General features: G+C 46.7%; 226 protein-coding genes and 1 riboswitch (2 of these 227 cut by a window edge). Of the genes, 103 read left to right on the forward strand and 123 right to left on the reverse strand.

The features are described 5' to 3' along the window. A protein-coding gene (uvrA, locus tag FG11_RS10430; protein WP_020183018.1) for an excinuclease ABC subunit UvrA crosses the window boundary here: on the forward strand, positions 1 to 1253 show its 3' portion. The gene continues 1564 nt to the left of window position 1, outside the view; only the last 1253 of its 2817 coding nucleotides appear in the window; the start codon falls outside the window, past its left edge; its stop codon occupies positions 1251 to 1253. A gap of 21 nt (positions 1254 to 1274) precedes the next feature. On the opposite strand, the gene FG11_RS10435 is transcribed toward uvrA, so the two are convergent. The 4 genes from FG11_RS10435 to FG11_RS10450 form a co-directional block, all read right to left on the reverse strand. Then, complete coding sequence (locus FG11_RS10435) at positions 1275 to 2105, reverse strand: HDOD domain-containing protein (protein WP_047534900.1); 831 nt, start codon at positions 2103 to 2105, stop codon at positions 1275 to 1277. A gap of 126 nt (positions 2106 to 2231) precedes the next feature. Continuing rightward, positions 2232 to 2966 carry a monofunctional biosynthetic peptidoglycan transglycosylase gene (mtgA, locus tag FG11_RS10440; protein ID WP_047534902.1) on the reverse strand — a complete coding sequence of 245 codons (735 nt, stop codon included), beginning with the start codon at positions 2964 to 2966 and terminating at the stop codon, positions 2232 to 2234. Continuing rightward, positions 2963 to 3781 (reverse strand): shikimate dehydrogenase, encoded by an 819-nt coding sequence (gene aroE, locus FG11_RS10445; protein ID WP_047534905.1) that lies wholly within the window; start codon positions 3779 to 3781, stop codon positions 2963 to 2965. Before aroE ends, mtgA begins: the two co-directional genes overlap by 4 nt. Before the next feature lie 19 nt (positions 3782 to 3800). Continuing rightward, positions 3801 to 4250 (reverse strand): rhodanese-like domain-containing protein, encoded by a 450-nt coding sequence (locus FG11_RS10450; protein ID WP_025225009.1) that lies wholly within the window; start codon positions 4248 to 4250, stop codon positions 3801 to 3803. Between the two features lie 288 nt (positions 4251 to 4538). On the opposite strand from FG11_RS10450, the gene glnA reads away from it, so the two are divergent. The 4 genes from glnA to ntrC all read left to right on the forward strand — a co-directional run bounded on the left by glnA (position 4539) and on the right by ntrC (position 9243). Continuing rightward, the gene (gene glnA, locus FG11_RS10455; protein ID WP_020183023.1) at positions 4539 to 5948 is read left to right on the forward strand and encodes a type I glutamate--ammonia ligase; all 1410 of its coding nucleotides are present in this window, start codon (positions 4539 to 4541) and stop codon (positions 5946 to 5948) included. Positions 5949 to 6094: 146 nt separating this feature from the next. Further along, entirely contained in the window at positions 6095 to 6613 is a 519-nt protein-coding gene (locus FG11_RS10460) for a DUF4124 domain-containing protein (RefSeq protein WP_020183024.1), read from the forward strand. A 96-nt stretch (positions 6614 to 6709) separates the two neighbouring features. Then, positions 6710 to 7804: a nitrogen regulation protein NR(II) gene (glnL, locus tag FG11_RS10465; RefSeq protein WP_020183025.1), complete on the forward strand. Its 1095-nt coding sequence runs from the start codon at positions 6710 to 6712 to the stop codon at positions 7802 to 7804. A gap of 50 nt (positions 7805 to 7854) precedes the next feature. Further along, entirely contained in the window at positions 7855 to 9243 is a 1389-nt protein-coding gene (ntrC, locus tag FG11_RS10470; protein WP_025225011.1) for a nitrogen regulation protein NR(I), read from the forward strand. Positions 9244 to 9266: 23 nt separating this feature from the next. On the opposite strand, the gene FG11_RS10475 is transcribed toward ntrC, so the two are convergent. The 10 genes from FG11_RS10475 to FG11_RS10520 form a co-directional block, all read right to left on the reverse strand. Continuing rightward, a complete protein-coding gene (locus FG11_RS10475) occupies positions 9267 to 9941 on the reverse strand; it encodes a DUF6445 family protein (protein ID WP_047534909.1) in 675 nt (224 codons plus the stop codon). Between the two features lie 130 nt (positions 9942 to 10071). Beyond that, on the reverse strand, positions 10072 to 11334 hold the full coding sequence (locus FG11_RS10480) for a porin (protein ID WP_047534912.1): 1263 nt from the start codon (positions 11332 to 11334) through the stop codon (positions 10072 to 10074). A gap of 255 nt (positions 11335 to 11589) precedes the next feature. Continuing rightward, a complete protein-coding gene (locus FG11_RS10485; protein ID WP_047534914.1) occupies positions 11590 to 12726 on the reverse strand; it encodes a deoxyguanosinetriphosphate triphosphohydrolase in 1137 nt (378 codons plus the stop codon). Next, positions 12726 to 13808, reverse strand: a complete 1083-nt coding sequence (gene aroB / locus FG11_RS10490) for a 3-dehydroquinate synthase (RefSeq protein WP_047534917.1) — start codon at positions 13806 to 13808, stop codon at positions 12726 to 12728. The genes FG11_RS10485 and aroB overlap by 1 nt, the downstream gene beginning before the upstream one ends. Positions 13809 to 13810: 2 nt before the next feature. Further along, the gene (locus FG11_RS10495; RefSeq protein WP_025225017.1) at positions 13811 to 14332 is read right to left on the reverse strand and encodes a shikimate kinase; all 522 of its coding nucleotides are present in this window, start codon (positions 14330 to 14332) and stop codon (positions 13811 to 13813) included. A gap of 85 nt (positions 14333 to 14417) precedes the next feature. Next, positions 14418 to 16607 carry a type IV pilus secretin PilQ gene (pilQ, locus tag FG11_RS10500; protein WP_047534919.1) on the reverse strand — a complete coding sequence of 730 codons (2190 nt, stop codon included), beginning with the start codon at positions 16605 to 16607 and terminating at the stop codon, positions 14418 to 14420. Between the two features lie 10 nt (positions 16608 to 16617). Then, on the reverse strand, positions 16618 to 17127 hold the full coding sequence (locus FG11_RS10505) for a pilus assembly protein PilP (protein ID WP_020183033.1): 510 nt from the start codon (positions 17125 to 17127) through the stop codon (positions 16618 to 16620). Then, a complete protein-coding gene (locus FG11_RS10510) occupies positions 17124 to 17759 on the reverse strand; it encodes a type 4a pilus biogenesis protein PilO (protein ID WP_020183034.1) in 636 nt (211 codons plus the stop codon). The genes FG11_RS10505 and FG11_RS10510 overlap by 4 nt, the downstream gene beginning before the upstream one ends. After that, complete coding sequence (locus FG11_RS10515; RefSeq protein WP_020183035.1) at positions 17756 to 18349, reverse strand: PilN domain-containing protein; 594 nt, start codon at positions 18347 to 18349, stop codon at positions 17756 to 17758. Before FG11_RS10515 ends, FG11_RS10510 begins: the two co-directional genes overlap by 4 nt. After that, a complete protein-coding gene (locus tag FG11_RS10520) occupies positions 18349 to 19419 on the reverse strand; it encodes a pilus assembly protein PilM (RefSeq protein ID WP_047536115.1) in 1071 nt (356 codons plus the stop codon). The genes FG11_RS10515 and FG11_RS10520 overlap by 1 nt, the downstream gene beginning before the upstream one ends. A gap of 216 nt (positions 19420 to 19635) precedes the next feature. On the opposite strand from FG11_RS10520, the gene FG11_RS10525 reads away from it, so the two are divergent. The 3 genes from FG11_RS10525 to ybaL all read left to right on the forward strand — a co-directional run bounded on the left by FG11_RS10525 (position 19636) and on the right by ybaL (position 24639). Next, positions 19636 to 22122, forward strand: a complete 2487-nt coding sequence (locus FG11_RS10525; RefSeq protein WP_047534922.1) for a penicillin-binding protein 1A — start codon at positions 19636 to 19638, stop codon at positions 22120 to 22122. 2 nt (positions 22123 to 22124) lie between these two features. Further along, a complete protein-coding gene (locus tag FG11_RS10530; RefSeq protein WP_020183038.1) occupies positions 22125 to 22757 on the forward strand; it encodes a hypothetical protein in 633 nt (210 codons plus the stop codon). 184 nt (positions 22758 to 22941) lie between these two features. Further along, positions 22942 to 24639 (forward strand): YbaL family putative K(+) efflux transporter, encoded by a 1698-nt coding sequence (gene ybaL, locus FG11_RS10535; RefSeq protein WP_047534925.1) that lies wholly within the window; start codon positions 22942 to 22944, stop codon positions 24637 to 24639. A gap of 4 nt (positions 24640 to 24643) precedes the next feature. Here the strand turns inward: ybaL and FG11_RS10540 are convergent, their stop codons facing one another. After that, complete coding sequence (locus tag FG11_RS10540) at positions 24644 to 25546, reverse strand: LysR family transcriptional regulator (protein WP_020183040.1); 903 nt, start codon at positions 25544 to 25546, stop codon at positions 24644 to 24646. Between the two features lie 158 nt (positions 25547 to 25704). On the opposite strand from FG11_RS10540, the gene FG11_RS10545 reads away from it, so the two are divergent. From FG11_RS10545 to FG11_RS10555, 3 genes are read left to right on the forward strand one after another with little or no spacing between them, the layout of a single operon-like run. Further along, positions 25705 to 26163 (forward strand): (2Fe-2S)-binding protein, encoded by a 459-nt coding sequence (locus FG11_RS10545; RefSeq protein ID WP_047534929.1) that lies wholly within the window; start codon positions 25705 to 25707, stop codon positions 26161 to 26163. A 10-nt stretch (positions 26164 to 26173) separates the two neighbouring features. After that, on the forward strand, positions 26174 to 28351 hold the full coding sequence (locus tag FG11_RS10550) for a xanthine dehydrogenase family protein molybdopterin-binding subunit (protein WP_047534932.1): 2178 nt from the start codon (positions 26174 to 26176) through the stop codon (positions 28349 to 28351). A gap of 4 nt (positions 28352 to 28355) precedes the next feature. Then, entirely contained in the window at positions 28356 to 29339 is a 984-nt protein-coding gene (locus FG11_RS10555) for an XdhC family protein (protein ID WP_047536118.1), read from the forward strand. A gap of 6 nt (positions 29340 to 29345) precedes the next feature. Here the strand turns inward: FG11_RS10555 and FG11_RS10560 are convergent, their stop codons facing one another. Both FG11_RS10560 and FG11_RS10565 read right to left on the reverse strand, forming a co-directional pair. After that, a complete protein-coding gene (locus FG11_RS10560; RefSeq protein WP_025225025.1) occupies positions 29346 to 29927 on the reverse strand; it encodes a nucleotidyltransferase family protein in 582 nt (193 codons plus the stop codon). A gap of 52 nt (positions 29928 to 29979) precedes the next feature. Continuing rightward, positions 29980 to 30480, reverse strand: coding sequence for a hypothetical protein (locus FG11_RS10565; RefSeq protein WP_047534935.1), 501 nt, complete (start codon positions 30478 to 30480; stop codon positions 29980 to 29982). A 154-nt stretch (positions 30481 to 30634) separates the two neighbouring features. Here FG11_RS10565 and FG11_RS10570 point away from each other — a divergent pair, with 154 nt between their 5' ends. Further along, the gene (locus FG11_RS10570) at positions 30635 to 31153 is read left to right on the forward strand and encodes an SRPBCC family protein (protein ID WP_047534938.1); all 519 of its coding nucleotides are present in this window, start codon (positions 30635 to 30637) and stop codon (positions 31151 to 31153) included. Positions 31154 to 31177: 24 nt separating this feature from the next. Here FG11_RS10570 and FG11_RS10575 read toward each other — a convergent pair whose 3' ends face one another. After that, a complete protein-coding gene (locus FG11_RS10575) occupies positions 31178 to 32605 on the reverse strand; it encodes a DHA2 family efflux MFS transporter permease subunit (RefSeq protein ID WP_047534940.1) in 1428 nt (475 codons plus the stop codon). 187 nt (positions 32606 to 32792) lie between these two features. Here FG11_RS10575 and FG11_RS10580 point away from each other — a divergent pair, with 187 nt between their 5' ends. Next, positions 32793 to 33494 carry a class I SAM-dependent methyltransferase gene (locus tag FG11_RS10580; protein ID WP_047534943.1) on the forward strand — a complete coding sequence of 234 codons (702 nt, stop codon included), beginning with the start codon at positions 32793 to 32795 and terminating at the stop codon, positions 33492 to 33494. A gap of 63 nt (positions 33495 to 33557) precedes the next feature. Here the strand turns inward: FG11_RS10580 and FG11_RS10585 are convergent, their stop codons facing one another. The 20 genes from FG11_RS10585 to FG11_RS10680 form a co-directional block, all read right to left on the reverse strand. Then, positions 33558 to 33998, reverse strand: coding sequence for a hypothetical protein (locus FG11_RS10585; RefSeq protein ID WP_020183049.1), 441 nt, complete (start codon positions 33996 to 33998; stop codon positions 33558 to 33560). A gap of 48 nt (positions 33999 to 34046) precedes the next feature. After that, complete coding sequence (locus tag FG11_RS10590) at positions 34047 to 35267, reverse strand: beta-ketoacyl synthase N-terminal-like domain-containing protein (RefSeq protein ID WP_047534946.1); 1221 nt, start codon at positions 35265 to 35267, stop codon at positions 34047 to 34049. Positions 35268 to 35296: 29 nt separating this feature from the next. Then, complete coding sequence (locus FG11_RS10595) at positions 35297 to 35716, reverse strand: hypothetical protein (RefSeq protein ID WP_020183051.1); 420 nt, start codon at positions 35714 to 35716, stop codon at positions 35297 to 35299. Between the two features lie 110 nt (positions 35717 to 35826). Beyond that, positions 35827 to 37053, reverse strand: coding sequence for a beta-ketoacyl-ACP synthase (locus FG11_RS10600; protein ID WP_047534950.1), 1227 nt, complete (start codon positions 37051 to 37053; stop codon positions 35827 to 35829). After that, a complete protein-coding gene (locus FG11_RS10605) occupies positions 37053 to 37781 on the reverse strand; it encodes a 3-ketoacyl-ACP reductase FabG2 (RefSeq protein ID WP_047534952.1) in 729 nt (242 codons plus the stop codon). Before FG11_RS10605 ends, FG11_RS10600 begins: the two co-directional genes overlap by 1 nt. After that, positions 37778 to 38269, reverse strand: coding sequence for an ApeP family dehydratase (locus FG11_RS10610; RefSeq protein ID WP_047534957.1), 492 nt, complete (start codon positions 38267 to 38269; stop codon positions 37778 to 37780). The genes FG11_RS10605 and FG11_RS10610 overlap by 4 nt, the downstream gene beginning before the upstream one ends. Before the next feature lie 20 nt (positions 38270 to 38289). After that, positions 38290 to 39504, reverse strand: a complete 1215-nt coding sequence (locus FG11_RS10615) for a beta-ketoacyl-[acyl-carrier-protein] synthase family protein (protein WP_047534960.1) — start codon at positions 39502 to 39504, stop codon at positions 38290 to 38292. Then, positions 39488 to 40066, reverse strand: a complete 579-nt coding sequence (locus tag FG11_RS10620) for a DUF3261 domain-containing protein (RefSeq protein ID WP_047534962.1) — start codon at positions 40064 to 40066, stop codon at positions 39488 to 39490. Before FG11_RS10620 ends, FG11_RS10615 begins: the two co-directional genes overlap by 17 nt. Before the next feature lie 10 nt (positions 40067 to 40076). Continuing rightward, entirely contained in the window at positions 40077 to 42473 is a 2397-nt protein-coding gene (locus FG11_RS10625) for an MMPL family transporter (protein WP_047534964.1), read from the reverse strand. Between the two features lie 2 nt (positions 42474 to 42475). Further along, complete coding sequence (locus FG11_RS10630; protein ID WP_047534966.1) at positions 42476 to 43129, reverse strand: outer membrane lipoprotein carrier protein LolA; 654 nt, start codon at positions 43127 to 43129, stop codon at positions 42476 to 42478. Next, on the reverse strand, positions 43122 to 43547 hold the full coding sequence (locus tag FG11_RS10635; protein ID WP_020183059.1) for an acyl-CoA thioesterase: 426 nt from the start codon (positions 43545 to 43547) through the stop codon (positions 43122 to 43124). Before FG11_RS10635 ends, FG11_RS10630 begins: the two co-directional genes overlap by 8 nt. After that, positions 43534 to 45096, reverse strand: coding sequence for an HAL/PAL/TAL family ammonia-lyase (locus FG11_RS10640; protein ID WP_047536120.1), 1563 nt, complete (start codon positions 45094 to 45096; stop codon positions 43534 to 43536). The genes FG11_RS10635 and FG11_RS10640 overlap by 14 nt, the downstream gene beginning before the upstream one ends. Before the next feature lie 10 nt (positions 45097 to 45106). After that, positions 45107 to 46768, reverse strand: a complete 1662-nt coding sequence (locus FG11_RS10645; protein WP_047534968.1) for a glycosyltransferase family 2 protein — start codon at positions 46766 to 46768, stop codon at positions 45107 to 45109. Then, a complete protein-coding gene (locus tag FG11_RS10650; protein ID WP_029647724.1) occupies positions 46758 to 47126 on the reverse strand; it encodes an ApeI family dehydratase in 369 nt (122 codons plus the stop codon). Before FG11_RS10650 ends, FG11_RS10645 begins: the two co-directional genes overlap by 11 nt. Beyond that, positions 47113 to 48516, reverse strand: a complete 1404-nt coding sequence (locus FG11_RS10655) for an AMP-binding protein (RefSeq protein WP_052185025.1) — start codon at positions 48514 to 48516, stop codon at positions 47113 to 47115. The genes FG11_RS10650 and FG11_RS10655 overlap by 14 nt, the downstream gene beginning before the upstream one ends. A 2-nt stretch (positions 48517 to 48518) precedes the next feature. Further along, complete coding sequence (locus tag FG11_RS10660; protein ID WP_047534970.1) at positions 48519 to 49073, reverse strand: membrane protein; 555 nt, start codon at positions 49071 to 49073, stop codon at positions 48519 to 48521. 35 nt (positions 49074 to 49108) lie between these two features. Then, positions 49109 to 49354 (reverse strand): acyl carrier protein, encoded by a 246-nt coding sequence (locus tag FG11_RS10665; protein WP_020183065.1) that lies wholly within the window; start codon positions 49352 to 49354, stop codon positions 49109 to 49111. 40 nt (positions 49355 to 49394) lie between these two features. After that, positions 49395 to 49691 carry a phosphopantetheine-binding protein gene (locus FG11_RS10670; protein WP_020183066.1) on the reverse strand — a complete coding sequence of 99 codons (297 nt, stop codon included), beginning with the start codon at positions 49689 to 49691 and terminating at the stop codon, positions 49395 to 49397. Beyond that, positions 49672 to 50457: a lysophospholipid acyltransferase family protein gene (locus tag FG11_RS10675; RefSeq protein ID WP_020183067.1), complete on the reverse strand. Its 786-nt coding sequence runs from the start codon at positions 50455 to 50457 to the stop codon at positions 49672 to 49674. The genes FG11_RS10670 and FG11_RS10675 overlap by 20 nt, the downstream gene beginning before the upstream one ends. Then, entirely contained in the window at positions 50447 to 51172 is a 726-nt protein-coding gene (locus FG11_RS10680; RefSeq protein WP_052185026.1) for a beta-ketoacyl synthase chain length factor, read from the reverse strand. Before FG11_RS10680 ends, FG11_RS10675 begins: the two co-directional genes overlap by 11 nt. 325 nt (positions 51173 to 51497) lie before the next feature. Here FG11_RS10680 and FG11_RS10685 point away from each other — a divergent pair, with 325 nt between their 5' ends. After that, positions 51498 to 52022, forward strand: a complete 525-nt coding sequence (locus FG11_RS10685) for a DUF3617 domain-containing protein (protein WP_047534972.1) — start codon at positions 51498 to 51500, stop codon at positions 52020 to 52022. Between the two features lie 59 nt (positions 52023 to 52081). Here the strand turns inward: FG11_RS10685 and FG11_RS10690 are convergent, their stop codons facing one another. The 3 genes from FG11_RS10690 to FG11_RS10700 all read right to left on the reverse strand — a co-directional run bounded on the left by FG11_RS10690 (position 52082) and on the right by FG11_RS10700 (position 54738). Then, positions 52082 to 53119, reverse strand: coding sequence for a S1 family peptidase (locus FG11_RS10690; protein WP_235276379.1), 1038 nt, complete (start codon positions 53117 to 53119; stop codon positions 52082 to 52084). Between the two features lie 72 nt (positions 53120 to 53191). Next, positions 53192 to 53779 (reverse strand): antibiotic biosynthesis monooxygenase, encoded by a 588-nt coding sequence (locus FG11_RS10695; RefSeq protein ID WP_235276380.1) that lies wholly within the window; start codon positions 53777 to 53779, stop codon positions 53192 to 53194. A 56-nt stretch (positions 53780 to 53835) separates the two neighbouring features. Beyond that, positions 53836 to 54738 carry a LysR family transcriptional regulator gene (locus tag FG11_RS10700; RefSeq protein WP_047534977.1) on the reverse strand — a complete coding sequence of 301 codons (903 nt, stop codon included), beginning with the start codon at positions 54736 to 54738 and terminating at the stop codon, positions 53836 to 53838. 114 nt (positions 54739 to 54852) lie between these two features. Between FG11_RS10700 and FG11_RS10705 the strand changes: the two genes are divergently transcribed. The 3 genes from FG11_RS10705 to FG11_RS10715 all read left to right on the forward strand — a co-directional run bounded on the left by FG11_RS10705 (position 54853) and on the right by FG11_RS10715 (position 56909). Beyond that, positions 54853 to 55716, forward strand: a complete 864-nt coding sequence (locus FG11_RS10705; RefSeq protein WP_047534979.1) for a pirin family protein — start codon at positions 54853 to 54855, stop codon at positions 55714 to 55716. Between the two features lie 40 nt (positions 55717 to 55756). Next, on the forward strand, positions 55757 to 56383 hold the full coding sequence (gene ycaC / locus FG11_RS10710; RefSeq protein WP_020183074.1) for an isochorismate family cysteine hydrolase YcaC: 627 nt from the start codon (positions 55757 to 55759) through the stop codon (positions 56381 to 56383). A 256-nt stretch (positions 56384 to 56639) separates the two neighbouring features. Then, on the forward strand, positions 56640 to 56909 hold the full coding sequence (locus FG11_RS10715) for a hypothetical protein (RefSeq protein WP_020183075.1): 270 nt from the start codon (positions 56640 to 56642) through the stop codon (positions 56907 to 56909). Between the two features lie 57 nt (positions 56910 to 56966). Here FG11_RS10715 and FG11_RS10720 read toward each other — a convergent pair whose 3' ends face one another. Beyond that, complete coding sequence (locus FG11_RS10720; protein ID WP_047534981.1) at positions 56967 to 57884, reverse strand: AEC family transporter; 918 nt, start codon at positions 57882 to 57884, stop codon at positions 56967 to 56969. 194 nt (positions 57885 to 58078) lie between these two features. Here FG11_RS10720 and FG11_RS10725 point away from each other — a divergent pair, with 194 nt between their 5' ends. The 3 genes from FG11_RS10725 to FG11_RS10735 all read left to right on the forward strand — a co-directional run bounded on the left by FG11_RS10725 (position 58079) and on the right by FG11_RS10735 (position 59809). Next, positions 58079 to 59122 carry an NAD(P)-dependent alcohol dehydrogenase gene (locus FG11_RS10725; RefSeq protein WP_047534982.1) on the forward strand — a complete coding sequence of 348 codons (1044 nt, stop codon included), beginning with the start codon at positions 58079 to 58081 and terminating at the stop codon, positions 59120 to 59122. Positions 59123 to 59220: 98 nt separating this feature from the next. Next, positions 59221 to 59400 carry a hypothetical protein gene (locus FG11_RS10730; RefSeq protein ID WP_020183078.1) on the forward strand — a complete coding sequence of 60 codons (180 nt, stop codon included), beginning with the start codon at positions 59221 to 59223 and terminating at the stop codon, positions 59398 to 59400. Between the two features lie 193 nt (positions 59401 to 59593). After that, the gene (locus FG11_RS10735; protein WP_047534984.1) at positions 59594 to 59809 is read left to right on the forward strand and encodes a CsbD family protein; all 216 of its coding nucleotides are present in this window, start codon (positions 59594 to 59596) and stop codon (positions 59807 to 59809) included. A gap of 113 nt (positions 59810 to 59922) precedes the next feature. Here the strand turns inward: FG11_RS10735 and FG11_RS13615 are convergent, their stop codons facing one another. After that, positions 59923 to 60060: a hypothetical protein gene (locus FG11_RS13615; RefSeq protein WP_160277155.1), complete on the reverse strand. Its 138-nt coding sequence runs from the start codon at positions 60058 to 60060 to the stop codon at positions 59923 to 59925. Between the two features lie 43 nt (positions 60061 to 60103). Between FG11_RS13615 and FG11_RS10740 the strand changes: the two genes are divergently transcribed. The 3 genes from FG11_RS10740 (at position 60104) to FG11_RS10750 (ending at position 62266) form a co-directional block, all read left to right on the forward strand. Then, on the forward strand, positions 60104 to 60982 hold the full coding sequence (locus FG11_RS10740) for a PA4780 family RIO1-like protein kinase (protein ID WP_047534986.1): 879 nt from the start codon (positions 60104 to 60106) through the stop codon (positions 60980 to 60982). A 158-nt stretch (positions 60983 to 61140) separates the two neighbouring features. Beyond that, a complete protein-coding gene (locus FG11_RS10745) occupies positions 61141 to 62004 on the forward strand; it encodes a bestrophin family protein (protein WP_081978209.1) in 864 nt (287 codons plus the stop codon). 25 nt (positions 62005 to 62029) lie between these two features. Next, on the forward strand, positions 62030 to 62266 hold the full coding sequence (locus tag FG11_RS10750) for a DUF2789 domain-containing protein (protein WP_047534989.1): 237 nt from the start codon (positions 62030 to 62032) through the stop codon (positions 62264 to 62266). 675 nt (positions 62267 to 62941) lie between these two features. Here the strand turns inward: FG11_RS10750 and FG11_RS10755 are convergent. Further along, positions 62942 to 63634, reverse strand: a complete 693-nt coding sequence (locus FG11_RS10755; RefSeq protein ID WP_020183086.1) for a TSCPD domain-containing protein — start codon at positions 63632 to 63634, stop codon at positions 62942 to 62944. 293 nt (positions 63635 to 63927) lie between these two features. Then, entirely contained in the window at positions 63928 to 66099 is a 2172-nt protein-coding gene (locus FG11_RS10760) for an adenosylcobalamin-dependent ribonucleoside-diphosphate reductase (RefSeq protein WP_020183088.1), read from the reverse strand. Between the two features lie 442 nt (positions 66100 to 66541). On the opposite strand from FG11_RS10760, the gene waaA reads away from it, so the two are divergent. After that, the gene (waaA, locus tag FG11_RS10770) at positions 66542 to 67807 is read left to right on the forward strand and encodes a lipid IV(A) 3-deoxy-D-manno-octulosonic acid transferase (protein WP_047534991.1); all 1266 of its coding nucleotides are present in this window, start codon (positions 66542 to 66544) and stop codon (positions 67805 to 67807) included. A 7-nt stretch (positions 67808 to 67814) separates the two neighbouring features. Here the strand turns inward: waaA and FG11_RS10775 are convergent, their stop codons facing one another. The 12 genes from FG11_RS10775 to FG11_RS10830 all read right to left on the reverse strand — a co-directional run bounded on the left by FG11_RS10775 (position 67815) and on the right by FG11_RS10830 (position 83988). Next, positions 67815 to 69848 (reverse strand): EAL domain-containing protein, encoded by a 2034-nt coding sequence (locus FG11_RS10775; RefSeq protein WP_052185027.1) that lies wholly within the window; start codon positions 69846 to 69848, stop codon positions 67815 to 67817. A gap of 1 nt (position 69849) precedes the next feature. Beyond that, positions 69850 to 70323 (reverse strand): YfiR family protein, encoded by a 474-nt coding sequence (locus tag FG11_RS10780; RefSeq protein WP_160277157.1) that lies wholly within the window; start codon positions 70321 to 70323, stop codon positions 69850 to 69852. 35 nt (positions 70324 to 70358) lie between these two features. After that, positions 70359 to 72281, reverse strand: a complete 1923-nt coding sequence (locus FG11_RS10785; protein ID WP_232418391.1) for a TonB-dependent receptor plug domain-containing protein — start codon at positions 72279 to 72281, stop codon at positions 70359 to 70361. A 253-nt stretch (positions 72282 to 72534) separates the two neighbouring features. Next, on the reverse strand, positions 72535 to 73122 hold the full coding sequence (locus FG11_RS10790; RefSeq protein ID WP_047534994.1) for a hypothetical protein: 588 nt from the start codon (positions 73120 to 73122) through the stop codon (positions 72535 to 72537). A gap of 3 nt (positions 73123 to 73125) precedes the next feature. Further along, positions 73126 to 73677: a hydrolase gene (locus FG11_RS10795; RefSeq protein ID WP_047534997.1), complete on the reverse strand. Its 552-nt coding sequence runs from the start codon at positions 73675 to 73677 to the stop codon at positions 73126 to 73128. Between the two features lie 2 nt (positions 73678 to 73679). Further along, complete coding sequence (locus tag FG11_RS10800) at positions 73680 to 75047, reverse strand: TolC family outer membrane protein (protein WP_088177931.1); 1368 nt, start codon at positions 75045 to 75047, stop codon at positions 73680 to 73682. 8 nt (positions 75048 to 75055) lie between these two features. Next, the gene (locus FG11_RS10805) at positions 75056 to 75730 is read right to left on the reverse strand and encodes a protein-L-isoaspartate O-methyltransferase family protein (RefSeq protein ID WP_020183097.1); all 675 of its coding nucleotides are present in this window, start codon (positions 75728 to 75730) and stop codon (positions 75056 to 75058) included. A 91-nt stretch (positions 75731 to 75821) separates the two neighbouring features. Beyond that, on the reverse strand, positions 75822 to 79010 hold the full coding sequence (locus FG11_RS10810; protein WP_047535000.1) for an efflux RND transporter permease subunit: 3189 nt from the start codon (positions 79008 to 79010) through the stop codon (positions 75822 to 75824). Continuing rightward, positions 79010 to 80110: an efflux RND transporter periplasmic adaptor subunit gene (locus FG11_RS10815; protein ID WP_047535001.1), complete on the reverse strand. Its 1101-nt coding sequence runs from the start codon at positions 80108 to 80110 to the stop codon at positions 79010 to 79012. Before FG11_RS10815 ends, FG11_RS10810 begins: the two co-directional genes overlap by 1 nt. After that, entirely contained in the window at positions 80103 to 80693 is a 591-nt protein-coding gene (locus FG11_RS10820) for a TetR/AcrR family transcriptional regulator (protein WP_232418393.1), read from the reverse strand. The genes FG11_RS10815 and FG11_RS10820 overlap by 8 nt, the downstream gene beginning before the upstream one ends. 172 nt (positions 80694 to 80865) lie before the next feature. Continuing rightward, a complete protein-coding gene (locus tag FG11_RS10825) occupies positions 80866 to 82251 on the reverse strand; it encodes a sigma-54-dependent transcriptional regulator (protein WP_025225066.1) in 1386 nt (461 codons plus the stop codon). Between the two features lie 54 nt (positions 82252 to 82305). Beyond that, positions 82306 to 83988 (reverse strand): sensor histidine kinase, encoded by a 1683-nt coding sequence (locus FG11_RS10830; protein ID WP_029647736.1) that lies wholly within the window; start codon positions 83986 to 83988, stop codon positions 82306 to 82308. 81 nt (positions 83989 to 84069) lie between these two features. Here FG11_RS10830 and FG11_RS10835 point away from each other — a divergent pair, with 81 nt between their 5' ends. Together FG11_RS10835 and FG11_RS10840 are read left to right on the forward strand one after the other, a co-directional pair. Next, complete coding sequence (locus FG11_RS10835; protein ID WP_020183103.1) at positions 84070 to 85062, forward strand: hypothetical protein; 993 nt, start codon at positions 84070 to 84072, stop codon at positions 85060 to 85062. Then, complete coding sequence (locus FG11_RS10840) at positions 85062 to 85565, forward strand: hypothetical protein (RefSeq protein ID WP_020183104.1); 504 nt, start codon at positions 85062 to 85064, stop codon at positions 85563 to 85565. Before FG11_RS10835 ends, FG11_RS10840 begins: the two co-directional genes overlap by 1 nt. A gap of 20 nt (positions 85566 to 85585) precedes the next feature. Here the strand turns inward: FG11_RS10840 and FG11_RS10845 are convergent, their stop codons facing one another. From FG11_RS10845 to cptA, 3 genes are read right to left on the reverse strand one after another with little or no spacing between them, the layout of a single operon-like run. Continuing rightward, entirely contained in the window at positions 85586 to 87229 is a 1644-nt protein-coding gene (locus FG11_RS10845; RefSeq protein ID WP_047535003.1) for a phosphoethanolamine transferase, read from the reverse strand. 6 nt (positions 87230 to 87235) lie between these two features. Beyond that, the gene (locus FG11_RS10850) at positions 87236 to 87991 is read right to left on the reverse strand and encodes a phosphatase PAP2 family protein (protein WP_052185028.1); all 756 of its coding nucleotides are present in this window, start codon (positions 87989 to 87991) and stop codon (positions 87236 to 87238) included. Then, positions 87978 to 89708: a phosphoethanolamine transferase CptA gene (gene cptA / locus FG11_RS10855; protein ID WP_088177906.1), complete on the reverse strand. Its 1731-nt coding sequence runs from the start codon at positions 89706 to 89708 to the stop codon at positions 87978 to 87980. Before cptA ends, FG11_RS10850 begins: the two co-directional genes overlap by 14 nt. A 382-nt stretch (positions 89709 to 90090) precedes the next feature. On the opposite strand from cptA, the gene FG11_RS10860 reads away from it, so the two are divergent. From FG11_RS10860 to FG11_RS10875, 4 genes are read left to right on the forward strand one after another with little or no spacing between them, the layout of a single operon-like run. Next, positions 90091 to 90735, forward strand: coding sequence for a thermostable hemolysin (locus tag FG11_RS10860; protein WP_047535005.1), 645 nt, complete (start codon positions 90091 to 90093; stop codon positions 90733 to 90735). A 9-nt stretch (positions 90736 to 90744) separates the two neighbouring features. Continuing rightward, on the forward strand, positions 90745 to 92271 hold the full coding sequence (locus tag FG11_RS10865; protein WP_047535006.1) for an AMP-binding protein: 1527 nt from the start codon (positions 90745 to 90747) through the stop codon (positions 92269 to 92271). Next, on the forward strand, positions 92268 to 92942 hold the full coding sequence (locus FG11_RS10870) for a TenA family transcriptional regulator (RefSeq protein ID WP_047535008.1): 675 nt from the start codon (positions 92268 to 92270) through the stop codon (positions 92940 to 92942). Before FG11_RS10865 ends, FG11_RS10870 begins: the two co-directional genes overlap by 4 nt. An 18-nt stretch (positions 92943 to 92960) precedes the next feature. Continuing rightward, positions 92961 to 93767 carry an SDR family oxidoreductase gene (locus FG11_RS10875; protein ID WP_047535010.1) on the forward strand — a complete coding sequence of 269 codons (807 nt, stop codon included), beginning with the start codon at positions 92961 to 92963 and terminating at the stop codon, positions 93765 to 93767. A 124-nt stretch (positions 93768 to 93891) separates the two neighbouring features. Here FG11_RS10875 and FG11_RS10880 read toward each other — a convergent pair whose 3' ends face one another. After that, complete coding sequence (locus FG11_RS10880) at positions 93892 to 94119, reverse strand: hypothetical protein (RefSeq protein WP_020183112.1); 228 nt, start codon at positions 94117 to 94119, stop codon at positions 93892 to 93894. A 66-nt stretch (positions 94120 to 94185) separates the two neighbouring features. After that, positions 94186 to 94297, forward strand: a riboswitch (TPP riboswitch). A 26-nt stretch (positions 94298 to 94323) separates the two neighbouring features. Here FG11_RS10880 and thiC point away from each other — a divergent pair. Then, positions 94324 to 96207, forward strand: coding sequence for a phosphomethylpyrimidine synthase ThiC (gene thiC, locus FG11_RS10885; protein ID WP_020183113.1), 1884 nt, complete (start codon positions 94324 to 94326; stop codon positions 96205 to 96207). Between the two features lie 163 nt (positions 96208 to 96370). Here thiC and FG11_RS10890 read toward each other — a convergent pair whose 3' ends face one another. The 4 genes from FG11_RS10890 to FG11_RS10905 all read right to left on the reverse strand — a co-directional run bounded on the left by FG11_RS10890 (position 96371) and on the right by FG11_RS10905 (position 100432). Next, positions 96371 to 96679, reverse strand: a complete 309-nt coding sequence (locus FG11_RS10890; RefSeq protein WP_020183114.1) for a DUF5666 domain-containing protein — start codon at positions 96677 to 96679, stop codon at positions 96371 to 96373. Positions 96680 to 96958: 279 nt separating this feature from the next. Beyond that, a complete protein-coding gene (locus tag FG11_RS10895; protein ID WP_047535011.1) occupies positions 96959 to 97858 on the reverse strand; it encodes a serine protease in 900 nt (299 codons plus the stop codon). Positions 97859 to 97872: 14 nt separating this feature from the next. Continuing rightward, positions 97873 to 98703 (reverse strand): hypothetical protein, encoded by an 831-nt coding sequence (locus FG11_RS10900; RefSeq protein ID WP_047535012.1) that lies wholly within the window; start codon positions 98701 to 98703, stop codon positions 97873 to 97875. Between the two features lie 160 nt (positions 98704 to 98863). After that, positions 98864 to 100432 (reverse strand): FAD-dependent oxidoreductase, encoded by a 1569-nt coding sequence (locus FG11_RS10905; protein WP_047535013.1) that lies wholly within the window; start codon positions 100430 to 100432, stop codon positions 98864 to 98866. Positions 100433 to 100613: 181 nt separating this feature from the next. Between FG11_RS10905 and creB the strand changes: the two genes are divergently transcribed. From creB to FG11_RS10975, 14 genes are all read left to right on the forward strand, one after another. Continuing rightward, complete coding sequence (gene creB, locus FG11_RS10910; protein WP_047535018.1) at positions 100614 to 101324, forward strand: two-component system response regulator CreB; 711 nt, start codon at positions 100614 to 100616, stop codon at positions 101322 to 101324. A 9-nt stretch (positions 101325 to 101333) separates the two neighbouring features. Next, the gene (gene creC / locus FG11_RS10915) at positions 101334 to 102773 is read left to right on the forward strand and encodes a two-component system sensor histidine kinase CreC (RefSeq protein WP_047535019.1); all 1440 of its coding nucleotides are present in this window, start codon (positions 101334 to 101336) and stop codon (positions 102771 to 102773) included. A 132-nt stretch (positions 102774 to 102905) separates the two neighbouring features. Then, on the forward strand, positions 102906 to 104966 hold the full coding sequence (locus tag FG11_RS10920) for a VIT and vWA domain-containing protein (RefSeq protein ID WP_047535021.1): 2061 nt from the start codon (positions 102906 to 102908) through the stop codon (positions 104964 to 104966). Between the two features lie 34 nt (positions 104967 to 105000). Next, positions 105001 to 105798, forward strand: coding sequence for an archaeosortase/exosortase family protein (locus tag FG11_RS10925; protein WP_047535023.1), 798 nt, complete (start codon positions 105001 to 105003; stop codon positions 105796 to 105798). Next, complete coding sequence (locus FG11_RS10930) at positions 105795 to 106334, forward strand: hypothetical protein (protein ID WP_047535025.1); 540 nt, start codon at positions 105795 to 105797, stop codon at positions 106332 to 106334. Before FG11_RS10925 ends, FG11_RS10930 begins: the two co-directional genes overlap by 4 nt. A gap of 19 nt (positions 106335 to 106353) precedes the next feature. Then, positions 106354 to 107628 (forward strand): biosynthetic peptidoglycan transglycosylase, encoded by a 1275-nt coding sequence (locus FG11_RS10935; protein WP_047535027.1) that lies wholly within the window; start codon positions 106354 to 106356, stop codon positions 107626 to 107628. Positions 107629 to 107714: 86 nt separating this feature from the next. After that, positions 107715 to 108149, forward strand: a complete 435-nt coding sequence (locus FG11_RS10940; RefSeq protein ID WP_020183123.1) for a GlcG/HbpS family heme-binding protein — start codon at positions 107715 to 107717, stop codon at positions 108147 to 108149. Between the two features lie 193 nt (positions 108150 to 108342). Then, positions 108343 to 109602, forward strand: a complete 1260-nt coding sequence (locus tag FG11_RS10945; RefSeq protein WP_047535029.1) for a pseudouridine synthase — start codon at positions 108343 to 108345, stop codon at positions 109600 to 109602. A gap of 31 nt (positions 109603 to 109633) precedes the next feature. Further along, a complete protein-coding gene (locus FG11_RS10950; RefSeq protein WP_025225087.1) occupies positions 109634 to 110023 on the forward strand; it encodes a YidB family protein in 390 nt (129 codons plus the stop codon). 74 nt (positions 110024 to 110097) lie between these two features. Then, complete coding sequence (locus tag FG11_RS10955) at positions 110098 to 110925, forward strand: undecaprenyl-diphosphate phosphatase (protein WP_047535031.1); 828 nt, start codon at positions 110098 to 110100, stop codon at positions 110923 to 110925. A gap of 26 nt (positions 110926 to 110951) precedes the next feature. Next, positions 110952 to 113978, forward strand: coding sequence for an AsmA family protein (locus tag FG11_RS10960; protein WP_047535033.1), 3027 nt, complete (start codon positions 110952 to 110954; stop codon positions 113976 to 113978). 12 nt (positions 113979 to 113990) lie between these two features. Continuing rightward, positions 113991 to 114548, forward strand: a complete 558-nt coding sequence (locus tag FG11_RS10965) for a peroxiredoxin (protein ID WP_047535035.1) — start codon at positions 113991 to 113993, stop codon at positions 114546 to 114548. Further along, positions 114541 to 115581 carry an A/G-specific adenine glycosylase gene (mutY, locus tag FG11_RS10970; RefSeq protein ID WP_047535038.1) on the forward strand — a complete coding sequence of 347 codons (1041 nt, stop codon included), beginning with the start codon at positions 114541 to 114543 and terminating at the stop codon, positions 115579 to 115581. Before FG11_RS10965 ends, mutY begins: the two co-directional genes overlap by 8 nt. Before the next feature lie 14 nt (positions 115582 to 115595). After that, entirely contained in the window at positions 115596 to 119273 is a 3678-nt protein-coding gene (locus FG11_RS10975) for a DUF748 domain-containing protein (protein ID WP_047535041.1), read from the forward strand. 54 nt (positions 119274 to 119327) lie between these two features. Here FG11_RS10975 and FG11_RS10980 read toward each other — a convergent pair whose 3' ends face one another. From FG11_RS10980 to FG11_RS10990, 3 genes are all read right to left on the reverse strand, one after another. Continuing rightward, positions 119328 to 119558 (reverse strand): hypothetical protein, encoded by a 231-nt coding sequence (locus FG11_RS10980; RefSeq protein WP_020183131.1) that lies wholly within the window; start codon positions 119556 to 119558, stop codon positions 119328 to 119330. Between the two features lie 76 nt (positions 119559 to 119634). Then, positions 119635 to 120177, reverse strand: coding sequence for a formaldehyde-activating enzyme (gene fae, locus FG11_RS10985; protein WP_020183132.1), 543 nt, complete (start codon positions 120175 to 120177; stop codon positions 119635 to 119637). Between the two features lie 93 nt (positions 120178 to 120270). Beyond that, positions 120271 to 120708 (reverse strand): GNAT family N-acetyltransferase, encoded by a 438-nt coding sequence (locus FG11_RS10990; protein ID WP_047535044.1) that lies wholly within the window; start codon positions 120706 to 120708, stop codon positions 120271 to 120273. Positions 120709 to 120803: 95 nt separating this feature from the next. On the opposite strand from FG11_RS10990, the gene FG11_RS10995 reads away from it, so the two are divergent. Continuing rightward, positions 120804 to 121184, forward strand: coding sequence for a DoxX family protein (locus FG11_RS10995; protein WP_020183134.1), 381 nt, complete (start codon positions 120804 to 120806; stop codon positions 121182 to 121184). A gap of 81 nt (positions 121185 to 121265) precedes the next feature. Here FG11_RS10995 and FG11_RS11000 read toward each other — a convergent pair whose 3' ends face one another. Next, positions 121266 to 122189 carry a quinoprotein relay system zinc metallohydrolase 2 gene (locus FG11_RS11000; RefSeq protein WP_047535046.1) on the reverse strand — a complete coding sequence of 308 codons (924 nt, stop codon included), beginning with the start codon at positions 122187 to 122189 and terminating at the stop codon, positions 121266 to 121268. A gap of 138 nt (positions 122190 to 122327) precedes the next feature. Between FG11_RS11000 and FG11_RS11005 the strand changes: the two genes are divergently transcribed. Next, positions 122328 to 122924, forward strand: coding sequence for a cytochrome b (locus tag FG11_RS11005; protein ID WP_047535051.1), 597 nt, complete (start codon positions 122328 to 122330; stop codon positions 122922 to 122924). A 294-nt stretch (positions 122925 to 123218) separates the two neighbouring features. On the opposite strand, the gene FG11_RS11010 is transcribed toward FG11_RS11005, so the two are convergent. The 9 genes from FG11_RS11010 to rpe all read right to left on the reverse strand — a co-directional run bounded on the left by FG11_RS11010 (position 123219) and on the right by rpe (position 130877). Beyond that, positions 123219 to 123839, reverse strand: a complete 621-nt coding sequence (locus FG11_RS11010; protein WP_047535057.1) for a DUF6988 family protein — start codon at positions 123837 to 123839, stop codon at positions 123219 to 123221. Further along, the gene (gene hemB / locus FG11_RS11015) at positions 123821 to 124819 is read right to left on the reverse strand and encodes a porphobilinogen synthase (protein WP_047535064.1); all 999 of its coding nucleotides are present in this window, start codon (positions 124817 to 124819) and stop codon (positions 123821 to 123823) included. The genes FG11_RS11010 and hemB overlap by 19 nt, the downstream gene beginning before the upstream one ends. Before the next feature lie 9 nt (positions 124820 to 124828). Continuing rightward, complete coding sequence (gene trpC, locus FG11_RS11020; protein ID WP_047535067.1) at positions 124829 to 125617, reverse strand: indole-3-glycerol phosphate synthase TrpC; 789 nt, start codon at positions 125615 to 125617, stop codon at positions 124829 to 124831. Between the two features lie 6 nt (positions 125618 to 125623). Continuing rightward, on the reverse strand, positions 125624 to 126133 hold the full coding sequence (locus FG11_RS11025) for a DUF3465 domain-containing protein (RefSeq protein WP_020183140.1): 510 nt from the start codon (positions 126131 to 126133) through the stop codon (positions 125624 to 125626). Then, on the reverse strand, positions 126130 to 127167 hold the full coding sequence (gene trpD, locus FG11_RS11030; protein ID WP_020183141.1) for an anthranilate phosphoribosyltransferase: 1038 nt from the start codon (positions 127165 to 127167) through the stop codon (positions 126130 to 126132). Before trpD ends, FG11_RS11025 begins: the two co-directional genes overlap by 4 nt. Then, a complete protein-coding gene (locus FG11_RS11035; protein WP_020183142.1) occupies positions 127167 to 127733 on the reverse strand; it encodes an aminodeoxychorismate/anthranilate synthase component II in 567 nt (188 codons plus the stop codon). The genes trpD and FG11_RS11035 overlap by 1 nt, the downstream gene beginning before the upstream one ends. 2 nt (positions 127734 to 127735) lie before the next feature. Then, positions 127736 to 129223, reverse strand: a complete 1488-nt coding sequence (gene trpE / locus FG11_RS11040) for an anthranilate synthase component I (RefSeq protein ID WP_047535071.1) — start codon at positions 129221 to 129223, stop codon at positions 127736 to 127738. Between the two features lie 228 nt (positions 129224 to 129451). Beyond that, entirely contained in the window at positions 129452 to 130120 is a 669-nt protein-coding gene (locus tag FG11_RS11045; protein ID WP_047535074.1) for a phosphoglycolate phosphatase, read from the reverse strand. Between the two features lie 49 nt (positions 130121 to 130169). Continuing rightward, positions 130170 to 130877: a ribulose-phosphate 3-epimerase gene (gene rpe, locus FG11_RS11050; RefSeq protein ID WP_047536130.1), complete on the reverse strand. Its 708-nt coding sequence runs from the start codon at positions 130875 to 130877 to the stop codon at positions 130170 to 130172. Positions 130878 to 131154: 277 nt separating this feature from the next. Between rpe and hemA the strand changes: the two genes are divergently transcribed. From hemA to FG11_RS11075, 5 genes are read left to right on the forward strand one after another with little or no spacing between them, the layout of a single operon-like run. Further along, positions 131155 to 132414 carry a glutamyl-tRNA reductase gene (hemA, locus tag FG11_RS11055; protein WP_020183146.1) on the forward strand — a complete coding sequence of 420 codons (1260 nt, stop codon included), beginning with the start codon at positions 131155 to 131157 and terminating at the stop codon, positions 132412 to 132414. Between the two features lie 10 nt (positions 132415 to 132424). Continuing rightward, positions 132425 to 133507 carry a peptide chain release factor 1 gene (prfA, locus tag FG11_RS11060; protein WP_047535076.1) on the forward strand — a complete coding sequence of 361 codons (1083 nt, stop codon included), beginning with the start codon at positions 132425 to 132427 and terminating at the stop codon, positions 133505 to 133507. Positions 133508 to 133512: 5 nt separating this feature from the next. Then, positions 133513 to 134235 (forward strand): AbiU2 domain-containing protein, encoded by a 723-nt coding sequence (locus tag FG11_RS11065; RefSeq protein WP_047535077.1) that lies wholly within the window; start codon positions 133513 to 133515, stop codon positions 134233 to 134235. Positions 134236 to 134268: 33 nt separating this feature from the next. Continuing rightward, complete coding sequence (prmC, locus tag FG11_RS11070) at positions 134269 to 135114, forward strand: peptide chain release factor N(5)-glutamine methyltransferase (protein WP_081978210.1); 846 nt, start codon at positions 134269 to 134271, stop codon at positions 135112 to 135114. Between the two features lie 41 nt (positions 135115 to 135155). Beyond that, on the forward strand, positions 135156 to 135938 hold the full coding sequence (locus FG11_RS11075) for a TIGR01458 family HAD-type hydrolase (RefSeq protein WP_047535081.1): 783 nt from the start codon (positions 135156 to 135158) through the stop codon (positions 135936 to 135938). Positions 135939 to 135940: 2 nt separating this feature from the next. On the opposite strand, the gene FG11_RS11080 is transcribed toward FG11_RS11075, so the two are convergent. Continuing rightward, positions 135941 to 136483: a gamma carbonic anhydrase family protein gene (locus FG11_RS11080; protein WP_047535084.1), complete on the reverse strand. Its 543-nt coding sequence runs from the start codon at positions 136481 to 136483 to the stop codon at positions 135941 to 135943. A gap of 56 nt (positions 136484 to 136539) precedes the next feature. Here FG11_RS11080 and metX point away from each other — a divergent pair, with 56 nt between their 5' ends. The 4 genes from metX to FG11_RS11100 are packed head-to-tail and all read left to right on the forward strand — an operon-like array spanning position 136540 to position 140387. Next, positions 136540 to 137667, forward strand: coding sequence for a homoserine O-succinyltransferase MetX (metX, locus tag FG11_RS11085; protein ID WP_020183152.1), 1128 nt, complete (start codon positions 136540 to 136542; stop codon positions 137665 to 137667). A 6-nt stretch (positions 137668 to 137673) separates the two neighbouring features. Further along, positions 137674 to 138291, forward strand: coding sequence for a methionine biosynthesis protein MetW (gene metW, locus FG11_RS11090; RefSeq protein ID WP_025225110.1), 618 nt, complete (start codon positions 137674 to 137676; stop codon positions 138289 to 138291). A 21-nt stretch (positions 138292 to 138312) separates the two neighbouring features. Beyond that, positions 138313 to 139566 (forward strand): AmpG family muropeptide MFS transporter, encoded by a 1254-nt coding sequence (locus FG11_RS11095; protein ID WP_047535087.1) that lies wholly within the window; start codon positions 138313 to 138315, stop codon positions 139564 to 139566. Between the two features lie 50 nt (positions 139567 to 139616). After that, on the forward strand, positions 139617 to 140387 hold the full coding sequence (locus FG11_RS11100) for a DUF1223 domain-containing protein (RefSeq protein ID WP_047535089.1): 771 nt from the start codon (positions 139617 to 139619) through the stop codon (positions 140385 to 140387). A gap of 12 nt (positions 140388 to 140399) precedes the next feature. On the opposite strand, the gene FG11_RS11105 is transcribed toward FG11_RS11100, so the two are convergent. The 5 genes from FG11_RS11105 to FG11_RS11125 all read right to left on the reverse strand — a co-directional run bounded on the left by FG11_RS11105 (position 140400) and on the right by FG11_RS11125 (position 144337). Beyond that, the gene (locus FG11_RS11105; protein WP_047535092.1) at positions 140400 to 141185 is read right to left on the reverse strand and encodes an HvfC/BufC N-terminal domain-containing protein; all 786 of its coding nucleotides are present in this window, start codon (positions 141183 to 141185) and stop codon (positions 140400 to 140402) included. A gap of 3 nt (positions 141186 to 141188) precedes the next feature. Further along, positions 141189 to 142040, reverse strand: coding sequence for an MNIO family bufferin maturase (bufB, locus tag FG11_RS11110; protein ID WP_047535095.1), 852 nt, complete (start codon positions 142038 to 142040; stop codon positions 141189 to 141191). A gap of 134 nt (positions 142041 to 142174) precedes the next feature. Next, a complete protein-coding gene (locus FG11_RS11115; RefSeq protein ID WP_020183158.1) occupies positions 142175 to 142519 on the reverse strand; it encodes a hypothetical protein in 345 nt (114 codons plus the stop codon). Positions 142520 to 142648: 129 nt separating this feature from the next. Then, positions 142649 to 143491, reverse strand: a complete 843-nt coding sequence (locus FG11_RS11120) for a M48 family metalloprotease (protein ID WP_020183159.1) — start codon at positions 143489 to 143491, stop codon at positions 142649 to 142651. 42 nt (positions 143492 to 143533) lie between these two features. Next, positions 143534 to 144337, reverse strand: coding sequence for an exodeoxyribonuclease III (locus tag FG11_RS11125; RefSeq protein ID WP_047535098.1), 804 nt, complete (start codon positions 144335 to 144337; stop codon positions 143534 to 143536). Here FG11_RS11125 and pyrE point away from each other — a divergent pair. Then, positions 144330 to 145001, forward strand: a complete 672-nt coding sequence (gene pyrE / locus FG11_RS11130; RefSeq protein ID WP_047535100.1) for an orotate phosphoribosyltransferase — start codon at positions 144330 to 144332, stop codon at positions 144999 to 145001. The two genes, FG11_RS11125 and pyrE, sit on opposite strands and share 8 nt — an antisense overlap. A gap of 14 nt (positions 145002 to 145015) precedes the next feature. Then, positions 145016 to 145636, forward strand: a complete 621-nt coding sequence (locus FG11_RS11135) for a DUF4124 domain-containing protein (protein ID WP_047535102.1) — start codon at positions 145016 to 145018, stop codon at positions 145634 to 145636. Between the two features lie 61 nt (positions 145637 to 145697). Here the strand turns inward: FG11_RS11135 and gatB are convergent, their stop codons facing one another. Genes gatB through gatC form a run of 3 tightly spaced genes read right to left on the reverse strand, consistent with a single transcriptional unit; the run spans position 145698 to position 148934 of the window. After that, complete coding sequence (gatB, locus tag FG11_RS11140) at positions 145698 to 147143, reverse strand: Asp-tRNA(Asn)/Glu-tRNA(Gln) amidotransferase subunit GatB (protein ID WP_047535104.1); 1446 nt, start codon at positions 147141 to 147143, stop codon at positions 145698 to 145700. 1 nt (position 147144) lies between these two features. Next, complete coding sequence (gene gatA / locus FG11_RS11145) at positions 147145 to 148629, reverse strand: Asp-tRNA(Asn)/Glu-tRNA(Gln) amidotransferase subunit GatA (RefSeq protein WP_026361840.1); 1485 nt, start codon at positions 148627 to 148629, stop codon at positions 147145 to 147147. Between the two features lie 17 nt (positions 148630 to 148646). Beyond that, positions 148647 to 148934: an Asp-tRNA(Asn)/Glu-tRNA(Gln) amidotransferase subunit GatC gene (gene gatC, locus FG11_RS11150; RefSeq protein WP_020183165.1), complete on the reverse strand. Its 288-nt coding sequence runs from the start codon at positions 148932 to 148934 to the stop codon at positions 148647 to 148649. 148 nt (positions 148935 to 149082) lie between these two features. On the opposite strand from gatC, the gene FG11_RS11155 reads away from it, so the two are divergent. The 15 genes from FG11_RS11155 (at position 149083) to FG11_RS11225 (ending at position 163099) form a co-directional block, all read left to right on the forward strand. Then, positions 149083 to 150126: a rod shape-determining protein gene (locus FG11_RS11155; protein WP_020183166.1), complete on the forward strand. Its 1044-nt coding sequence runs from the start codon at positions 149083 to 149085 to the stop codon at positions 150124 to 150126. A gap of 44 nt (positions 150127 to 150170) precedes the next feature. Continuing rightward, positions 150171 to 151151, forward strand: a complete 981-nt coding sequence (gene mreC / locus FG11_RS11160) for a rod shape-determining protein MreC (RefSeq protein ID WP_047535106.1) — start codon at positions 150171 to 150173, stop codon at positions 151149 to 151151. Next, on the forward strand, positions 151138 to 151611 hold the full coding sequence (gene mreD / locus FG11_RS11165; RefSeq protein ID WP_020183168.1) for a rod shape-determining protein MreD: 474 nt from the start codon (positions 151138 to 151140) through the stop codon (positions 151609 to 151611). Before mreC ends, mreD begins: the two co-directional genes overlap by 14 nt. A 13-nt stretch (positions 151612 to 151624) precedes the next feature. Further along, entirely contained in the window at positions 151625 to 153583 is a 1959-nt protein-coding gene (gene mrdA / locus FG11_RS11170; RefSeq protein ID WP_025225122.1) for a penicillin-binding protein 2, read from the forward strand. Further along, positions 153576 to 154673, forward strand: a complete 1098-nt coding sequence (gene rodA, locus FG11_RS11175; protein WP_025225123.1) for a rod shape-determining protein RodA — start codon at positions 153576 to 153578, stop codon at positions 154671 to 154673. Before mrdA ends, rodA begins: the two co-directional genes overlap by 8 nt. Positions 154674 to 154743: 70 nt before the next feature. Next, complete coding sequence (locus FG11_RS11180; RefSeq protein WP_047535117.1) at positions 154744 to 155700, forward strand: septal ring lytic transglycosylase RlpA family protein; 957 nt, start codon at positions 154744 to 154746, stop codon at positions 155698 to 155700. A 12-nt stretch (positions 155701 to 155712) separates the two neighbouring features. Continuing rightward, positions 155713 to 156852, forward strand: coding sequence for a D-alanyl-D-alanine carboxypeptidase family protein (locus FG11_RS11185; protein WP_025225125.1), 1140 nt, complete (start codon positions 155713 to 155715; stop codon positions 156850 to 156852). Between the two features lies 1 nt (position 156853). Next, complete coding sequence (locus FG11_RS11190) at positions 156854 to 157135, forward strand: HP0495 family protein (RefSeq protein ID WP_020183173.1); 282 nt, start codon at positions 156854 to 156856, stop codon at positions 157133 to 157135. Between the two features lie 39 nt (positions 157136 to 157174). Continuing rightward, positions 157175 to 157792 carry a lipoyl(octanoyl) transferase LipB gene (gene lipB / locus FG11_RS11195; protein ID WP_047535120.1) on the forward strand — a complete coding sequence of 206 codons (618 nt, stop codon included), beginning with the start codon at positions 157175 to 157177 and terminating at the stop codon, positions 157790 to 157792. Beyond that, complete coding sequence (lipA, locus tag FG11_RS11200) at positions 157777 to 158745, forward strand: lipoyl synthase (RefSeq protein ID WP_047535122.1); 969 nt, start codon at positions 157777 to 157779, stop codon at positions 158743 to 158745. Before lipB ends, lipA begins: the two co-directional genes overlap by 16 nt. 93 nt (positions 158746 to 158838) lie before the next feature. Then, complete coding sequence (gene gshA, locus FG11_RS11205; RefSeq protein WP_047535124.1) at positions 158839 to 160149, forward strand: glutamate--cysteine ligase; 1311 nt, start codon at positions 158839 to 158841, stop codon at positions 160147 to 160149. A 28-nt stretch (positions 160150 to 160177) separates the two neighbouring features. Continuing rightward, on the forward strand, positions 160178 to 161131 hold the full coding sequence (gene gshB, locus FG11_RS11210; RefSeq protein WP_047535127.1) for a glutathione synthase: 954 nt from the start codon (positions 160178 to 160180) through the stop codon (positions 161129 to 161131). Between the two features lie 39 nt (positions 161132 to 161170). After that, on the forward strand, positions 161171 to 162211 hold the full coding sequence (locus FG11_RS11215; RefSeq protein WP_047535130.1) for an FAD:protein FMN transferase: 1041 nt from the start codon (positions 161171 to 161173) through the stop codon (positions 162209 to 162211). Beyond that, positions 162204 to 162587 carry a NusG domain II-containing protein gene (locus FG11_RS11220; RefSeq protein WP_047535133.1) on the forward strand — a complete coding sequence of 128 codons (384 nt, stop codon included), beginning with the start codon at positions 162204 to 162206 and terminating at the stop codon, positions 162585 to 162587. Before FG11_RS11215 ends, FG11_RS11220 begins: the two co-directional genes overlap by 8 nt. After that, positions 162587 to 163099 carry a Gx transporter family protein gene (locus FG11_RS11225; protein WP_047535136.1) on the forward strand — a complete coding sequence of 171 codons (513 nt, stop codon included), beginning with the start codon at positions 162587 to 162589 and terminating at the stop codon, positions 163097 to 163099. The genes FG11_RS11220 and FG11_RS11225 overlap by 1 nt, the downstream gene beginning before the upstream one ends. A gap of 48 nt (positions 163100 to 163147) precedes the next feature. Here FG11_RS11225 and FG11_RS11230 read toward each other — a convergent pair whose 3' ends face one another. The 6 genes from FG11_RS11230 to FG11_RS11255 are packed head-to-tail and all read right to left on the reverse strand — an operon-like array spanning position 163148 to position 170322. Next, positions 163148 to 167188, reverse strand: coding sequence for a pilus assembly protein (locus FG11_RS11230; RefSeq protein WP_052185031.1), 4041 nt, complete (start codon positions 167186 to 167188; stop codon positions 163148 to 163150). A 13-nt stretch (positions 167189 to 167201) separates the two neighbouring features. Beyond that, complete coding sequence (locus tag FG11_RS11235; RefSeq protein ID WP_047535139.1) at positions 167202 to 167819, reverse strand: pilus assembly PilX family protein; 618 nt, start codon at positions 167817 to 167819, stop codon at positions 167202 to 167204. After that, positions 167813 to 168928, reverse strand: a complete 1116-nt coding sequence (locus FG11_RS11240; RefSeq protein WP_047535142.1) for a PilW family protein — start codon at positions 168926 to 168928, stop codon at positions 167813 to 167815. Before FG11_RS11240 ends, FG11_RS11235 begins: the two co-directional genes overlap by 7 nt. A gap of 15 nt (positions 168929 to 168943) precedes the next feature. Next, on the reverse strand, positions 168944 to 169327 hold the full coding sequence (locus FG11_RS11245; RefSeq protein WP_025225135.1) for a type IV pilus modification PilV family protein: 384 nt from the start codon (positions 169325 to 169327) through the stop codon (positions 168944 to 168946). 6 nt (positions 169328 to 169333) lie between these two features. Continuing rightward, positions 169334 to 169888, reverse strand: a complete 555-nt coding sequence (locus FG11_RS11250) for a GspH/FimT family pseudopilin (RefSeq protein WP_025225136.1) — start codon at positions 169886 to 169888, stop codon at positions 169334 to 169336. A 2-nt stretch (positions 169889 to 169890) separates the two neighbouring features. Continuing rightward, positions 169891 to 170322, reverse strand: a complete 432-nt coding sequence (locus FG11_RS11255) for a type IV pilin protein (protein WP_235276382.1) — start codon at positions 170320 to 170322, stop codon at positions 169891 to 169893. Positions 170323 to 170499: 177 nt separating this feature from the next. On the opposite strand from FG11_RS11255, the gene lptM reads away from it, so the two are divergent. The 3 genes from lptM to FG11_RS13650 all read left to right on the forward strand — a co-directional run bounded on the left by lptM (position 170500) and on the right by FG11_RS13650 (position 172194). Next, complete coding sequence (lptM, locus tag FG11_RS13575; RefSeq protein ID WP_020183187.1) at positions 170500 to 170664, forward strand: LPS translocon maturation chaperone LptM; 165 nt, start codon at positions 170500 to 170502, stop codon at positions 170662 to 170664. Positions 170665 to 170688: 24 nt separating this feature from the next. Beyond that, positions 170689 to 171951: a diaminopimelate decarboxylase gene (gene lysA, locus FG11_RS11260; RefSeq protein WP_047535145.1), complete on the forward strand. Its 1263-nt coding sequence runs from the start codon at positions 170689 to 170691 to the stop codon at positions 171949 to 171951. A 102-nt stretch (positions 171952 to 172053) separates the two neighbouring features. Further along, positions 172054 to 172194, forward strand: a complete 141-nt coding sequence (locus tag FG11_RS13650) for a hypothetical protein (protein ID WP_020183189.1) — start codon at positions 172054 to 172056, stop codon at positions 172192 to 172194. 58 nt (positions 172195 to 172252) lie between these two features. On the opposite strand, the gene purU is transcribed toward FG11_RS13650, so the two are convergent. Beyond that, positions 172253 to 173107: a formyltetrahydrofolate deformylase gene (gene purU / locus FG11_RS11265; protein ID WP_047535148.1), complete on the reverse strand. Its 855-nt coding sequence runs from the start codon at positions 173105 to 173107 to the stop codon at positions 172253 to 172255. 81 nt (positions 173108 to 173188) lie between these two features. On the opposite strand from purU, the gene ispH reads away from it, so the two are divergent. The 4 genes from ispH to FG11_RS11285 are packed head-to-tail and all read left to right on the forward strand — an operon-like array spanning position 173189 to position 176204. Further along, positions 173189 to 174193 carry a 4-hydroxy-3-methylbut-2-enyl diphosphate reductase gene (gene ispH, locus FG11_RS11270; RefSeq protein ID WP_047535150.1) on the forward strand — a complete coding sequence of 335 codons (1005 nt, stop codon included), beginning with the start codon at positions 173189 to 173191 and terminating at the stop codon, positions 174191 to 174193. A 5-nt stretch (positions 174194 to 174198) separates the two neighbouring features. Then, positions 174199 to 174645, forward strand: a complete 447-nt coding sequence (nudB, locus tag FG11_RS11275) for a dihydroneopterin triphosphate diphosphatase (protein WP_025225141.1) — start codon at positions 174199 to 174201, stop codon at positions 174643 to 174645. 31 nt (positions 174646 to 174676) lie between these two features. Next, the gene (gene nadA / locus FG11_RS11280; protein ID WP_047535154.1) at positions 174677 to 175774 is read left to right on the forward strand and encodes a quinolinate synthase NadA; all 1098 of its coding nucleotides are present in this window, start codon (positions 174677 to 174679) and stop codon (positions 175772 to 175774) included. Position 175775: 1 nt separating this feature from the next. Beyond that, the gene (locus tag FG11_RS11285) at positions 175776 to 176204 is read left to right on the forward strand and encodes an HIT family protein (protein WP_047535156.1); all 429 of its coding nucleotides are present in this window, start codon (positions 175776 to 175778) and stop codon (positions 176202 to 176204) included. Positions 176205 to 176215: 11 nt separating this feature from the next. Here the strand turns inward: FG11_RS11285 and FG11_RS11290 are convergent, their stop codons facing one another. The 4 genes from FG11_RS11290 to metH all read right to left on the reverse strand — a co-directional run bounded on the left by FG11_RS11290 (position 176216) and on the right by metH (position 182898). Next, on the reverse strand, positions 176216 to 176530 hold the full coding sequence (locus tag FG11_RS11290; RefSeq protein WP_025225143.1) for a (2Fe-2S) ferredoxin domain-containing protein: 315 nt from the start codon (positions 176528 to 176530) through the stop codon (positions 176216 to 176218). Between the two features lie 163 nt (positions 176531 to 176693). Further along, complete coding sequence (locus FG11_RS11295; RefSeq protein ID WP_047535158.1) at positions 176694 to 177677, reverse strand: energy transducer TonB; 984 nt, start codon at positions 177675 to 177677, stop codon at positions 176694 to 176696. A gap of 6 nt (positions 177678 to 177683) precedes the next feature. After that, positions 177684 to 179057, reverse strand: coding sequence for a UDP-N-acetylmuramate:L-alanyl-gamma-D-glutamyl-meso-diaminopimelate ligase (mpl, locus tag FG11_RS11300; RefSeq protein WP_047535160.1), 1374 nt, complete (start codon positions 179055 to 179057; stop codon positions 177684 to 177686). Between the two features lie 52 nt (positions 179058 to 179109). Beyond that, complete coding sequence (metH, locus tag FG11_RS11305) at positions 179110 to 182898, reverse strand: methionine synthase (protein WP_047535162.1); 3789 nt, start codon at positions 182896 to 182898, stop codon at positions 179110 to 179112. Between the two features lie 204 nt (positions 182899 to 183102). On the opposite strand from metH, the gene FG11_RS11310 reads away from it, so the two are divergent. After that, positions 183103 to 183471 carry a CidA/LrgA family protein gene (locus tag FG11_RS11310; RefSeq protein WP_020183199.1) on the forward strand — a complete coding sequence of 123 codons (369 nt, stop codon included), beginning with the start codon at positions 183103 to 183105 and terminating at the stop codon, positions 183469 to 183471. Then, a complete protein-coding gene (locus tag FG11_RS11315; RefSeq protein ID WP_020183200.1) occupies positions 183464 to 184204 on the forward strand; it encodes an LrgB family protein in 741 nt (246 codons plus the stop codon). The genes FG11_RS11310 and FG11_RS11315 overlap by 8 nt, the downstream gene beginning before the upstream one ends. Before the next feature lie 3 nt (positions 184205 to 184207). Here FG11_RS11315 and FG11_RS11320 read toward each other — a convergent pair whose 3' ends face one another. Together FG11_RS11320 and FG11_RS11325 are read right to left on the reverse strand one after the other, a co-directional pair. Next, the gene (locus FG11_RS11320) at positions 184208 to 184561 is read right to left on the reverse strand and encodes a DUF4186 domain-containing protein (RefSeq protein WP_020183201.1); all 354 of its coding nucleotides are present in this window, start codon (positions 184559 to 184561) and stop codon (positions 184208 to 184210) included. 3 nt (positions 184562 to 184564) lie between these two features. After that, positions 184565 to 185800: an MFS transporter gene (locus FG11_RS11325; RefSeq protein WP_020183202.1), complete on the reverse strand. Its 1236-nt coding sequence runs from the start codon at positions 185798 to 185800 to the stop codon at positions 184565 to 184567. Between the two features lie 453 nt (positions 185801 to 186253). On the opposite strand from FG11_RS11325, the gene FG11_RS11330 reads away from it, so the two are divergent. Further along, on the forward strand, positions 186254 to 186751 hold the full coding sequence (locus FG11_RS11330) for a fasciclin domain-containing protein (RefSeq protein ID WP_047535163.1): 498 nt from the start codon (positions 186254 to 186256) through the stop codon (positions 186749 to 186751). A gap of 84 nt (positions 186752 to 186835) precedes the next feature. On the opposite strand, the gene FG11_RS11335 is transcribed toward FG11_RS11330, so the two are convergent. Beyond that, positions 186836 to 187444 carry a DNA-3-methyladenine glycosylase family protein gene (locus tag FG11_RS11335; RefSeq protein ID WP_047535166.1) on the reverse strand — a complete coding sequence of 203 codons (609 nt, stop codon included), beginning with the start codon at positions 187442 to 187444 and terminating at the stop codon, positions 186836 to 186838. A gap of 67 nt (positions 187445 to 187511) precedes the next feature. Here FG11_RS11335 and alkB point away from each other — a divergent pair, with 67 nt between their 5' ends. Beyond that, positions 187512 to 188150 carry a DNA oxidative demethylase AlkB gene (gene alkB / locus FG11_RS11340; protein WP_025225148.1) on the forward strand — a complete coding sequence of 213 codons (639 nt, stop codon included), beginning with the start codon at positions 187512 to 187514 and terminating at the stop codon, positions 188148 to 188150. A gap of 15 nt (positions 188151 to 188165) precedes the next feature. Here alkB and FG11_RS11345 read toward each other — a convergent pair whose 3' ends face one another. After that, positions 188166 to 188492 carry a cupin domain-containing protein gene (locus tag FG11_RS11345; protein ID WP_025225149.1) on the reverse strand — a complete coding sequence of 109 codons (327 nt, stop codon included), beginning with the start codon at positions 188490 to 188492 and terminating at the stop codon, positions 188166 to 188168. A 169-nt stretch (positions 188493 to 188661) separates the two neighbouring features. Between FG11_RS11345 and fae (FG11_RS11350) the strand changes: the two genes are divergently transcribed. The 4 genes from fae (FG11_RS11350) to FG11_RS11365 all read left to right on the forward strand — a co-directional run bounded on the left by fae (FG11_RS11350) (position 188662) and on the right by FG11_RS11365 (position 191046). Beyond that, positions 188662 to 189222: a formaldehyde-activating enzyme gene (gene fae, locus FG11_RS11350; protein WP_047535169.1), complete on the forward strand. Its 561-nt coding sequence runs from the start codon at positions 188662 to 188664 to the stop codon at positions 189220 to 189222. A 77-nt stretch (positions 189223 to 189299) separates the two neighbouring features. Then, on the forward strand, positions 189300 to 190262 hold the full coding sequence (locus FG11_RS11355; RefSeq protein WP_047535171.1) for an L-threonylcarbamoyladenylate synthase: 963 nt from the start codon (positions 189300 to 189302) through the stop codon (positions 190260 to 190262). Positions 190263 to 190354: 92 nt separating this feature from the next. Beyond that, entirely contained in the window at positions 190355 to 190711 is a 357-nt protein-coding gene (locus FG11_RS11360; RefSeq protein WP_020183209.1) for a hypothetical protein, read from the forward strand. A gap of 116 nt (positions 190712 to 190827) precedes the next feature. Then, entirely contained in the window at positions 190828 to 191046 is a 219-nt protein-coding gene (locus FG11_RS11365; protein WP_047535173.1) for a hypothetical protein, read from the forward strand. Here FG11_RS11365 and FG11_RS11370 read toward each other — a convergent pair. Beyond that, positions 191040 to 192047 (reverse strand): S1 family peptidase, encoded by a 1008-nt coding sequence (locus FG11_RS11370; protein ID WP_232418395.1) that lies wholly within the window; start codon positions 192045 to 192047, stop codon positions 191040 to 191042. The two genes, FG11_RS11365 and FG11_RS11370, sit on opposite strands and share 7 nt — an antisense overlap. A gap of 179 nt (positions 192048 to 192226) precedes the next feature. On the opposite strand from FG11_RS11370, the gene FG11_RS11375 reads away from it, so the two are divergent. Both FG11_RS11375 and gndA read left to right on the forward strand, forming a co-directional pair. Beyond that, entirely contained in the window at positions 192227 to 192961 is a 735-nt protein-coding gene (locus FG11_RS11375) for a dienelactone hydrolase family protein (protein ID WP_025225153.1), read from the forward strand. A gap of 124 nt (positions 192962 to 193085) precedes the next feature. Beyond that, complete coding sequence (gene gndA / locus FG11_RS11380) at positions 193086 to 194603, forward strand: NADP-dependent phosphogluconate dehydrogenase (protein ID WP_020183213.1); 1518 nt, start codon at positions 193086 to 193088, stop codon at positions 194601 to 194603. 123 nt (positions 194604 to 194726) lie between these two features. On the opposite strand, the gene FG11_RS13580 is transcribed toward gndA, so the two are convergent. Continuing rightward, positions 194727 to 194906 carry a hypothetical protein gene (locus FG11_RS13580; RefSeq protein ID WP_152604065.1) on the reverse strand — a complete coding sequence of 60 codons (180 nt, stop codon included), beginning with the start codon at positions 194904 to 194906 and terminating at the stop codon, positions 194727 to 194729. Positions 194907 to 195201: 295 nt separating this feature from the next. Here FG11_RS13580 and thiS point away from each other — a divergent pair, with 295 nt between their 5' ends. From thiS to mltA, 4 genes are read left to right on the forward strand one after another with little or no spacing between them, the layout of a single operon-like run. Then, the gene (gene thiS, locus FG11_RS11385) at positions 195202 to 195405 is read left to right on the forward strand and encodes a sulfur carrier protein ThiS (protein ID WP_020183215.1); all 204 of its coding nucleotides are present in this window, start codon (positions 195202 to 195204) and stop codon (positions 195403 to 195405) included. 21 nt (positions 195406 to 195426) lie between these two features. Next, entirely contained in the window at positions 195427 to 196218 is a 792-nt protein-coding gene (locus tag FG11_RS11390) for a thiazole synthase (RefSeq protein WP_047535176.1), read from the forward strand. A gap of 5 nt (positions 196219 to 196223) precedes the next feature. Further along, positions 196224 to 196607 carry a Co2+/Mg2+ efflux protein ApaG gene (gene apaG / locus FG11_RS11395; protein WP_047535177.1) on the forward strand — a complete coding sequence of 128 codons (384 nt, stop codon included), beginning with the start codon at positions 196224 to 196226 and terminating at the stop codon, positions 196605 to 196607. Continuing rightward, the gene (mltA, locus tag FG11_RS11400; RefSeq protein WP_047535180.1) at positions 196607 to 197857 is read left to right on the forward strand and encodes a murein transglycosylase A; all 1251 of its coding nucleotides are present in this window, start codon (positions 196607 to 196609) and stop codon (positions 197855 to 197857) included. Before apaG ends, mltA begins: the two co-directional genes overlap by 1 nt. An 89-nt stretch (positions 197858 to 197946) precedes the next feature. On the opposite strand, the gene pqqA is transcribed toward mltA, so the two are convergent. The 9 genes from pqqA to FG11_RS11440 all read right to left on the reverse strand — a co-directional run bounded on the left by pqqA (position 197947) and on the right by FG11_RS11440 (position 209431). Further along, positions 197947 to 198018, reverse strand: coding sequence for a pyrroloquinoline quinone precursor peptide PqqA (pqqA, locus tag FG11_RS13760; protein ID WP_012777389.1), 72 nt, complete (start codon positions 198016 to 198018; stop codon positions 197947 to 197949). 142 nt (positions 198019 to 198160) lie between these two features. Further along, positions 198161 to 200443: a lipopolysaccharide kinase InaA family protein gene (locus FG11_RS11405; RefSeq protein ID WP_081978211.1), complete on the reverse strand. Its 2283-nt coding sequence runs from the start codon at positions 200441 to 200443 to the stop codon at positions 198161 to 198163. Continuing rightward, a complete protein-coding gene (locus FG11_RS11410) occupies positions 200443 to 202434 on the reverse strand; it encodes an LTA synthase family protein (protein WP_052185032.1) in 1992 nt (663 codons plus the stop codon). Before FG11_RS11410 ends, FG11_RS11405 begins: the two co-directional genes overlap by 1 nt. 92 nt (positions 202435 to 202526) lie before the next feature. After that, positions 202527 to 203849, reverse strand: coding sequence for an MFS transporter (locus FG11_RS11415; protein ID WP_047535183.1), 1323 nt, complete (start codon positions 203847 to 203849; stop codon positions 202527 to 202529). 59 nt (positions 203850 to 203908) lie between these two features. Continuing rightward, the gene (gene aas / locus FG11_RS11420) at positions 203909 to 206041 is read right to left on the reverse strand and encodes a bifunctional acyl-ACP--phospholipid O-acyltransferase/long-chain-fatty-acid--ACP ligase (protein ID WP_047535185.1); all 2133 of its coding nucleotides are present in this window, start codon (positions 206039 to 206041) and stop codon (positions 203909 to 203911) included. A gap of 24 nt (positions 206042 to 206065) precedes the next feature. Beyond that, the gene (locus FG11_RS11425) at positions 206066 to 206371 is read right to left on the reverse strand and encodes an ArsR/SmtB family transcription factor (protein WP_020183225.1); all 306 of its coding nucleotides are present in this window, start codon (positions 206369 to 206371) and stop codon (positions 206066 to 206068) included. Between the two features lie 147 nt (positions 206372 to 206518). Next, positions 206519 to 208033 (reverse strand): ammonium transporter, encoded by a 1515-nt coding sequence (locus FG11_RS11430; RefSeq protein ID WP_047536153.1) that lies wholly within the window; start codon positions 208031 to 208033, stop codon positions 206519 to 206521. A 13-nt stretch (positions 208034 to 208046) separates the two neighbouring features. Then, positions 208047 to 208385, reverse strand: coding sequence for a P-II family nitrogen regulator (gene glnK / locus FG11_RS11435; protein WP_020183227.1), 339 nt, complete (start codon positions 208383 to 208385; stop codon positions 208047 to 208049). Between the two features lie 77 nt (positions 208386 to 208462). Beyond that, positions 208463 to 209431 (reverse strand): TorF family putative porin, encoded by a 969-nt coding sequence (locus tag FG11_RS11440; RefSeq protein WP_020183228.1) that lies wholly within the window; start codon positions 209429 to 209431, stop codon positions 208463 to 208465. A 249-nt stretch (positions 209432 to 209680) separates the two neighbouring features. Here FG11_RS11440 and FG11_RS11445 point away from each other — a divergent pair, with 249 nt between their 5' ends. After that, on the forward strand, positions 209681 to 209929 hold the full coding sequence (locus FG11_RS11445; protein ID WP_047535187.1) for an accessory factor UbiK family protein: 249 nt from the start codon (positions 209681 to 209683) through the stop codon (positions 209927 to 209929). A gap of 6 nt (positions 209930 to 209935) precedes the next feature. After that, a complete protein-coding gene (locus FG11_RS11450; RefSeq protein WP_047535190.1) occupies positions 209936 to 211435 on the forward strand; it encodes a YifB family Mg chelatase-like AAA ATPase in 1500 nt (499 codons plus the stop codon). 8 nt (positions 211436 to 211443) lie between these two features. On the opposite strand, the gene FG11_RS11455 is transcribed toward FG11_RS11450, so the two are convergent. Then, positions 211444 to 212514, reverse strand: a complete 1071-nt coding sequence (locus tag FG11_RS11455; protein WP_200884579.1) for a rhomboid family intramembrane serine protease — start codon at positions 212512 to 212514, stop codon at positions 211444 to 211446. Between the two features lie 176 nt (positions 212515 to 212690). On the opposite strand from FG11_RS11455, the gene FG11_RS11460 reads away from it, so the two are divergent. Both FG11_RS11460 and FG11_RS11465 read left to right on the forward strand, forming a co-directional pair. Continuing rightward, positions 212691 to 213197: a DUF1993 domain-containing protein gene (locus FG11_RS11460; RefSeq protein WP_047535193.1), complete on the forward strand. Its 507-nt coding sequence runs from the start codon at positions 212691 to 212693 to the stop codon at positions 213195 to 213197. A gap of 102 nt (positions 213198 to 213299) precedes the next feature. Next, a complete protein-coding gene (locus FG11_RS11465) occupies positions 213300 to 213917 on the forward strand; it encodes a nucleotide-binding protein (RefSeq protein ID WP_047535195.1) in 618 nt (205 codons plus the stop codon). 1 nt (position 213918) lies between these two features. Here FG11_RS11465 and FG11_RS11470 read toward each other — a convergent pair whose 3' ends face one another. Continuing rightward, complete coding sequence (locus FG11_RS11470) at positions 213919 to 214335, reverse strand: hypothetical protein (protein ID WP_200884580.1); 417 nt, start codon at positions 214333 to 214335, stop codon at positions 213919 to 213921. A gap of 188 nt (positions 214336 to 214523) precedes the next feature. Between FG11_RS11470 and FG11_RS11475 the strand changes: the two genes are divergently transcribed. After that, positions 214524 to 214958, forward strand: a complete 435-nt coding sequence (locus FG11_RS11475) for a hypothetical protein (RefSeq protein ID WP_020183236.1) — start codon at positions 214524 to 214526, stop codon at positions 214956 to 214958. 123 nt (positions 214959 to 215081) lie between these two features. Next, complete coding sequence (locus tag FG11_RS13620; RefSeq protein ID WP_020183237.1) at positions 215082 to 215231, forward strand: hypothetical protein; 150 nt, start codon at positions 215082 to 215084, stop codon at positions 215229 to 215231. A 15-nt stretch (positions 215232 to 215246) separates the two neighbouring features. Here the strand turns inward: FG11_RS13620 and FG11_RS11480 are convergent, their stop codons facing one another. Beyond that, positions 215247 to 216071: a hypothetical protein gene (locus FG11_RS11480; protein ID WP_047535197.1), complete on the reverse strand. Its 825-nt coding sequence runs from the start codon at positions 216069 to 216071 to the stop codon at positions 215247 to 215249. A gap of 229 nt (positions 216072 to 216300) precedes the next feature. Between FG11_RS11480 and FG11_RS11485 the strand changes: the two genes are divergently transcribed. Continuing rightward, a complete protein-coding gene (locus FG11_RS11485) occupies positions 216301 to 216714 on the forward strand; it encodes a hypothetical protein (RefSeq protein WP_152604066.1) in 414 nt (137 codons plus the stop codon). A gap of 45 nt (positions 216715 to 216759) precedes the next feature. Here FG11_RS11485 and FG11_RS11490 read toward each other — a convergent pair whose 3' ends face one another. Beyond that, complete coding sequence (locus FG11_RS11490; protein WP_235276383.1) at positions 216760 to 217794, reverse strand: S1 family peptidase; 1035 nt, start codon at positions 217792 to 217794, stop codon at positions 216760 to 216762. Positions 217795 to 218448: 654 nt separating this feature from the next. Here FG11_RS11490 and FG11_RS11495 point away from each other — a divergent pair. Then, a complete protein-coding gene (locus FG11_RS11495; protein ID WP_152604085.1) occupies positions 218449 to 218619 on the forward strand; it encodes a glycine zipper 2TM domain-containing protein in 171 nt (56 codons plus the stop codon). A gap of 107 nt (positions 218620 to 218726) precedes the next feature. Here the strand turns inward: FG11_RS11495 and FG11_RS11500 are convergent, their stop codons facing one another. The 3 genes from FG11_RS11500 to FG11_RS11510 all read right to left on the reverse strand — a co-directional run bounded on the left by FG11_RS11500 (position 218727) and on the right by FG11_RS11510 (position 222255). Next, positions 218727 to 220853 carry a PhoX family protein gene (locus tag FG11_RS11500; protein ID WP_047535200.1) on the reverse strand — a complete coding sequence of 709 codons (2127 nt, stop codon included), beginning with the start codon at positions 220851 to 220853 and terminating at the stop codon, positions 218727 to 218729. 127 nt (positions 220854 to 220980) lie between these two features. Next, complete coding sequence (locus tag FG11_RS11505; RefSeq protein WP_047535202.1) at positions 220981 to 221913, reverse strand: GGDEF domain-containing protein; 933 nt, start codon at positions 221911 to 221913, stop codon at positions 220981 to 220983. Positions 221914 to 222012: 99 nt separating this feature from the next. Then, entirely contained in the window at positions 222013 to 222255 is a 243-nt protein-coding gene (locus tag FG11_RS11510; protein ID WP_020183244.1) for a DUF3820 family protein, read from the reverse strand. A gap of 117 nt (positions 222256 to 222372) precedes the next feature. Between FG11_RS11510 and FG11_RS11515 the strand changes: the two genes are divergently transcribed. After that, entirely contained in the window at positions 222373 to 224169 is a 1797-nt protein-coding gene (locus tag FG11_RS11515; RefSeq protein ID WP_047535206.1) for an ABC transporter transmembrane domain-containing protein, read from the forward strand. A gap of 55 nt (positions 224170 to 224224) precedes the next feature. Here the strand turns inward: FG11_RS11515 and hemE are convergent, their stop codons facing one another. The 3 genes from hemE to gltB form a co-directional block, all read right to left on the reverse strand. Further along, the gene (hemE, locus tag FG11_RS11520; RefSeq protein ID WP_047535209.1) at positions 224225 to 225286 is read right to left on the reverse strand and encodes a uroporphyrinogen decarboxylase; all 1062 of its coding nucleotides are present in this window, start codon (positions 225284 to 225286) and stop codon (positions 224225 to 224227) included. 91 nt (positions 225287 to 225377) lie between these two features. Then, complete coding sequence (locus tag FG11_RS11525) at positions 225378 to 226805, reverse strand: glutamate synthase subunit beta (RefSeq protein WP_025225175.1); 1428 nt, start codon at positions 226803 to 226805, stop codon at positions 225378 to 225380. 27 nt (positions 226806 to 226832) lie between these two features. Further along, positions 226833 to 230686, reverse strand: partial view of a glutamate synthase large subunit gene (gltB, locus tag FG11_RS11530; RefSeq protein WP_088177932.1) — the 3' portion only. 763 nt of this gene lie beyond the right edge of the window; only the last 3854 of its 4617 coding nucleotides appear in the window; the start codon falls outside the window, past its right edge; its stop codon occupies positions 226833 to 226835.

The following is a 230686-nucleotide window of genomic DNA, read 5'->3' on the forward strand; positions in this document are numbered from 1 at the left end:
ATGACCGTTTATTAGATACGCTCAAGCGCCTGCGTGATATCGGCAATAGTGTCATTGTGGTCGAGCATGACCAAGATGCCATTATGATGGCCGATTATGTCGTCGACATTGGCCCGGGCGCAGGTGAACATGGCGGACAGATTGTGGCAGAGGGTACCCCTGCACAAATTCAAGCCAACCCCAAATCACTCACCGGGCAGTATTTAAGTGGCAAAAAGCAAATTGAATACAAAAAAGCACGCACCAAAGCCGACCCTGCACGCTGGATGAAATTGACGCATGCTACTGGCAATAATCTGCGCGATGTGTCAGTTGAAATCCCTGTGGGATTGCTCACTTGCGTGACTGGGGTCTCCGGCAGCGGCAAATCTACGCTAATTAACGACACGCTGTACCGCGTTGTTGCCCAGCATTTGTACGGCAGCAATACCGAACCAGCAGCGTTTGGCGAAATTGATGGCTTAGCTTTTTTTGATAAAGTAGTGGATGTGGACCAAAGCCCGATTGGCCGCACACCACGCTCTAACCCTGCAACATATACCGGCTTATTCACACCGATTCGTGATTTATTCGCTGCGGTACCGGAAAGCCGTGCGCGTGGCTATGGGCCAGGTCGCTATTCATTTAACGTAAAAGGTGGGCGCTGCGAGGCTTGCCAAGGCGACGGTGTGATTCGTGTGGAAATGCACTTTCTACCAGACGTCTACGTGCCTTGCGATGTCTGCAAAGGCCAGCGCTATAACCGCGAAACATTGGAAATCAACTTCAAAGGTAAAAATATCCGCGAAGTATTAGAGATGACAGTTGAGCAAGCGCACACTTTCTTTAACGCGCAGCCTGTGATTGAACGCAAACTAAAAACATTATTAGATGTTGGTTTGGGCTATATCACATTAGGCCAATCGGCCACTACGTTATCCGGTGGTGAGGCGCAACGTGTGAAGCTAGCGTTGGAGTTGAGCAAGCGCGATACTGGCCGCACGCTCTATATTCTAGATGAGCCGACCACTGGTTTGCATTTTGCCGATATTCAATTACTGCTGGATGTGATTCATCGCTTACGCGATGCGGGCAATACCATCGTCATTATTGAACATAACTTGGATGTGATTAAAACCGCAGACTGGATTATTGATATGGGGCCAGAAGGCGGTGACGGTGGCGGTATGGTGGTGGGCGTAGGCACCCCGGAAGCTGTGGCCGAAATTAAACAAAGCTATACGGGGAAATACCTCAAGCCCATGCTTGGCTAGTGGATGTAGTTACGCGCAGTGTTATAAATAGCTTTGTGCTTCTTGCACAAAAATACGGTAGTGCTCGATGCGCTCAATCAATGCATCTGCATCATTCCAGTTAAGCGCCTGCATCACCTCAGCGTCTAACGAAGCTGCAATTTCCGCTGCCGTTTTTTCACGCTCGAACTCAGATGCAATATAGACAGCCGCATACACCACTGGCGCAAACTCACTCGCACCCGCTTTAAATGGCTCTAGATAATGACGCAACACGCACAAAATCTCTTCCGGAAAGTTCCACATTTTGGCGAGCATCTCTCCAATCTGGCAATGATCAATACCAAGGATCGATTGCTCTGCCGCTTTTCTCTCAAGCACACTGCGACCACGGCACATCTCCGTCACTTGTGCGCCGGCGGCAGGAAACACCAAATGAATAGGCAATTGACCAACGCTGTGCAGCAACCCAGCAATGTAAGCAGTGGCAGCGTCCAAGCCTGAATCACGGCTGATTTGACGGGCAATACTAGCGGTGACCAAACTATGCACCCAGAAATGCTGTAAATTCAGCCCCGGCACATTGGTGAAAGTAGTGGTAACCCCAGAAGCTACTACAAGTGTTGCTACATTTTCTAAGCCTATCAACGCCACTGCATCCTCTACAGTTTTAATACTGCGGCTGCAGCCAAAATAAGCTGAGTTAGACATGCGCAGTACGCGCGCCGCCAACACCTGATCATGATTAATGCTGGCCGCGAGGGCTTTTAAATCCACATCCTCATTGTCGAGCTGTGCGGCCACTTCCTGTACTACTTTTGGTAGCATCGGCATGCGGTTAATCTGATCTAAAAAATTGTCAATTACGTTCATGTTATTGTTGGGTCCATAGACAGTTTGTCCTAAGACTTTAACGCATCTCAATGAATTTAAACCGGATAACAGAGTGGAAAAACCAATTCAGTTTATGACCCAAATCCGTTGTGATGAGATGGGGTATTAAGGCACTTCCGCAAACCGCATACGCGCTTGAATCGTCGCTGTTCTGCGGTTTAAATAACGTGTATTGCGGTGATCATCATAAAAACGCGGGTTGGGCACCATGGCTGCCAGCTTGGCCGCTTGTTGGCGATTCAATCCAGCGGCGCTGGTTTTGAAGTAATGTTTAGCTGCGGCCTCGGCCCCAAACACACCATTACCCCACTCAATCACATTCAAGTAGATTTCCAAAATGCGTCGTTTGCTCAGCATTTTTTCTAACATCAAAGTAATCAGCGCTTCTTCTGCTTTGCGCCAAGGTGTGCGTTTGCTCGATAAAAATAAATTCTTAGCCAGTTGCTGGCTAATCGTGGAGCCGCCAGCCACCAGTTTGCCTTTTTTCAGGTTTTTCTCGTAGGCCTTTTCAATGCCTTCCCAGTCAAAACCTTCGTGGTTAACAAATTTTGCATCTTCGCTGGCAACCAAAGCACGCTTGAGATGGTTGGAAATTTTCGGATAATCTACCCATTTGTATTTTAATTCGGCATCAGGATTTTTCTCCTGAATTACCGCCAAACGGTCCTCCATAAACGCACTTGTGGAGGGGTTGAATTTAATCCACCAGACTATGTGCAAAAAAATCCATAGCTGATAAACAATAATCCAGACCAACATAAATGCCAGTATGCGCTTGAAATAACCACCCACGCCTAAAGCGCGCGCATTCGGTTTGCTATTGAAAAACCAGCGGATCAAGCGCTTCTCAACTGCTGAATCACTGGCTGTGTACGTGGACGCACACCGCGCCAAATATAAAACGCTTCTGCCGCTTGCTCAACTAACATCCCAAGGCCGTCCGCCACTTGCGCACCCGCCTCTCGCGCTTGTTTCATAAAAGGCGTTTCACGCCCATACATCATGTCGTAAGCTATGCAGCCGTTTGCAAATACACTGCTTGGAATAGGCAGGGCCGTATCGGTTAAGCCTGTAGAGGTGGCGTTGATGACAATATCAAATTGCGCATCTGACAAATTACCAAATGCACATGCAGTTAGGGAAAATGCGTTATGGTTTTTGGACAATATTTTTTTTACCATTGTTTGCGCTTTATCCACCGTGCGATTAGTAATCACTAGCGAAGCCGGCAATTCATTAAGTAACGGTTGCAGCACTCCATCTGCTGCACCGCCTGCGCCTAAAAGAAGTACTCGTTTACCTGCTATCGTGATGCCTAAATTTTGCTGAATGTCGCGTACCAGACCCGTACCATCAGTACTATCGCCACGAATCTCACCACCCAGAAATCTGAGTGTGTTAACGGCCACTTCATCTAAAGCACGATTGCTAGGATAAACCAAATTTAAAGCTTCAAACTTAAATGGCACAGTAACATTCGCACCTTTATAACCCTGCGCAATCAATGATTGAATTGTCGCTTCAAATCCATCTAGTGGCGCCAGTATCGCCTCGTAACTAATATCCTCACCGGTCTGCTCCGCAAAGGCTTTGTGAATGATAGGCGATTTGCTGTGCCCGATAGGGTTGCCAATCACTGCATACTTATCTACCATCTGTTTTACCTATTGTCGTTTAGTTTGTCCAAGGCAACCCGGCATGACGCCAACCATTGATCAGCGTGCGCTGTTTCAGGCTATTGGCCTCACCTTCAAAGCCCTCTACCATGTTGTAGGCTTTTTGATAACCGAGTTGTTGCGCCAATACAGCCGCATTATGACTACGGCCACCAGTGCGACACATAAAGATGACCGTGAGTCCTTTATCTATATTCGCCTGTAGTTGCGTTGCAAAATCCGGGTTTGCTACCATTCCAGGATAAAATGCCCATTCAATATGGGTAGATTGCGGTACACGCCCTACCAACTCCAACTCCGCACGTGAACGCACATCCACCAAGATAGCTTCAGGATTATTTTGTAACACTGCAAATGTTTCCTGCGGCGTCAGCAGACCCGCATAAGCAATCTGGTTTTGTTTTGCGCGCTCATGCGCAAGTTCTAAAATTTGAGATGGATTATCCATCAGCACTCTCCCGTTTACATCGCTTAGTTTTATCTGATAGTTTCAAGTATATCGCGAAAATGAAGGCAAAAATTCACCAGGCATGCATTGCACTTTTTTTGTGCGTAAAATATCTTTACGCACCATTTTGGTTCATCACAAAAATCGCTATTTTAGTGCGTTATCGGTTTAATGCGGTGTTTAGCTATTTTTCGCTGGCACAGTTCCTGCTAATATTACAGCTTAGGATTTTTGTTTTATCTCAATAATAATTCCATCATCAATACACACTCACATTAGGAGAAGGTAATGTCTGTTGCAAATGTAATGAAAATGGTAAAAGAAAACGACATTAAATTTGTTGATTTTCGTTTTACCGATACGCGTGGTAAAGAACAGCACGTCACTGTGCCTGTTTCAGCTTTTGACGAATCAAAATTTACTGAAGGTCACGCGTTTGACGGCTCTTCAATCGCCGGTTGGAAAGGTATTCAAGCCTCTGACATGCAATTGATGCCTGATGCATCAACAGCAAACATCGATCCATTCATGGACGAGCCAACATTAATTTTAACCTGTGACGTTGTAGACCCTACCGATGGTAAAGGCTACGACCGTGATCCACGTAGCTTGGCCAAACGTGCTGAAGCTTACTTAAAATCAAGCGGCTTGGGCGACACTGCTTACTTTGGTCCAGAGCCAGAATTCTTCATTTTCGACTCTATCAACTGGTCTGTAGACATGAGCGGTAGTTCAGTCAAAATCAACTCAGAAGAGGCAGCATGGTCATCTTCAGAGAAATTCGAAGGCGGCAACACGGGTCACCGTCCAGCAGTAAAAGGCGGTTACTTCCCAGTGCCTCCAGTCGATTCATTACATGACATCCGTTCTGCGATGGTGATGACTTTAGAGCAAATGGGCGTGCCTGTTGAAGTGCACCACCATGAAGTTGCTACTGCTGGTCAATGTGAAATCGGTACTAAATTCAGCACATTGACACAACGTGCTGACTGGACGCAAATCTTAAAATACGTAGTATTAAATACGGCACACGCCTACGGCAAAACAGCGACTTTTATGCCTAAACCAATGTTTGGCGATAACGGTTCGGGTATGCACGTTCACCAATCCGTATGGAAAGATGGCAAAAATCTGTTTGCTGGTAGCGGCTACGCTGGCTTAAGCGATTTCGCTTTGTACTACATTGGCGGCATCATCAAGCACGCACGTGCATTGAACGCGATTACCAACCCAGGTACTAACTCATACAAACGCTTAGTGCCACATTACGAAGCGCCAGTGAAATTAGCTTACTCGGCTAAAAACCGTTCTGCTTCTATCCGTATTCCATTTGTACATTCAGACAAAGCACGCCGTGTTGAAGCGCGTTTCCCAGATCCAATTGCTAACCCGTACTTGGCATTCTCTGCCTTGTTAATGGCGGGTTTGGATGGCGTACAAAACAAAATTCACCCAGGTGAGCCAGCAACTAAAGACTTGTACCATCTTCCTCCAGAAGAAGATGCAAAAATCCCAACCGTCTGTTCTTCATTGGAACAAGCGTTGGAGTATTTGGACAAAGACCGTGAGTTCTTGACGCGTGGTGGTGTATTTACGGATGACTGGATTGATGCTTACATTGGTCTAAAAATGGAAGAAGTGACCAAACTACGTCAAACTCCACACCCAGTTGAATTTGGCTTGTACTACTCTTGCTAATTTCAACATAGTCTTGCTAATCACCGTTTAGCAACGCACTAAAATAGGGCAGCTTAGGCTGCCCTATTTTTTTATATATACATCCCCGTCAACCAAATCTATAATACCTCGTTGCTAACTATAAGACTCTCATCTAAACTATTGGTATGAATAAACAATTTACATTTGTAAGCATTGTAGTTTCTACCCTCATCTGCGCGGTGGCACATGCAGAAATATACAAGCATGTAGATGCTGATGGGCGAATCACTTATTCAAACGTCAAAATCAAAGGCGCCAAAAAACTAGATTTGGAGCCGGCTGATACCAGTTTTGGCAATACTGCAAAGCCTAACGCCAAGTCTTCCGATGAGTCTAAATCTGGCACACCTAGCAACTTTCCAAAAGTAGATTCCAACACACAAAACCAGCGTGATGCCAAACGTAAAGACATTCTAAAATCTGAATTAGAGTCTGAAAAACAAGCACTTGAGCGCGCTAAGCAAGCCTATGCTGAAGGTCAATCAAACCCAGAGGTCTATCAAGTCAAGAACGCCAATGGCACCACATCTACCTTCCGCAACGTACCGAAGTTTGAAGAGAAAATGAAGGGCCTTCAAGCCGAGGTAGATGCACACCAACGCAATATTGAGCTGCTGACCAAAGAGTTGAACCAAATTAATTAATCGCCGAACCATGCTTTTTCTATAAGATTAAAGCTGGCTTACCTTTTGCTTTATTACAAGCAACAACACTATTGATTGCTATGTTTTATTAAGTTTATGGTTCAGCATACACCCTCAAATTTTTCTGGCTTAGAGCATCTTGCGACTGCAGTGATGCTACTCGACTCATCGCTCAAGGTGCTTTATACCAACCCAAGCGCAGAGATACTATTTGCGTTAAGCGCCAATCAGATTTCCGGCAACCATATTTCCGAGGTCTTTTTAAACTGCGAAATATTGCAACTGGCCGTAGACAATGCGCTCACCACCAACAGCCCTTACCGCGAACACGAATTTGCGCTCACTACAGTACGCCAGCATTCATTTGCTGTGACCTGTACAGTGACGCCAATCATGTTTGAGAATGTCACACTCATTTTAGAGTTTCAACAAATGGATCAGCAATTGCGGATTGCCAGAGAAGAACGCATGCTCATTCAACAACAGGCAAACTCAGAATTATTGAGGAATTTAGCGCATGAAATTCGCAACCCATTAGGCGGGCTGCGCGGGGCAGCGCAATTGCTAGAGCATGAGCTCCCTCAGATTAATTTAAGAGAATATACCCAAGTCATTATCAAAGAAGCTGATAGGTTGCACAGCCTGATGGATCGCCTGTTGGCACCGCACCGTGTACCGAAGTACGAGCCCACCAATATCCATGAAGTACTTGAGCGTGTTAGAAGCCTGCTATTGGCTGAATCGCCTCACAACATTATCGTACAGCGCGACTACGACACCAGCCTACCAGAGTTAATAGGTGATAGAGAGAAGCTTATCCAAGCGGTCTTGAACATTGCGCGTAATGCAGTACAAGCTATGCAATCAAAAGGTACCGACAGTGCAAAAATTATATTAAGAACACGTTCCGAGCGCCAAGTTACTCTAGCTAGAAAACGTTACCGTGTCGCTATCAAGCTACAAATTATTGATAATGGCCCTGGTATTCCTGTCGATATTCGAGAGAAAATATTTTACCCACTGGTTTCTGGCCGAGAGGGTGGCACTGGATTAGGGTTGGCACTTGCGCAAACGTTTATTACGCAACATCATGGCATGATAGATTGTGAGAGCCAGCCAGGGAAAACATGCTTTACTATATTGCTGCCCATTGAAAGCACCTTACTTAAACATGCGGTCATTACACAGTAATTTTACATACATAATATTAAGAATATTTTTGAATTAACATCGAGAGAAGTATGAAACCTATTTGGATATTAGACGACGACAAATCAATCCGCTGGGTGTTTGAAAAAGCATTAGCACGCACGGATTTAGAGTTTAAGACCTTCTCATCCACGGCTGAAGCTCTCAATGCATTGCATCGAGAGCAACCACAAGTAGTAGTCAGCGATATTCGCATGCCCAATGGTTCTGGGCTAGATTTTCTCTCTGAGATTAAACAAAAATTTCCAGACATCCCTGTCATCATCATGACCGCATATTCCGATCTAGAAAGTGCAGTGGCGGCTTTTCAAGGTGGTGCATTTGAGTATTTAGCTAAGCCATTCGATGTAGACCAAGCCATCGACATCATCAAACGTGCAGTAGACGAAAGCATGCGTCAGGCCGTAGACAATGTGGTGATTGAAGAAACCCCGGAAATCATTGGCCAAGCACCCGCCATGCAAGAAGTGTTTCGCGCCATTGGCAGACTCAGTCGCTCACACTCAACAGTATTGATCAATGGTGAATCAGGCAGCGGTAAGGAGCTCGTTGCCAGTGCATTACATAAACACAGCCCACGCGCTGACAAACCATTCATTGCCATCAACACAGCTGCCATTCCAAAAGATTTACTAGAGTCTGAATTATTTGGCCATGAGCGTGGCGCATTTACTGGGGCTGCCGCTGCAAGACGTGGTCGCTTTGAGCAAGCCGATAACGGTACGCTGTTCTTAGATGAGATTGGTGATATGCCAGCAGACTTACAAACGCGCCTGTTGCGCGTGTTAAGTGATGGCCAGTTTTATCGCGTAGGCGGTCACCAACCACTAAAGGTGAATGTCCGTGTCATTGCCGCCACCCACCAAGACTTAGAGGAACGCGTGAAGTTAGGGCTATTCCGTGAAGACTTATTTCATCGTTTAAACGTCATTCGCTTACGCCTGCCTCCGTTAAGAGAGCGCAGAGAAGATATCCCGTTACTCACAAAACATTTTTTAGCGCATAGCGCCAAACAACTAGGTGTTGAACCTAAGCAACTCTCTCAAGCCGCCTTGCGTTACCTCACCTCAGTCAATTGGAGCGGTAACGTTCGACAATTAGAGAACGTGTGTCATTGGCTCACCGTCATGGCACCTGGTCAAAACGTAGATGTAGCTGACTTACCGCCGGAATTGAAAGAAGAGTCGGCCAAGCCATCCAGCTCAGGCTCTTGGCAAGAGTCTTTGGCCAAAGAAGTCATGGATGCGCTGAATCGTGGTGAAACCAATATTTTGGATACCAAAACCAAAGAATTTGAGCGGACCATGATTACCAAGGCCCTACAACACACGGATGGCAGACGTATCGAGGCTGCCAATCAATTAGGTATGGGGCGAAATACACTGACGAGAAAAATTCAGGAATTAGGTATTGATGAGTAAAGCCACGTATAGTGCAGTGGCTGCTATATCTGAATCGCTTGTGCTCTTTTTAATGGAAACGAGCTGTATTTTTGCGCATCTATCTTGCTAACAAAAAACACCTGCGCTAGCCTTGAGTCCTTTAGGGTTTTACCAAAAAACTCGTTAGCCGCGTGATAATGTCTACCCTCATACAATATTAACGTATTGTATACATTATTCACGCGTACAATCTCGTCAAACATACTGTGATAACTTGTATCCATCACTAGCTTACCCTCATCAAAGCGCTTGTCATTTTCCTTCAAGCACCATTGATATTTTTCTTCATCAAAGTTGGCATTAGGTTTAAACAGCGAAGTGCCTGATTGCAATGGTGCATTTGGTGCTAAATAGAGCACCGCTGCAAATACGGTATTGTGATCCGTATGAATTACCCCACGCCCATAATCTTCCGACACACTCTGGAAGCTTGTTGTAATAGACCAACGCATATAATCATGTTCGACATTATGAAACAAGGAAATGATTTTTTTGCTTACACTTTCAAACAATGGTTTGTTAATCAGTGATATGTCTTTGGTTCTACATCCAGGAAATACATAGTTAGCATTCTTAATTTGATGTCTAAACTGATATTTCTGATTCAGTGCAAATGTTCTCACACTATCCGGATTGTTGTAAAAGTTTTCTACTATGGTAACTGGATATAAATTCATACAAATAATGATGTTAATTGATTAGTCTATTAGTTGAGGATTACTATCCACATAATAACAAAAACGGCAACCGAAGTTGCCGTTTTTAGTTTATTGCTTATTAACTCAAGCAGGCTAAGCCTGCATTAAATTAGAAGAATAAGATTGCGCCCAATGAAACAGTTTTTGATTTACCATCAACATCGCTACCAGCTGGAACGCTGCTATTGAAGTTAACTTCATCTTTAGCAGATGAGTACTCAGCAACTAAATTAAGATGCTTTGTAAGTGGGTGATAAACACCAACTGTCCACATACTGTGTTTCCAGTCATCCAAGTAATCAGTAGCTGCGCTGTTACCATCTAATGTAGATTTACCATATGCAACACCTAATTTAGTACCTGCGCCTGGAATTGTGTAAGTACCTTGCACATACCAGTCATCTGAGTCACGTGATTTACCTGAAGCATCGAAACCATCGCGTAATTGAATGATTGTACCTAAGCCATCACCATTACCGTAGTAACCTGTCAAACCAAAGCCAGCAACATTTACTGTTGCGCCAATGTCAAAACCAGTCGCACGGTCATCAGTTAAAGCACCACCATTAACAAAATCTGTTAAATCTTTAACTTTTTGTGTAATACCAGAAACCCATACTTTACCAGCAACATCACCTGTCCACTCGTAGCTAGCTTTAGCTTCGAAAGCTGGAGTAGAACCTGAACGGCTTTGTGAACCTTGAGAGATACCAGCACCAACAGCTGTATCTAATGCTTCTTGAGCATTCCAACCTTGAGTAACGCCAGCTGTGAAGCTGAAACCATTCCAGTTTGGTGATGTGTAAGCAATTTGTGATTTCCAATCAGCATAGATGAAACCTGTACCGATACGACCTAAAGTTGTTGTATTACCAGCTAAACCACCAGCAGCAGAACCAACACCTAATAATGTCATGTCATTCAAGATAGCATCAGAAGCGAAAATGCCTAAATCTTTACCTAGTTTGATAGAACCCCATGAAGCATCACCAAATGTCAAGAATGCTTGACGATTTTCTTGGTTGTTCGGGCTATTTTGAATACCAGATTGAGTTGTAGATGCACCTGGGTTAATGCTGATAGTGAAACCAACATCTAAGTCGTTTTGACGTGTTTTACCAGATACTGATAAGTAGTTAGGTAACAAACCAGTAGTGATGTTTGATTGTGAATCATCACCTGATGCTGTATCAGTTACACCACCGATTACTGAAACGTTATCACCGCTTGTTCTTGTGTGTGTGTAGTAAGCGTTAACTACGCCGCCAATGTCCAATGTCCAATCGCCAGCTGGAATTGTGATACCAGCGTTTGCGCTTGAAGCGGCAGCTAATAAAGCTGAAGCAACTGCTAAACTTAATTTAGTTTTCATTTGAATCTCCAAAATATTGTTACTAAAAGTATTGCTACTAAAATCACCCTCATCTTTATAGCTTTTTTTATCAATCGCTAAAAAACAAGAAAGTTCGCGAACTCACTCCACAAACAAATGTATTTGTTCTTAAGGAAGGTGATGAAAGTATGCCAAAGGCTAGGTTTGCGGGGCAAGCGATTTGTCGCTTTTTGTTACAATTAAAGTACTTTGTTGCAATTGTGCAACACTAATGCTGCAAAAATGTAGCTTAAACTAGAAATATTCTTCCACCGCAAATAAACGGCGATGCTCGCGAATGGCAAAACGATCAGTCATACCGGCAATATAGTCAGCCACTGCTCTTGGCTGATCTGCTTTTGCAGCCGCTTGGTGCTCATCGGGCATCAGTTCTACATTTTGCATAAACGCGTGAAACAACTCTTGAATAATGCGCTCTGCTTTTGCGCTCATGCGGTTAACTTTGTAATGGTGGTATAGATTTTTGCGCAAAAACTGTTTGAGTGCCTGATTTTTTTTAGCGGTTGCCTCACTAAACGCAACCAAGTAGGGCGCATGACGAATATCTTCAATCGTTTGTGGTTTCAGTTGCTGAATATTTTCCAATGTGGTTTCGCACAAATCAATCACGAGCTGATTGATCATCCTGCGGATAGTTTCAGGAATTAAACGTTTCAATTCGATATTCGGATACTGTGATTTCACCACAGCCATGTTTTCTGCAAACAACTCAATTTCTTTTAACTGCTCGATGGTAATGAGCTGTGAGCGCAAGCCGTCATCTACATCATGGTTGTTGTAGGCGATTTCATCGGCAAAATTGGTGACTTGTGCCTCCAGGCTTGGGCTTTGTTTTTTAATAAAGCGTTCACCAACATCGCCAAGTAGGCGTGCATTCTTGATGGAGCAGTGTTTTAAGATACCCTCGCGCAATTCAAACGTTAGATTCAAACCGTCGAACTCTGCGTAGCGATTTTCCAGCATATCCACCACGCGCAAAGACTGCAAATTATGCTCGAAACCACCATGGGAGCGCATACATGCATTCAGAGCATCTTGGCCTGCATGCCCAAATGGTGTGTGACCTAGATCATGCGCTAGTGCGATACCTTCGGTTAAGTCTTCATGTAAATGTAAGGTTCTGGCGATACCGCGCGCCAATTGCGCAACCTCTAAACTATGCGTCAGGCGCGTTCTAAACAAATCGCCCTCATGATTTACGAAAACTTGTGTTTTGTACTCTAAACGCCTAAAGGCTGTTGAATGGATGATGCGATCACGGTCGCGCTGAAATAAATTGCGTATGGGTGCGCCGTTAATCAAAGGCGCCGCTGGCTCGTTAAATTTACGGCCGATCGATTGTTCCGGATGTGCTGCGTAACTGGCTAGCATCACGCAGCAATCGCCTCTAATGTTTGATTTAGTAACGCTTTATCATAATCAGCCGTCATCACTGCTTTGCCTATGCCCTGTTGTAGCACCAATCTAATTTGCCCATCGGCCACTTTTTTATCTAACTGCATCAAGGCCAAATACTTTTCCGGGCTGAGTTTAGGTGGTGTTAACGGCAAATTGGCTGATTGGAATATGGCTGAAATTCTAGCTATCTCTTGTTCACTTAACCAAGCTAATCTTTGTGACAAGTCGGCCGCTAGCATCGTACCCGCAGCCACAGCCTCACCATGTAACCAAACACCGTATCCCATTGCATTTTCAATGGCATGGCCAAAGGTATGGCCTAAATTAAGCAGTGCACGCTCGCCAGACTCATGCTCGTCAATAGCCACCACTTCAGCCTTGTTTTGACAAGAGCGATAAATAGCATAGCTGACTACTTGCTCATCTAGCGCCATCAATTGCGGCATATTGCGCTCCAACCAATCAAAAAAACCTGCGTCTCTAATCAGGCCATATTTAATGACTTCGGCCACCCCTGCTGAATACTCGCGTGGCGGCAATGTCTGCAATGTATTGATATCGGCCAACACAACTTTAGGTTGATAAAATGCCCCTATCATATTTTTGCCAAGTGGATGGTTAATGCCCGTTTTCCCACCTACGCTAGAGTCCACTTGTGATAGCAGTGTGGTGGGTATTTGAATAAACGGCACGCCTCTGAGGTAAGTCGCCGCGGCATACCCAGTCAAATCGCCAATGACGCCACCACCTAGCGCAATCAATGTGGTGCTACGCTCACAACGATGCTTCAATAATGCATCGTAGATTAAATTCAGTGTCTCCGTGTTTTTATATGCTTCGCCGTCCGGCAAAATAATTTGGATAACATTGACTCCAGCAGTTTCTAACGCTTTTACCAACGTTGGCATATAGAGTGGCGCCACGGTGGTGTTACTCACAATCGCAACTTGCTTACGCTTCAGATGTGGCAATACTAAATCCGCTTGCTCTAACAAGCCTTTGCCAATATGGATAGGATAACTTCTATCTCCTAGCTTCACTTCTAATGTCTGCATAGTCATTTCTTTAATGCCAATTCAATTTGATTGAGTATGTTCGCAACCGGTTGATTGCCAGTATCGATAATCAATGAGGCTGTTTCTGTGTACAGCGGATTGCGGGCCTGATAAAGATGCTCTAATCGCTTACGCACATCCACATTTTGCAACAGTGGGCGATGCTTATCATTGCGCATTCTCATCCACAGCTCATGTACGTTTGCACGCAGATAAATCACATAGCCATGTTGTTTTAATAGCGCACGGTTTTCAGCTGCGATTACAGCACCACCACCAGTGGCCATGACAATATTATCAAGTGCGGAAAGCTCCTCGATGGTAGCCGTTTCTCTTTTACGGAAGCCAGCTTCGCCTTCCAGCTCAAAAATGGTGGCTATTTTCACCCCAGTACGCTGCTCAATCACTTGGTCGGTATCGTAAAACGTTTTACCCAAATGCTTGGCGATTAATTTCCCTATCGTAGTTTTACCTGCGCCCATCAAGCCAATAAAGAAAATGTTGTTAGGAATCTCTGCCACAATAAAAAATGCCCATCGTTATCTGATGGGCATTTTAAGCGAAACTGTCATTCCTGTCAGCGCAGAATAGTATTTATCTCAAACCCTATTATCTTAAACCCAGACTTTCATCCATGATTTTAGGTGTGATGAAGATCAGCAATTCTGTTTTGTCTTCTTGTTTTGTTCTACGTTTGAATGCATGACCAACAATAGGAAGGTCACCGAAGAACGGCACCTTATCGACATCATTACGCTCAGTTTGCTCGTAGATACCACCAAGTACAGCTGTTTCACCATTCGCTACCAATACGTTAGTTTTAACGTTTTGCGTATCAATAGACGGCGTACCAAAGAATACTTGGCCTACACGGTCTTTTTTCACCTCGAGCTCCATGATGATCTTCTCATCCGGTGTAATTTGTGGCGTTACATCCAAGCTTAGCGTTGCGTCAATAAATGAAATATTGGTCGCACCACTACTACTTGCTTGCAAGTACGGAATTTTAGTACCTGATGCAATGCTTGCTTTTTGTTGATTCGCAGTCGTTACACGTGGACTGGATACTACTTTACCACGCTTATCAGACTCCAATGCCGACAACTCTAAATTCAACAAAGTGTTGGCTGAGAGCTTGAATAAACTCAAAGCAAAACTGCCGAAGGCATTCGCCACTGGTAGGTTTGACATTAAGTCAGGCAAGCCATCTGAACTGGTTAAAATATTGCCGCCATCGGTTGCCGTTTGAATCGAACCGTTGTGGGTACCTTGTGTAAGTGTCGTTGCACTGGATTGTGTGAATCGATTACCCAAACTACCACTAATAGTTGCAGTCGCAGAACCTGGTGTCCCAGTTTGTGTCACGCCAAAACGCGCCCCTAAACTTTTCGCAAACTTATCATCCGCAATCACCAAGCGTGACTCAATCATCACTTGTTTGACTGGAATATCAATCTTGTTGATAACAGATTGAATCTCTTCTAGCTTTCTTGCTGTATCTTGAATAAATAGTGTATTGGTACGTGGGTCCCAAACTGCGCTACCACGTTTAGACAAGATGCTTTTGTTTTTATCGCCAGAATTACCTCCTGAGTCATCCCCAGATAAGATTTTTTTGAAATTTTCCGCTTTTTGATACTTCAGTGTAAACACCTCTGTACGCAACGGCTCCAAATCTTCAATGGCTTGATTTGCTTCTAGCGCTGCTTTCTCTTTAGCTGCTAGCTCATCCGCCGGAGCAATCGAAATCACATTGCCTGAAACACGCTTATCCAACCCTTTGTTTTTCATGATGATATCCAGTGCCTGATCCCACGGAACATCTTTTAATCGCAAAGTGATGTTGCCAGTTACGCTATCACTTGCGACAATATTTTTACCAGTAAAGTCAGCAATTACCTGCAATACAGAACGCACTTCGATGTTCTGAAAGTTTAACGACAACTTCTCACCGGCGAACCCAACTTTAGAGCCTTGCACTAATTTATTTGGATCTTGAATAATTGGTCTGACATCCACAATAAATTTCTTATCAGCTTGATAAGCAGACTGCTCCCAATCACCTTTAGGCTCAATGATAATTTGACCGTTTTTACCACGCTTAATAGTATCGATATACAGCACAGGCGTATTGAAATTAATCACGTTTAAACGACGCTGAAGCTCTGCAGGTACATCTGTATCTACAAAATCAACAACAATCGTTTTTCCTTTGTTCTTAATGTTGATCCCAGAACTAGCGTCAGACAACTCGACAATGATACGACCCTCGCCATTTTTGCCACGTGCAAAATCCACATTGGCAATCGCATGTCCAGCACTGCTGCTACGTCCTTCAGCAAAACGCGTCTCCGCTACAGTATTGTTCGCGGCAGTCTCGCTACCTTGCAAGCTAATCACAACCTCTTTACCATTAACGCTCGTGTTATACCCAACGCTTTTAGATAAATTCAATACCATACGTGTGCGGTCTTTTGCTTGTGCTAGCGACACACTTTTAAGTGCACCCTGCTCTGCAACAATATTCGACTTATTCAACCCATTCGCCGTTTTTGGAAAGTCCAAGGCGATTCTCGCTGGACTGTTCAGTGAAAAACCAGGAGGTGGAAACTCTAAAGGCGACTTCAATACTACTCGAATATTGACTCTACCACCTGACAAAGAAGTGAAATCCACACTCTCAATTTCATTGGTCAATAACGAGTTACTCTCAGCCGCAAAAGCAACATGGAATAGCGATTGACTTATCAACAAGACGAATGCTAAAAATACTCGATTTAATTTTTCTACGTGTTTCATATTTTCACCCTTATTCCTGCAAACTTAAGCTTGAAATGCGCTCAACCCAATCGCCAGAAAGCTCATCTTGTATAATTTCTTTTAAGGACACTTCCGTATCCGTAATTGAGGTAATGAGTCCAAAATTCGTACCTAGATAATTACCTACTTCAACTTGATGCACCGTATTATCCGGTGTCTTGATTAACGCAAAGCGTGATTTGGTCTTACTAAGCAAACCAACATAATTGAGGTTTTCCAGCGGGTAAGACTCTAGCGGTTGCTTCGGTCGATTTAAATTAGGCTGAAAACTCCCTTTGCTGAGCGCTTTCCTTGGCTTAAACGGATCCGAAATACTCCCGTCCACGTTGAACTGCAGCGGCACATAAGCTTGCACTTGAGGTAGCGGCTCAACTTTGGTGCTCATGGTTTTTGGTGCATCTGCCATAAACTGATCCAAGTCATCGCCCTCACCACCACTGCAAGCAACCAGAAGTAGCGAGATTCCACCTAAGCAAACAGATTTGATGATCGAATTCATTTCACACTAACCTTTTTATCAGCAGATTTTCTTGCACTAATTTCTGATGAATCTAAATATCGATACGTTTTCGCCACCGCTTCTAATACTAGGCGTCCGTCTTTAGTTTCTTTGCTCGCTGGCTGAATAATTAAATTATTCAAAGTAACAATTCTAGGTAACTTCGATACGTCTGTGGCGAATGCACCCAAATCGTGATACCCGCCTAAGACTTTGATTTGAATTGGCATTTCAGCATAGAATTCAGCCACTGTTTCTTGCCCTGGCTTGAATAGCTCAAACTCCAAACCACGCCCCAACCCCGCTTGGTTAACATCAGTCAGCAAACCGTCCATTTCAGATTTGTCTGGCAACTGTTTGAGCAATGCACCAAAGGTTTTTTCAATCTCTACCATTTGCTGTCTATAGGCGTCAATTTTGATCGCTTGACTCTTTTTTGTAAGAAAAACTGTTCTTAGCTCTTTTTCTTTCTCAACCGACTGATCCAACTCATCTAGCGCAGGACTCCACATAAACCAATACCCAAGCCCAACGAGCACCAAACCAAGCACACCTAGCAACACCGCCTTAATTGAAAACGGCAGGCTTCCAACATTTTGCAGGTCTATGTTATTAAAATCTTCTAACTTCATGGGTTAGCCCCCTGTTTTTTTGCTTGCGCATCTTTCTCGGCATCCACTTGTGGTGCCCGCAAATTCACATTCAGCGTAAATTCATTTTGCTTCAAGTTGTTGACTGTAACGGCCTTGATTTCAACAAGACTTGGTGACTCCATCCATGTGGAGGCTGTTAAATTACGCACTAAGGTGGCTACACGTGCATTGGTATCGGCAGACCCTTGAATTTCAATGGCACTGCCTTGCTGCTTAATGCTGCGAATGAATACACCTTCAGGCAACTGCCGCGCGACTTCGTCCAGCACAACAACGGCCTGACTACGGTTAGTCTGTAAGTTTTCTACGATTTGTTTACGCTCTAGTACGGAGTTAATTTGGTCTTTCAGTGCTTTGATGTCTTTAATCTCGCTATCTAGCTTAACAATTGCATCATCCAATCTTCTGTTGCGATCATCTTGGGCATCTTTTCTGGCATTGATAACTGACCAACCCATAAATACCAATGCAGACGCAAGCACCACAGTGCCCAGCGCCATCAGGCCGAATTGTCTTTGTTTCTCAGCACGCTTAACCTGGCGATGTGGTAATAAATTAATACGAACCATTAATCTACCCCTCTCATTGCCAACCCACATGCAATCAACAAGGCAGGGGCATCCACTGCAAGTTGCTGTTGTTTAACACGATTGCCCATGGCCATTTTTTGAAACGGGTTCGCAATCATCACATTGACTTGCGTACGGTCTTGTACTGCCACATCCGCGCCTTTAATAGAGGCACATCCACCCGCCAGTACAATATGGTCTACTTTGTTGTATTGAGTAGAGCTCGTAAAAAATTGCAGCGCACGCGCCACTTCAGTAGAAAGCGATAATACGAATGGATTTAACACTTCCTCTTCGTAGCTCTCTGGCAAGCCACCTTTGCGTTTTGCAATCTCAGACTCTTCTGTCGACAAGCCAAAGCGACGTTGAATTTCTTGTGTGAGTAAACTGCCGCCAAAATTCTGTTCTCGAATATACACAGACTGATTATCGTGCAAGACATTGATGTGCATCATGTTGGCACCGATATCGACAATCATCACTGTTTGATCTTTACCGGCATTTGGCAATTGACTTGCAATGAAGGTGTAAGCGGACTCTGTTGCGTAAGTTTCAACATCCATCACCATGACTTTTAAACCCGCTTCTTCTGCGGCAGCCACGCGATCTTCAATTTTTTCCTTGCGGGAAGCTGCAATGAGCACCTCAACTTCATCCGGGCTATTGATAGCGGGACCGATGACTTGAAAATCAATATTGACTTCATCTAACGAGAATGGGATGTACTGATTGGCTTCCGCTTCCACCTGAGACTCCATCTCATCTTCACGGAGCCCAGATTGCATCAGCACTTTTTTAGTAATCACTGCGGCGGAAGGCAATGCTAAGGCAGCACGCTTTTCTCGGCTGTTCAGCAGTTTCCAAGCAAGTCGAACAGATTCGGACACTTGTTCCAACCCACTGATATTGCCTTCAACAATTGCGTCTTTCGCAATAGAGGCTACAGCATAGCCTTCTAATCGATAAACGCCTTTTGCACTTGAGGACAATTCAACCATCTTGACGGCAGATGAACTGATATCAACGCCAATCAGCGGAGGGGTTTTATCGTTAAAAAAGTCGAATTTCAAATTGAAATTCCCTTTCATTTATCGTTAGTTACGAACAATTGCAATAATTTACATTAAATCCTAACAACAACATTATGCAGTGTAAAGCAATTTATTTCTAAGCAAAGTTTAATTATGGTTTTTTTGTGAAAGTGTTAACAATTTGCTACAGTCTAAAATTGCTAAATTGCATTACAATTACAGAACTAGATACAGTTTCAACTCAAGAAGCAGTTTATGAGCCCAAAAAAGTGGTGGCATTTTTTAATTTTGTTTGTCGTTGTTGGCACCCTAGTGTTAACTGCATTAACAGCTCTTGCTGTTTCTATTATCTATCCGACACTTCCTTCTTTAGAAATCCTAACCAACTATCGCCCCAAGCTATCACTTAAAATTTACTCGGCTGAAGGCGCATTGATTGGTGAGTTTGGCGAAGAGCGTCGCGCATTTGTCAAAATTGAGAATGTACCCGCCTCCATGAAAGATGCGGTACTTGCCATTGAAGATCGCCGCTTTTATCAACATAACGGCATTGATACCAAAGGCATCGTCCGCGCTATCCGCAATAACGTGATGGGGGTGAGCCATGAAGGTGCCAGTACCATTACCATGCAAGTGGCTAAAAACTTCTTTAGCCAACCCGGTGGCAAGCGTGACATGATCACCAAAATCAAAGAGGCCTTGCTGGCCATCAAAATTGAGAAAACTATCAGCAAAGATCAGATTCTTGAGCTATATCTCAATCAGATTTATTTGGGCCAGCGCTCGTATGGCTTTGCTGCTGCTTCTCAGGTGTATTTTGGTAAACAACTAAAAGACCTGAATTTGGCTGAAGCGGCGCTATTGGCGGGCATGCCTAAAGCACCTTCTCGCTACAATCCGTATACGCATGAGAAACGCGCAATGGTACGTCAGAACGAAGTATTGCGAGACATGTTGCGTTATGGCTTTATCCAGAAAAACGAATTTGATAAAGCCATGAATACCAAATTAAAATTCAAACCGGCCAAATCAGTCAAAAATCTAAGTGCGGATTATGTTGCGGAAATTGTACGTATTTCCATGTTCAACCGTTACGGCGAAGACATTTACCAGAGCGGCTATAAGGTCTACACCACCATCAAAAAATCCAATCAAGAAGCAGCTAACGCAGCGGTAGTGCAAGGCATCATTGATTACGAACTCAGACATGGTTACCGCGGACCAGAAAAAACCATTGCAATCAACACCAATGGCGACCTGAAAACGTTTGCAGTGACTGCACTGGATGAGATTGAGGAATACAATCGCTTTGTGCCCGCACTGGTCACACAGGTCAGCAAAAAATCCATTTCTGCCATGACTAAATCCGGTGATAACCTAGAAATCACTGGTGCAGGCTTAAAACTGATTGAGAAACACCTGCTGAGTAAAGTGGAAACCCCACAGGCGGTGAAAGTCGGTGCCATTATTCGCGTAACCAAATTAAATGGTGAGTGGATTGTGGTGCAATTGCCACAAGTGGAAGCTTCGCTGATTGCGCTGAACCCTGAAACCGGTGCGGTCAACGCTTTGATTGGCGGTTTTGATTTTACGCGAAGCAAGTTTAATCACGTCACACAGGCATGGCGTCAGCCGGGCTCAAGCTTTAAACCTTTTGTCTATTCTGCGGCCATCGAAAAAGGATTCACACCCGCCTCTGTTGTGGATGATGCGCCATTCTCACTTTCGGCAGAAGAAGTTGGCAGTCGTGAAAGTTGGGAGCCGCACAACTTCGATGACAAATATTCCGGCCCAATTCGCTTACGTACTGCACTGACAAAATCTAAAAACATGGTCTCTATCCGGGTATTGCAAGCAATTGGTCCGCGTTATGCACAAAGCTACATTACAAAATTCGGATTTAATCCTAAAGATCACCCCGCGTATTTGGCCATGGCACTGGGGGCAGGTTCTACCACCTCATGGCAGTTGGCAGCCGGTTATGCGGTATTTGCCAACAGCGGTTATCAGGTTAAACCGTATTTAATCAGTAAAATTGTGGATAGCGATGGCCGCGTGGTTGAGTCAGTCGACCCAACCAAACATATTTCCGCTTACCGCGTCATAGATCAACGCAATGCCTTCCTCATGACCTCCATGATGCAAGACGTGATTAACCTAGGCACTGCAAGGCAAGCCAACGTTCTGGGTAGAAGCGATATTGCTGGTAAGACTGGCACCACCAACAATCAAATGGATGTTTGGTTTGCAGGGTTTAACCCAAAAGAGGTCGCTGTGGCTTGGATGGGTTACGACAGCCCTAAATCACTGGGTAGAGATGAAACCGGCGGTAAAGCGGCCTTGCCAATTTGGATTAAATACATGGAATCTGCTTTAAAAGGCGTACCTATTTACCAATATAAAATTCCACAGGGCGTCGTCAAGCTCAAAATCAACCCTGACGATGGCACCTTAGCTGGCGACTTTGATGAAGGGGTGGATGAATATTTTTACCATGAAAATCCACCGCCATCGGCAAGCTACGAAATCCCATCTTTAGAAGGCACCACCGAACAGGATTACGCGCGCCCGAATAGCATGGACATGATTACCAACCCGATGCAACCCAATAGCCGTGCTGCGCCAGTTGAAGAACGCAGGCTGGATGGCGCTCAAAAAACAGAAAAACCACGGCGTGAACCAAGTGCCGATAGCGAGACAGAAAGCAATCCCCTCAGCCGTATTTTTAATTCTGGGCGCTAAACATGGCAAGAGAGAATGTCGAACAACTGCGCCAATTGATTGCTCAAGCAGCAGCACGCATGATGGCTGAAGATGGCATTCATGACTTTGCCTATGCTAAAAAAAAAGCTGGGCGTCAGCTTGGTGTGATTGAGAATGGTGCACTGCCCAGCAATGCTGAGATCGAACAAGAAATCCGGCTGTATCATGAAATCTACAATGCAGACGAACAACCGCTAGAGTTAAATAAGCTTAGAAAAGCGGCACTCGCGACCATGCAATTATTCGAGCGATTCAATCCACATCTGACCGGTAGCGTGCTAGATGGTACCGCGGGAAAATACGCACAGACCGATATTTATCTATTTGCAGACAGTGCTAAAGAAGTTGAAATCTTCTTGCTCAACCAGCAAATCCCTTTTGAGAGCAGCGAAAAGGCTTATCGAATTTCTGACAAACCCAGCAAGGATAAAAAAGATAAAGTGCGCAAAACCGTACAAGTCTTTACGCTGGAAACTGAATTCGGGATTCAAAAACTCAGCGTGTTTGAGTATGATGATATGCGCATTGCCACCAAACGCACGAGCGACGGCAGCAACGCTGATAGAGCAGCCATTCCAGAAGTGATGGAACTGCTGAGACAACCTGTGCTCTAATCGCTGATTGCTTTGTCTCAAATGGTGAGCAACATATATCGCCATGATGCGTTTTAGCCAATTATTCGCAATCAACCTTATCCGCTTTAACAACCCATTACACGTTTTAATTTGTGGTGTACCATCTTTATCAGCACTACTCTCAATCTTTACGATGCGTGTGTAACCAAGAAAATAATAAAACATGGAACATAACATTACACTCATTTCTACCATTGCCTCGGGCTTTGGGCTTGCCTTAATTTTTGGCTTCATTGCCGAGCGCCTAAAACTGTCTGCATTGGTAGGCTATTTAGTGGCGGGTATTTTAATTGGGCCCGCCACACCAGGATTTGTTGCCGATGTCCATATTGCCTCACAACTCTCTGAAATTGGCGTGATGCTGCTGATGTTTGGCGTAGGCTTACACTTCTCAATCAATGACCTCATGGCCGTGCGCCGCATTGCTATCCCCGGTGCGATTGTACAAATGACGATGGCCACGTTGCTTGGTATGTACCTTACCCATTTATGGGGATGGACGCTCGGTGAAGGACTCGTATTCGGCCTAGCATTGTCTTGCGCAAGCACGGTTGTGTTGTTACGTGCGCTTGAGTCCAGAAATATGCTGGAGAGCATGAACGGTAAAATCACGGTGGGGTGGCTGGTGGTAGAAGACCTGCTCACCGTATTGGTGTTGGTGTTGCTTCCGCCAATGGCAGGCTTGCTGGGTGGCAGTGTTGCAGAAGCCTCTGACACGCCACTATGGCAAACCATCGGCATTACCCTGTTGCAAGTGGTCGGCTTTATTCTGATGATGTTGGTTGTTGGTAAGCGCGTGCTGCCTTGGCTGCTGTGGCACATAGCCAAAACCGGCTCACGCGAATTATTTACCTTATCGGTTATTTCTACCGCCATTGGCATTGCGTACGGTGCTTCCATGTTATTTAACGTCTCATTTGCACTGGGTGCGTTCTTTGCCGGCATGGTGATGCGAGAATCAGAGTTTAGCCATCGTGCCGCCGAAGAATCGTTACCGTTACGCGATGCGTTTGCCGTGCTATTTTTCGTCTCGGTCGGCATGTTATTTCAGCCATCGATTCTTATTGAGCAACCATTGAATGTATTGGCAACCGTGGGCGTAATCATCATTGGCAAATCACTGGCAGCCATGGCCATCACACTGGCTTTCCGCTATCCGCTGAATAGCGCACTGATTGTTGCCGCCAGCCTGGCACAAATTGGTGAGTTCTCCTTTATTTTGGCAGGACTGGGGCTATCATTAGGCTTGCTTCCGGCAGAAGGCATGAGTTTGATTTTGGCCGCAGCACTGATTTCGATTGCGCTTAACCCATTGCTATTCTCCGCCATCCAACCCTTTAAGAAATGGCTCATCGACATTTCCAAAACCGCCAGTGATTTGGAAAAGCGCACCGACCCATTTGCCGAACTACCGATGAGTACCGAACGCAAGTATTTGGAAGGGCAGATTGTATTGGTTGGCTATGGCAGAGTAGGCAAGCGTATCGCCAACGCACTGCTGTCCAGCAACATTCCGTTTGTGATAGCTGAAGAGAATCGCGAAATCGTCGAAAATTTGCGTAAAGCAGGTATCCCAGCGGTTTCTGGCAATGCGGCTGACCCCAGTGTGCTGATTCAAGCACATATTGCTAACGCTTCTATGCTGGTAGTGGCCACACCCGATACCATTGACGTAAGAAAGATGGTCACCACGGCTAAATTACTGCGGCCAGAAATTCAAATTGTATTGAGAACACATAGTGAAGATGAGTCAGAACGTCTGCGCAAAGAAGATATCGGCCGTGTATTTTATGGCGAGGAAGAGTTGGCCAACGGCATGTGCAAACATATTTTGGCGCAGTACGCACCTAAATCCGCTTGATACATCAAGACAATCTAGCCTCCGCCAGTACGCTCACTAAACGATCAAATACCACTCTGACGCGCTCTGACACTGGGCCACGTTGCGGGCGATAGACATACACACCCCAAGGGCTAGGCGACTGTTCTGGTAGCACAGCCACCAACTTTCCAGCACGTATATGCTCAGCACATGCAAAATCTGGCAACTGAGCAAAGCCGATACCCGCCAGCACTGCTTGTAATTCGGCCTCTGGGTCATCGGTAGAAAACACTGGCGCGGTAGGCACACACTCCGGCTCACTGGCAAAATACCAAGGCCACATTCTGCCAGTGTTCTGATCAATTAACCCGGTATAAGGCATTTGACATAAATCACTGACTTGCTGAGGAGTGCCATAGCGCTCAATGAGTGCAGGTGCGCCTACGATAGAGAACTTTACATCTCTAACCCGCCTAGCCACATGGCGACTATTACCAAACACACCCACACGTACGCCAATATCCATTTGGTCAGCCACCACGTTATCAATCAAATCAGAGAATCTTAAATCCAATTGAATACTGGGATATTCTTGGGATAACGCAATTAAGGCAGGTAACAGAAATTGGCGTCCAAACGCATTGGGCATGGTGATTTTGACCGAGCCCTCGATACTCTGTTTAGCTGAGCCCTTATTCGTCTCGAACAAAGCATCCACTTGATCAATCACGCCGACACATTTTTGTGCCATTTGTCGGCCAAATTCAGTAATAGTGGTATTGCGTGTACTACGGTAGAACAACGGCTCGCCTAATTGCTCTTCAAACTCTTTAATGGCACGCGTGACTGATTGTGGCGACACGCCCAAACGCACAGACGCATCCTTAAAGTTGGCAGACTCTGCGACCACCTTAAAAATTCGCAACATCTCTAACTGGTTTTGCATGGCAATTCATCCGAAATATGGAATTATAAATTCCAAATTATTCCATATTATGAAGGCTTACACTATGCGATTATCTTGTTTACTATGATGCCATGACCAATTTTCCATTTGTCATGCTAGGTAAAGTGTGACAAATCAAAAATAAAGGATAACGCACAATGTTCAAACTGAATATTAACGGTAAAGATGAAAGCCTAGATGCACCGGAAGACATGCCGATTCTGTGGGCATTAAGGGATGTGCTGCACATGACCGGCACCAAATTTGGCTGTGGCATGGCGCAGTGTGGTGCCTGCACCGTACATCTGGATGGCCAACCGATTCGCTCCTGCATTACACCAGTTTCCATGGCAGCGGGTAAGAAAATCACCACAATCGAAGCCATGCAAGAAGATCAAGTAGGACAAGTGGTACAAGCAGCTTGGCGCGAGATTGATGTAGTACAGTGTGGCTACTGTCAGTCTGGTCAAATCATGGCGGCTACTGCCTTGCTCACCACCAATCACAAACCAACAGACGCAGACATAGACGCCGCCATGAGTGGCAACATCTGTCGCTGCGGTACCTATCCGCGTATTCGTGCAGCCATTCATGCCGCTGCTGAAAAATTAGCATAAGGAACCCACCATGAATGCGCCATTGAATATTTCCAGACGTACCTTTATCAAAGCCACCGCATTGGTAGCAGGTGGCCTTGTCATTGCCTTTGCGATTCCACAAGCCAAGCGCTTTTTATTACCGGGTGAAACAAAAGCACCTGCCGATGCCGGTGGTAGTAAGTTACCTGCGCCGAATGCTTTTCTACGCATAGGCACAGATAACACCATTACCGTCCTACTTGCCCACAGTGAGATGGGACAAAGCATCTGGACGACGTTACCGATGCTGATTGCCGAAGAACTGGATGCCGATTGGAGCAAGATACAAGTCGAACATGCAGGCGCTGCGCCGCAGTATGTGCATACTGCTTATGGCATTCAAATCACTGGCGGGTCATCCACCACTTGGTCAGAGTTTGACCGCTACCGCCAAGCTGGCGCTTTGACACGCGCGCTCCTCATCAACGCAGCTGCGCAGGAATTAGGCGTGGCCAAAGAAACATTGCGTACCGAAAATGGCTTTGTAGTGAGCGCGGACAAAAAAATCAGTTATGGTGAGCTAGCAGAAGCCGCGGCCAAACTAGAAACCCCTACCACCGTTGTGTTGAAAGACCCTAAAGACTGGAAGATTATAGGTAAAGCGACGAAGCGATTAGATAGCGCCGCAAAAATCAACGGCACGGCAAAATTTGGTCAAGATGTACAATTCGAAGGCCTCAAAACGGCCATGGTGGCACGCGCTCCCGTGTTTGGCGGCAAAGTAAAATCTTTTGATGCTAGCGCAAGTAAGCAGATCAAAGGCGTACAGAATGTAGTACAAGTGCCGACTGGTGTAGCCGTGATTGCTGACAATTACTGGTCTGCGAAACAAGGCCGCGATGCGTTGAAGATTGATTGGGATTTGGGCCCGAATGCAGGGCTAGACTCCAAAAAAATGGTAGAGGATTACCGCGCACTTGCAGCGACTACGGGTACCGTAGCTGCCAAAGCCGGCGATAGCCAAGCCGCACTCAAACAAGCCAAAACCGTGGTGAAAGCAGAATATGTTGCGCCTTATTTGGCACACTCGCCCATGGAGCCACTGAATTGCACTGTGAAGATAGACAAAGATGCTTGCGAGATTTGGACAGGCACCCAGATGCAAACGACGGACCAAGCCGCTGCCGCTAAAATACTGGGACTGAAGCCAGAGCAAGTGACCATTCACACTTTATTTTTAGGGGGTGGCTTTGGCCGCCGCGCAAACCCGGCTGCCGATTTTGTATCGGAAGCTGTACAAGTAGCCAAAGCTGCAGGTGTGCCAGTCAAAACCGTATGGAGCCGTGAGGATGATGTGAAGGGTGGTTATTACCGCCCTATGTTTTTACACCAAGCCAATATTGCGCTGGATGACAAGGGATTGCCTATCGCCTGGGAACATACGGCCGTAGGACAATCCATCATGCTGGGTACGCCATTTGAAACTGTCATGATCAAAGATGGCGTAGACGCTACTTCGGTCGAAGGCACTGCTGACTCGCCTTATCTCAAAGGCATTGCTAACCATCAGATGCAATTGCATACTGTAAAAGCTGGTATCCCCGTACTTTGGTGGCGCTCTGTTGGTCATAGCCACACAGCTTTTGTGATGGAAAGCCTGATTGACGAACTGGCAAATGCCGCTAAACGTGATCCGCTGGAATACAGACGTGAATTACTGAAAGACCATCCACGTCATTTGGCAGCATTGAACTTGGCAGCCGAAAAAGCCGACTGGGAGAAACCACTCCCTAAAGGCGTGTTCAGAGGCATTGCTGTGCACGAATCTTTTGGTAGCTTTGTGGCACAGGTGGCAGAAGTATCTGTAAACGCCGGCGAAGTGAAGGTACACCGTATGATCTCGGCCATTGATTGTGGTTTAGCAGTGAATCCGGAATCACTCACGGCACAAATGCAATCATCCGTTTCATTTGGCTTGGGCGCTGCCCTGCAAAGTGAAATTACGTTTAAAGACGGGCAAGTCCAGCAATCTAATTTTCACGATTACCAAGTGTTGCGCATGAAAGACATGCCAAAAGTCGAGGTCTACATCGTCCCCAGCACTGAGAAAATGGGTGGCGTGGGTGAACCCGGATTACCTCCGGTCGCACCTGCGGTAACCAATGCCATTTTTGCGGCAACAGGCAAGCGCATCCGCACCCTACCGATTGGCACGCAACTCGCCTAATATGCTGAAATCAGCCGATTGGGAAGTGCTGCACCGTGCGCAGACATGGCTAGCGCAAGGTCACAGCGCGCATTTATTCACCGTGATACAAACCTGGGGCTCGGCACCACGTTTGCCCGGCGCCATTTTGGTGGTGCGCGATGATGGCCATCTGATTGGCTCTGTATCTGGCGGCTGTATTGAAGATGACTTGGCTGACAAAGCCAAGCATGGGCAGCTACCCACCGCACCTGCGGTACTTGAATATGGTGTGAATCAAAATGAAGCACAACGCTTTGGCATTCCCTGCGGTGGTCGCCTCACTGTTTTTGCTGAACCGCTCAGCAGCGCTGAACAACTTACCCCATTACTGCACGGCATTGAGCAACGCACGCTCATTAAGCGTTCTGTTTGTCTGAGTAGCGGTCAGGTAAAAATCACAGCGGTACTGCCAGAGGGGTTACCGCGCATAGAAGGCGATTGGTTTCACAGTTATTTTGGGCCACAGTGGCGCCTATTGATTATTGGCGCCAACCAATTGGGCAGCGTGCTGGCCAGCATGGCGCAAGTATTGGAATTTGACGTGCTGATTTGCGACCCGCGTGAGGACATGCAAAGTGAATGGCATGTAGAAGGCGCCACTTGGGTATATGGCATGCCGGATGATGTAGTGCTGGACATACAACCGGATGCCCGTACCGCGATTGTAGCCGTGACACACGACCCTAAGCTGGACGACATGGCGCTACTAGAGGCATTAAAATCTGATGCGTTTTATGTCGGTGCGCTAGGCGCACACAAAAATCAGGAAAAACGCCGTGACCGTTTGCGCATGTTTGATTTGAGTGAGTACGAAATTGCCAAATTGAACGGCCCGGTCGGCTTGAATATTGGCAGCCGGACGCCTGCGGAGATTGCGGTTGCCATTCTTGCGGAGCTCATTCAGATACGTGCACAGCAACAGAAAAATGGCATTGCCATGCCTGAAGCACTGCGTTGTAGCGCCTGATTTTTTCTAGCGCTCGCTTTCTAAATCGGCTGGCGTATCAATATCTGACAGAACGCCAGCATCGTCACACGCAAGTAGATATACCTCATCTTGATGCTGCTGAATAATGGCACGTGCACCCTGATCACCCTGTAAGTGCGTCAATGCATCCGCAAACTTTGCAGAAAATCCTACCGGGTGCCCACGCTGCCCATGATAAGTTGGTACCACAATAGCCGCGCCCTCTTGCATGGTAGTGATCACTTGCTTAATGGATGTAGCGGCAATATATGGCATATCGGCTAAGGCGATGACAAACCCATCTTGCGCTGCCGTTAACTGGCTGGCATAACGCACGGCAAAAGATAAGCTATCCGCCATGACCTGTGCCTCTTGCGGACAGGCAATCACCACTAAACCAGCGGCTGATAGCAACGCTTTTAACGCATGATTATCCTCACGCACCACCGCCACAGAAACCGGCACCGCACTCACCAAAGATTGCGCCGCCGCCAGTGCGATAGGCCGACCATCAGGCAGGCACTGCAACAGCTTATCTTGTGTGCCAAACCTGCGAGAAAACCCTGCTGCTAATAAAATCCCTACCATCTCGCAAGCTTAGCACAGCGCCGGTGACAAACACTCATCATGCATTTGCAGATTAACGATTGTATTCAATACTGACACCAACCCCAGCCGGGCGATGGCGAACATCGGACCAACGGCCTAGATGTGAGCCTTGATGATTGAATGGTTTTTGGGGGCGGTAGCCATGGCCCCGTACACGCGGCCAATAAACAAAAACAGGGCGACTGTTCTCCAACGTTTGCGCTTCTAATTGGGCCAACCGCTCTCTTTCCACTGCCAATGCTAAATTCTGCCTTTGTTCTTCCAACACCATTTGACGCTCTTGCTCAAACATCTGCATTCTTTGTATATATTGTGCATTGGCAGCCGCAATGCTTTTTTGCACACGTTGCTGGTCTTCTAGCGGTGCCTCCGGTACATGCGCTAACTGACCAATAGTGCGCGTTGTACACGGGCTATCCTGATAGACCTTATTCTGACGCCCATCTGCTTGAGCTGTGCTTTGGCAAATATAAATAGCAGCCTGCGCCTGCATCGTCAGCATGCACCCGACCATCGCTAATGTATATTTCATGATCTGCCCCCCCCTTACCGATATGTTTCATCAACACCAAGTGGCTTGTTACATGTCGTTTTGATCTACATGCTAACTGCATAGTTCATCACCCTTGTGCAAATTGCAGTATTCATTTTATAGTACTCCAAATTGATAGTAAGGAGCATACGTGATGACGAACACTACGACTTATGACCCAGCGCTGGATTTAATGTTCGAGCGTGTGATTGATGTGCCGCACCAGCTAGTTTGGGACGCATGGACCAAGCCGGAGCAGCTGATGCAGTGGTTTTGCCCGCTGCCGTGGAAAACCGTAGACTGCACTATTGATCTGCGGCCAGGTGGTACGTTTTTTACCGTCATGCGTTCGCCGGAAGGGCAGGAATTTCCAAGCACAGGCTGTTATTTGGAAGTCGTACCCAATCAAAAACTGGTCTGGACCAATGCACTAGCTCCAGGTTTTCGTCCTGTTGAACGCCCACAGGCCAATCCCGATCACGAATGTGCAGAACTATTATTTACCGGCATCATTTTGCTGGAGCCGCATGCCAATGGTACACGCTATACCGCCTTTGCCATGCACACAGACGAAGACAGCCGTGCCAGACATGCCCAAATGGGATTTGAAGAAGGCTGGGGAGCAGCACTTGACCAAATGATAGCCATGATTAAAGCCAAACAAAAGGCCTAGTATTTACATGAGCGCATACAATAACTAGTGAACGCTCACATCTGCTAGTGTTTTTGGCGTACGTAAAAACACGGCGCTTAGCAAGGCCGCCAATGCAGCAAACGATGCACCCAGTACAAAAGTCAATTGATAGCCGGCATTGAGTGCAAGTTTGGGGATTTCGCCCGCTTCTAGCAGTTGCCCTGTACGCATGGCGGCTAAGCTAGCCAACACAGCCAGACCCAAGGCGCCACCCATCATGAACGATGTATTGACGATGCCAGATGCCAAACCGGAATCTGCCGGATCCACATCACTCATGGCCACCAGCAACATCGGGTTAAACGCAACACCGGCACCCAAGCCCAGCAACACCATGCCGGGCAACACATCCCACATAAAATCTCCCGCCAAAGGTGCCTGTGCAAATAGCAATAAACCTAATGCAGCCACCAACAGACCCCCTACCAGCGGCGGTTTGATGCCAAAGCGTGTCACCAATTTGGCAGAGATGCCTAGCGAAAAGGCCGCCATGATTAAATTAGACGGCAAAAATGCCAAGCCAACTTGCAAAGCACTATATTCCAACACCAATTGCAGATATAAGGCTGAGATAAAGAACCAGGCAAACATCGCGGCCGCCCAAAGCACTGCGGCAATATTGGCAATCAGCAAGTTACGTAAGCGAAACAGACCTAAAGGCATCAGTGGTAGCGCCACGCGCGTTTCTATGACGATAAATACGGCAAACAGCAACACTGCCAACGCAAGCAAGCTTAGCGTCTGTGTGGATAACCAGCCCGCCGCATTACCATTGATGATGGCATACACCGCCAACATCAGCGACAACGTAATGGTCACGGCACCCGCAATATCCAGACGCTCTCCAGCTGCATGGGTGTGGCTTTCCGGCAATAATTTCAGGCAACACACATACACGGCAATCCCTATGGGTAGGTTCACTAAAAATATCCAATGCCAGCTCAAGGTATCGGTCAGCACACCACCTAATAACACCCCAATACTGCCGCCGCCAGCACAGACAAATCCATAGACACCCATTGCTTTGGCGCGGTCATCCGGCGCGGTAAATAAATTCATAATGAGCGATAACGCCACCGCAGACACCACCGCAGCCGCTAGGCCTTGAATGGCTCTGGCAATAATCAAAATCTCCTGACTGTTGGCCAAGCCGCAGCCCAATGAAGCGACTGTAAACAATGTCACACCCAGCAAGAATAGCTTGCGTGGGCCATAGAGATCACCTAACTTACCACCCAATAGTAAAAAGCCACCAAAGGTGAGCATGTAAGCATTCACTACCCACACCAGCGCGGTTTCTGTAAAGCCTAAATCTGCATGGATAGAGGGCAAAGCAACATTCACGATGGTGGTATCCAGCACAATCATCAACTCGCCAAAGCAAAGCAAGATCAGCGCTAACCAGCGCTTGCTGTGTTCAATATTATGCATAAAGCAAATTCCTCGTCTAAAGTCGATGCAATACTATATTTTCCCACACGATAAATACACGAAAATTTTCATCCGCATGTAAAATAAACATGTTTTAAGAATACTGCGCACATCTTTCCTACCTGAGTTAAACACCGCTTAGGAGAGGAGATGTGCGTGTGTTTAATTATAAAAATCGGATTTAAAAATGCAATTAAACGCACCTTTTGTTAAAGAAACACGATTTGGTGATTGGTTTTTAAAAACCAATATGTGGAAAGTCCGTGTGCTTGATCGCGCACTGAATGACTTGCTCAAGCTTCTAGGCAATCATCAGCGACGCTATGCCAATATATTAGATGTAGGCTGTGGATTTGGATACTCCTTTGAAGCACTCTCCAAACGATTTCACCCTGATTTAATTATCGGTCTGGACGCTGACCCGGCAATTATAGAACGCGCTGGAAAAGCCGCGAAACACTGCAGCAGCAACGTACAATTACACGCAGCCAATGCAGCCAACACGCACTTAGAGAGCGCATCCTTTGACATGGTGTTTTGCCACCAAACGTTTCATCATATTGTGGAACAAGAAGCTGCCATGGCTGAGTTCTTTCGTGTGTTAAAACCCGGTGGCGTGCTTTTATTTGCAGAGTCTACCAAGCGCTATATATATACGCCGCAAATCAGATATTTATTCAGACACCCTATGCATGTGCAAAAAACAGCAGAGGAGTATATCGACATCATTCGTCACGCTGGATTTGATTTACCAGAGTCTAGAATTTCACTGCCGTTTTTATGGTGGAGCAGACCAGACTGCGGTATGTTTGAATTTTTTGGGTTCCCAGTCCCCAAAAAACGCGAAGAAACATTGGTCAATGCAGTTGCTTTCAAACCATTAAATTAACCGAGACTTGGCACGGAATGCGCCCGTACCAAGCCTTGCTAGCCTTATTTCAACTTGACTACTTTATTTCAACTTGACCACTTTGGCTTTAAACGCAACGCCTGACATTAAGGCGCCATTGCCGCACATATATTCGGTTGTGCTACTGTGTTCAACGTCCTTATAGTTGCTGACAATCCCGACTACCGCATCGCCACCTTCTTTAGTCGCGCGTTCTTGTAGCTCTAAAATGGCACTTAAAAATGTCCACTGACAGGCTTCTTTATCAGACTTATTAAAGGCATTCGTCTTTTTATTGGTTTTCCACTCACCTAACTCTTTGGCCACTTTGGGAGATGACTGCGTTGCAAAATATAGCTTGATATTAGGGTTAATCTTTTCTTTTGCGGCGGGTGTATTCAGCGCCTCTTCGATGGAGTATAAGTTGTGATCATCGCGAGCAATGGCTTGATGACTCAACACAGTGAATAATAAAGCAGTGGATGTAAGTATTATTTTTTTCATTTTTATTAACTTCCTTTAGTTAAATAGCAAATAGTGACATAACAAAATTTAAATTGAACAGCGGCTCAATATCAAACTGACATTGGTGCCGCCAAAACCAAAACTATTGGTCATCATGGTATCTACCGACTGATTAAGGGTGTGCGTAAGTATAGGCATGCCTGTAAGTACTGGATCCAACTGGGTAAGGTTGGTGCAACCCGCCAGAAAGCCACCATTCAGCATGAGCATTGAATAAATAGCCTCATGCACGCCGGAGGCTGCGATAGGATGTCCGGTTTGTCCTTTGGTGGACGAGATTGGCGGGATTTGATGGCCAAATACATCTGATATTGCGTTTATTTCACTGACATCGCCTATCGATGTAGAGGTTGCGTGTGCGTTAATGTAACCCACTGGTGTATCACGTAGGGCGCGGTGTTGTGACAATGCCGCTTTCATGGCACGGGCCGCACCCTCTGCAGAGGGCAATACCATATCTGCACCATCGGAACTCACACCAAACCCAGTAATTTCGGCATATATCTTTGCGCCACGTTTTATTGCATGCTCATAGGCCTCTAGCACCAAAATACCAGCGCCTCCGGCAATCACAAAGCCATCCCTTGTCACATCATAAGGCCGTGATGCAGTACCATCAGGGTAACTGGTGGATAACGCGCCCATCGCATCAAACATGGCAGTGGTGGTCCAGCGCACCTCTTCGGCACCTCCCACAAACATCACATCTTGTTTACCAAACTGAATAAGCTCGGCACCATAGCCAATACAATGTGCAGAAGTTGCGCAAGCAGAACTCATAGAACAACTGATGCCATGGATGCCAAAAGCCGTGGATAAACACGCAGAGGTTGTGCTGCCCATGATTCTGGGCACCGCATAGGGAATGACTTTTGACAGACCTTTCTGACGCAACACATCCACAGCTTCCATGTGCTCGTAAGGCGACCCGACGCCAGAACCCACCACCAAGCCTGTACTAGGCGATGATATTGTGTTGGCATCCAGTTGACTATCCATCAACGCATCCTGCATTGCGTGGTAGGCATAAGTTGAGGCATCCGCCATAAAGCGTCTGGTTTTACGATCGATGGCCGGCTTATGACTGATATCTGGAATGCCGGCCACTTGGGAACGCAGACCGAGATCTGCATACTCCTGCACAAACCGAATGCCAGAGCGCCCTTGTCGTAAAGCCTGCGTAACCGTCTCCATATCGTTTCCAATACAAGAAACAATACCCATGCCTGTGACTACTACACGGCGCAATGTCGCGTCCTCTTAAAACAACACGACCATTAAAGTTTAGATAGCTCTAAACGAATGGCATCATTTAACGTTGCTACCCATTTATTATAAAAAGGATGAATGACCTCATCGCCACCACTATTTTTTAAATATTTCATATTCACGCTGTCTTTGTAATGAATCGAATACTTGTCTGCATCGTAAATAATATCAACAATCACGGTGTGTTTTTGTCTGACCAGAATACTGGCGGTAACCACGCCATCGGCAACATTAGACACTGTCCAGCCTTGAGAAATGACTGCGGCTTTAATAGCTTGCAATACTTGTGCTGCACTCAATTTTTTAGCCTCAGCACTGACGACTGGCGTATTGTCGATATTGACAATAGGGACTGTTTGGCGTGCCATCGCTGGTAGCGCAGCAAATGTAAGTAGGCAAAGAACAAAGGCGAGAATTTTATTATGCATGTTGGTATCTTTCTTTTTCTAATTTTAAAGTGAGTGTAAGTTTAAAGTTAAGTGCAAGTTGAATAGTACAAGTGCAACGCATAGACTACTCAAACACTGCGAAGTCTGTTTTAAGTCATTCGTTTGAAAATAAGTGACGTGTTGATTCCTCCAAAAGCAAAGTTATTACTCATCATATATTCTATATCCAGAGCACTTCCAGCCCCTGTAATATAGCCCAACTGCCCACATGCTGCATCGACATTTTCTAAGTTAAGCGTAGGTGCAAACCAGTGACGACGCATCATTTCTATCCCCCACCAAGCCTCAATGGCGCCACAGGCACCCAAGGTGTGTCCTAAATAACTCTTCATTGAACTGATGGGTACCGGGCGATTAAACACCGCTTCGGTCGCCTGCGTTTCAGCGACATCGCCGCGATCCGTTGCTGTGCCGTGCGCGCTGACATAACCTACCGCTTGCGACGGAATATTCGCATCATCCAATGCCATCTGCATTGCAACAGCCATGGTTTCCATCGCCGGTTGCGTCACGTGGCGCCCATCAGAATTACAAGCAAACCCGATGATTTCGGCATATATTTTTGCGCCACGTGCTTTGGCATGCTCATATTCTTCCAGCACCAAGGTTGCGGCACCCTCGCCAACCACCAAGCCATCACGCTTTTGGTCAAATGGACGTGGCGTTAATGCTGGTGTGTCATTCTGGCTACTGGTGGCAAATAAGGTATCAAACACGGCTGAGCTCGGTGCTGACATCTCTTCGGCACCACCGGCGAGCATCATGGTTTGTCGACCAAAACGAATGGCCTCATACGCGTAGCCAATGCCTTGACTGCCTGAAGTACATGCACTGGAAGTGGGGATGATGCGTCCTTTTAAACCAAAAAATAAGGCAATATTGACGGCAGCGGTATGCGGCATCATCTGAATATAACTGGTCGACGTCACATTTTCCATAGACCCCGTTTCTAGCATGTGGGCAAATACACGCACCGGATCAACGCTTCCAGACGAAGACCCGTAAGCCACGCCCATTTGGCCGTTGGTAATCGCTGGGTCGTTCAGTAAATTGGCATCAATAAGCGCAAGCTCACTGGCGCGTACGGATAACATTGCCACGCGCCCAACGCCTCTCACGACTTTGCGTGGGTAATGCTCTGGCGTGACGAAATAATCAACAGGTGCTGCAATCCTTGTATTGAGCGCTTGAATATAGTCCCACTCAGGCATATAGCGTACCCCATTTTTTCTGGCACGCAGGGCCTTTTCTATGGCGTCCCAATCATCACCCAACGCCGTGATGCCAGCCATTCCTGTGACAACAACACGCTTCATCAGATAATCCCGCCATTGACGCCAATGACTTGGCGGGTAATGTAAGAGGCATCGTCCGACATTAAAAACGCAACAGCAGCAGCCACTTCTTCCGGCTGACCCACACGGTTCATCGGCACCATTTTAAGCGCCTCGTTGATTGGCAAGTCATCTGTCATGCTGGTATCGATCAGCCCCGGCGCAACGCAATTGACGGTGACACGCCTGCTTGCTAGCTCCACAGCCAATGCCTTGGTGGCACCAATAAGGCCAGCCTTAGCGGCGCTGTAATTCACCTGTCCACGATTACCCATCACACCGGATACAGACGCTAATGTCACAATGCGCCCGCCCTGTTTTAAGCGTAACATGGGCATGGTTAGTGGATGCACTACGTTAAAAAAACCATTCAAGCTAGTGTCCAACACGCTATCCCAATCGCTTTCAGATAGCGCAGGGAAAGCAGCATCACTGGTAATCCCTGCATTACATACAATGCCATAGTAAGCTCCATGTTGCTCGATATCTGCTTCAAGAATCGTCTTGCACGATGCACGATCGCATACATCGAACTGTAGCACTTGCGCTTGTCCACCTTCACCAATGATTTGGCTAACGACTGCATCTGCTTCTGAGCGACCGCTCCTGCAATGCACAGTAATGGCAAACCCTTCTTTAGCAAGCCTGAGCGCAATGGCTTGGCCTATGCCCCGACTAGATCCGGTAATAAGTACGCGACGAATGGTCATGATGCGTGATCCTGCAAAAATTGTTGAAAATTGTCTGGCTCAAACACTTTTAAGGTTGCTTTAGCCAATAGATTGGGTGCGCTATCATCTGCGAGAGTTTGTTGATAGTAAATACGACAATCATAAGCCCCTAAACCACTGATATCGCGATAGACCAACGTCACATGAATCATGAGCGCTTGATTGACCACAAACACAGGCTTAAACGCTTGATAACTGCGTGTGCCTAACAATGCGCCATGTTTAGGCAACGTTGTACTGCCGTATTTTAGCAAACCAGCATGCGCGGAAATGGCCTGCGCCATGAGCTCTATGCCTATCCATGCCGGCATATTGCCTTCTTGGTCTGCATACCAAGCACCTAAAACCGGCGTGTAAGCGGCAATAGTAAACTCTGCATCGTAGTCAACAATACTATCCAATAAACGCATATTGCCGCTATGCAACAAAACATCTGCAATATCAGGTATGACTTTTAACTGTTTCATCTCACTGTTTCACGCAATATTTAAATGATTGAATTCGCTTGCTCACCAATGATTAAACTCACATTACTACCACCAAACGCAAATGAATTACTCATACAAATACGTGGCTTGCTTGGGCCAAACGTATGGCCTGTGCTGATCAGGTTAATGTGTGGCAACGCCGAATCCGCTTCACCATCCCACACATGCGGCGGCAATTGATTGCGCTGTATCGCCATCCAGCAAAAGGCGAGTTCTGTTGCACCCGCGGCCCCTAATGTATGACCGGTCATCGGTTTGGTGCCACTACAAGGCACGCCATTGATGAATACGCGCGCGACAGCACGACTCTCCATCTCATCATTCTTAAGCGTACCTGTTGCATGTAGGTTAATGTAAGCAATCTCCTCTACCGTTTTCCCTGCATCTTGCAGTGCCGCTCGAATGGCGGCTTCTGCACCCAAGCCTTCTGGTTGAGGTGCTGATATATGATAAGCATCACTGCTTTCACCAACCCCTAACAAGACAATATCGGATGCATCGGCCAAGCGCTCTTTCGTCATTAAAAAGAGCGCTGCGCCCTCGCCAATATTAATGCCTTTGCGATGCTGGCTCATCGGGTTGCTAATCTCTTGTGTCGTCGATTCTAGCGAGGCAAATCCATTAATGGTTGTCTTACACAGTGAGTCCACCCCGCCCACAAGTACTGCATCGCACAAGCCATGTTTGAGTAAATTACGTGCAGATTGAAACGCTTTTGCACTTGAAGTGCATGCCGTAGAAACGGCGTAGGCTGGCCCCTTAAGCGCTAGATATTTGGCAAGAAACTGTGCGGGCATCCCCAACTCTTGTTGCAGATAGTGATAATGTTCAGGCATCACACCAGCCAACTGCTGGGCTTTTACGGCTTGCTCACTTTCGGCAATGCCAGAGGTGCTCGTCCCCAGCACCACACCTATCCGCTGTGCCCCATATTGCGCAATAGCGCTTGCCACCAATGCCTCTATTTGCGCTAAGGCGCCAAGTAGCAACCGATTGTTATGACACGCATATTGGGAGAAAGCATCGGGAATTTCTGGCAAACTAGATTGCACACGGCCCACGCGTGCCTCACCGTCTGCTTGCCATCCATGCTCTAATACCAGCCCGCTTGTATCGCCAGAGAACAGCTTGTGTGATATCTCATCCACACCATTGCCAAGTGCGTTAACGATACCTAACGCGGATAAATAATAGGCATTATTGTGCAATTGCATCTGTGCTATCCACCAAAGTGCTAATGTTTAAACTGAATTGCATACGTGGCATATCAATACTTAATTGTTGATAGGGTACCAATCTATTCGCATATTGCATGTGTAAAATAACCTGATTTCCAGAAAGTACAGCGCGCTCTGTCGCAGCTTCCATGAGCGTTAACGAAGGGCTTAACCCTTGCTTGACAGCATCGCTTGGCCACAACGCCAATTGCAACAATGCGACCAGCATGGCAGGATCTAAGCGGGCGCCAAGCGGGTTTTCCGCAACGATGTTGACGTTATTATCGTTCACTTGCATGAGCTTCTGACCAAAGGGCGTAAAGGCAATCATTTGTAGCCCATGTTGACTGACATCCAAATCTGTAATCATGACTTCATGTACATCACGATAATTTATTTCTACCGTTTGCTGCACCGCAAAAGGCGCAACGACGCTAGATGGCTGTAAACAATATTGCCCTGTATTCGACGGCAGTTGCACGCAGCGAGACGGCGTGTGTGTACAAGCCGTTGTACACAGCACTATCCATAACATCATGTATTGAACGATATTTTTCATTTATAGATACTTAGCGCTCAATACTCAACACCATCAAAGATAATAATGCAGCAAAGCCCACGCCCATTAGCATGGTCAAACCAAAACTAGATAATACGGGCATCTCACTCAATATCAACATGCCATAAGACAACAACATGGTACCCGCCGATAACAACACGCCGGCTAATAGCGCCGCTTGATGTGTTTTCACATCCACCATGATCCCCTCACGCATAAAAATGGAGTAATTGACGCCTATGCCTAATACCAACATAAATCCCATCATATGAAAAAAGCTGAGCGGTATATGGAGATACCCAAACAAGCCTAGTGTAAACATGATACCCAACAATGTAGGCAGCAAAACCACCAGCCCTACGCGCGGACCATAGCGGAAGCTTAGCACGCCATAGATTAAGACAATGGCACATACCAACCACACGGCACTCCAGAGACGATATGTATGAAACAGTGTGGACACACTCTGCGCTTTATCCACATAGGTCACCGCGTTAATGTTTTGGTCGTCAGCCCATTGCGCTAATAGCTGCGGATTGCTGATGCCTTGCAAAAGTACGATGCTGGCGTAATGCCCTTGCTGGGTTTTGCCCAGCCATAAATGGCGGAAAGGCGTAGAAAATGAGGTTTTCAGCCAATCATCCACATTCAAATTTTTGTTGCTGTGCTGAAAGTCATTCTGTAGCGCCCCTGCGATATCATCGCGCAAACCAGCCTCAGCCAATGTCTCTTTCAGCAAGGTCGAGTGCATGAAAACGTTGGCTTGCCATGCCGCTTGATGCTTACGCTGCTGGCTTTCGGAAGGGACAAACGTTGAAATCGCGCTATAGGCAGCAAGCTCCCCGCGCGCGACTAGCTGATCCAGTTGTTGAGTGAGTACCTCTTCATGCATCAATAACTGTTCCGTCGTTTCGCCTTCCACCAAGAAAAATTGATGCTGGTTACTCATTCCGGTAATTTGACGAATGCTAGCCTCTTGCGCAACCAACTCAGGCGGCTGCGTGACTAATAAGCGGATATCATCATTCCCTTTTAATTTAAATAAGCCCGGCACGGAGATGACGAGTACCGCCAGCACAATCATGACGCAGCTACGTTTCGTCATATAACGTTGCCATATATTGAGAAATCTCTGCGGTATGTCTACTGCCGCTTCTGGCGGATGTGAATTTGGCTGCATCAGCGTGGCTGGTAATAATAAATACACCGATAGCCATGCAGCCACCAGCCCAATAATGGCAAAAAAAGCGATTTGCGTCAGCGCCGGAAAAGGCATGAATGCTAATACACAGTAACCAAGTACGCTGGTAGTAAGTGCTAACATCAGTGCTGGACTCACTCGGCGTAGACCACTTACAGGATCCCAATCTTTGCCTGCGCCCAAGTGCGCAGAGAAGTATTGAATCGCATAATCAATCGCCTCACCGATTAAGCTGGCGCCAAACACCAAGGTAATCAAATGAATTTCCCCATAGTAGTAAATGGTGGCTGCAAGTGCTGTACAAATACCAAAGCCCACTGATAAAAAACCTAATACCAATGGACGAATGGACCTGAACATTAAATAAAGCAATACCAACATGCCTGATAACGAAACCAAGCCAATGATATGCATTTCTTTTTCGGCAGATTGGCGCGCTTTGCTTGCATAAAATACTGCACCGGCACGCAGTAATTCGACACCAGGATGCGCCTGTTTTAAGCTTGACTCTGCCGTGGTGATAGCATGCATGACTTGATCTTGGGTAACATCACTATAAGCCGAGCCTTCCGGATCTACCGAAACAAACACCCACGTTTTATCTGCGCTGTGCCCGACTAGCAACCCATTTTCAAATTCCAATTTAAAATTCTTCAATGGCAAATGTGCAAACCAGCGGTCAGCAAAACCAAAGGGGTCTTGCTCTACCGGCAAGGCAAGGCCAAAACGGAATGGCGCATATAGCTTTTGTTGCAGTTGATCGTTTAAATGCAAAGGGCCATCAGACAAACCTTTGTAATCTTCATGCGTCAGCAATCTGTAGCGATAAGGCGCGTAAAAATCAGCGATTTGATTCGTATCTAGTGCGGGGACTTCCAAAAACACCTGTTTAAACATAGCGGGTTGGCCGCTGTTTTTATTCAATGCTCTGAGTTGATTAGCAAAGCTGTGGGCCGCCGTAATCGCTACTTCCTGACTACTTGCACCCACCAAGAACAGCACCCGGTTTCCTGCCGAATTGACCAATTGCGTGACAGCCTCTTCGGCGACTGCATTACGCTCGGTCTTAGGTAGCAACGCAAGTAAATTCGTCTGTAGTGGAGACTGGTTTGAGAATTGTACGATACAACTCACGACACTCATAGCTGCCAATACTAGCCAAATAAAGGCATGCAGCTTCAGTCTTTCAGGGCTTAACAGCTTCATGCCTATTTTCCACGAAACAACGCTAGCTCTGCGTCACGCAATGTCGGCGCTGCCTCGGTATTGCTGAACAAAATGGCCGTGCTGGCGGCGTTGGGCTCATGAATATGAATAGATGTCACAAACTGGTCGCCCGTGACCACGATTTCTTGAATAAAACGTGATGTTTGCGTTTGCTTGGGTGTCAGTTGCAGCTGCCAAGCCGTTTGGTTAGGCTCAGCCTGCACTGTGTTCTCAAACACTTTGCTCTCGAAATAAGCATTCAACGCATTTACATCACCACTTAGCATGGCTTTAAAAATACGGCTGATTTGCGCAAATCCAGGGATATCCTTCACGGAGCGCTCTTTACGATAGCCATCCGCCGATATTTCGATAACCTTATCCTCACTTAAAATATAAGTGATCGGGTAGGGTTTAGTAATCTGCCAAACAACCCCGTGGACTTTGCTGTACAACAATTTGCCAGAAGTGATGAGCGGCCGTTTTAATGCAGCCATTTGTTTGGTTTGCGTAAAATCCGCCCGCAACACTGCGTGTTTTTCTACTCGGCTTCCCAGCTGTTTTAACACGTCTTGTTGTTCAGCATGTGCAGTATTCAAACTGCCCATGGTCATCCATAGCATGACTATCCATCTCAGTGCGTTCCAATTAATCATGCGAAATCAATCCCAAATTAGCCAACACAATGGGCGGCGAGACAAACTGAAGTTCATGCGTCACGGCATCTACTGCTACTTGGGTGGTATGGCCTTTGGTTAACCTTGTTCCGCTCACTGCATCAAATATCTGGTAACCCACTTTGATTCTGTTCTCATACTCTAACAAGGTAGCCTCCACGCGCAACTGCTGCCCATAAGTAGCGGGTTTCACATATTTAAGATGGCATTCCACTACCGGCCATAAATAGCCGGAAGCTTTCATTTGCGGATAATCATAGTCAAAAGTACGCAGTAATGCGCACCGTGCAATTTCAAAATATTTAATGTAATGGCCATGCCAAGCCACATTCATGGCATCCACATCATGAAACGGCACCTCAATATGCACGTTTGCAACCAGCTTAGGTGTTGTCATAAAGCTCCCAAGTGCCAAGCTTAATGAGGTTGGTCAGTGTGGCCAACTCAACGTCCAGCGGCCTGTCTTCATCTAGGAATGCGCTATGCGCGGAGATTTTTTCCATAAAGTCCACAACAACAGGTTTGAGTTGCGTAGGTGTCTCATCAGCAGTCTCCACCCTCAATTTAACGCCTTGTACGGTTGCCATGAGCAGTGCAGCCGCCACTTGTTCCGTCAACTCAAGCACGCGTAAACAGTCACGCGCTGCAATCGTCCCCATGCTGACTTTATCTTGGTTGTGACATTCAGTAGAGCGTGAAAATACGCTGGCCGGCATGGTCAGTTTCAACGCTTCGGCTGTCCAAGCGGAAGTACCGATCTGCACCGCCTTAAATCCGTGATTAATCGCCGCACGTGCATCTGTACTGCCAGATAGGTTTTGTGGCAGCCCGTGGTTATATTTGCTGTCCACCAGCAAAGCCAGTTGCCTATCCATCAAATCGGCAAGGTTCGCTACCGCTGTTTTCAATGCATCCATTGCAAATGCAATATGGCCACCGTAAAAATGGCCGCCGTGTAACAACACTTCAGCATCCACATCAATGAGCGGATTATCATTTGCGCTATTTAGCTCGTTTTCAATGTCTCGACGCATCCACGTCAGCGCATCACGCGCGACACCAATCACATGTGGCGCACAACGTATTGAGTAGCGGTCTTGTAACCGTATGGTTTCTGCAAACTCGTCACTTAAATCACTATATATCCACGCTGCAGATTGGTTTTGCCCGGCATGCGGCTTGGCCGCAAATAGCCTTGCATCAAAGTGACCACGGTTACCACGTAAAGCAATAGAAGCGAGTGCAGTAATACGGCTGCATAATTGTGTTAAATAGTCAGCGCGTTTCCATGCCAAGCAAGCTAAAGCAGTCATCACCGCCGTGCCGTTCATAATGGCCAGACCTTCTTTGGGCGCAAGTGTGAGCGGCGTTAATCCAGCCGTAGCCAATGCCTCCATCGCTGGTTGGGTTTGCCCGCGATAGGTCACATTGCGTTCACCCACCAAAGTAGCCGCCACATAAGAAAGGGGTGTTAAATCGCCACTGGCCCCTACCGACCCTTCTGAAGGAATCATCGGTAAAATGCGATGATTGACCAACGCGGCCAGTTGTTGCAATAGCATGATACGCACGCCAGAATACCCTTGTGCCAATGAGTTAATGCGGCACACCAACACAGCAAGCGTTGCTTGCTCATCTAACATTGCACCCAACCCGCACCCGTGATAACGGGTTAAATGGAGCGGCAACTCTGCAACCAAATGGGGTGGAATACTGACCGTGCAAGAATCGCCATATCCTGTGTTAACCCCGTACACCACGCCACCATCTGCCAATAGACTTTCCAGAAACGCAGCGCCTTTTTGTATCCGCGATTCAAAAGCGTGTTCTGTTGAGATAGCGACTGGAGCATCACAAAGCGCTACGCTTAATACATCTTCAATACTTAAACGGCCATTGCCGATAATGACCGCTTGATGACGATGCATTGATTGTTTGTTATCCATATGTTCAATATCACTTTTGCCAAAAATCATAAAAATTAAACCATTGCAGCGGGGCTTTTACGCAGTACGCTTGTAGCCTGTCTGCATAGTGTTGAATATACAATTGCAAACTAGATTCACGCGTTTTTCTAGGTAACTGAACACGGTCTGCAAAATGCTCGAAGTGGACACGGTAACCGCTGTCTTCACGTAAACAAAACAATAAGTACACCGGGCAAGCAAGCAAACTGGCCAATATCATCGGGCCTTGCGCAAAAGGCGCTGAGCTTCCAAGAAAATCAACGTAGCTAACACGTCCATTTTCTGCTGGTGGTGTACGGTCACCCACAATGACGATGAGCTCACCACGATCAATCTTTTCCTGAAATAAAATCGCAGTAGCTACCCCAAAATTCGACACTTGCACCAAGTTAATATTAAACGCAGCATTCGCTTCTGTAAGCATTTGATTGAAGTGTTGTGCATGATCGGTATATACCACGGCATTGATCACCGTACCAGGACGCTGCACAGCCAGTGCCCTAGACATTTCCAAATTACCCAGATGAGAGCCAATCAGCAATGCCCCTTTGCCCGAAGTAAGCACTTGCTCTAATGCTGCCCGATTGGGAAAATCCACTGTCTCGTTGGCCATATGGCCGACCCATGCGGATAGCTTATCTAAGCCCGATCGTGCAAATGCCAACATATGCAGAAAAGACATAGACCAACCCACATTTGGGATTGCCCCTAGCGTATGCATACGCTTGAGATAGGCCTGTGATGCACGTCTTGCCTTGGTGCCGGTGATGTAAAAATAAGCGACCACGGGATACAACAATACCGTAGCAACACGCTTACCCAGAAAACGATAGCTCATCACCAGCGCGCGTAACCCGAGGCTAGAGCCGCGCTCTTTACGCTTAGACCAATGCTGTTGTGTAGCGGTAGGATACGGAAATATTTTCCGCCATAACAAGCATGGCAACCTTAACAACATGCCACAACATAATCGTGTATGCATTTTTGTAATACGGAGGTTGTCATGCCACATATTAAAGTGCGAGAGCCCGTTAGCCGGATAAATCACGCGTGTGGGAATGTTAATAAATTGCACACCACGCCACGCCAAGCGTACCGCGATGGCTGTATCAAAATCCATACGTTTAGGCAGCTCTACATCGTCAATTAATGCACAACTAGCGGCCAAAGGGTACAAACGAAACCCGCACATTGAATCTTTAATGGCGAAAGATAAGGTTTCTACCCACACCCAAAAATGCGTCACATATCGACCATACAAACGACCTTTAGGCACGGTATCATCGTATATAGGCTGACCACAAATGACACTATCGGGATGCAAAGCTCCCTCTGCCAGAAACCGTGCAGCATCCGGTATATGGTGCTGCCCATCAGCATCAATTTGCAGCGCGTGACTAAAGCCTAACTGATGGGCCTGCAACATGCCATGAATCACCGCCGCGCCTTTTCCACCATTGACGGGCAGGCGCAACAGGTGAATGCTGTTGTAACGCATGGCCAATGCAGCAAGGACTTTTTGTGTCTCGGCATTACTGCCATCATCCACAATAAAAATAGGTAGCTGATACTGCGTGAGCTTTTCCACCGTATCCCCAATGGTGGCATGATGATTAAAGATAGGGATGAGAAAACAAGGATTAAACTGCATGTGTTTCAGTCATCCCTTGGTGAAATACGACTCTGCCTGCAGAGTATTTTTTATGCGCATTACGATAAGTAAAATCCAAACAAGATGTATCTGCATGCCATTGCAGCGTCAATTCGAGCTGCGTTTCTGGCAATATCACGGCATGAAATTTTAGGTTGTCTAGCTGCGAAAATACGCCATCAATAGAAAACTGTTGGTTTGCAAAGTGCATGGCCCAATGCACTTGCACCACGCCAGGCAATACAGGCAAGGTTGGGAAGTGCCCTTTAAAGTACTCCAGTTCTTTGGGGACGTTGAATGAAAACACCCGCACTGTGTCTGTTTCGCTTTGTATTAACGTGACCTCAGGCAGTAGCATGTTTACGCCCCACTTCTGAATCAGCTTCTGATTCTACGGTGGCCTTCGCGGTGACATTGTCAAATAAAGCCATCATCTGCGCATGCGTCACTTTACCTACACTATTCATAGGAAACGCCTCAACAAAGCGCCAATAACGAGGCAGCAATACCGACTCATAATAGGGGGTTAGATATTGTCTGAGCGCTTTAATTAAGGCATTACGCCCATCACGCAATAACATCTCTCGACCAGATGTACTCAGTACCGCAACAACCGCCACATTCTCACGACGGGTTGTCACCACCAGCGCAGCTACATGTGCTATGCAAGCGTGTTTCATTAACACCTGCTCTAGTTCCGTTAAAGAGAGACGCTTTTGCTCCACTTTGACGACTTTGTCTGCCCGGCCACATAGCCTAAAAGTTTGATTGGGCAAGCACTCAATTAAATCGTCCATGAGCACAACTTGCTCATCGAACAAAAATGGTGAATGCAAGATCGGCTGGCTTGGTAGGGCAGATGCTTCTACTTGCAAGTGAATGCCTGGCAGCATTGTCCATGCATCTGTATCGGTTTGGCAACGCCACGCAATTCCGCCCGTTTCAGTACTGCCCAGCACCTCTGTCGGCGCACGACCCAACGCTTGTGAGAGCTGTGTTGCAGCTAAGGCAGACAATGCGCCACCGGAAGAGAACATCATGCGTGGCAATGACTTCAACGTAGTTAAAGTCGCAAGCTCAGGCAAACGCGCTAGTTGTGACGGGCTTGAGATCAACACAGTATGATCAAACATGGCAATGCGTACTGCAATATCGTCCGGATGGCTACAGGTCACGGTATCAAATACTCTGCGCGCCGCAAGTGGCCATAAAATACGAAACAGCAAGCCATAAATATGATGGTGTGGCACGGTGGCAATCACCGTGGACTGCCCGATCGAACTGCCCCACAGCGCTTCTAACACATCCAGTTCAGCCTCAAGCTGCCTGAGCCGTTTAGGCACGGCCTTAGGCATGCCGGTACTGCCGGATGTATACAACACGATACTGATCGCATCGACATCTAATGCTGATAATGCATTGCTGTCATCATCCAAATGCGTGGGCAAACTTTCCGTGACAATTGCATCGTAAACACCCGCTAACTGGCTCAGCGTTCCTGGTAGCCCATTGGCAGGAATAATCACTTGCTTGTTTGCATGTAGCAGCGCAAAGAAAAGCACCGCAAAATCCAATGGATTTTCATTCACCAATAGCCAGCGCTGCTCAGTACGGCTTTTAAGTACCGCTGTTTGTGCACGCACCCGGGCAATCCACACGCGCCAAGTCACAAATGCCTGACCATCATGACAAACATTGAAGTCAGGTTCATTGTGCTGTATCGCAAGTTGATGTAGCGGAATCAGCATGGCTACTCTTTGGTAGTGCTTGCTAGCTGTTTGGGGCGGACAAGCCACTCACCAGCAAACAAAATACCCATCAACACATAAGCAATTAAACCGTTGTATAACGCCCACACATGTTGACTGCAGAAATAAGCGGTATAGAGCGAAATTGCGCCGTTGGCTATAAAAAACAGACACCAGATTTTAGTCACGGTATTTGTGTATTGCACACCTTCCGGCGAGAGGTCTGGAGATTTCAACCGTGCAAAACTTTCAACCATAGAAGGCGGGAATAGAAGGGAAGCACCAAACAAAACCAGCATCCCTAGATTGACCAATGCTGGGTATAGCCGTAGTAAATATTCGCTATTCAGGACAAAAGTCAGCAGGATGACTGTGAGCAACATGAAGAATATCGCTACATTTATTTTGGCCAAACTTTTCAGCCAAACATGCGCATCTCGACGCCACTTTACCAACAGCAATAGCGCCAGCAACAATGCGACATACCTTGGTGTTAAGAATTTTAACCCAAAGAAAATGATGAGTGGATAAGCAATCCAAACACCGAATGCGGCCATGCATCTAGATATTGTAGATAGCTGCACAGCAATATTTAATGCGCTAGTAGTAGATGTACGGCACCCACCACATCTCTTACCGTACGTACATTTTTAAAATCTTCTGGCTTAATGCGTTTACCGGTCATGTTTTGCAATTTGATGGCGAGATCTACGGCATCAATGCTATCCAAGTCCAGCTCTTCAAACAAATGAGAATCCAAGGTGATATTGGATGTGTCCATTTCAAAAGTATCCGCAAAAATTGCTTTTAATTTTATTAAGATTTCCTCATCAGTCATTTTATTATTTCCCCTAATTTTCTAACTGTATGTATTTGATTTATTGATTGTTCAATTGTGTGTCTTTTAATTGCGCAGCTTTTAATTGAGCATCTACCAGCTTTGCTAAATTACTAATTGAATAAAAATGCTCCCGATTATCTGCATTATTGGCTTCTATCGTTAAATGATACTTTTTACGCAATGCCACGCCAATTTCAAGCGCGTCTATGGAGTCCAGCCCTAGCCCAGTTGCGTCAAACAAAGCCATGTCATCTGCAATATCATCTGGCGTGGTATCCTCAAGCGCCAAAGTGTTGATGATCAGATGTTTAATTTCAAGCCGTAATTGTTCCATGCTTATTGATTGCCTCGGTAAAGTGTTGTTCTAATGTGTTTGTCAATTGCCGTGCAGTGACTACTTGCTGGTCATCATGCGCGTTAACAAGATGATGGATGGATTGTGACTCAAAAACCTCGATATACAAGTGTGCTTTTTGTGAGGGAATTGTATACCACTTCTCACCTTTCGTTAACGTTGAGGGTTTACAGCTAATCACAATCGGCATAATGGGGACATTACTATCCAATGCCATATGCGCTGCGCCCCGCTTGAATTTCAAAGGTTTGTTTGGCGTAGTGCGCGTACCTTCTGGAAAAATCACGAGCGGGTTCCCCACTCTCAAATCGGCTGCACAGTCCTGAATCAAGTTATCCGGATCAGAGTTGCTAATGTATTCGGCTGCACGCACAACGCCACCCACAAAAAAATTGCTCCACAACGCGCGCTTGACCACGCAACTCGCATTCGGAATATGCGCAATCAATGCCACCACATCAATTAATGTGGGGTGGTTTGCCAGAATGAGCACATTGCTGCATTGCTTTAGTTTTTCAGCGCCTTTGATCTCAAACTTTAAAACGCCGCTGGCTTGCATCAACCAGAGAAACCCAGCAAACCCTTTGTGAATGACCCATCTTGCATACTTTGCTTTGTTTTTTCTAGCAAGCAGACTCACTACCGGGAAAATAATTACCGCCATGATGAGCGCACCCACTCCAAACACAGCGAAACAAGCACCTGTCGCCAACAAGCGCCAGTAATAATTGATTTTAGCGTTCACTATAAGTCCAATCCCAGCGCATGCCTTCGCCTTCCCAGTGCGCGTTGTGATGGTTTAACAAACCATCCATAAACGAAACAGATTGGGCAGTCGTAGAGTCAGCATCACTCGCACTCGCCGTCATTTGACAGCTCACGTTGACCGTTGCATGGTCTGCAATTAACACACCGATGGCATGCGCACGGGTCAACATACGCGCTGTATCACCATAAATAGAGGGGGGGGTTTCGTCCACATAAACATAAATCACCGGCGTATCCGGATGATTCAGATGGTGGAATGCACCTTCTAACAGGCCATAGCCAAAACTGGATGCGCCAGCGGATATTGCAATGGAAGGGGAGTGATCTCGTTTTGCAATAGAGTACATGCCCGCACACGCATTTAATACAGACATGCTAAACACGGTAGGCGATAACTCTTCTTGCCTTGCCAAATCGAACAGCATCTCTGTTGTACGTACAATATCCCCATGTTGGGAAGCGAACACAAAATGGGCTTGAGGCACATCGTCACTACAGTCGTGTGCAACCTTCAGTGCCATTTTGGCAAATCTGCTTAATTTTCTACGGGAGTTTGCATCAATGAAACTAACATCCGGTGTGGTATGTTGATCCACACCATCCTGCCAGATAGCCCATTTTCGAATCGGAATCGTCCACTTTGCAAGCTCCGTGCTGACTTGCGTGTTTTTTGTTGTTATTTGGTCAGACATATTGAAATTGTAAGTAACATTTATAGAAAGATAATGATGTGCAGCCAACCAAATAGCACATACACAATCTAAATATTGTTACTCCAAAATTAAGACTGCAGCAGCTCTAATTGAACTGGCATTTTATAGTGAATTGCCGTAAATGTCTTAAAAAACAGCATGGTATTCGTGAACGCATGTATAAAAACTGCATCTAAAAGCCACTAAAAATGGCTAGCTACATTGACCATGACAACGCAGATAGTCCATTACAAGCCACATTCAGATGAACTTATATCACAAGCCCGTTCTCTAAAATTGAGTTAAATTACATTGTAGGTACCGCATGCATTCATTACGTTTTGGCTTGTCACTGTCAGCACTACTATTTGTCACCATTGCCCACGCCGCTGATTACAATATGCAACCCGGGCTATGGGAAGTCACTACAAGCTCTGATTTGTTGCGTTTGGTTCCACATATTCCATCTGGTCAAATGCAAGACATTGAAGCGCTCGCCAAAGACTATGGTGTGGATATGCCTCAAATCGCAAATGGCGCAGCCATTTCCAAAGTATGTATCACGCAAGAAATGGCAAATCAGAAAACCCTGCCCAACTTCTACCAGGCGCAGGCGGGTTGCACCACACAAAACGCTAACCGCTCCGGCAATCACTACCAGCTGGCGTTTAGCTGCAATGGTGCAGATTTAAAAGGCAATGGTTCCGCAGAAGGCAATCTCACGAGTGCGCAACACTTTACCGGTCAATCCCGATTTAGTGGCACATTACAAGGTAACCCGGTGAATGAAAAAGCGGACATTCAGGCTAAATGGCTTAACACCAGCTGCGGCGATACGCCGCCAATTTAATCGCTACCTAGTTGGCTATATTTGAATAGGATAATGCAAACGGCTACCGTCTAGCTTTATTAGCTACCTAGTTTTAACTGCTTTATTTTTAAAGCGATATTCTCGCCTTCATCTTGGTTAAGATCTTTCACTGGGGCTTCCAGTGATTCCAATGCCATGACATCTTTTTGTGCGAATGCCACGCGCGACAATGCCAGCATGGCATCTAAATCGCGTCGGTTGAGTTGATAAGCTTTGTTTAAATGTAGCTTGGCCAATTCAAGCTCGCCAGTGCCTTCTTCTGCCACCCCTAAAAAATACCAAGCATCTACTGAGTTAGGCTCTTGCACTATCCACTGATTGGCGATGCCCTTTAAGGTGCCCCATTCTTTGTTTTGAAATGGAATCACCACCCGCATAAAATATGGCCGCTGCTCTAGCGGTAAAGCCCAAAATGGCACCTCTTGCGTTTTAAGGCTAAACGTTTCCGGCGCGTTCATTAATTCTTTAATCCATTCCACGGGCAAACTGTAGTAGAAACCGTCATGGCCTGGGCTCTTAAAAGTAGTAATGCCAATCAAATTGAACTGCGCATCAAACAGCGCACCACCGCTAGAGCCCATGGCAAACGAGGCATCTGAACGCACAATTAAGCTGCCATCGTACATATACTTACCTTTGATATTGCCATACGAAGGTTGCGGCACGTTCGCCCCTGCCGGAAAACCAAGACTGAACACCTCTTCTTCATACTGTAATGTACTGCTATCGCGCATAGGCAGCGGCGTAAAGGGTAAGGGATCAAATTTCAGTAAGCACAAATCGCGGCGCCAGTTGGCTTTAATTGCAATCGGGCGATAGCCGTCTCTAAATTTAGCAATATTGGCACCATTGGTATTGGCAATCACATGGCAATTGGTCGCCACATATTCTTTACTCACCACAACGCCTGACCCACGCCCGTTGTCACCACTTGGTAGCTCGGTGGTCACCATGACAATGGAATGGCCTAAATTTAGCGTATCGGCAAAGTTAGGCCTGGCTTCGACCATCTGGGCACATCCCATCAGTGCGAGAAACAATATTGACCGGTGCACAATCACTCCTCTTATCATCATTAAGTCGTAGCCGTTCTGCATTTTATGGTGCTGCTACTGTGGCTAATAGGACTATAGTCACATAAGGTTTGTTCACTTAAATAACCAGTTGCGCACCAGCTTGGTATAGCGCGGCATTACTATGTACACCATTAGCCACACCACAATTGCCGTGATAATCAGCACATCTACATAATGATTTGTGGGCAAGCCCAATTGTCTGAGCAATGGCACCAGCAATAGCGGCAGGCATGATACCAAGGGATAAATGGCAGACCATGTGATTAAAAACTGCTTCCACCGCACTGGGATTTTGGCTTTGGCACCCTCTGGGGCAAACCAGAAATCTAAGCCACTTCTGATATAAAAATCATCACTTCCAACACGCATGTTTTCTGTTTTAGCAATTAGTTGCTTGCGTGCATCAGACGTCATCCACTGCTTTAGGTGTTGTTCTGTGTCATAGCGGATAATGATGGTGTAAGTATCAGTAATACCGCTGATTGGGCGAACCACGTGCAAATCTAGTAAGCCCTCTGAGGCTTTGCACACTGGGCCAATCTCGTTTAGCCAAGCCTCATACTCTGGCTGTTTGCCTGCCAGTACGCGGTGCGTAATGACGACAGATGCGCCTTGGGCTCCATTTTGGTCTAATAAGCGTTCTGGCATTGATTTAGCCATGCTGACGATTTCCCTTCATGATCAAATATATTCAGTCTTATTGATGTCTTAGTATTTTATGCTATCTGCGCATCTTGAAAGCTGACACTTAATATAGTGTGTGCCAAATCAATAAACGCACGCAGCTTGGGTGGCATATAACGCTGTTGCGGGTATACCAAATGCAACGGATCTTTGCGACCTTGCCATGCAGGCAGCACACGCTGCAAACGCTTATCAGCCACGGCTGTTTTACAAATATACGTGGGTAATAAAGCCACGCCTTGGCTATTACTGGCCATGGCATGTACAACGCCTATGCTATTGACCATGGTTTTGCCAGAAAGCGGAATGGTCATGCTGCCACCCACCTGCTGCAAAGTCCAACTCTCACGGCCCATCGGGCTAAATTGAATACAGCGGTGCTGAATCAGGTCTTGCGGCTCGCGCAATGTTGGCGCTTGCGCCAAATAGTCTGCGCTGGCAAAGGCAGCCCATTGTATATCGCCTAATGATTTAGCAATCAGGCTAGAGTCTTGCAGTTCTCCGGTGCGAATCGCCACATCCACACCTTCGGCGATCAAATCCACATAACGGTCGGTTAATAACAACTCCAACTCCAATGCCGGGTACACCGCCTGTACCTGCTGCACTAGCTCACCCAATAAGTTATCACCTAAATCGGCAGGGGCTGTAATTTTTAACTTACCTTGCGGCAAGGCTTTGGTGGCACTGACTGCCGCCTCGGCTTCGTGCAGGTGGCCTAAGCCCAAAACAGCATGTTCAAAATAGGTTTTACCTGCTTCGGTCAAGTGCAAGCGCCTGGTGGTGCGCTGCAATAAGGTCGTGCCCAAGCGTTGTTCTAGTCTAGCCACGCGCGTACTCACTGTAGAAGTAGGCAATTGTAGCTGCCGTGCTGCCGCACTAAAGCTGCCCACTTGTACCACTTTAACGAACATGGCGGTTTCGTTCAAATCCATCTGCGTTGATCCAATTATTCATTTAAATGAAAAATGTTTTCACATTTAACCATCTATTCAAATAAAAGTCATGCGCCTATAGTCACACCATCAACAGCAAATAAGGAGCGCACCATGAAAAAACTAGCTTTTATCAAACGTAGCAATGGCAACCATTGGGTAGGCGATGGTTTTCCAGTACAGAGCATTTTCTCTTATCGCGATATTTACCAAGAGATGTCACCGTTCTTGCTGATGGACTACGCTGGCCCAGCCAACTTTGAGCCTACCACAGAGCGCAGAGGCGTTGGCCAACACCCGCACCGTGGTTTTGAAACGGTGACCATTGTGTATGAAGGCGAAGTATCACATCACGATTCCACCAATGCGGGCGGTACGATTGGCCAAGGTGAAGTGCAATGGATGACGGCCGGTGCTGGTATTGTGCATGAGGAATATCACGGCGACGACTACGCTAAACGCGGTGGAGCGCTGGAAATGATACAGCTTTGGGTGAACTTACCAGCCAAAGACAAAATGACCAAACCTGGATACCAAGGCATTACTCGCAGCCAAATTCCAGAAGTCGCGCTGGAAAACGGTGCTGGCACTGTGCGTGTGATTGCAGGTGCGCTTGATGGCCATCAAGGCCCAGCCAACACTTTTAGCCCGATGAATGTGTGGGATATGCGTTTGCAGGCAGGTGGTAGCACACGATTCAGTTTTAACGAAGGTGAAACCACTGCGCTGTTTGTACTGAAAGGCGCCATCAAGTTGGGCGATGTACACATCATTCGTCCATCTGAATTGGCCGTGATGCAACGTGAAGGCAGTGAGTTAGTAATTGAGGCACAGCAAGATTCTGTTGTGCTATTACTCAACGGCGCACCGTTGAACGAACCAGTTGTTGGACATGGCCCATTTGTGATGAACACTTGGGAGGAAATTGACCAAGCCGTTAACGATTACAACAGCGGCCGCTTTACATTAACCGCATAAGATTAAATGCAATTAACCAAATCACCACAGGAGAATGAAAATGAGCACACCATATGTACGTTTAGATAGAAATAACGCAGCGGTATTACTGGTAGACCACCAAGCCGGGCTGTTGTCACTGGTACGTGATATCGACCCGGACCGCTTTAAAAACAATGTATTGGCGCTGGCCGATGCGGCTAAGTACTTTAACTTGCCCACCATCTTAACTACAAGCTTTGAGACTGGCCCCAATGGCCCGCTCATGCCAGAACTCAAAGCCATGTTCCCGGATGCGCCTTACATTGCACGCCCCGGCCAAATTAACGCCTGGGATAACGAAGATTTTGTCAAAGCCATTAAAGCCACAGGCAAAAAGCAGCTGATTATTGCTGGCGTGGTGACCGAGGTCTGCGTTGCTTTTCCGGCACTCTCTGCGCTGGAAGAGGGCTTTGAAGTATTTGTCATTAGTGATGCTTCCGGCACCTTTAACGAACTGACACGTGATGCCGCTTGGGATCGCATGTCTGCCGCGGGTGCGCAGTTGATGACGTGGTTTGGTGCGGCTTGTGAACTACACCGCGATTGGCGTAACGATATCGAGGGTTTGGGTACCTTATTCTCTAACCATATTCCGGATTACCGCAACTTGATGACCGCTTTCAACACACTTAACACCCAAAAATAACTGAGCACGTTTAGCTCAGCGCAAAACTTGATTGGCGAGGTGCACTGGCAGATGCCAGTCCCTCGTCATCAAAGCGATGGCGCAATCGTTTTGCCAACACGCCAACAAATGAATAAGCCTTAGCCCACCTTTTATTGCACAACCAAGCCTGAGAAGTTAGTCATAAAAGGTTCATGCAACTTTAGCCCACACTCGCTTATCATACCTATGTGACAAAATGATGAAATAAATTCAAAAAGAACAAAGGAGACAAATCATGAAAAAAATTTTACGTTTTGCACCCCTGTTAATGCTTATTTCTTGCGCCAGCGTACAATCCACCACCATTGATCATAACGGCATACAAACGCATACCTTCAGTTGTAGTGAGTTTAATAACGGTGTAGAGAAATGTAAGGCCAAGGCACAAGAACTTTGCGTCAATGACTACAAGACGGTATCGCAACATAAAGAGGTATACCCCGATGCAGGCGATGGCATTTACATGCCGCCAAGACACCACTTTGTGATTCAATGCAAAACCTAACGCAGCGTTTTATCACACTGGCTTGAATATTATATTAGGCGGATTCACCCGCCTAAACTAACCTGAGAGCACGTGAAACCAAATGGTTAACGTTGCAATGCTCAGTATGCTGGTTAAAAACACCGCGGCCGCATATAGCGCGCCATCTAGCTGGTAACGTTCACAAATCACAATGCCAAAAATCATGGTGGGCATGGCGGCAAGCAGTACCACTGCGGTTAACGTGCTGGATTCCAACCCCAGCGTACTACCAACACCCAACGCCACCAGTGGCGCTATTACCAAAGCAATCACGCATACCGGCAACAGCATGGGGATAAAACGTGTCTGCAAGGTATCCCAACGGATACTCATACCCAAGGCAATCAACATCAATGGCACCACACCGCCGGATAAAGTCTGTAAAGCATGTGCAAGCAATTCTGGCTGGGGCGTATGGGTGACATTCAGCACACTGGCAATCGCCAGCGCCCACAATGGTGGCACGCGCATCAGTTCTTGCAGTGGGTGAATCTTGTCCTGTGTGTTGCCAAAACGATGCGCGATTAATATGCCTGCGGTTAACAGCACGGGCGTGCAGGCAAGCAAATCAAACTTCAACACCACTACTTGCGTCCAATCACCCAGTACTTGCCCGGTGACCGGCAGCCCTAAATAGGTGGCGTTTGGAAAAGTAGCGGCCAACAACAATGCGCCTTGTTGCGGACGCGACACATTCAGGCATTTCAAACACAGCCACATCAACAACATGGATACTGCCAGTGTGGACAATGCAGTCAGTGAGATTTTGAGGCTGCTGGCGTCAAATGGTGCTTGCCAGATCACATGTAACACCAAAGCTGGCAGCAAGATATAAAACACTAAATCGGTAAGCGCACGTCGATGCGCAATGGCTGCAATATGTGCAGGCGCAAACCGTTGCCAAAGTACGCCTACGGCAATCAGCAACGCCATTTGTAGCATGACCATTAACATCAAAAATTCCTAATCACTATCAAACCAGATGTTAGCAACAGCACGCATAAAGCGATAGCTATTGCATGTACAAAATCAATTAATCACAGAATGTGCGATTCTGAATTCCTGCAAATCATCTCATTTAGGCGAACAATACAAAGCAAACTCTGTCATTCTTAGCAGCGTTAGCTTTTTGTTTTTAAGGAGATAGAATGAAATCAGTCGCCTATGGTGTGCAAAATGCCACCTCACCCGTGGCCCCTATGAGTATCGATCGTCGCGAACCCGGCCATCACGATGTGCTCATTGATATTTTGTATTGCGGCATTTGCCATTCCGATATTCATCAAGCCAGAAACGAATGGGGTGGCAGCTCGCTTTACCCCATGGTGCCAGGCCATGAGATTGTGGGCAGGGTTAGCCAAATAGGCAGTCATGCCACTAAATTTAAAGTTGGCCAATTGGTGGGCGTGGGCTGCATGGTGGATTCTTGCCGCCATTGTGAAGCCTGTCATGATGGGGTAGAACAATATTGCGATGACTCCGTGTTTACCTACAACGCCAAAGACCCCAAACATGGCGGATTGACGTTTGGTGGTTATGCCGAGCGCATTACTGTGGATGAAAACTATGTAGTGAATGTGCCGGAAAATCTGGACACCAAAGCGGTTGCGCCTTTACTATGTGCAGGCATTACCTTGTACTCACCCCTCAAACACTGGAACGTACAACCCGGCCAAAAAGTCGGCATTATCGGCTTGGGTGGTTTAGGGCACATGGGGGTAAAACTCGCCGCTGCCATGGGCGCCAAAGTAGTGATGATTACCACTTCTGCCAGCAAAGCCGTGGATGCGGAGCGCTTAGGGGCAAGTGAAGTGCTTATTTCTAAAAATCCGGATGACATGGCCAAACACGCTGCCAGCTTTGACCTGATTATTGATACCGTGCCTGTCGCGCATGATTTAAACCCGTATATTGCTTTGCTTAAACGTGACAAGACCTTGGTATTGGTAGGCCCGCTAGACCCATTAGAAATGCACGGTGCCAACTTGATTACCAAACGCCGCCATGTGGCAGGCTCGATGATTGGTGGCATTGCAGAAACACAAGAAATGCTCGATTTCTGCGGCAAGCACAATATTGTCAGCGATGTGGAGATGATTGATGCCCAGTACATTAACGACGCTTATGAGCGCATGCTAAAAAGTGATGTGAAATATCGTTTTGTAGTGGATATTGCGTCACTAAAGCAGTAGGCTTAGAAGTATCAACAGCGTCAACCAAAACACACTTCAACCTTACGGGCTGGGGTGTGTCTAAGCAAGAGTGCTAGCGCTAATAAGGAGAACACGCCATGGCAAACGACCTAAAAGACACCAAGCTTGAAGCACATTTGGATGCACTTGAAAAACATAAAGCGCTACTGGAGCAACTGCACCTTAACTCCAACGTCCACCTCAACGAAGTCAGTGAATCACTAGAGCAACTCACCCTCACGCTAGAAGAATATCTCAAAATTATTGGCATCCCCTAGTGTTGCGACGTTGGTGAATATTAATTAAGCAGGACAACTGATATTCAACCCGCTTTCTTCAACTACCCTTTTATATGTGTATAGGCGCTTTCTTACACACAATTAAGAATCTGCCTTATGTTTCTAATGGCTCGATGAGCGTTAAATATGGCTTCGATGTACTCATCTTTAATCAATGTTTTAAGGAGCTATGATGAATAGAAATCAAATCGAAGGAAACTGGAAACAACTAAAAGGTAAAGTGAAGCAACAATGGGGTAAGTTAACCGACGACCAACTGGATGTGATTGAAGGCAAACGCGACGAGTTGGCTGGCAAAATCCAAGAAGCGTATGGTTGCAGCCAAGAAGAAGCCGAAAAGCAAATTGCTAATTGGGAGAAAGTGCAAAAAGACTTTAATCGCCATTAATATGGGTTTGATTTAAGTGTGATTGCTCAAAATACAAAAGCCGCAGATAGCGGCTTTTGTCTTGTATGGCATGCGCCATGGATTGCTAGGAGCTATATCACTTACTGACTGCATTACTCAATCATGGCCAAGTCTACACTTTCTATTAGTTTTTTGCCTTCCGCCTCATCCACTTGTTTTAAGCTAACATCTCCTAATGTATATCCAAATTGAATTTTTGGTTGGATAAACAATTTCACGTTATCAATCATTAAAATTTACGGTCACCCCGTTAAACACGTATGATCCACCCCTATGAAAACTCCCAAAAGACTAGAACCTTTGATCGAAGATGGCCTCATTGACGAGGTTAGCCGCCAATTGATGAGCGGTAAAGAGGCAACTGTATATATAGTACGTCGAGGTGAAGAAACACTGTGCGCCAAGGTGTATAAAGAAGCGAATAAACGTAGCTTTCGCCAAAGTGTGGACTACACAGAAAACCGTAAAGTCAAAAGCAGCCGTCAGGCGCGCGCCATGGCAAAAGGCTCAAAATACGGCAAACAAGCGCAAGAAGAAGCCTGGCAAAGTGCAGAGGTGGATGCCTTGTATCGGCTTGCCAATGCTGGCGTGCGTGTACCAACCCCCTACAACTTTTACGAAGGCGTACTGTTGATGGAGCTGGTGACGGATGCAGATGGCAACGCAGCGCCTAGACTCAACGATTTAACCTTTACTGCAGAAGATGCGCGCAAACATCATCACACCCTCATTAGGGAAGTCGTACGCATGTTGTGCGCAGGTATTGTGCATGGTGATTTGTCTGAATTTAACATTTTATTGAGCAACGATGGGCCAGTGATTATCGACCTACCCCAAGCCGTAGATGCCGCAGGCAATAATCACGCAATGAGCATGTTAGCCCGAGATGTTGGCAATTTATCCAGCTTTTTTGGCCAATTTGCGCCCGATCTACTCAACACACAATATGGCAAAGAGATTTGGGCGCTCTATGCGCATGGGGCGCTTAGCCTTGAGGTTGAATTAACAGGGCAATACCAAGAAAGCAACCAACCTGTCGATTTAAAAAGTGTGATCCGCGTGATTGATGCTGTGCGAGACGAAGAAACAGCAAAACAAACGCGCATGGCTGAAATTGCCAGTAAAAATGCACCACCTAAAATCAAACGGTGATTTATACGCAGCTAACTTTTATGCCTAAAATGGAGTCTGACACTAGTGACTGTTATTTCAAAACTAAATCAATCAATTTGTCAGCAGCCAGTTTGGAGTAATCCGTTCAAGCGTACTTGCCATGTTAAACTGGCCTCAACTTCTCAATACACACAAACATGATTCAATACAACCCAAAAGACTGGATTACCTTTATCTTCCGATTTCATGAATCGGACACCTTTCGACAACTCATTCCCATGATGATATTCATAGGCTTGTATGCCGGTGGCATTGCGTACTTGGAGATAGAATTCTGGCAACTTTCCGATAAAAGCCATGTAAAAAATATCCCTTTAATGCACACCACCGTCGGTTTTGTATTGTCATTATTATTGGCTTACAGAACCAACACCGCGTATGAGCGTTGGTGGGAAGGCCGCAAAGCATGGGGCGCACTGGTTAACAATAGCCGTAACCTAGCCCTTAAACTTTCCGCCTATTTATCCATTGAGGCCGACAGAAATTTCTTCAAAAGCGCGATTCCAGCATATGCCTCGGTGCTCTCTAAACACTTATTGAATGAAGATGCCAGCAAAGTGTTGTTTGAAGGTTTAGATTTAGAAATAGACCACCGCAAACACAGCCCAAACCAAGTGGCTAAACACTTGTTTCAAAAAGCCAACGAACTCTATACATCAGGCAAAATCACGGGCGACCAGTTCTATATTATCAACGCAGAGCTGCAATCGTTTACCGATATTTGCGGCGTGTGCGAACGCATTAAAAACACGCCGATTCCCTATTCTTACAGTGCGTTCATTAAAAAATTCATCTTCTTCTACATCATGACATTGCCGTTTGGCTATGTGTTTAGTTTGGGCTACTACGTGATTCCAATCGTGGTGTTTATTTTCTATGTGTTAGCCAGCTTAGAACTGATTGCCGAAGAAATTGAAGACCCGTTTGGCGGTGATGATAACGATTTACCCACTAGAAAAATCGCTGCCAATATTAAAAAGCACGTGGAAGAATTACTTTGAAATTACGACTTTAGGAGTCAGCATCATGGAATCTTCACTACACACACTCAACAATCTATTCGCCCAACTCGGCTTACCTGCTGGTGATGAAGAGATCGAAAACTTCATCAAAACGCATAGCCATTTAGCGGGCTATATTTCATTGGCTGACGCGCCCTACTGGACAACAGCACAAGCCGCATTTTTACGTGAAGAGATTTTGAAAGACGCCGATTGGGCAGAAGTGATAGACCAGCTCAATGCTAGGTTGCATGCGAAATAGATTAGAAGTGGTTAGCGTGTGTTACGTGTCAGGCGTAGCCGCATCTTCGCATAGTTTGCTTTTCAGCCCCTATGCCGAGCCGTAGGCTTGAGCGGCAAATGCTAGGGTGACGAGGACTGTTTGAGCGCTGAAAGCGTGAGTTCCGCAGTCACCACGCAGATGCGGCGCTAAGACCGAAGGAAACAAGCGGCAGTGGGGTGCTCTTTTGTTTGGTTACTTTACTTTTGAGCAAGTAAAAGTAAAGTAACTCGCCTAGAGGCAAAAAGAAAACGGGTGAGCTTACGCTCACCCGCCACTACTAAACCAAAAGTATAACCAGCAATAAGATAAATCTAAATACTGGTCGCAAATCTACTTCTAGCCTTACCGCTTTAGTTGCTAATTTAAACATGATTTACACCTTGTTTATGCTAGCAGGCCTGCCAACTAGTTAAAGTGGGCTATTTATATTGCGCCTTGCCGGGCGCTAGCTTTTAATCTATCTAGAATGATTAAAAGCAACGGCTGATTATGCAGGGGTGTCTGGGCCTTTGGCTTGCAGAGCCTACAAAACTTCACCTATAAGCGCGCTTGACTTGCGCGCAGCCGAGAGTGTCACCTCCCGTAGTTGCATCAACAAATTGTTCGCAACAACTTCCGGTTGTATCGAGTCCTGTTGTGCTCCATTCTGTTGTGTTACCCACACTTACTCTCACCACAATTCAAGCAAGTCAAACACCCATCCATAATAATGCTGGCTTTGGTATTACACTTTTTACATAGGCTTGCCCCTTTAGGGAAACCCTCATCATTCATTTCATCACCGCTTTTGGCGTGCTTTTCTAGGTATTCCGCTTTTTTCTCTTGTACCAATTTTTGTTGATGCTCATCCAAACCTGGTTTTTTAAGCATGCCAATTTCTTGCAAGTGTTGTTCTACCACTTCGCCAATCTCGGCCACCAAGCTAGGTACAAATTTGCCGCCTTTTTTAAAGTAGCCGCCGCTTGGTTCAAACACACTTTTAAGTTCTTCTACCAAGAACGTGACATCGCCACCTTTGCGGAACACCGCTGACATCACGCGCGTGAGGGCAACGATCCACTGAAAGTGATCCATGTTTTTGGAGTTGATAAAAATCTCGAACGGGCGGCGGTGTTCTTGTGGCGTGCCTTCGTTCATCACCACATCGTTAATGGTGATGTAGAGTGCGTGCTCGGTCACTGGCGTTTTGACTTTATAAGTAGAACCCGTGATTTTTTCTGGGCGGTCTAGCGGCTCGCCCAGTTGCACCACTTTGGCATTGGCTTCTTTCAGCTCTGCTGCTTGGGCTTTGTCTTCATCGCTCACCAATTTGTAAGCGGTGATCTTTTTTTCTATTTTAACTGCCATAATATTTCTCCTAAATACTTGAGCTCTTGCAGCGGCGACCACTCAGCCTTAGTGTTTGCAAGCCATGTTTTCATTGTTTGAACGTGTGTTTGTAGTGCATGTGCCATGACAACCCCTCCCACTTTGATTCAATTATTTTTTACTATTTCTTAACCCTTTTTTGCCTGAGTTTTAAGCGTAGCGTGCGCAGTGAAGACAAGGCGCAGTTTAATTTTTTACCGGAATGTACAAGTAGTACATGAGGATTAAAAATTAAACTGCAACGCCGTATTCACAAGCTAAGCAGCTTAAAATTAGAATTTGCCGTAGTAGCCTTCTTTTAGTGCATCATACAGATTAGCCGCGCTGTGAATCTCACCATCGTACTCAATCTCTTCGTTACCCTTCACTTCAATCTCAGTGCCATCTTCTAAGGTAAATTTGTAAGTGGTGTTTTCCAAATCTTTCTCGGTCACCAATACGCCCTGAAACGCTTCAGGATTAAAGCGGAAAGTAGTACAACCTTTCAAGCCTTTGTCGTAGGCGTACAGATAGATGTTTTTGAAATCTTCAAAATCATAATCGGTAGGTACGTTAATGGTTTTAGAGATTGAGCTATCAATCCACTTTTGTGAGGCCGCTTGAATATCCACGTGCGCTTTGGCCATGATGGTGGATGAATCCAAGAAGTAATCTGGCAACTTCTCATCTTCTTTATCGCTAAACGGCATGGCTTTTGGGTTAATCAACTCACGGTACGCCAACAGCTCAAACGAGAATACATCGACTTTCTCTTTGGATTTTTTGCCTTCACGAATCACGTTACGTGCATAGTGGTGGGCAAAGCTTGGCTCAATACCGTTGCTGGCGTTGTTAGCCAAGCTCAATGAAATGGTACCGGTTGGTGCGATAGAGCTGTGGTGCGTAAAGCGCACGCCCTTAGTCGCGATTTGGTTGCGCAAGCCTTCTGGGAACTGTTGCATATAACGGCTGTATTTACCTAACAATACTTTGCCAGCGATTTTCTGACCGACTTTAATACCATCCGCGGCCATTTCCGGGCGTTTGGCTAACATGTCAGCCGTCACTTCAAACTTCTCTTCCATGATCGGTGCGGCGCCTTTTTCATCGGCCAATTGCACACCAATTTCCCAGCCTACTTCGGCCATCACACGGGTCACTTCTTCGGTAAATTTAATGGAGTCTTCTTCACCGTATTTCATTTTCAGCATAGTAAGGCTAGAACCTAAGCCTAAGTAGCCCATGCCATGACGGCGTTTGCGTGCAATTTCGTCACGTTGTTGTTGCAGTGGCAAGCCGTTGATTTCTACCACGTTATCTAACATACGGGTAAAGATAGCGACTACGTTGCGGTACTCATCCCAGTCAAAATAGGCGTCATCGGTAAACGGTTTGCGCACAAATTTAGTGAGATTGACTGAGCCTAACAAGCAAGCACCATAAGGTGGCAATGGTTGCTCACCACACGGGTTGGTTGCGCGGATATTTTCGCAGAACCAGTTGTTATTCATCTCATTCACACGGTCAATCAAGATAAAGCCTGGTTCAGCAAAATCGTAAGTGGAGGACATAATCACATCCCACAGGCGGCGCGCTTTAATGGTTTTGTAAACGCGGCAGGCTACTTTACCAGCATCTTTGCCCTCAGTTTTGGCCAAATACTTGCCTTTCACTGGCCACTCGCGCCATACCACATGCGCTTCATCGTTCACATTCAAGCCATCAATAATGGCTTCTTTTTCGGTGACAGGGAAAGCCAATTTCCACTCTGCATCGGCTTTCACTGCTTCCATAAATTCTTTGGTAATCAGGCAGCTTAAATTGAATTGGCGTAAACGACCGTTCTCACGTTTGGCTTTAATAAAATCTGTGACATCTGGGTGGCTAATATCAAACGTAGCCATTTGCGCACCACGGCGACCACCCGCACTAGATACGGTGAAACACATTTTGTCGTAGATATCCATAAAGCTTAGTGGGCCGCTAGTGTAAGCACCAGCGCCAGCGACGAATGCGCCTTTTGGACGTAGTGTAGAGAACTCGTAACCAATACCGCAACCGGCTTTAAGGGTTAAACCCGCCTCGTGCACTTTACCCAAAATATTGTCCATGCTGTCTTCCACCACACCAGATACGGTGCAATTAATGGTAGAAGTAGCAGGTTTGTGCTCTAACGCGCCTGCGTTAGAGGTGATGCGGCCAGCCGGAATCGCACCGCGGCGCAATGCCCATAAAAATCGCTCATGCCATTCCGCTTTTTTCTCTTCGGTTGTTTCTACATCGGCCAATGCACGCGCCACGCGGCTGTAAGAATCATCTATGTCTTTGTCTACATGGTCACCGTTTTTGGCTTTGAGGCGATATTTTTTATCCCAAATATCTAAGGAGACAGATTGAATTGGAATTTGCGCAGACTCATCTGCTGCTTGATCGGCTTTTTTGGTGGATTCGACTGCTTTTAGCATCACTTGCTCCCGTTACGCTTCATTTTTATTGTTACGTTATTTTTAGTACATGCATGGCCTAAAATGTATATTTAAACCATGCAAACTGATTGAATTTTTCTAACTTACTGATTATTAATACTTCGGTAGTTTTTTAGTGTAAAAACTTACCATAAACACAACATATTGTGCACTGGGTGCAAATTTATGCCTTTATTTAGTGTTCGTCAACAACAATTTTCAGGTTTTTTTGCACCAAATTTGCGCATTTTTTAGTTGCATTTTTCAAGCTGCGATGCCTGCTTGGATTGAGGCGAGGTGAGCGGTTACTTACCCCCAATAAATTCGCAAAAAATATTTTGGTGGAAAATAGTTGACTATTCACAGCACTCAATACGCCTTCGCACCCGCAAATCAACATAAAGCGTACTCAACCCGCTGCTGTTTGTGAGAAAATAACGCCATGCCGCACGCCCTGTATACTTTATTGCTGTATTTAGCCCTGCCGTTCGTCCCACTCAAGTTATTATGGCGCGGCATCAAGCAGCCTGAATATCTGCAACATTGGGCAGAACGCTTTGGCTTTTATAGTACGCAATCGCGCAAACCGATTATTTGGATACATTGTGTCTCCGTGGGCGAGACCCGCGCAGCAGCACCACTAGTCAACATTCTGTTGACACAATATCCGCAGTACCAGCTTTTACTCACGCACACCACCCCCACAGGCAGAGCCACCAGCGAGCAGTTGTTTGGTGACCATATATTGCGCGTGTATTTGCCCTACGATGTGCCGTTTGCAGTGAACCGCTTTGTGAAGCACTTTAAGCCCAAGCTAGGCTTAATTATGGAAACAGAGCTTTGGTTTAATTTGATTGATGCGTGTGACCGTCACCAAGTACCCCAACTATTACTCAATGCGCGTTTGTCAGAAAAATCGGCCAAAGGCTATGTGCAACTAGGCCGATTGGTGCAAAATGGGTTAAGCAAGTTTGCGCTAATTGCAGCACAATCGAACGAGGATGAAGCACGCTTTAAACTGCTGGGTGCACCACACACCATGGTAGCAGGCAATTTAAAATTTGATGTGACCGCACCAGCCGAAAGCGAAGTGCTCGGCCAGCAACTACGTGCCTTATTTGGCAACACACGTACCGTATTTGTGGCGGCCAGTACGCGCGAGGGTGAAGAGCCTTTGATTTTAGATGCCATTGCAAACTTACCGTTGCTGACCGTGATTGTGCCGCGCCACCCACAACGGTTTGATGAAGTTGAACAGCTACTAAAAAGCCGTCACATTCCTTACATCCGCCGCAGTCAACTCACAACCACGCTCACAGAAGACATTCAAGTGGTATTAGGCGACAGCATGGGCGAGCTCTACACGTATTATGCCGCGAGTGATTTTGCCTTTATTGGTGGCAGTCTACTCAAATACGGTGGGCAAAATTTGATTGAAGCGGCCAGCATGGGCAAACCGATTTTGATTGGCAAATACACTTACAACTTTGCAGAGGCCACCAAAGGCGCTGTGCAATCTGGTGCTGCAACGCAAGTGCGCGATGTGGACAATCTGCGGGCAAAAATTCAGTTTTTGATAGACAACCCGAGTAAGCGCGAAAAAATGGGGCTTGCGGCTTTAGACTTTAGCAAAGCATCTACCGGCACCACGGTGCGGATGATGCACCTGATTGGGCAATACCTGCAATCAACCGATACGTCGACTTAGCAGTGGTTTAGTGGTGGGCTAACTTGCTGGATTTTGCTAGATAGCTTTCGATCTTTTCTGCAGAAACTGGCTCACTGAATAAATAGCCCTGCACTTTTGAGCAATGCTTATGTTTTAAGCAGTCCAATTGCTGTACTGTTTCTACCCCTTCTGCCACCACATCCAGCTTCAGGCTTTTTGCCAACGCAAAAATCGCTTCCACAATTGCAGTGTCCACACTATCCACAGGCAAGCCACGTACAAAACTCTTATCAATCTTAATGGTATCTACCGGAAATTGCTTCAAATAACTCATGGAAGAATGCCCTGTACCAAAATCATCAATGGCAATGGCGGTGCCCAACTCTCTTAATTGCGTGAGCATATCTACGGCTTTTTCCACGTCTTCCATCAGCATGGATTCTGTCACTTCAAAATGCACAGTGGCAGGTGCTACTTGTGTCTCTTGCAATGCTTCTCGCACAATATCAATCACGCGCTTATCAAAAAATTGGCGTGCAGAGATATTCACATTCATAAACAAGCTAGGGTGATACGTTGCCTGCCAGCGACTTAACTGTGCAAGTGCCTGTTTGATCACCCAACTACCAATGGTCGTAATCGCGCCAGTATTTTCGGCAATGGGAATAAACACATTGGGGCTAATCATGCCTTCTACCGGGTGGTGCCAACGTAACAATGCCTCAAAGCCTATAATTTTAGAGGTTTGCACGTGAATAATCGGCTGGTAGTACAGCTCAAACTGCTCGTTTTTAAGCGCAGTTTGTAAATCGGTAGTGAGCTTTTGATGATGAAAGTTGGCTCTCTCAATCTCTTCTGAATAGAACTTATAGGTATTTTTGCCGGCCGATTTAGCCCAATACATCGCCACATCTGCATTTTTAATCAGATTAGATTCTGAGCCGCCGCTTGAGGACTGGGCAATGCCAATGCTGGTGCCAATTGCAATCTCTTGCCCATTGATAAGAAATTTTTGCGAGATCGCATGGATAATACGTTGACAGATTTTTTCCACATCGCGAATCGTGGTCACGGCATTGAGTACGATGGCAAACTCATCACCACCGATTCTGAATACCGTATCGTCTTCATCTAAAATCCTGCGCAAACGCTGACCGCACTGCGCCAGTAGTTGATCACCCGCTTCATGTCCGTGCGTATCATTGACGACTTTAAAAAAGTCTAAATCCAGCATCAGCAAATAAAAGTGCGCGCGGTTTTTACCCGTGGCCTGATTAATGTGCTCGGTGAACGCATGACGATTAGGCAATTTAGTCTGGCTATCGTAATACGCCAGTTGATCTAGTTTCCGCTCGACCACGATGCGATGTTTAAGCTCTTCCACCAGCTTATCGTCGCGCATCTTGATATTGTCCAGCATGCTGTTGATACCGATCGACAAGGCGCCAATTTCATCTTCTGATTGAATCGTGGAACGTTGGCTGTAATTATTGAACTTGGTAACATTGGTGACCAACGATTCAAGATAAGTAATCGGTTCGGTCAGGATCTGGTTGATGCGTTTAGACACCACTCTTGCCAATAGCATGGCAAACATCACCGCAAAAAACAGCGCCAAGGCAAACACTTGGATACGCGCATTGACACGATGCACATTGGCATTCAGGTACAACACGCCGACTTGTTGATTATTCACAGTGATGGTTTGTTGCAGATGGATATCGCTATTGCTGGCACTGCTGGTTTGATTACCCACGTTAAGTTTGTCGGCATCATAGCCTGCAAACCTAGTGTGATTGTTGAGCACAATATAGGCTTGATCTACACTGGGGTTGGTACTGAGCGACTGCAGTATCTCACCTGCTGCCAGACTGTCATCAAACGCAATCGCAGACCCCACATTGTTTTCAATCAGAGCCATTTGCGCATGTAAATCTTGCATCAATTCACGCTGATAGCTGATGTATTGATAAGTGACTGTGGCGACAAACACAATCAGCATGCCAATCGCTAGCACCGACAATTGCATGAACAGCAATTTTTCTCGTATCACCAGCTGATTAAAATAGGGTTTAAACATATCAGTACACCCTGGCTGCTAAGCGCAATAATTTAGAACTTAGCATTAAATTCGCTTCTTTCACTGCCTGATGATGAATCACAAAATGGTAGCGTTTATCTACCAGCTCAATCTGTATCATACCCGTCTGCGTGGGATTTTGTGCGGTATCCACCAAAAGTACGGAATATTTTTTCACCAAGTCAAATAGTCGTCTATCGTGGGCTTTGGTCGTATCTTCTACAAATAACACTTGGCAATTTTTCAACTCATCCAGCTGGCGAATATGCGTGACATGCACCGGTTTGCCATTGATGGTTTTACGCTCTAACAATTGCTCGTTCAGATTATCTTGATCGTCCTCAAACGTGCACACATGAAACGCTTTGGCGGTGTCTTCCGGCCAAGTGGTATACACAGAAAAGTTATAGATCAGCGCTGCCTTCATGTCGCGCTCATCCACAGAGCCAGCAGCACCCGGCTGGGTTACTCCCATCAATAGTCCAGCAAAAATGAAATGAGCGCGGCGCATTATTTAAAATCGTAGGTAATCTGTACCCAGATATCGCGTTGATCTTGTTCAAAACTATCCGGGCGATAGAAAGTAGGGGTTGGCACAGCATAATCCCGGTTAAACAAGTTTTTGATGCTAGCTGACACCGTCGTATTTTTAAATAGTGCACTGGTGTGCAGGGTGAAGTTGACAACCGTATATCCACCCAATCGATCTGACAACTCCGTTAAGCGGCTGCCCACATATTGCAATTCCAGCCCAAGATGTAGCTGATCTTGCAGCACACTGTGTGCAACATTCACGTTAGCTAAGTGTTTAGGGGAGTTCACTACCCAGCGCCCTTGACCATCCGTGGCATATTGCCATGCATAATTGGCTCTTAAACGCGTGCTGGGAGACCATTTCTTTTCATACTCAATATCCAAACCTTTGGTCTGACTGCGCGGCCAATTCATTGCCTGAAGAATGCCAGGCATCGTTGCTAAGTCATCCATCGCGATTAAGTCTTTGGTTCTGTAGTAATACATAGAGCCCAGCCATTTACTGGTGGCATCAGGCCGATGTTCTAGCACTAACTCCGTGGCGGCAATACGCTCTTTCTTCACTTCCGGATTGGCGATTTGCGTTGTGCCATCTTCATAGTATTTCTCAAACGCATTGGGGCGTCTAAACGCAGTGGCGTATGACGCTTTGACATCGGTGTGTTCGCTTGGGGAGTAAATAACCGCGACTCTAGGGCTCAGATTTCTAGCTTGATGGCCGCCATCATCTAAACGTGCGCCTGCGTTCACCGCCCAAGTAGGGCTCCAACGAAATTCATCTTGCACATAAGCACTGGCCATATAAATGCTATGTTCTAGGTGCGCATTGGGAAGGTAAAAGTCCTGCTGGTAATCGTTACGGTACTCTGCACCATACACAATTTGGTGCTGATCAAAGCCGGTATAGACAAATTTAGACTCCGTACCCCACCAGCGGCCTAAGTTGTTTTCTTTATACAACGCGCCGTTGTATAGGTTTCTTGCAGCGTAACCATAGTGTCCGTAATACACCTTAGTGATATTGGTTAGCTGTGAACTCAACGCATCTTCATAACTCAAATTAATGTAAGCATTGGTATCGCGCAGGACATTTGGTTTGGCATTAAACTCAGTGTCATAAGCAGCAGCTGGGTCTTCTTTTTTGCGATCCACATACGCTGTTTCGAGTGACCACTGCTGGTAATTGGCTTTGAGAAACAAGCGCTGATTGCGCTCTTGATCCAGATTGTTAGCAATGCCGTTGTTAGTTGCCGGCGAGTCAAACGCACTAAAATAATAATCCTCACCCTGCCTTTTAAAACCAGAGGCCGAAAGCAATATATCCGCGCCATTATCCAACTGGTCGCCGTAGGTCAATCGCCCTTTAAAACCACCCTGGCTGTAGCCATCCACAGCCATTTGCGCACCATCAAATTGCGTGCCTTTTTTAGTGATGACATTGATGATGCCGTAAAACGCGCCATTGCCATATATGACAGAACCCGGTCCGGATACGTACTCCACGCGATCTATCAACTCGGTATCTAACAGGCCATCTTGTCCTAAGTAAGAGGCATTGTATAAATTATCATTGGCTTGGTGGCCGTCTATCAGTAGCATGATGCGGCCAGGATAATCGCCGGGACGACCAAAACCACGACCACTCATATAAGTGTAAACATGGTCGCTTGTGGTGTTAAGCCCGCGCATACTGCTGATAATTTCGGCTAAGGTACGATAGCCATACGATTGAATATCTTTAGCGGTGACGATACTGACGGCGGAAGGTGAATTACTGACTTGTTTGGCTAATTTGGAAGCGGTTCTGACTTCTTTTGTCAGCAAATCTTCCAAATCCATGTCTGTCAGATTCTCATTGTTATCGGCAAATGCGCTGCCTGCACCCAACAACCATAACAAGAAAGTAAAGCTTACACTTAACTTTCTTTTTAAATCAATTAGATAAGCAGATTTTAACTGCTGACATCTAAGACAAATTGGCAACCATTGCTTCATATACAACCAAACACTTTTACTCAATTACTACTCGATAATATGAGTTTAGCAACTAATATGCCAAACCTATTGCAGCATGCTGCCGATGCTTGAGTGTAACGGGAAATAGATGGGATGCCCACAAAAATGCTTTGCAAGCAAGTAAATCAGGCGTGAATTATTCGACTATCAACATTTTTACAAAAACCAGCTCACATGCGCCGGCACCGGTATCATCCCGTGTCAGTGAACTCTTCCAATAAAAACCATCTGGGGCATTGGCTTGTACCAAATAGCCTTGTAATTTGATTTTCTGACCAGTCCGTAACGCCTTTAATTGTGCCTCGATGGAGGGGTTGGCAGGAATCATATGCATATTGGCACTGTGCGTTTCTATGGCCTGACGCGGGATGGGAAAAGCATCCACATGCCAATAATAGAAGCGGTTACCTTGTGATATCTGTATCTGGCTCAACACATGACTATCTGACATCGGCCCCCAACCTAGTGCCAAATCCACCGGTGCCAGATCGGCTCCGCGGTCAAACGTATAGGTTTCTTGTGCCAGCACGCGGGCTTCTAGCTCAAAATTTGCTAGGGGCGTCAGCGTATAGGTTTTAAAAGTAAATGGCGTGGTATCGGCAGATGCTTGCTCTGGCAGTGTTTTGACGAGTGCACCGGCAGGTATTTCAATGGCGCGCTGCGAAAAGTGGTGATATGCGCCATAGGCGATAAGTACAATAAAAACAAACTGCTTCCAGTTCACACACTACCTGACTAGTTTAGCGATATCTTTGAATGCTTCATGCTGCGCGTTGCCTATCCACTCAAACAGCACAGACTCTGTATTGGTGATGATGCAGCCAGCTTCACGCATTCTGGCAATGGCATTGGCATGATTTGTCGGGGCACGTGAAATAATCGCATCCTCCACCACAAACACTTGCTTATGCTGCGCCAGCAAATCGAAAGCTGTTTGCAGTACACAGATATGCGCCTCCATGCCTACCAAAATCACTTGGGATTTGTCACGACTAAGTTTTGCATTAAATTTAGGCGCTGCACAGGCAGAAAACGCGGTTTTCTCAATCACCGGTGCTTGCGGGGCATGCTGTAAGATTTCTGGCAGGGTATGGCCTAAGCCTTGCGGATATTGCTCGGTTAGCAATAACGGTACGGACAAACGTTGTGCCGTTTTTGCCAAGGCTTGCACTTGCTTGGTCACAGCCTGCATCGCTTCTGTCTGCATCGCCAAGCTTAGCTTGGATTGCATATCGACAATCAGCAGCTGGCTCGCGTCTATGCTGACAATACTCGCCATGGCTAAGGATTTACCGCAACCAACTGTTGATTAATATCGACTAAATCACCCTCACTAATCACACCGGATGCAGATTTCAAGCGAATGATATTCACCAAATAATTGTAGCGCGCCTGCAATAAATCACGCTTTGCGCTATAGAGCTGTTGTTGTGCGTTCAGCACATCTACACTGGTGCGCACACCCACTTCATATCCCAACTTAGTGGAGTCCAACTGGCTTTGACTACTCACCAACGCCTGCTCCAGCGCTTTGACCTGCGCAATACTGCTACTCAAATTAAGGAAAGCGCGCTGTGTTTCCAGATCGGTTTGCCGTCTGGCAAGCTCAATATCATCTTGCGCTTTTTGCTTATTGTACGCTGCTTGACGGACGCGAGAGCTCACCGCACCACCTTGATACAACGGAATTTGCAACTCAAACCCTACCGTGGCATTGTCCAAGTCACTCCCAAAGCCATTGGCACTGCCATTGCTATAGGTATTGGTAAAGCTGGCCACAGCATCCAAGGTTGGCATGTGGCCGGCATTGGCACGCTCAATGTCTTGCTCGGCCAGCTTAATGGCATCTTGCTGAATTTGAATATTCAAATTACTTTGCAAGGCTACATCTTGCCAATCTTTCATGCCTTGGCTCAGCTGTACTACTTGAATATCCGATCTCACCGTTGCCAATTTGTCCGGTATTCTCCCGGTAATTGCTTGCAACGCACGCTTAGCGATTTCAAACTCATTCTCTGCGGCGATTTCTTGCGACAAAATTAAATCGTAACGCGCTTGCGCTTCATTCACATCGGTAATGGTGGCAGTGCCTACTTCAAAAGTGGCTTTGGCTTGGTCCAACTGGCTCAAAATAGCGGCTTTTTGTGCCTGAATCAGCGCAATACGGTCCTGCGCAATCAGTTCATCAAAATACGCTTGGGTGGTACGTAGCATGAGATTTTGCTGCGTTAAATGTAGTTGCTTGTCGGCTTGGCTCACCTGCACTTCGCTTTGGTCGATTTGCACCAAGCTATCTTTACGGTAAATAGGCTGGCGCGCCTCAAACTGATAGTTATAGCCTTGGAAATTAGAACGTCCAGCGGAGCGGAACACACTCGCGCCGATAAACTTAATATCGGTGCGTGAGCTAGTCGCGCCAGCACTGAAATTCACATTGGGGCGATAACTCGCTTTCGCCTGCTCAATGACTTCTTGTGCCGCACGGTTTGCACTGGTGGCAGAAGCCAAGGTTGGATCATTGGCCATGGCCTGATGATAGATATCTAACAAATTATTTGCTGGCAAATTGGCAGAGAACTCAGCAGCCGATGCCGCCGTACCAAATAGCAGGCCATGCAACAATAGCGCCAAGAGGGTTGGTTTAATCATAGGCATTCTTAAAATTGAAAAGGTTGTGCCTGCGAGGCATTGGTGAGCGGCGCAATGCAGGTTTCAAATAGGACATCTTCTCTAAATGCATGTTCAGAAATTCTTTGAATCAGTGTGGCTCTCATGACTGGTGCACTACCCAATATGATCAACATACGTCCGCCAATAGTGAGTTGCTGACGCACTTGCGCCGGCTCGACCGGAGAAGAAGCGCCAAACACAATCACATCGTACGGTGCTTGCTTGCTCCAACCTTGGGCAGCATCACCAACTTCCAATATCACGTTTTGGATATGCTGTGCTTTTAAATGCTGCGCGGCGACTGCACTCAATGCAGGTTCGATTTCAACAGAAACCACATCTTTCGCTAGCTTAGCGAGTAAGGCTGCAAAGTAGCCGATGCCTGTGCCAATGTGCAATACATGGTCAGTCGCTTTAAGGCTTAACGCCTGGAGCATACGTCCTTCCAGTTTTGGGCTCAGCATCCACTGGCCATACCCAATCGGAATGTCTAAATCGGCAAACGCCAGCCCTTGATACGCCGCCGGTACAAATTGCTCGCGCGGAATATCGTTGAGCAATTGCAACACGGTAGGGTCTAACACCTCCCATGTGCGGATTTGTTGCTCAATCATATTAAAGCGTGCGGTTTCTTTTTTTGTACTTTCTGTGACAGCGTTCATGCTTTACCTCATTATTTCTACACTTAAAATTATAACTGAATTGCTTTGCCTGACGCATTTGCGTTTCGCTAAGTCAGCCCTATCTTTCACTCTAGTCTTTTACCTGTACACCATACCAAAATGCGTAGAGTGCTGGTAGAAATAAAACGGTCAGGATAGTTGCAGCCGTTAACCCGCCCATAATCGCCACCGCCATCGGCCCAAAGAACACGCTACGGGTAAGTGGAATCATCGCCAAAATAGCGGCGGCGGCGGTGAGTACAATCGGCCGGAAACGACGGATGGTCGATTCTACAACTGCTTCCCAATCTGCCAATCCAGCAGATTTGTCCTGATCAATCTGATCCACTAAAATCACTGAATTGCGCATGATCATGCCTGATAACGCAATGGTGCCTAACATAGCCACAAACCCAAACGGCATATTAAAGATAAGTAGTGCCGCGGTCACACCAATCAACCCCAATGGCGCGGTGAGCATCACCAGCAACACGCGAGAAAAACTTCTTAATTGAATCACCAATAAGGTCATCACCACCGCGATAAACAACGGCACCCCTTTGGCTACCGAGGCGCCACCTTTTGCAGACTCTTCTACCGCACCACCGGTTTCGACTGTAATACCCATGGGCAAGTTTGCACGTATCGATTGGATTTTCTCCTCAATTTGCCCGGAAACGACAGGCGCCTGCATATTGCCTTTGAGGTGTGCACGTACTGTTAGCGAGGGCACGCGATTGCGGCGCCAAATCACGCCTTCTTCAAACGAGGAAGTGATGGTGGCGATTTGAGAAAGCGGTACGCTCTTGCCTGTGTTGGTGTAGACCATTAAATCCGGCAAACGCGATAAATGCGCACGCTCTGCAACCGGACCACGCGCCACGACATCAATGCGCTCGTTACCCTCTCTAAACTCAGTCACATATAACTCGCTCATGGCACCATTGAGCATATTGGCAATATCCACGGAGCTCACACCGAGTAATCTGGCTTTGGATTGATCGATATTCACATGCATGACTTTACTAGGCTCTTCCCACCCCAATTGCACGTTGGTGAGGTTAGGGTGCGCACGCATCACTTCTGCAATTTGATGCGCTATCGCCCTGACTTGCGGAATATCCGCACCATCCACCCTAAACTGCACCGGGAAACCAACCGGCGGACCGTTTTCCAAACGCAATACCGATGCGCGCAAATTAGGAAAGTCTCGCTCAAACAAGTGGAGCATGTCACTGCGCAAACGCTCACGCATGTCTAAATCTTTGGTCAGGATGACAAACTGTGCAAACCCGCGATGCGGCAGCTGCACATCTAACGGCAAGTAGTAACGCGGTGCGCCGGTACCAATGTAGGCCACAAAATTATCAATGGCATGATGTTGCTGATTCCATGTCTGCAGCCAATGCTCCAACCGCTTCACTTCTGCATTGGTAGCGTGGTAAGACGACCCTTCTGCCAAGCGCAAGTCCACCACCAATTCCAGACGTGTAGAATCTGGGAAAAATTGCTGCTGCACTTTGCTAAAACCAAGCAGAGATAACACAAACAACGCCACAGTAATCAGAATCACCGTTTTTTTGTAACGGACACAGGCCGTTACCAAACGCCTAAACGCCTGATAAAAAGCAGTATTGTAAATATCATGATGGTGAACGTCCGTGACGGCTTCACGTAGATTCAACCGCTGTCTTATCCAAACAATCCAAGCGGGTGTCGTCGATTTTTTGCTGTAATCCGGCAATAAGTGATACCCAAGGTAGGGCACAAAAATCACTGCGGCAACCCAAGAGATGGTCAACGCAATGGCCGACACCTGAAAAATAGAACGCGTATATTCACCGGTAGAAGAAACGGCAGTGGCAATAGGCAAAAAGCCAGCGACGGTCACTAAGGTGCCGGTCAACATTGGCATGGCGGTGGAAGTATAGGCAAAAGAGGCGGCTTTGACGCGATCCCACCCTTGTTCCATTTTAGAGGACATCATTTCTACGGCAATAATGGCATCATCCACCAGCAGCCCCAACGCTAATATCAATGCCCCTAGTGAGATCTTATGTAAGCCGATATTAAAGTTATGCATCACTAGAAACGTGGCGGCCATAACAATTGGAATAGCAATCGCCACCACAATGCCAGTCCTCAAGCCTAATGACAGCAGACTCACGCCAAGCACAATCACCAAGGCTTCGAGTAAAGATCTGACAAAATCCTGTACGGAATTGGCCACAATCTTGGGTTGGGAGGTGACCGTACTCAATGTCAATCCGACTGGGAGCCTTGCTTGAATATCGCCAATATGCTGATCTAGATGCTTGCCCAACGCAATCACATCGCCACCATCACGCATGCTGACGCCTAGCAATAAGGTATCGGTGCCGTTATAGCGCACGGTGTCTTGTGGCGGGTCTTCAAAACCACGATACACACGCGCAACATCACCCAATTTATACTCTTGTTTTTGCGCGCGTATACGCAAGTTGCGCAAATCCTCTAACGTCAGCAAGCGGCCGGATACATCAATACGGATACGCTCATTCGGCGATTCAAACGTGCCGCCGCGCACCACTGCATTTTGCGTTTGTAGCATTTGCAGTAACTCTGTAGCACTAATGCCTAATGTGGTCAGCTTGGCATTTGAGATTTCTACAAAAATACGCTGCTCTTGCTCGCCAAAAAAATCTACTTTGGCAACATCTTTAATGCGTAGTAGCTCCGCACGGATACGCTCAGCTTGCTGCTTGAGTGCAAAATTATCAAAGCCGTCGCCGGTCAGCGCGTACATACTGCCGTAAACATCACTGAACTCATCGTTAAAGGTCAGGCTTTCCACATTTTGTGGAAGCGTATGGCGAATATCGCCCACTTTTTTGCGGACTTGATACCAAATATCGGGGATTTCTTTAGAGAAAGTGTCGTCTTTGATGACAACAAAGATAAGCGAAAGACCTGGGCGGGAATAACTGCTTGAGTAACCTAAATGCGGTACTTCCTGAACCTTCTTTTCAATTTTATCGGTAACCTGTTGCTCAACTTCTAGCGCACTGGCACCTGGCCACGTCGTTCGGATCAGCATCACTTTAAATGTAAATGGTGGGTCTTCCGATTGCCCCAGCTGGGTATAGGAAAATATGCCGGCGACCGTCAGCATCAACATTAAATACAGGACGATGACCTGGTTATTAAGTGCCCAAGTCGATAGATTAAATCCGCCGCTAGAAGGCTGACTGGCAGCGTCTTGCACGTTGCCCGTGTCTTGCGAGCTATCCGTCGGCTTCATTAATGCACACCCTCTACCGTTGCCTGCGCCATATTGGGTGAAGTCAATTGTGGTATCACTTTTTGGCCTTTGACCAAGGTGTGCACCCCAGCAACTGCAATCATCTCACCGGCTTGTAGGCCCTGCGTAATCTCTACACCGTGTTCGGTAAACATGCCTGACGTCACTGTCCGGGGTGACGCAACGCCTTGTGCATCAATCACCCATACTTGATGTTGACCATGGTCTTGCGTCAGTGCTGTACTGGGCACAACGATAGCTTGTGTCTCACTACCGCCTAAAGCCACACCAGCGGTCATGCCAATTTTTAATTGTTGATCGGCATCCAGCACTGCAATCCGCACATCAAAAGCACGTGTCGCTGCATTGGCAGCAGGCGCAATCTCACGCACCTTGCCTTGATAGGTTTTTTCAATATTTGCCCAAAGCTTTACCTGCGCAACTTGGCCAACTTGCAACGCTGCCATGCGCGATTCCGGCACAGCGATCAGCACTTCGATATGCTGGTAATCAACAATCTGTGCCACCGTTTGGCCAGCGGCGACCACTTGACCTGGTTCAGCTGTAATTTGCGCAATGATGCCATCGCGGTCGGCGACTAGTTTGGTGTAATTGGATTGATTGCCAGTGACTGCAGATTGCGATTTCACTTGTTTCAGACGCGCGACAGACGTTTTGAATTCGGCCTCACGTAAATCTAACGCAGATTTGGAAATGAATTGTTTATCAAACAATAGACGCTGACGATCAAGCTCTGCTTTAGCCAAGGCATAATTGGCCTCTGCTGCTTGCACATCTGCGTTGGCAGCTTGCGTGCTCAAATTGGCATCATTAGCATCGATGGTGGCCAGCACTTGGCCTTTTTTGACTTGCGCCCCCACATCTACCAATCGTGCCGTAATTTTTCCGGCAATTCTAAACCCCACATTGGATTCGTAGCGTGATTTCACCTCGCCCACCAACACCAAATCGCTCTCGGATTGTGTGTGTGCACCCACTTTCATCACCAGCGCAGGACGGGGCGGGGTGATAGGTTCTTTGGGCTGTTCACAAGCACTCAACAGTAGCGGCAACAGCAATAAAAGGTATTGTTTATTCATATTTTTCTTTCAGTAAACCCGATAGCATGAGTTGTTGCATCACGTTCAGTCTGTCTTCAATAGGTCGCCATTGAATCCAGTCATCCTCCGCCATGATGATTTGTAGCGCACACACTCCGTGCATACCCGCCCATACGGTTTGTGCGATCAACTCAGCATCTTGCAACGCATCTTTAAAGCCACCAGCCAAATATACATCGTTAATCACCATTTTTAGCTGAAAATAGGCATCTTGTTCTGCATTATTTTGTTGGAGTGCGGTTTGCGATGGCGTATAGGGCAAATGCGGTGTCATAAACATCAGCCGATAGTGATTTGGGTAGGTCAATGCAAACCTTGCATAACCTTGACCAAACGCAATCATGCGTTCAATTGGGTCTGCTATGGCCAAGATTTCTTTAAGGGTTGTGGCGAGCCTGAGAAAATCCGTATCGCAGATGGCTCTGAGCAAAGCTTCTTTATCGGCAAAGTGCAAGTAAATGCTGGTAGCAGAATAGCCAATGCGTTTGGCAATCTCGCGCATGGTCACAGCCTCTATGCCTTTACTCACAAATAAATCACGGGCGTGATCAATAATCAGCATTCTAAGCTGCTCGCGCGCTTGTTCTGTTTTAGGCTTGGGGGGCATAATAAATGACGATAGTACCTACTTACTGACCAATCTCTTTTCACATCTATTGCATAGGTCAGAATACGTTATTAACAGCGTTAAGTTAACACCGTTAATTATTTGTGTCAACGCCATGCATATATGATTACTTTAGTTGATATTGTTCTAACTTATACCAGAGTGAGCGCTCGCTGATTTCCAGCAATTTTGCTGCTTTGGCCTTGTTGCCTTTACATGTCTGCAACGCTTCTTCAATAAGATGCCGTTCCAGTTGCTCTGTCGCATGCGGGATTGAATAAGTATGCGCTAAAGACCCCTCACCTTGTGGTGTAACCCCGCCCAACAAGCCTGCATTTAGCACAGCCATGGCGCCGCCACTTTGGCCCACAATATCCGCAGGCAAATGGGCCGGCGTAATAGGGTTACCGCCCGATAGAATGGCAGCACGCTCAAGTACATTTTCCAGCTCACGTACATTGCCAGGCCAGCGATACGCTTGCAAACACGCGAGCGCAGCATGGCTCAAGGTTGCGCCGCGCTTGGCTAAAAAATGGGGTGCAAGCAAGGCAATGTCCTCTTCACGATCCCGCAAGGCGGGCGAAATCAACTGAAACACATTCAGCCGATAATACAAATCTTCGCGCAGCTTACCCTCTTTCACTGCTTGCAATGGATCGCGATTGGTGGCTGCCACCACACGAATATCCAAGCTCAGTTGACGATTTCCGCCCAGTTTTTCGACCACGCCTTCTTGTAGCACACGCAACAATTTTGCTTGTAAATGAATCGGCATTTCGGTGATTTCATCTAAAAACAGTGTACCGCCATCCGCCAATTCAAACTTACCTATCCGTTCTTTAACGGCGCCGGTGAATGCGCCTTTTTCGTGACCAAATAGCTCTGATTCCAAAATATCGGCTGGAATGGCAGCGCAGTTCACAGCCACAAATAACGCGTCTTTTCTGGGGGAGGCTGCATGCAAGGCTTTGGCAATCAATTCTTTGCCGGTGCCTGTTTCACCGGTAATCAATACCGTGGCTTTTTCTGGCGCTACTTGCTGGATGTATTGCTTCAGGGCAAGCATCGGTTTGCTTTGCCCAATCAACCCGCTTTCTGTTGGTTGCTGATCTGCCTTCAAATAGCGGTTTTCTAATGCAATACGGTTATTCGATAGCGCTTTTGCAATCGCGATTTCCAAGGTTTCCAGCTCAAACGGACGCAAAATATAATCGGATGCGCCCAGCTTCATGGCCTCTACCGCTGTTTTAATTTCGCCTTGCGCAGTCACCATAATGACTGGCAACTGTTCAAACTGCTGACGAATCTGCGCAAGCAACTCCAGTCCGTTCATGCCCGGCATATGCAAATCACTGACCACACAATCTACGCTGTGCTCCGCTAGCGTGCTGAGCGCTTGTTTGCCATCCGCAGCTACCAAGGCTTTATAGCCAGCTTGGCGCAGACTAATTTCTAGCAATCTGCGCATATGCGGCTCATCATCTACCGCTAAAATTGTTTTTAATGTTTCCATGTATTTACTTTAACTTGGCTTCACTTTAACTAAGGCTTCACTTTGAATAGCGCTTCACTTTACTTCAGATTCATTTGATGAAGCTGGCTGCACTGTCGGCAATACAATAGTAAATTCCGCACCACCCATTTCACTGTTGCGATAACTGATCTCGCCGCGGTGCGCATGTACAATTTGTCTGACCACGGCCAAACCCAGCCCTACACCACCCGCACGCTGCGTAAAAAATGGCTCAAACACTTGCGCCTGATCTCCCACCTGAATGCCCGGCCCATTATCCGATACCGTGAGTACCATATTGGCATTGAGCCTTTCTAAACGCAACGCAATTTGGCCTTGTGCCGGTAAAATCTGAATCGCATTCATCAATAGATTCATCAGCACTTGCGTCATTTGATCTTGGTCTGCCCACACCTGCATCACTTCGGTTTGTGCAAAACGCATGGTGATTTTTTTTGCAAGCGCCTGACTTTGCAGCAACGCCATTACGCGGTAAATCAATTGCGTTAAATCCAATGGATTAAAGTGTGGAGTGCGTGGCCTAGCAGCGTCAATGAGCGTAGAAACCAACTTATTCAAACGCTCGGTTTCAGAAATAATAAACCCCAGTACCTCATGCCCATCTGCGGACAACTTAGGTTCGCGCAACAACACATCGGCCGATGAACGTAAAATGCCCAATGGTGTACGCACTTCATGGCTCATGGCCGCCGCCATCTCACCTACCACAGCCAGCTTGGCAGCACGTGTGAGGTTGTCTTGTGAGGTTTCCAAATCTTGAATCAGCTTTTCAAATGCCTGTGCCAGTTCTTGTAATTCTGGCGGCCCGGCTTTGGGCGGCAGCGCTTGTGCATGCTGGTGAAAACCACGCACAAAGCGTGTCAGGTTTTCTAATGGCTGAATAATGGCGCGACCAATTGGCCTGACCAACAGCAAAGAAAATAGTAATGTTGCCGCCAGCAGTGCCAAAAAGACATAAGCTAGCCGATGCACAGGTGCCACCGCGACTGAGCGCGCACGTTCAATATGCACATGCCAGCCTGGCAAGCCCACCTTGCCTTGCACTGCGTTGCTCACATGTAAAGAATGTCTTTTCTCACTCCAATGTACAGAAGCCGCCAACACTTGGTTTTGATCATCTAATAATGCAGCAGCCGCTTGCTGATTCACGGCATCATTTAATAGTTTTGTCACGATGCTCCAATTAAACTCTGCCACTAAATAGCCGATGGGTTGCTGCGTGCTGCTGTCTTGAATGGTCTGCGTCATCATCAATATATTTTGCGTAATTTTGGATAATTGCAGCTGGCGACCCCCTACACTGACCGAAAACCAAAACGGCGGGCGTGATAAGGTACGGCCAATTTGCGCGGCGCGGCTGGAAGCGATCGTATGGTACTGTAAGTCCAACACGTGCAAGGCACGGTATTCTTGATGGTAACTTTTTTGAGATTCGCTTAAAAAAACAGATAGCCGCTTGTCCACGTCGCCAATCAGCACCTCTTGCATCAGCGCCAACTGACTCCAAGAATGCACGTTCTGCAAGCGTTCAAACATCACGCGATCCACATCCGTGGCCACCGTGGCGCCAGAGGTTTGTAAGTCGCGCAATATCTCTTTTCTCAGCGCGTTACTGGCTTGGCTAAAACTTAAAAAACTGACCAGCATGGCCGGCAATAATCCAGCCAGCAGAAAGGCCAGCAACAGCAATTGTTTAATGGAAAGTGCTTTTGACATTAGGGCTTAAATGAGACAATCTGCCATCGCCATCTGCGCACAATCGCTGTACTGAGTAGATGCCAAATGCTGAGGTTTTTTATGTTTAAACGATTCATATGTGTGATTGCCAGTGTAACTAGCCTGTTCGGCCTGTGCAAGCCAACATGGGCGGAAGACGATAGCAACTTTACCGATAATTTCCATTTAGGCGGCTACTCCAGTGCAGGCATTGAGATCCCGCGTGATAGCAAAGCGCGCGCATTTGTAAATGAACTGAGCTTAATCCTGACTTGGGAAAATGAAGGCCGCCTAAAATTCTTTGGTGAGTTTGAGTTAGAAGAACCACTATCATGGAATCATACCCAAGGCTTCACTACACGCGATGCCTACCTCGATTTAGAACGCTTTTATTTTGATTACAACCTCTCAGAAAAACTCAATTTACGCGCTGGCCGTTTTTTAACACCCGCAGGCCGCTGGAACCTCATTCACGCTGCCCCTTTAGTTTGGACATCTACACGCCCGGTGGTCACAGAGTTGCTTTTCCCCAGCTCCATCAACGGCCTAATGCTTTATGGCAGTGTGCCCTATCAAGATTATGCGTTTGAATATTCCGTATTCCTAGAGGCCTTAAAAGATCAGGTAAAAGAAGATGACGAAACTATTTACAAACATGTCAACGGTGCTCGCTTTACGCTTAACGCGCCCATCAGCCTTGGCCTGACGATTGCGAGTTTCAAAGAGGATACTGCACTCTCACCACACTACCGCATGGTGGGCCTAGACTTTGTTACCCATTTAGGCGATTGGGAGTTGAGCGGCGAAGGCTTTTACCGCGAAACCAATAAAGGCAAGCAGGCTGGCAGTGGTGCTTATCTACAAAGTGCGTATCACCTAGGCAACGAATGGTATTGGCTGACACGACTGGAAACCTTTGAACACCCCGCTTATGGTAGTGCAGAACGCTGGGTATTGGGCGCAACCAAACGACTCAAACCCAACCAATTACTCAAATTTGAATTTGTAGGGGGCAGCGGCGATATACCAGAAGCACCGCGCGGGTTCATTGGTACATTTGCGGTGCTATTCTAATGCGTCACTTGTCTGCGCCTTTTTCAACCGTATGCGTGCTGCTGGCACTGTTTAGCCTGCCGATTCCGCATGCTTATGCGGAAGACAATACTGTGATTGCCGTGATTGTCTCTAGCAACGCCGAAATAGCGCCTGTTTCCAGTATCGCTATCAGCGAGCTACGCCTGATCTATTGGCGCAAAAAACAATACTGGCAAGGCGGGCTTCCCATGCAACCGGTCAACTTGCACGCAGAGCATCCGCTGCGGCTACTATTTTCTAAAGCTGTACTCAATAACCTGCCTAGAGAGCAATCCGACTACTGGAATGAACAATACTTCCACGGCATCAGACCCCCGCGCAGCGTGCAATCGGAGGAGGCCATGCTACGTTACGTGACCGATACCAAAGGCAGTATCGGCTATGTGGATGCCTGCCATGCCGACCACCGTGTACGCCCAATATTGTGGATAGCCAAAGATCAAATTTCAACAGATGCACCTGAGCGGCTTAACTGCAAATAAGTAAGTACGGTTACTTAAGGTTACTTTAAATGTTTGTTGGCAAACAGCACCTGTTTCTTAGCGTTACAAGTTTCCGAATCCAATTCATACGCAATCAACAAACTGCAAAATACATCATCATGGCTAAACGGGTAATCCTGATAAGGCCTGAGTTGGTCTAAGTTGTAATCAAACCCCTTGCCCATCCACATAATCGCCGGTACATGCGTTTGCTCTTTAGGTGCAATCATATACGGTGCCGCATGCAGGTAAATGCCGTGCTCCCCTAATGATTCGCCATGATCGGCCACATACAACATAGCGGTTTCGTAACGGTCATCATATTTTTTCAAAAACTGAATCACTTCAGACAAAAAGTAATCCGTGTACAAAATCGCATTGTCGTAGGCATTGTCAATTTCCTGCTGCGTACAAGTGCTCAGCTCACCACTCTGGCAAGCGGGTTTAAAGCGCTCAAAGGCTTTGGGATAGCGGCGGTAATATTCCGGGCCGTGATTGCCCATTTGGTGCAGCACGATCAAAATGTCTTTGTCTTTTTTAGATTGGATATACGCATCTAACCCTTTTAGCATACCCACATCCCGGCATTCAGAATCACACACGGTATTAAATGTAGGCGTCTTAAAATCCTCGTAGCGTATGCGCGTGGCCACGTCTTTAGAGTCAGAATTATTATCTCGCCACAACACCTCTATGCCATTGTCCGCCAACACATCCAGTGCATTTTCCATGTGTTTGGCTTTTTCTTTATCAAATTGTTTACGCGTGAGCACCGAGAACATGCAAGGCACGGATATACCAGTGGAGGTGCCGCAGGAAGTCACATTACGCAAACTCACCACATCCTCTTGCTGCAATTTGGGGTTGGTCAGCCGATGATAGCCATTCAACGAAAAACGATCTGCACGTGCGGTTTCCCCCACCACCATAATCATGAGCTCATGCTCACGTTTTACATCCATTTCCACAGCATCTTTTGCCACTTCAGTCAGTGTTTTCACTTCAGAAGACTGAAACGCCAACACGACATATTTGATGGCCGAATACGCAAAAAATGTGGGGTTTGCATACATACGCGTGACCTTATGCTCCCGAATAAACGAAGCGTAGTGCGCCGTGAGTGGTGCCACAACCACCACCAACAATAGCAGCAACATGCCCGATATTTTCAATTTAGCCATGAGTTCTTGACGCAAAGACTGCGGACTAGGCATGGCTTTTAATACAAACCAAGCGGGGATTAGCCCCATCACCACTGTGTACATCAGCAACTTGGCACTCAATAGTCCAGAAGCCTCCTGGGCGCTGGTTTGCAGAATATTGTCGATCATGACGGTGTCCACAATCACCCCAAACTGATCCATGTAATAGGCCGCTTGCGATGCCAATAGCAATAGCAATGCCAGTACCCAGCGCGCAGCACGACCAAACGTAATCCACAACAAAAACAAGGCGGTGAGCACGGTAAAGAAAATCGCAACAGAAACCAAAAATGGCAGATTCGCCGCTGTCAGCGGATAAATCTCTAACACATGGCTAAATAAGGCATGGTTGGCAAACAACATTAAAAATATGGCCACACATAATGTGATGGCATGTGTAGATTGTAAGCGCCAGCCAGCTGGCCAAAAGTGCGATGTGGTCCGTTGTATCAATTGCAGCATAAATGTCTATTTCTTATTGAGTGATGGAGTAAACATGAACTGGCAGAACAGAATGAAACAAGCTATCCAGACCGTCATGAGGGTGTGTGATAAAAAGTGGGCACCACGCATTTGCTGCACCCAACCCAAAGCAATGCCAACGCTCAGCCCGGCTAAACCTACGCGCCACGCAACCTTGGGTTGATGCGGCAACCAGAACACACAGCAAGCAGCCAACCAAAGCCCGGTGGTGGCATGTCCGGCAGGAAAGCAATGCCCTGCAAGGTAGTGCAGGGGTGTGGCATCAAAGAATGAAAGATGCTGGTAAGCACCCCCATAACGATCGATATCCCACGGGCAATGCAATACGGAGGTTTGTTTAAACAAGGTAGTGATGCTGGAAATCAGCACTGCGGATAAAGCAATGAAGCGCAACCTGACACGTAACAATGGCGCATTCAGCCATGGTTTCACACCATCGGACAACACAGCTAAGCACACCAAAGCAGCCGCCACTTGCAATATGGTTTTCACATAGCCATGCATCAAGGTTTTGGCAAACCAAGTGTTTTTCCAAGGGAAAATCTGCTGCTGTGCATCAAAGTAATAATCGGCAAAGGCAATATCAATGGCATCAAAGCGCAGGGTGATGAGCACTAGCACACCCAATAACAGCAAACCCCAAAGTGCTTTGCGCTGCCACGCAGTGAGGGGGCGCATACCGCGTATATCAGTAGCTTGCACTCGCATAGATTTGGACTGTATTTGACTAATCGTAGTCATGGCGCGTTAATGCCTTGGTATCAACCAACTGTTGCAGCGACCGGCCATAAGGGTTGCCTACCAAGATGGGGTCTTCTAAAAAAGCACTATTCACCACACTTTCATGCGGCATAAAGCCGTCATAGCGCAAACCAATCAGGTCAGAAAAAGCGTAAATAAAGTCTGCATTATCAAACTGGCGATGCAGTATTTCAGGAGAGGCTAACAAGGGTGCATTGATCCAATTAGGTGAGTGCCAAACCACAAACGGAATGGCATACATAGCGTAAGTCGGGCTGGCTTCATTGCGGCCTTGAAAATCATGCTGTGCAGAGTCGTAGACATCTTCACCATGGTCAGAAAAGTAAACCAGCAAACTATGCTGTTGCTTATGTTTCAGGCGATCAATCAGGGCATACACAATGCTATCGTTGTAACGCACGGCATTGTCATACGCATTAATGGTCTCCACTTGGTCTGCTGATAAATCTTTGGGCAGGCCTTTGTCATCATGAAAGACGTCATAAGCTTCCGGGTAGCGATACGCATATTTCATATGCGTGCCTAGCAGATGCACGACAATGAGCTTTTTCTCATCCTGCCGATTGAGAATTTCCGTATAAGGCGCCAATACTTTTTCATCAAAGCTATAGGCATTTTGTTGGCGTGAGGTATTTAAAAACACCTGTTGATCCGCCTGCTTGGCAAAGGTGGTGAGCATGGTGTTTCTGGCCGTGAGCGTTTGTTGATTGCTCACCCAGTAAGTGCGATAGCCAGCCTGCTTCATCATGGCCATCAACGATGGTTTGGTTTTGTATACATCCGGGTGATGCTGATTGGCAAAAGTAAGCACTTGCTCCAAACTCTCAATCGTATTGGGGCGAGAGGCAAATACGTTATCAAACACACTGAGCTCATTCTGAATGCTGCTGAGTTTGGGATTGGTATCGCGATAGTAGCCATACAAGCCCATGTGCAAACGATTGGTGGACTCACCTATGACGATGACAACCGTGGTAGGTAAGGGCTTGGCCTGCTCTGTTAAATGCGTCAATGGCGGGATTTTCTTAAAACTCAGCAAATTACGCTCAATCTCGCCCAACTCACGCTCGTAATGCATGTATCCCAACAACAGTTGCCAAGGAGAAGACACGGCGAAATGGCGATCTATCGTGCTATAGGCAACTCCAATATCTCTGGCCTTGATGGCCTTAATCATGGGATATGCAAACACCACCAACAAAATACCTAGCACAGCCGCATAGGCAGTGGTTTTCTTGATGGTGAATGCATCAATTTTGGACCATAGATAGACGGGGATAGCGGTAAATAGAATGAAGCCTAGCCCAATGGTCCAAGAAAAATAATTCTGGAAATACTCTCTGGACTCCGATTGATTCGACTCAAAAATAATAAAGATTAGGCTTTGAGTGATCTCTTGCCGATACACCAAAAAATAACCGAAGCCAGGCAGTGCCAGCAACCAAACCAATACGGCAAAAAGCCCAGTCACTTTTTTTGCATGCTTAGGTAACAGCAATAATGGAATCAACCAAAGCAATGCCGTAATCGTGGCGTCCTTGAAGCCCTCAAACGAAGCGGTACGCGACATGCCTATTAATAGCTGCGTTACTCCAGTGAGATACCAGAACAAAACATAGGTCCACATCATGGACTGTTTGGCCTCACCCGGCTGACTGGGCAAGTTGAATGTTGTTGCAGGGACAGTTGACTGCATAAGCAATGGGGTTCTTCTTTTGTATTTGGAATAAACAAACACGCTGGATGCAGCAATGCTTGTGTGCAGATATTCGCAAGGGATATGCCAACTACTTGAAAAGCAAACAACAACCGTTTAAATATTAAAATTTATCTTTATTAAACAGTGAGTTATAAAAAATAGGCACGCCTTATGCGTACAGGCACTGCAGCATGTTTGTCATGCCTACTGCAAAAACCCTACGTTTTTTGCAGGCAATTAAAATAGCCTACCTGATGAATCGTGCAAAATTTGCATGATATATATGGTGAAAATAGGTTAACCATCTGATTTATATCGATAAAAATAGATGGCACATGGCTTGCATCTATCCATTTAAGTCATTACTAAAAGGGCGCCTATGCTCACCACTGCCACTGCAACATCCACGATGTATACTGCTGATACTGCTTATCAACTGAGGGATTTCGCCCAGTCGAAACGCTATCAAGTGAACGAAATTACTGCACACACTGTTGCTCCTGATGCGCCATGCCGTGCCGAGGTTGAGAGCTTTATTCAAACAGTGTTTAAGCAAGTGTATGGCGCCAATATCACACAATTTATGCCGGATTTAGTCGCCCTGCGCGATACCAATGGCGTGCTGATGGCAGCCTTTGGTTTACATGCTGCAGCGCATGAAAAATTGTTTCTGGAACAATATATCGATGTGCCGATTGAGCAACTGATGTCCGAACGCTTGGGTAGAAGCATTACCCGCCATGAAATCACTTGTATTGGTAATTTGGCTGTTGCCAATCCACGTAATGCAGGCGTGCTCATCGCACACGTGATTCAACACAGTTTGAATATTGGTATTGAGTGGTGCGTGGCTACGGCGCATCACAGCTTACAAAATGGATTAATCAAAGGTGGGCGTGATGTGTATGCGTTAGCACCTGCCAATCCAAACCGACTCACCCCCGAAGCATTAAGCCAATGGGGTACGTATTATCGCCATCTGCCGCAAATCATTGCCATACGTGGAGTAGCTAATTCGCTTTAATCCAGCCTTATGATTCATTCAGCCATTATTCAACATGCAAGGCAAGCGCCTGACCGCGTTGCCTTGCATGGTCTAGAAAGCACGCTCACGTATGGCATGTTGAATGCCTGCATTATTAAAGCCAGCATTCATTTAGCCAAATTTGCAGACCATACACGCATTGCCATTGCGCTCCAGAACCAACCTGCCTGGGTAGTGTTGGATATCGCAGCGTTGCAGCTCAACCTGCCGCAAGTGCCACTGCCCGCTTTCTTTTCAGATGCGCAACTGCAGCATGCCATTCAAGATGCAGGGGTTAACGTACTGATCACCGACCAAGCTGCGCGCTACGATGCTATTTTGGGTGATCGCATCATCCATAAAACCACCACGCAAATTGCAGATGTAGAGCTGACGGAATATCAACTCATGACTGTTGACACACCTATAGCGGCAAATACCGCCAAAATCACCTATACCTCTGGCACTACCGGCGCACCCAAAGGGGTATGTTTAAGCCAGCAAGCCATGCTACAAGTGGCGCAAGCCATTCAGTCTTCGGTCAAACTCACCCCAAATGACCACCACTTATGTGTGTTGCCACTGTCCACCTTGTTAGAAAATGTGGCTGGGGTGTATGCCAGCCTGATTGCGGGTGCGACCGTACATCTCTACCCTGCCGAGCAAGTGGGATTTGCCGGTGTAAATTTTGATGTGAAAAAGCTGTTTTCGGCACTGGCTTTAAGCCAAGCATCTACTGTCATTCTGATTCCAGAACTGCTGAACGCGCTGATTAAATTGTGCGAAACCGAAGCAGCACATGCCTATGCAACAGCGCTCATACATTTACGATTCATTGCCGTAGGCGGCGCGCATGTATCGAGCGCATTGCTACACCGCGCTGGCGCACTCGGCCTGCCGGTGTACGAAGGCTACGGCTTATCAGAAAGTGCTTCTGTCGTGACCCTCAACACACCAGAATCCGTAAGAATCGGCAGCGTAGGTAAACCGCTGCCACATATCAGCATGTGTGTTGCCGATGACAACGAAATCTTAGTCAAAGGCTCAAACTTTCTTGGCTATACCCACGCACCCGCCAGCTTTGAAGGCGACGGCTGGATGCCCACCGGAGACATAGGCTATTGCGATGCAGATGGCTTTTGGTTTCTACAAGGGCGCAAAAAAAACATGTTCATCACCTCGTTTGGCCGCAATGTATCGCCAGAATGGATAGAACTTGAATTGCGCCACTTGCCCGGCGTTCAACAAGCCTGCGTATTCGGCGAAGCCAAACCTTGGAATGTGGCGGTGATTACCCTGAGCCAAGACTTTATCTCTCAGAAATCCACAGACAACACTACATTGGCGGGCAGCATTGCCGCGCTCAACGAACAACTACCGGATTACGCACGGATTGGTCATTGGCTGATTAGCCGCGACCCATTTAGCGTGGATAACGGACAACTGACGCCCAATGGCCGCCTCAAACGTGAGGCTATTTGGCAGTCATACCAACACAATATTGAAGCACTCTATGCAGAAAAGGAATATCTATGACGTTTTATCATCAACTAATTGCCGCTACAGAACAAGAGCGCAATACCCTGATGAGTCTGCCCCTGATCCAACAAGGCGGCGCTGGCAATATCTCGTTACAAACCTACATTGCGTTTCTCACACAAGCGTATCATCATGTCAAACACACCACACCGTTGTTGATGGCATGCGGCGGTCGTTTAAGCGGTCAATACGAATGGCTACGCACCGCCATTGGTGAATATATTGAAGAAGAGATGGGGCATCAAGAATGGGTGCTGAACGACATAGCAACATGCGGTGCCGATAAAGAAGCAGTGCGTAATGCAAGCAATGCCGACTCCAGCCCGAGCCAAGCGACTGAACTGATGGTGGCCTATGCTTACGACATGATTTACCGCGTTAATCCAGTCGGTTTTTTTGGCATGGTATTGGTGCTAGAAGGCACCAGCACAGCGGTGGCTACACAAGCAGGTGAACAGCTAATGTCCAGTTTAAATCTACCTAAAAAGGCGTTTAGCTATTTGCTGTCTCATGGCTCCTTGGATATCAGCCATGTTTCGTTCTACGAGAGTTTGATGAACCAAATCACGGATGAAAAAGACCAAGCTATTGTGATTCACGCCGCAAAAATGTTCTATAAACTGTATGGCGATGTATTTAGAGATGTTGCAGCCCGCACCATGTCATGATTGATGAAGGGAAACATTATGCAATTATCGCAACAACGCATCTTGCTCACGGGTGCAACTGGTGGCTTGGGCCGTGAGGTCGCTTTACTGCTAGCCAAAAAAGGGGCCATTCTCGGTTTAGTGGGGCGTGACTCGCAAAAACTCAACGCACTTAAACAGCAAGTTGAGCAAGCCGGCGGCAGGGCCGAATGCCTTGTGGTCAACCTGAGTGATGAAGGTGCCAGCACCGCACTCATTCAACAGGCCAAGGCTGCGCTGGGTCATATTGATATATTGATCAATAACGCTGGTGTACTGGATTTTATTGAGCTACAAGACCAAAGTGATGCGCGCATCGCAGAGATGGTCAATACCAATGTCACAGCATTGATTCAACTCACACGCGCAATACTGCCTGATTTTCAGTCAGCCAATAAAGGCCACTTTGTCTTTATCGGCTCTATTTTCGGCTCACTGGGCTTTCCGCACTTTGCCACCTACTGCGCCACCAAGTTTGCAGTGCATGGCTTTTCCCAAGCGTTAAGACGTGAATTGGTCAATACCAAGATAGGTGTCACTTACGTTGCCCCCAGAGGGATTGATACGCCTATGAATGCACCGAATGTAGATGCGATGTGGAAAAAATCCGGCAATGCGGTAGATAAGCCGGACAAAGTGGCCAGCTTGATTGTGAAAGCGCTAGAACAAGAGAAACAGGAGCTGTTTATTGGGCAACCGCAAAGCTTTTTTGCTTGGCTCAATGGCGTGTTTCCAAGCGCGGTGAATATAGGGCTTAAACAACAAACGGCATTGGCGGCAGAATTTCTAAAGAAACCACACCCATAAAATAGGCCTCAAAAAAGCAAAAAACTTCGTTAAGAAGTTTTATAAGTGCGATTTGAGATCAGTTTTTTCTGTAAGAAATTACAGACTAAGAAATTACAGACTAAGAAACTATAGGATATATAAGCTATAGATAAAGTACAGCCGGGAAAACAGTTGCAGCAAACACAAATACCAGCCATTCCATTCCCCAGCGCTCTAAGTGGCCGGTGAAATGCAGCGTTAGCACAGCAATAGCTAACAAGTAATAAATGGCGATTAAAATCATAAGTGATAAAAATGAATGTTCTGTTTTTTGTACAAGTGTATTTATATCATTTTTTACTAAAAAAGTATCTACTCTCTCCACATTCATAACGACAACACAATCGTATTCTTTAACGTAAATTCTTGCTTTTCAACGATTTTTCGCGTACATTTCGCCTATTGCTAGGGGTCTGTAAATCCTTATTTTTATATGGTTTTTGCAGTGAGAAACACCCTTCGAACCTGATGCGGGTCATACCGCCGTAGGGAAGCGCCTTTATGCTCCTTACGCTATTAATTTTTGGAGCATGCCTTGAACGCCACCGATAAAAATCTAGTTAAATTTCTTAACGAAACCGCCTCTGTAGATGAAGGCGCGACCAAACCTTTTGCCAAATCACGCAAAATTTATGTAGAAGGTAGCCGCCCAGATATTCGCGTACCGTTTCGTGAAATTTCTTTAAGCGATACGCCGTCTGCATTCGGTGCAGAAAAGAACCCACCTGTTGTGGTTTACGATACATCAGGTCCATATACGGATCCTGATGTCAGCATTGATATCCGTAACGGTTTGCCTGCGCTGCGCGCTGGTTGGATTATGGAACGCGGCGATGTAGAACAACTGGATGGCCCAAGCTCAGAATTTGGTCACCAACGCTTGGTAGACCCAGAACTGTCTGAAATGCGTTTTAACTTGCACCGCAAACCTTTGCGCGCAAAAGCCGGCCAAAACGTCAGCCAAATGCACTACGCACGTAAAGGCATCATCACGCCAGAGATGGAATACATTGCCATCCGTGAAAATCAACGCCGCGAAAACATGAGCGAGTTGCTACAAACGCAACACCCAGGCCAACATTTTGGCGCGAGTATTCCAAAAGTCATCACGCCAGAATTTGTACGTGACGAAGTTGCACGTGGCCGCGCCATTATTCCTTTGAACATCAACCACCCGGAAATCGAGCCGATGATTATCGGCCGTAACTTCTTGGTGAAAATCAATGCCAACATCGGTAACTCAGCATTGGGTTCTTCAATTAGCGAAGAAGTAGAAAAAATGGTGTGGGGTACCCGTTGGGGCGGCGATACCGTGATGGATTTATCCACTGGTAAAAACATCCATGAAACACGCGAGTGGATCATCCGTAACTCACCAGTGCCTATTGGTACCGTACCTATTTACCAAGCCTTAGAAAAAGTAAACGGCAAGGCAGAAGACCTAACTTGGGAAATTTTCCGCGATACGTTAATTGAGCAAGCAGAGCAAGGTGTGGACTACTTCACCATCCATGCAGGTGTACGTTTAGCGTATATCCCTATGACGGCTAAACGCATGACCGGTATCGTGTCACGCGGTGGTTCGATTATGGCGAAATGGTGCTTAGCACACCATAAAGAGTCATTCTTGTATGAGCATTTTGAAGACATCTGCGACATCATGAAAGCCTACGATGTGAGCTTCTCACTCGGTGATGGCTTACGCCCAGGTTCTATTTACGATGCCAACGATGAAGCGCAATTTGCAGAACTCAAAACATTAGGTGAATTGACACAAATCGCTTGGAAGCATGATGTGCAATGTATGATCGAAGGCCCAGGCCATGTGCCTATGCATTTGATTAAAGAGAACATGGACTTACAACTAGAGCATTGCGGTGAAGCTCCGTTCTATACCTTAGGGCCTTTGACAACTGACATCGCTCCGGGTTATGACCACATCACTTCCGGCATCGGTGCCGCCATGATTGGCTGGTACGGCTGTGCCATGCTGTGTTACGTCACGCCAAAAGAGCACTTAGGCTTGCCAGACAAAGAAGACGTACGCGTAGGCATTATTACTTACAAAATTGCAGCGCATGCTGCCGACTTGGCCAAAGGCCACCCAGGTGCGCAAATCCGTGACAATGCATTAAGTAAAGCGCGCTTTGAGTTCCGTTGGGAAGACCAATTTAACCTAGGCCTAGACCCGGAAAAAGCCAAGGAATTCCACGATGAAACCTTGCCGCAAGAAGGCGCGAAACAAGCGCACTTCTGCTCAATGTGCGGCCCGCATTTCTGCTCTATGAAAATTAGCCAAGATGTACGTGATTACGCAGCAGAGCAAGGGGTTTCTGAACAAGAAGCACTACACAAAGGCATGCAAGAAAAAGCCATTGAGTTTGTGAAAAAAGGCAGTGAAGTGTATCAAAAAGTGTAATCGCTTTTAGATAGCTTTGACCAATAAAAAAGCCAGCGCATGCTGGCTTTTTTATTGGGCTTGAGCCCAGTTAGGCTTATCACCCAGACAATAATAACTGCTGTGGGTTATTCATGCTCTAAGGCATACCAAACGATAAGCCTAGGCACTGGCTAACGTGTGATTATTTTTTCCCACATTTGCTTGGCTTGGCAGATTCAATCTCTTTCACCACACCTTTTTTGTGTTCAACCTCAACGCATGAGCCGACCACTAAAGGGCCATGGTCATTATCGATGTCTGTTTTATCAGTAACTTCGACTTGCTGACCACTGATCACCCAAATACCGGGGTTTTCAGCAGGGCGGCTCTCAACCGTGCCGTAAAACTCTTCATCAGCAAACGCTAAGTTGCTAGATGCAAAACAACTGGTTGCAACAATTAATAGGGCAACTCTTAAAGTAACGAATGGTTTTGTTTTTGCGATATTCATAACATACTCCTCATGATTAATTATGTGTATTGGCTAGGATTTAAAATCAAGCCCATAAAAAAATCATAACGAGTAATGTGTGCTTTACACATAGGACAAATGCTTATTGTTGTGTAGGAATTGATGAAGGGATAAACAGCTACTTTAAAGCATGCAGGAAAAACAACACAGATTTTATCATTAAGTTTGAGCCCTGTGCGGCCCACCAATTCAAACAAAAATGAGAACTGGCATTTTATTATTATGATTTAGAAGCTTTTTATTTAATTCTAACGAATATTAATTCGTTGGGTCTGTATAACTTGATGTGATTGTTCCATCAGTTACTAGATTATTGGAGAACTTAACTCTGTCTAACCCTAAAGGTTTTGTATCCGACTGTTGAAAATAATCCCATAAGTAATAATCTACCCCTTTTTCGGGGTTAGCCATCCATTCGGGCGGAATCGGTAAGCTAACTACAGGCCATAAAAGTGCCGCATATGAAACATGCGCTTCCTCTGTCGAGGCGGCAGGTAAACTGCCACTAATAACACCGCAGACTTCACTTTTTTCGTTGACTACATAACCTCCACTCATTCCTCGATTAAATTGTGCGTCAACTTGGAAACAAGGAAATGAATACAGTCCGCGGTCTCTCATGTCAAAGTGAACATCATTAACCACACCTTCTGAAAATAGGCGTTTAACATCTATATCTAAGTGAATACTGTCATCTTCCAGTTGCAATTGATTGATGGTTATTTCATGTATTCCGCTGCCTGCAATTTTGTCGCCAATACGCGGAGGAATGAATGAGAGTGCCAACCCATTCCACTTAGTGTAGTTTTTAGCATCTTCGTGAGCTGCACGTAATGTGATCAAAGCGATATCACAATTATTAATCATTCCTATGGAATGAATATCCCATAAAATCAGTTTCCGATTACCTTTGTATGTTTGGATAATAGAGTATTGAAATCGACCAGGTTTGCCTTGTTCTAACTCCGGATCGTCTTTAAATAACTGAAGGGCAACATGCTTCGCAGTAAAAAGCATTTGTATTCCAACGACAAATACTGTGCCCATCCAAATCTGTTCTGCACTCTTGAATTCACCAGTTCGATCAATGCGGATCAATACAGGCATATATTCTTTTACGAACTCATTTTTTTCACTAACTAAACTGATTTTTGCCATAGACCCACGCTTGATCAGATCATAGCCGGAATGCTAATTAACGCATCACCAACTCTACTTATATCCTCACTAATCTCTCTACCAAGATAACTTATGTAAGCTTCTGGCTCTCCAGGCACTCTGGGTTTGCATAAAGAGTAAGCTTTGTAACCATATGCATTAGCAATACCAAGTTGGATGTCCCCACCTATAGTTGAAAAAGTTTCATCATGTATACATGAATTAATTACATTTCTTGGCGATCTGCTGCTGGCATTATCTGGAGATAGCGCAGCTGAGAGGGCTGTACGTAAACGAGACTTCATCTCCTCGCTTCTATCCCCAAGGTAGATAAAGTCTTTGTCCTTTATGTCTTCATGAGCTGTATAAGAAATGGAAAATATCCCATCCACTTGTACAGGTTTAAAGTGAAAAATACACAATTTATTTGTTGCATGACAAAAACCAAATAACGCTAACTCTGCAAGCATTGGGACAGGAGAAAACTCTTTATAGTCATCAAATGTTCTTAAAAAGTAGGAGTGAATAAATTTAGCGATGGCTGACATTGGAACTACATAACCTGGACTTGAAATTAGATTGCTTAACAATGGCAAAATTGCTAAAAATGTATTTTGTCCAATTAATGTACTTCCAGAAAAACAGTAACCAAATGTATTTTCATAAGAAACCTCACTAAAGAACCCTTGTGCTCCTGGTGATCTGCATATAACTGGAAGTACAAATACTTTAGCTGCATCTTCGATTAGTATTGATGTGCTTGAATGGTTTATGCGGCTATCAGCGGCAATCCAAAGACTTGGACTATTGTTTTCATAATTTCCCCAAATAGCAATTGCTGTCATTAATAGTAGTCCGTTTATAGGTTTATTTTTTCTGCAAAGTGTGAAATTTTGGATGACTTAATTAGATCCCGTTCATGTAACACGGGGGGCTAAAGTTACATTATCTTTGCAGATTAACAGGTATTTCAAATTGTGCAATTTTCGATACATTTAGCTTTTACTACCCAGAATAAAAATTAATTCCAGTATTCGATAGATACGCTTTCAGCATAGAAATAGTTAAGTGATTTCCAACCAGTCCGATATAACCATCCGGGCGCACCAAGTAAAATTCTGCTCCTGAAATTCCCACACGCGCAAGCTCCTCTGTATTGTGCACATCATCTGGAATCACGTGAGTGATTATTAGATCATCAAGCCCCGACATTTTTTCTGGTGCATGTTGACCAATCACAATCAGGTTGTAGCGTGCATCGTCCATTTTCTGAAATATATCTTCGACTGAGCCATCTGCCTGAAACTTGAGCTGGAGCCATGGAAAGCGGTCGCCCGCCTTTGGGGCATTGGGTGGCTGACTGGTAAGCGTTTGTGATAGAGGGCTTTGCCGATAGTGAATGCCGATTTGCGAGATGGTTTGGAAGGCAAGCCGCTTAGTCCACTCAAACGTCATGGCAAACGCGGCGAGGTTGGCTAGGATGCGGGTACGGAATATGCCTGCCAGCCAATGGTCGGAAACCAGCATGGTAAACGCTCGGTCTGTGGTTTTGAGTAAGCGCTGCGCGACTGGCAGGCGCTCGGCCTCGTAACTATCCAGCAGATTTTCACTCGCTTGACCTTTGACCACCAGTGCAAGTTTCCATGCCAGATTATAGGCATCTTGCAGGCCAGTGTTCATGCCTTGCCCACCCATAGGGCTGTGGATATGCGCGGCATCGCCCAGCAAAAAGCAGCGTTTATCGCGAAATTTTTCTGCGGCACGGTGCGCAATGCGATAGGTAGAAAACCAACTACACGCTTTGAAGGTTAGATCAACGCCTGCCTCTTGTTGGATATCGGGGCTAAGTTCGTCAAAGCTGACATCGTCTTTATTTCTCAGCCGTTTGGGCAGAATGCCAATGAGGCGCCAGCGATTGTGACCCGCCATGGGGAAAAACAGATGAAAGCCGTCACGCCATAAATACACGTTGAGTTCATCTGGCACCATATTGCCGGTGGCTTCTGTATCTGCCACAAAAAATACGTGCTCGTACGGCGCGCCGGGAAATTGGATTTCACAGAACTCGCGCACTGCGCTATGTGCACCATCGCAACCCGCAACATAGGCGGCACAGATTTTACGATGGCTGCCATCTGGCAATTTGAGGTTTGCATAGACGCCATCGGCCATTTGTGCGAGCGCAATTAACTCGGTATTCCACTGTATTGAAATATTTTTCTGATTGAGTCGCTCCCCTAGAATGCACTCGTTGTCATCTTGACCGAGCATCAGTACAAAGGGAAATGGGCTGACCGTTTTACCAATATCACCGAGCGGGATGCGTGCCATGCGCTTGCCTGCTGCCCACATATTGGCGCCATTGCCTCTGCGGCCCAGTGCGAGTGCGCGTTCTGCAATACCTAGTTTTGCATAGATTTCCAGCGTGCGAGCATGCACGGCCATGGCGCGCGTTTGCTGTGCGGGGCCAGAATGTCTATCGACAATCATCACGCGGATGCCGCGCCGCCCAAGTTGATTGGCCAGCATTAAGCCAGTGGGGCCAGCGCCTACAATAAGCACATCAATATCCATAGAAATGCTCCTTGCAATTACATAATCGAATAATACTCTTTTGCCACGGCGACCCAACTATGTTCGACAACACAAAAGCATCACCGTTAAGATAATATAGACGACGCTAATGCGTTATAGAATATGCATACTTAGCTAATGAGATTAGCGTCACTTACTTAAACAAGAATAACGGCACACCATGGTACAGCGCATATTAGTGATAGAAGACGAGCCGAGCATTGCGGAAACCACCACCTATGCGCTGAATACCGATGGCTTTGAAACGGTATGGGCAAGCACCGGCCAGCATGCCATTGATATTCTGCAGCAGCAAAGTTTTGATCTGGCGGTATTGGATGTTGGCCTGCCGGACATCAATGGCTTTGAGGTGTTTAGGCAAATTAACCATTTGTTGCCGGTGATTTTTTTAACGGCGCGCTCGGGTGAGATTGACCGTATTGTGGGGCTGGAGTTGGGCGCGGATGACTACATTGCCAAACCGTTTAGCCCACGTGAGTTATGCGCACGCATCCGTACGGTGCTGCGGCGTGTACAAAAGCAACAGACCCAAGCACAAGAGGCAGTGCCTACTAACCACACACGTGCCAATCACGCCAGTAAGCAAAACAACTTTTTTATTGATGAAGAGCGCAAGTGCATTCAATACCTTGGGGTGATGCTGGAGCTTTCGCGCACGGAATACCGCTTACTTAAAGTACTGTGTGAGCGACCCGGGCGTGTGTTCACGCGTGAAGAATTGATGAACCAAGCTTGGGAACACCCGGATGTGAGTTTAGAACGCACAGTGGATGCACATATTAAGCTTATCCGCGCCAAGCTACGCGTGGTGAATGCAGAGACAGACCCCATTTTGACGCACCGCGGCTTGGGTTATTCGCTTAAAGAATAGCCTGCACACATGAGCAAACGTAACCGTATTTTTTTAAGTGTGATATTGCTGTTTACGCTGGGCGTGGCTGCGCTGCTGTATACGGTGAGCTCTGGCTTGGATATTCGCTACCGCGAATCTGCAGAGGAAACCTTAGTAGACACCGCCTATATTATGGCGGCATGGATTGAAGCCGATGCCTCTGAATCGCTGATTGATGCCTCGCGCATGAATCACGTATTCGACAACCTATATAGCCGCCGCTTTACTGCCAAAATTTACGCCATTACCAAGCACAACGTCAATTTACGCGTGTATGTCACCGATAGTAATGGCACCGTGGTGTATGACTCGAAAGGCGAGAAAACAGGGGAGGATTTTCGTGCTTGGCACGATATTCACATGACCTTGTCTGGCCAATATGGCGCACGCACTACACGCACGGACGAGAACGACCCCAAAAGCAGCGTGATGTATGTGGCCGCGCCCATCCACGATAGCAACAATCAAATTATTGGCGCAGTCAGTGTGGGTAAAGCGGTGTCATCGCAACATGAGCTCATTACTTCTGCGCAACAAAAACTGGTGAATGTTGGCCTGATTACGTTGATGGCCTTTTTAATATTGTTGATTGTAGTAACGGTATGGCTGGCCAGCCCCACGCAACTCACACACGATATTGTGCAGGTATTTAAGCAAGAAAAGCTCACTCATCCAGTACGAATCTTACGCAGATTACGCACCATTTTTAAAAGCGCATTTTTAGATATGCGCGATGCAATGGCAGGCCGTAGCTATACCGAGGAATATGTGCAAGCGCTTACACATGAGCTGAAAAGCCCACTGACAACCATCAGAGGCGCTGCCGAATTGTTGCGTGAACCGATGGCCGAAACGCAAAAAATACGCTTTGCCGATAACATTCATCATCAGGCGCTGCGCCTGCAAGAGCTGGCCGATAAGCTACTTGAGTTATCCAGCCTGGAAAAACGCCACACTTTAGAAGAAGCCAATGCTGTGAGCATGCTGCGTTTGACGCAAGAGCTGATGCAAGCGTTAGCACCGATGGCTGAGCGTAAAAAAATCAAACTGGAGTTGATCGCGCAAGAAGATGTCACCGTGATGGGCGATGCTTTTTTACTGCAGCGCGCACTTACCAACTTGCTGGCCAATGCACTTGATTTTTCACCTGCGGACAGCAGCATCACAACCCAGATTGAAACCCAAGGCAAGCAATGCGTCATCAGCATCCGCGACCTTGGGCAGGGTATTCCGGAATATGCGCTAGACCGGATATTTGAGAAATTCTACTCGTTACGTCGCCCGGATTCCGGGCAAAAAAGCACGGGCTTGGGTCTGCCGTTTGTGCGTGAGATTGCACATTTGCATGGCGGCGAAATTGTGCTTGCCAATCATCCGCAAGGGGGCGCAATCGCGCGTTTGACCCTGCCAAAAATCAGCAATACTTAGCATTAAACCTCGTTTTTCAGTCAAATTTCACACAGATTTCACACGCATTTCTCACGGAGTTCCCAGTGAGTTCTCGCTAGCAGCGCATGCTTCACCTTGTGCAAATTGAGCACCAATTAACAGGAGTGAATCATGAATATACTAAAAGGATGCGCATTCATACTGGCATCCACCGCCTCAGCCAGCTTGATGCTGTTATCGAATACAAGCTATGCAGACACCAACCCCAGCACTGATACCGAAAAAACCTTATCTCCTTACTTTTTCGTCAAAAGCAACGACCCCAGCATTGATCAATTGCCGCTGAAATCCACCGACGTTAAAGTCAATATCACAGGCGTAATTGCCGATGTGGTGGTGACTCAGCATTACCGCAATGAGGGCAGCCGCCCGTTAGAAGCCAAATATGTGTTCCCAGCCTCTACCCATGCCGCGGTATATGGCTTGCAAATGCATATTGGTGACCGCGTGGTAGAAGCAAAAATCCGTGAGAAAAAGCAAGCCAAAGCCGAATATGAGCAAGCCAAGTCTGAAGGCAAAAGCGCTTCTTTGTTAGAGCAGGAACGTCCCAATGTTTTCCATATAAACGTGGCCAATATTTTGCCCGGTGACGATATTGCGGTGGTATTACATTACACAGAAACCATTATCCCGACCTCTGGCAAATATGAATTTGTATACCCAGGTGTGGTTGGGCCGAGATATAACGGCGCCACGGAATCAAATAACGGCGAGGCTCCTAGCGGCGTAAAAGAGCCATGGGTGCAAACGCCTTATTTGAAGGCTAATGTGGCTAACAATAATACCTTTGCGATGGATGTGAATATCCATACGCCGATTCCATTGCAAACCATCAGCAGTAGCTCGCACCAAGTCAGCATTGCGCAGCCGGATAAGCAACATGCCAACTTAAAACTAGCCGCTAACACCACCAATGGTAACCGCGATTTTATTTTAAGTTATAGCTTGGCGGGCGACAAAATTCAAACCGGTACCTTACTTTACCAAGGCGCTGACGAAAACTTTTTTATGACGATGATCGAGCCGCCTAAACGCGTGACAAGTACGCAGATTGTGCCACGTGAGTACATTTTTATTGTGGATGTGTCTGGCTCGATGGGTGGCTTCCCTTTAGATACCGCTAAAACTTTACTGCGTAACATGGTCGGCAATTTACGCCCGACCGATACCTTTAACGTGATGTTGTTCTCTGGTGGCAACACTGTCTTGGCACCGCGCTCCCTACCTGCCAATGCCGACAATATCGAGCGCGCGATTGCTGCGATTAATCAACAAAATGCAGGTGGCAGCACCGAATTATTACCTGCGCTAAGAGCAGCCTTGAGCATGGATAAAACAGACACACGCTCCCGCAATTTTGTGGTGATTACCGATGGTTATGTCACCGTAGAAAAAGAAGCGTTTGATTTAATCCGCAACAATTTAAACAAAGCCAATGTGTTCTCGTTTGGGATTGGTTCGGATGTAAACCGCTTTTTGATGGAAGGCATTGCCCATGCTGGTGAGGGCGAAGCATTTATTGTGACCAACGATGCTGAAGCAAAAGTAGCTGCGACAAAATTTAAGCAATACGTAGAAAGCCCAGTGTGGACGCACTTAACGCTCAATATCAAAGGCTTGGACACCTATGACGTACAACCACAAAAATTGCGCGATTTATATGCAGACCGCCCGATTGTGGTGATTGGTAAATGGCGTGGTAAAGCGCAAGGTAGCATCTCTGTATCTGGCTTAACCAGCAGTGGTCAAGCGCACTATAGCTTAGATATTAAGGAAAGCTTAATTTCAAAAGACAACGCAGCGTTACGTTATTTATGGGCACGCGAAAAAATCGCGGAACTGGATGACTACACCAAATTATTTGCTGAGGAAAACGACCAAGAAATTAAACAGATCACAGACTTGGGCTTGCAATACAACTTACTGACGCAATACACCTCGTTTATTGCAGTTGACCACATTGTGCGCACCAAAGACGCGGCTGATACGGTGAACCAACCATTGCCGTTACCGCAAGGTGTGAGTGAGTTGGCAGTTGGTGCCGAAGTGCCAAGCACGCCTGAGCCAGAGTTTTACCTGATGTTTGCCTTAGCCGGTGGTATGGGCGCTTATTTACGCCGCAGAAAACAACAAGTGCGTAAACATAACGACAATCAAACAAGTGCTAAATAAAGCCATGTTGACTCAAACTATGTATCTAAAAAACATGACATCCAAAAGCTGGCTGATTAGCGGGTTACTGGCGGCCACTCTCCTAGCCGCTTGGCCACACTGGTTATGGATGGTGCGCCGCAGCAGCGACGGCTCTGATGACCCTTGGGGTATCGTCGCGCTGCTTACCCTTGTCGCGCTGATCTATATCGACAAAGATAAGCTCCGCGCACCTCAAGCGTCTGCACTCAGCGCAACAGCGCTATGCATGATCACGGCAACCGCAATGTGGGGGTGGTTGCCACCCATCATTGCAACGGCTTTTGCACTAATTGGCATCAGCATGCTCATCGCAAACCTATTGCCCGCCAATCGTAAACTGATGCCTTTACTCACGCTAGCAATACTGTCGCTACCGCTTGTAGCCTCGCTTAACTTTTACTTGGGTTACCCATTGCGTTGGTTTTGCGCACAAAGCACCAGCATGATTCTGTCTTGGTTGGGTACCGACACCACCCCTGCGGGTGCCAGCCTGTGGTGGAACGGCAAAACCATTTTGATTGATGCGCCTTGTGCTGGCATTGCCATGTTGTGGATAGGTTTATATTTTGGCGCGTTATTTTCTTACTTAAACAATGCCCGCACATTGAGAACCCTCATCAACTTGGGGTTGGCAAGCACCTTAGTCATCATCGCCAACGTACTACGCAATACCTTATTGTTTTATAAAGAATCCGGCATGGTGCACTTGCCCCATTGGACGCACGAAGCAATTGGTTTAGTGATTTTTGCGCTGTTTGTGCCGAGTGTTTATTTTGTATGCCACGCCATGCAAACAAAGGAGGCAACATGAAAACGAGTCATGTATGTCAGGCGTTATTTGTAGCCATGATGCTGGCGTGCGCTACCCGCCCATTTTGGCTGCCTGCAAATCACACCACCAACCAAGCAACAGCAAGCCTTGAGCAACACTGGGCATTTGATGCATGGCACACTAGCCAGCAAAAATTGTATAAACTACCACTATCAGAAGTAGAGCAAAGCTTTGCCGCCAATTTTCCAGGCCATATTGCACGCTTTACCGATGGCAATACTGTGTGGGTGATTCGTTACACGGTGAAACCTACGCGCATGCTGCATTCCTCGATCGACTGTTATCGTGGCTTGGGTTATAACATCAGCATGCAACGCGTGGTAGAGAATGCACAACATCAACGTTGGCGTTGCTTTGATGCCACGAAAGGGCAGCGCTTGCAAGTGTGCGAGCGCATTGTGGATAAGCAAGGCAAGCAATGGACGGATGTCTCCGCTTGGTACTGGGAAAACATATTCAAACAAAACGATCACGCATGGTGGGCCATTACCCAAGTCAGCAGTATCGGGAATTAAGAGTTAACTTTAGCCATATATGATCACATTTAGACGCGTGTTTTTTCTAGCATTATTGGGTTTGTTTGGCTGTGTGATTGGCGTCATTGCTTGGTTATGCAACCCATTTGATAAAACCGCCTGGCGCGTACCGCTACACTTGCCCGTTGTTGGCGTGGTGCATTTACGTGCCTGGCCACTCATGCAATTAGGCACCTCAAGTACGGGCCGCAAATTGCTCAACCATACCCAATGGCGTAGTAAACATGGCCTAGTCACAATAGAAAATCAAACTGGGCCGGAGAAAACAGGGCAAGTCCAACTGCGCTGTGAAGCGTGCCAATTTACTATTAAAGAATTGAGCTCAAAAGCCATTGCGTTTGATGCGGTTAACCTCACTATCGATCAGGTGAATGACCACTTTACTGGTACGCTAGAAATGACGAGCGATCAAACCTCCATTCAAGTGTTATATAGCGCACATGCGCAGATGCAAGGCATTGATTTAGAGTGGTCTTTGCCCACCACGGCCATTGCAGATTTGCTCACCCCACTTAAAACACATTCTGTCACCATCCAAACCGCGCGCGTGACTGGTCATTTATCTGCGAATGGCACACTACACTGGCCTAGCAAACGCTGGAGCGCAAAACCGGTGATTCAACACTTTGATGTCACCGGGCTAGGCACAGAAAAAATCCGTACCGCGAATATACAATTTACCTGCCCGCAGCCAAATGAGCGTGCCAGCAACAATGAAGCCCCACCGCATATTTGGCTGGATAAAAAAAGAATGGGGCGCTGGTTGCCAATGGCGGTCATCATTGCGGAAGACGCTCAGTTTATGCATCACCACGGCTATGATTTTGAGACATTGAGTTATCTACTTGCACAGGAAAACCCCAACAAACAACTGGGTGGCAGTACCATTAGCCAACAGCTGGCCAAGTACCTATTTACCGGCGGCGAGCGCCAATGGAAACGCAAAATTGAAGAGCTGCTGTATGCGGTGGAAATGGAAAGTACCTTAGGTAAGCAGCGGATCCTTAACTTATATCTGAATACCGTCGATTGGGGGCCTGGCATTTGTGGCGCAGCCGATGCAGCGCAATATTACTTTGCTTTGCCCCCGCAAAAACTCTCCCGCACACAAGCGGCATGGTTAGCAGGTATTATCAGAAACCCGCACCGCGCTTGGCAGGAACAGTATTTAGCAAACAATCCCGATATGAAAAGAATCGCATCTATCACACGCTTTATGTCGACCAAAAGCAAGCAAGCACCGACCAAACTAGCGTTTACTTACGCGCATTAAAGAACAACCTGAAACTTTAAGTTAATTTGGTCATCAAGTATCATGGGGCTCAACCTCGTTTCAACACAATAATATTGGAGAATTGCATGCACGTATCTTTTGAAGAAGCACAACAAATTGTCGATAGCGCAGTAAAAAAATCCGTCGAGCTTGGCGTAAAAATGTGTATCGCCGTACTAGATTCAGGCGGCAATATCAAAGCGTTTGCACGCATGGATGACGCTTGGGTAGGCAGCAGCGACATTGCCATTAAAAAAGCAAAAACGGCTTGTTACTTTGCCATGCCCTCTGGCGAAATCGGCAAACTCTCTGTGCCTGGTTCACCGCTTTACGGCATTGAGCACTCTAACGATGGCTTAATTACATTCCCCGGTGGCGTGCCTATTGTGGATAAAGAAGGCAACTTGATTGGGGCTGTGGGCGTAAGCGGTGATACGGTAGAAAATGACCATATTGTGGCAGTGGCTGGCGCTACACGCTGTGGTGAATGCGATATGCCTAAACACCCTTGGAGAACCTAATAAAAGTTAAGTTGTTGTAATTAAATAAGCCAGCTGAGCTGGCTTATTTAATTAGACCCGAGCCCTATCTGCTTCACCAAGTTTAGATAATCGAGGTAGACCAATCAGAGGTTTTTGGCTTGAATTATTCAATAGGGTCATATGTAATTGTTTGTTAAAATAAGCACATTACACAAAACGCGTTAGCCTAATTTTGACCACAATTAAACTCAGCAAAACACCCATCAATACGCCATCTACTGGTAAAGCGCCCGTGCGCCGTGCTGATCCGACTAAACGCGATAGAACCAAAGCACCGCCAAAGCCAGTGATTCGGTCAGACAGCGCAGAGGAAATGCCTCGCAGCAATACCGCAAAAGCACCGGGTAATAAGCCAACACGTGACAGCAAGCCAAACAACAGAACCACGCCATACACCAGCAACAAAGCACCTAGTACTGCCAAACCAGACAGCGCACGCCAACGTAATCACAGGCATGACGGTAGCTTGCGTGAGGATAGTCAAGCCCGCCCAGCGCGAAGCCAAGAAAGCACTGAAGCCAGACCAGCAAAATCCCCCAATGTAGACACACGCACCACACCGCGCGCAAGCCGTGAAGAACCGCAATATCGCCAAGCGCCACGCCGTGGCGGCAAGGCGCGCGATGGATATGATGCCAATGCACCTACTTACGGCGCGGCGGCCAAGGCAGCTTATAAACCTGCCGCAAGTACTGTAAGTGACGACTTACCGCGCTTATCTAAGCTCATGGCAGAACGTGGTTTATGTTCCCGTCGTGAAGCCGATGAGTGGATTGTGAACGGCTGGGTGAAAGTCAACGGTGAGATTATTGAAACACTAGGCACCCGTGTGGCGCCAGATGTTGAAATTGTGATCAGCGGCTACGCCAAAGAGCATCAAGCAGAAAACGTCACTATTTTGCTGCATAAGCCAGTGGGCTATGTAAGTGGTCAAGCAGAAGATGACTATGAGCCAGCCATTGTATTGGTACACCCGGAAAATCAATGGGAAGAAGACACTACCCAAAAAACTTTTCAACGTGGTTTTTTAAAAGGCCTTGCACCAGCTGGCCGTTTGGATATTGATTCCACCGGCTTGTTAGTACTTACGCAAGATGGCCGTGTAGCACGTCATTTGATTGGTGAAGACTCCACTGTAGAAAAAGAATATCTGGTACGCGTAGAAGGCGAATTAAGTCACGATGGCTTAACAAAACTTAACTATGGTTTAAGTTTAGACGGCGTTAAACTCAAGCCCGCAAAAGTCTCTTGGCAAAATGAAGATCAATTACGCTTTGTGCTAAGAGAAGGCAAAAAAAGACAGATCAGACGCATGTGCGAAATGGTCGGCCTAAAAGTGGTCGGGCTCAAACGTATTCGCATTGGCAGCGTCACACTTGGCAAGCTGCCCGTGGGTGAGTGGCGATACTTGCGTCCGGATGAACGTTTTTAGCGATTACTACATTTAACCTTGAGGATATAACATGGGATTATTAGATAGCTTAGCAGGCGGCATGCTGGAAAAAATGATGGGCGAAAAAGGCGCTATGGCACAAGTGGCGATGGACATGCTCAACCAGCATGGAGGGTTAAGTGGCGTATTAGACAAATTTAAAGAAAGTGGCTTGGCTGAGCAAGCGGCTTCTTGGGTAGGCAAAGGCGAGAACTTGCCGATTTCTGCTGAGCAAATTGCCAGCGTATTGGGCAATGGTCAACTTGCCGAGATGGCAGCAAAATTTGGCATTGATACCAATACATTAAGCGCACAAATTGCGGAACAATTACCCACGATTGTGGACAAACTCACGCCGGACGGTGAAGTGCCGACAGACTCAGGCAACTTGCTCAAGACAGTATTGGGCATGCTAAAGTAAGCATTGTTAACCATTCGCAAGGGGCTAGCAGCCCCTTTATTCATTTGTTAACCGTTAACATTTTCTAAGGCAACATGGACATACTTTTACTCCTTAAAGCTGCCATCATGGGCATTGTAGAAGGCGCAACTGAATTTTTGCCCATTTCTAGTACCGGCCACCTGATTTTGGCGGGCGATTTACTCAACTTTATGGATCACGACAAACGCAGTGTATTTGAAATTGCGATTCAACTTGGCGCGATTCTAGCGGTGGTATGGGAATATCGTCAGCGTTTTGTCAGCACATTTGCGGGGATCGGTCGTGACCCGATTGCAAACCGGTTAATCATCAATTTAGCCATTGCATTTTTGCCGCTGGCCATATTAGGCTTATCGTTTGGCGATAAGATTAAAGCCGCATTATTTAAACCGGTGCCGGTTGCCATTGCATTTATTGTGGGCGCACTGATTATTTTATGGGCAGAAAAACGTCAGCATACGGTGACCATTGAAACGGTCGACGAGATCAAGCCAATCGACGCATTAAAGCTGGGCTTGGCACAAGCGGTTGCATTAATTCCTGGTATGTCGCGCTCCGGTTCTACCATTATCGGCGGGCTATTTTTTGGGCTATCCCGCAAAGCAGCGGCTGAATTTTCTTTCTTTCTCGCAGTCCCAACCTTAGGTATCGCTTCCATTTACACGATGTACAAAGACCGTGCATTATTAAGCATGGATGATATGGGCGCATGGATAGTGGGGCTTATTTTTGCGTTTATCAGCGCGATGATTGCGGTACGTGCGCTCATACGATATGTGAGCCATCACGACTTTACGATTTTTGCATGGTATCGCATCGCGTTTGGTGTGATTGTGTTGGTGACTGCCTATACAGGATTAGTCGACTGGACAGTACAATAGTGTTTAGCCCATTTTAGGGGGATACAATGAATAAATATTTAAAAATAGGGCTGATAGGGCTAGGCAGCATTGTCGGCCTGATGCTATTGCTTGCGGTGTACTTTGCGCTGACGTTTAACCCCAACGATTACAAACAGCAAATCATTGATTTGGTAAAAGAAAAAAAAGAACGCACCCTGACCATTGAGGGCGATATCAAACTCTCTTTTTGGCCAAAAATTGGTGCAGATTTAGGCAAAATTGCGATTTCTGAACACAAGGGCAGCGCAGAGTTTGCTTCTGTGAACAGCGCAAAAGTAGCGTTGGCCGTACTGCCACTACTTAAAAAGGAGCTGGTGGTCGATACCGTGTATGTGGATGGTGCCAAAGCCAACATTATCAAATATAAAGATGGCACCACCAACTTTGACGATTTGCTGAGCAAAGACGAAGAAGAGTCTACCGAGATTAAATTTGATGTACAGGGCGTCAAGGTCACTAACTCCGCCGTGCAATATAAAGATGAAAGCACAGGCGCAAGCTACGCCATCAATCAATTCAACCTGACCTCTGGTCGCATTGCCTTGGCAGAGCCGATGGATATCGCCACCGACTTTAAAGTGAATGCTAACCAACCTGTGGTGGCCGCAAATGTAAAGGTCAAAGGCGTGTTTTTGGTGGATCCGGAAACCAAACATTTTAAAGTGTCTGGCTTAGATACCTTAATTACCGGTGATATGTTCAATGGCAAAAATGTAGAAGTGAAAGCCAGTGGCGATGTAGATGCCAAGCCGGAGAAGCTTGAATTTTTAGTTGATAGCTTGAAGCTTGCAGCAGCAGGCAATTTTGACGGTGCACAACAAACGGTTGAACTCAACGCGCCTGCGCTCAGCATTTTAAAAGATCAAGTCAGCACCAAAAAAATTACAGTCAATGTCACACAACAAAAAACCGATGCCAATTTAAAACTGAACATGGTGTTGGCAGACATGAAAGGCTCGCCTAAAGCCTTACAAAGCAGCGGCATTAGCGGTGACTTGAATATGACGCAAGGTAAACGTGTGGTCACTGGGCAGTTTTCATCGCCCTTCAATGGCAATATCGATGCTTTGATTTTTGATATCCCCAAACTGGTGGGCAAGCTCAATATTCAAGACCCAAGTTTGCCCAATGGTGAGATCCAAGGTACGTTTAATTTGGGCGCGCATGCGGATATTAAACAAGAAAAAGCAGACAGCACATTTAGCTTAAATGTGGCAGAAACCAAGCTTAACGGCAATGTAGACGTAGCGGGTTTTAAAACGCCAAATATCAAATTCAATGTCAGTGCAGATAAAATCAACCTCAATCAATTACTCGGCAAGGCTTCGGCTGCACCAGCCCCTGCCAGCAAAAAATCCGCCAGCAAGCAGCCAACCGATTTGTCTGCGCTTAAATCCCTACATGTGGATGGCAAGCTCAATATTGGCAGCATTATTTACGACCCATACCGCGTGACTGGGCTAAACGTAGGCATTAAAGCCGATGGACAAAAACTGTCACTCACAGGGCTAGATGTCAAAGTGGATGACAGCCGCATCAAAGGCAATTTTGCCATCAGCCAATTTAATAAGCCGTTGTACACCTTTGATATTGATGTAGACCAAGTGGATTTGGATAGATATGTCGGCGCTTCTACAGGCGATGCTAAACCAGCCAAAACCAGCACTGAGCCAGCCAAACCATTAGATCTATCTGCGCTGAAAGCATTGAACGCAGATGGCAGCATTCGGGTTGGACAATTGAAATATGGCAAAACCAAAGCCAGCAATATCAACATCAAACTCAATGCCAATGGCGAGAAATTAAGTTTAAACCCACTCAGTGCCAAAGTGGATGACAGCCAAATTAACGCCAGCTTGGGTGTGACACAGTTTAGCCAGCCAGCATTTAGTTTTAATGTGAATATCGATAAGTTGGATGCAGACCGCTATATCACCAAAAGCGAACCAAGCGCCGCCCCCAAAACCACGCAGGCCAGCGCAGAGACGCCGATTGATCTGAGTGCTTTAAAAAAGTTTAACGCCTCTGGCGAGGCCAAAATTGGCTGGCTAAAAATCGCCAACGTCAAAACCGAGAACGTGAATATTGGCCTGAATGCACAAAATGGTGTGGTTAACGTATCGCCATTTGCAGCCAATTTATACCAAGGCAGCATGAGTGGTGCGCTGAAAGTGGATGCACGCGCCACGCCTGTGATCACATTCAAGCAGGCCATGAAAAACATTTCCGTAGGGCCGCTACTGGTTGATGCAATCAACAATGACATGCTGGCGGGCAAGGGCTCAGTAGATATAGATGTAACTACACAAGGCAACACAGTGTCTGCACTCAAAAAAGCTTTGGCTGGCAATGCCGCACTTAACCTAGCGGATGGCGCTGTGAAAGGTATTGATATTGCCGGCACATTACGCGACATGAAAAACAAATTGAATGTATTAAAATCCAAAGATGCACTGGCTAGCGATAAAACCAAAAAGACCGACTTTAGCGAGTTGACCGCCACTTTTACCATTAAAAATGGCGTGGCTCACAATGAAGACCTAGAGATGAAGGCGCCAATACTGCGTTTAGCCAAAGGCGACAGCAAAGGCGATATCGACATTGGCAATGAAAAAATCAACTACCTAGCCAAACCCACAGTGGTTAAATCCTTAAAAGGACAGGGCGGCGCAGACCTTGACCAATTGAGCGGTTTATCTATTCCGGTAAAAATTACCGGCACCTTTGCTAGCCCACAATTTGGGATGGATTTTGCCGCGATTGGCGCTGCCATTGCTAAATCCAGCCTGCTAGATAAAGTAGGTGGCGAAAAAGGGGCCGCTGTAAAAGAACTGCTTGGTAACGAGAATAAAGCGGATGCACTGAAAAACATCTTGGGTGGCAGTAAAAAATCTACTGCCCCTGATGCAGACAAAGCGAATGCTGCCCCTAGCACAGAAGGTGCGCCTGCTGACGCTGCACCAGCAGAGAAACCTAAATCACTCAAAGAACAGGCAAAAGAAGAAGCCTTGAAAAAGCTGCTCAAGTTTTAGCATTACCGTTACATGCCACAATTTCAAACGCTTCCTGCCAATCTACCTGCGCCTGTAGACGATGGTGCTTGCCGGCACCTGCTACACGCCACGCTGCCTGATGTGGCACTAGCATCTACACAAGGACCCGCTGTTAACTTATACCAGCTGACAGGCTGGTCTGTGATTTATGTTTATCCGATGACTGGGCAGCCAGATAAAGCGCTACCGGATGGCTGGGATAGTATTCCCGGTGCCCGTGGCTGCACTCCACAATCCTGTGGATTTCGTGATCATTATGCAGAGCTGCAACAACTAGGTGCTCACGTGTTTGGCTTGAGCACACAAACCAACACCTACCAAACTGAAGCCGCTACACGTTTGCACCTGCCTTTTGCATTGCTAAGCGATCACCAGTTTGTCTTTGCCGAGGCGCTCCAACTACCAACGTTTGAAGTCGATCAGATGCGACTAACGAAGCGCGTCACGTTGCTAGTGCTGAACGGCAGGATTGAACATTATATTTACCCGGTCTTTCCACCAGACCAAAATGCAACGCAAGTGATGGATTGGCTCACACGCCATGTCTGATTTCGCACTGCGTATTATTGCTTGGCAAAAGCAGCATGGTCGCCATGACCTGCCTTGGCAGAACACGCATAACCCGTATGCCATTTGGGTGTCGGAAATCATGCTACAACAGACGCAAGTCGCTGCTGTGATTGGCTATTACCAGCGTTTTATGACGCGCTTTCCAACCATTCAAAGTTTAGCCGCCGCTGAACAAGAAGAAGTCATGCAGTACTGGAGCGGCTTGGGTTACTACTCTAGAGCACGCAATTTACATCACGCTGCACAAACCATTGTGGATGAATTTGCCGGCGAGTACCCACAAGATTTTACAGCCATGCAATCACTCTCAGGCATTGGCCGCTCCACTGCAGCTGCTATTGCGGCATTTGCCTTTAACCAAGTACACACCATTTTAGATGGCAACGTAAAACGCGTGTTGGCGCGTCACTTTGCGATTGAAGGCTGGCCTAGCGCCCCTAAAATAGAAAAAGCCATGTGGGTGCTGGCAGAATCTTTGCTACCCAACGCTGGCATGGTGGCGTATACGCAAGGGCTGATGGATTTAGGTGCAACGCTATGTACCCGCAGCAAACCCAAATGCAACGCATGCCCGCTGAATACTAGCTGCTTAGCATATGCGCAACATCGCGTGCATCTACTACCCACGCCTAAACCCAAAAAAATCAGTCCGCAAAAGTACACCACCATGCTTATTTTGCAACATGGCCAAGAGGTTCTGCTCGAAAAGAGACCATCTAAAGGCATTTGGGGAGGCTTATGGAGCTTGCCTGAAATTGATATGCAAACCATTGCCACGGAAGTGGCGCAAGCCAAGTTTGGACTGACAGTTGAGACGCAAGAGCCATTACCATTGCTACAGCACGCCTTTACGCATTTTAAGTTAGAAATTTTGCCCCAACCATTAGAGGTCTTAAGCAAATTACCCAACCCCAATATCCCCAATACCATTTGGCTCCCCATCGAAGATGCTATTGGTGCAGCAATCCCCACACCTGTCAGAAAAATTTTGATAAGCTTGCGTAAAGCTTAACCACACACATCCATATGCTACAAACGCTTAAACAATGGCTATACAAAAAGCCCACAAAAATATTGCTGGGTGTATACATATTCTATGTGCTGTTCAGCTACATCGCCATTAACCCGCTCGCCAAGCGCCTTGTACCTTGGATTGCAGAGAAGCAGCTAGCAAGCCAAGCCAGCGTTGGGCAAGTCCGTTTCAATCCATTTATTCTGATAGCCACCATTGACCAGTTTCGCCTAAAAGACCAACAAGGTGCGCCGTTAGCTGGTTTTGATCAGCTCAAGGTAGATTTGGAGCTCAGCGGTATTTTTAACTTGGCGTGGAAGTTCAAAGAAATCAACCTGCGTGCACCGCAAGGGCTGATTGCAATTGACGCCAATGGCAAACTCAATTGGGATGATTTAATCGCCAAACTCAACGAAGACAAAAGTCCACCTAGCGATACGATGCCACGTGTGGCGATTGCGCATTTGGTGATTCAACAGGGGCAAATACGCTACAAAGACAGCCATCGTGCCAAACCATTTGTGGCAGAACTGACACCGCTTAATTTTGAATTAGATGGCTTTTCTACTTTGCCAAAAGACCGCGGCGATTATTTGATTGCAGCCAAATTTGCAAATAATGGCGGCACGCTCAAATGGAAAGGCAATATGGGCGTCAATCCGGTGGCCTCTAAAGGCGATGTTGCATTAGAAGGTATTGCACTACCCAGTTTATTACAAATTGTCAAAGACTCAGCGCTCCCCTTCAAGGTACAACAAGGGCAACTGCAAGCGCATTTTGGTTATGACTTTACCATGCCAAATGACCAGCCTAGACTTGCCCTTAACGGTATCACCGCTGAGCTGAATGCACTTGCGCTGACTCTCCATGCATCGAATACGCAAGGCACCCAAGGTACGTCTATCGCATTAGCGGAACTCACCGCCAAGCTACCGCAACTCACGTTTGCGCAACAACAGCAAACACAGCTGACATTTGAACAACTGGCTATTGAAGGTCAGCAGTTGCGTATCCAGCATGGTGAACAAACCTTGTTAAATGTACCCAATATTGCCATACAAAACATCGGCTTGGATTTAGCCAAACACCAAGCCACGATTGCACAAATTCAATTAAAGCAGGGTGCCATTTCTGCCAAACGCGCGCGCGATGGCAGCGTAGATTGGCAAACAGCATTTACGACGCCAGAAGAAGCCAAGCCTACAGAAACAACCACGGTTGAAACCAAAGCGGCAGAAAAAACAGCGACTGAAACAACACCCAAAGAAGCCTCACCGTTTGCTGTCAATATTGCTGCTGTGCAGTTGCAAGATTGGTCACTCAATGTGGAAGATCAGACTTACACACACCCACTCAGCCTCAACGTAGAAGATATTGATATCGGTTTTAGTGTCCATCATCCAGAAGGGCAATGGTCGATTCAGCAACTGCAAACGCAATTCAATGCTATTGCGCTGAAATCTACAGTCTTTAAAAAACCGGTGGCTACGCTCAGCCAAATAGCACTCTCGCAAGGTGATATCAGCATCGATAAACAGCAAGTCGCCATAGCGTCTATTGTATTGTCTGGGCTCAAAAGCGAAGTCATTCAGCCCAAACAAGGCCCATTGAATTGGCAAACCCTATTAGAGAACAAAGCTCCTAGCACCAGCGGAGCAAAGCAAGATAAACAACAGACATCATCTAATTGGGCCGTGAGTCTTGGCAAGCTGGCACTCACCAATAGCCAGTTGCATATTGAAGACCAAACACCAAGCAAAGCAGTACAACTGGATCTAGAAAAAATTGGCCTAGAATTACGCAACGTATCACTCAACATGAACAAAGCTGTGCCAGTCAACGCCAGCTTTAGCATCAAGCAAGGCGGCCAGTTTAGCACGCAAGGTACGCTCACGCCGGTGCCATTCAAAAGTACGTTGAATCTCAAATTAAGCAATGCTGCATTTAGCCCTTTTGCCCCGTATATCAACCAATATGCCAAGCTGCAGTTGGCCTCTGGCGCTGCAAGCGTGACCGGTAAAGTGACCATGCAGCAACAAAAAGCCTTTGCGCTCAATTTTGATGGCGGCTTTCAGGTACGCCACTTAGCGCTCAATGAGGAATCCAGCAACGCGCCCTTTTTAGCTTGGGAGCAACTGGCGAGTGAGAATGTTGCATTCTCGCTATCCCCCAACAAGCTGCATTTGGGGGCGCTCAAAGTACAACATCCTGCCGGAAAATTTATTATTCATGAAGATAGAACGACCAATCTCAGCCGCATTTTGCGTAGTGCAGACTCAGCTGCGCCTGCGCCCATCGCAAGCCCAACAGAAAAAGCTGCTGAACCCAAAACAAACGCAGTAGCTGGCAATGCTATGCTGGCACAAGCAGCAACGGCAGTGCCAAAAACGAGTGAGTCAAAAAATAAAACCGTGCCGGTGGTTGCGCCAACTGCAAGCACGAGCAGTGAAGATAGCTTTCCTGTGACAATTGAAACCACACGCATTCAAGATGCTGAACTAGAGTTTGCCGACCTCTCACTCACCCCACAATTTGGCACCAAAATTCACTCACTGAACGGGGTCATCAATAATATTTCTACCAATCCGGAAGCCACAGCGCAGCTAGAGTTGGATGGTAAAGTGGATGAGTATGGTGCAGCGAAAATTCGTGGTGCGCTACAACCCTTTAAGGCCACAGAATATACCGATGTCAAACTGGCATTCACCAACTTGGAAATGAATAGACTCACGCCGTATTCCGGAAAATTTGCAGGCAGGCGCATTGACTCTGGCAAGCTGTCCGTCGATTTGGAATACAAAATCAAACAGCGCCAATTGGCGGGTGAGAACAAATTTGTCATTAACAAACTCATTCTTGGCGAGCGCGTAGACAGTAAAGAGGCAGCAGATTTACCATTAGATTTGGCCATTGCCATTCTGGAAGACAGTGATGGCGTGATAGATCTGGACCTACCGATCTCTGGCAGCTTAGATGACCCGCAGTTTAGCTATGGCAGCATTGTGTGGAAAGCCATTAAAAATGTGCTCACCAAAATCGTAACCTCGCCATTTAGAGCACTAGGGAAACTATTCGGTGGCAGTGCTGACAATCTGGATGCGATTGTGTTTGAGGCAGGAAATGCTGCGCTTGCGCCACCGGAGCAAGAAAAACTCAAGGCAGTTGGCGAAGCACTTGGCAAACGCTTAGGGTTAGCACTGTCTATTACGCCTGGCTACGATATAGCATTAGATACGCGCGCGATTCAAGAACAAACTTTACGGCGAAAAGTGGCTGAGGAAATGGGCGTTGTACTAGAGCCTGGACAAAAAGCTGGCCCCATTGATTTAACTAACCCCAAAGTACAAAAAGCGATTGATGCCCTGCACGACGATTTAACCAAGAAAGGCTTGCTGAAACGACTCGCCTCTAAGTTTGAAAAACCTGAATCCGGGCATTATGAAACAGCACAAGAAAAACTCACCTTGAGTATCGAAGTAAAAGAAAGTGATTTACTTGCATTGGCGCAGGCGCGCGGAGAAGCCATTCAAGCATCTTTAACAAAAGCTGGGGTGGATGCACAACGCGTGCATATTGCAAAAGCAACGGCACAAACCGGCAATGCAAAATCAAACGCAACGCAAACCAAACTGGGCTTGGAAGTCAATAAACAGGCACAAAAAACAGAAACCAACGAGACAAAAACACCATAGCAGTGACAATGATGAGTGCACATAAAAAAGCCGACGTGATGTCGGCTTTTAGATTTAGTGCATTCTCGATTGTAAGATGCGGTCTGCGAGCATTTGAAAACGCGGCGATACAAACTCACGCGTTTGGTTACCGGTATCTGCAATGTTCAGCAACTCTTCAATCGCAGACCGAAAACCCAATTCAAATAACCAGTAATCTTCTTTATTAATTTCTGATTTTTTATCAGAATTCACATCCGCACATAGACGCTCGAACGCTTCCATACATACATTACGATCTGGCATGTTAGCCTCCCCACAACACACAATAATATTCATCATAGCAAATATTTGTGTCAGTGGGGAAATCTAGGCGATAAGACTACTTTTGATCCCAGCTATCTTCCCACATGCAGTGTTTGATTGTGTGACGGTTTGCAATCAACTCATCAATGCTAGGCTCGTCATTCAATGCACGTTTTAATGCTAACTTAATCGCATCGTAGTTGTTTTTGTATAGATCCGCTTTATCCAAATTGGCTTCTTTTGCACAGCCTGGATCAATCCACAACAAAGCAATAATACATAAATCGTTCACTTGGTCTTTAGGGATGATGCCTTCAATCACTGCATCCAAAATACCATCGGCTACACCGGCTTGCACCACACCACCAAACAATTCAATGTTGAGTGAGTCTTTTAATGTCACTTTTGGCACCATCATGCAAGCTGGGCGTACCAATTGGTTAATATCGCGCACAGCAAACATCGCGGTATGGCCTTTGGTTTGCGCCATCATGTTGGCAAATGCTGTACCTACTGGGCCATCCACTGCACCAATCAGGATTTCTGGCATGGCAGCAGTAACGTCTTTGCCTTCGCTAAATACAGTGGCTTCGCCTGCTTTAAAAATGATTTTTGACATGGTTTTTCCTTAATGAAGAATATGAAATGAAACGAGTTTGAGAGACATAAAAGCTAATCCAGCATTATACAATTTTAGACCTGCAACATAAAGTCATGTCCATTTCAGCACCATGTCCTTATGCCAAATGTTGGCATCAATATAGGCATCACTAGTCACCACAAACCCAGCCTTTTCATAAAACTGGATAGCATGCGTTTGCGACGACAATTGCAGCTGCGTTAGGCCCTGCGCTTTACAAATGGCAATCGCTTCCATTAATAGGGCATAGCCCACGCCCTTGCCACGCCATGCTTTCAGTACACCCATGCGGCCGACCCGACCTCTTTCTAATAAAATTCTGGCGCAACCAATCGCCTGTTGTACATCATCAAGGGCTAATAAGTGGATGGCAGATTCGTCATATTCATCCCACTCAATATATTCTGGTACAGATTGCTCAATGATAAACACTTGCTCACGCAAAGCTTTAAGCATGGTCTGTTTCGGGCTCTGCCAATGGAGTTGTTCAATATTAAACTTTGCCGTCATCTCTCTAGTCTCTTAACAGTGCATGTGATTGCAATTCGCAAGCCATACAGGCATTATGCTCACTTACATTTTGTTTACATTTTATAGGGTTTTTTATGCAAAGTTATCAAACCGTCATTGCCAGAGTATTACTGGCTTTAGTGTTTTTAGGCCTCGTGCTATTGCGCTTAAGCAGCATCACGTCGAATCCCGATGGTTACTTACAATACCAAATGACATTAGGGCAATTTGGCTTGCCGGGCATCTTTGCACCGTTGTTGATTTTAGTGCAATTGGTGGGTGGCGTAGCGCTGTTGGTAGGTTTTAAAACAAAAATAGCGGCACGTGTACTGGCCGTATTGGCACTATTCTTAGCCGTAGTGCTTGGCCGTATGATTCCAGAAGTGTTCTTTTTATACTTAGGTATCGCGGGTGGCATGCTATTACTGAGCACTTACCCACAAACTGCATTCAGTGTAGATAACATCAAAAAGTAAGCTTATCCACATTATCAGCAGCCTCAAGCTGTTCATATCAACAGGTGAATTGCATCAGCACTTCACCTGTTTTTGTATCTGCTATTCCCACTCCAGCGCTGTAAAAATCGTATTCACATTCCTGCGGTTGGCAATATCAAACAGCTGCCACTTGTCTCGTTCGCTTGCTGCTGCAGTGCCCATCGTCTTTTCCATGCTATCGCCTTTTTTAATGGCTGCTCGCACATCAGTCAGTACTGCGTTTAAATAACGCTGTTCGTTATCCAAGGCTTGCACCCAATCTTTTGCCACCGGCCCATGCCCGGGTACTACTTGTTTTGCCGGATATGTTTTCAATGTATCAATCGCCGAAATTAAGCCTTTGATATCGCCCTCTACCACTGGTGTGCGCTCAATAAATAATAAATCGCCGGTAAATAATGTGGCGGTTTTGCTATCCAATACCGAGATATCGGTGTTGGTATGGGCGACCGTATACGGCACCACTCGCAAGCTTCTGTCACCTAAATCCAAATCCACACCCTCTTTTACTGCTAATGTGGGTAGCACTTGCACGGTACCTTTGGCATCATTTCCCAAATATTGGGCATTGAGTTTGTCATAGGCCTCTTTGCGTAGCTGCATGGCAGAGGCGAGCTTGGCATGCCCTACAAACTGTGGCTTATCTTCTAAAAAAGCTGCATTTCCATAAATATGGTCAGGATGCACATGGGTATTAATCACATACAGAATAGGCTTATCTGTGATTTGACGAATAGCGGCGCGTAATTCTTGACCCACTTTCAAACTGCCGCCAGTATCAATCACCGCCACGCCTTTGCTGCCCACCACAAAGCTTGTATTGCAGATGTCACCTTGGTAACCAGTATCAATATCTAAGTGCACTCCATGATGCACGTAGATACCATCCCCCACATTTTCTAACGAAAATGCGGGGTGGCTAACCTCTGCCTGCGCACAAGCAGCCAGTAATGATGCCAATAAATACACAAATAGACGTGTCATGCGTTTTCCTTTTTAATGATTTTACACACGGTATATTCCTGAGAATACGCTAATATTATGGGTGTTAGGCAACAAATGTGTGTGACCGCTGTCACACCAAAATAATAAGCCAAGAAAATAATATATTAGGAGTCATGCATGAATGTAAGTAATCGCTATACCAAAACCGCCGTTGTGCTGCATTGGTTAATCGCAATCGCCATTTTCGCCATGTTTGCGCTGGGCTGGTATATGAGCGAGCTACCGAAAGAAGGCCCTAAACAAATGGGGTTCGATTTATTCGACTTAGGCATCTACACGTGGCAACTATCTGAAGAAGTTACCCTACGTACGTTCTACTTTAATTTACATAAATCCGTAGGCGTGACCATATTAGCGCTGGTCATTTTCCGCCTACTCTGGCGCATTACACACAAACCACCAGCACTGCTCAGCTCCTATTCCGCATTTGAGCGCAAACTGGCCACTGGTGCGCACCACCTGTTGTATTTACTGATGGTAGTGCTGCCTGTGAGTGGCCTATTGATGACGCTTTACAGCAAATACGGCCTTAAATGGTTTGGCTTGGAGTTTTTACCCGGCTTAGACAATAAAGGCTTGCGTGATGTGTTTAAAGAATCACACGAAATCATTGGTATCGTAATCTTAGTGGTGATTGCTATCCATATCTTAGGTGCGCTGAAACATAAATTTATAGATAAAGACACTACCTTGCAGCGCATGACACTCAAGTAACTGCCTACAATTAAGCCACTAACATAGCTCATAGCAAAAAAGCTCGCAATTGCGAGCTTTTTTAATGCCCCCCTTTGCAGCACCGAGCATGTGAGGCTATTGAGGAAAAGAGGCGCGCACTGTTCGAGTCCCAGAACAAGCGATTGATATACATCGCTTGTTTGGTCGAGTTGCGCAAGCCTCCCTCAATGGCTGAAACACGCGCAGGAGAAAAGCGGCAGGGGTGCTCTTTTGTTTGGTTACTTTCTTTTGAGCAAGCAAAAGTAAAGTAACTTGCCTAGAGGCGAAAACCTATTACGTAATATCTTGCTTACCTTTTTTAAAAATCTCGTTTGCTAAAGAACTATTTTCAATAACTGATTCAGCAAAACTCACTGCTGCTGCAAATGCGTACCCTCTTGAAAAACGAACAACATCAATAATTTCATCATCTGAATAGTTTGGCTCAATTGCAAATGCTGTATTCCAACGTTGAATTTGAAGTGTTCCTGTATGCGTGTAATCGCAAAGCTGCTTCCAATGAATTGAATATACATTAAATAGATGCTTATCAAATCCAACAGATTCTATAGCTTCAATCATTTTGGGAGTTCTGGGTAATTCGAAATTGTTCGCTGAAAATCTTTCTACCTCGTCATCATTTGCACAGTACGCCAGCCATAAACCACGAACATATGATTCGTAAGTCAATCTCATTAAAGCAAAAGCTGAAGAACAAATTTTAGGATTTCTACCTAGCAAAGCTAGAATTGCATCAAAATGGTCCAAAACTACAGCGAAACATGCTGCAACAACTCGTTTACGACTAGTTGTATTTTCAATAATAGCTTCGTTTAATTTGCCAGATACCCAAGCAGACCAATCACAGGCATCAGAAACACTAACTGAAACCTTATCTAAACCTCTTTCAGCCACCGCGCTATATCCATCGCATAATACGTCAACACCCCATCCGCCCCAGCGCGCTTAAATCCCAACATCGCCTCCAGCACGCAAGCCTTTTCATCCAGCCAACCATTTTGCGCTGCCGCTTTCAGCATCGCATATTCACCACTCACATGATACGCATAGGTCGGTACACCAAACTCTTGTTTGACGCGACGCACAATATCTAAATACGGCATGCCCGGCTTCACCATCACCATGTCCGCGCCTTCTTCAATATCCAGCGCCACTTCTTTAATGGCTTCGTCCGAATTGGCTGGATCCATTTGGTAGTTGTATTTGTTGCCTTTGCCTAGACTGGCAGAAGAGCCTACGGCATCTCTAAATGGGCCATAAAAGGCAGACGCATATTTGGCAGAGTAAGCGAGGATGCGCGTATAAATATAGCCAGCTTCTTCCAGCGCATCACGGATGGCACCAATACGGCCATCCATCATGTCCGAAGGGGCTACGACATCTGCACCGGCTTCTGCGTGACAAAGCGCTTGCTTCACCAGCACTTCTACCGTCTCATCATTGAGTACGTAACCCGTATCATCAATTAAGCCATCTTGGCCATGCGTGGTGTATGGGTCTAAAGCGACATCGGTAATCACGCCCAATTCTGGAAAGGCCTGTTTCAAGGCTTTCACTGTGCGTGGTACCAGCCCGTTAGGGTTATACGCTTCTTTGGCATCTAAACTTTTAAATTCCTGTGGCACCACCGGGAAAATGGCGAGGGCTGGAATACCTAAATTGACACACTCTTGTGCGGTCTTGAGCAATACATCAATACTTTGACGTTGGACACCCGGCATTGAGCTGACTTCTTCGGTACGCTGCTCACCTTCCAGCACAAAGACTGGGTAAATGAGATCATTGGTAGTGAGTACATGCTCTCGCATTAAGCGCCGCGAAAACTCATCTTTACGCATGCGGCGTGGGCGAATAGCTAAGAATTGATTACTCATAGTTACCTCTTAAGCAAACACTTTAGAAAGTTCAGCGCCAGGGTCTTCCTGACGCATAAATGCCTCGCCTACCAAAAACGTATGCACCTGATGTTTGCGCATAAGTGCCACATCATCATGTGTGAAAATACCAGATTCTGTCACCACAATCTTGTCTTGCGAAATACGGTCAAGCAAACCAAGTGTGGTATCCAATGTCACCTCAAAAGTACGTAAGTTACGGTTGTTGATACCGAGTAATGGTGTGGTCAGTTGCAAGGCCAAATCCAACTCTTCGCCATTATGCACTTCTACCAATACAGCCATCCCAAGCGCATGTGCAACGGTTTCTAACTCTTGCATTTTAGGCAGGGTGAGTGCAGCAGCAATCAATAAAATACAATCTGCACCCATCGCGCGCGCTTCGTACACTTGGTAGGCATCTATCATAAAATCTTTGCGCAACACGGGTAACGCACAGGCCGCACGTGCCTGTTTAAGATAGTCTGCCGAGCCTTGAAAGTATTGCTCATCGGTCAGCACAGATAAGCATGCTGCGCCGCCCAATTCATAGCTTTGAGCAATGTCTGCTGGCTTAAAATCCGCACGAATCACCCCTTTAGATGGGCTGGCTTTTTTGATTTCTGCAATCACAGCCGATTGCCCAGCCGCAATTTTTTGACGGATACTGCCCACAAAATCACGCGTTGGCGCTTGTTCAGCTGCCAATTGTTGGATCGCTTCCAAGCTGATTTTGGCTTTAGCGGCTGCCACTTCAATTGCTTTGGTGGCTAAAATTTTATTTAAGATATCGCTCATAATCTCTTACTCAAATGTGTTTCCTTGATGTTTAATCCAACCACCTTGGTGCTGCCCTTTGGGGTCACGATGTGTCCAATGCATCACACCACCCTTAGGATTAAATACATATTCACCTTTAAATTCAATGCTGTCGCCCACTTTTAACGCATCAATCCTCGGTGATAAATCAATATTATGTGCAAACAACAATGTCTGCGTTGCATTGATGCGCACCAAAAACTTTTGATGGCGTGCGCCGCGATTATCGTCCGGCAGTAATTTAGTCACTTCACCAGTGCCTTGCACCCACACATTACTTTGCTTTTGTGCAAAGGCCTGCTTAACAGCCGTATTGTCTTGCAGCGCAAGACCAGCAGATAGCGGTTTTAGGTCTAGCGTTTTAACCTGCGATTTTACTTCGATTGCTGATTGTGACGGATTGTTCTCGGCATCCTGCTGCGGCGTTTGCAGGCACGCTACTAAACTCATGGACAGTAGCAAAATTGATGCTGCAATCAACGGGTGGCGCTTCATGCTGCCTGACTCAATGCCTTTAGCTGTTGCAGTTTGTTCAGGGCAGCGCCAGAGTCTAGAGCATGCGCCGCTTGTGTTATCCCTGTCTGCAAATCACCCGCAAGGCCAGACACATAAATAGCTGCGCCCGCATTCAATAGCACAATGTCACGCGCCGGTCCGGTCTCACCAGATAGCAGCCCGAGAATAATCTCGCTGGAATGCTGCGCACTTTCCACACGGATGCTATTGATATCATGCAACGGCATGCCAAACTGCCTAGGGTTGAGTGTGTATTCATGCACTTCGCCATTTTTAAGTTCGGCAACGTAAGTATCTGCTGAAAAGGAGATTTCATCCATTTCATCGGCGCTGTGTACCACCATCACATGCTCACTGCCCAGTTTCTGCAATGTCTGCGCCAGCAAAGGCACCAAATCACGGTGGAATACCCCCATGACTTGTCGCTTGGCACCAGCAGGATTGGTCATCGGCCCTAATAGATTAAACATGGTACGTACGCCAAGCTCACGCCGCACAGGTGCTGCATACTTCATGGCAGCGTGATGATTGGGGGCAAACATAAAGCCAATACCCGCCTCATTCACACAACGTGCAACCTGTTCTGGCGTTAGGCTAATGTTGACACCCAGTGCCTCAAGCACATCTGCCGACCCACTTTTGGAAGATGCTGCACGCCCGCCATGCTTGGCGATTCTGGCACCTGCGCCAGCCGCCACAAATGCAGAAGCTGTAGACACATTAAACGCTTTGTTGGGTGCGCCACCAGTGCCACAGGTATCAATCAGGTGGCGCGTATCAGTGACCTCAACCTTGCTGGAAAGCTCGCGCATCACTTGCGCAGCCGCAGCAATCTCGGTCACGGTTTCGCCTTTTACGCGCAATGCAGAAAGAAAGCCGGCAATCTGTATCTGGGTAAATTCCCCACCCATGATTTGCTGCATGATTTCCAGCATTTCCTCATGGGTGAAATCGGCATGGTCAATCAGCCGTTGCAATGCCAACTTAGGCGTTATGCTCACTGTCATACTCATTAGTACGCTTTCAGGAAGTTATCCAGCAACGCATGGCCATGCTCAGTCAGGATAGACTCAGGATGAAATTGCACGCCCTCTACCGGCAAGGTTTTATGACGCACGCCCATAATTTCATCATCTTCGGTCCATGCCGTGATTTCTAGGCAATCAGGAATGGTCTCACGCTCAATCACTAATGAATGATAACGTGTGGCCGTGTAAGGGTTAGGTAAGTCGCGGAATACGCCCACATTCTCGTGATGAATCAATGAGGTTTTACCGTGCATTAAGGTTTTTGCTTTGATAATCTTGCCGCCAAACGCTTGCCCAATACTCTGATGACCCAAGCACACGCCCAGTAACGGAATCTTGCCAGCAAACTCATGAATCAGCGGTACCGAAATACCGGCTTCATTGGGCGTGCAAGGGCCTGGAGAAATGACGATATGGCGCGGTTTTAATTTGGCAACGGTGTCTAAATCAATTTCATCATTGCGGTACACCTGCACATCTTGGCCAAGCTCGCCAAAATACTGCACCAAGTTATAAGTAAATGAATCGTAGTTATCTATCATGAGCAACATGATTATGCCCCTTTACTATCTAGACCAGCTTGGACTAATTCAGCAGCACGAATCACTGCTTTCGCTTTGTTTTGTGTCTCTTCCCATTCCGATTGCGGTACAGAATCTGCCACAATACCAGCACCGGCCTGCACATAGAGTATTTGGTCTTTAATCACAGCGGTACGGATCGCGATCGCTACATCCATATCACCATTAAAACCTAAATAGCCTACCGCGCCTGCATAGATGCCGCGCTTGCTTGGCTCCAGTTCATCAATGATTTCCATGGCTCTGACCTTGGGTGCACCTGACACGGTACCGGCCGGGAATGTGGCTTTGAGTACATCAATCGCATCAAAACCAGGTTTGAGCTTGCCTTCTACATTGCTGACGATGTGCATTACATGCGAGTAACGCTCAATCATCATATTGTCTGTCACCTTCACCGTGCCCACTTGCGCCACACGACCGACATCATTGCGCCCTAAATCCATCAGTTGCACATGCTCCGCACGCTCTTTCGGGTCTGCCAATAACTCAGTAGCAAGGGCAATATCCGCTTCTCGGGTTTTACCACGCGGGCGCGTGCCGGCAATCGGGCGTGATGTCACAGTATCATGCTCCAAACGCACCAAAATCTCTGGCGAAGCGCCCACCACATGGTGATCGCCCATATCGTAATAGAACATATAAGGAGACGGGTTTAAGCTGCGCAAAGCACGGTAAAGTGAAAGTGGCGGCGCAGCAAACGATTGCGACATGCGTTGGCTCAACACCACTTGCATGATGTCGCCTTCTAAAATATAGGCTTGCGCTTTTTTCACTGCCGCTTTAAATGCCTCTTCACCAAACTCTGAGGCGGCCTCTGTTTTAGGCATAGGCAGCGATTCTGGAATCGCCACTGTTTTACGTAACATGCCCAGCAATGATTGAATACGTGCACATGCATTGCTGTAGGCATCGGCTTCATCTGGATTAGCATATACAATAAAATAGAGCTTACTGCTTAAATTATCGATGACCGCGATTTCCTCGGACACCATCAACAACACATCTGGCACGCCCACAGCATCTGGCTTATTGGTATTGGCTAAGCGCTTTTCAATATAACGGATGGTTTCATAACCAAAATATCCTGCCAAACCGCCAGTAAACCTTGGCAGGCCTTCGTAAGGTGGCGTTTTAAAACGTGCTTGGTAGGCTTTGACGAAATCTAGCGGATTGACATCGTCATGGGTTTCAATCACTTGTGTATGTTGAATCACTTGCAGTTGCTGCCCATTGGCAACAATTCTGGTTTTGGCAGGCAAGCCGATAATGGAGTAGCGCCCAAAGCGCTCGCCGCCTTGCACGCTCTCTAATAAATAAGAAAAGGGCTGATTGGCTAATTTAAGATACAGGGATAACGGCGTGTCTAAATCGGCAAAGGTTTCAAGCACCAGCGGTATGCGGTTATAGCCTTGTGCCGCTAAGGCATTAAATTCTGACTGGGAAATCGTGGTTAACATGATTCTACACTTTCTACATAATTTTCTATTTTGGTCGCCCATCACAACCCGGTGCGATGGATAAGTCTGATGACTACACAGACATGAACAAGTCGTGTCTTAGCTTCGCCAAGAACTGCGCCAGCTTATTTGAGGCTGGAATGGAAAATTACTTTGTTGAGAACACATATCAATACACTTTAAGTTGGTTGAGTCAAAAGTTGGTTTAGTGAACTAAAAAATTTGCTATTACATCAGTATAGACGGCAATTCAGTTAAATCTCGAATCATCGCGTCCACTTGGCTTTCATCAATGAGTTTTCCTTGATTATACCCATACGGCACCGTCACAATAAAACAGCCGGCGGCTTGTGCTGCTGCAATGTCCGTGGCGGAATCACCCACCAACATCGCTTCCATCTCCATCACATCGAATTCTGCACAAATGTGATGTAATTGTATAGGGTCAGGCTTCTTCTTTGGCAAGGTATCGCCCGACACCACGATTTCAAAAAAATCAGCCAAGCCACTTGCCTCTAACAACGGACGCGTAAACTTTTCGGGTTTATTTGTCACGCAAGCCAGCTTTAAATTGCGCTGTTTTAAGACTTCCAAACCTGTTTGCACGCCATCAAACGGCAAACTGTCTGTCACGTTATTGGCATAATGCGCAAAAAACAAATGCTGTGCTGTCGCCTGTAAAGTTTGGTCTGGTACATCATGCAACGCACCAGCCAAACAGCGCTGTATCAATACTTGCGCACCCTCACCGATATACCCTTTAATTTGCGCATAAGGCAATGGAGGCAATCCTAACTCCGTTAACATTGCATTCGCTGCGTACGCAATTTCCGGTGCAGTATTGAGCAAGGTGCCATCCAAATCAAACATCAATGCGCTTACTTTAAATTGCGACATTGAACGTTACCTTACTCACGCACTGCGAATAAACTACACGGTTGCCAATTTATACCGTGGCTAATGAAGCACGAATTTGACCAACGACCGTATCATAACGGTTAGGGTCAGTGTCTTTTGGTGAACCAAAAATCGCACTACCCGCTACAAACGTATCCGCACCAGCACGTGCAATATCTGCAATGTTTGCTGCGTTCACGCCGCCGTCTACTTCTAACCAGATTTGGCGGCCAGTTTTTTCGTAATAAGCATCAATGCGTGCACGCGCTTGTTTCAGTTTGTTCAATGTTTCTGGAATGAATTTTTGACCACCAAAACCAGGGTTCACAGACATCAATAAAATCATGTCCACTTTGTCCATCACGTAATCCAAGTAATGCAACGGTGTGGCTGGGTTGAATACCAAGCCCGATTTACAGCCTTGGTCACGTACCAACGCCAAGCTACGATCAATATGATCGGATGCTTCTGGGTGGAAAGTGATGATGTTGGCACCGGCTTTTGCAAAGTCAGGAATAATGCGATCCACTGGCTTCACCATTAAATGCACGTCAATCAACGCGCCCACATTTTTAGAGATTTCACGAATCGAATCACACACCAGTGGGCCAATGGTTAAGTTAGGCACGTAATGATTGTCCATCACATCAAAGTGTACGATGTCTGTGCCTGATTTAATCACATCTTCAATTTCTTGGCCTAATTTGGCAAAGTTGGCTGAAAGGATACTCGGTGCAATTCTAAATGTTTTGTCCATGCTCATGATTCCGTCTGCTTAGTAATAGTAAATAGTGTCCATGGGAGTGTGTCATATACCCAATACATCATTAGGCATACCCTAACAACGCACTTCCATTTTGGTTTATAAGGATAATTTACTATTTTAACGCTATTTCTTGCCTAAGATAAGCCAATCCTTCAAAATTACGCATGCTTAATCTCACCAACACGCTTTCATGCATGCATTGCAGGCAAAATTGATCTTTTTTTGATGGTATTTCCTATTTCAATCAATGCCTTGGTAAAATAGCCACATGCAGCTTTATACCATTGGTGTGAATCACACCACCGCCCCTATCGCCATTCGCGAGAATGTTGCCTTCAACGGTGAAACATTACGCCATGCCTTGAGCGACCTCACCGCACGAAATGCAGCGGAAGCAGCCATTTTATCGACCTGCAACCGCACAGAAATTTACGTGCAATCTGAGCGACCTGAACCTGTGATTGACTGGCTAGCCAACTACCACAAACTGGCGCTGGATAAAGTACAGCCTTATACCTATACATTTTCCAACCAAGAAGCCGTCAAACATGCGTTCCGTGTCGCTTCTGGCTTAGATAGCATGGTACTGGGCGAGCCGCAAATCCTGGGGCAATTCAAGCAATCCATCAAAGTTGCGCAAGAGGCCGGCACGCTTGGCACGATGTTGCACAAATTGTTTCAGCGTACGTTTGAAGTCGCCAAAGAAGTGCGCACCAACACCGACATTGGCGGCAGTTCCATTTCCATGGCGGCAGCGGCCATCAAGCTAGCACAGCGTATTTTTGGTGATATTGGCCAACAAAAAGTATTGTTTATTGGCGCGGGCGAGATGATTGAGCTGTGTGCAGACCATTTTGCCGCACAGCGCCCCAAATCTATCACCGTTGCCAACCGTACCATTGAGCGCGGCATGCAACTGGCTGAAAAAATGCAATCGCAAGGCGTTTATGCACACGCCATTCTGCTTAACGATTTACCGGATTGCTTTGCCGAGTTTGATATTGTGATTACCAGCACCGCCAGCCAACTGCCGATTGTCGGACTGGGCATGGTAGAGCGCGCGATTAAAACACGCCGTCATCGCCCTGTGTTCATGGTGGATTTGGCAGTGCCGCGCGATATTGAACCAGAAGTCGCACAATTGGATGACGTGTTTCTGTACACCGTAGACGATTTGGCACAAGTAGTGGCCGATGGCATGGGTAGCCGCCAAGAGGCCGCGGTAAATGCAGAAATGATTGTGGCCGCACGTGTTGAGCACTTCATGCACTGGCTTAAAAAACGTGAATCGGTGCCCACCATCAAAGCCTTGCGTGACCAAGTAGACGCAATGCGCCTAGCCGAATTAGAAAAAGCGCTCAAGCTGATTCAAAAAGGGGAATCACCGGAAAAAGTGCTGGAAACCCTGAGTAACGCGCTCACCAATAAATTTTTGCATGCGCCCAGCCATGCGCTCAACCAATCACACGGTCAAGAACACACCCATTTAGAAGCAGTCTTACGACAGCTTTACAATATTAAATCTTAAAGAAGTCAGCATGAAATCCTCCATATTACAAAAGCTCGCCAGCCTGAGCGAGCGCCTAGATGAAGTCAACCGCCTGATGTCTTCCGAAGACATCACCAGCAACATGGACAACTACCGCAAAATTTCGCGCGAGCACGCGGAAATCACGCCTATCGTTGAGCAATATCATCTTTACGTGCAAACAGAGGCCGACATTAAAGAAGCACACGCCATGTTGAGCGACCCGGATATGAAAGAGTTTGCGCAAGAAGAAATTGAAGCCGGCAAAAATAGATTAGAAGAAATTGCGTTGGAACTGCAAAAACTGTTGCTGCCCAAAGACCCTAACGACGAAAAAAATATCATTCTGGAAATCCGCGCCGGCACGGGCGGCGACGAATCCGGCTTATTTGCGGGCGACTTATTCCGTATGTATAGCCGTTACGCAGAACGCCAACGCTGGAAAGTGGAAGTGCTCTCAGCCAACGAAGGCGAAGTGGGTGGCTACAAAGAAATTATTGCCAAAATCGAAGGGCAAGGCGCGTATTCTAAAATGAAATTTGAATCCGGCGGGCATCGCGTGCAACGCGTACCCGACACCGAAACACAAGGGCGCATCCATACTTCTGCTTGTACAGTCGCTATCCTGCCAGAAGCTGATGAAGTGAGCGACGTGGTGATTAATCCTGCTGATATTCGCTTGGATACCTTTAGAGCAAGCGGCGCAGGTGGTCAACATATTAACAAAACCGATTCTGCCGTACGCATTACGCACTTCCCTACTGGCATTGTGGTGGAATGCCAAGACGGACGCAGCCAACACGCCAATAAAGCACAAGCGATGATGGTGCTGGCCGCACGCATCAAAGCCAAACAAGTAGACGAACAAAACAGCAAAATTGCCAGCGAGCGCCGCAATTTGATTGGCTCTGGCGATCGCTCCGAGCGCATCCGCACCTACAATTATCCGCAAGGCCGTATTACCGACCATCGTATTAATCTCACCTTATATAAGATTGACGCGATTACTGAAGGCGATATGGACGAACTGATCAGTGCGTTAGCAACAGAGCATCAGGCGGACTTGCTGGCGACATTGGGTGAGGACAACTAATTGAAATGATTTCTATCAGAAATGTAGATGAATTCTTACGGCTACTTAAAGCATTAGCCAGCGACATCATTAATGCGCAAATTCACTACAAAATGTATAGGGGTTTACTAAATGCGGGCAATGACTTTCCTAATGTAATTGCGGAAACAAATACATTCTGGTCTCTAACAATTGGTTCACATTTCACCACTAGCCGACACTTTTTGGTTAGAGCTTATGACCAAAACAAGGATGCTCTGCACCTTTTCAGTTTTCTCAAAACCATAGAGAAAAACCTATCACTTTTTGACAAAGCGAGCTTTATAGCTAGAAACCACGAAAATCCTTATGTGGAAGATTTAGCTAAAGAAGACCGCACTCCAAATTTGAATGAATTAAAGGCTGACGCTCAACTATGTTCTGATGATGATCCATTAGTAAAGACTCTGATAATGCATCGAGGAAATCTCATCGTACATAGAAATGCGAAAAATACTGCCAAAGGCAAAACTCTCGCAGATGACTACCCATTAACATTTGGAGACTATGAGGAGCTTTTGAATAGAGCTATTTCTATACTAAACAAATACAGCAGACTGTTTGACGCCAGTACATATTCGTCCAAAATTATAGGTAGCGACGACTTTCAATTTATATTCAAGTGTATCAGTGAGCATCTTAAGAGCTTAGATAAATTATACGAAGATGAACTCGCTACTTTTAACCAGTCAAGTAGGTTGGACGACTAGTTTACACAAAATGGACTTCTGCCTTCCGGAATGATGAATATCAAAACCACCCTTGCTGATACCATCTCTAAGCTTGGCTCAGCCGAAGCTACGCTTGAAGCACGAATTTTATTGCAACAAGTTTTAAACGTTAATCATGCTTGGCTAATCGCCCACGCAGATGACACACTCACACCAGAGCAATACGCAGCCTTTGATGCGTTACTGCAACGCCGGCTAAATGGCGAGCCCATTGCCCATATTTTAGGCGAGCGCGAATTTTTTGGCCTGCCATTAAAAGTCACAGCAGACACCTTAATTCCACGGCCAGATACGGAAACATTGGTCGAGCAAGCCTTACAAACGATTCCAGAACAAGCAGTGTGTCAAGTTTTAGATTTAGGTACAGGTACAGGTGCAATTGCCTTGGCAATTGCCAAATATCGACCACAGGCAACAGTCACAGCTGTCGATGCCTCGAAAGCAGCTCTGGCTGTTGCTACCGAGAATGCAAATAATCTTGGCTTAAATAACGTCTCTTTTCAATACAGTGATTGGTTTAGCCAATTGCAGGTACAGCGCTTTGACATGATTGTGAGCAACCCGCCTTATATTGCCGAGAATGACCCGCATTTATCACAAGGTGATGTACGTTTTGAGCCAAAGTCAGCACTTACTTCTGGCGCAGATGGCTTAGATGATATTCGCCATATCGTATCGCATGCAGCACATTATTTAAAACCCAATGGCTGGCTATTGTTAGAACATGGTTACGATCAGGCACAGGCAGTGGCTGAGTTACTGACGCAAGCCAATTTCACACATATTGGCCATGCTTTAGATTTGGCAGGCATTCAACGCGTGACGTTTGGCATGGTTTCGCCTATGATTTCCACTTAACATCACTCACTTAATACCGCTATACAACGATGGAGAATCTTATGGCCGATTTCTCAACCATCAAAGGCATTATGTTCGATTTAGATGGCGTGCTGTATGTTGGCAACACCCCTGTTGAAGGCGCAATAGATGCAGTCAAGCAACTGCGCAAAGTAGGCTACGTATGTCGCTTCGTCACCAATACCAGCACATTGTCACTGGCCTCGCTACAAAAGAAATTAAGCGGGTTAGGCTTTGAAGTCGACCAATCAGAAATTTTCAGCGCACCGCAAGCCGCACTCCACCTACTTAAGCAGCAAGACAACCCCATCTGCCGCCTATTGTTGGCAGAAGACGTCAAGCGAGACTTTCAGCAATTTCAACAATCCGATACCGATGCGCAGTGGATTGTGATTGGCGATATCGGCAATACATGGACCTACGCCATGTTGAATGAGGTATTTCAGTGCGTGATGGGTGGTGGAAAATTGCTGGCGATTCACAAAAACCGATTTTGGCAAACCGAGCAAGGTTTACAAATGGATATCGGCGCATTTATTGATGGCTTGGAATATGCCACCAATACGCAAGCCACGATGATTGGTAAACCCTCTGCGGACTTTTTCTCTGCGGTGCTGGCAGATATGCAACTGACGCCGGAACAGGTGTTGATGATTGGCGACGATATTGATGCGGACGTAGGCGGTGCACAAGCAAGCAAGATTCGCGGTGTGCTAGTGCGCACGGGTAAGTACCGTCAGGCGTATGCGGAGAGCTCTGCGGTTCAACCAAACGCCACGCTCAACAGCATTGCCGATTTGCCAGCGCTACTCAGATCAGCCTAGTCTTAGGTTTGGGCTTCATCTAAATATACTTGCTTGAGCTGTACGTACATGGCAGCAGATTGCTGCAGCTGCGTGATTTCATCAATAGTGAGTGCACGCACCTGCTTGGCTGGCCGCCCCATATACAGGTAACCACTTTCTAGCACCTTGCCCTCTGGCACCAAACTTCCCGCAGCCAATAACACATGACGCTGCACCACGGCTTTATCCATGACAATGCTGCCCATCCCAATGAGTGATTCATCTTCTATCGTGCAGCCATGTAATATCACCATATGGCCAATGGTCACACGGTCACCTATCACTAATGGCGCGCCTTGTGGGTCTTGTGGTGAACGGTGATTGACATGCAAGCTACTGAGTTCTTGAATATTCGACTCCGCGCCAATTTGAATAAAATTCACATCCCCGCGAATCACGACACCGGGCCATATCGAACTATCCTCACCAATCGATACTTGGCCAATTAATGTTGCAGAAGCATGCACGTACACTTTGTGCGCAAGTTGTGGCACATGTGATTGAAATGCCTGAAGATTCCGCATGTTTTCCTTTCGCACGAGAGATGAACTTTTAAAGTATCACATAGTATAATCACGAAATGTCTGAAAATAACTCCGTAGGCCTTGTTGCCCCACAATCCGCGCATTTTGACACCCCGTTGCCGCTCAAAAGTGGTGAAGTGTTGCCGCAGTACCACCTCACTTATGAAACCTATGGCGAGCTGAATGCAGACAAATCGAATGCGGTGTTAATCTGTCACGCGCTGTCTGGCAATCACCACGTAGCAGGCAAATATAAAGAGTCTGACAAATCAGCTGGCTGGTGGGACAACCTAGTCGGCCCGGGCAGACCATTAGACACCAATAAATTTTTTGTGATTGGCGTCAATAATCTGGGCGGCTGTCATGGCAGTAGCGGCCCATCCAATACCAACCCAGCCACCGATCGCCCTTACAGTGCTACCTTTCCAGTCGTGACTGTTGAGGACTGGGTGCAATCTCAAGCACGCTTAATGGATTACTTGGGCATACAACAACTCGCAGCAGTGATTGGCGGCAGTTTGGGTGGTATGCAAGCACTGCAATGGGCGATTGCATTTCCTGATCGCGTAAAACACGCACTGGTCATTGCCTCTGCACCCAACCTCACCGCACAGAATATGGCGTTTAACGAGGTGGCACGGCAGGCCATTATTACTGACCCGGAATTTCACGATGGCGATTACTATAATTATGGGGTAGTACCACGCCGCGGCTTACGTATTGCACGTATGCTCGGGCATATTACTTATCTGTCCGACGACGTGATGGGTGCTAAATTTGGGCGAAAATTGCGTGACGGCACCATCAAATATAGCTTTGATGTGGAATTTGAAATGGAATCTTACTTGCGTTATCAAGGCGATAAATTCGCTGGTGAGTTTGATGCCAACACCTATTTACGCATGACACGTGCGCTAGACTATTTTGACCCAGCGTTGGATTATGGTGGCAACCTGTCTGCGGCACTTGCGCATGTCAAAGCCAAATTCTTGGTGGTATCGTTCACCAGCGATTGGCGTTTCTCACCCGCACGCTCCAAAGAAATTGTAAAAGCACTGCTGGACAATGAAATTTCTGTGCGCTATGCCGAGGTCACAGCCGCACATGGCCATGATGCATTCCTTATGCCAGACCCACATTACCATGCCATTATGCGTAGTTATTTGGCGAAAGTGAAAGTGTAAACACCTATGAGCCAGCCCATACAATCGAGCACAGACCATACTGCGATTCGCCCTGACTTTGCCTTAATTAGCCAATGGATAAAACCACATGCCAAAGTACTGGATTTAGGCTGCGGCGATGGCGAGTTACTCACCCATCTGCATCATCAGCATGATATTCGCGGCTACGGCGTAGAGAAAGATGACAGCAACTGGCTCACCGCCATGGAAAACGGCGTAGATGTATTACAGATGGATTTAGAGTCAGGCTTATCCGGGTTTGAAGACCAATCGTTTGATACCGTCATACTCTCGCAAACACTACAAGCCATGCACAATACAGAAGGCATTGTGCAAGAGATGCTGCGGGTTGGGCACGAAGCGATCGTCACCTTTCCCAATTTTGGTTACTGGCGCAATCGCTTTCAAATCGTATTCGGCAATATGCCAGTTTCCAAAACCCTGCCATACCAATGGTACGACACGCCAAATGTGCATCTATGCACGATTGATGACTTTGATGCATTTTGCACCAAACATCACATCGCCATTATTGAGCGCAAGGTAATTACAGACGGTCAAGATATTCAATTCCTACCAAATTTCCTCGGAAATTTGGCCATGTACCGGCTTAAAAGTGCCTAGCATCCTTTCAAAGCAGGATGCATGACCTCTCCCCGAAACTTTAAAGAAATCATCTTTAATAAGCGCATGCTGATATGCGTGTTTACAGGCTTTAGCTCTGGCCTGCCGCTGTATATTTTAATTAGCCTGTTACCAGCATGGCTACGTTCCGAAGGCGTAGACCTGAAAGCGATAGGCTTATTCTCACTCATCAGCTTGCCGTTTACGTGGAAATTTATCTGGGCACCATTATTTGACCGCTACTCGCCACCATTGGGGCGCAGGCGTGGCTGGTTACTCATCACACAATTGGCGCTTTTATTCAGCATCCCAGCATTTGGCTACTTGCATGCGCAATTAGATATTTGGACTGTGGCCTATTTAGCAGCAGTGGTAGCGTTTTTTAGTGCCAGCCAAGACATTGTATTAGATGCTTACCGCCGTGAGATATTGCCAGATATTGAGCTGGGCTTAGGCAATGTCATCCATGTCAATGCATACAAAATCGCGGGCTTGATTCCGGGGTCTGTTTCTTTGATTTTGGCAGATCACCTACCTTGGCACAGCGTGTTTGTCATCACCGCACTCTTTATGTTGCCCGGGCTTGCCATGACGCTGTTAGTGAATGAGCCTCTACTTAAAGCTGGCGCGCCTAAAACGCTCAAACAAGCTGTGGTGGAGCCGTTTCATGAATTTATCTCACGTAATGGTATCCGCACTGCACTGACTATTTTGGCGTTTATTTTCCTGTATAAACTGGGCGATAGCATGGCCACTGCGCTGGCAACGCCGTTTTATTTAGACATGGGGTTTAGTAAAACCGAGATTGGTCTCGTTGCTAAAAACGCGGGGCTTTGGGCAAGTGTAGCTGGGGGCATTTTGGGCGGACTCTGGATGATACAACTGGGTATTAACCGCGCACTGTGGTTGTTTGGGTTGGTACAAATGGTAGCGATTTTGGGCTTTGCCTGGCTGGCAATTGCTGGACACGATGTGCTGATACTGGCATTAGTGATTGGGTTTGAAGCTTTTGGCGTGGGCTTGGGCACCGCCGCATTTGTGGCTTATATTGCGCAAACCACGCATCCGCTCTATACCGCCACTCAGTTTGCATTATTCACCAGCCTAGCCGCCGTACCACGCACTGTGGCCAACGCAGGCACTGGCTTTATGGTAGAGCGCATGGGTTGGTTTCACTTCTTTATTACCTGTTTTTTACTGGCGATTCCGGGCATGCTACTGCTGTACAAAATCGCCCCTTGGAATAGCATCAAAGAAAACGAACAACCGTTGTAAGCGCAGCGTCACTTCTCCGACTAATGCATCACATAGTCAGGAGAAGCGCCATGCGCCAAATTCAAGCTTTTAGCCTTGTACTTCCATTGTTATTTTCCAGCATTGCACAAACCTATGCAGCTGAATGTACCGCCAAAAGCGGCGAAAACATAGTGCCACTACTGGAGCTATATACGTCTGAAGGCTGCAGCAGCTGCCCACCAGCCGACAAATGGCTCAGCCACTTAGATACAGACATTACTAAAGTGACGCCATTGGCGTTTCATGTCGATTATTGGAACTACATTGGCTGGCAAGACCGCTTTTCCAAAGCAGAGTACAGCAACCGTCAACGCAAGACCGCTGCTTTTAATGCTGCGGGCTTTGTCTACACGCCGCAGTTTGTGCTAAATGGCAAAGACCTCAGAGGTTGGGAAAGTGGCCGGTTACGCAAACTCACCGAACAATCCAAATTGACACGTTCGTCCGCACAATTACAGTTAGACGCAGTGCAGTTAGGCAACGGTGAGATTACACTCAAGGCATCAGCAACGATCCCTGATAGCAAGTTGGCCAAGCATGCCGATGTATTTGTGGCTTTATATGAAAATAAATTGGTGAGCAAAGTGAACGCTGGTGAAAACAATGGCAGTGAACTCCACCATGATTACGTGGTACGTGAGTTATTTGGTGCATACCCGATGCATGCGCTCAACGCATTTAGCAAGCAGTTTAACTTAAGCCATCCTTGGAAAGAACGAAATGCTGGCGCCGTGATGTTTGTGCAAGACAATCAAACCGGCGAAATTCTACAAAGTTTGTCGTTGAAGTTTTGTAGTTAAGCTAGACAGATTTTACCGATGAATGTCGGCAATCATTTCCGTCTCTAACCAGCCGGCCAAATACTGCGCCGCTTGTAATGTGGCATCTTCGCCCACGGTCTCAAATAGCTTCTCACATAGCGCACCAAAGCTTAGGCCGTTGCAAGCTTGTGCCAATAATGTTGCTTCAGTGTTATCCAGCGAGCGAAAATTCGCATCCATTTGCTGACGCCAAATCAGCCAATGTAGATGCTGTTGGTGATCAGGTTGAGGAGGCGCCTCATCGTCATTCAATGCTTTCCAAGTGGGTACAGCGTTAGTTTGTAAAGCCAAAAGTTGCAAGCCCGGTTGAAATACAAATGTTAACTCGCCCCATTGTGCAGGTGGAATCTCAGCCAAGTCTTGCAGTGTCACGACCGTGACATCAGGCGCATCAAACGCGGCAGCAAGTGCCCACTCAAATGTCGCCATTTCTGTCGCTACAAGATTGTGAGGCAACACCGTCTGCAAGTAGTCCGCCATCTTGCTGCCATACCACCGCAGATTGGGGTAAGTGGATGGATAACGATTCAAATACTCTAGCGCGATGGCATGAAATTGAACCGGACCTAGTAACTTTTTTAGCCCGCTATACGGGCTTGCCAACGCTTCAATAATGCGCATGCGGTAGGCATTGTGATAAATGCCCAAGCGTTTTGTTGCGCCAACTTTTGTATCATCCACAATCCAGTTGTTATCCAACACATGACTATCCACCGCCTGGCTATCGCCCATCAAATAGCGCTGAAAATCTTGCTGTAACTGTGCTAACTGTCTCATGGTTTAAGCCGCATTTCGCTGTGAAAACTCTTGTGTATGTTTGGCAGCTAACTGCCTTGCAATGTCTAGCTCTTCTACTAATACACCCAGCGCAGGAATATCATCATCGCGCTCGATCATGGTCGACACTGCGCCAAACCGCTGTATGGCGTGGGCATACAAATCCCATACCGGGTCTATCACCGGTGCATCATGTGTATCAATAATATAATCACCATAATTGTGATGCCCCGCCAAATGGATCTGACGCACGCGCTGCTTGGGCACGCCATCAATAAAGGCTTTTGCATCAAACTGATGATTAAAACTGCTGACATAAATATTATTCACGTCTAATAACAGCAAACAATCTGCTGCGTCAGACACTTGCTGAATAAATTCCCACTCAGTCATGGTGGAATCCACATAGCTGGCATAGCTAGAGACATTCTCCAACAGAATTTGACGCCCTAAATAATCTTGTACAATTTTTACGCGCTCTGCCACATGCTTAGCGGCTTCTTCGGTATAGGGCATGGGCAATAAATCATGCATGTTTTGCCCATGTATGCCGGTCCAGCATAGGTGATCGGAAATCCAAGCGGGTTGTATGCGGTCGGCTAATTGCTTTAATTCTTTTAAGTAATCCAGGTTCACAGGAGCTGTCGAACCAATGGACAACGACACACCATGCATGACCATCGGGTAATCGGCACGAATCCGATCTAGAAAATAGAGCGGTTTACCGCCAGGCACCATATAGTTTTCAGAAAGCGCCTCAAACCAATCGACTTTAGGCTTGTTTTCTAAAATCTCATGGTAGTGCTCTGTACGCAGGCCTAAACCGAACCCTAAAAAACTAGCGTTATCTGTCATTTTTACCTCATGGCGTGATGTCATTGATGGGTATTTTTGAGTGAAGCAAGTAGAAAGCATATATAACCCATACACTTTCTACTTTACTTTGCATTACACAACCTAAGTATTAACCTAAGTATTAAAAACCATCACTAAACAGCATGTCCACCTTTAGCATCACACTCAGCGCCAGTTAAAGCCAAATGTCCATGGCCGGCACAATCATTTTGGCCTTTACATGCATTGGCTGGATTTGCACATGACCCTTGGCCTTTACATGCATTTTTTGCAGTTTTACATGCGTTGTGCCCTTTGCATTCGTTACCAGCAGTTTTGCAAGCACTAGTACCTTTGCATGAGTTTACGCCCACACAAGCAACCGTTGCCGAATTACCAGCAGTTTTTGCACCGCCACTGGCGCAGCCTGCCAAAATCAATGCTGCAGCCCCTAGTGCCAACATGGTACCTTTGCTCATTTTTGATGTTTCAATAGTCATTTTTATTCCTCTCGAGAGTCATGTGCGTCAATATGCGCCAAACAGAAAGTAACCATCTAGATGATTACCTGACTTAGTCGCGAGGGAAGAGGCTTCCTTACAAAAATAAGGAAGCCAGAGAGAAAAACTTTAGATAGGCGCTTGCGCGAGGTCGATGACCTGCGTATCCATAAATGTTGCTAGGCTTGTCGTGCTGGACTGCAAATCCTTTAGCCATGCGGTAGTGGCGGTATCGGCACTCGGCAATCCATCTAACACCATTTGCATGTCATAGCCCTGATACAACATCAGATTCAGCGCAATACGATCCGATTCAGCTAATTGATTTGGCTTTGCTTTTTTAAGCGCGACCTCTGAGCCCACAAAACTGGTCACAGAAGAAGCTGCGCTCGTCACTGCGGAGGTTGCTGTAGATGCTTGTGCTGCAGTGGATGAAGCGCTGACAATGGCCAACGCTGGAAACACAATACTGGCAATGGCTGTAATCATGAGTTTGGTTGCAATATTATGTGTGTGGTGCCGGCCAATCACATGCCCCATTTCACGTGCCAACACATAGCTTAATGCCTCATCACTTAATGTCAGCTGTTGCAAGCCGCGAAAAACCACCACACGTCCGTTAGCAGTAGACGTAGTGGCAGCAGCCACTTTATCTATTACCTTAAACTGAAATGCAGGAATACGCTTTTTCAAATCCGGATACACGGTATAGGCAGCCAAGGCCAAACGCTCACCTAATGTGACAACACGTTCGTCAAACTGCTGTCGTGCAACACATTCGTCCTCTACACACGCCTGCGCATTTTTCTGTGTAACCAGCCCCATGCGCATATCGACATCTGAATATGCTGCGCTAATACGATGTGTCACATCAATCAGCGCATTGCCTTCTGCATTGGCTATGCCAAGTGCAAACGGTGACAATGTCAACATGATGAAAATCGCCAATGCTTTCAATAAAAATTCCAACATCGCAACCCTTTCTACCGCTAGCATCAAGCTAGTCTCGGTAACCTAATCTAGGTAGTCAATGATGAGTGGCGCGTGATCGCTGAATCGCTCTGTTTTATAAATACTAGCTTGTGTTGCCTTGGCCGCAAATGCTGGCGTTGCAATTTGATAATCAATACGCCAACCCACATTTTTTGCCCAAGCCTGGCCGCGATTACTCCACCAGGTATAACACGCATCCGTTGTGTCTGGATGTAGCCTGCGATACACATCTACCCATCCCACGCGATTGAATAAATCGGTCATCCAAGCGCGCTCTTCCGGTAAAAATCCGGAATTTTTCCTGTTGCCCTTGTAATTTTTTAAATCAATTTCTTGGTGTGCAATATTCCAGTCACCGCAAATGACGACTTCATAGCCCTGACTGATGAGCTTTTCTAAATGAAGCATGAAGCGTGCCATTACACTGAACTTGAATTGCTGCCGTTCTTCGCCACTAGACCCACTTGGCAGGTACAAAGAAATGACACATAAGTGACCAAAACGGCACTCCAAGTAGCGGCCTTCCGCATCAATGTCGGCCACCTCATGGGCAATTTCCCCCAAATGCGCGCCGGCTAAACCTTCTATCACCACATCCGCTTTCTGCTTGCTGTAAATACCAACTCCGCTATACCCTTTCTTTTCGGCATAGTGAAAATAACCGTGATACCCGCTCGGCGTTAGCATCTCCAATGTCATATCCGCAGCTTGGGCTTTTACCTCTTGCATACAAATAATATCTGGCTGCACTTGCTGCAACCATTTGTAAAAGCCTTTATTTGCCGCAGAGCGGATTCCATTTAAATTCAACGTTATAATGCGCATTATCTATACTTTCTTATCGATTCCAATGAGTGACTTAAGCCAAGAGTTTATCGCGTTTTCTGTTAAAAAACAGGTATTAAGATTTGGTGAATTTAAAACCAAAGCAGGCCGTTTAAGCCCATATTTCTTCAATGCCGGGCTGTTTAACGACGGCGAGAGTTTATTAAGGCTGGGTGAGTTTTATGCAAAGAGCATTCAAGCCTCTGGCATTCAATTCGATATGTTATTTGGCCCCGCTTACAAAGGCATTCCACTTGTTGCGGCCATTAGCATTGCATTTGCGCGCGAAGGCAAAAACTACCCGTACGCCTATAACCGCAAAGAGGCCAAAGACCATGGCGAAGGCGGCACTTTGGTCGGTGCACCGGTGCAAGGCCGAGTATTAATTATCGATGATGTGATTTCTGCCGGCACTTCTATTCGAGAATCCGTCGACCTTATTGTGCAGCAACAAGCTACCCCATGTGGCGTGAGTATTGCGCTGGATCGCCAAGAAAAAGGACTGACCGAACTCTCTGCAGTACAAGAAGTAGAAAAGAACAACCGCATCCCCGTTTCCAGCATTGCCAAGCTGTCAGATCTACTTAAATACATTGAAAACAGCCATGATTTGGCACAGTATTTGCATAAAGTCGACCTATACCGACAACAATACTGTGTTTAACACATTGATACCACATGATTAAAACCATTTTATGCTGCTTTGCCATGATTTGTTTTAGTGCTAGCGCACAGGCCGAAGGCAAACGCATTGTGAAGTGGGTGGACAAACATGGTGTTACCCATTATGGGGATCAAGTACCGCTACCAGATAGCACCAACAAAACCAGCGAGCTTAACAAATCCGGCATGGCGGTTAAACGTGTTGAGCAAACAGCCACACAACATGAGGCAGAGAAAGTCTCCTCCGAACAGAATAGACGCGATTCAGCCTTATTGGCATCTTATAACTCGGCTGAAGAAATTGATATCGCCTGCGACCGCAATACTAGAATTGATAAGTCGGCGCTCGAAAGTCTTGGTCAGAAACGTACCAACTTAAAAGATCAGCAGCAAAAAAATGCCACTAAAATGGCAGATTTGACCAAACGCAAACGCCCGATACCGCCACAATTAGTAGAAGACAATCAAAAATACCAGACAGATATTGCTGATACAGACAAGTTAATCGTTACCAAGCAACATGACATCGACAATATACGTAAACGCTACGACAACGACAAACAGCGCTATTTGGAATTAAAAGCGCAAGGCTATACGTTAAGCAATATCCGAAACGCGACCAAAGCAGCGCCTTAATCCACAAGCTTTGCCAAGGCTTCCCAATCACCGCATGATTGAAAAGCCTGTCTCGAAATCATTAACCCAGCTTTTTCTTCAAGATTTCGTTTACTTGCGCAGGATTAGCCTTGCCTTTAGAGGCTTTCATGGCTTGCCCAACCAGGGCATTAAATGCTTTTTCTTTGCCCGCTTTAAACTCTTCTACCATTGCAGGGTTTGCATTTAACACTTCATCGATAATGGTTTCAATCGCACCAGCATCAGACTCTTGTTTTAAGCCTTTTGCAGCAATAATCGTGTCCACATCACCTTCACCAGCCCATAACGCCTCAAACACCTGCTTGGCCGCATTGTTAGAAATGGTATTATCTTGAATACGCTTTAATAACTGTGCCAATTGCGCCGCTGAAACGGGTGAATCTGCAATCACTTTTTCTTCCGCGTTTAATTTAGCGGACAAAGCGCCCATTACCCAGTTGGCTGCGGGTTTGGCTTCTGCGCCTGCCTGTACCACGGCTGTAAAATAATCGGCAGTGCCTCGGCTGGCCGTTAAGGTAGCCGCATCATAACTGCTTAAGCCATGCGCCGCTTCAAACCTTGCTTTCATCGCCTCAGGTAATTCAGGCATATGCGTTCTTACACGCGCCTTGTCTTCGTCGCTCACCACGAGCGGTAACAAGTCTGGGTCTGGGAAGTAGCGATAGTCATTCGCTTCTTCTTTAGAACGCATCGCGCGTGTTTCACCTGTGTCTGGGTTAAACAAGACGGTGGCTTGTTGAATTTTTCCACCGTCTTCTAATGTATCAATTTGCCATTGTGTTTCGTACTCAATGGCTTGCTGCATAAACTTAAATGAGTTGAGGTTTTTAATCTCACGGCGCGTGCCTAGCTTCTCTGTGCCTTTGGGGCGCACGGACACGTTCACATCACAGCGGAAGCTACCTTCCTGCATATTGCCATCACAAATTCCAATCCACTGTACCAGTTCATGCAGCTTTTTAGCATAGGCCACTGCTTCAGCCGCACTACGCATATCTGGCTCGGTTACAATTTCTAGCAAAGGTGTACCAGCACGGTTTAAATCAATGCCGGACATGCCTTCTACGGCGCCATGCACTGATTTACCGGCATCTTCTTCCAAATGCGCACGGGTAATGTGAATGGTTTTTTCGTAAGCCTCACCATGCTTGCCTGCGGGCACTTGTATCGTTAGCTTACCTTTGCCAACTACCGGCAGTTCGTACTGGCTAATTTGATAGCCTTTAGGTAAGTCCGGATAGAAATAGTTTTTACGTGCAAATACTGAGCGTGGTGCAATGTCCGCATCCACGGCCAGGCCAAATTTAATCGCGCACTCTACGGCTTCTTTGTTCAATACTGGCAGCACGCCTGGTAAAGCAATGCTCACCTCGCATGCTTGTGTATTAGGCTCTGCCCCATAGGTGGTGGAGGCACCACTGAAAATTTTAGTATTTGTTTTTAATTGAGTGTGGGTCTCTAACCCAATCACGACTTCCCATTCCATACTATTTCAAACTTTCCGGCATTTGCAGATGCCAATCTGTGACTTGTTGATATGCATGCGCCACATCCAACATGCGCGCCTCATCAAAGTAATTACCCACCAATTGCAACCCCACTGGCAACGCTTTGCCATCAGTACTTGGCGCAAAGCCGGCTGGAATACTCATGCCTGGCAGTCCAGCCAAGTTGGTGGCAATGGTGTAGACATCTTGTAAGTACATCGCCACTGGGTCATCCGCTTTCTCACCCGCCTTAAACGCAGTAGAAGGTGCCGTTGGCCCCATGATGACATCACATTGCTTAAAGGCTTCGGTAAAGTCTTGTGCAATCAAGCGGCGAATTTGCTGTGCTTTGAGGTAATACGCATCGTAATAACCCGCGCTTAACACATAGGTACCAATCAAAATACGGCGTTTGACTTCGGCGCCAAAGCCTTCAGCACGGCTCTTCATGTACATATCCAGCAAATCGTCGTATTCTGCAGCACGGTGACCGTAACGCACGCCATCGTAACGAGAAAGGTTGGAACTGGCTTCCGCCGGCGCCAACACATAGTAAACCGGAATCGATAACTGGCTGTTGGGTAGTGAAATATCTACGATTTCGGCACCCAATTTGCGGTATTCGGCGATGGCTGCTTGCACTACTTTAGCCACATCTGCATCCAAGCCATCTGCAAAGTACTCTTTAGGCAAGCCAACACGTAGACCTTTCAATGGCTGCGCACCCATCATATTGGCTAACCCACGTGTGTAGTCTTCTTTCGGGCGATTTAAACTGGTCGAATCACGTTCATCAAAGCCCGCCATCACGTTCATCATCAACGCACAGTCTTCTGCCGATTTTGCCATAGGGCCAGCCTGATCCAAGCTGGATGCAAAAGCGATCATGCCGTAACGTGACACCAAGCCATAGGTTGGCTTCAACCCTGTAAACCCACACAAACTGGCAGGCTGGCGAATGGAGCCACCTGTATCGGTACCTGTGGCGGCTGCACATAAACGTGCTGCCACTGCCGCTGCAGAGCCACCGGAGCTGCCTCCTGGCACACGGTCAAAATCCCAAGGATTTTTAACGCCGCCAAAGTAACTGGTTTCATTAGAGGAACCCATGGCGAATTCATCCATATTGGTTTTGCCCAAATTGACTGCACCCGCTGCATCAAATTGGCTAATCACATGGGCATCATAGGGCGCCACAAAATTGGCCAACATTTTTGAACCACAAGTGGTTTTCCAGCCTTTCGCACAGAAAATATCTTTTTGTGCGAATGGGATGCCCGTCAGCGCCTCTGCATTTCCGGCCGCAATCCTAGCATCGGCGGCACGTGCTTGCGCAAGCGTTTTGTCTGTATCCAACGCAATGTATGCATTAATGGCCGGATTGTGCTGCTGAATACGCGTCAGAAATGTTTGCGTCAGCTCCACGCTGGAGATCTGTTTACTTGCCAACATCTGGCTAAGTGTTTTTAGGCTACTATTAATCATAAACTTGTCTGAATTCGTTATTCGATGACTTTAGGTACCAGATACAAACCATGCTCGGTCATGGGTGCAATGGCTTGAAATACTTCGCGCTGATTGGTCTGCGTGACTACGTCTTCACGCAAGCGTTGTGCAAGGTCTTGTGAATGCGACATGGGCAAGATGCCTTCTGTGTTCACCGCTTGCATTTGCTCGATGAGCCCCAGAATGCCAGAGAGCTTAGTGAGAGTGGAGGCGGCTTCTTGTTCGTTAATTTCAATACGCGCCAAGTACGCAATTCGATGGATATCTTCTATATTGAGTGCCATACAATTTTCTGTCGTTTGTTTGTAACAATCTGTAATAACATCTTAAATTTAGATGTGATTTAAGCTATTATACCTTGATTTCAATCCACGCTTTTAAAAGCAAATCGATAAAATCGTGGGTCATCATTCGTCAATATCGGGATAAAACATGTTCGGTTCAATAAACAGTTACTTTTCTAATGATTTAGCCATTGACTTAGGCACCGCCAATACGCTGATTTACGCACGTGGCAAGGGAATCGTATTAGACGAGCCATCCGTTGTAGCGATTCGATTAGAGGGCGGTCCCAATGGCAAAAAAGTGCTGCTGGCCGTAGGTTCCGATGCCAAAGGCATGTTGGGTCGTGCGCCTGCCAACATTCAAGCTATTCGCCCGATGAAAGACGGCGTGATTGCCGACTTCACCATCACCGAGCAAATGCTTAAGTTTTTTATCCGTAAAGTACACGAATCTCGCTGGTTTTCGCCTAGCCCACGCATCATCATCTGTGTCCCGGTAGGCTCTACCCAAGTTGAGCGCCGTGCGATTAAAGAGTCTGCAGAGCGCGCCGGTGCTAAACAAGTATTCTTGATTGAAGAGCCAATGGCCGCAGCAATTGGTGCTGATATGCCAGTTGCAGAAGCCACCGGCTCGATGGTGGTGGATATTGGTGGTGGTACCACAGAAGTGGGCGTGATTTCTTTAGGCGGTATCGTCTATGCTAAATCTGAGCGCGTGGGTGGTGACAAGTTTGACCAAGCCATTATCGATTACATCCGCCGCAATTACGGCATGCAAATCTCTGAGCCTACCGCCGAGGCCATCAAGAAAAAAATCGGCTCTGCATTCCCTGGCTCCGAAGTATTGGAAATGGAAGTCACCGGCCGCAATTTGGCAGAAGGTTTACCGCGTAAATTTACAATTTCCAGCAACGAGATTTTAGAAGCGCTGACCGAGCCATTGAACTCAATTGTGGGCGCAGTGAAATCTGCACTAGAGCAAACGCCACCTGAATTGGGCGCGGACATTGCCGAAAAAGGCATGGTACTCACTGGCGGAGGCGCATTGCTGCGGGACTTGGATCGTTTATTGATGGAAGAAACAGGATTGCCAGTGATTGTGGCGGAAGATCCGCTCACCTGTGTAGCACGTGGTTGTGGTCGCGCGCTTGAGGAAATGGATAAACTGGGTAACGTGTTTGCTAACGAGTAATCGTTAGTCAGCCTTTGTTGATCATTATTCATTCATAAATTGGCATGCTTAAGGGCGTACACCAGAAACTAGAGCCACAAGAATCCCCAGCGTTTTTTGTCCGTGGCCCCAGCCCGTTTTCACGCATCATGTTTTTCTGTGCGCTGTCGATTGTCTTGATGGCTGTGGATTCGCGTCTCGATTACCTTAGCCAGTTTCGTCAAACCTTTATTGCTGCCTTGCATCCGCTGGAAATGGTAGCCAACGCCCCCAGTGAGTGGGGGCTCAATATCCGCCAGTACTTTACCGCGCACAGCCGACTGCTGATTGAAAATCAAGCGCTCAAGCAGCAAGCGGTGGAACACAATGTCATGCTGCAGCGACTAGCCACGATTGAGCTTGAAAATGCGCACCTTAAAACGCTACTAAAAGGCAATGCGCCCATGATTCCCAAAGCCATTTTGGGTGAAATTCTGCACATGGGACGCGATCCATTTAGCAATGTTGTGGTGATTAACCGCGGCAGCCAGCACACGGTAGAAGCAGGTCAGGCCGTGGTAGATGCGCAAGGCGTGGTCGGGCAAGTCACCCGCGTGTTTCCGTTTAGCGCAGAAGTCACACTGATTACCGATAAAAATCTATCCATTCCCATTCAAGTAGAGCGCAATCAATTACGTGCGATTGCTTTTGGTGAGGGGAAAAGCAATACCATTGACTTGCCGTTTTTGCCCACGAGCGTAGACATTAAAGTGGGTGACAAGCTGGTGACTTCTGGAATTGATGGCGTGTATCCGGCCGGCTTGGCCGTGGCCAAAGTCACCGAGGTGCGCCAAAGCCCGGACTCTCCTTTTGCAAAAATCATTAGCACGCCGATTGCTGGCGTGAACAATCACTTACAGTTGCTGATTTTGAGCATGCCAACTCCGGCGGAACATATAGAGGCAGCTCCGGCAAGTGCTGGCGATGCAGCCGCGCCGCCGGCTACCGCAACTACTTCTATACCGCCAGCCAAACCCCGCAAAGAGAAGCCGCATGCGTCCCGCTAATCTCACCACCGTGTTACTGACGCTGATTGTGGCACTCACCTTCCAGCTCTACCCATGGTCTGGCCAAGGCGTGATTCTACGCCCAGACTTTTTGCTGGTGATTACGCTGTACTGGGTGGTGCGTGCACCCCATTTATGCAATGTGGGGGTTGCTTGGTTTGCAGGGTTAATTGTGGATTTATCTACCGGCAGCTTACTTGGGCAGCACGCACTCGCCTTTGCCTTTACCGCCTTCTTGGCACTGTTGTATCAACGTCGATTAGTGTTGTTTAACCGTTGGCAACTATCGGTCTACCTATTTGCGTTGCTGTTTGTTGAGCGTACGCTGGTGTTAATCCTTAAGCTATTTGCCGACAATGAAAATCCTGGGCTTTCCTATTTCTGGCCAGTTCTCACTAGCATCATCCTATGGCAGTTTATGGTATTGATGTTTGGTGCGCCTACCCGACCCAGACATTAGGCAATCTATTGGCATGGCATATAGCGCAGAACTTAAAAATCACCAAAATGAACAGCATAATTTCCGTGTTAGGTTATTGATTGCTGGCGCATTAGCATTGTTGGCGTTTTGCGCGCTGGGCTTACGTTTTTATTATCTACAAATCAACCGTTACGATTACTACCATACACTGGCAGAAAGTAATCGCATCTCGATCGTGCCGATTTCACCTAACCGCGGATTGATTCTGGACCGCAACGGCGTAGTGCTTGCACACAATTTTTTTGTATACACGCTGGAAATGACCCCCTCAAAAATCACCGACCTTGACACCACGATTGGTGACTTGGCACAACTGGTGGAAATCAGCCCAGTGGATCTGAAGCGTTTTAAGAAGCTCAAAGCGCAAAGTCACTCGTTCGAGAGCATCCCGATTCGTACCCATCTGAATGAAATTGAAGCAGCAAAATTTGCGGTTAACCGCTACCGCTTTCCTGGTGTAGAACTTAAGTCGCGCCTATATCGTCATTATCCGCAAGGCAAACTCGGTACACACGCCATTGGCTATATTAGCCGCATTAATGAGCGTGATTTGAAACAGCTTAAAGACAGCAATGTCATTTCTAATTACAAAGGTACCGACCACGTGGGCAAGGGCGGCGTGGAACAAGCCTATGAAAGCGAGTTGCACGGCATTACTGGGTTCCAGCAGGTGGAAATTGACGCCGATGGCAAAGCCGTGCGTGTACTTTCAAGTGCCGCACCTACTTCTGGCAATAACATTGTGTTATCTATCGATGCCAAGCTGCAAGCGATTGCAGAGAAAGCCTTTGGTGAGCGCAGAGGTGCTATGGTAGCCATTCAGCCAAACACCGGCGAAGTATTAGGCTTTGTCAGCATGCCAACATTTGACCCCAATTTATTTGTGGATGGCATTGATTACGAGAATTGGAACCTGCTCAATAACTCGCTAGACAAACCACTGATTAACCGCGCACTCAAAGGCATTTACCCACCCGGTTCCACCTTTAAACCCTTTGTGGCCTTGGCTGGCTTAGAGGCTGGCAAACGCGAGCCCCCCTTTAGCATTCAAGACAGCGGCTATTTCACTTTGCCCAACAGCCGACACCGCTATCGCGACTGGAAACCCAGCGGCCACGGCAGTGTGGATATGCGCAAAGCCATTACCATCTCGTGTGATACTTTTTTTTATGGTTTAGCCATGGAGTTGGGCATCGAACGCTTAGCAGAGTTTGTCAAACACTTTGGGTTCGGTCAAAAAACCGGTATCGACATTCACGGAGAAGTCTCCGGCTTAATGCCTACGCCGGAGTGGAAGAAAAAGCGTTTTAAACAGCCATGGTACATGGGCGAAACAGTGATTGTGGGCATTGGACAAGGCTATACTTTGGTGACCCCAATGCAACTCGCCTATGCAACTGCCACGTTGGCCAATCAAGGTACCGCCATCCGTCCACATATGGTCAATGCAGTTGTCAACGCAACCACCCATGTGATGACACCTATCCCACATACGGTGCTGGATAAAATAGAGTTGAAACCACAGAACCTAGACATTGTGAAAGCAGGCATGGTGGATGTCACTCTGCCCGGGGGAACGGCGGTGGTGGTAGGCGCCAATGCTGGCTATAACATTGCTGCAAAAACCGGCACGGCACAAGTGATTGGCATTAAGCAAAACGAAAAATACAACGAACATAGCATCAATGAGCGCCACCGTGACCACGCCTTGTTTATTGCCTACGCACCGGCCGAGGCACCTAAGATTGCCATCGCAGTGATTGTAGAGAATGGTGGGCATGGCGGTTCCGCTGCAGGCCCAATAGCGCGCAAGGTGATGGACTATTTTCTGCTGGGAAAAGAACCTATTGAGGAAGCGCCAGCCGTAGCCAAACAACCAAGCACTGCCACTACACGCCCAGATGGCGCAACCATGCCGGAAACGCTTTTGGAAGAAGAACAGTATGATTAGCAAATTTATCACCAGTTTCTTTAAGCACATTGATTCCGTATTGCTGGCCTGTATTTTATTTGCCATGCTGGTAGGTTTATTGGTGCTGTATAGCGCATCGGGCCAGCAATTTAGCAGAGTCAGCGCGCAGCTGATTAATATGTCCGTGGCATTAGCGGTGATGTGGGCCGTTGCGAATCTTCAGCCACAACACATAGAACGCATTGCCGTGCCCGCTTATGTGATTGGCGTCCTGCTATTGCTGGCGGTGGCCTTATTTGGTGATATCAGCCACGGCGCCAGACGCTGGCTAAACATCGGCATCACTAAGATCCAACCTTCTGAACTACTAAAACTCGCCGTTCCCATTATGTTGGCATGGTATTTCTCTAAACGGGAATCCAATCTGACCGTAGCAGACTTCTTAATCGCAGGCGCCATTCTTGCCTTACCGGTACTGTTTATTGTCAAACAGCCAGATTTAGGCACGGCCATGTTGGTGGCCGCCTCCGGATTTTATGTGATCTTTTTAGCAGGCCTAAGTTGGCGCTTTATACTCGGCGGTATCGCGCTTATTGGTGCGCTCAGCCCAGTATTCTGGTCTTTACTACACGATTATCAGCGCCGTAGAATTGAAATTCTCATTGATCCAACACAAGACCCGCTTGGCTCCGGCTATCATATTATTCAATCGACCATTGCCATTGGCTCTGGCGGCGTCACTGGCAAAGGCTGGTTAAATGGTACGCAAACGCAATTAGACTTTTTGCCGGAGCGCACGACTGACTTTATTTTTGCCGTGTTTGGTGAGGAGTTTGGCATGATAGGCAATGTGATGCTTCTAGCATTGTTTGCCATTATCATTGCACGTGGCTTCTACATTGCATCACAAGCCAAAAATACATTCTCACGACTACTGGCTGGGAGCATTGCGATGACCTTTTTTACTTACTGCTTTGTCAATATGGGCATGGTCAGCGGAATTTTACCAGTGGTAGGCGTACCATTACCGCTCATTAGTTACGGCGGAACCTCCATGCTCACACTCGGCCTAAGCTTTGGCTTGCTGATGAGTATACAAACGCATAAAAAACTGGTCGCGACCGGATAAACGTTAATGGCTAGACATTTTTAACAGCTAAGTATTTCTAATAGCTAGCGCATTTTGAACAGGCGGTACAATGAATCATTTTTTTTACATCGTAGTAGTCACACTCTTGCTTTCTGCTTGCGGCGGTCAACAGACGACACGACCAGCACCGCCCAGCCCACCTGCAGAACAGCCGGATAACTCAACTGGTCAGCCTCCCACCAAAGCACCTAGTACACCACCTGCAGAAGTCGATACCCCTGGGGGTTACTATATGGATGACGGCCCAGAGGCCAATCCGCCAAGCAACTTAGACGACATTCCGGACGCAACACCCAAAGAGGAACCGATTAATCCTGCGGCCATGCGCCCCTATCAAGCACTGGGCGAGACTTACGTGCCGATGAAGAGTTATGCACCGTTCAAGCAAGCCGGCATTGCCTCTTGGTATGGCAAACGCTTTCACGGGCGCAAAACATCCAATGGCGAGACGTACAATATGTACGCCATGACAGCGGCACATCCCACACTGCCTTTGCCTAGCTATGTCAAAGTCACCAACCCCAACAATGGCCGCACCGTCATCGTACGGGTGAACGATCGTGGGCCGTTTAAGCATAGCCGTATCATCGATTTATCCTATGCCGCTGCATATAAATTACGTATCTTGGATCGCGGTAGCGCGCATGTGGAAATTGAAGCCGTCAATGCTGCCAGCTATGCCGCGCAAAATAAAAACGCTACGCCTGTACCCAAACCGGTAGAAACAACTGCAAACCCAGCCAATAGTGGCAGCGAGACTGTGCAAAACATCACCACTCCGTTCTTTGTACAGGTAGGTGCGTTTAAGCTAGAGGCCAATGCCAATGCGCTTAGGCAAAAAATCCAAAACCTAGGCATCGCCAGCAGCAAGGACATTAACCACGTGTATAATAGTCAACTATACCGCTTAAAATTAGGCCCTTACCCGTCAAGAAGTAAAGCCAGCCAAATTGCGGCGGACATCAAGCAACGACTCAATATCAACAGTATTATTCACACACAATAACGATCCAACCATATGATGCGCACACTGACCCAAACTTTACTTTTTACATTCGGCTGTTTGATCGCCGCCAGCAGTCATGCGGAAGTCACACCGCCACCAAACTTGGCTGTGAATGCCTACATTCTCAAGGACTTTAACAGTGGCAGTATCGTCGCTGGCTATAAAGAAAATGAGCGTGTTGAACCCGCATCGCTGACTAAAATCATGACGGCTTATCTTGCGTTTGAGGCGATTCAGAATAGATACTTAAAATTAGACCAAACCCTGCCTGTGAGTGAAAAAGCATGGAAAGTCGAAGGCTCCAAGATGTTCATTGAGCCTAACAAACCTGTGGCGGTTGATGAATTACTACATGGCCTGATTATTCAGTCTGGCAATGATGCGTCAATTACGTTGGCAGAAGGCATTGCCGGCTCTGAAGAGCAGTTTGCCGACCTGATGAATAAAAAGGCCGCAAAATTAGGCATGAAAAATACGCATTACATGAATGCAACCGGTCTGCCAGACGCGCAACACTACACCACTGCGTATGATTTATCCTTGTTGGCCAGTGCGCTGATTCGCGATTTTCCTTTGGACTACAAACGCTTGTATTCGATGAAAGAATATACTTATAACAAAATCACGCAGCCTAACCGTAACCGCTTATTGTGGCTAGATGCCAACGTGGATGGCATGAAAACTGGTCATACCGAATCCGCTGGGTATTGCCTAATCGCCTCATCTAAGCGCAGCGATTCGCGTTTAATTTCTGTGGTGTTGGGGGCAGTGTCCGAAGCATCGCGTGCGATTGAAAGCCAAAAATTACTCAATTATGGATTTCAGTTTTTTGAAAGCACGCTCGTTTACAGACAAGGTCAGCCGATTAATGCCTTGCGCGTATGGAAAGGCAATGAAAAGTTAGTGAATGCGACTGTTGCACAAGATGTCTACTTCTCATTACCCAAAGGTGACTATGCCCGCGTAAAAGCCAGCATGACCAGTCAACAACCATTGATTGCACCGGTCAAAGCCAACCAAGTGGTCGGTAAAATCACATTCACATTAGATGGCAAGAAACTGACTGAACGCGCACTGATTGCGTCAAAAGCAGTAGAGAGCGGCGGTTTCTTTAGCCGTATATTGGACAGCATCAAACTGATGTGGCAATAATATGGCCGATATTGACCCATCCCAGCAAGAAACACTGATTGAGTTTCCGTGTGACTTTCCCATCAAAGTGATGGGAGAAACGCACCCGGATTTTACTACGGCTATTACAGAAGCTATTCAGCAACATATTCCCGATTTTGGCGCACATTTAATTGAGATGCGTGGCAGCGTGGGCGGCAAGTACATTAGCCTCACTTGCTTGGTCTATGTCACCTCCAAGCCACAGCTGGATGATATTTATCGCACACTGACTGCTCACCCCATGGTGAAAGTGGTGCTCTAACCACATTGGGCTAGATGTTTTCACATTCCGCCACGATCCATGGATATCCAAGTTAAACGTTTAGCACTGACCAATTACCAAACCACATTGCAGGCCATGCAAGCGTTTACTGCAGCCAGAGACGCACACACTACTGATGAATTATGGCTGACTGAGCACCCACCTGTGTATACATTGGGGCTCAATCGTAAGGGCGTACGCCTACCACAGAACGATATCCCTGTCGTCATGGTGGATCGCGGCGGTAAAATCACTTACCATGGGCCGGGGCAACTCATTGTCTACTGTTTAATTGATTTAGCACGCCGCGGCTTGAATGTGCGACAACTTGTCACCATCTTAGAAACGAGCTTAATAGAAGTACTGGCATTGTATGACGTGTCATCCGTAGCTAAACCAGATGCTCCGGGTGTTTATGTCGATACAAAGAAAATCGCTTCACTAGGGTTACGCTTGAAAAATCAATGCTGTTATCATGGCTTGAGCTTAAATATCGACATGGATTTAGCGCCGTTTGAGGCTATCGACCCATGCGGGTATGCCGGATTAAGCACGACGCAAACCAAAGCGCTTGGCATTCAAGCCACACTGACAGAAATAGGAGAGGCTTTACTCTCCATATTAGAAAAGAAATTAAACGCATGGCCGACCCGATAAATCCAGTGACGCCGCCTGCTAGAAAAATTGCAGGGGTAAAGGAAGTAGATGCCGCTAAAACGGCGCGCATTCCTATTAAAATCGTGCCACAACCCATGTTGCGCAAACCTGAATGGATTCGCATGAAAGTGCCAGATTCGGCGCGTTTTCAAGAAATCAAACGTGTGCTGCGTGAGAACAATTTACATACGGTGTGTGAAGAAGCCAGCTGCCCCAATATCGGCGAGTGCTTTAGTGGTGGCACTGCTACCTTTATGATTTTAGGCGACATTTGCACACGCAGATGCCCGTTCTGTGATGTTGCCCACGGCAAACCATTGCCACCCGATGTGAATGAGCCGGAAAACCTTGCCCGTACCATCGCGCAAATGGGCTTAAAGTATGTGGTCATTACTTCGGTAGACCGTGATGACTTAAAAGATGGCGGCGCACAGCACTTTGTGGATTGCATTCACGCCGTTCGCCAGCAATCCCCGCATATTAAAATTGAAATTTTAGTGCCAGATTTTCGTGGCCGTTTAGATGTTGCGCTAGAAATACTGCGCAAAGCCCCGCCAGATGTCATGAACCACAATCTGGAAACCGTGCCACGTTTATACAAGCAAGCGCGTCCTGGCTCAGACTATCAAAACTCACTGAACCTGCTTAAAGCCTTTAGCGAGATGTATCCGCATATCCCCACCAAATCCGGCCTGATGCTTGGCTTGGGCGAAACCGACGATGAGATATTAGCGGTGATGCGTGATTTAAGAGCACACCAAGTGAGCATGCTCACATTAGGCCAATATTTGCAGCCTAGCGTGCACCACTTGCCGGTAATGCGCTATGTAGAACCTGCCATATTTGACCACTTAAAATCACAAGCAGACGCTATGGGCTTTGATAACGCAGCGAGCGGCCCGATGGTCCGCAGTAGCTATCATGCCGACTTGCAGGCACACTCAGTGGTCTAAACACAACAAAAGGAGTACGCTAAGCACGCTTGAATTATCGACGTGCAGTCTCCATCCATCATCAATAGATCAATTTTTTGGATTATCAACATTATGGTGCCTCACTTAACTACTGCATTAAACGGTCAATTACTGGATTTAGAAAAACGTATGCTGGCGGCCATGCCGCAAATCGAGCATTGGTTTCGTAGCCAATGGCAAGAGTACGCCTCACCGTTTTATGCCAGCGTCGATTTAAGAAATGCCGGATTCAAGCTCGCCCCAGTTGATACCAATCTATTTCCCGGTGGATTTAATAACCTGAATCCGGAATTCTTGAGTTTAAGTGTGCAGGCAGCACAGGTCGCCGTAGAAAAAATCTGTCCGGAGGCTAGGCGTTTATTGATTATTCCGGAAAATCACACGCGCAATACCTTTTATTTACGCAACGTGTATGAGCTAAGCAATATCATGCATGCCGCAGGTTTAGACGTCAGAATTGGCAGCATCTCGCCTGAGATTACGGCTATCACACGGCTCGAAACGCATGATGGCCATAGCATCGTGCTAGAACCTGTGGTGCGCGAGAAAAACCGTATCATGCTCAAACAAAGTACGCTGGATGGCGTGACTTATGAAGCATTTGATAGTTGTGCCGTGCTCTTGAATAACGATTTGTCCGGTGGTATTCCGCCAATTTTAGAGCACCTAGAACAAAACCTAATCCCACCATTGCATGCCGGCTGGTCTACGCGTCGTAAATCACAACATTTTGCAGCCTATAACCGTGTCGTGGATGAGTTCTCAACATTGCTAGACATAGACCCTTGGATATTAAACCCATATTTTGACACCTGCGGCGAAGTAGACTTTCATGCCCGCACCGGCGAAGAGTGTCTGGCGCAAAAAGTGGAAGAGTTACTGAATAAAATCAAACTGAAATATGCCGAATATGGCATTACCCAAGAGCCTTTTGTCATTGTGAAAGCCGATGCCGGCACCTATGGCATGGGCATCATGACAGTCAAATCACCAGATGACGTCCGTGATTTGAACCGCAAAACCCGCAATAAGATGTCAGTAGTCAAAGAAGGCCTGCAAGTGTCCGAAGTGATTATCCAAGAAGGTGTATATACCTTTGAGAGCATTAACGATGCAGTGGCCGAGCCCGTGGTGTATATGATGGATCACTTTGTGATTGGTGGCTTTTACCGCGTACATACCGGACGTGCTGTCGATGAAAACCTTAATGCACCAGGCATGCATTTTGTGCCACTGGCCTTTGAGAAATCCTGTTCATTGCCAGATTGTGCAGGTAAGCCGGACGCACCGCCAAATCGCTTCTATGCATACGGCGTGGTAGCACGCTTGGCCTTACTGGCAGCAGCCATTGAACTGGAAGAACAAGATCCATTGAATCAATAATCAGCGACATCTTTATGCAAGGCGCACAATGAAATTACTATTCATTATTGACCCGATTCAACAGCTTAAATCTTATAAAGATACCAGCATTGCCATGATGCGTGCCGCTGCGGCACGTGGTCATGCACTATTTGTTTGTGAGCAGCATGATCTTTATTTACAGCAAGCCACTGTGCATATTCGTGCCACCGCGTTGACGCTGCAAACAGGTGAATCATGGTATCAACTGGGTGCCAGTGAAGACTACCTGCCGAGTGCCTTTGATGCGGTGCTGATGCGCAAAGACCCGCCTTTTGATAACGAATATTTGTATAGCACTTATTTATTAGAGCTCGCATCGCAACAGGGCGCACGCGTGCTGAACAATCCAACTGCGATCCGCAGCTGGAATGAAAAACTCTCTGTGGCCAAATTTCCGCAATTTGCACCCGAGTTTTTGGTGACCAACAGCAATGCACGCATCCGTGATTTTTTAGCGCACCATCACGACATCGTCGTCAAACCATTAGATGGCATGGGCGGCAGTGGTATTTTTCGCCTGACTGAGCAAGACCCGAATATCGGTGCGATTCTAGAAACCGTGACCGAGTATGAACAGCGCACCATCATGGCACAGCGTTATTTGCCTGCCATCAAGCAAGGCGATAAACGTATTTTGGTCATCCATGGTGCACCAGCCCCGTATGCATTGGCGCGCATCCCTAAGCCAGGAGAAACGCGTGGCAACCTCGCCGCTGGCGGCAAAGGCGTGGCCCAGCCACTCACCGAGCGCGATTGGGAAATCGCACGTACTGTGGGCCAATCGCTGAAGGCAGAAGGCTTGTTTTTGGTAGGCTTGGATGTGATTGGCGAGCACTTGACCGAAATCAATGTCACCAGCCCAACCGGCATGGTGGAAATTGCCGCACAAACTGACTGCAACCCAGCACAGCTTTGGATAGAAGCACTAGAAAGCATAGTTGCACTAGAGAAGATACCGTAGCGCTGGAAGGATTGCGTTAGTCCAGTTATCATAGCGCGCATGCGCTATTTATTTTTGTTACTCATCAGCTTTACCCAACTCAGCTGCAGCATTCAATTAGACCCGCTATATCACAGCCAAAGCTACGTCTTTGGCACCTTGGTCGACATCTCCATTTATGGCGAAAAAGAACCTGAAGCGCAATTCATTGCCAGTGAAATTACGCGCCAATTTCAAGCCATACACAATCGCCTACACGCATGGAAACCCAGCGAGCTCAATGGCATCAACAAGACCTTTGCAGAAGGCAAACCCAAACTGATTGAACAAGACATGGCAGACATGATTGCAGACGCCTCACAACGCTCGCTACAATCGGAAGGGCTATTCAATCCAGCGATTGGCAACATCATTCATTACTGGGGATTCCAGAGTGATGACTTTCCTGCACGTACACCCGATGAAGCTGAGCTGTCCGCATTGCTTGCACAACACGCAAGCATGTCGGATATTGTGTTGAATCAACATCAAATATCGAGCAAAAATCCCCATGTAAAATTAGATTTAGGCGGCTATGCCAAGGGCTATGCGCTGGATGTCGGCTTGAAAATTCTTCAAGAATTTCATGTGCAAAATGCACTGATTAATATCGGTGGCAACGTGATTGCAGTCGGCCAACATGGTGATCGGCCATGGACTGTGGGCATTCAACACCCCAGAAAACCGGATGCTATTGCCACCGTTGCCCTTGGTAGTGGCTGGGCCATTGGTACGTCTGGTGATTATCAACGCTTCTTTATGTTGGATGGCAAACGTTACTGTCATATCATTGATCCACGTACCGGTTATCCGGCACAGGGCACGCAATCGGTCACAGTACTCATTCCCCCAAGTAAAGATGCTGGCGTACGCTCGGATGTCAGCTCCAAACCTATTTTCATCAGTGAGCCCGCTCGCAAAGCTGAATTTGCCAAAAAAATGGAGGTATCTCACGTGCTGATCATTCAAGAAAACGGTGAAATACTCGCTAGCCCAGCCATGCAAAAGCAATTGAATTGGCTAGATAAAGAGGCGCAAACGCGTGTTCGGGCGCTTGAGTAATTTCAAGCACTTCCCTAAACCATTATGGGGAGATTGGCTGGTAATTGGCTTCAGTTTGGGCTTGGTCATACTGAGTTTTTTTACACTGTGGTCACAGCAACCCGCCACCACATTACGCATACGTACAGGCAGCACTGTGTTTGGTGAGTTCAGTCTGATGCAAACAAAATCATTGAAGATACCCGGGAAAATTGGCGTTTCCGCCATTGATATTCAGCAAGGTAAAGTACGATTTAAGCAATCCCCGTGTAATAGTCAGTACTGTGTACACCAAGGCTGGCTGCAGCATGCAGGGCAGGTGGCCATTTGCATTCCCAATCAAGTGAGCATAGAGTTAATTGGCGCAGTGCCAACCATGGACACGCTTAACTACTAATGGCTATCATCCACTTTCAGGCTTCTGAGGAAGACCACCGCACTGCAAAACTCACCGCTTTTGCCATTGGTTTGCATTTAATAGAGTCTGCATTTCCATCGCCCATCCCCGGCGTTAAACCTGGGTTAGCCAATATTGTGATTTTGTATGTACTCGCACGCTACGGTATTAAAACTGCAGCGTGGGTAAGCCTACTACGCGTATTCGCAAGCAGCTTATTGCTCGGGCAGTTTTTATCCCCCACGTTTTTGCTGAGTTTGAGCGGCGCAATCATGAGCCTATTGGCACTAATGCTGGCCAACCGATTACCCAAACAGCACTTTAGCGTCATCAGCCTGAGTATATTGGCGGCATTTGCACATATTGGTGGACAACTGATTGTAGTAAGACTGCTGCTGATTCCGCATGCCAGCGTGTCGTATCTAATCCCTATCTTTGGATTGGCTGCGTTGTTTTTTGGGGTGATTAATGGATGGATTACGGCAAAACTACTACTGGCTGAACAGCAATAAAAAAACGCCTTGTTGCCAAGGCGCTTTTAAGTACTATATCTACGTTTCTTACTTTACGAGCTCTCGCCAAATAGAACGTCTGCCATAAGTACCATCATCAAATAGCTCAAATATAGTATCTCTAGATGCACTGGAATTGGCCGCTACATCTTTGTTTTTTAGATGATGTGGTGTTGGATCATTACTTTCCACCACTGACACCACCGGCTTTCCATTCTTGTCATACAGAATATTAAAGCCTACCGCTGGCGTGTTCAGTTTTTCAGACACAATACCACCTGCCAAGCCTGGAGAGCCACCTGTTTTATAGTTAAAGTAGTTAAACCAGCCATAGCCGCCGCCTAGACAACTCGTACTGTTAGGCACCGTTGTTGGCATCAACAACACACCATTTAACAAGAGCGGATCTACATTGACACGCTCGCCAGCAGGGAAATCCACCAACCAGCCATAACCCGTTCCAAAATCAACGCTATTGGAACTTGCCGTACGGAAATCTCCTGTCGAACTCAGTGTTTGTGTAACCAACCCACCGCTTCTTAAGCTAGTAATTTCAGCTGAAATATTGTCGTCTTTAATTGCATATACGGTTTGTACTTGCGTGCTAGTCAAATCAGTCTCTTCAAGATACTTACCCGTTCCTACAAATAGCACACGTTTTTTATTAATCAATCCAAGTTCTGGCATCGTAGTAATCGACTGAGGAACGCCGCCACCATCTCTCAATGTCGCAATTTTTACTGCCACACCATCATCTAAATTAAAACGCCATAAACCACCTTCTAAGTCCCCACCATACACATACTTTGCAAAGTTATTTCTAAAAGTATCGTCTACATATGCCGTTATTTTTGCTAGGCCACTAGGGGATGATGAAGTACCAGCGCCAGTACCGATCTTTTTAATGAGTACACCATTATAGGCATTCAACGTATACAAATAGCCTTGTCCATTGCCTGTTGGACTATTGCTAGTGACCCCATCACTATCCAAGGTACCATTGTTATAACCGGATGTGAGTAGCACCACCCATTTACCAGCGTTGACGCCTGAACTGAGTTTTGTTACTACTGGCTCACCAAAACTATAGCCAACACTACTATCTTGATCGGCAGTAAACTCCCATAATAAAACTGGGCTAGTCGGGCTGGTCACATCTAACGCATAATAGCCACGTCCACCGCCGTTTAATCCACCAATCAAAATAGTTTTCCATATCGCACTTGCCGTATCACAACCCGATATGCAGATATCTGCTAAAGCGGGGTTGCCATTCACATAATTGGCATGTTTGATTGCATAATCTCTATCTGCAAGCTTTGGCAGATTTTTAATGACAGGGGTTGGAATATACGCCCACATCTCTATGCCAGTATCTGCATTAAATGCGTGCAACATACCATCATTGGCACCCACAAATACCGTACCTTGCCGACTGGCAGTAGCATCCTTAAACGCGGTATAGCCAGGATCCACATAAAGCGAAGTAGATTTCTTCAAGTAGGCCGGTTTAGATTGAGTAATATCACCCAACACCGCTTCACGTGGACGAAACAATTTTTTTTCTGGATCAGGATTTGATGTGCGATTATCGTACTGTGTTTGACCACGTAAATAACTGACCAAATTAGCCACTTTATTTGCATTACTTTGTTGTGTTGCGCTGTAGTCAGAGTACTGACTTAAAGCATTATAGCCATTTACAAAAGCAGTCTGAGCACTAGAGCTCAAAGCGCCCGCTGTAAAATTAGTTAAAGTGCCGCCGCTATTCACATAAATTTTTCGTGAATCGCTCGTTTGTGAGACTAATGAAGACATGGTGCCAGTGCAAATGGTTGGCACCTCCACATAGCACGCATTGGATGTTCCGCCAATACCAAGCTGTCCACCCAAGTCACCACATGTATCTGTATCCGATGATGGCGTCTCGCAATAGAATGTTTGCGTACTACCTGATGTGACTGCTTTTAAAACAGCTGGTGATGTGCACGTTCCGCTGGCCACGTTCTCTGCACACCAAGTCGCTTTTTGACTGGTTTTAAGCGTGTCCACATCAACCGTTCTAGCCTCTAAGTTACCCGTCCACTTTACAGTGCTATAGCTCGCGACATATTGAAAGTTATCGCCAGCAGTTGGTGCCAAGCTACTGGCAGCAGCAGCAGAACCAGCACCATACACGCTCTTAATTTCAGACAAACCTTTAATTAGTGAGTCTCTCAACAACTTAGGATTTTTTGCACTGTAATAGGTACCACCTGCATTCACTGCTGCATGCCACAGGTCATCAATGCGGGTACCATTTTCTGTTGGCATTGGGTTAGACCAATTGGCAGAACCGCTCTTGATATCAGCATAATTGCCGGATGTTTGCTCTTTGTAATCATCTGAATACAATAACGTACCATCAATTCCCAAGCCCAAGGTTAAGGTCACCATATTTTGTTTGGGATGGTCATTTTCACTACCACAGACATCACTACCTACCGTACCGTTGCTGCAATTGTCAAAATCCGCTTTGTTACGAATATCCGTATCGTAATAATACTTAGCAACATCAGCCAAACTACCAGAGGTAGCTGTAGGGCCTTCGTACAGAGGTCTTGGAGAGGTCTTATCTAAGTTACCAACAGCATTGCCTTTAATATCTTTGACATCCGTTGCGGCATCCGTATTCCAATACCCATCAGTAGTCAGTAGCGTAAAGTTTTGTTGACATGAATACTCTACAGGGTCCGCATTGCCTACAGGCTTTTTACCCGCATAAATCCTACCCACAATCGATAATGCTGACCTTAATGGCGTACCGCCACTTGGCGTAGTCGCATATAACTTTTTATACCAATTGCTTTTTTGCCCTGCGCTACCAGATTCAAATTTGGCAATAGGTAAATAGTTATTCGATTGATTTGAAATGGTGATGAACCCAACGCGGTAACGATTATCAATCCCTTTAAAAGCAATGGTTGCAGCCGTTTTCATCGCTTGCATACGGATACGATAATAGGTATACCAGTTAGCGTAGTTAGTCATTTCTTGCTCATACGTACAAGTGCTTGAGCAGTCAGTACGGTCAGTTGCTTTTGTCGTTTGACCGGGCAACGGATAACTATTATTGGTAGAGACAATGTCTACATATGCCATTTTGCCTGGCGTACGTGTTGCAAAAGCTGCAACTGTTGCAGTCATTGAGCCTGATTTTGTCACAGTTGCTGATATTGGTACATCGACATCCCCCCATGCAGACACAATCGTGACTATCGAACCAGAGCGAGAAGCACTGTAGCCAATCGTACTACAGTTACCTGTCACGGCCTTAGTACAAGCATTGATTGCATTGGCCACATTGGTAGCTACAGTACCGCTGTTAGTACTGGCAGATGTAGTCGCTGATAATATTTCCTTACCACTCACTTTAATGCTTGAAATGCTAGTACTGTTGGAACCACTGAACGTAATTGTAGCTGTTGCACTTGGGGCGCGTAAATTAGTATAAGTGCCTTCGCGAATAGAGCGGCACACATCAGCAGTTGCTGGCTGTGCAAAAGTAATTGCTGCTGTACTATTATTACACCAACGGATAGGCGCAGCATATTTATAGGTTGCTGTGGCCGTAGCACTGGCAATACAAGTGGTGAGTGCCGGTGTCGTACAGTATTCACCCGGTATATAAGCATAATAATCTGCATTGCCTACTAAACTGACTGTGCCGCCCTTAGCCGCACCTGTTTCTGTCACATCATTTTTTACTGCTGTCCAAGGAGAGGCTTGGTTGCCCATCGATACGCCATCATATTTAACAGCTGCCGTATAGGTAATTGAAGGATTATAAAATTGCGTATTGTAAGCACCATTGTTAAACAACCATACTGGTGGTGAATTATCATCAACCCAGTCAGGTGTATAGTTATAGCCCATACTGCCAGAGTTATCGAGCACAAACATGATGTTAGGTAACACATCAGATGTCCCTGAATTCACCAAAGGCTTCTCAGCAATTTTTACGTTGCCCGCATAAACATTGGCAGACAGCACAATGCCGACAGCAATGCACAAAGGAATCAATATATGCTGTTTGAAGGAAAAACTCATGTTGTATACCTCGTTAAGAAACGAACGCTTGCACATAGGACACCGTATTTCTAGGCCCAACAATACGCACGGTGACACGATAAATAGGTAAAGGCTCAGCGACAGGCGGTAAAGTTAGACAAAAACCGCAACCTCTCTTAGTACTATCTGGATCAGGACTGGCGGCCATCATGCAACGCTCTTTGCTCACATCACCATTTTGGTTACACATGCGCTCAACCACATAGCGAATGGTATTGCCGTAGGGGTCTTTGCCATTCGCTATCCCAGCACCTGTCGCCAACTTACTGTTGGCATCAGACCATGTTGTGCTAAGCGTTAAATTTTCACCATTACATTGTCCAGTCGCACCGCTATCAAAGGTGGTACACACTGCATAATAGCCATTACTCGGATCATTAGTGAAAGCATAGGATTTAAGCTGGCCACCAATGGTGTCCGCCATCGCTTCCAATCCATAACTCGATGTAATCGCCGTACTTTGTTTAAATGCTAGGTTACCCGTAATTTGGCTGCTGGTATCCACAGAGCGAATTAGCGCCACACTGGCTAAAGACATCACCACCAATGCAATCAATGCAACAAATAATACAAGCCCTCGCTGAGATGATTTAGATGCAACGACTAACATGGCACACCCCCGCATAACGCTTGCCTATTCCATAAGATGTTTCTGAGAGGCACCACCGTTTCATAGACTTTATAACGGTAGTTTTGCCAGTTGGCGTTAGCCGATAAATTTACATTGGTCGTATCACCCCATACACACACTCTGGCTAGCCCACTGACAGCGCCATCACAGTTTTGACTCACCACTACACGCTCTTGCAATGGGTTACGTGCCACCACAGCAACTCTTACCGCTTTAATGCGATTACGATTACCCACGCTCAGTGCAGCAGGCGCCCAGATACCAGTAGCATTCACCCACTCTGTGACCGTATTGCTAGACTGTATGGCTGACACGCCATATTGGGCTTGGATATTTACAATATCATTGACAACGGGAAAGGACAGCGCATTCGGCATGGCTGTCTCATCTAAGTTGGCAGTGGCTGAAAAGCCACCGGTTCGCATCAACTGATTACCGGATAACGTAAAGTTAGTCTCGTTCCATCCTCCCAAGCATGCCAACTTGAAACCGGGAGATACTGGCACCGCAGTCCCTGACGCAGAAATATTGGTGATTTTAATTCTTTGTGAGACCGCAGTAATGTCAGCAACCCGCCCCACTGCACACCTAAGAGTAGTAGCAGATATTTCTTGCATAATCAGTGCAGTATCGTTTTTTGTACAGCCTAGTGTTGTAGGCACTTGCACGGTTGGTGTCGGATCTGGTACCGAGATAATCTCGACGCTTGCTCCGCTCTTCATGGTCGAGCCAGAGCGCACAACCACACTATCGCTGTTGGTACCGCCATCAGTAATGACCAGTGGTGACAGTCCAATTTCTGGCGTTGCCCCCACATTATCATGATCAAACGTTACATTGACAGGGCAGTTTAGAGGAGTAATTGCACTATCGTAAAAAGGTAATCCGTAACCCGCATTTTCAATTTCACGTCGCATAATATAAAGTGCAATTGCGCCATTGGTTTGCGCATCTGCTCCACCAGTAGTGATGCGCTTTTGTTGTTCAAACTTACTAAATACATTAGTAATGACCAATGTGGCTATCAGCCCAATGACCAAACCAATCATCAACTCAATTAAACTAAATCCACGTTGTGTATTTTTCATATTCGATGATCTTAGTTATTTTGCATCACTGATATAAGCAGAGGTCACATACTGATGCTTATCCATCCCCGGGGCTTCCCAAGTCACAGTTACCGTAGCAAACCGTCTAGGGCCAACTGTCACCGAACGTGTACCATTGGGTAGCTGTGTTATGGGAGTTGCATCCTCAATATAATTGGCGACATTGGTAGGATCTGTCCACATACGACCTAAACGTTCTTGCGCAATAAAACTGGCATCCGATCTGAATTTAGCATCCGAGCTATTTTTGATCATGGCGCCCTGTAAGCCCACTAATGCAAGAATACCCATCGAGAAAATCAAAACGGCGACCAATGCTTCCAACAGTACAGAGCCCGATTGTTTTGTTTTATATATAGATATGTGTTTGCTCATCATACCAACCTAACATTTTCTAGGGTCTGTCGGCGCGGTAATCGCCGGTTCGCACATACGAATCGTGCCGCTACCCTGCGGGAATCGCACACTAACTTCCCTTAAATCAGACCCACTTAAATTAGAATTTTTGATATCTAGTTGCTTCAATTGCCCGCTAGCACTTGTTTGCGTACCAAAACTATTGAATATGACATTATCATTACCCGTTTTAGTCACCACAATTTTGGAGCTGGATCCTTCTTTAGCGGCTTTCTGGCTGATAATTGCCGGGCAATCCTCCACCCCGTCTCCATCTGTATCACCTACTACGGTAACGCAGCCCACCTCCCAAGAGTTGTCTGCGTTTATCTTAAATCTAACTTGTTGATTACGTTTAACAGCTTCTGCGCGCGCTAATTGCAAACCATTTCTAAATGACTCTCCCACCGTTCTGATTTGTGCATTGCCTATCATCGACATAAAACTTGGGAATGCAACCAAGCTGACTATAGCAATCACACTCATGACCACGGCCAGCTCAATCATATTGAACCCATGCTGTAGGTTTTTTGAACGCAGCATTATTAGCATGACCCGCCTTTTTTGGTAATCCAGCATGTATCGCCTGAAACACCTTCATACTTAGAAGTTTTTTCGTTGCTTTGATCAATAGTAAACTGGAAACTTCCCATCTTGTGATCGGATTTACCATCCGCAGTAATCCTAAAGGTGGTTGGAGTTCTTTCGCATGTATAGTCGAAGTACTGCGTGGTACCTGGTGGTGGTGTACATGGTGCGTCCACATAGGTACGAGTATCTTGAAAGTACTGCTCAGTCCTCATTCTGAGGTCTGCAAGTGTAGAGGTTGCTTCAGCGACTTTGCCCTGCTTCACATAATCAGAATAGGCAGGAATAGCAATCGTTGCAAGAATAGCGATGATGGCAAATGTAACCATCAACTCAATTAGACTAAAACCACCCTGCGTTCTATTATTTAAAGTCATACTTGCCAGCATTTGCATTCCCCTTATCACACAAACTTATCATGCCAAACCCCTTCCTTACATGTCTATCACTATCCGATAATCGGTGAATTAACGGGAGTAAACGGTTCTATTCTCGATATTAACCACCGTTTTTTGCATTAATGTTAAAATTCACGCTTGTTCGTTTGCCGTCAGGGTGTTTCTGCCATGCGTGATATTTATACCAAAATAGCCTGTTTCTCTGCCTTACTCATGCTGCTTACTGCCTGCGGGACTAAAGGGCCGCTCTATATTCCTGAGCAACAATATCCGCAAGACACCCCAGAAACTGCACCTCAACCTGCAGCGCCGGCACCTGCTTCCAGCTACTAACCTCTATTTATATAAGCCATTATCGTGAGTTCATTCCATTTTAAAAACGGCACATTATGTGCCGAACAAGTTTCCTTAACTGCCATTGCCGAGCAATATCAAACGCCTTGCTATGTGTATTCCAAGGCGGCTTTGACTGATGCATTCAAGCAATTTCAGGCAGGGCTGACGCAAGCGGACCATCTGGTTTGCTTTGCTGTGAAAGCGAACCCTAGTTTGGCCATTCTGAATTTGTTTGCCACATTAGGCGCTGGGTTTGACATCGTATCTGGTGGCGAACTCGCGCGCGTGCTAGCGGCTGGTGGCGATCCGAAAAAAGTCGTGTTCTCTGGCGTGGGAAAAAGTCATGAAGAAATGCGCGCAGCATTGAATGCTGGCATTTTATGTTTCAACATTGAATCCGAAAGTGAGCTGCACAGACTCAATGCCGTAGCAGGTGAGATGGGCAAAGTCGCACCTGTATCTTTGCGGGTGAATCCTAACGTAGATGCAAAAACACATCCTTATATTTCTACCGGACTTAAAAATAATAAATTTGGTGTGGCGTTTGAGAGCGCAATTGCGCTGTATGAGCAAGCGGCAGCCATGCCAAACATTGCGGTGCATGGGGTAGATTGCCATATTGGCTCGCAAATTACTGAGCTCTCACCGTTTTTAGATGCGCTGGATCGTGTGCTTGGGTTGGTCGACCATTTGGAAAGCAAAGGCATACACATTACCCATATTGATGTGGGTGGTGGCATTGGCATTACTTATTCGGATGAAGCACCACCAGCGTTTGCTGAATATACGCAAGCTATTTTGCAAAAACTGGCTGGCCGCAACGTCAAAGTATTATTTGAGCCCGGTCGCGCATTAGTAGGCAATGCCGGTGTCATGCTGACCAAAGTGGAATATCTCAAAATGGGTAATTTGGACGATGCAGACAAGCCTAAAAACTTCGCGATTGTCGATGCTGCCATGAACGACCTGATGCGCCCAGCCTTGTATGATGCTTATCACGATATTGTTGCCGTCCAGCCGCGCGATGGAGAAGCACGCACCTATGAAATCGTTGGGCCAGTTTGCGAAAGCGGTGACTTTCTTGGGCGCGACCGCACACTCAATCTTGAGGAAGGCGATCTACTTGCTGTCAAATCTGCTGGTGCTTACGGCATGAGTATGGCCAGCAATTACAACACGCGTCCACGTGCCGCAGAAATCATGGTAGATGGCGATAAACATCACTTGATTCGCGAGCGCGAACAAGTGAAACAGTTGTTTTCATTGGAAAAATTAATCCCTTAATGCAGATATTGCAGGTTTGGTGTGATTGGCGTAGATTTCACGTTTAAGCAATAAATCGCTTAAAAATCTATCAATGGTCATACTATAAACAAGGGAGATAAAATGAAAAGTTTGCTCGTATTGTTGTTTGCTATCATGACATTTAACGCTTTACCTGCTTTCGCCGACGATGCGCCATTACCTGAAATTGCACCTGTGGACGAACCAGCGATTCCACCATTGGATGCTCCAGCAACGGAGTAACACAAAATAAAAAAGCGAGCATAAAGCTCGCTTTTTCGTTTTCATATCCACTCACACACTAATCAAAAATCACCGTTTTATTCGCATACAATAAAATACGATTTTCAATATGCCAGCGCACAGCTTTGGACAGCACCACACGTTCTAAATCCCGCCCTTTTTGAATCAAATCTTCCACTTGGTCGCGGTGCGAGATACGGTCAATGTCTTGCTCAATAATCGGGCCTTCATCCAACACTTCAGTCACATAATGACTGGTTGCACCAATCAACTTCACGCCACGTTCAAACGCGCGATGATAGGGGCGTGCGCCAATAAATGCAGGCAAGAATGAATGGTGAATATTGATGATTTTTTGCGGGTAGCGCGCCACAAAATCGGGTGACAAGATTTGCATATAGCGCGCCAATACGATTAAGTCGATATTGTAATCAGCAAACAATTTAAATTGCGCCGCTTCGGCCTCCGTTTTGTTTTCTTTGGTCACCGCAATGTAATGAAAATCAATGCCATAAAACTTCACTAGCGCTTCCGTATCACGGTGGTTACTAATCACCAGCGGGATTTCACAGGCCAATTCACCGCTTTTGTGGCGATGTAGCAAGTCAGCTAGGCAATGATCGTATTGCGACACCATAATCGCCACGCGCGTTTTGTGCTGTGACAATTTCAATTGCCAAGTCATATTGAATCTGGTTGCAATGGGCGCAAACGCTTGGCCAAACGCAGCTTCGTCCACATTAAAATTGGCTAAGTCCCATTCCACGCGCATCAAAAACAGATTATTTTCTGCATCCTGATGCTGGTCTGCGTGTAAAATATTGGCATTGTGCTGGTACAGAAAATCAGCAATCGAGGCCACGATGCCTTTGGCATCTGGGCAAGTAATAAGCAGTGTTGCAGTGTTTTTCATCGCAATCGTAGGTCAGCCATCAATAAATTGGTGTGATTATACCCGATGCAACCGTACACTGATAAACGAGAGTAAACAAGCATGAGTCAAACGAGTCCATCAGAGCAGTCTAGCCAGCCTAATATTGTGCTCGCCAACCCACGCGGATTTTGCGCTGGGGTTGATCGCGCCATTATCATTGTAGAACAAGCGCTAGAAAAATTCGGCGCCCCTATTTATGTGCGCAATGAAGTGGTCCACAACAAATTTGTGGTGAACCAGTTGCGTGAAAAAGGCGCTATTTTTGTAGATGATTTGGAAAAGATTCCCACTGGTAGCACAGTCATCTTCAGTGCCCATGGCGTCTCTAAAGCTGTACGTGCAGAGGCCGAGGCACGCGGCTTAACCGCCTACGATGCGACTTGTCCATTGGTCACAAAAGTACATATCGAAGTGGCCAAAATGCGCAAAGAAGGCTTGGAAATCATCATGATTGGCCATAAAGGGCATCCGGAAGTGGAAGGCACCATGGGCCAAGTAGAGGGCGACCCCAGCAAGCAGGGCATGTACCTGGTTGAAACGCCCGAGGACGTTGTCGCATTAGCTGTCAAAGACAGTGAAAAACTAGCGTTTGTGACGCAAACCACACTCTCGATGGATGATGCTGCGCAAGTGATTCATGCCCTCAAAACACGTTTTCCTAATATCCAATCGCCCAAAAGTGATGACATCTGCTACGCCACACAAAACCGTCAAGATGCCGTCAAAATCATGGCTAAAGACTGTGACTTGGTGGTTATTGTAGGTTCTCCCAATAGCTCCAACTCCAATCGCTTGCGTGAGGTTGCGCAGAACCAAGGTGTAGAAGCCTATATGGTCGACAATGCCAGTTACTTAAAACCGGAATGGTTGATTGGCAAGCAGAAAGTCGGTGTCTCTGCTGGCGCTTCCGCACCAGACATTTTAGTGAAAGAAGTGATTGCGCAATTGCAACAATTTGGCGCGCAAGGTGTCCATGAACTACAGGGTGTGGTGGAAAGCGTCGTGTTTCAATTGCCTAAAAACTTGGTGAATGCACCGAGCAAAGTGACGCAAAAAACGACTTAAGCCAGATGCATAAGATTCCCGTATCTGCACTTGTACTCATCCACACGCCTGCATTAGAGGTGCTGATCATGGAGCGTGCAGACAAACCGGGCTATTGGCAATCGGTGACCGGTAGTATCGAGTTAGGCGAGACACCAGAGCAGGCGGCGGTTCGTGAAGTGAAAGAAGAGACTGGGCTGGATGCCTTAGCCTACGATTTTCAAGATTGGCACGCTAGCAACGTATACGAAATTTATCCGCACTGGCGTTACCGCTATGCTGCCGGCGTTACCGAAAACATTGAGCACTTATTTGGCCTGATGCTACCGAGTACGTTGCCGATTACACTTGCGCCGGATGAACACACCCAATACGTTTGGGTAGATTGGCGTGAAGCAGCGCAACGCGTATTCTCTTGGACCAATGTGGATGCACTGAAAAGATTAGGTGAAAGACATGGACTTAACTTGTAAAATAGACGGTATACATTTTTAATTGATAGATATGCAAACTGCCACTATTAAATTTGAGAAATTTCAATCCACTAAGGACGACGATTGTCAGGCCAGAATTCTGGCCGCACGCGAAAAACTGGGCAAACGCTTAGTCATTCTTGGTCACCATTATCAGCATGAAAGCGTGTACCGCCATGCCGATTACACTGGTGATTCGCTCAAACTATCTAAGTATTGCGAGAGCTTAGATGCTGAATACATTGTGTTTTTGGGCGTGCATTTTATGGCAGAAGTGGCTGATATTTTGAGCCGCCCTGAGCAGATTGTCATTTTGCCTGACCTAGCAGCAGGCTGCTCCATGGCCGACATGGCCAATTTAGCAAAAGTAGAGCGTAGCTATCGTGAGCTCAACAAAGTGCTGAACTTTGATGAGGAAATCACGCCGATTACCTACATTAACTCTGCTGCAGATTTAAAAGCATTCTGTGGCGAACATGGCGGCATTGTGTGTACCAGCACCAATGCGCCAAAAATATTGGAGTGGGGCTTTAAGCAACGCGAGAAGGTACTGTTCTTTCCAGACCAAAACTTGGGACGCTGGAGCGGCCATAAAATGGGCATCCCCTTAGAGCAAATGCCTGTATGGGACCCAGACCAACCATTGGGTGGTTTAACGGTAGAGCAAATCAAAAATGCCAAAATCCTGTTATGGAAAGGGCATTGTGCAGTACATCAAATGTTCCGCCCACAAAATATCGAGCATTTTAAGAAGTTGCATCCGGATGGCTTTGTCATCTCTCACCCGGAAGCACCGTTTGAAGTCTGCCTAAACTCAGATTATGTAGGTTCTACCGAGTACATTCTCAGAACCGTAAGTGAGGCACCACCCAACACCAAATGGCTGGTGGGCACCGAGTTAAATCTAGTCACACGTCTGGCCGAGCAAATGAAGCCGCAAGGTAAACATGTACAGTTTATGAGCCACGTGGTGTGTGAGTGCTCTACCATGGCGCGTATTGATCCACAGCACTTGGCATGGTGCTTGGAAAATCTAGCAGAAGGTAACATCGTCAATCAAATCAAAGTACCCAAGCATGAAGCAGCACTGGCTAAACTTACGCTAGATAGAATGCTACAAGCCTCATAGTATGAGCGCTTGCCCGCTTTGCCAAGCCAGCCCGCACGCCATTCTTTGGCAGGATGATTTTTGCCGGGTGGTATTACTGCAAGATGCAGACTATCCGGCTTATTGCCGTGTTGAACTGTTAGCACATGTGAAAGAAATGACCGACTTAGCGCCGCAAGCGCGTGCCCGCACCATGAAAGTGGTGTTTGCGGTTGAAACCGCCATTCGCGAAGTCATCCAGCCAGACAAAATCAATCTAGCCAGCCTAGGCAACAAAACACCACATATGCACTGGCATGTCATTCCACGTTTTGAGACGGATAAGCACTTCCCCAATAGCCATTGGGGCGAGGCAGTACGCAATAGCCAAGCACAGCCACTGACCGCATTACAAGTAGAAACGCTGATTGAAAAAATAAAAGCACATGTGACATGTGCTTTATCTTCTTAACGTTATCGTACTTACTCTATCACCAGCCGCTTAACCACTTTGCCATTGATTAAATGGCTCTCGATGATTTCATCCACATCTTCGTTGTCCACAAAGGTATACCAGACCGCTTCTGGATACACCACCATCAACGGCCCTTGCGCACAGCGGTCTAGGCAACCTGCACGGTTAATACGTACTTTGCCTTCGCCATTTAAGCCCAACTTTTTCACGCGCGATTTCATATGGTCAAATGCAGCTTCAGCACCTTTGTTCATGCAGCAATCTTCACCGTTTTCGCGTTGATTCAAACAGAAAAATACATGGTGTTTAAAGTGGTTGGTCATGTGTTGATACCTTATTCGTGAACTCTATATGTTTGATTGAAAAATTATTCGCCATCAGCATCAGATCATTTAGCTTTTGTTTTTAGGCAAGGCGTTTGAGCGCAAACAGTGCAGCTATACGGTAAGCGAAAACAACGCAGCATAAAAGCAAAAACTAAATGACCTATTCGGTGGAGAGGGCGTCTTCTTGCGTAAATGTCCACGTCCTTGTCACACTTAAAATGTCAGCATCCCGCTTAATATCTGCCGGAAACGCAGAAAAGGGTGCAGATAACTCCACAATTTTCTTGGCTGCCAGATCTAATATTTTATGCCCTGAACTGCGGTTAATTTTAATCTCTTCCAAGCTACCATCGGCTCTAATAGAGACCGTCATTTGCAGCTGTCCATATAGCTTTTGATGTTTAGCTGCCTCTGGGTAATTCAGGTTACCGACACGCTCAACCTTTTGCCGCCAAGCTTCGATATACATGGCATAACGATATTCTTGCGTGCGTGCGCCGATGAATTTGCGCTTTGGCCGCTTTTGATATTCATCTTGCTGCTTGGCAATCAATGCCTCCAAGCGGTCAATTTCTTTAGCCGATGCCAATAAATCTTGCGTATTCAGTGCTTTCAGTTTGACGGATTGTTCGCCAGTCTCCGGCGTAGCTGCGGCCGCTTGCTGTGTGGGTTTGGATTGTACTTTTTGTAGCGCATTGATTTGTGTCATCAACTCTTGCGCCTGCTTCTCCAAGGCTTCTACACGCTTTTGTTCTTGTATTTGTTCTGCGCTCAATTTTGCCGCTTTTGATGCGCTGCGCGGCTCTGCGTGCTGTTGCAGTTTCACTTCTTGTGTTTTTTGATTAGGGGAAGGCAATGCCGTTTTCAGCTTGCGATTTTCATCGGTATTGCCGCCACGGTCTAAATTCGCTTGTGCTAGCACCTCTGCTTTTTTGGGTGCCTCTTTGGTTTTGGCGTTCACCAGCATCACTTCTAATGCGGGCAGGCTATCTTTAAACTTCTTTAACTCCGGCTGAAATTTGATACTCAGCGCCACCAAATGTACCAGCACAGAAATCCACACAGCAATCATCAACGGACTCTGTGAAGTCTTTTTTTTCACAATCGTCCTTGCTTTAGCTGCCTGTGGTTTTTTCTCAGCCAAACCTGATTACCTCTTTAGCGCATCGAGTATCTTTTGGTGCACGCCACCAAAGCCGCCATTACTCATCACCAAAATATGGTCGCCCGCAATAGCAATCCCTGCGATGGCATTGACCAATTGATCTAAGTCATCAAAGGTGTGTGACTTATGTGCAATCGGCTTGAGTGCTTCGGCAGCATCCCAACCCAAATTGGCTCCGTAGCAAAATACTATATCTGCCTGTGCTAAGCTGGCTGGCAAGGCATCTTTCATTACGCCCAGTTTCATGGTGTTACTTCTAGGTTCAAGCACAGCCAGTATTCTTGCGACACCTACTTTGGCGCGCAAACCTGCTACCGTCGTTTCAATGGCGGTAGGGTGGTGCGCAAAGTCATCGTATACCGTGATTTGATTGACCACGCCTTTGGTTTCCATACGGCGTTTTACATTTTTAAACGCACCTAGTGCCTCAATACTAGTAGCAACAGCCACGCCTGCATGGCGTGCGGCAGCAATACAAGCCAGCGCATTCATGCGGTTATGCTCACCCAGCAAATCCCAAGTCACGCGGCCTTGTAACTGGCCTTGGTATAGCACATCAAAATGGCCATCACCGCTGGCATTGGTCGCTTGCCAATCAGCATCGGTACCAAATTGCTCTACTGGCGTCCAACAACCTTTATCAATCACGCGTTGCAGGCTCGCCTCTTTACCATTGCGGACGACCAAGCCTTGTTGCGGCACGGTTCTGACCAAATGATGGAATTGCTTTTCTATGGCAGCCAAGTCTTCAAAAATATCCGCATGGTCATATTCTAAATTATTCAGAATGGCAGTGCGCGGACGATAGTGGACGAACTTGGAACGTTTATCGAAAAAGGCCGTGTCGTATTCGTCGGCTTCGATCACAAAGAAAGGGGAAATACTGTTTTTGTCTTGGGTCGGCACCTGTGGCAAACGTGCAGATACAGCAAAATTCTCCGGCACACCACCAATCAAAAAGCCTGGTGCTAAACCTGCAAACTCTAATATCCATGCCAACATAGAACTAGTGGTGGTTTTACCATGCGTGCCTGCTACCGCTAGCACCCATTTACCTTGCAGCACATTTTCCGCCAGCCATTGTGGGCCGGAAATATAAGGAAAGCCTTGATTCAGAATGGCTTCCATCAGCGGGTTGCCACGGGTAACGACATTGCCGATCACATACATATCCGGATTGAGTTTGGTCTGCTCCGCTGCAAAGCCTTCAATCAGTTGTATGCCCTGCGCTTCTAACTGTGTGCTCATGGGCGGGTAAACATTGGCATCACACCCCGTGACGGTATGACCGGCTTGTTTTGCCAGCACCGCGATACCACCCATAAAGGTGCCACAAATACCTAATATATGAATATGCAATTGATAACCTTAATATATTTGCTTATAAAAACTGACCTGCCACGTAAACCCATTACCCCAAATTCGGTGCCAACCAACGCTCTAAATAAGCTTTTTCTAAGCCGCGCCGTTTGGCCATATCTTCTAATTGGTCCATACCAATTTTATCGACACTAAAATATTTAGCTTGGCGATGCGCAAAGTAAAATCCACTCACCGCCGCCGCTGGCAACATAGCAAAGCTGTCGGTCAATTGCATGTCAATTTCCTCAGCCTGCAATAGTTTAAACATATCTGCTTTCACTGTGTGGTCTGGGCAGGCAGGGTAGCCAGGCGCTGGACGAATACCAGCATATTCCTCTTTAATCAGTGCATCTTTACTGAGTGCTTCATCCGCAGCGTAACCCCAAAAATCTTGGCGAATACGCTCGTGCATATATTCGGCAAAGGCTTCCGCCAAGCGGTCCGCCAATGATTTAAACATAATGGCATTGTAGTCATCATGCTGCTTTTCGTACTCAGCCAGACGTTTTTCCATGCCTAATCCAGCGGTCACCGCGAATAAACCGATGTAATCCTCTGTATCCTTTGGCGCAATAAAATCGGCCAAACACTGGTTAGGTCGGGCCACGCCCTCGATCACCGGCTTAACGGTTTGCTGGCGCATGCCGTAGTAGGTAAATGCCACCTCCTGCCGCGTATCATCCGTATAAATTTCAATGTCATCATCGTTGACTACGTTGGCCGGCTGCAAAGCAATCACGCCATTGGCGGTAAGCCAGCGCCCCTCAATGATTTTTTTGAGCATGGCTTGCGCTTCGGCAAACACTTTGGTGGCGGCCTCACCCACTACTTCATCGGTCAGGATTGCGGGATAGAAACCGGCTAGATCCCAAGTCTGAAAGAACGGACCCCAATCGATGTATTGCGCGATTAAGGCTAAATCAATATTTTTAAACACGCGGCGGCCAATAAATTTAGGCTTCACCGGCGCATACTCACCTTCAAAGCTCAGCTTGGTTTTGTTGGCGCGCGCATCGGCAATGGTCAACATCGGTACGCCTTTTTTGTTGGCATGTTGGGCACGTGCTTTTTCATAATCGGCCTGAATTTCCGCCAAATACGCACCGCGGGTTTCTGGCGTGAGCAGGTTTTGCATGACCGAGACCGAACGCGAAGCGTCAGGCACATAAATCACTGGGCCATCATAATTTGGCGCAATTTTAACGGCAGTATGTGCACGTGAAGTGGTCGCGCCGCCAATCAATAACGGTGTTTTTTGGTCATAAAAATGCGGATCCCGCTGCATTTCTTTGGCAACATAGGCCATCTCTTCAAGCGAGGGCGTAATCAAGCCGGACAAACCAATGATGTCGGCATTTTCCGCTTTCGCCATCGCTAAAATCTCGGCTGCGGGCACCATCACGCCCATGTTCACCACTTCAAAGTTATTGCATTGCAGCACCACGCTGACAATGTTTTTACCGATGTCATGCACATCGCCCTTCACCGTGGCAATGACCACTTTGCCTTTGGGCTTAGCGACAATGCCCGTACGTTTTTCTTCTAATGCTTTTTCTTCTTCAATAAAGGGGATGAGGTGTGCCACTGCAGACTTCATCACGCGCGCCGACTTCACCACTTGCGGCAAGAACATTTTGCCTTGCCCAAATAAATCGCCCACCACGTTCATGCCATCCATCAACGGCCCTTCAATCACGTGAATCGGGCGGCCACCGTTTTGCATCACTTCGACGCGCGCTTCTTCCGTATCTTGCACAATAAATTCCGTAATACCATGCACCATGGCGTGCGCTAAACGCTTTTGCACCGAGACTGGATTGTCTGGTGTGCCGCGCCACTCGAGTGTAGCTTCTTCTTTTTTGCCACCTGCTTTAAGCGTGCCTGCAATTTCAATCAGGCGCTCAGTCGGCGCAAGCAAGTTATTTGGGTCGGTGACGCGGTTCAGTACCACATCTTCGACACACTGCTTGAGCTCCGGTGCCAAATCATCGTACACGCCCATCATGCCGGCATTTACAATGCCCATGGTCATGCCCGCTTGAATGGCATGGTAGAGGAACACAGTATGGATGGCCTCGCGTGCCGGATCATTGCCGCGGAAGCTAAAACTCACATTGGAAACCCCGCCAGAAATTTTGGCATGCGGCAGGTTTTGCTTAATCCAGCGCGTAGCTTCAATAAAGTCCACTGCGTAGTTATTGTGCTCTTCAATCCCGGTCGCAATGGCAAAAATATTGGGGTCAAAGATAATGTCTTCTGGCGGGAAATCCATGCCCACCAATAAATCATAGGCACGTTTGCAAATCTCAATTTTGCGTGCATAGGTATCGGCTTGGCCTTTTTCATCAAAGGCCATCACAATCACTGCGGCGCCATAACGACGACACAATGTCGCTTGGCGCAAAAACTCGGCTTCGCCTTCTTTCATGGAGATGGAGTTGACAATGGCCTTGCCTTGTACGCACTTTAAGCCGGCCTCAATCACATTCCACTTTGAGGAGTCAATCATGATCGGCACGCGCGCAATATCTGGCTCGGATGCGATTAAGTTCAAGAAATGCGTCATCGCTTTTACAGCATCCAACATGCCTTCGTCCATGTTGATGTCGATGACTTGCGCACCGTTCTCTACTTGTTGGCGCGCAACGGACAATGCTTCTTCGTATTGCTCGTTGATAATCATGCGCGCAAAGGCTTTAGAACCTGTTACGTTGGTGCGCTCACCCACGTTCACGTATAGTGAGCTCTCATCAATGATAAATGGCTCTAATCCAGACAATTTGGTGACCGGGACCTGTGTCGGTACAGCGCGCGGAGGCAACGCTTTAATGGCGTTATAAATCGCGTTAATGTGGGGCGGTGTAGTTCCGCAACAGCCACCCGCAATATTCACAAACCCACTCACAGCAAATTCTTTGACTAAGCTGGAAGTGACATCCGGCGTTTCATCAAAACCGGTATCGCTCATGGGATTAGGCAAGCCGGCATTCGGATAAATACAGACGAAAGTATCCGCCACTTTGGAAAGCTCTTCTGCATAAGGCCGCATTAAGGTTGCACCTAGCGCGCAATTCAAACCCACTGTGAGTGGTTTAGCATGGCGTACAGAATGCCAGAATGCCGTCACCGTTTGCCCGGACAGAATACGGCCAGAGGCATCGGTCACGGTACCCGAAATCATCAAGGGCAGGGTATAGCCCACTTCTTCAAAAAATGTGTCGATGGCAAACAATGCCGCCTTGCAATTGAGCGTATCAAAAATGGTTTCCACCATCAGGATATCCGCGCCACCTTCAACCAAGGCACGCGTTTGCTCCAAGTAGGCAGCCACCAACTGATCAAAGCTGACGTTCCGTGCGGCAGGGTCATTCACATCGGGAGAAATACTTGCGGTTTTAGGGGTAGGGCCTAATGCACCCGCCACAAAACGCGGCTTATCCGGCGTGCTGTATTTAACGCACGCCGCCTTGGCCAGCTTGGCCGATTCCACATTCATCTCATAGACCAGATGCGCCATATGATAGTCGTCTTGCGCTACGCTGGTTGCACCAAAGGTGTTGGTCTCAATAATATCGGCACCAGCAGCCAAATATTTTTCATGAATCTCTTGAATCACTTGCGGTTGCGTCAAGGTCAACAGTTCATTATTGCCTTTGACAAACAACTCACGCTCACCAATGGGTGCTTTGAAGTCGACGAAACGCTCGCCACGATAATCGGCTTCGGTTAGCTTGTATTGCTGAATCATGGTACCCATCGCGCCATCCAAAATGAGAATACGCTCTGCCAATAATGCACGCAGCTGGGTTTCCGTAGCGCTGATTTTGTTTCCCGACATAAAGTGCTTTCAAATCCATATGACTAACTGCGCACATTTTAGCATGTTGGATTCATTTGCACTTTTACTGTGTGTGATTGCTGCGTGTACTGTGTGCTGTTTCCTGCGTGACTCTATGTAGATCTGCAATAAATTTCGCACCGCTTCAAATATTCAAAATAAAAGTGTGATAACTTAAAACTTTGCATTCATCAAAGCACAGACATGATAGAAGGTTTAGTTCAGTTATTTTTATGGCAAGGCTTGGGCGAGTTAGCCTCTAAGTTTTTGCTACCAAGCATCCCAGGGCCAGTACTAGGCTTGGTTTTCCTGGTGGTATTTCTAATGATAAAAGGCGAGGTAAATCAACCGCTTGGCCAAGTAGCAGATCAGTTCAGGCAACATCTGGGCTTGTTGTTTGTACCAGCCTCGGTAGGTGTGGTGCTGTTTTTGCCAGAACTCAAAGCCCATGCGCTGGCTGTCTCTACCGCGCTGCTAGTCAGCGTGGTACTAACCATTGGTGTCACTGCCGTCGTACTCAAGGTGTTTTGGTATTTTTCACTCAAGTTTGGCAAGGGGCAACGCCATGAATAAGCGTATACCGATTTCCGAAATCTGGGTCTATCTGTCTGGAGACCCGCTGTTTGCATTGATCATCACTCTCGCCACTTATCAGCTTGGCTATATGCTGTACGTACGCGCTAAGCGTAACCCTGTCGTCAATCCGGTGGCCATTTCTGTGGTGCTGACTTGCTGCATCATTAGCGCGCTGGATATGCCTTATGAAAAATATTTTGAAGGCGCACAGTTTGTGCACTTTTTACTGGGGACAGCTACTGTTGCTTTGGCTGTGCCCATTTACAATGGTTTTAAACGCATGAAAGGCAAGATCTTTCATATGTGGGTGGCACTCACTGCAGGTAGTACCGTCTCCATTGTCAGTGCCGTGGCCATTGCGCAGTGGATGGGCGCAAGCAACAATATGGTGGGCAGCATGTATGCAAAATCGGTCACCGCCCCCATTGCCATGGGTATTGCCGAACGCATCAACGTATCGCCGACCTTAACAGCCGTGTTCACAGTCATTACCGGCATGCTGGGTGCAATATTGGCGCCTTATATTTTAAATGCACTCAAAATACAACAATGGTGGATACGCGGCACAGCCATTGGCGTAGGGGCACATGGCCTGGGTATCACCCGTGCCTTTAGCGTGAACGAGGAAGCGGGTATTTTTGCTAGCATGGCGATGGGCTTAAACGGCGTGATTAGCGCGATTGGTTTGCCGATTGTGCTCACGTATTTACGCCCACATCTCGGTATATAACCATTACTTTACGTAGGTTTGCAGCCAGCGCTCCAATACCACAACCACGTAGGCTTGCTCATCTAAAGTGAGCTCGCGCCCTTGTGGAATGGCATGCCACTGTTGCAAGCAGCCACGGCAGCAACAAGCCGTAGCATGCTGCGCTACAAATACAGGGTGACCACGCATCGGCGTTTGTTTACCTTCATTTTCAATGACGGCGGGCGCCAAGCGTTTTTGCACAAAATCCTCGGCATGTGTCAGCACTTGCGCCAAACCTTTTTCTTGCAGATACGCTAAATCACGTGCGTTCAATTGAAAACCCGCTCTGAATGTCGATTTTGCCAATACAGCAAATAATGTATCCAGATTGCGCATGGATTACTGCAGTTGCTTCAGCTCTAAATCGCGTAACTTGGGGGCAAGCTTAGCGGTAACGCCCACAATACCAATCGTCATCAGGCCGCCAAAAACCACGGAAGGCACTAGCCCGAATAGTTTTGCTGCAACACCGGATTCAAATGCGCCCAACTCATTAGATGAACCAATGAATATGCCATTAATGGCCGATACCCTGCCGCGCATGGCGTCCGGCGTAGCAAGTTGCAATATGGTTTGCCGCGTCACCACAGAGATGCCATCCAGCACACCAGAAACCATCAGCAGAGCCACGGCCAGCCAAAAATAAGGACTGAGCGCAAACCCAATCATGCATAAGCCAAACCCTGCCACTGCAGCCAATAACCAGCGACCTGCATGTAAATTGATGGGGTGCCGCGTAAGCCATAATCCAGTCAGTATCGCACCCACCGCAGGGGCAGCCCGCATCAATCCGAGCGTTTCTGGGCCCATATGGTAAACATCCTGAATAAAGGCGGGCAACAACGCAACCGCGCCACCAAACAATACGGCAAACATATCCAGCATTTGCGCGCCAAACACAATTTGGTTACTCCAGACAAAGCGCAAGCCTTCGCCAATACTTTTGAAAACCGGTGGGCTTTCTGGCGCAGGCGGCTCTTTCACTTTTAACATCCCCATTGCGACAGCCGCACCTACGCACAAAGCGCTGGCTAGCGCATATGCCATGGTTTTACTGGCAAATCCCACTAACAAACCACCTAATGCCGGCCCCAATATCAACCCTATTTGGAAAATAGAACTGCCAATGCCTGAGCCACGCGCATAAGATTCCCTGGGCACAATAATCGCAAATAAGGTGGTATAACTGGGGGCAATAAATGCACGGGCAATGCCGGTAAATGCAATTGAGCCATAAATCCAGACACTGGGATTGCCTGTAATCCAGCCCATCGTCACACAGGTCAACGTTAAGGCATTTAGGCATAACAAAGTAGCGGCTAAGATGCCAAATGCGCGGCGCGAATAATAGTGATCGACCGCATGGCCAGCGAATAAAGTGCAGGAAAAGTAAGGGATCACTTCCGCCAAACCAATCAGCCCGAGCGCCAATGGATCATGAGTGAGTTCATAAATGTGCCAACCCACTACTACCGCCATAATTTGGTAGGCCAATACCATTTGAATACGAAACGCCAATAACTTTACAAAGGCAAACTGATGGTTACTGAATAACTGCTGAATAGAAATATGCATCACGCTATTATAAATTTAAATTCTGCCCAATATCTCTATGGATGTGTAAAGAAGCAGGCTCAGTTACAATGTGGCGTTAGTGCAGAGAATAAAGCAGTAAGCGTGTGCAAACATGCCGATGAGTCGTCGTTGACCTAGTGCGATTCTGCTGAAATAGATTAGGCGCACTAACTTTTTTTGACGCGTTTGTTTTCCGATCTTGTACCTTTGGTATCACTCTTACCTAGAATTTAACAAGCATGGGCACAATCTAGCCACAAAAAATATTTATTTTATCGTCAACGTCATGCTTTGCCGTGGCGTTATCCCATTAAGCTGAACAGCGTTTCACAATTAACAATGCTTGCCTAGTTACATTGTTAGGCAACTTGTGTAAGCTCTCGCAGCTATCCTAGAGCAACCATCAGCAAGCTTGCTGATATTTATATAGCACTCAACAATTTAAGGAAAGTTATGAAAAAAGTATTACTAGCATCACTGTTTGCATTGTCTGTCTCTAACGCTGCTTTTGCAGATGATATTATCGATTCAGCCGTTGCTGATGGTTCACTCAAAACACTGGTAACAGCATTACAAACGGCTGGTTTAACAGACACCCTTAAAGGTGAAGGCCCTTTTACTGTGTTTGCGCCAAGCGATGCCGCATTTGCCAAGTTACCAAAAGACAAACTGGAAGCATTGCTCAAAGATAAAGACGCACTCGTAAAATTGTTGAACGCACATATCGTTGCGCACAAAATCACTAGCGATGATGTTACAGCTGGTAAAGTAAAATCCGTTGAAGGCCATGAGTTGAAATTAGACGTGACTGCCGGCATCAAAGTAGATGGCATCCCAACAGTGGGCGGCGGCGATATCAAAGCGGATAACGGTATGATCTACGTACTAGACACGGTGTTGTTGCAAGAACACGAAGGCAAAAAGAAAGTAAGCAAAAAGAAAGCGGGTTAATACCCTGTTAGCATTCAAAAGCGGGCGCTATCACTAGCGCCCGCTTTTTTTGTGATGTGAATCTAAACTCAGTCTAAGCACAGATTATTTGGGCACACGCCATAAATACCAACTGGCTACCGTGCGATAAGGCTGCCAAGCCAAACCAATCTCTGCCAAGGCTTTAGGCGTTGGCGCATCCGTTAAAGACTTCAACCGCTTATAACCTTCACGCACACCAAAATCATCCACCGGCAAGATATCCGGACGTTGTAATGTAAAGATCAGCATCATTTCCACTGTCCAACGCCCAATCCCTTTTAGTGCAACCAAACGCTCAATCAAATCTTCATCGCGCATGTGTTCAGCTTGCGCAAGTGTTGGCACCAATCCAGTCAGTGCGCCTTGTGCAATGCCTTTGGTCGTCTCAACTTTTCGGCCAGAGAACCCACAAGCACGCAAGGCATCAAACTCTGCATGTGCGAGCTGTTCTGGCGTTGGAAACTCGCCTCCAAAATGGGCTTTGAATTTTGCCAAAATAGCATCACCCGCTTTAGTGCTGAGCTGCTGGTAAGCCACAGCGCGGACCAATGCCTCATAAGGGTCACGCTCTGACTTGAGTATAAGTTGGCAATCGCCAATCTCAGCAATAAGCTTGGCAAAGTCTGGATCTTGCTCACTTAAAAAAGTTTGCGCTTGTTGATAACGGTGCATGCATTCATTATAACAGTGTGCATTTAAAAGCTAGTACCAAGAGCCGGGAAGCAAATAACACATCACCATGGATTTATTGAGTTCTCTTGAAAGCAGTCAGCGATTAGACTTAGATGGACTGGTCTATTTACGTGGTTATGCGTTGCCTAACCAAACACAATTGCTGGATGATTTACATGCCGTTATCTCCGCCGCACCCTTGCGGCAGATGATGACGCCGATGGGATTTGCCATGTCAGTGGCCACCACCAGTTGTGGCGCATTAGGCTGGGTATCTGATCAGCAAGGTTACCGCTACTCGCCTATCGACCCAATACGCCAAGCGCCATGGCCCGCAATGCCAGAAAGCTTTTTTGTACTCGCTAATACGGCTGCTAATATTGCCGGCTACACTGATTTTGCGCCAGATGCTTGCCTGATTAATCAATACCAAATCGGCACCAAGATGGGCTTGCACCAAGATAAAAATGAACGTGATTTCACACAACCCATTGTATCCGTATCATTAGGCATTGCTGCGCGCTTTCAATTTGGTGGCAAAAAACGCACCGATAAACCCACGCAATTGCGCCTTGAACATGGCGATGTGATTGTGTGGGGCGGTGATGCACGTTTGAATTATCACGGCATCATGACCATGCAATCCGGGTGTCATGCAATATTAGGTAACACGCGCGTTAACCTCACTTTTAGAAAAGCAGGTTAACGCGGCAATATAGAATTACAGTTTAAGCGCTGCTTTAATGCGGCGGAACGTTTGGCTGAGTAAATTACCATCCAATTTGTAATGCTTATGCAATGGTTGCTTCACTTCCCAACTGGCGGTCATGCCTGCTGGAAACGTCACCAAATCGCCCTTACCAAAGGACACAGGTGCCCCGCCTGTAGGTGTAATCACGCACTCACCCTCTAAAATATAGGCAATTTCTTGTTCTAAGAATGTCCATGGAAAAGTAGAGACCTCCTTTTGCCAGGTTGACCATTTGCTCACCCCTAAACTGTCTAAATGGGCTTGGCTAGGATTTTTTTCTACGATAATTTGACTCATGCTTTTTCTTTAAAAATGATAATGGTCAGCCATTCTATACCAGTTAAATAATTGCAACTATAGCGGCTATTCCTTGTCTTACTTTTGAACGCAAAATTGTTAGCTTTTAAGGTTTGTCCATCTATTTTTAACGCCCAACGGGGCTTGAAAGCAGAAAGGAAGAACTATCATGAAAACCTTAAAAATCAACAAATTACTAGTAGGCGAAGCATTAGTCGGTGATGGCAATGAGGTCGCCCATGTGGACTTAATCATGGGGCCGCGCGGCAGTGCAGCCGAAACCGCTTTTGCTTTAACGCTCACCAATCAAAAACGTGGTGACAATGCGTTGCTAGCCGTAGTAGCACCCAATCTCATGGCAAAACCAGCCACTGTGATGTTCAACAAGGTCGATATCAAAGATGCAAAACAAGCGGTGCAGATGTTTGGGCCAGCGCAGTCTGGTGTGGCTAAAGCCGTGACTGACTCAGTCAAAGAGGGCACCATTCCGTTAAAAGAAGCCGATGATATATTTATCTGCATTGGTGTCTTTATTCATTGGGATGCCGCAGATAGCACCAAAATCCAAGACTGGAATTATGCAGCGACCAAGCTTGCCATTCAACGCGCGGTGGCAGGCTTGCCAAAAGCGGCAGAAGTGATTGAAAATAGTGTGAAGACTTCTCACCCACTCGCGGCGCATGATTATAAAACTGCACCTGAAATACAGCCTTTACAAAAAGCGGCTTGATAGATGGCATGAGACAGTAAACCACGAGGTAACAAACCAGTAGTAAAATAGCACTTTTACTACTGGTTGGTATTGGCATGCAGGTCAATTTAGCAGATGCGATGACGTTACTTAACAACGGTGAAGTGGTCGCGATTCCTACCGAAACGGTGTATGGATTAGCGGCAGATGCTAGCAATGAAGCTGCTTTACTCAAGATTTATGCCACAAAACAACGCCCAGCCAATAATCCGCTGATTGTCCATATTGCAAACATTCATCAAGTGAGTGGCTATGCTGACGAATTTTCGGCTTTGGCCAAAAAACTCGCAATAGCGTTTTGGCCTGGGCCATTTACGTTGGTACTCAAAGCCAAACCGCATGTGTCTAATATATTGCGCGCCAATGCGCCGACTGTTGCACTGCGCGTACCTGCCCATCCGCTCACGCTGCAATTGCTCAAAGAAAGTGGCCTAGCCTTAGCCGCGCCCTCCGCCAATCGCTATACCCAGCTCAGCCCCACCACAGCAGCGCATGTCGAAAACAGCTTGGGTAAAGATATTCCGGTACTAGATGGCGGCCCATGCCAAGTGGGCATTGAATCTAGTATTGTGAGTGTGGATGGCGACCAATGGCAGTTGTTACGCCACGGCATGATTACGGAAGCGCAAATTGAAGCCATTGCAGGCAAGCCAGCACAACCACTCACACAAGACATTCCCAAAGCACCGGGGCAACATTTATTGCATTACTCGCCACGCACACCCACGCGCTTGTTTGAAGCATTTGCCGACTTACAAAAATACGCGCAATTGCATCCGCACTGTGCAGCATTGCTAATCGGCCAAAGCAATACAGCACTCCATGCGCAGGTGCCCAGCGCCCATTGCATTGCGCTACCCAGCACACCTGCGCAAGTGGCAGAACACTTATACGATGCGCTGCATCGATTAGATGACTTGCAAGCCAGTGCGATTCTCATTTTGTTGCCTCCAGACCAGCCAGCGTGGGCAGCTATTCGAGACCGCTTAACGCGCGCAGGCTATCAAGACGCACCTTAAACCAGAGGCACCCTAAATGAGATGAGTCATTGTCGGTCTTGGCATAAGATGGCAAAATGAACCCATTGAAATTTTTACCGTTAAGGCAACACATGAACTATCAGCACGTCACCGCCATTGCACTTACCTGCGTCATTCTATCGGCATGTAGCATGGTAGCGCCCCTTAAAGTGTTTAAGTCTGAAACCAAAGAGCGTTCTAAAAATCCGGAAAACGCCACCGAATATGTATGTGAAGGCAACAAACGCTTCTTTCTACGTATGCTGAACAAGGACAACGATGCCTGGCTCATTTTCCCCGACCATGAAGTGAATCTGGCAAAATCCAGTACCGAGAAAAATCGCTATGTATCCGGCTCCATTACACTGGCATTAGAAGGCGACCAGACGACGCTGACGGACGGCGATGTATTGTCCTATACCGCATGCAAAGCGCAATTAAAGAAATAGTATTGGGTTCTACACTAAGCTGAATTACATCTTGCGATGCCCTTCAAAAGAGGGTAAGTTAAACACTTAAGCAGTTGCAATTAGAAATGGCTATCCCTGTTGAGAGGACCATACCCATGGACAACAAATACGGACTAGGCAGCACCAAAGTAGCGACAGAACAGCATACGCTACACCACAAATCAGAAAACGCCACACAAGCTGTGTGCAAATTCTGTAACAGCACACATCTTGTGTTTAGCCCCACCATGCATGACCACCGCTGTGACGACTGCGGCGAATGGCAGCAAGATGTACCACAAGGTTATTCCACGGGTCGCAGCAGCGATTACTGAGCTTGCTCTTTAAGCGCGAGATTAAACGCCTCGTCCAATTCCACATGAATGGCCTGTAACGCTGCGTGCATCCGCGCCACCTCATCCGAATTGCCGGCACGGCTAGCCAACAACCCCAATCCGATCAGACTACTCGGATGCTGCGGTTGCAATACTAATGTCTGCTGAAAACTCTTCTTAGCATCGGCATCACGGCCAAGCTTAGCTTGTGCCACAGCCAGATAATAATGTGCTTCGGCTGTGCTTGGTTCTTGCTTGACCCAAGCCTGAGCAACACGTGCTAATTCTGACCAATCCTCATTTTGGTATGGCAACACTACTTGCATAAAGTAAGGTGCTGCCTCGGGTGGTGCGTCCCAAAATGGCACAAGGTCTGATTGTAACGAGGTGGTTTCAGGCGTATCCAGTAATGCTTTGACCCAGTTGACCGGAATATTATAAAAATAAGCACCACGCCCTGGGCTCTTAAACGTACTTATGGCAATCAGCTTACCCGCTTCATCAAACACCGGGCTACCACTGGCCCCCATGATAAATGAAGCATCGGTACGTACAATGACGCTGTCGTCGAGCGGATAAAGCGCTTTGATTTTGCCATAGGTCACTTGAGGTTTGGGCGGCCCACCGGGAAATCCAATGGAGAACATCGGCTGTTCGTAGCGCAGCTGCGAAGCATCACCCAGTTCCACTGGTTTTAAATCTAGATATTGAAAACGTAGAATACATAGGTCATGTTTCCAGTCCGCTTTGAGGCCAACCGGCGCAAAGCTATCGCCAAATTTAGTGATATTGACCCCATTGGCATTGGCCAATACATGGCAGTTAGTCGCCACCATGTCTTTGGCCACCACCACACCGGTACCAACGCCATGCCCACCGGATTTAGTTACCACATGCACCTTGGCTACTGAGGCTTTAAGTTGATAAGTCAAGTCAGCACTTGGCTCTGCCGCCGCAATGCATGCAAAACCAGCCAGCCATATCATCAAGACGAATCGCATGATAATCCCCACATGTTTTGGTACTGAAGATGACATCATATCGCGCAAATAATTCTTAACATGCTGACTATTTGCATGCGCTGTTAAATAATTCTCAATTCGCCCACGATTTGAGATGAAAATGCCATTAAAGCACTGTAAAATATTGGGTTCAAAAATATATTTTCTGGATGCATGCCATGCTCATCAAAACTGAAATCGCAGATATCTCAACACCTACTGGTGTAATGCGGACTTATATCCATCGCCCGACACATACTCAAAAAGTACCTGCAATTTTATTTTATTCTGAAATTTTTCAGCAAACAGGTCCTATCGAACGCGCTGCCAGATTCATGGCCGGCCAAGGATACGCCGTCTTGGTACCAGAAGTATTTCATGAACTTAATCCGATTGGTACAGTCCTTGGTTATGATGATGCAGGACGTGATAAAGGTAACGCTGATAAAGCTGCCAAAGATGTGCAAGACTATGATACTGACAATCGCGCCATGATTGAATTCTTGGGCAAGCAAAATTGGTACGATGGCAACGTAGGCGCTATGGGCTTCTGTATTGGTGGTCACTTGGCGTTTAGGGCTGCGCTACAACCGGAAGTTAAATCTACCGCCTGCTTTTACGCCACCGATTTACACACAGAAATCATCCCAAACAAACCTAACCAACACTCCATGGATCGCCTGAGCGACATTAAAGGCGAGTTATTGATGATTTGGGGCAAACAAGACAACCATATTCCTACCGCTGGCCGCAGCTTGGTGTATCAAAAACTGACAGATGCCAACCTGAGCTTCACTTGGCACGAGTTCAATGGGCAACATGCCTTTATGCGTGACGAAGGCGAACGTTATGACCCGCAATTAGCCATGACTGGCTATCAACTGGCCTTGCAAATGTTTGGTAACACACTGTAAATCGCCCAAATTGAACAGCATTGTTTTAGCAGTAGAAGTAGCGTAGTACGAGCTCTAGCCACAAGCCAAGGCTCTAATTTTTGATTTAAATTACCCATTTAAGAAAGCTTAAAGAGAGAGAAGCATGACCACCACAAAAAACGCTGACATTGGCCTTGTAGGCCTTGCTGTGATGGGCCAAAATCTGGCCTTGAACATAGCCGACCACGGCTACACCATCGCTGTTTACAACCGCGACCCGAAGAAAATGCTGAACTTTATTGAGGAATGCAAAAACAATGAGCCATCTCACGAGCGCGTGGTTGGTCATGCAGATTTGGCTTCTTTTGTACTAAGCATCAAACGCCCACGTAAAATTGTATTGCTAGTGAAAGCAGGTAGCGCAACCGATGTCACCATCAACGCGTTATTACCATTCCTAGAGCAAGGCGATATCATCATTGATGGCGGCAACGCATTGTGGACAGACACTATCCGTCGCGAAAAAGAATTGGCTGCCAAAGGCATTGAGTTTATTGGTTCAGGCGTTTCAGGCGGCGAAACTGGTGCGCGTTTTGGCCCATCGCTCATGCCATCTGGTACACGTAAAGCATGGTCTAGCTTAGAGCCAATCTGGCGTGATATTGCAGCCAAAGTAGACCCTGTGACCGGTACACCCTTAGAAGGCGGCACCCCAGGAAAACCAGTCGAAGGCGGCTTCTCTTGCGCAGAATACATTGGCCCGGACGGCGCTGGCCATTATGTGAAAATGGTGCATAACGGTATCGAGTACATCGATATGCAATTGATTTGTGAAGCCTACTGGTTGATGAAAAACTTGCTAGGCATGCCAGCCGATGAAATCGGTAAAGTATTTGCCGAATGGAACAAAGGTGAATTATCAAGCTTCTTGATTGAAATTACCGCAGATATCCTGCAACAAAAAGACCCAGCAGGCAAAGGTTTCTTAGTAGACCAAATCTTGGATACTGCCGGCCAAAAAGGGACTGGCCAATGGACTGCAGCCAATGCGCTTGAGCTAGGTGCACCTGCCAACGCGATTGCAGCAGCGGTATATGCGCGTGCGCTTTCTAGCTTGAAAGAAGAACGTGTTGAAGCGAGCAGAATCCTAAAAGGCCCTGTGCTAGTGAAAGAAACTGATAAAGCAGCCATTATCGAAGCGATTAAAAACGCATTGTATTGCTCAAAAATCTGCGCTTACGCACAAGGCTTCCAACTGATTGATAAAGCACAAGTGGCTTATAACTGGAAACTGAACTTTGGTGAGATTGCACAAATCTGGCGCGGCGGTTGTATCATCCGCGCGCGCTTCTTGCAAAAAATCACCGATGCTTATGCATTGAATTCACGTTTGAAAAACTTGATGCTAGACCCATACTTCACCAATGCGATGAACGAAGGTCAAGCTGGCTGGCGTAAAGTGATTGCCTTGGCGGTGACAAATGGCATTCCAGCACAAGGTTTTGCGGCTGCGCTAGCATATTACGATGGTTACAGAAGTGCAGACCTGCCTGCAAACTTATTGCAAGGTCAACGTGACTACTTCGGTGCGCATACTTACGAGCGTAAAGATCAACCACGTGGTCAGTTCTTCCACTTGGATTGGCCCGAGGCTGGTCGTCCGCAATTGACGATTGAATAAGCGTTTTTGAGGAAGAAAACTCTAGAGAGAGGGTGGCCGATGCCATCCTCTTTTTTTATAGCTTGATGTTGTGGTTGCCTGATGATTAAACGTTAAAAACGCTTAATACCAGACGGTACTACATTAAACGCAATCGCAACTTGCTTCTAAAAATCTGTTCAGATTTTTATTTCTTTGCAATATCAACACACTGGCTTCTTGCTCTTTTACCTTTGCTGATTTCTCAGCAATTGAAGGGGCGTAGATTTCATCCAGCAAAGCATCTTGTTTCTGTACTTGTACTCGTTCTGTTACTTGCATCATCGTTTCCTTTTGGGAGTTAAAAACCGCACGAATTGTGTTCGTACGGGGTAGAGCATCAATCGTTAAAAAAATTCAATTTCCACATGCTTTAGTCGCACAATCATGAAAATCATGACAACTTAAATCAAGCACTTAACACTTTGCGCTTACTGCTATTAACGCACAAATCAATTGCAAGATGACAAGCATAGACTGTGCCATACATAAATTTTCATTTAAATAATTCATTATTAACGCCCCATGTGACAGCATAATTACGTAAAATAGCACTCTTTAATGGCCGCAATATTTCGCTATGCATTTAATTATCAACGGTAAAGACAAACATTTTGACGACGCTGCACTATCGGTCAGCGCGCTTGTTGTTGCAATGGACCTCGCTGGCAAGCGCATCGCTATTGAGCGCAATGGCGAAATCGTGCCGCGCAGCCTGTTTGATGCTGTACTATTAAATGAAGGTGATCAGTTGGAAATTGTAGGCGCAGTTGGCGGCGGCTAGGGTACAAACGAGAATATAAAGATGAATGATGCATTAGTGATTGCTGGAAAAAGTTACCAATCAAGATTACTGGTAGGTACGGGTAAATATAAAGATTTTACCGAAACACGTGCTGCCATAGACGCAAGTGGTGCCCAAATTGTCACAGTAGCAATCAGAAGAACCAATATTGGTCAGGTCGCTAACGAACCTTCGCTACTGGATTATCTGCCACCAGAAGAATTTACCTACTTACCTAATACCGCAGGTTGCTACAGCGCAGATGACGCTGTCAGAACACTGCGCTTGGCACGTGAGCTACTCGATGGCCACAAACTTGTGAAATTGGAAGTGCTGGGTGACCCGAAAACGCTGTATCCCAACGTCATTGAGACCTTGGCCGCAGCCAAAACGTTGGTCAAAGAAGGCTTCGATGTGATGGTCTATACCTCAGATGACCCGATTATTGCTAAACAGTTAGAAGACATTGGCTGTTGCGCTGTGATGCCTTTGGCATCACTCATTGGCTCTGGCATGGGTATTTTGAACCCTTGGAATCTGCAGATTATTATTGAGAATGCCAATATCCCCGTATTAGTAGATGCGGGTGTGGGCTGTGCGGCCGATGCTGCTATTGCCATGGAGTTAGGCTGTGATGGCGTGCTGATGAATACAGCCATTGCCGCTGCGCAGAACCCAGTATTAATGGCGGGTGCCATGAAAAAAGCCATTGAAGCAGGCCGCGAGTCTTATTTAGCTGGCCGCATGCCGAAGAAACTGTACTCTGCCTCGCCCAGCTCGCCGACCACCGGGCTTATTTCAGGAAACGGATAATCCGCGTGGAAGAGAAAAAACGCTACGCTTGCTTGGTCAAGGTGAACACTACTTTTCTGGAAGATCAATCTAATCCCGGCGAGTCAAAATACGCGTTTGCCTATACGGTGACCATTACCAATACTGGCACGGTTGCCGCCCAATTAATTAGCCGACATTGGATCATCACCAATGCACTTCATGAAACTCACGAAGTGAAAGGGCTTGGTGTCATCGGTGAGCAACCGTTGCTGGAACCTAATGCGCAGTTTGAATACACCAGCGGCACGATACTCAGTACCGCTAGCGGTGAAATGCAAGGTACCTATCAAATGGTGGCAGAGGATGGCACCTTATTCGAAGCCAACATTGCCCCTTTTCAGCTCTATCAACACAGGGTGTTACATTAATGACCACTTTACGCTTACGGCACCACTGGTTGATTATTTTCTTAACACTGATGATGATCACCGCATGCGGTAAAAAAAACATCAAAGAACCAATACCATGCCGTTGTGAGCCGACCACATCACAACCCAGCAAACCCATTCCCGAACCAGTAACACCGGAAACCAAACCAGAAGCGCCGGGCAGCAAAATTCCAGAATACGGCTTACTCAAACTTGCTAACTGGAGCGAGATAGACGCTTGGAAACAAGATAATTTGAGCGCGGGCTGGCCAGCTTGGCTGGCCAGCTGCTCTACATTAAAAAACAAACCTGAATGGCAACCTGCCTGCCAAGCCGCAGTGTCACTAAATGCTCCTGATAACACACAAATTATCGAGTACTTCACCCGCTACTTTAATGTCTACAGTACTAGTACTATTGCCGGGAGCAACACCGGACTAATTACTGGCTACTACGAGCCAGTGTTAAAGGGCAGCCGCACCAAGTCTGCACAATATGCCTTCCCACTCTATGCACAGCCTAAAGATCTGATTACGGTGGATTTAGGTACGCTGTTTCCAGAGCTCAAATACAAACGGGTACGCGGTAAACTAGATGGCAATCGCTTGGTACCTTACTTTACACGCGCAGAAATCGAATCGGACAAGCCGCCTTTGGCTGGCAGCGAGATTGTTTGGATTGATGATGCAATTGATGCATTTTTTCTGCAAATTCAAGGCTCTGGCCTAATCCAATTAGATACTGGCGAGCAATTACATTTAGGCTACGCCGATCAAAATGGACATGCTTATAACTCGATTGGCAAAGTGTTGATTCAACGCGGCGAGCTCAACGCCAGCCAAGCGTCTATGCAGGGCATTAAAGACTGGGGGCGTAAAAACGTTAGCAAGCTGCGTGAGCTGCTGAATACCAATCCTAGTTATGTCTTTTTTAGAGAGTTGCCTGCTAATCTACCCGGCCCTTTGGGTGCGCTGGGCGTTCCCCTTACTGCGGAACGTAGCGTTGCCATTGACCCCAAATATATTCCGCTAGGGGCACCTGTCTATTTATCTACAACCTACCCAAATACCACCAAGCCATTACAGCGATTAATGATTGCCCAAGACACCGGCGGTGCCATTAAAGACGGGGTACGTGCAGATTTTTACTGGGGGAGTGGTAATTACGCCGGAAAAATGGCGGGGTCGATGAAGCAATCCGGCACGATTTGGGTATTGTTACCTAAAGAATTCAAATTGCCTACGCCTTAAATATTAAAACCAAGTAAGAATTAAGACTAATAAGAACCATAAAAACAAAAGGGTGCTATAAGCACCCTTTAGCATACGTTAAACAAAGATTATTTGTTCATTACGTACATTGTAACTTCAAAACCGAAACGCATTTCAGTAGCTGCTGGTGTTGTCCACATAATGATTCTCCTTTAGTTAGAATTCGTTTGGGTTACTTTGCATGACTGCCAGTACATCTCCATAACGTAGAGTTACTATACCTTGTGCTTCAAAATATCACCTGTCTAAACTGCTTAAAACTGTCTCATGGTTTTCATTAGATTACCCTGATGCAGCATGCGATGTGCCCACCCCTTTTAGCTTTTTCATCAGACGTTTCCAACCTTTGCGCCCAATCGTCTTTTTCAAACGTACTTTGAAATCGTACAAATGAAATGCTAGGCGATGACGCCAAGTGAACTGACGCCCAATCATGCCAAAATAGATTTGCATGACACGTTCACGACCTGCCCAATGCAGCTTGTGGCAAGCACGCGTCATGTCTGCCAGACGATATTTTTCCGGAAACGGCGTCAAAGGGAAACAACGCAAACGCGCGGTATCGATTAATGAAAAACCAAGCTGCTTATCAGCCCCAACATTGACTAGAATATTACCGCCGGAGAAGTCTCTGAAGTAAACCAATCGGCCATGCATGTCATGGCAAAATTGCGCAAATTGAAAATATACTTCTTCTGCCTGCAAGCCATTAAAGTGGCTTTCTCCTTGTGCAAAAGCAACAAATATTTGCCCGATGCTGGCCTCTGATTGCACATATTCGCACACATAAAAATTTTGCTTCAGACTGGTATCGCCCACTTTTTCAAAGTAAGCTACTGGCATGGCCGTGCCGATACCGCGACGCATAAGTTCCATGGCTCCGTTCCAGCTGCGCTTGGCTTTGCTGGGTTTGAAGCGATCTAAAAAAGCTTTGTGCGGATACATTTTGACTGGCTGCTTGATCGTCAGCTGTGCTGCTGTATTTCGTGGGTCGGGCACTGCCCAAATCGCATTACGGGCATGGCGCAAAGCACCTTCTTTTTGCGGTGCCTGTAACCGTGCCGGATGTAATTGCTGCGCCAATAATGCAGCTTCTTCAGCATTGCTGGCTAGTACCAAGCCTTGCCAATCATCTTCATCCAAGCGGAAATACTGCAAGCCCTGTTGGTGCGCGTGTATCGTCAGGTCTTTTGCTAAAGTAGGGGTGGCCTGCACAAGTGTTGTATTGTGCCAAATTAAATACATGGGCGATTCAGTCACAAACGCATGTGTGTTGGCCAACACTGTGCCATCTCGATGCACCATCACGGCTTGTGTCAAAAGGGCTTGTGTGTAGATTGCGTCCAAGAAAGCTACTTTGCCATTTTGTGTCCATATGGCATGAATGGTATGGCCATCTTTTTCAAAATGATGGTGCTCCAAGCCGTTACCAGTAGCCAGTGCACGCACATACTGCGCACCTTGAATTTGGGCAGCACACGTTTTTACCGCAGCAAAGCTTGGCTGAAGCTGGTAATGTTGCAGTGCGCCATCAGCATGCTGGTAGTGCGTCACACGCTCAAGCGCCGGGTAGTCATGCTCAGTCAACCCATCGCTAATCAGGCCTTCACGCTGGCAAATCAGCGCGCCCCAATTGGCTTGTTTTAATGCGCCAGAAGCTGCTAATAGCAGAAAGTAACGTGCAGCGTAATCGGCTTGCTTTTGCAGCGCATCGGGATAACGACGTTGCACACGAAATATTGCCCAAAATGCCACGGGTGAAATGAGCGCCGAAACACCGAAATCCTGATTGATTTTCTGTAGCAAACGCGCCTTTTTGATTAAGTTATAGTCAAACCAAGTCGTCCACTGATACTTAAAAATACGGTGGTCATTGCTTTCTGGCTCTGGTACGCGCTCACAAAACAAGTTATTGCTAAAAACGTCCGGAAGCTGCTGGCGCGCCTTTAAATGCTTGAGCAAGCTCACGTTATAGAACGGCTCAAAGTCTTGTATATTCGGCCCTGCAATAGTGATATTGCGCGCTTTAATCAGCGTGTAAGCAATATCCCAGGTGGCAAGAAAACCATCAAATGTATAACCGCTCCAGCGTTTGCGGTTGATGGTGGAACCGATTTCAATATGGGCTAACTGATGGCCAAAACGGTCTAGTATATTGACAATAAACTGCTGCCAGATGACTTGCTCGGCAGCTAACAACATATGTTTGGCAGACTGAAAAGGTTGTACCAAATGCAAATTGACGCGAAAACCTGCTGCAATCAATGCCGATAAAAAGCGTGCATTAGGTGCTTCCACCTCATCATCATTACCTAAGTCTCCATAGGTAAAATCTAAGCGCACACGTTTAACACCCAGCGCCTGCAACTGCGCAATGACGTAGGCATCCACTGCCGGATCTTGCTGCGTGGCAACACACACGCCGATAAAGTCATCGACAATGGTATGGCCAGAGACAGGCAAATGCGCATGGCGTAACCACATGCCGCCCCGCAGAAAATAACTTAACCCGTCACGGACCACCTGCTTGGTGAGCATAGAAGGCTGATACGACGCACCCGGCATTACGGCAACCGGTAGCGCTGTTCTGTATACAGCAAGGATGGCAACAGTGAGTTGGCCAATGCACGCTGCTCAATTTGCACAGCATTTGCAGGAGAGGGTACCTCATTCAAATGCTTATGCTGTGTATCGTACTTACCATGTGCGGGTGCCTTGCCTTCACGCAATACCACCACCTGATTGGCTACCTCTTTATCTGCTTTTTGTTGAGTTTGCTCCATCCAACCAAAGTTATAGTTGTACTGCATCATGGCGCGACCCAGATAATCTGCCGGCAGATTGGACATATCGTGCCCTGTCATCGGGTGCTGTGCTTGCACGCCCATTAAAGACAATACGGTCACCGGCAAATCGATTTGGCTAGCAATGGCCGTGATCGTTTTAGGCTGAATGTCCGCACCCAAAATCAGGCCTGGGATGTGGAAATGCTCAATGGGCACCAGTGTCTCACCACGCACACGAATATCGTGATCGGCCACAATGAGAAACACTGTGTCTTGCCAATAAGGGCTGGCTTTGGCCTTTTTGAAAAACTCACCAATAGCATAATCGGCATATTTCACTGCATTATTATCGGTGGCTTTGGGCTGCTCATACAGCTCGATACGTCCATCCGGAAATTCAAATGGCGCATGATTAGACGAACTAAATGCAAGCGTGAAAAATGGTTTGCCACTGGCATGATGCGCCAATAACTGTTCATGCGTTTTATTCAGCAAATCCTCATCCGAGGCGCCCCAGCTCCCTACAAACACTGGGTTTTTATAGTCTTTTTGATCGACAATATGTTGAAAGCCGTTGCCCATAAAAAAGCCGCGCATATTGTCAAAATGAGACTCCCCACCATAGATAAACTCTGTGGAGTAACCTTGTTTTTCTAATAAAGCTGCCAAGCTAAAAAAATTTTTCTGGCTAAGTGATAGCTTCACTGTACTGTCTGCCGGCGTAGGCTGAAAGCCTGTCACCACCGCTTCAATGCCACGTACCGAACGCGTACCGGTCGCATACAGCTGCTCAAACCAAATCCCCTCTGCTTTTAGTTTTTCAAGATTAGGCGTGACCGGTTTACCGCCTAAGGACTCAACAAAGCCTGCGCCTAAGCTCTCTTGCAGAATAATGACTAAATTCAGCGGCTTATCGCGTTTAACCGATGGCACTAAAGTAGTTAATGTCGGGATATCAGTATCTTTGGCTTGCGTCAGTTTAAATATGTCCGCTTTATCCATCTTGCCGTAGATCTCGCTGGATTTGGCCTCATGCTGCAAACTATAAACAGCATAGATGACCGAATAGCCGGAATTTAAAATCAAGCTGTTGACCATGCTGTCTTGGGTAATTGCAAACAGCGCCGGGTTAGCAGGGCGGTGGCCAAGTGTGGAGCGGATACCGAGCAATGTGAGTACTAACACCAAAGGCCAGATAATCCACAAACGTTTGTTTGTCCAAGTCGATGTTGCAGACTGCCATGGTTGCAGCCAGTAACGCATCCCCACAATGGCCAGCACCGTAAAGCCAATACCAGCAAAGATATGTACTTTGAAACCACGCCACAGCATGCCCATGACCTCATGTGGATATTTCAAATACTCCACAAACAGGCGATTCGGGCGTACATCGTATTCCATGATAAAGCCAGGCGTAGCCGCTTCTAAAAACACCAACAGCACCACCGCAATCAACACCCAGCCGTAGGTAAACCACTTCCATGTGTTAAAAAACTGGCGTGTAGCCAATAGCGGTGCCAATAGTACTGGCACAAGCGCAATCAGCGCCAACTGAATGATATCGACACGCACACCTTGGTATAGCACGGCCAATAATTGCCCTGTGGATTCCACACGACCAAATTTCCATAGCACTAGACCCAACCGCGACAGTGACAACACGACCAAGCCCAGCAACAGCATGGAAAATAACGGGGCAAAAGGGCCTGCTTTATTGGCAACCTGCCAAACTGCACGGCGAAATGGATCGAACAAGGATTTGATTTGCATAAACGCAGATTAAAACATCAAGATGAAAGGGCTCATTATAACGATAAAGCCTGCATTGATAGTAGCGCGCTGCAAATTCCGCTATTCAGCATTCAAGCATCTTTAGGGCGGAACCATGCCTTAAATGTTGTGTAGTAATTGGGCTGACGCATACACAAATAGCCCATGACCAACACATTGACAAGCGCAGTGATTAGAAACAACTGCGGGATGCTGTAACCTAGCTTAAACAAAGCGATAGAAAATAGGGCAGAGACCACCATAAACAAAGCGTTCATAATATTATTGGCGGCTATCACACGTGAGCGATACGCGGGCTCCGACAAGGTTTGTATCAACACATACAAAGGCACAATGTAAAAACCACCGAATACGCCTATCAATGCAATATCTATCAATAAACGCCAATGGTTAGCGTGACTTAGAAACTGATGATAATCAAAAGGTTGTATACCGCTTTCCGTTGCAAGATGTGTTGCCACCCAATAAATATCCAACGTAAAGCAACTTAAGCCTATGCCGCCAATCATCACCAAACCCAGCATGGCTTTGTTGCGTGAAAGTTTCTCGCAAAGCAAAGAGCCAATACCCACGCCAACAGAAAATACCGTCAACATCAAAATAAACACGCTTTCATCCCCATGCAGCACCAGCTTGGCCATATTGGGGAATTGCGCCAGCAATGTCGCGCCAAAAAACCAAAACCAAGAGATCGCCACAATGGCTAACCACAGTGATTGCTGCGCCCAAATCAACTTTACATTGCGGCAAGTTTCTATGATCGGATTCCACTGTATTCGCAACGCGGTGGAAAGCGCTGGTGTGACCGGTATTTGTCGGCTCGATACATAACCAATCATAGCAATACCAATCACAGCAACGCTAGTCAGCAAAGCATAATCAGGCTGAATTGCCAGCCATGCCCCCAACACTTGACCCAGCAAAATAGCCACAAAGCTGCCCATTTCTACCATGCCGTTACCGCCTACCAGCTCTTGGGTATTCAGCTGCTGAGGCAGGTACGCGTACTTTACCGGACCAAATAGAGTGGAGTGAACACCCATCAAGAATAATGCTGTCGCCAATAGCCACAACTGATGCAGATAAAAGCCAGCGGCAGCAAATACCATAATCCAGATTTCCAGTACTTTGACTAAGCGAATAATGCGAGACTTCTCATATTTATCTGCAATTTGCCCAGCAGTTGCAGAAAACAAGAAAAAAGGCAGGATAAACAAACCCGGGAGCAGAGTCGCCATGGTCGCACCATCTAGATTGCCCAGTGTACTGGCGTGAAAGGCAACTAAAGTAATGAGTACAGTTTTAAATAAATTGTCGTTAAAGGCCCCTAAAAACTGCGTTAAAAAGAAAGGCAAAAATCGTTTTTGTTTTAAGAGCTGGAATTGGTTACTCACTGATTGGCCTTTAATTATTTTTTATATTAATAATACCGCGTGTAGTATTTTTTGTTTATTTAAGCTGCTTCCGCCATCTGCTTCAGCACTACATAATCAGTTTTACCTGTTCCCAATAACGGGATCTCATCTAGCCGAATGATTTTGCGCGCAATGGCTAACTCTGGCGTTCCCAAATTTTTGGCGACTATTTGTAAATCTTCTCGTTTCAGGGCAGGGTCGGTCGTGAACAGCACGATATTTTCGCCACGCTGCAAATCTACTTGCGTGGTCGCGGCATCTTGATGCTCGGGCGCTGCGGTATGTGCAATTTTCTCCACCACCTCAAGCGAGACCATTTCCCCCGCCACTTTGGCAAAGCGTTTGACGCGCCCCTTGATAAAGATAAACCCTTCATTGTCTACAGTGACCACATCACCGGTGTTGTACCAGCCTTGTTCTGGCACTTCCAGCTGTGCCGGCGCATCATACTTATAATAGCCCAGCATCACATTCTCGCCTTTTACATGGAACACGCCACCCTGTTCAATCCCAGGTACAGGCTCCAGTTTATAGTCAATTCCCGGCATCAATTGGCCTACACTGCCATGCCGATTGGCCATAGGCGTATTGGCTGAGAGTACCGGCGCGCACTCTGTAGTGCCATAGCCTTCTAAAATGCGTATGCCAAATTTTTCATGATAGGTTTTACGCACTTCTTCATTCAGTTTTTCAGCGCCGGCCACCACAAATCGTAATTTATAAAAATCGTAAGGGTGTGCAAATTTGGCGTAGTTTCCCAAAAAGGTACTGGTCGCAAACAATACGGTACAGCCTTTATCATAAATGACTTCTGGGATAACTTTGTATTGCAGTGGTGATGGAAAAATCATGATTTTGATGCCAGCTAATATAGGCAAGAGCGAGCCAGTAAAGCCAAACGCATGGAACATAGGCAGTACCATCATAAATTTATCGGTTGGATTAAAATCCAGCACAGCCATAATTTGCGCAATATTGGCCAAGATGCTTTTATGGGAGTGCACAACGCCTTTAGGCTTGCCTTCCGAGCCTGATGTAAACAGGATGACCGCAATATCTTCTGGGCGTGTTTCATCCATAGCTGCTCTGGGATAATGCAGCGCATAGCCCATTAACCATGCGCGATCCCTCACGCCGAACTGACTTCTCAAATCTTCCAAGTACAGTACGTTTAAGCCTTGGAACTGTGCTACTACTTGTTCCAGCGCGGCGGCTTCAATAAACTTTCTGGAGGTGATAATGGTTTTGATATTGGCTGCGGTACACGCATTCTGCATGCCCGCAGTGCCCGAGGTGTAATTGAGCATGGCTGGAATTCGGTTAAACGCGCTCATACCCAGTATCAGCGCCAGCGTGTTGGTCACATTTGGCATCAATACACCGACCACTTCTTTAGGTGCACTTACTTTGCAAGCAATGCGCCCTAAGGCCAGACTCTTTTTCAGCAACTCCTGATAAGTCTCTTCGACCTCATTCATGTCCTCTACAATTTTTGTGCTTCTACCAAACTTATCCACGGTATCTAAAAAAGCTTCAAAAAATGTGCGGCTTTTTTGCGCTTGAAACAACATTTTTTGCATCACGCCACGCATGCCTTCGCCAGCAATGCGTCTGCGTTGCTTGGCTGATAGTGGCGCATGATTGCTTGGGTTTTCAATCACGATTTCCGTACTAGGCAATACTGTAAGTGTGACACGTGGAAAAAGTTTTCTCGGATGCGCATCTGATAAGCGCCCAAAGTAGGATTGCGCCGCGCCTTCTACCCGCACTGGCAATATGCGTGCGCCAGTCTTGGCTGCAACAAAGCCAGGGCCATCATAGACTTTCATTAAGCTGCCGGTCAGCGTAATTCGGCCTTCGGGGAAAATCACTACATTCTCACCTAAATCCAAACGACGGATGACCTGCTTCATGGCCAATGGGCTCACCGGATCAACCGCTAAATGGGGTGTTAATCTTAAAAACTGACGAAATATTCTGTTTTTTAATACGCCTGTGTGCACCACAAAAGTGGCGCGTTTGGGCAAAAATAGCCCTAGTAATAGGCCATCCAAAAAGGATTCATGATTAGCCACGATCAACAAACGATCTTCTTTCGGCACGTGTTCTAAGCCATTGACCTTGACGCGAAAGATAATTTTACAAATGCTACGTAGTATTGCTGCCAGCATCTCAACCCCCGTTAAATCTATTCTTTATAGTTCTTGTTGGATGTAATTTAATACATTTTCTATGGCTAACGTGATTTGGCTTTTGTTCACCCAAAAGAACACTTCTTTGCCTATTTTTTCACTGTTAAGCGCACCACTATGCTGTAACGTTTTTAAATGGTGCGTTACCGCGGTTCTGCTTAGCTTGGAATGCTCTGCTATTTGCAAAATATTTAACCGCTCATCTTTATCGAATGCTAACAGAATTCGCTGCCGCTGCTCATCGCCTAACGCAACAAACAAGGCTGAGATAGCTTGCCATTCATTTGGTATGGATTGAATTGTTTTCATCACTATATAATTAGTTATGTAGTGATGTTTGTCAACTATTTTTTATTAAAACAATACGACGGCGACTGAATTGTATTCAATGATAATAACGGACGTAAAAAAACGGCCCGCAAGCGAGCCGTTTTTTATATTGCTATGACTGACAGATTAAGCGTGATATGCGCGCTCACCGTGCTCTGTTGTGTCTAAACCTTCACGTTCAGCTTCTTCAGATACACGTAAACCGATTAACACATCAACGATTTTCAGTGCGATGAATGATACGACTGCTGATAATACAATCGCGGTCACTACTGCTGTGACTTGTGCAGTCATTTGTGCGCCGAAATCATAAGCAGCCACACCATTTGCAACGTAATCCACAACACCTGCGCCACCTAATGCTGGGTTTACAAACACACCCGTAGCTAAAGCACCGAAGATACCGCCGATCGCATGCACACCGAATACATCTAACGCATCATCATAACCAAGCATGTATTTCACTTTAGTTACAAAGAAGTAGCAGATTGGTGATACAAGTAAACCGATGATGATTGCACCTACTGGGCCTACGAAACCGCAAGCTGGCGTAATGGCAACCAGACCAGCAACAGCACCAGATGCAGCACCCAACATAGATGGTTTTGATTTACCAAACCACTCAACAAACATCCATGAAAGTGTAGCCGCTGCAGTTGCAATGGTAGTGTTTACCAACGCTAATGCCGCATAACCATTTGCTTCTAAGTTTGAACCAGCGTTGAAACCGTACCAACCCACCCACAGTAATGATGCACCTACCATCGTTAATGTCAGGCTGTGTGGTGTCATGGCTTCTTTACCGTAACCAATACGTTTACCTAATACGAAGGCAGCCACTAAACCAGCAACACCCGCATTAATGTGCACAACAGTACCACCAGCAAAGTCTAGAGCACCTTTAGCCCACAACCAACCAGCATTAGCTACAACAGTTTCAAAAGAGGCTGCATCAGTGATGGCATCAGGACCGTCCCAGTACCAAACCATGTGTGCCATTGGCAAGTAAGCAAATGTGAACCAAATCACCATGAAAGCTAATACAGCAGAGAACTTCATACGCTCAGCAAATGCACCGATAATCAACGCAGGGGTAATAGCAGCAAACGTTAATTGGAACGCTACGAAGAGGTACTCAGGAATGTACACGCCTTTGCTGAAAGTTGCTCCCAGTGATTCTGGTGTTACGCCAGCTAAGAAAGCTTTGCCAAGACCACCAAAGAATGGGCTACCACCAGTAAACGCGACACTGTAACCATATACAGTCCACAGCACCGCCATCAGTGAGAAAATCACAAATGTTTGCATGAGTACAGACAGCATATTTTTTTGGCGTACCAAACCGCCGTAGAACAGTGCCAAGCCTGGGATAACCATTAATGTCACCAATATAGTGGCCACGATCATCCATGCACTGTCACCTTTGTTTGGTACTGGTGTAGGTGCTGCTGCGGCTTCAGCTACTGGCGCAGCTTCTTCTGCAGCTGGTGCTGGCACCGCTTCAGCCACAGCCGCTGCTGTATCTGCAACCGCCTCTACTGTAGCAGCAGCTGCTTCAGGCAAATCTTCTGCAAAACTATATGGGGTAGCACCCAGACCAAGCACGGCTACTAATGATAAAACTGAAAGAAATTTTTTCATGTCCATGCCCCTCTTATAATGCATCTGGACCGGTTTCACCGGTACGGATGCGATAAACTTGTTCTAAATTGAACACAAAAATTTTGCCATCACCAATTTTGCCTGTCGCAGCAGATTTTTCAATCGCATCTACAACCTGGTCTAGCATGTCATCTTTAATGGCTACTTCCAGCTTCACTTTCGGCAGAAAGTCCACCACATATTCTGCACCACGGTAAAGCTCAGTATGGCCTTTTTGACGACCAAACCCTTTCACTTCGGTAACGGTGATCCCTTGTACACCAATGTTGGACAAGGCTTCACGCACTTCATCAAGCTTAAATGGCTTGATTATTGCGGACACAAATTTCATGTTTTTCTCCTGTTGGTAGGTTAGTCGGTAAGCCAATTAGTTGCTTGGCTTACCTTTTTGTAATGAAACTTAACTACTTAGAATGTACGGCCTAATGTAAAGACTAAGCGACCATCATTCAAGTCTTTACTTTGTGCTTTAGTAGCAGTGCCTTTACCGTTAAAGCTTGTACCGCCGTAGCCTCTGTCGCTCCAGTAGTCATCGTTACTTGCTTCTACGTAATAAACACCTGCATTCCAACCTTCAGACTTAGCAATGCTGAATGACTTGCTCAAACCAACTTTCCAGTCTGTGTAGTCTGGGTTTGTCTCGTTACTGATAGAGGTACTAGGTAAGTTACCGTTGCCATCAGCGTAAGCCAAGTTCAATTTACCCGCTACGTTCAAATGACCTACGTGACCAATCAATGTTAAACCGCCAAATGGCAATGGATAAGCAGCATTTAACTCAACATACGTAGAACCACTTGTGCCGCCATCCCAGCCTGTTTTTTTCTCAGCGCCAAACCAGTCACCTAAAGTAACGGATACTTTTGCACTTAACCATTTGTAAGATACGCCAAAGTTCGCCTCATAAGTATCCCAACGGCCGCCACGTGGTGTTAATACATCATTTGGGTTAACTGCGTTAGATGCTCTGTATTTTTTCCAGCTACCGCCCGGATAGAAATAACCAATCACGCCAGCTGAATAGCCTAAGCCTTCAACAGCTGAGATAGTACCGCTGTAGCCACCATATAAATCTAGCTCAACGGTTGCATCTGGAAAAGTGTTAGGTGTTACGTTTGAACCCCAAGCACCTACGAAGAAGCCGCTTGAGTGGGCAATATCAAAACCACCTTGTAATGCTGGTTTATGCCAGTTTTGTGAGATACCACGTGTATAGTAATCAGATACGATACCGATGTTAGAAGTCGCCGTCCATGCAGACTCTGGCTCTGCTGGTGCAGCAGCCGGTGCGGCTTCTGCTGGTGCTTCTTCTGCGTATGCAATGTTAGCCATTGCAAGTGTGCTTAATACAGCGGTTAGTAAAATTGATTTGCGCATTATTCATTCCCCTCGTTACAAAAAATAGATACAACAAAAAAGATACAACATAAACGCTTGAGCAAAACGCATGCCAACAATTAAAATATATAACAATCATATAGTTATACTAATAATATAAAGCTTTGTATTAATAAATATAATTAATTTATTGATTTATAATAAATATATGCACTATATTGATGCGTATAAGCACATTGCACCGTGTATAAACGATGTTAAAATGCATCATATTCAGGAGATAAACCGATGTTAAATTCAGAGCTTTTGCATGACTTATCCATTAAAATCAAAGAGTTAACTAAAAATAGTCCGATTGCCGACCTAGACAAGAACATTCACGCACTAATTCAGGGCGCACTCACCAAAATGGAGCTTATTTCACGCGAAGAGTATGATGTGCAAACAGAAGTACTCAAACAGACGAAAGAGAAGCTGAATGCACTGGAAAAGAAACTGGAATCCATCGAAGATTTGTTGCAAAAAAGTCAAAAATAATCGCGTATGACGCTTGCAGTGTTGTATAGCCGTGCTTTAAATGGCATGGAAGCGCCGGAAGTCGTTGTAGAAGTGCATCTCGCCAATGGGCTGCCAAGCTTTACTATTGTGGGATTGCCTGAAGCAGAGGTCAAAGAAAGTAAAGATCGGGTGCGGGCCGCCATTCAAACCGCACAATTTGAGTTCCCCGCCAGACGCATCACGGTGAATTTAGCCCCGGCTGACTTACCAAAAGAGAGCGGTCGCTACGATTTGCCTATTGCTCTAGGCATTTTGGCTGCCTCCGGTCAAATTCCTGCAGCGTCTCTCAACCGCTATGAAATTGCCGGAGAACTGGCGTTAACTGGCGAGCTCCGGCCGATTCGCGGCGCACTGGCGATGGCTTACCATATGACGCAACGCAAGCATGATGTACAGCGTGCGTTTATCTTGCCCCAAATAAGTGCACAAGAAGCCAGCCTAGTCAAAGACGCGATTATTTACCCGGCGAAATCGCTGCTAGAGGTATGTGCACACTTGAGCGATCACACCTTGCTAATGCCTCACACCGGAGACGCACCAAATCAAAGCGCCAGCTATCCAGACTTTAATGAGGTAAAAGGGCAGAGTAGGGCCAAGCGTGCGCTAGAAATTGCAGCAGCGGGTGGACATAGCGTGCTGATGAGTGGCCCGCCAGGTACTGGCAAAAGTATGTTGGCCAGCCGCTTTGCCAGCATTTTACCCAGCATGAGCGAGCAAGAGGCGTTAGAAAGTGCAGCTATCCAGTCGCTGAGTGGCCGTTACTCGTTAAAACAATGGAAACAGCGCCCCTATCGTGCGCCGCATCATACTGCCTCTGGCGTCGCACTCGTTGGCGGTGGCGGTATCCCGCGACCGGGAGAAATTAGTCTTGCCCATCATGGCGTATTGTTTTTAGATGAGCTACCTGAGTTTGATCGCAAAGTACTCGAGGTATTGAGAGAGCCACTAGAAAGCGGACACATTACGATTTCGCGCGCGGCGCGGCAAGCAGATTTTCCTGCTAAATTCCAATTGATTGCTGCCATGAACCCGTGTCCGTGTGGTTACCTTGGACACTATCACCACCAGTGCCGCTGTACGCCAGATCAGGTGTCGCGTTACCGTAGCAAGATTTCCGGGCCGTTCATGGACAGGATAGACTTATTGATAGAAGTCCCCGCACTGAAGGAGGATGAAATGATGCAGGCTGCAGTGGCTGAGAGCAGTGCGGACATTCGTGTACGCGTAGAGCAAGCACGCAATATACAGCTAGCGCGTCAGCAAATACCAAACGCCAGTTTAGGCAGCTTGGATATTGACCAGCACTGTGCTGTGGATGAGGCCGGACTCACGCTATTAAAAACAGCGGTAAATCGCATGGGCTTATCGGCACGGGCGTATCAGCGCATTCTTAAAGTAGCGCGCACCATTGCCGACTTAGCCAATGCGCCAACCATTCAATCTGCGCATATTGCCGAAGCCATTCAATACCGCCGCGTGGACTAACTCAGATGCTAGGGGCTTGAGGGTTTAGCGCGCCTCTGTTGCTGCCGCAATCCTTGTACCAACGCTTCAGACTCTTTTTTACGAGTCTCCGTATATTGCAGCAACCCTTCCAGTTGTTGCGCAGACGGCAGCGCAGGGTCGTGCGGTAATTTGGATAGTTTTTCCAAATGCGCCTGATAAGGCTGAAGGATAGAAAAATCAATTTTACTCGCGAGTGCATCAAACGACTGATTGCCTTGCTTACTCTCATGCACAATTTCTAACCAAGAGCGGTTGATGGCTTGATTTTCATACAAAAACGCACTGATTTCGCTACGCAATAGTAGCTCATCACTCCAGCGGTATTTGGGCTTGGGAATATTATTGGACAACACAAGGCAGGCAAGCACCAATCCGGCCATGGCCATACCGCGGTATTGCAGTGGCATGACTCTGGCCGTTAATGATTGCGCTAAACCAATGCTCATTAACGAACCGGCAATAAAACCGCCAATATGCGCCGCATTATCAATACCAGGAATGACAAATCCCAAGATAATGGTAATCACGGCAAATACACTGCCGCCGCCAAACAGCCATCTAAACTCATGTGGCGCAATAGCGGCACGTTCACGCCATAAAAAAATCAGCGCCGCGCCGTAGATACCAAAAATAGCGCCTGATGCGCCACCGGAGACTGCGTTATTGCCCTGTATCACCAGCGAGAGCAAATTGCCGCACAATCCTGCAATCAAATAGATCGTCACGAAACGCCAGCGACCATACATACGCTCTACTAACTGACCAGCATCCCATAACGACAAACTATTGAGCAGTAAATGCATCACACCAAAATGCAGAAACATGGCGGTGCCTAAACGCCACCATTCGCCATCTTGCGTGGCAGGGCCAAAGTTAGCACCCCAGCGTAATTGCACATCATTGGGGGAATGCCAAAAACCGGCGCCACCCACCAGCATGGCCACAAATATCAACACATTGAGCGCGATCAGGATATAAGTGACTGGCGTAGATTGGCTTCGTTGTGCCAAACGATCGTAAATAGACAACAAAACATCACCTTTTAATTCTTGATTCATCTTTATATGTAGTCGCGCGCTTCACTATTCAATATTAGCAACATACTAACTCGATTATTGGACATGGATTGAATGCGAGATATTGCGCACCCAAAAAAATATTTGGCATTTAGTACGCAGGCCATGCTTGCACAGGTATTATCGTCGCAACCCATCATGAATGAAAAGGAACCACCATGTTAAGCATGTACGATATCAGCATTCCCCCGCTCAAAAGAACACTGACTAACTTGTCACAGTTGCTCAAAAAAGGCGAGGCATATGCGGCGGCCAAAGAAGCAGACCCCGCTGTGTTAATAGAAGCGCGCTTATTTATCGACATGTATCCACTAAAACGCCAAGTACAAATTGCAACCGACATGAGTAAAGGTGCAGCAGCCAGACTGGCTGGCGTGGATATTCCCGTCTTTGAAGACAATGAAACTACATTTGAAGCATTGCAGGCGCGCATTGAAAAAACCATTGTCTTTTTAGACAGTGTAGACCCCAAGCAGCTTGAAGGCAGCGAGAGCAAGTCCATCACGATTACCATACGCAAAGTTGATATCCAGTTCACAGGCATCGACTATCTGCAAAAATGGGTACTGCCCAACGTCTACTTTCATGTCACCACGGCATACAACATCATGCGCCATCAGGGCGTCATACTTGGTAAATCTGACTTTTTAGGCCCTAGGAAATAAAATTTATACTGAATTTGCGCAGATAAGGTAGCGCCGATTTGTATTTTTAGTCACTATTTGATTTAACAGTTAACGCACGCTGTTTTTGTTTAAGGTGAGTCTATGAAACACATTTTGGTGGCAAATGCGAAAGGTGGCAGTGGTAAAACCACACTGGCCACCAATTTGGCGGGATACCTGGCATCTCAACAACAGCAGGTGATACTGGCAGATTTAGATAGACAGCAATCAGCCACACAATGGCTGAAACGCAGACCGAAAGATGCGCCAAAAATATTCGCTGCGAATACTGACCATACAGTGCAATGGAAGGTAACGGATTCACCAGCTGGCTTGCGCGATGAGAAACTGGCAGATGCTGTGAAAGAAGCGGATTTGGTGATCGTGCCTATTCAGCCTTCCGCGTTTGATATTGGCGCAGCCGGGGATTTTCTGGAGGTGCTGATTGCAGAAAAAACCATACGCAAACATAAAACCTTTGTGGGCTTGGTGGGCTCACGCGTCAATAGTCGTACCCATGCTGCATTAGGCTTGGCAGAATTTATGACAGAAACTGGATTGCCAGTGTTAGCCTATCTGCGCAACTCACAGGTGTACACAACGGCTGCCGAGCAAGGGTTGAGTATTTTTGATATGCGCCCGTCATTGGTCGCACAAGATATTGAACAGTGGTCAGTGTTGCTGGATTGGATTAACGAGAACACAACACACCATACGTAGGCTATGGTTTGGCAGGTATCCAATACAAAGGGGTATTTCCTGGTGCATAAAACGTTTTCAATTGGCTTCTTCTCAAGGTTTCATAAGCTTCGTCCATTGAAATATGTTGCGCCTCAGCTTGTTTAGCAGCAATCGGTCTTGCATACTTAACCCAAGCTGGATTTTCTATATAGCCGCGATCATTCATGCAGGTTTGCAATACGCGCGATTTTCTCGCCAACTTTTCTAGCTTTTGAAATGGTAGGGCCTCAGGTAGCGCGATGGCCGCTTTTTCTGCAATCAATTCACATTCATCGCCCACATGCTCCAATGCCGTCATTGCGCGCGGCGCTTGTTCCTGCTGGTTATTGGTATACCAATACGCCCCCAAACCTAACAATATCAGCAATCCAATCACATAGTATGCGTATCGTTTCAATGCGTAATCCTTTGCGTTTTAGTTGATAGAGCATGCGCAATCACTGTGAATACCCATCCATGCACATATCGAAACGGTAGCACAATTTACATCAGAAATGCACGATTGGCTCACACTGCACGCTCTACATGTCATGAATGACATCCATCATCGACTAACCATCTGTAGATCATGAAAAGGAGCGTCTTATGTATAAAAGAATGAATGTCATGCAGCAAATTAAAACACATATCGTTGCGCTAATTAGCTTGGTGACCGCACTAAGCGGACTCCTTTATAACAACTGGCGCGATCACCAGAATGAGCTCAACCACAACATGCGTAACGCTGCGTTTGAGGTACTAAAAGACTTAGGTGAACTACAAACCATTGTTAACTATGCGCACTTTGAGGCAGACAGTACACGTGGCAATCCAATCGAAGGCTGGAAATACGCCATTCAGGTCAGAGATCTTAGCCGCTTACTTTCACCCGCCAGTCAACAAAAGGGCAAACAGTTGTATCTGGTATGGGAGAAAGACTGGGACACGTTAAACGAAGACAGTGTAAGTGAACAACGAATTAGCCAACAAATCGCTGAGACCAGAAGCGCGGTGCTCACTGCTATCGACACCCTACAGTAAGTCACTGCACGGTCTATTTTTCAATTACAGAAACTGCCACACCAACCCATGGTTGCTCTAAAGAATGTTTGCATTAGGCCGATGTAATAATTACCACAACACAAGCCAAAAAGGAGGTGTGCGATGACAGTGTATCAAGTATTGAATGAAGAGAATTTAGCCTACGGTGAGTTCTTTGATTTGCAAGAAGCGATGTACAGCGCACAGGATTTTACGGTGTGGGACGACGAGCACTACTATCATGTGGAAGAACTAGAGTTGGAAGTGGTCTAGCTGCTAACTGCTTGATTAAATAGAGTACTCTGGGTGCTGATTTTGGTCTGCATTGGCATTCCAAAAGTAGTAAAAATCACGGGAAACCTGCACAAAAAATGCTTTTAAATCATGCTTGTTGATCAAGGCTTGAATTTTCTCAACCGTTAACCGATAGTCAAAGTGTGTTTTTGCTTGATGATTTCTAAGCTCAACCGTTAAAATTTTAGCGATTTTTTTGCGTGAATCTACCGCATCATTGGCAATTTCTTTTTCTAGCATATCCTTCGTAAAGTGACTTAACAGCATCATCTCTGCATCTGAAAGTAATTCAGACTCGGCTTTTTCCCATAAATCCAGCAACGATTTAGGTGTTTGCGTAAGATTCCTAAAGTCGATTGAGTGTATTGAAAGCTGTTGACTGCCTTGATAAGTGAACTCTGCCATCCAATAGGGGTAAAACGCCCGTATCATTTGCGTGCAGAAAGGGCGTTCCATTTCTTCCAGCTGCGCTAAATACTGACTGACCGCACGTCGATACGCCACGCCTTCTGCCGGAATATCATAAATAAACTGTGCGAATTGATGCAGATAATATTCGACTTTGGCTAAGTCCTGCGTTTCTATATATTCATTCAAAAAGTGCTCAATTGCATTTAACAATTGATGATTGATATTGAGCGTCAGGCTTACTTTTTTAGCCAAATCTTTTAAGTCTGCATTTTTACTGGCGTGTGCACTCAAAATGGTTTGAATGGCATAAGCATGATCCGTAGACATTTTGGTTACATTGACCACGCCAATAAATCGCCTTGCTTGTGCGGCAAAGCGGGACAGCAACACTAATTTATTGTTATTCATTGTATGATTTACTCGTTAATCACATCATGTATTTAACGCTGGAATTATGCTAGCACGCAAACTATTAACCTGCAAATATAGTCATCGTGAGTAAGTCGTTAGATTACGCGCGTTGAAGCGCGGTTATCTAAAGCAATCGCTAGTTTAACAACACACGTCCTGTATAGCGATTGATTGTATTAGGGTTTAAGTGATTAAATACAATTTCATCAAAACTTTACAATTGGTCATGTCTCTAGCTACTACGTTGACACCCCCCGCATTGCAAGTCGCCAGCAATCAATACTGGCGTATAGGTTATCTATTATTGCTGGCATGTTGTCCGTTATCCGCATACGCAGAAATCACGGCTGAACAACTGGTCAACGATGCTTATGCCGATGGCGCATTGATTGCTACTGCAAACGCTTGCCGAATTGAAAAGACGCAAATCAATCAGCTGATTTTCAAGCAGAAAAAAACTTCTTTGGATTTAGCCAAACAACACCAACTACCATTCGTGGCAAAAGATTACGATGACTATGTGGTCTCAGGGTTTGAGTCTGCCATGCGCGTACTATCGGATCAACCAGAAGATAACGATGCACTGGCGGCTATTTGTGCTGGTGTACAAGAAAAAATAGCCAAAAAAATAGCGCCCTAAGCGCTATTTTTTATCACGTCTTTAACTCATTTACTCTTCATTCACTTACTTTTCTGTAGCAGGTGTTAAGCCCATTGCTACTTTTAGCTGCATCGCAGCCACTTCATCCAATTTATTCAACGCAGCCACATTCATCATCGCCTCGTTGTGCTTGCCGCTTTCTTCCGCAATCAAACCTAAATAATAAATGGCTTGGCTATGTTGCTCGTTCATCGCTACCACACGGTACATATGCTCTTCAGCTTTTTGATAGTTTTTAGCAGCGTACTCTGCAGCCGCTAAATAAAACCAAGCTTCTGTTGTATTGGGCTCTTTGGCTGCCCATTCACTCGCAATACTCAGTAGCGCATTCCAATCCTCAGTTAAATAAGGATGCACAATTTTCATGAAGTATGGCCACTGTTCTGGCGCTAATGCCCAAAATGGTAACTCGCTTTTTGCGTTGACGGTTTGTTCAGGTAATTTCATCGCTGCTTTTACCCACTCTACTGGCATGTTGTAGTAATAGCTATTATGACCTGGACTTTTTAACGTAATCACACCCACCAAATTACCTTCGCGGTCAAATACGCCACCGCCGCTAGCGCCCATATTAAACGAGCTGGTGGCACGCACAACCACACTACCATCCATAGGGTACAAGCCTTTTACCACACCAAATGTACTGGTAGGGATAGGTAAGAAGCCTGGATAACCGATGGTGAATACAGGCTGCTCGTATTTCAGCGCCTCGCTGGAGCCGATACGTGCAACTGGCGCATCTAAGCCTTCTGCTTTTAGGATACAAATATCATGGCGCCAATCTGGTTTGATTGCGCTGACATTGAATGAGGCGCCGTTGCTGACTACGCTAATGCTGGCTGCATTGGCGACAACATGACAATTGGTCACAATTTCATCTTTGGCCACTACGACGCCTGAACCCAAGCCGTAGCTACCATTTGCTAACGCTACTTGTACTCGTAATACTTGCGCGTTGAGCTGATGAAGCAATTCTTGTGAAGGTTCGGCCTGAGCAACCGAAGCTACTCCTAAATATACCAGTGCCGAATACAATATGTGAGCATAAAACCTTGTCATGATAAATCTCCAATCTACAACTACATTAATCTACAACAGCATTTGATAAACCCCGCAAACCTAAAATTTTAAATAAACATGCTTTAGTATTTATAAAGCAATTCCCGTTCCAAGCCATTTGAGTGCACTTACTTTGACGAGCACCCAGTGCAAATAGCTGAGTAGGGCACAATGCAAGATTAATAGAAGACATCAAAAATCAATTGCTGGAAAACACTTAATAATATTGTTTAGTTTCCGCAATGACATGGTCACTCGGCAATTACCACGCGGGGAAATTTAAAATAAAATTCATTAAAAACAATAGGTTGGTAAATTAATGCTATTGCACTGCTACTGGCAATACAGCTTACTCTTATGCGTAGTATCAATATTTTTACAGGGGCAATGTTAAGGCGGTTGTACGTTAGATCACGTATTCAGCTACATAACGGTGCTAAGTGAATGCTAGATGCACACATTTTGAAAATCGTATCGTCACACAATGCACACATTTGGTGCAAAAGTAAGGGTTGAAATTGCAATGAACCAATCATGTAGAATAAAAGTCACATCATTAAGCACTAAACTTTATCAACCAAGAGAAAGTGATTTACGATGCGTAAAAAACTATATATTGGAAGAGCTAAACCATTGATTATTGCAGTTGCATTGATGGTGGGATTAAGTGGGTGTAGTAGCATGACCACACGTAACAAGAATACTGCAATTGGTGCTGGGGTAGGTGCAGTTGCCGGTGCAGTACTTACTGGCGGTAGTGGTATTGGTACAGTGGGTGGCGCTGCGATTGGCGGTATTATTGGTAATCAAGTCGGCAAGCATTAACATTCCTGTTACCCAATAAAAACGGCGTGCTAGCACGCCGTTTTTACATGTCATTATTATTGGTAGCGCAATCCAACTGCGCGAGATAGCAGATCTAGATAGCCAGGTTAAGTGCCAATCACGCCACCATCGTCTTTCGTAATCACAATCACACTAGAACGTGGCTTCGCCACGCCTCTGCCACGGTAAGTTGTAGGGCCATTGGCACCGTTGTCTGGCCAAGTTGAATGATCGGTAAAGCTGGTTGCCCAATCTTCACCAGGGTGCTGAATACCCACAAACATCGTCTTACCATCTGGCGTGCCAATCAGCCCCGTGACTTCTGCATGCGGTGGTGCCGTTAAAAAGCGACGTGTTTCGCCAGTCGTCGGGTCTGCGCATAGCATCATATTGCCACCGATGTTGGCCCAATCGCCTTTTGCATCTCCGGGCTGGTCCGTTTGAATCCATAGTCGGCCATGTTTATCAAACCATAAACCATCTGGCGCACCGTAATCATCGCCATTGATATTGCCTTGATAACCCACGTTTTGGCCATCGAACTCTGCATTGGTATAAGAACCCGCCAATGCTTTGGTGGTGGCTTTGTCTCCGCATTGCACAAAAATATCCCAGACAAAACTCGTCGCGGTGACGGTGTCACCATCCTCACGCCAACGAATGATATGTCCATAATCGTTATCAGGTCTTGGGTTGGCTGCATCTACCACTGGGTTAGCGGTAGCAGCAGTGGTGGTCCCATCTGCTTTATTGGACGACACAGGCGTATTGCCACGGCGGCTATTATTGGTCAATGTTAAATAGACTTCGCCAGTACTTGGATGCACTGAAGCCCATTCCGGCCTATCCATCATGGTTGCGCCTAAACGGTCGCCGGCCTGGCGTGCTTTAATCAACACCTCAGCTTGGTCAGCAAAACCATTTTCCGGGGTTAATCCGTTTTGTCCCCAAATCAGGGGCAGCCAAGTGCCTGAACCATCGGCATTGAATTTTGCGACATACAGCGTGCCGTTATCTAACATATCTCGATTGGCGTGTTGATTACGCTTGTTGTATCTGCGTGCACACACAAATTTGTACACATACTCATTACGCTCATCATCTCCCATATATAAGGCTACGCGCTCGTCAGCATCGACAGAAATGGCGGCACTTTCATGCTTAAAGCGGCCAAGCGCTGTGCGTTTAATCGGTTTACTTTTAGGATCCCATGGATCAATTTCAACGACCCAGCCAAAACGATTTGGCTCGTTACGGTTGGCACTTAAATCGAATCGTGCATCGGCTTCATGCCAGCGGTAACCAAAGCCAGCGCGACTGATGCCATAGCGATTTTCATGTGCGGTTGGCACAAAGCTAGCATCTACAGAACCAAAATAGCCATTGAAGTTTTCTTCGCAAGTCAGGTAAGTGCCCCAAGGTGTATAGCCATTTGCACAATTATTCAACGTACCTAACACTAAGCGGCCTTTGTTGTCGGCTTCTGTACGCAACATTGCATGACCTGCAGCAGGGCCGCTGACAACGATAGGTGTATTGCCGGTGATACGGCGGTTAAACGGAGAATTGCGACGGACTTCCCAATCTTGCTTTTTCTCCTGATAAATCTCCACCACGTTCACGCCATGGCCAGCCTGTTGCGCTTTGACCATTTCTGGCGTAATGGCGACTTTGGCATAATCAGCGGCCGGTGCAACGCCACTCAGCAATGCTGGGTCCACATATTCGCTATTGGTCACTAACAAACCTCGTTTGCTAGCTAACGCGCCATGTCCTGTAAAGGGGAATGCAAAGTAATGCATGCCATCAGTATGGCCGCCATAGCATCGCACTTGTGTGGCTTCATCCATAGGCATAGAGGGATCCCAATGCGGCGCCTTGGTGAGAGAATCTCCCCATGACACTAGCACGCGTGCGGTATAGCCAGCAGGCACTGTCACCGCATCAGTCATTGGAATCACATTGGGCGCAACTGGGGTAAATCCAATGTCTGGTTGCTGATCAACTGGCTTGTGATCGCCTTTGTATTTGTGGGCAGAAGCATCATTGGCGACACAAGATAAAAGTGAACCGCCTACAGTAGCAAGCGCAGTAGCGCCAAGTGAGCCTTTGATAAAAGTGCGGCGTGTAAACAGACGCGTTTCGATCAAATCACGAATGGTCTCGTGACTGCTCGGGTTTGCAATGGTGTCGGCAGGATTTAGCTTGCCATCCGGGTGTAGTGCACTACTCATGTCATCTCCTAACAATTTTAAAATTTTGTATTATTGTTAAGATTGTCTGCATTGAATATGACATCAGAATGACGTGGGCAAATAGCCCTGATGCGTCTAGCTTACACACTGAGCTAAGTGTATCAACCTAAAAGATAGTATTTCTGCCCGCTTGCTTGGCTTGATACAACTGCTGATCTGTTTTTTCAATAAACGCAAATAAGTCATCTTTTTGAGATGGAATAATCGTATTCACGCCTTGGCTAATGGTCAGGATATTGGCTACTTGCGATTGCTGATGTGGAATATTGGCCTGCTGTATTAAATGCTGACAGCGTTCTGCGATCGTTCTTGCCGCCACCGCATCGGTTTCTGGCAATACAATCACAAACTCTTCGCCACCAAATCTTGCAATCAAGTCGCGTGAACGTGTCACCGCCTGACTCAAGACTTGTGTCACCTGCTTCAAGCAAGTATCGCCTTGCAGGTGGCCGTAACAATCGTTGTATTGCTTAAAGAAATCAATGTCTAAAATAATTAATGACAGGGGATGGCGATGCCGTTTTGCATTCAGCCATTCCAGCTCAATCACCGAATCAAACATACGGCGATTCGGCAAATCGGTTAGCCCATCTTTAAACGAAAGGTGCTCCAGCTCTTTTTGCAGACGTAATATTTCCTCTTCGGATTTCTTGCGTTCGCTAATATCAAACATAAAACCAATCAGTGAGGTCACTTCACCTTGTTCATCACGCACCACATGCACCACATCACGAATCCACACATAGTGACCACTTTTGGTCAAGGCACGATAGTCGGCCTCGTGATCATGGCCAGCCTTAGATTGCGCGATACAATAACCAGGCACAATTTCGCGATCTTCCGGATGCATTCTGGCAACCCAATCTTCCGCGCTGACCCAACTATCAACAGTCCAACCCAGTAGTTTTTCAATTTGCGGGCCGATATAACTGAACTGCATAGTGCGCCAATCGATTTGCCAAGGGATGGCTTTGGTGGACTCAAGCAAGGTTTTATAGACGTCTTGATCGGTGGTTTGGTTTTGCGGTTGATTTTGCATGATGACTTTGTGATTCTTTATTCTTAAGCGATATTTTATACGGATATTTAAATCTTTAACGGCATGAGTTACCAATATATTTAATTATTCACGAATAAATTACTCGCGTAGCTTGTTTGTCACTGAAGATTTTTCTTGCCTGAGTGGTGTGAGTAAATCGCTTAACCCATTATGGTCAATTTCTTGCATCAATTGTAATAAGCGCCCTAGCTCACCTTTAGGAAAGCCCTCGCGTGCAAACCAATTTAAATAATGACCGGGTAAATCGGCCAGTAAACGCCCTTTGTATTTGCCGTATGGCATGGGAAAAGTCACCAACTTTACTAAATCTTCATCGTGCATATGGTTATGTTAAAGCAATTGTTCTGTGAATCCACGCAATTATTTATTCACTTGACGCACTTTAATCGTGGCATCATGGTCTCCAATATATAGGCATGATGAACGAAAAAGACAACAATGGCAGAAACCAATTCCTCCGCAAGTAGCACTCAAAGCAAAAACGTCGCGTCACTTAAAGATTTATGGCCTTTTTTAAAACCATATCGCCTGCAGGCCAGCATCGCCTTTGTGTTGCTGTGTTTAGCATCCGGCGCATTACTATTGGTGCCATTGGCGTTTCGCGATTTGATTGACGTGGGTTTTGGCAGTGCAAAAACCGCTAACCTAGCCAGTCATGTCAACCTTAACACACAGTTTGGCGTACTCTTTGGCTTGGCTGCTTTCTGGGCGTTGATGGTCGCCTCGCGTTATTTCACAGTCTCGTGGATTGGCGAGCGCGTCACCGTTGACTTACGTAGCGCGGTCTACGGGCGTGTGATGCACCAATCGCCACAATTTTTTGAGACATTACAAACGGGCGAGGTGCTGTCACGCCTCACCGGCGATACCACACTGATTCAAACGGTGGTGGGTAGCTCCGCATCCATGGGCTTACGCAGCTTATTCCAATTTATTGGCGGCATGATCATGCTGGCCGTCACTAGCTTTTACCTGTTCTCCATCAATATCGGGCTGATGATCTGTCTGATTCTACCAATCATGATGATAGGCCGCTCTGTAAAAAAGCTCTCGCGTGAATCGCAAGATCGTATCGCGGATAGCTCTGCCATGGCGGGTGAGATTTTAAATGCCATGCCCACCGTGCAATCGTATACCCAAGAGCAGCGCGAGATTAAACGCTTTACCGCCTCTGCCGAGCTCAGCTTCAAGACTGCTATCCGCAGAGTACGCGTGCGCGCCTTACTGACCGCCATCATTATCACTGCGGTCATGGGCACCATTATCTTTGTATTGTGGCTAGGCGCACGCCAAGTCAGCCAAGGGGTGATGACGGGCGGTGAACTCGCTTCTTTTGTACTTTACGCAGCAATGGTAGCGGGTAGTGTGAGCACCATGGCCGAAGTATGGGGTGATATCATGCGTGCGGCGGGGGCAACGGAACGCCTGTTGGAGTTATTACACACCACATCCCCCATCCAGGCATCTGAAAATCAGCTTGCTTTGGCAAATCACCTACAGGCGTCGATTTCCTTTCAAGAGGTGCATTTTTACTATCCATCCAGACCATTAAGCCCGGCACTTAAGCAAATCAACCTAGAAATTAAAGCGGGAGAGACAATTGCCTTAGTCGGGCCTTCTGGTGCGGGTAAAACCACCATGTTTCAACTGTTATTGCGTTTTTACGATGTCATTTCTGGCAGCATTCAGATCAATGGTCAAGATATTCGCCAGCTTTCACTGCAAGACTTACGCGGCATGATGGCGATTGTGCCGCAAGATCCCGTCATCTTTTCAGCCAACGTATTAGAGAATATTCGCTATGGACGTCAAAATGCGACTGATACTGAAGTGATGGCCGCCGCAGAAGCAGCACAAGTCGCACAGTTTGTGACTCAACTACCTGAAGGTTACCAAACCTTTTTAGGCGAGCGCGGCACCCGCTTGTCTGGAGGTCAGCGCCAGCGCATTGCCATTGCGCGCGCCATTTTAAAAGATGCCCCCATCTTATTGCTAGACGAAGCCACCAGTGCATTGGATGCAGAATCCGAAATTTTGGTGCAACAAGGCTTGAACGCCGCTATGCAAGGCCGCACCACCTTGATCATTGCCCATCGTTTAGCCACCGTGCAAAAAGCAGATCGCATCATTGTGATGGAGCAAGGGGAAATTGTGGAAATGGGCAGCCCAGAACAGTTACGACTGCAGTCTGGACTGTACGCCAAGCTGGCTAATCTACAGTTTGATGCAAGTTAGACTGTCAAAATTGACGACGCCAGCCCCTGCAAAGTAGTGGCCCGAGTGTCATGAATTAAACGTGGTACTGCTTACTGTGCTTGTGAACAGCGGCAATAAACGCTGCAGCATTTTCTGGTGGCGTCCATTGTGTAATGCCATGACCCAAGTTAAATACATGGCCATGGCCATGGCCGTAACTGGCTAAAATACTTGCCACTTCTTTCTCAATCGCTTCTGGTGTACTTAACAAAATGGCTGGGTCCATATTGCCTTGTAGCCCCACTTTGTTACCCACACGCTGACGTGCTTGACCAATATCCACTACCCAATCTAAGCCTAAAGCATCTGCACCAATGGCAGCTTGTGCTTCTAGCCACAGCGCACCGCCCTTGGTAAATACAATGCTAGGCACTGTTTTCCCATCTGCCGTTTTGGTTAAACCCGCCACGATTTTTTGCATATAATTGAGTGAGAACTCAACATAGGCATTGTGCGATAGTGCGCCACCCCATGAATCAAAGATCATGACCGCTTGTGCACCTGCAGCAATTTGCGCATTGAGATATTGAATAATGGTTTGCGCATTCACCTCTAATATATGATGCAGCAATTCCGGACGCGCATACATCAGCTTTTTAGTGTTTAAGAAGTCTGTACCACCTTTTCCTTCCACCATATAGGTGGCAAGCGTCCATGGGCTACCAGAAAAACCAATCAGTGGTACGCGCCCATTCAAGGCTTTTCGGATGCTGCTGACTGCATCAAACACATACTGCAGCTTGGCCATGTCTGGCACTTCTAGTGCGCGGATAGAAGCTTCATCACTGGCACTGCGCTCAAACTTAGGGCCTTCACCTTCGGTGAAATATAGCCCCAAACCCATGGCATCTGGCACCGTTAAAATATCCGAAAACAGAATGGCGGCATCTAATGGGTAGCGGTCTAGTGGCTGTAAGGTCACTTCTGTAGCAAAGCTAGGGCTTTGACATAACTGCATAAAACTACCAGCTGTTTTGCGGCTTTCACGATACTCTGGTAAATAACGCCCCGCTTGACGCATCATCCATACTGGCGTGTATGTAGTGGGTTGGCGCATCAGCGCTTTTAAAAAAGTATCGTTTTGTAATGTGGTCATTGCTTATGCTCAAAAAACTTGGGGATACATCGTATCCCCAATTCAATTATCAAACACTGATGAATATCAATCTAACTTATCTTGCTATGCATTATCTAGGCAATGCAGAAGCGCCCATTAAAAACTCATCCACAGCACGTGCTGCTTGACGACCTTCACGGATAGCCCATACCACTAATGATTGACCGCGACGCATATCTCCAGCCGCAAATACTTTGGCTTTAGAAGTCTTGTAGCTGCTGTCACCCTCAGTAGCCGCTTTGGCATTGCCACGGTTATCTTTTTCCACACCAAAGGCATCCAATACCTTTTGTAAGGGGGAAACAAAACCCATGGCCAACAATACCAAATCTGCTTTCATGATAAATTCAGAGCCAGGTACTTCAGCCATTTTGCCGTCTTTCCATTCCACGCGTGCCGCTTTTAAGCCGACCACTTTGCCGTTCTCGCCAATCAGCTCTTTGGTGGTGACAGACCAATCACGGTTTGCACCTTCCTCATGTGAGCTAGAAGTACGTAGCTTTAATGGCCAGTTTGGCCATACCAGCTCTTTGTTTTCTTTTTCTGGCGGTTGTGGCATCAGTTCAAACTGGCTAATACTCAATGCGCCATGACGATTTGAAGTACCGACACAGTCAGAACCGGTATCACCGCCACCAATCACCACCACGTGTTTGTTAGTCGCCATGATGCGATCAGGGATCGTATCGCCTGCGACTACTTTATTTTGTGGTGTTAAAAAGTCCATGGCAAAATGTACGCCATCTAATTCGCGACCCGGCACTGGCAAATCACGTGGGTGTTCCGCGCCACCAGCCAAGATGACAGCGTCATATTGATTGACCACATCGTCTGCGTTGACATTCTCACCTACGTATTGATTGACTTTAAACGTCACACCTTCGGCTTCCATTTGCGCCATACGACGATCAATATGGGATTTTTCCATTTTGAAGTCAGGAATACCGTAGCGTAACAAGCCACCAATACGGTCATTTTTTTCTAATACAGTCACTGCATGACCGGCGCGTGCTAATTGCTGTGCAGCAGCCAAACCAGCGGGGCCTGAGCCCACGACTGCAATTTTTTTACCGGTTTTAGTCGGGTTGATTTGTGGTGTGACCCAATCGTTTTCCCATGCTTTATCAATAATCGCATGCTCAATGGATTTAATGCCAACGGCATCGTTATTGATGTTGAGCGTACAGGCTGCCTCACACGGTGCTGGGCAAATACGTCCAGTAAACTCTGGGAAATTATTGGTGGAATGCAATACATCAATCGCACTGTGCCAATCTTGGTTGTATACCAAATCATTCCAATCCGGAATGATATTGTTGATTGGACAGCCAGTAGTACAGAATGGAATACCACAATCCATGCAACGTGCACCTTGTTGCTTGGCTTGGTCGTCGGTGAGATGTAATACAAACTCTTTATAGTTTTTAACGCGATCCTGTACTGGCAAATTTGCCTCAGACAGACGCTCGAACTCCATAAAACCAGTTACTTTACCCATATCTTTATTTTCTCAATCAATACGTTATTAGGCTGCTTGTTTTGCAGTGGCTGCTGCAAGTTCTGTCAAGGCGCGCTTGTACTCATTAGGCATGACTTTTACAAATTTTGTTCTCGCATTAGTCCAATCTGCCAATAACGCTTTTGCACGTGTACTGCCTGTTAACTGTGCATGGTTTTCAATCAAACTTTTTAGCGTTACTTCATCTGGCTGACCCAAATGCTGCACCTTACCTACATCTGCATCGGCGGCTTCTACTTTCTCAAGTGTCACCATGCTCATATTGCAACGTTGCGCAAACATACCGTCTTCGTCATACACATAAGCTACGCCACCACTCATGCCCGCAGCAAAGTTTTGACCTGTTAAGCCAAGCACCACCACGGTACCGCCTGTCATGTATTCACAACCGTGATTGCCCACGCCTTCTACCACGGCAGAAGCACCTGAGTTACGTACACAGAAACGTTCGCCAGCTACACCGCTGAGATAACTTTCACCTGTGGTTGCACCGTACATCACGGTATTGCCTACAATAATGTTCTCATGCGAGATACCACGGAAAGTCACTGGCGGTTTGATGATGATACGGCCACCACACAAGCCTTTACCTACGTAGTCATTACCTTCACCGGTCAATTCAAACGTAATGCCTTTGGCCAAAAAGGCTGCAAAACTTTGGCCAGACGTACCAGTAAATTTCACATGGATGGTGCCATTTGGTAACCCTTGCGCGCCATAGCGGCTGGCAATTTGGTTAGACAACATGGTGCCGACGGTACGATTCGTGTTGGTGATAGCAATATCAATATTCACTTGCTCACCTTTTTCTAACGCCGGTTTTGCCAAGGCAATCAGCTTGTTATCCAACGCATTCACCAAGCCATGGTCTTGCACATCGTTATTTTTGCGTGAAACGCTCGCTGGCATCGCTGGTAAGTGGAACACTTTGCTGAAATCCAAACCATTAATTTTCCAATGTTCGATACCAGCCTTCATGTCCAGCAAATCTGCACGGCCAATCAAGTCATCAAATTTCGCAACACCCATGCTGGCCATTAGCTCGCGCAACTCTTCAGCCACAAAGAAGAAGTAGTTCACCACGTGTTCTGGTTGGCCAGTAAATTTCTTACGTAATTCAGGGTCTTGTGTCGCTACGCCAACTGGGCAAGTGTTGAGGTGACACTTACGCATCATGATACAGCCCTCCACCACCAACGGTGCTGTGGCAAAGCCAAACTCATCTGCCCCTAGCAATGCGCCTATCAATACATCGCGGCCTGTTTTCATTTGACCATCCACCTGCACGACTACACGGCCGCGCAATTGGTTGAGCACCAACGTTTGTTGGGTTTCGGCTAAGCCTAATTCCCAAGGCGTACCTGCATGCTTAATCGATGAAATTGGTGATGCACCCGTACCACCGTCATGACCCGCAACCACGATGTGGTCTGACTTGGCTTTGGCCACACCTGCAGCCACAGTACCAATACCTGTTTCTGATACTAGTTTCACAGAAATAGACGCTTTTGGATTCGCGTTTTTTAAGTCGTGAATCAATTGCGCTAAATCTTCAATAGAGTAAATATCATGGTGTGGTGGTGGTGAAATTAAACCAACACCCGGCACGCTGAATCGCAATTGTGCAATATAAGGTGATACTTTATGGCCTGGTAATTGACCACCTTCGCCTGGTTTTGCACCCTGTGCCATCTTGATTTGAATTTGATCGGCAGAAGCCAAGTAATTCGCTGTCACGCCAAACCGGCCAGACGCCACTTGTTTGATGCGTGAGCGCATAGAATCGCCGGCTTTGAGCGGAATATTGGATTCAACTAAGTCCTCGCCAATAACTTGCGCCATGGTCGTTGCATTCGCAACTGGAATAAAGCGTTTCGCATCTTCACCACCTTCACCTGTATTGGATTTACCACCAATACGGTTCATGGCAATCGCCAAGGTAGCATGTGCTTCTGTAGAAATGGAACCTAATGACATCGCACCGGTTGCAAAACGTTTCACGATTTCTTTAGCAGACTCTACTTGCTCTAATGGAATTGCAGTGCCTAATGGTTTGATTTCAAATAAGCCACGCAATGTCATATGACGACGTGTTTGGTCGTTAATCAGTTTTGCGTATTCTTTATAAGTGTCGTATTTGCCGGTACGTGTTGCATTTTGCAGTTTAGAAATAGACTCCGGTGTCCACATATGCTCTTCACCGCGTACACGGAAAGCATATTCACCACCAGCATCCAATGCATTGGCAAGCACGGGGTCATTACCAAATGCTGAGTTGTGTAAGCGCAACGCTTCTTCAGCCACTTGCTCAATACCAATCCCTTCGATTTGGGTGGCCGTTCCAGTGAAGTATTCATTCACAAACGCAGTGTTCAAGCCAATCGCTTCAAAAATTTGCGCACCACAGTAAGATTGGTAAGTTGAAATACCCATTTTGGACATGACTTTATACAAGCCCTTGCCAATCGCTTTTACAAAGTTTTTCTGTGCTTTATAAGCATCATCACTTAAGTGCTTGATGGTTTCAAACGTTAGCCATGGGCAAACGGCTTCTGCACCATAGCCAGCGAGCAATGCAAAGTGATGCACCTCACGTGCGGAACCCGTATCAATCACCAATCCTGTACTGGTGCGCAAGCCTTCTTTGACCAAGTGCTCGTGTGTCGCAGAACATGCAAGCAGTGCAGGGATAGCAACACGATTTTTTGCGATAGCGCGATCAGACAAAATCAACACGTTGATGCCGGCATGCACCGCTTTCACTGCTTGCTCATGTAGCGCTTTAATGGCATTCGCCATGCCGGCTTTACCTAAAGCAGCATCGTACGTAATATCTAACACCAATGATTTATATTGGCCTTTGGTAGAAGACTCAATATTTTTCAATTGCTCCAACTCTTCTAGCATCAATACGGGCTGGCTAGCTTCCAAACGCAACGGCGGATTGGTTTCATCCACGCTCAATAAATTAGGTTTAGGGCCAATAAACGTGACCAAAGACATTACCAATTCTTCACGGATCGGGTCAATCGGTGGGTTGGTCACTTGCGCAAATAACTGTTTGAAATAGTTATAAATTTGTTTGGGCTTGTTAGACAGCACGGGCAGGGCAGCATCGTTACCCATCGAGCCGGCACCTTCTTCACCGTTAGCCACCATAGGCTGCAATACAAACTTAATATCTTCTTGTGTAAAGCCAAATGCTTGCTGCGTATCTAGCAGCGTTTCGTTCAGTGTTAAGTTCACTTCGATTTTTGGCAAATCGCTCAAATGGTAGCGTGACTGCTCAATCCATTGACGATATGGCTTAGCATTGGCTAACTGTTTTTTCGCCTCATTGTCGTCAATGATGCGGCCTTGCTCCATGTCAATCAGCAACATTTTGCCTGGTTGCAGACGCCATTTTTTGATAATTTTCTCTTGTGGGAAAGTAATCACACCCATTTCAGAAGCCATCATCACGATGTCATCTTCCGTCACCAAATAACGGGCAGGGCGCAAGCCATTGCGGTCTAAAGTTGCACCAATCATCTTGCCATCGGTAAACGCTACTGCTGCCGGGCCATCCCATGGCTCCATTAACGCTGCGTGATATTCGTAGAATGCACGTCTATCTTCATCCATCAGTGCATTGTTATTCCAAGCCTCTGGAATCAACATCATCATGGCATGTGGCAAGCTGTAACCACCAGCCACCAACAACTCTAAACAGTTATCAAAACAAGCTGAGTCAGATTGGCCGTCTGCAATCAGTGGCCATAATTTATCTAAATCTTCGCCAATCACTGTGGATTTCATCGTCTCATGACGCGCAGCCATCCAGTTGACATTGCCTTGCACGGTATTGATTTCGCCATTAT

The organism is Methylotenera sp. N17 (assembly GCF_000799155.1).
In the GTDB taxonomy this organism is placed as follows: domain Bacteria; phylum Pseudomonadota; class Gammaproteobacteria; order Burkholderiales; family Methylophilaceae; genus Methylophilus.

Coding starts and splice junctions, on each gene's coding strand:
- FG11_RS10650 (WP_029647724.1), bottom strand. CDS start 47,126: ATGCTACTGCCTGAGGTCACGTTAATACAAAGCGAAACAGACACAGTG.
- trpE (WP_047535071.1), bottom strand. CDS start 129,223: ATGTTAACCACGATTTCCCAGTCAGAATTTAATGCCTTAGCGGCACAA.
- FG11_RS10745 (WP_081978209.1), top strand. CDS start 61,141: ATGATTCAATACAACCCAAAAGACTGGATTACCTTTATCTTCCGATTT.
- rpe (WP_047536130.1), bottom strand. CDS start 130,877: ATGGACAAAACATTTAGAATTGCACCGAGTATCCTTTCAGCCAACTTT.
- FG11_RS10545 (WP_047534929.1), top strand. CDS start 25,705: ATGTTCAAACTGAATATTAACGGTAAAGATGAAAGCCTAGATGCACCG.
- FG11_RS11155 (WP_020183166.1), top strand. CDS start 149,083: ATGTTCGGTTCAATAAACAGTTACTTTTCTAATGATTTAGCCATTGAC.
- FG11_RS10900 (WP_047535012.1), bottom strand. CDS start 98,703: ATGACAGCAATTGCTATTTGGGGAAATTATGAAAACAATAGTCCAAGT.
- FG11_RS11285 (WP_047535156.1), top strand. CDS start 175,776: ATGAGCGCTTGCCCGCTTTGCCAAGCCAGCCCGCACGCCATTCTTTGG.
- FG11_RS11290 (WP_025225143.1), bottom strand. CDS start 176,530: ATGACCAACCACTTTAAACACCATGTATTTTTCTGTTTGAATCAACGC.
- FG11_RS11490 (WP_235276383.1), bottom strand. CDS start 217,794: ATGACAAGGTTTTATGCTCACATATTGTATTCGGCACTGGTATATTTA.
- FG11_RS10805 (WP_020183097.1), bottom strand. CDS start 75,730: ATGAACGCTGTCACAGAAAGTACAAAAAAAGAAACCGCACGCTTTAAT.
- hemB (WP_047535064.1), bottom strand. CDS start 124,819: ATGAGTAATCAATTCTTAGCTATTCGCCCACGCCGCATGCGTAAAGAT.
- FG11_RS10540 (WP_020183040.1), bottom strand. CDS start 25,546: ATGCAAAACCAGTTAGAGATGTTGCGAATTTTTAAGGTGGTCGCAGAG.
- pyrE (WP_047535100.1), top strand. CDS start 144,330: ATGCGCATTATCTATACTTTCTTATCGATTCCAATGAGTGACTTAAGC.
- FG11_RS10595 (WP_020183051.1), bottom strand. CDS start 35,716: ATGCATAATAAAATTCTCGCCTTTGTTCTTTGCCTACTTACATTTGCT.
- FG11_RS11495 (WP_152604085.1), top strand. CDS start 218,449: ATGGTGGGATTAAGTGGGTGTAGTAGCATGACCACACGTAACAAGAAT.
- FG11_RS10600 (WP_047534950.1), bottom strand. CDS start 37,053: ATGAAGCGTGTTGTTGTCACAGGAATGGCTGGCATCACGGCGTTGGGT.
- FG11_RS11465 (WP_047535195.1), top strand. CDS start 213,300: ATGAAACACATTTTGGTGGCAAATGCGAAAGGTGGCAGTGGTAAAACC.
- aroE (WP_047534905.1), bottom strand. CDS start 3,781: ATGGTAGATAAGTATGCAGTGATTGGCAACCCTATCGGGCACAGCAAA.
- FG11_RS11325 (WP_020183202.1), bottom strand. CDS start 185,800: ATGCATATTTCTATTCAGCAGTTATTCAGTAACCATCAGTTTGCCTTT.
- aas (WP_047535185.1), bottom strand. CDS start 206,041: ATGCTGGCAGCAATACTACGTAGCATTTGTAAAATTATCTTTCGCGTC.
- FG11_RS10980 (WP_020183131.1), bottom strand. CDS start 119,558: ATGCCAGATCGTAATGTATGTATGGAAGCGTTCGAGCGTCTATGTGCG.
- metW (WP_025225110.1), top strand. CDS start 137,674: ATGAGCCAGCCCATACAATCGAGCACAGACCATACTGCGATTCGCCCT.
- bufB (WP_047535095.1), bottom strand. CDS start 142,040: ATGACAGATAACGCTAGTTTTTTAGGGTTCGGTTTAGGCCTGCGTACA.
- FG11_RS10460 (WP_020183024.1), top strand. CDS start 6,095: ATGAATAAACAATTTACATTTGTAAGCATTGTAGTTTCTACCCTCATC.
- FG11_RS11410 (WP_052185032.1), bottom strand. CDS start 202,434: ATGCAAATCAAATCCTTGTTCGATCCATTTCGCCGTGCAGTTTGGCAG.
- FG11_RS13620 (WP_020183237.1), top strand. CDS start 215,082: ATGACAGTGTATCAAGTATTGAATGAAGAGAATTTAGCCTACGGTGAG.
- FG11_RS11480 (WP_047535197.1), bottom strand. CDS start 216,071: ATGAATAACAATAAATTAGTGTTGCTGTCCCGCTTTGCCGCACAAGCA.
- FG11_RS10625 (WP_047534964.1), bottom strand. CDS start 42,473: ATGAAGCTGTTAAGCCCTGAAAGACTGAAGCTGCATGCCTTTATTTGG.
- FG11_RS10530 (WP_020183038.1), top strand. CDS start 22,125: ATGGCAAGAGAGAATGTCGAACAACTGCGCCAATTGATTGCTCAAGCA.
- FG11_RS11245 (WP_025225135.1), bottom strand. CDS start 169,327: ATGATGAGCAAACACATATCTATATATAAAACAAAACAATCGGGCTCT.
- FG11_RS10860 (WP_047535005.1), top strand. CDS start 90,091: ATGCTCACCACTGCCACTGCAACATCCACGATGTATACTGCTGATACT.
- FG11_RS10925 (WP_047535023.1), top strand. CDS start 105,001: ATGACATCCAAAAGCTGGCTGATTAGCGGGTTACTGGCGGCCACTCTC.
- FG11_RS11505 (WP_047535202.1), bottom strand. CDS start 221,913: ATGCAAAATCAACCGCAAAACCAAACCACCGATCAAGACGTCTATAAA.
- FG11_RS11125 (WP_047535098.1), bottom strand. CDS start 144,337: ATGCGCATTATAACGTTGAATTTAAATGGAATCCGCTCTGCGGCAAAT.
- FG11_RS10640 (WP_047536120.1), bottom strand. CDS start 45,096: ATGGATAACAAACAATCAATGCATCGTCATCAAGCGGTCATTATCGGC.
- trpC (WP_047535067.1), bottom strand. CDS start 125,617: ATGAGCGATATCTTAAATAAAATTTTAGCCACCAAAGCAATTGAAGTG.
- FG11_RS11355 (WP_047535171.1), top strand. CDS start 189,300: ATGCAGGTCAATTTAGCAGATGCGATGACGTTACTTAACAACGGTGAA.
- FG11_RS11345 (WP_025225149.1), bottom strand. CDS start 188,492: ATGAGTCAAATTATCGTAGAAAAAAATCCTAGCCAAGCCCATTTAGAC.
- FG11_RS10935 (WP_047535027.1), top strand. CDS start 106,354: ATGATCACATTTAGACGCGTGTTTTTTCTAGCATTATTGGGTTTGTTT.
- FG11_RS10505 (WP_020183033.1), bottom strand. CDS start 17,127: ATGAATTCGATCATCAAATCTGTTTGCTTAGGTGGAATCTCGCTACTT.
- FG11_RS10850 (WP_052185028.1), bottom strand. CDS start 87,991: ATGACTACGATTAGTCAAATACAGTCCAAATCTATGCGAGTGCAAGCT.
- glnA (WP_020183023.1), top strand. CDS start 4,539: ATGTCTGTTGCAAATGTAATGAAAATGGTAAAAGAAAACGACATTAAA.
- FG11_RS10480 (WP_047534912.1), bottom strand. CDS start 11,334: ATGAAAACTAAATTAAGTTTAGCAGTTGCTTCAGCTTTATTAGCTGCC.
- FG11_RS11475 (WP_020183236.1), top strand. CDS start 214,524: ATGTATAAAAGAATGAATGTCATGCAGCAAATTAAAACACATATCGTT.
- FG11_RS10605 (WP_047534952.1), bottom strand. CDS start 37,781: ATGACCATTCGTCGCGTACTTATTACCGGATCTAGTCGGGGCATAGGC.
- lipA (WP_047535122.1), top strand. CDS start 157,777: ATGGCCGACCCGATAAATCCAGTGACGCCGCCTGCTAGAAAAATTGCA.
- FG11_RS11335 (WP_047535166.1), bottom strand. CDS start 187,444: ATGCACCGTTATCAACAAGCGCAAACTTTTTTAAGTGAGCAAGATCCA.
- FG11_RS10810 (WP_047535000.1), bottom strand. CDS start 79,010: ATGAAGCCGACGGATAGCTCGCAAGACACGGGCAACGTGCAAGACGCT.
- hemA (WP_020183146.1), top strand. CDS start 131,155: ATGCAGCTTTATACCATTGGTGTGAATCACACCACCGCCCCTATCGCC.
- FG11_RS10930 (WP_047535025.1), top strand. CDS start 105,795: ATGAAAACGAGTCATGTATGTCAGGCGTTATTTGTAGCCATGATGCTG.
- FG11_RS11100 (WP_047535089.1), top strand. CDS start 139,617: ATGCGCCAAATTCAAGCTTTTAGCCTTGTACTTCCATTGTTATTTTCC.
- FG11_RS10740 (WP_047534986.1), top strand. CDS start 60,104: ATGAAAACTCCCAAAAGACTAGAACCTTTGATCGAAGATGGCCTCATT.
- FG11_RS11190 (WP_020183173.1), top strand. CDS start 156,854: ATGGCCGATATTGACCCATCCCAGCAAGAAACACTGATTGAGTTTCCG.
- FG11_RS11405 (WP_081978211.1), bottom strand. CDS start 200,443: ATGCCGGGTGCGTCGTATCAGCCTTCTATGCTCACCAAGCAGGTGGTC.
- glnL (WP_020183025.1), top strand. CDS start 6,710: ATGGTTCAGCATACACCCTCAAATTTTTCTGGCTTAGAGCATCTTGCG.
- fae (WP_047535169.1), top strand. CDS start 188,662: ATGAAAACCTTAAAAATCAACAAATTACTAGTAGGCGAAGCATTAGTC.
- glnK (WP_020183227.1), bottom strand. CDS start 208,385: ATGAAATTTGTGTCCGCAATAATCAAGCCATTTAAGCTTGATGAAGTG.
- lipB (WP_047535120.1), top strand. CDS start 157,175: ATGGATATCCAAGTTAAACGTTTAGCACTGACCAATTACCAAACCACA.
- ntrC (WP_025225011.1), top strand. CDS start 7,855: ATGAAACCTATTTGGATATTAGACGACGACAAATCAATCCGCTGGGTG.
- gshB (WP_047535127.1), top strand. CDS start 160,178: ATGAAATTACTATTCATTATTGACCCGATTCAACAGCTTAAATCTTAT.
- FG11_RS10565 (WP_047534935.1), bottom strand. CDS start 30,480: ATGAAATATACATTAGCGATGGTCGGGTGCATGCTGACGATGCAGGCG.
- FG11_RS11215 (WP_047535130.1), top strand. CDS start 161,171: ATGCGCTATTTATTTTTGTTACTCATCAGCTTTACCCAACTCAGCTGC.
- FG11_RS10630 (WP_047534966.1), bottom strand. CDS start 43,129: ATGATTAATTGGAACGCACTGAGATGGATAGTCATGCTATGGATGACC.
- FG11_RS11525 (WP_025225175.1), bottom strand. CDS start 226,805: ATGGGTAAAGTAACTGGTTTTATGGAGTTCGAGCGTCTGTCTGAGGCA.
- FG11_RS10700 (WP_047534977.1), bottom strand. CDS start 54,738: ATGGATTTGAACGAAACCGCCATGTTCGTTAAAGTGGTACAAGTGGGC.
- gatB (WP_047535104.1), bottom strand. CDS start 147,143: ATGGAATGGGAAGTCGTGATTGGGTTAGAGACCCACACTCAATTAAAA.
- ycaC (WP_020183074.1), top strand. CDS start 55,757: ATGAGCACACCATATGTACGTTTAGATAGAAATAACGCAGCGGTATTA.
- FG11_RS11045 (WP_047535074.1), bottom strand. CDS start 130,120: ATGTCGCAATTTAAAGTAAGCGCATTGATGTTTGATTTGGATGGCACC.
- pilQ (WP_047534919.1), bottom strand. CDS start 16,607: ATGAAACACGTAGAAAAATTAAATCGAGTATTTTTAGCATTCGTCTTG.
- FG11_RS11375 (WP_025225153.1), top strand. CDS start 192,227: ATGCTCATCAAAACTGAAATCGCAGATATCTCAACACCTACTGGTGTA.
- creB (WP_047535018.1), top strand. CDS start 100,614: ATGGTACAGCGCATATTAGTGATAGAAGACGAGCCGAGCATTGCGGAA.
- FG11_RS10725 (WP_047534982.1), top strand. CDS start 58,079: ATGAAATCAGTCGCCTATGGTGTGCAAAATGCCACCTCACCCGTGGCC.
- FG11_RS10695 (WP_235276380.1), bottom strand. CDS start 53,779: ATGGCTAAATCAATGCCAGAACGCTTATTAGACCAAAATGGAGCCCAA.
- FG11_RS10690 (WP_235276379.1), bottom strand. CDS start 53,119: ATGATGATAAGAGGAGTGATTGTGCACCGGTCAATATTGTTTCTCGCA.
- nadA (WP_047535154.1), top strand. CDS start 174,677: ATGCAAACTGCCACTATTAAATTTGAGAAATTTCAATCCACTAAGGAC.
- FG11_RS10960 (WP_047535033.1), top strand. CDS start 110,952: ATGAATAAATATTTAAAAATAGGGCTGATAGGGCTAGGCAGCATTGTC.
- FG11_RS10955 (WP_047535031.1), top strand. CDS start 110,098: ATGGACATACTTTTACTCCTTAAAGCTGCCATCATGGGCATTGTAGAA.
- FG11_RS10550 (WP_047534932.1), top strand. CDS start 26,174: ATGAATGCGCCATTGAATATTTCCAGACGTACCTTTATCAAAGCCACC.
- mrdA (WP_025225122.1), top strand. CDS start 151,625: ATGGCATATAGCGCAGAACTTAAAAATCACCAAAATGAACAGCATAAT.
- FG11_RS10950 (WP_025225087.1), top strand. CDS start 109,634: ATGGGATTATTAGATAGCTTAGCAGGCGGCATGCTGGAAAAAATGATG.
- FG11_RS10485 (WP_047534914.1), bottom strand. CDS start 12,726: ATGCTAGCCAGTTACGCAGCACATCCGGAACAATCGATCGGCCGTAAA.
- mutY (WP_047535038.1), top strand. CDS start 114,541: ATGTCTGATTTCGCACTGCGTATTATTGCTTGGCAAAAGCAGCATGGT.
- FG11_RS11240 (WP_047535142.1), bottom strand. CDS start 168,928: ATGAAAAATACACAACGTGGATTTAGTTTAATTGAGTTGATGATTGGT.
- FG11_RS10965 (WP_047535035.1), top strand. CDS start 113,991: ATGCCACAATTTCAAACGCTTCCTGCCAATCTACCTGCGCCTGTAGAC.
- thiS (WP_020183215.1), top strand. CDS start 195,202: ATGCATTTAATTATCAACGGTAAAGACAAACATTTTGACGACGCTGCA.
- FG11_RS11000 (WP_047535046.1), bottom strand. CDS start 122,189: ATGACACGTCTATTTGTGTATTTATTGGCATCATTACTGGCTGCTTGT.
- ispH (WP_047535150.1), top strand. CDS start 173,189: ATGAGTCAAACGAGTCCATCAGAGCAGTCTAGCCAGCCTAATATTGTG.
- FG11_RS10795 (WP_047534997.1), bottom strand. CDS start 73,677: ATGGCGAGTATTGTCAGCATAGACGCGAGCCAGCTGCTGATTGTCGAT.
- FG11_RS11365 (WP_047535173.1), top strand. CDS start 190,828: ATGGACAACAAATACGGACTAGGCAGCACCAAAGTAGCGACAGAACAG.
- FG11_RS10815 (WP_047535001.1), bottom strand. CDS start 80,110: ATGAATAAACAATACCTTTTATTGCTGTTGCCGCTACTGTTGAGTGCT.
- FG11_RS11425 (WP_020183225.1), bottom strand. CDS start 206,371: ATGAAAACAATTCAATCCATACCAAATGAATGGCAAGCTATCTCAGCC.
- FG11_RS10990 (WP_047535044.1), bottom strand. CDS start 120,708: ATGACGGCAAAGTTTAATATTGAACAACTCCATTGGCAGAGCCCGAAA.
- FG11_RS10525 (WP_047534922.1), top strand. CDS start 19,636: ATGAGCCCAAAAAAGTGGTGGCATTTTTTAATTTTGTTTGTCGTTGTT.
- FG11_RS11445 (WP_047535187.1), top strand. CDS start 209,681: ATGTTAAATTCAGAGCTTTTGCATGACTTATCCATTAAAATCAAAGAG.
- FG11_RS11095 (WP_047535087.1), top strand. CDS start 138,313: ATGACCTCTCCCCGAAACTTTAAAGAAATCATCTTTAATAAGCGCATG.
- FG11_RS11230 (WP_052185031.1), bottom strand. CDS start 167,188: ATGAGTTTTTCCTTCAAACAGCATATATTGATTCCTTTGTGCATTGCT.
- FG11_RS11500 (WP_047535200.1), bottom strand. CDS start 220,853: ATGAGTAGTGCACTACACCCGGATGGCAAGCTAAATCCTGCCGACACC.
- FG11_RS11025 (WP_020183140.1), bottom strand. CDS start 126,133: ATGAAGCGCCACCCGTTGATTGCAGCATCAATTTTGCTACTGTCCATG.
- FG11_RS10435 (WP_047534900.1), bottom strand. CDS start 2,105: ATGAACGTAATTGACAATTTTTTAGATCAGATTAACCGCATGCCGATG.
- FG11_RS11390 (WP_047535176.1), top strand. CDS start 195,427: ATGAATGATGCATTAGTGATTGCTGGAAAAAGTTACCAATCAAGATTA.
- waaA (WP_047534991.1), top strand. CDS start 66,542: ATGCCGCACGCCCTGTATACTTTATTGCTGTATTTAGCCCTGCCGTTC.
- FG11_RS10655 (WP_052185025.1), bottom strand. CDS start 48,516: ATGCTGATTCCGCTACATCAACTTGCGATACAGCACAATGAACCTGAC.
- FG11_RS11455 (WP_200884579.1), bottom strand. CDS start 212,514: ATGAATCAAGAATTAAAAGGTGATGTTTTGTTGTCTATTTACGATCGT.
- prmC (WP_081978210.1), top strand. CDS start 134,269: ATGAATATCAAAACCACCCTTGCTGATACCATCTCTAAGCTTGGCTCA.
- mreD (WP_020183168.1), top strand. CDS start 151,138: ATGCGTCCCGCTAATCTCACCACCGTGTTACTGACGCTGATTGTGGCA.
- FG11_RS10720 (WP_047534981.1), bottom strand. CDS start 57,884: ATGTTAATGGTCATGCTACAAATGGCGTTGCTGATTGCCGTAGGCGTA.
- alkB (WP_025225148.1), top strand. CDS start 187,512: ATGGATTTATTGAGTTCTCTTGAAAGCAGTCAGCGATTAGACTTAGAT.
- FG11_RS10835 (WP_020183103.1), top strand. CDS start 84,070: ATGTTTAAACGATTCATATGTGTGATTGCCAGTGTAACTAGCCTGTTC.
- FG11_RS11235 (WP_047535139.1), bottom strand. CDS start 167,819: ATGTTAGTCGTTGCATCTAAATCATCTCAGCGAGGGCTTGTATTATTT.
- FG11_RS10570 (WP_047534938.1), top strand. CDS start 30,635: ATGACGAACACTACGACTTATGACCCAGCGCTGGATTTAATGTTCGAG.
- FG11_RS10870 (WP_047535008.1), top strand. CDS start 92,268: ATGACGTTTTATCATCAACTAATTGCCGCTACAGAACAAGAGCGCAAT.
- FG11_RS10840 (WP_020183104.1), top strand. CDS start 85,062: ATGCGTCACTTGTCTGCGCCTTTTTCAACCGTATGCGTGCTGCTGGCA.
- FG11_RS10920 (WP_047535021.1), top strand. CDS start 102,906: ATGAATATACTAAAAGGATGCGCATTCATACTGGCATCCACCGCCTCA.
- FG11_RS10730 (WP_020183078.1), top strand. CDS start 59,221: ATGGCAAACGACCTAAAAGACACCAAGCTTGAAGCACATTTGGATGCA.
- FG11_RS11510 (WP_020183244.1), bottom strand. CDS start 222,255: ATGCACGATGAAGATTTAGTAAAGTTGGTGACTTTTCCCATGCCATAC.
- FG11_RS10685 (WP_047534972.1), top strand. CDS start 51,498: ATGCATTCATTACGTTTTGGCTTGTCACTGTCAGCACTACTATTTGTC.
- FG11_RS11005 (WP_047535051.1), top strand. CDS start 122,328: ATGAATGTAAGTAATCGCTATACCAAAACCGCCGTTGTGCTGCATTGG.
- FG11_RS10780 (WP_160277157.1), bottom strand. CDS start 70,323: ATGGGAGTAACCCAGCCGGGTGCTGCTGGCTCTGTGGATGAGCGCGAC.
- FG11_RS10510 (WP_020183034.1), bottom strand. CDS start 17,759: ATGAAGTTAGAAGATTTTAATAACATAGACCTGCAAAATGTTGGAAGC.
- FG11_RS10735 (WP_047534984.1), top strand. CDS start 59,594: ATGAATAGAAATCAAATCGAAGGAAACTGGAAACAACTAAAAGGTAAA.
- metH (WP_047535162.1), bottom strand. CDS start 182,898: ATGTCGGGAAACAAAATCAGCGCTACGGAAACCCAGCTGCGTGCATTA.
- FG11_RS11430 (WP_047536153.1), bottom strand. CDS start 208,033: ATGAAAAAATTTCTTTCAGTTTTATCATTAGTAGCCGTGCTTGGTCTG.
- FG11_RS10580 (WP_047534943.1), top strand. CDS start 32,793: ATGCAATTAAACGCACCTTTTGTTAAAGAAACACGATTTGGTGATTGG.
- nudB (WP_025225141.1), top strand. CDS start 174,199: ATGCATAAGATTCCCGTATCTGCACTTGTACTCATCCACACGCCTGCA.
- cptA (WP_088177906.1), bottom strand. CDS start 89,708: ATGCAGTCAACTGTCCCTGCAACAACATTCAACTTGCCCAGTCAGCCG.
- FG11_RS10755 (WP_020183086.1), bottom strand. CDS start 63,634: ATGGCAGTTAAAATAGAAAAAAAGATCACCGCTTACAAATTGGTGAGC.
- FG11_RS10515 (WP_020183035.1), bottom strand. CDS start 18,349: ATGGTTCGTATTAATTTATTACCACATCGCCAGGTTAAGCGTGCTGAG.
- FG11_RS10830 (WP_029647736.1), bottom strand. CDS start 83,988: ATGTCAAAAGCACTTTCCATTAAACAATTGCTGTTGCTGGCCTTTCTG.
- FG11_RS10760 (WP_020183088.1), bottom strand. CDS start 66,099: ATGCTAAAAGCAGTCGAATCCACCAAAAAAGCCGATCAAGCAGCAGAT.
- mltA (WP_047535180.1), top strand. CDS start 196,607: ATGACCACTTTACGCTTACGGCACCACTGGTTGATTATTTTCTTAACA.
- FG11_RS10940 (WP_020183123.1), top strand. CDS start 107,715: ATGCACGTATCTTTTGAAGAAGCACAACAAATTGTCGATAGCGCAGTA.
- gatC (WP_020183165.1), bottom strand. CDS start 148,934: ATGGCACTCAATATAGAAGATATCCATCGAATTGCGTACTTGGCGCGT.
- FG11_RS10615 (WP_047534960.1), bottom strand. CDS start 39,504: ATGCAATTGCACAATAATGCCTATTATTTATCCGCGTTAGGTATCGTT.
- FG11_RS11105 (WP_047535092.1), bottom strand. CDS start 141,185: ATGAGACAGTTAGCACAGTTACAGCAAGATTTTCAGCGCTATTTGATG.
- FG11_RS10995 (WP_020183134.1), top strand. CDS start 120,804: ATGCAAAGTTATCAAACCGTCATTGCCAGAGTATTACTGGCTTTAGTG.
- prfA (WP_047535076.1), top strand. CDS start 132,425: ATGAAATCCTCCATATTACAAAAGCTCGCCAGCCTGAGCGAGCGCCTA.
- FG11_RS10715 (WP_020183075.1), top strand. CDS start 56,640: ATGAAAAAAATTTTACGTTTTGCACCCCTGTTAATGCTTATTTCTTGC.
- FG11_RS10905 (WP_047535013.1), bottom strand. CDS start 100,432: ATGGATATTGATGTGCTTATTGTAGGCGCTGGCCCCACTGGCTTAATG.
- FG11_RS11370 (WP_232418395.1), bottom strand. CDS start 192,047: ATGCGATTCGTCTTGATGATATGGCTGGCTGGTTTTGCATGCATTGCG.
- FG11_RS11515 (WP_047535206.1), top strand. CDS start 222,373: ATGGCAGAAACCAATTCCTCCGCAAGTAGCACTCAAAGCAAAAACGTC.
- FG11_RS11320 (WP_020183201.1), bottom strand. CDS start 184,561: ATGCGCAATCTGGATACATTATTTGCTGTATTGGCAAAATCGACATTC.
- gshA (WP_047535124.1), top strand. CDS start 158,839: ATGGTGCCTCACTTAACTACTGCATTAAACGGTCAATTACTGGATTTA.
- FG11_RS10680 (WP_052185026.1), bottom strand. CDS start 51,172: ATGTCTGACCAAATAACAACAAAAAACACGCAAGTCAGCACGGAGCTT.
- mreC (WP_047535106.1), top strand. CDS start 150,171: ATGCTTAAGGGCGTACACCAGAAACTAGAGCCACAAGAATCCCCAGCG.
- FG11_RS11250 (WP_025225136.1), bottom strand. CDS start 169,888: ATGCTGCGTTCAAAAAACCTACAGCATGGGTTCAATATGATTGAGCTG.
- FG11_RS10895 (WP_047535011.1), bottom strand. CDS start 97,858: ATGGCAAAAATCAGTTTAGTTAGTGAAAAAAATGAGTTCGTAAAAGAA.
- FG11_RS11450 (WP_047535190.1), top strand. CDS start 209,936: ATGACGCTTGCAGTGTTGTATAGCCGTGCTTTAAATGGCATGGAAGCG.
- FG11_RS11035 (WP_020183142.1), bottom strand. CDS start 127,733: ATGTTGCTCATGATAGATAACTACGATTCATTTACTTATAACTTGGTG.
- FG11_RS10825 (WP_025225066.1), bottom strand. CDS start 82,251: ATGGAAACATTAAAAACAATTTTAGCGGTAGATGATGAGCCGCATATG.
- rodA (WP_025225123.1), top strand. CDS start 153,576: ATGATTAGCAAATTTATCACCAGTTTCTTTAAGCACATTGATTCCGTA.
- FG11_RS10875 (WP_047535010.1), top strand. CDS start 92,961: ATGCAATTATCGCAACAACGCATCTTGCTCACGGGTGCAACTGGTGGC.
- gatA (WP_026361840.1), bottom strand. CDS start 148,629: ATGATTAATAGTAGCCTAAAAACACTTAGCCAGATGTTGGCAAGTAAA.
- ybaL (WP_047534925.1), top strand. CDS start 22,942: ATGGAACATAACATTACACTCATTTCTACCATTGCCTCGGGCTTTGGG.
- FG11_RS10845 (WP_047535003.1), bottom strand. CDS start 87,229: ATGCTGCAATTGATACAACGGACCACATCGCACTTTTGGCCAGCTGGC.
- metX (WP_020183152.1), top strand. CDS start 136,540: ATGTCTGAAAATAACTCCGTAGGCCTTGTTGCCCCACAATCCGCGCAT.
- aroB (WP_047534917.1), bottom strand. CDS start 13,808: ATGCAGACATTAGAAGTGAAGCTAGGAGATAGAAGTTATCCTATCCAT.
- FG11_RS11135 (WP_047535102.1), top strand. CDS start 145,016: ATGATTAAAACCATTTTATGCTGCTTTGCCATGATTTGTTTTAGTGCT.
- FG11_RS11460 (WP_047535193.1), top strand. CDS start 212,691: ATGTTAAGCATGTACGATATCAGCATTCCCCCGCTCAAAAGAACACTG.
- FG11_RS11440 (WP_020183228.1), bottom strand. CDS start 209,431: ATGCGCAAATCAATTTTACTAACCGCTGTATTAAGCACACTTGCAATG.
- purU (WP_047535148.1), bottom strand. CDS start 173,107: ATGAAAAACACTGCAACACTGCTTATTACTTGCCCAGATGCCAAAGGC.
- FG11_RS10705 (WP_047534979.1), top strand. CDS start 54,853: ATGAAAAAACTAGCTTTTATCAAACGTAGCAATGGCAACCATTGGGTA.
- creC (WP_047535019.1), top strand. CDS start 101,334: ATGAGCAAACGTAACCGTATTTTTTTAAGTGTGATATTGCTGTTTACG.
- FG11_RS11075 (WP_047535081.1), top strand. CDS start 135,156: ATGGCCGATTTCTCAACCATCAAAGGCATTATGTTCGATTTAGATGGC.
- FG11_RS10665 (WP_020183065.1), bottom strand. CDS start 49,354: ATGACTGATGAGGAAATCTTAATAAAATTAAAAGCAATTTTTGCGGAT.
- FG11_RS10660 (WP_047534970.1), bottom strand. CDS start 49,073: ATGGCCGCATTCGGTGTTTGGATTGCTTATCCACTCATCATTTTCTTT.
- FG11_RS10560 (WP_025225025.1), bottom strand. CDS start 29,927: ATGGTAGGGATTTTATTAGCAGCAGGGTTTTCTCGCAGGTTTGGCACA.
- FG11_RS13615 (WP_160277155.1), bottom strand. CDS start 60,060: ATGATTGATAACGTGAAATTGTTTATCCAACCAAAAATTCAATTTGGA.
- lptM (WP_020183187.1), top strand. CDS start 170,500: ATGCGTGATATTTATACCAAAATAGCCTGTTTCTCTGCCTTACTCATG.
- FG11_RS10450 (WP_025225009.1), bottom strand. CDS start 4,250: ATGGATAATCCATCTCAAATTTTAGAACTTGCGCATGAGCGCGCAAAA.
- fae (WP_020183132.1), bottom strand. CDS start 120,177: ATGTCAAAAATCATTTTTAAAGCAGGCGAAGCCACTGTATTTAGCGAA.
- FG11_RS10890 (WP_020183114.1), bottom strand. CDS start 96,679: ATGAATATCGCAAAAACAAAACCATTCGTTACTTTAAGAGTTGCCCTA.
- FG11_RS10775 (WP_052185027.1), bottom strand. CDS start 69,848: ATGTTTAAACCCTATTTTAATCAGCTGGTGATACGAGAAAAATTGCTG.
- FG11_RS11360 (WP_020183209.1), top strand. CDS start 190,355: ATGAACTATCAGCACGTCACCGCCATTGCACTTACCTGCGTCATTCTA.
- FG11_RS10975 (WP_047535041.1), top strand. CDS start 115,596: ATGCTACAAACGCTTAAACAATGGCTATACAAAAAGCCCACAAAAATA.
- FG11_RS11330 (WP_047535163.1), top strand. CDS start 186,254: ATGAAAAAAGTATTACTAGCATCACTGTTTGCATTGTCTGTCTCTAAC.
- FG11_RS11255 (WP_235276382.1), bottom strand. CDS start 170,322: ATGCTGGCAAGTATGACTTTAAATAATAGAACGCAGGGTGGTTTTAGT.
- FG11_RS10750 (WP_047534989.1), top strand. CDS start 62,030: ATGGAATCTTCACTACACACACTCAACAATCTATTCGCCCAACTCGGC.
- FG11_RS10880 (WP_020183112.1), bottom strand. CDS start 94,119: ATGAATGTGGAGAGAGTAGATACTTTTTTAGTAAAAAATGATATAAAT.
- FG11_RS11115 (WP_020183158.1), bottom strand. CDS start 142,519: ATGACTATTGAAACATCAAAAATGAGCAAAGGTACCATGTTGGCACTA.
- FG11_RS11120 (WP_020183159.1), bottom strand. CDS start 143,491: ATGTTGGAATTTTTATTGAAAGCATTGGCGATTTTCATCATGTTGACA.
- FG11_RS11485 (WP_152604066.1), top strand. CDS start 216,301: ATGTCTCTAGCTACTACGTTGACACCCCCCGCATTGCAAGTCGCCAGC.
- FG11_RS11180 (WP_047535117.1), top strand. CDS start 154,744: ATGAATCATTTTTTTTACATCGTAGTAGTCACACTCTTGCTTTCTGCT.
- FG11_RS10620 (WP_047534962.1), bottom strand. CDS start 40,066: ATGAAAAATATCGTTCAATACATGATGTTATGGATAGTGCTGTGTACA.
- FG11_RS10585 (WP_020183049.1), bottom strand. CDS start 33,998: ATGAAAAAAATAATACTTACATCCACTGCTTTATTATTCACTGTGTTG.
- FG11_RS10475 (WP_047534909.1), bottom strand. CDS start 9,941: ATGAATTTATATCCAGTTACCATAGTAGAAAACTTTTACAACAATCCG.
- FG11_RS13650 (WP_020183189.1), top strand. CDS start 172,054: ATGAAAAGTTTGCTCGTATTGTTGTTTGCTATCATGACATTTAACGCT.
- hemE (WP_047535209.1), bottom strand. CDS start 225,286: ATGACCACATTACAAAACGATACTTTTTTAAAAGCGCTGATGCGCCAA.
- FG11_RS10670 (WP_020183066.1), bottom strand. CDS start 49,691: ATGGAACAATTACGGCTTGAAATTAAACATCTGATCATCAACACTTTG.
- FG11_RS10645 (WP_047534968.1), bottom strand. CDS start 46,768: ATGCAGTTTAATCCTTGTTTTCTCATCCCTATCTTTAATCATCATGCC.
- FG11_RS10800 (WP_088177931.1), bottom strand. CDS start 75,047: ATGATTAAACCAACCCTCTTGGCGCTATTGTTGCATGGCCTGCTATTT.
- FG11_RS10575 (WP_047534940.1), bottom strand. CDS start 32,605: ATGCATAATATTGAACACAGCAAGCGCTGGTTAGCGCTGATCTTGCTT.
- FG11_RS10820 (WP_232418393.1), bottom strand. CDS start 80,693: ATGCTGATTATTGATCACGCCCGTGATTTATTTGTGAGTAAAGGCATA.
- FG11_RS11080 (WP_047535084.1), bottom strand. CDS start 136,483: ATGCGGAATCTTCAGGCATTTCAATCACATGTGCCACAACTTGCGCAC.
- FG11_RS11310 (WP_020183199.1), top strand. CDS start 183,103: ATGATAGAAGGTTTAGTTCAGTTATTTTTATGGCAAGGCTTGGGCGAG.
- trpD (WP_020183141.1), bottom strand. CDS start 127,167: ATGAGTATGACAGTGAGCATAACGCCTAAGTTGGCATTGCAACGGCTG.
- FG11_RS10635 (WP_020183059.1), bottom strand. CDS start 43,547: ATGACAACACCTAAGCTGGTTGCAAACGTGCATATTGAGGTGCCGTTT.
- FG11_RS11065 (WP_047535077.1), top strand. CDS start 133,513: ATGATTTCTATCAGAAATGTAGATGAATTCTTACGGCTACTTAAAGCA.
- FG11_RS11315 (WP_020183200.1), top strand. CDS start 183,464: ATGAATAAGCGTATACCGATTTCCGAAATCTGGGTCTATCTGTCTGGA.
- FG11_RS13580 (WP_152604065.1), bottom strand. CDS start 194,906: ATGATGCAAGTAACAGAACGAGTACAAGTACAGAAACAAGATGCTTTG.
- gndA (WP_020183213.1), top strand. CDS start 193,086: ATGACCACCACAAAAAACGCTGACATTGGCCTTGTAGGCCTTGCTGTG.
- FG11_RS10865 (WP_047535006.1), top strand. CDS start 90,745: ATGATTCATTCAGCCATTATTCAACATGCAAGGCAAGCGCCTGACCGC.
- FG11_RS11225 (WP_047535136.1), top strand. CDS start 162,587: ATGGCTATCATCCACTTTCAGGCTTCTGAGGAAGACCACCGCACTGCA.
- FG11_RS11185 (WP_025225125.1), top strand. CDS start 155,713: ATGATGCGCACACTGACCCAAACTTTACTTTTTACATTCGGCTGTTTG.
- FG11_RS10610 (WP_047534957.1), bottom strand. CDS start 38,269: ATGAAACAGTTAAAAGTCATACCTGATATTGCAGATGTTTTGTTGCAT.